General features: G+C 38.9%; 190 protein-coding genes, 2 tRNA genes and 2 pseudogenes (1 of these 194 cut by a window edge). 126 read left to right on the top strand and 68 right to left on the bottom strand.

Features of this window, described 5'->3' with window-relative positions:
- The 5 genes in view from QF042_RS00965 to QF042_RS00945 are tightly spaced (at most 19 nt apart) and all read left to right on the top strand, a layout consistent with a single transcriptional unit that may run on beyond the window.
- Positions 1–1,719 carry the final stretch of a response regulator gene (locus QF042_RS00965; protein ID WP_307524424.1) on the top strand. 1,866 nt of this gene lie to the left of the window's left edge, so 1,719 of the gene's 3,585 nt are visible here — the last part of the coding sequence; the start codon falls outside the window, past its left edge; the stop codon is at positions 1,717–1,719.
- 15 nt (positions 1,720–1,734) lie between these two features.
- Positions 1,735–2,106: a two-component system response regulator gene (locus QF042_RS00960; RefSeq protein WP_307524422.1), complete on the top strand. Its 372-nt coding sequence runs from the start codon at positions 1,735–1,737 to the stop codon at positions 2,104–2,106.
- Positions 2,107–2,109: 3 nt separating this feature from the next.
- Positions 2,110–2,928 carry a protein-glutamate O-methyltransferase CheR gene (locus QF042_RS00955; RefSeq protein WP_307524420.1) on the top strand — a complete coding sequence of 273 codons (819 nt, stop codon included), beginning with the start codon at positions 2,110–2,112 and terminating at the stop codon, positions 2,926–2,928.
- The gene (locus QF042_RS00950; protein WP_307524418.1) at positions 2,913–3,497 is read left to right on the top strand and encodes a chemotaxis protein CheB; all 585 of its coding nucleotides are present in this window, start codon (positions 2,913–2,915) and stop codon (positions 3,495–3,497) included. The genes QF042_RS00955 and QF042_RS00950 overlap by 16 nt, the downstream gene beginning before the upstream one ends.
- A gap of 19 nt (positions 3,498–3,516) precedes the next feature.
- Positions 3,517–3,882 (top strand): response regulator, encoded by a 366-nt coding sequence (locus tag QF042_RS00945; protein ID WP_029274261.1) that lies wholly within the window; start codon positions 3,517–3,519, stop codon positions 3,880–3,882.
- A 149-nt stretch (positions 3,883–4,031) separates the two neighbouring features.
- Here the strand turns inward: QF042_RS00945 and QF042_RS00940 are convergent, their stop codons facing one another.
- The 4 genes from QF042_RS00940 to QF042_RS00925 form a co-directional block, all read right to left on the bottom strand.
- Positions 4,032–4,988 (bottom strand): DUF3137 domain-containing protein, encoded by a 957-nt coding sequence (locus tag QF042_RS00940; RefSeq protein ID WP_307524415.1) that lies wholly within the window; start codon positions 4,986–4,988, stop codon positions 4,032–4,034.
- Complete coding sequence (locus tag QF042_RS00935; RefSeq protein WP_307524413.1) at positions 4,988–5,545, bottom strand: LemA family protein; 558 nt, start codon at positions 5,543–5,545, stop codon at positions 4,988–4,990. Before QF042_RS00935 ends, QF042_RS00940 begins: the two co-directional genes overlap by 1 nt.
- A gap of 50 nt (positions 5,546–5,595) precedes the next feature.
- Positions 5,596–7,410 (bottom strand): hypothetical protein, encoded by a 1,815-nt coding sequence (locus QF042_RS00930; protein WP_307524412.1) that lies wholly within the window; start codon positions 7,408–7,410, stop codon positions 5,596–5,598.
- A 67-nt stretch (positions 7,411–7,477) separates the two neighbouring features.
- The gene (locus tag QF042_RS00925) at positions 7,478–9,265 is read right to left on the bottom strand and encodes a hypothetical protein (protein ID WP_307524410.1); all 1,788 of its coding nucleotides are present in this window, start codon (positions 9,263–9,265) and stop codon (positions 7,478–7,480) included.
- A 790-nt stretch (positions 9,266–10,055) separates the two neighbouring features.
- Here QF042_RS00925 and miaB point away from each other — a divergent pair.
- The 8 genes from miaB to QF042_RS00885 all read left to right on the top strand — a co-directional run bounded on the left by miaB (position 10,056) and on the right by QF042_RS00885 (position 18,619).
- A complete protein-coding gene (miaB, locus tag QF042_RS00920) occupies positions 10,056–11,474 on the top strand; it encodes a tRNA (N6-isopentenyl adenosine(37)-C2)-methylthiotransferase MiaB (protein WP_307524408.1) in 1,419 nt (472 codons plus the stop codon).
- An 86-nt stretch (positions 11,475–11,560) separates the two neighbouring features.
- Positions 11,561–12,808 (top strand): sigma 54-interacting transcriptional regulator, encoded by a 1,248-nt coding sequence (locus tag QF042_RS00915; protein ID WP_307524406.1) that lies wholly within the window; start codon positions 11,561–11,563, stop codon positions 12,806–12,808.
- A gap of 134 nt (positions 12,809–12,942) precedes the next feature.
- Positions 12,943–13,455 carry an LptE family protein gene (locus tag QF042_RS00910; protein WP_307524404.1) on the top strand — a complete coding sequence of 171 codons (513 nt, stop codon included), beginning with the start codon at positions 12,943–12,945 and terminating at the stop codon, positions 13,453–13,455.
- A 74-nt stretch (positions 13,456–13,529) separates the two neighbouring features.
- A complete protein-coding gene (locus QF042_RS00905) occupies positions 13,530–14,588 on the top strand; it encodes a hypothetical protein (protein WP_307524403.1) in 1,059 nt (352 codons plus the stop codon).
- A 14-nt stretch (positions 14,589–14,602) separates the two neighbouring features.
- On the top strand, positions 14,603–14,965 hold the full coding sequence (secG, locus tag QF042_RS00900) for a preprotein translocase subunit SecG (protein ID WP_307524401.1): 363 nt from the start codon (positions 14,603–14,605) through the stop codon (positions 14,963–14,965).
- A gap of 577 nt (positions 14,966–15,542) precedes the next feature.
- Positions 15,543–16,568 (top strand): cell wall metabolism sensor histidine kinase WalK, encoded by a 1,026-nt coding sequence (locus tag QF042_RS00895; RefSeq protein ID WP_307524399.1) that lies wholly within the window; start codon positions 15,543–15,545, stop codon positions 16,566–16,568.
- Positions 16,569–16,954: 386 nt separating this feature from the next.
- On the top strand, positions 16,955–17,596 hold the full coding sequence (locus QF042_RS00890) for a DUF47 domain-containing protein (RefSeq protein ID WP_029274248.1): 642 nt from the start codon (positions 16,955–16,957) through the stop codon (positions 17,594–17,596).
- Between the two features lie 12 nt (positions 17,597–17,608).
- The gene (locus QF042_RS00885) at positions 17,609–18,619 is read left to right on the top strand and encodes an inorganic phosphate transporter (protein WP_116250479.1); all 1,011 of its coding nucleotides are present in this window, start codon (positions 17,609–17,611) and stop codon (positions 18,617–18,619) included.
- Between the two features lie 307 nt (positions 18,620–18,926).
- Here QF042_RS00885 and QF042_RS00880 read toward each other — a convergent pair whose 3' ends face one another.
- From QF042_RS00880 to QF042_RS00870, 3 genes are all read right to left on the bottom strand, one after another.
- A complete protein-coding gene (locus QF042_RS00880; RefSeq protein ID WP_307524395.1) occupies positions 18,927–19,541 on the bottom strand; it encodes an FMN-binding negative transcriptional regulator in 615 nt (204 codons plus the stop codon).
- 113 nt (positions 19,542–19,654) lie between these two features.
- Positions 19,655–20,962, bottom strand: a complete 1,308-nt coding sequence (locus QF042_RS00875) for a carboxypeptidase-like regulatory domain-containing protein (RefSeq protein WP_307524393.1) — start codon at positions 20,960–20,962, stop codon at positions 19,655–19,657.
- Positions 20,955–21,533, bottom strand: a complete 579-nt coding sequence (locus QF042_RS00870) for an RNA polymerase sigma factor (protein ID WP_307524391.1) — start codon at positions 21,531–21,533, stop codon at positions 20,955–20,957. Before QF042_RS00870 ends, QF042_RS00875 begins: the two co-directional genes overlap by 8 nt.
- Before the next feature lie 217 nt (positions 21,534–21,750).
- Between QF042_RS00870 and QF042_RS00865 the strand changes: the two genes are divergently transcribed.
- The 10 genes and pseudogenes from QF042_RS00865 to QF042_RS00820 all read left to right on the top strand — a co-directional run bounded on the left by QF042_RS00865 (position 21,751) and on the right by QF042_RS00820 (position 29,485).
- Entirely contained in the window at positions 21,751–22,512 is a 762-nt protein-coding gene (locus QF042_RS00865; RefSeq protein WP_307524389.1) for a DUF4197 domain-containing protein, read from the top strand.
- 242 nt (positions 22,513–22,754) lie between these two features.
- Complete coding sequence (locus QF042_RS00860; protein ID WP_307524387.1) at positions 22,755–23,690, top strand: hypothetical protein; 936 nt, start codon at positions 22,755–22,757, stop codon at positions 23,688–23,690.
- Between the two features lie 478 nt (positions 23,691–24,168).
- A complete protein-coding gene (locus tag QF042_RS00855) occupies positions 24,169–24,720 on the top strand; it encodes an RNA polymerase sigma factor (RefSeq protein ID WP_307524385.1) in 552 nt (183 codons plus the stop codon).
- 10 nt (positions 24,721–24,730) lie between these two features.
- Positions 24,731–25,084, top strand: a complete 354-nt coding sequence (locus QF042_RS00850) for a hypothetical protein (protein ID WP_307524382.1) — start codon at positions 24,731–24,733, stop codon at positions 25,082–25,084.
- Between the two features lie 611 nt (positions 25,085–25,695).
- A complete protein-coding gene (locus QF042_RS00845; RefSeq protein ID WP_307524380.1) occupies positions 25,696–25,962 on the top strand; it encodes a hypothetical protein in 267 nt (88 codons plus the stop codon).
- Positions 25,963–25,967: 5 nt separating this feature from the next.
- A complete protein-coding gene (locus QF042_RS00840) occupies positions 25,968–26,201 on the top strand; it encodes a hypothetical protein (protein WP_307524378.1) in 234 nt (77 codons plus the stop codon).
- Between the two features lie 4 nt (positions 26,202–26,205).
- Positions 26,206–26,592: a hypothetical protein gene (locus QF042_RS00835; protein WP_307524376.1), complete on the top strand. Its 387-nt coding sequence runs from the start codon at positions 26,206–26,208 to the stop codon at positions 26,590–26,592.
- 53 nt (positions 26,593–26,645) lie between these two features.
- Positions 26,646–27,098: an Hsp20/alpha crystallin family protein gene (locus tag QF042_RS00830; RefSeq protein WP_307524375.1), complete on the top strand. Its 453-nt coding sequence runs from the start codon at positions 26,646–26,648 to the stop codon at positions 27,096–27,098.
- Positions 27,099–27,282: 184 nt separating this feature from the next.
- Positions 27,283–28,504 (top strand): annotated as a pseudogene (locus QF042_RS00825) (DEAD/DEAH box helicase).
- Positions 28,505–28,573: 69 nt separating this feature from the next.
- Positions 28,574–29,485, top strand: coding sequence for an AEC family transporter (locus QF042_RS00820; RefSeq protein ID WP_307524373.1), 912 nt, complete (start codon positions 28,574–28,576; stop codon positions 29,483–29,485).
- Positions 29,486–29,947: 462 nt separating this feature from the next.
- On the opposite strand, the pseudogene QF042_RS00815 reads toward QF042_RS00820, so the two are convergent.
- Positions 29,948–31,376, bottom strand: a pseudogene (locus QF042_RS00815) (L-serine ammonia-lyase).
- 112 nt (positions 31,377–31,488) lie between these two features.
- Between QF042_RS00815 and QF042_RS00810 the strand changes: the two are divergent.
- A complete protein-coding gene (locus QF042_RS00810; RefSeq protein ID WP_307524371.1) occupies positions 31,489–31,980 on the top strand; it encodes an RDD family protein in 492 nt (163 codons plus the stop codon).
- Here the strand turns inward: QF042_RS00810 and QF042_RS00805 are convergent.
- The 12 genes from QF042_RS00805 to QF042_RS00750 form a co-directional block, all read right to left on the bottom strand.
- Positions 31,961–32,620: an MgtC/SapB family protein gene (locus QF042_RS00805; RefSeq protein ID WP_307524369.1), complete on the bottom strand. Its 660-nt coding sequence runs from the start codon at positions 32,618–32,620 to the stop codon at positions 31,961–31,963. The two genes, QF042_RS00810 and QF042_RS00805, sit on opposite strands and share 20 nt — an antisense overlap.
- 23 nt (positions 32,621–32,643) lie before the next feature.
- On the bottom strand, positions 32,644–33,666 hold the full coding sequence (locus QF042_RS00800; protein WP_307524367.1) for a PorP/SprF family type IX secretion system membrane protein: 1,023 nt from the start codon (positions 33,664–33,666) through the stop codon (positions 32,644–32,646).
- Positions 33,663–39,560, bottom strand: coding sequence for a PKD domain-containing protein (locus QF042_RS00795; RefSeq protein WP_307524365.1), 5,898 nt, complete (start codon positions 39,558–39,560; stop codon positions 33,663–33,665). Before QF042_RS00795 ends, QF042_RS00800 begins: the two co-directional genes overlap by 4 nt.
- A 353-nt stretch (positions 39,561–39,913) precedes the next feature.
- The gene (gene groL / locus QF042_RS00790; protein WP_307533233.1) at positions 39,914–41,551 is read right to left on the bottom strand and encodes a chaperonin GroEL; all 1,638 of its coding nucleotides are present in this window, start codon (positions 41,549–41,551) and stop codon (positions 39,914–39,916) included.
- Positions 41,552–41,664: 113 nt separating this feature from the next.
- The gene (gene groES / locus QF042_RS00785) at positions 41,665–41,955 is read right to left on the bottom strand and encodes a co-chaperone GroES (RefSeq protein WP_025141798.1); all 291 of its coding nucleotides are present in this window, start codon (positions 41,953–41,955) and stop codon (positions 41,665–41,667) included.
- A 217-nt stretch (positions 41,956–42,172) separates the two neighbouring features.
- Positions 42,173–42,937 (bottom strand): TIGR03915 family putative DNA repair protein, encoded by a 765-nt coding sequence (locus QF042_RS00780; RefSeq protein ID WP_307524360.1) that lies wholly within the window; start codon positions 42,935–42,937, stop codon positions 42,173–42,175.
- A gap of 133 nt (positions 42,938–43,070) precedes the next feature.
- On the bottom strand, positions 43,071–44,327 hold the full coding sequence (locus tag QF042_RS00775; protein ID WP_307524358.1) for a putative DNA modification/repair radical SAM protein: 1,257 nt from the start codon (positions 44,325–44,327) through the stop codon (positions 43,071–43,073).
- A gap of 70 nt (positions 44,328–44,397) precedes the next feature.
- Positions 44,398–44,946, bottom strand: coding sequence for a hypothetical protein (locus QF042_RS00770; RefSeq protein ID WP_307524356.1), 549 nt, complete (start codon positions 44,944–44,946; stop codon positions 44,398–44,400).
- 85 nt (positions 44,947–45,031) lie between these two features.
- Positions 45,032–45,679, bottom strand: coding sequence for an HD domain-containing protein (locus QF042_RS00765; RefSeq protein ID WP_307524354.1), 648 nt, complete (start codon positions 45,677–45,679; stop codon positions 45,032–45,034).
- 72 nt (positions 45,680–45,751) lie between these two features.
- Entirely contained in the window at positions 45,752–46,033 is a 282-nt protein-coding gene (locus QF042_RS00760) for a helix-turn-helix domain-containing protein (protein WP_307524352.1), read from the bottom strand.
- A gap of 306 nt (positions 46,034–46,339) precedes the next feature.
- On the bottom strand, positions 46,340–46,834 hold the full coding sequence (locus tag QF042_RS00755; protein WP_307524350.1) for a hypothetical protein: 495 nt from the start codon (positions 46,832–46,834) through the stop codon (positions 46,340–46,342).
- A 67-nt stretch (positions 46,835–46,901) separates the two neighbouring features.
- The gene (locus QF042_RS00750) at positions 46,902–48,080 is read right to left on the bottom strand and encodes a class I SAM-dependent RNA methyltransferase (protein ID WP_307533231.1); all 1,179 of its coding nucleotides are present in this window, start codon (positions 48,078–48,080) and stop codon (positions 46,902–46,904) included.
- 71 nt (positions 48,081–48,151) lie between these two features.
- Here QF042_RS00750 and QF042_RS00745 point away from each other — a divergent pair, with 71 nt between their 5' ends.
- From QF042_RS00745 to QF042_RS00735, 3 genes are all read left to right on the top strand, one after another.
- Positions 48,152–48,517 (top strand): DUF3127 domain-containing protein, encoded by a 366-nt coding sequence (locus QF042_RS00745; protein WP_131528728.1) that lies wholly within the window; start codon positions 48,152–48,154, stop codon positions 48,515–48,517.
- A gap of 256 nt (positions 48,518–48,773) precedes the next feature.
- The gene (locus QF042_RS00740) at positions 48,774–50,594 is read left to right on the top strand and encodes a sensor histidine kinase KdpD (protein ID WP_307524348.1); all 1,821 of its coding nucleotides are present in this window, start codon (positions 48,774–48,776) and stop codon (positions 50,592–50,594) included.
- A gap of 173 nt (positions 50,595–50,767) precedes the next feature.
- Positions 50,768–51,463 carry a response regulator transcription factor gene (locus QF042_RS00735; protein WP_029274212.1) on the top strand — a complete coding sequence of 232 codons (696 nt, stop codon included), beginning with the start codon at positions 50,768–50,770 and terminating at the stop codon, positions 51,461–51,463.
- 97 nt (positions 51,464–51,560) lie between these two features.
- Here the strand turns inward: QF042_RS00735 and QF042_RS00730 are convergent, their stop codons facing one another.
- Together QF042_RS00730 and mqnB are read right to left on the bottom strand one after the other, a co-directional pair.
- Positions 51,561–52,400 (bottom strand): menaquinone biosynthesis family protein, encoded by an 840-nt coding sequence (locus QF042_RS00730; RefSeq protein ID WP_307524345.1) that lies wholly within the window; start codon positions 52,398–52,400, stop codon positions 51,561–51,563.
- 118 nt (positions 52,401–52,518) lie between these two features.
- The gene (gene mqnB, locus QF042_RS00725) at positions 52,519–53,142 is read right to left on the bottom strand and encodes a futalosine hydrolase (protein WP_307524343.1); all 624 of its coding nucleotides are present in this window, start codon (positions 53,140–53,142) and stop codon (positions 52,519–52,521) included.
- Positions 53,143–53,254: 112 nt separating this feature from the next.
- Between mqnB and QF042_RS00720 the strand changes: the two genes are divergently transcribed.
- The 4 genes from QF042_RS00720 (at position 53,255) to QF042_RS00705 (ending at position 59,099) form a co-directional block, all read left to right on the top strand.
- Positions 53,255–53,665, top strand: coding sequence for a 6-carboxytetrahydropterin synthase (locus QF042_RS00720; RefSeq protein WP_307524341.1), 411 nt, complete (start codon positions 53,255–53,257; stop codon positions 53,663–53,665).
- Between the two features lie 12 nt (positions 53,666–53,677).
- On the top strand, positions 53,678–54,313 hold the full coding sequence (folE, locus tag QF042_RS00715; protein WP_307524339.1) for a GTP cyclohydrolase I FolE: 636 nt from the start codon (positions 53,678–53,680) through the stop codon (positions 54,311–54,313).
- Between the two features lie 81 nt (positions 54,314–54,394).
- Complete coding sequence (gene fabD, locus QF042_RS00710; protein ID WP_307524338.1) at positions 54,395–55,276, top strand: ACP S-malonyltransferase; 882 nt, start codon at positions 54,395–54,397, stop codon at positions 55,274–55,276.
- Between the two features lie 88 nt (positions 55,277–55,364).
- Positions 55,365–59,099 (top strand): HAMP domain-containing sensor histidine kinase, encoded by a 3,735-nt coding sequence (locus tag QF042_RS00705; RefSeq protein WP_307524336.1) that lies wholly within the window; start codon positions 55,365–55,367, stop codon positions 59,097–59,099.
- A gap of 33 nt (positions 59,100–59,132) precedes the next feature.
- Here QF042_RS00705 and QF042_RS00700 read toward each other — a convergent pair whose 3' ends face one another.
- Positions 59,133–60,035 (bottom strand): hypothetical protein, encoded by a 903-nt coding sequence (locus tag QF042_RS00700; RefSeq protein WP_307524334.1) that lies wholly within the window; start codon positions 60,033–60,035, stop codon positions 59,133–59,135.
- 206 nt (positions 60,036–60,241) lie between these two features.
- Here QF042_RS00700 and QF042_RS00695 point away from each other — a divergent pair, with 206 nt between their 5' ends.
- Positions 60,242–61,786, top strand: a complete 1,545-nt coding sequence (locus QF042_RS00695) for a glycoside hydrolase family 10 protein (protein ID WP_307524332.1) — start codon at positions 60,242–60,244, stop codon at positions 61,784–61,786.
- Between the two features lie 9 nt (positions 61,787–61,795).
- Here QF042_RS00695 and QF042_RS00690 read toward each other — a convergent pair whose 3' ends face one another.
- From QF042_RS00690 to nagB, 3 genes are all read right to left on the bottom strand, one after another.
- The gene (locus QF042_RS00690) at positions 61,796–62,815 is read right to left on the bottom strand and encodes a LacI family DNA-binding transcriptional regulator (RefSeq protein WP_307524330.1); all 1,020 of its coding nucleotides are present in this window, start codon (positions 62,813–62,815) and stop codon (positions 61,796–61,798) included.
- 35 nt (positions 62,816–62,850) lie between these two features.
- On the bottom strand, positions 62,851–64,011 hold the full coding sequence (locus QF042_RS00685) for an acyltransferase family protein (RefSeq protein ID WP_307524327.1): 1,161 nt from the start codon (positions 64,009–64,011) through the stop codon (positions 62,851–62,853).
- Positions 64,012–65,130: 1,119 nt separating this feature from the next.
- Positions 65,131–67,056, bottom strand: coding sequence for a glucosamine-6-phosphate deaminase (gene nagB, locus QF042_RS00680; RefSeq protein WP_307524325.1), 1,926 nt, complete (start codon positions 67,054–67,056; stop codon positions 65,131–65,133).
- A gap of 153 nt (positions 67,057–67,209) precedes the next feature.
- Between nagB and QF042_RS00675 the strand changes: the two genes are divergently transcribed.
- From QF042_RS00675 to QF042_RS00665, 3 genes are all read left to right on the top strand, one after another.
- Positions 67,210–68,406, top strand: a complete 1,197-nt coding sequence (locus QF042_RS00675) for an anhydro-N-acetylmuramic acid kinase (RefSeq protein WP_307524323.1) — start codon at positions 67,210–67,212, stop codon at positions 68,404–68,406.
- A gap of 114 nt (positions 68,407–68,520) precedes the next feature.
- Positions 68,521–71,622, top strand: coding sequence for a SusC/RagA family TonB-linked outer membrane protein (locus tag QF042_RS00670; protein WP_307524320.1), 3,102 nt, complete (start codon positions 68,521–68,523; stop codon positions 71,620–71,622).
- 28 nt (positions 71,623–71,650) lie between these two features.
- Positions 71,651–72,946 (top strand): RagB/SusD family nutrient uptake outer membrane protein, encoded by a 1,296-nt coding sequence (locus QF042_RS00665; RefSeq protein WP_307524318.1) that lies wholly within the window; start codon positions 71,651–71,653, stop codon positions 72,944–72,946.
- Between the two features lie 36 nt (positions 72,947–72,982).
- On the opposite strand, the gene QF042_RS00660 is transcribed toward QF042_RS00665, so the two are convergent.
- On the bottom strand, positions 72,983–73,729 hold the full coding sequence (locus QF042_RS00660) for a DeoR/GlpR family DNA-binding transcription regulator (protein ID WP_307524316.1): 747 nt from the start codon (positions 73,727–73,729) through the stop codon (positions 72,983–72,985).
- A 245-nt stretch (positions 73,730–73,974) separates the two neighbouring features.
- Here QF042_RS00660 and QF042_RS00655 point away from each other — a divergent pair, with 245 nt between their 5' ends.
- The 5 genes from QF042_RS00655 (at position 73,975) to QF042_RS00635 (ending at position 84,716) form a co-directional block, all read left to right on the top strand.
- Entirely contained in the window at positions 73,975–77,058 is a 3,084-nt protein-coding gene (locus QF042_RS00655) for a SusC/RagA family TonB-linked outer membrane protein (protein WP_307524315.1), read from the top strand.
- Between the two features lie 8 nt (positions 77,059–77,066).
- Positions 77,067–78,677, top strand: a complete 1,611-nt coding sequence (locus tag QF042_RS00650; RefSeq protein WP_307524314.1) for a SusD/RagB family nutrient-binding outer membrane lipoprotein — start codon at positions 77,067–77,069, stop codon at positions 78,675–78,677.
- A gap of 25 nt (positions 78,678–78,702) precedes the next feature.
- Positions 78,703–79,500, top strand: a complete 798-nt coding sequence (locus QF042_RS00645; protein WP_307524312.1) for a DUF4397 domain-containing protein — start codon at positions 78,703–78,705, stop codon at positions 79,498–79,500.
- 267 nt (positions 79,501–79,767) lie between these two features.
- Positions 79,768–83,001, top strand: a complete 3,234-nt coding sequence (locus QF042_RS00640) for a TonB-dependent receptor (RefSeq protein ID WP_307524310.1) — start codon at positions 79,768–79,770, stop codon at positions 82,999–83,001.
- An 11-nt stretch (positions 83,002–83,012) separates the two neighbouring features.
- Positions 83,013–84,716 (top strand): RagB/SusD family nutrient uptake outer membrane protein, encoded by a 1,704-nt coding sequence (locus QF042_RS00635; RefSeq protein ID WP_307524307.1) that lies wholly within the window; start codon positions 83,013–83,015, stop codon positions 84,714–84,716.
- A gap of 224 nt (positions 84,717–84,940) precedes the next feature.
- On the opposite strand, the gene QF042_RS00630 is transcribed toward QF042_RS00635, so the two are convergent.
- Both QF042_RS00630 and QF042_RS00625 read right to left on the bottom strand, forming a co-directional pair.
- The gene (locus tag QF042_RS00630) at positions 84,941–86,776 is read right to left on the bottom strand and encodes a PQQ-binding-like beta-propeller repeat protein (protein ID WP_307524305.1); all 1,836 of its coding nucleotides are present in this window, start codon (positions 86,774–86,776) and stop codon (positions 84,941–84,943) included.
- A 189-nt stretch (positions 86,777–86,965) separates the two neighbouring features.
- Complete coding sequence (locus QF042_RS00625) at positions 86,966–87,568, bottom strand: porin family protein (protein WP_307524303.1); 603 nt, start codon at positions 87,566–87,568, stop codon at positions 86,966–86,968.
- Positions 87,569–87,821: 253 nt separating this feature from the next.
- Between QF042_RS00625 and QF042_RS00620 the strand changes: the two genes are divergently transcribed.
- From QF042_RS00620 to QF042_RS00595, 6 genes are all read left to right on the top strand, one after another.
- Positions 87,822–88,037, top strand: coding sequence for a hypothetical protein (locus QF042_RS00620; protein WP_010599278.1), 216 nt, complete (start codon positions 87,822–87,824; stop codon positions 88,035–88,037).
- A 186-nt stretch (positions 88,038–88,223) separates the two neighbouring features.
- Positions 88,224–89,915 carry a S41 family peptidase gene (locus QF042_RS00615; RefSeq protein WP_307524301.1) on the top strand — a complete coding sequence of 564 codons (1,692 nt, stop codon included), beginning with the start codon at positions 88,224–88,226 and terminating at the stop codon, positions 89,913–89,915.
- Between the two features lie 29 nt (positions 89,916–89,944).
- Positions 89,945–91,270 carry an alpha-L-fucosidase gene (locus QF042_RS00610; protein ID WP_307524299.1) on the top strand — a complete coding sequence of 442 codons (1,326 nt, stop codon included), beginning with the start codon at positions 89,945–89,947 and terminating at the stop codon, positions 91,268–91,270.
- Between the two features lie 219 nt (positions 91,271–91,489).
- Positions 91,490–92,701, top strand: coding sequence for a GH92 family glycosyl hydrolase (locus QF042_RS00605; RefSeq protein WP_307524297.1), 1,212 nt, complete (start codon positions 91,490–91,492; stop codon positions 92,699–92,701).
- Positions 92,691–93,749, top strand: coding sequence for a glycoside hydrolase family 92 protein (locus tag QF042_RS00600; RefSeq protein ID WP_307524295.1), 1,059 nt, complete (start codon positions 92,691–92,693; stop codon positions 93,747–93,749). Before QF042_RS00605 ends, QF042_RS00600 begins: the two co-directional genes overlap by 11 nt.
- A gap of 141 nt (positions 93,750–93,890) precedes the next feature.
- Positions 93,891–96,497, top strand: a complete 2,607-nt coding sequence (locus QF042_RS00595; RefSeq protein WP_307524293.1) for a glycoside hydrolase family 2 TIM barrel-domain containing protein — start codon at positions 93,891–93,893, stop codon at positions 96,495–96,497.
- Positions 96,498–97,640: 1,143 nt separating this feature from the next.
- On the opposite strand, the gene QF042_RS00590 is transcribed toward QF042_RS00595, so the two are convergent.
- The 3 genes from QF042_RS00590 to QF042_RS00580 form a co-directional block, all read right to left on the bottom strand.
- A complete protein-coding gene (locus tag QF042_RS00590; RefSeq protein ID WP_025141835.1) occupies positions 97,641–97,967 on the bottom strand; it encodes a 2Fe-2S iron-sulfur cluster-binding protein in 327 nt (108 codons plus the stop codon).
- Positions 97,968–98,010: 43 nt separating this feature from the next.
- Positions 98,011–99,021, bottom strand: a complete 1,011-nt coding sequence (locus QF042_RS00585) for an NAD(P)/FAD-dependent oxidoreductase (RefSeq protein ID WP_307524288.1) — start codon at positions 99,019–99,021, stop codon at positions 98,011–98,013.
- A 356-nt stretch (positions 99,022–99,377) separates the two neighbouring features.
- Positions 99,378–101,504: a prolyl oligopeptidase family protein gene (locus QF042_RS00580; RefSeq protein ID WP_307524285.1), complete on the bottom strand. Its 2,127-nt coding sequence runs from the start codon at positions 101,502–101,504 to the stop codon at positions 99,378–99,380.
- 222 nt (positions 101,505–101,726) lie between these two features.
- On the opposite strand from QF042_RS00580, the gene QF042_RS00575 reads away from it, so the two are divergent.
- The 3 genes from QF042_RS00575 to QF042_RS00565 all read left to right on the top strand — a co-directional run bounded on the left by QF042_RS00575 (position 101,727) and on the right by QF042_RS00565 (position 104,531).
- Complete coding sequence (locus tag QF042_RS00575) at positions 101,727–102,476, top strand: UDP-2,3-diacylglucosamine diphosphatase (protein ID WP_307524283.1); 750 nt, start codon at positions 101,727–101,729, stop codon at positions 102,474–102,476.
- A gap of 804 nt (positions 102,477–103,280) precedes the next feature.
- Complete coding sequence (prfA, locus tag QF042_RS00570) at positions 103,281–104,354, top strand: peptide chain release factor 1 (RefSeq protein WP_307524281.1); 1,074 nt, start codon at positions 103,281–103,283, stop codon at positions 104,352–104,354.
- Between the two features lie 103 nt (positions 104,355–104,457).
- Positions 104,458–104,531 (top strand) — tRNA-Asp (locus tag QF042_RS00565).
- Between the two features lie 220 nt (positions 104,532–104,751).
- Here QF042_RS00565 and QF042_RS00560 read toward each other — a convergent pair.
- Entirely contained in the window at positions 104,752–106,203 is a 1,452-nt protein-coding gene (locus tag QF042_RS00560; RefSeq protein WP_307524279.1) for an IS1182 family transposase, read from the bottom strand.
- A 288-nt stretch (positions 106,204–106,491) separates the two neighbouring features.
- Here QF042_RS00560 and QF042_RS00555 point away from each other — a divergent pair.
- From QF042_RS00555 to QF042_RS00530, 6 genes are all read left to right on the top strand, one after another.
- Positions 106,492–106,565: transfer RNA gene (locus QF042_RS00555), tRNA-Asp, on the top strand.
- Positions 106,566–106,729: 164 nt separating this feature from the next.
- Positions 106,730–107,092 (top strand): transposase, encoded by a 363-nt coding sequence (locus QF042_RS00550; protein WP_307524277.1) that lies wholly within the window; start codon positions 106,730–106,732, stop codon positions 107,090–107,092.
- Between the two features lie 105 nt (positions 107,093–107,197).
- Positions 107,198–107,812 carry a transposase gene (locus QF042_RS00545; RefSeq protein ID WP_307533229.1) on the top strand — a complete coding sequence of 205 codons (615 nt, stop codon included), beginning with the start codon at positions 107,198–107,200 and terminating at the stop codon, positions 107,810–107,812.
- Between the two features lie 719 nt (positions 107,813–108,531).
- Positions 108,532–112,005 (top strand): hypothetical protein, encoded by a 3,474-nt coding sequence (locus tag QF042_RS00540; RefSeq protein ID WP_307524275.1) that lies wholly within the window; start codon positions 108,532–108,534, stop codon positions 112,003–112,005.
- A 6-nt stretch (positions 112,006–112,011) separates the two neighbouring features.
- Positions 112,012–116,478, top strand: coding sequence for a DUF6443 domain-containing protein (locus QF042_RS00535; protein WP_307524273.1), 4,467 nt, complete (start codon positions 112,012–112,014; stop codon positions 116,476–116,478).
- Positions 116,479–116,792: 314 nt separating this feature from the next.
- Positions 116,793–117,146 carry a hypothetical protein gene (locus QF042_RS00530; RefSeq protein ID WP_307524271.1) on the top strand — a complete coding sequence of 118 codons (354 nt, stop codon included), beginning with the start codon at positions 116,793–116,795 and terminating at the stop codon, positions 117,144–117,146.
- A 28-nt stretch (positions 117,147–117,174) separates the two neighbouring features.
- On the opposite strand, the gene QF042_RS00525 is transcribed toward QF042_RS00530, so the two are convergent.
- A complete protein-coding gene (locus QF042_RS00525) occupies positions 117,175–117,696 on the bottom strand; it encodes a hypothetical protein (RefSeq protein WP_307524269.1) in 522 nt (173 codons plus the stop codon).
- A 126-nt stretch (positions 117,697–117,822) separates the two neighbouring features.
- Complete coding sequence (locus tag QF042_RS00520) at positions 117,823–118,584, bottom strand: glycoside hydrolase family 11 protein (protein ID WP_307524267.1); 762 nt, start codon at positions 118,582–118,584, stop codon at positions 117,823–117,825.
- A gap of 504 nt (positions 118,585–119,088) precedes the next feature.
- On the opposite strand from QF042_RS00520, the gene QF042_RS00515 reads away from it, so the two are divergent.
- Together QF042_RS00515 and QF042_RS00510 are read left to right on the top strand one after the other, a co-directional pair.
- On the top strand, positions 119,089–119,505 hold the full coding sequence (locus tag QF042_RS00515) for a hypothetical protein (protein ID WP_307524265.1): 417 nt from the start codon (positions 119,089–119,091) through the stop codon (positions 119,503–119,505).
- Between the two features lie 296 nt (positions 119,506–119,801).
- Positions 119,802–121,193 (top strand): IS4 family transposase, encoded by a 1,392-nt coding sequence (locus tag QF042_RS00510; protein WP_307524263.1) that lies wholly within the window; start codon positions 119,802–119,804, stop codon positions 121,191–121,193.
- Between the two features lie 122 nt (positions 121,194–121,315).
- Here QF042_RS00510 and QF042_RS00505 read toward each other — a convergent pair whose 3' ends face one another.
- Positions 121,316–122,458 carry a hypothetical protein gene (locus QF042_RS00505; RefSeq protein ID WP_307524261.1) on the bottom strand — a complete coding sequence of 381 codons (1,143 nt, stop codon included), beginning with the start codon at positions 122,456–122,458 and terminating at the stop codon, positions 121,316–121,318.
- A gap of 20 nt (positions 122,459–122,478) precedes the next feature.
- A complete protein-coding gene (locus tag QF042_RS00500) occupies positions 122,479–123,372 on the bottom strand; it encodes a TssN family type VI secretion system protein (protein WP_307524259.1) in 894 nt (297 codons plus the stop codon).
- A gap of 117 nt (positions 123,373–123,489) precedes the next feature.
- Between QF042_RS00500 and QF042_RS00495 the strand changes: the two genes are divergently transcribed.
- Complete coding sequence (locus QF042_RS00495) at positions 123,490–124,428, top strand: type VI secretion system baseplate subunit TssG (protein WP_307524257.1); 939 nt, start codon at positions 123,490–123,492, stop codon at positions 124,426–124,428.
- A 446-nt stretch (positions 124,429–124,874) separates the two neighbouring features.
- Here the strand turns inward: QF042_RS00495 and QF042_RS00490 are convergent, their stop codons facing one another.
- Positions 124,875–126,740 carry a hypothetical protein gene (locus tag QF042_RS00490; protein ID WP_307524255.1) on the bottom strand — a complete coding sequence of 622 codons (1,866 nt, stop codon included), beginning with the start codon at positions 126,738–126,740 and terminating at the stop codon, positions 124,875–124,877.
- A gap of 26 nt (positions 126,741–126,766) precedes the next feature.
- Positions 126,767–127,201, bottom strand: coding sequence for a GPW/gp25 family protein (locus QF042_RS00485; RefSeq protein WP_307524253.1), 435 nt, complete (start codon positions 127,199–127,201; stop codon positions 126,767–126,769).
- Between the two features lie 178 nt (positions 127,202–127,379).
- On the opposite strand from QF042_RS00485, the gene tssO (QF042_RS00480) reads away from it, so the two are divergent.
- From tssO (QF042_RS00480) to QF042_RS00340, 29 genes are all read left to right on the top strand, one after another.
- A complete protein-coding gene (gene tssO / locus QF042_RS00480; protein ID WP_307524251.1) occupies positions 127,380–127,901 on the top strand; it encodes a type VI secretion system TssO in 522 nt (173 codons plus the stop codon).
- 9 nt (positions 127,902–127,910) lie between these two features.
- Complete coding sequence (gene tssO, locus QF042_RS00475) at positions 127,911–128,396, top strand: type VI secretion system TssO (RefSeq protein WP_086548625.1); 486 nt, start codon at positions 127,911–127,913, stop codon at positions 128,394–128,396.
- A 29-nt stretch (positions 128,397–128,425) separates the two neighbouring features.
- On the top strand, positions 128,426–129,406 hold the full coding sequence (locus QF042_RS00470) for a PKD domain-containing protein (protein WP_307524248.1): 981 nt from the start codon (positions 128,426–128,428) through the stop codon (positions 129,404–129,406).
- Positions 129,407–129,448: 42 nt separating this feature from the next.
- Complete coding sequence (gene tssR / locus QF042_RS00465) at positions 129,449–131,824, top strand: type VI secretion system protein TssR domain-containing protein (protein ID WP_307524246.1); 2,376 nt, start codon at positions 129,449–129,451, stop codon at positions 131,822–131,824.
- Between the two features lie 5 nt (positions 131,825–131,829).
- Entirely contained in the window at positions 131,830–134,346 is a 2,517-nt protein-coding gene (locus QF042_RS00460) for an ATP-dependent Clp protease ATP-binding subunit (RefSeq protein ID WP_307524244.1), read from the top strand.
- 56 nt (positions 134,347–134,402) lie between these two features.
- Positions 134,403–134,849: a hypothetical protein gene (locus QF042_RS00455; RefSeq protein ID WP_307524242.1), complete on the top strand. Its 447-nt coding sequence runs from the start codon at positions 134,403–134,405 to the stop codon at positions 134,847–134,849.
- 17 nt (positions 134,850–134,866) lie between these two features.
- A complete protein-coding gene (locus QF042_RS00450) occupies positions 134,867–136,255 on the top strand; it encodes a DUF5458 family protein (protein WP_307524240.1) in 1,389 nt (462 codons plus the stop codon).
- A 122-nt stretch (positions 136,256–136,377) separates the two neighbouring features.
- Positions 136,378–136,950, top strand: a complete 573-nt coding sequence (locus QF042_RS00445) for an NAD(P)H-dependent oxidoreductase (protein WP_307524238.1) — start codon at positions 136,378–136,380, stop codon at positions 136,948–136,950.
- A gap of 317 nt (positions 136,951–137,267) precedes the next feature.
- On the top strand, positions 137,268–137,663 hold the full coding sequence (tssD, locus tag QF042_RS00440) for a type VI secretion system tube protein TssD (RefSeq protein ID WP_131528876.1): 396 nt from the start codon (positions 137,268–137,270) through the stop codon (positions 137,661–137,663).
- A 128-nt stretch (positions 137,664–137,791) separates the two neighbouring features.
- Positions 137,792–138,187, top strand: a complete 396-nt coding sequence (tssD, locus tag QF042_RS00435) for a type VI secretion system tube protein TssD (RefSeq protein WP_025141860.1) — start codon at positions 137,792–137,794, stop codon at positions 138,185–138,187.
- Between the two features lie 344 nt (positions 138,188–138,531).
- A complete protein-coding gene (locus QF042_RS00430) occupies positions 138,532–140,397 on the top strand; it encodes a type VI secretion system Vgr family protein (protein WP_307524236.1) in 1,866 nt (621 codons plus the stop codon).
- A 1-nt stretch (position 140,398) separates the two neighbouring features.
- Complete coding sequence (locus QF042_RS00425; protein ID WP_307524234.1) at positions 140,399–140,563, top strand: hypothetical protein; 165 nt, start codon at positions 140,399–140,401, stop codon at positions 140,561–140,563.
- Between the two features lie 7 nt (positions 140,564–140,570).
- Entirely contained in the window at positions 140,571–142,211 is a 1,641-nt protein-coding gene (locus QF042_RS00420) for a hypothetical protein (protein ID WP_307524232.1), read from the top strand.
- 428 nt (positions 142,212–142,639) lie between these two features.
- Positions 142,640–143,596, top strand: a complete 957-nt coding sequence (locus QF042_RS00415; RefSeq protein WP_307524230.1) for a hypothetical protein — start codon at positions 142,640–142,642, stop codon at positions 143,594–143,596.
- Positions 143,597–143,599: 3 nt separating this feature from the next.
- Positions 143,600–144,079, top strand: coding sequence for a DUF4280 domain-containing protein (locus QF042_RS00410; protein WP_307524228.1), 480 nt, complete (start codon positions 143,600–143,602; stop codon positions 144,077–144,079).
- 3 nt (positions 144,080–144,082) lie between these two features.
- Entirely contained in the window at positions 144,083–146,683 is a 2,601-nt protein-coding gene (locus QF042_RS00405; protein WP_307524226.1) for an OmpA family protein, read from the top strand.
- A 12-nt stretch (positions 146,684–146,695) separates the two neighbouring features.
- Entirely contained in the window at positions 146,696–147,391 is a 696-nt protein-coding gene (locus QF042_RS00400; protein ID WP_307524224.1) for a hypothetical protein, read from the top strand.
- A gap of 5 nt (positions 147,392–147,396) precedes the next feature.
- The gene (locus QF042_RS00395; RefSeq protein ID WP_307524222.1) at positions 147,397–148,173 is read left to right on the top strand and encodes a hypothetical protein; all 777 of its coding nucleotides are present in this window, start codon (positions 147,397–147,399) and stop codon (positions 148,171–148,173) included.
- Between the two features lie 25 nt (positions 148,174–148,198).
- Positions 148,199–148,558, top strand: coding sequence for a hypothetical protein (locus tag QF042_RS00390; protein WP_307524220.1), 360 nt, complete (start codon positions 148,199–148,201; stop codon positions 148,556–148,558).
- A gap of 172 nt (positions 148,559–148,730) precedes the next feature.
- On the top strand, positions 148,731–149,276 hold the full coding sequence (locus tag QF042_RS00385; protein WP_307524218.1) for a hypothetical protein: 546 nt from the start codon (positions 148,731–148,733) through the stop codon (positions 149,274–149,276).
- Positions 149,277–149,611: 335 nt separating this feature from the next.
- Positions 149,612–150,007: a type VI secretion system tube protein TssD gene (gene tssD, locus QF042_RS00380; protein WP_131528876.1), complete on the top strand. Its 396-nt coding sequence runs from the start codon at positions 149,612–149,614 to the stop codon at positions 150,005–150,007.
- A 127-nt stretch (positions 150,008–150,134) separates the two neighbouring features.
- Positions 150,135–150,530, top strand: a complete 396-nt coding sequence (gene tssD, locus QF042_RS00375; protein WP_025141860.1) for a type VI secretion system tube protein TssD — start codon at positions 150,135–150,137, stop codon at positions 150,528–150,530.
- A 133-nt stretch (positions 150,531–150,663) separates the two neighbouring features.
- A complete protein-coding gene (locus QF042_RS00370; protein ID WP_307524210.1) occupies positions 150,664–151,461 on the top strand; it encodes a hypothetical protein in 798 nt (265 codons plus the stop codon).
- A 3-nt stretch (positions 151,462–151,464) separates the two neighbouring features.
- A complete protein-coding gene (locus QF042_RS00365; protein ID WP_307524208.1) occupies positions 151,465–152,058 on the top strand; it encodes a hypothetical protein in 594 nt (197 codons plus the stop codon).
- 7 nt (positions 152,059–152,065) lie between these two features.
- A complete protein-coding gene (locus tag QF042_RS00360; RefSeq protein WP_307524206.1) occupies positions 152,066–153,883 on the top strand; it encodes a type VI secretion system Vgr family protein in 1,818 nt (605 codons plus the stop codon).
- Positions 153,884–153,901: 18 nt separating this feature from the next.
- Entirely contained in the window at positions 153,902–155,185 is a 1,284-nt protein-coding gene (locus QF042_RS00355) for a hypothetical protein (protein WP_307524204.1), read from the top strand.
- Between the two features lie 11 nt (positions 155,186–155,196).
- Positions 155,197–159,825, top strand: a complete 4,629-nt coding sequence (locus QF042_RS00350) for an RHS repeat-associated core domain-containing protein (protein ID WP_307524202.1) — start codon at positions 155,197–155,199, stop codon at positions 159,823–159,825.
- 12 nt (positions 159,826–159,837) lie between these two features.
- Positions 159,838–160,731 (top strand): hypothetical protein, encoded by an 894-nt coding sequence (locus tag QF042_RS00345; protein ID WP_307524200.1) that lies wholly within the window; start codon positions 159,838–159,840, stop codon positions 160,729–160,731.
- Between the two features lie 5 nt (positions 160,732–160,736).
- Positions 160,737–161,663 (top strand): hypothetical protein, encoded by a 927-nt coding sequence (locus QF042_RS00340; protein WP_307524198.1) that lies wholly within the window; start codon positions 160,737–160,739, stop codon positions 161,661–161,663.
- A gap of 19 nt (positions 161,664–161,682) precedes the next feature.
- Here the strand turns inward: QF042_RS00340 and QF042_RS00335 are convergent, their stop codons facing one another.
- Positions 161,683–162,576, bottom strand: coding sequence for a LysR family transcriptional regulator (locus QF042_RS00335; protein ID WP_307524197.1), 894 nt, complete (start codon positions 162,574–162,576; stop codon positions 161,683–161,685).
- A gap of 75 nt (positions 162,577–162,651) precedes the next feature.
- Here QF042_RS00335 and hutH point away from each other — a divergent pair, with 75 nt between their 5' ends.
- Positions 162,652–164,187 carry a histidine ammonia-lyase gene (gene hutH, locus QF042_RS00330; protein ID WP_307524196.1) on the top strand — a complete coding sequence of 512 codons (1,536 nt, stop codon included), beginning with the start codon at positions 162,652–162,654 and terminating at the stop codon, positions 164,185–164,187.
- Between the two features lie 20 nt (positions 164,188–164,207).
- Positions 164,208–166,214 (top strand): urocanate hydratase, encoded by a 2,007-nt coding sequence (locus QF042_RS00325; RefSeq protein WP_307524194.1) that lies wholly within the window; start codon positions 164,208–164,210, stop codon positions 166,212–166,214.
- Between the two features lie 214 nt (positions 166,215–166,428).
- Here the strand turns inward: QF042_RS00325 and QF042_RS00320 are convergent, their stop codons facing one another.
- Positions 166,429–168,924 (bottom strand): PAS domain S-box protein, encoded by a 2,496-nt coding sequence (locus tag QF042_RS00320; RefSeq protein WP_307524192.1) that lies wholly within the window; start codon positions 168,922–168,924, stop codon positions 166,429–166,431.
- 89 nt (positions 168,925–169,013) lie between these two features.
- On the bottom strand, positions 169,014–169,916 hold the full coding sequence (locus QF042_RS00315; protein ID WP_307524190.1) for a LysR family transcriptional regulator: 903 nt from the start codon (positions 169,914–169,916) through the stop codon (positions 169,014–169,016).
- A gap of 98 nt (positions 169,917–170,014) precedes the next feature.
- On the opposite strand from QF042_RS00315, the gene QF042_RS00310 reads away from it, so the two are divergent.
- Both QF042_RS00310 and QF042_RS00305 read left to right on the top strand, forming a co-directional pair.
- Entirely contained in the window at positions 170,015–170,644 is a 630-nt protein-coding gene (locus QF042_RS00310) for an NAD(P)H-dependent oxidoreductase (RefSeq protein WP_307524188.1), read from the top strand.
- Positions 170,616–170,900 carry a putative quinol monooxygenase gene (locus QF042_RS00305; RefSeq protein ID WP_307524185.1) on the top strand — a complete coding sequence of 95 codons (285 nt, stop codon included), beginning with the start codon at positions 170,616–170,618 and terminating at the stop codon, positions 170,898–170,900. The genes QF042_RS00310 and QF042_RS00305 overlap by 29 nt, the downstream gene beginning before the upstream one ends.
- Here QF042_RS00305 and QF042_RS00300 read toward each other — a convergent pair whose 3' ends face one another.
- Together QF042_RS00300 and QF042_RS00295 are read right to left on the bottom strand one after the other, a co-directional pair.
- Positions 170,901–171,689: a DMT family transporter gene (locus QF042_RS00300; RefSeq protein ID WP_307524183.1), complete on the bottom strand. Its 789-nt coding sequence runs from the start codon at positions 171,687–171,689 to the stop codon at positions 170,901–170,903.
- Positions 171,690–171,867: 178 nt separating this feature from the next.
- The gene (locus QF042_RS00295) at positions 171,868–172,215 is read right to left on the bottom strand and encodes a hypothetical protein (protein ID WP_307524181.1); all 348 of its coding nucleotides are present in this window, start codon (positions 172,213–172,215) and stop codon (positions 171,868–171,870) included.
- 120 nt (positions 172,216–172,335) lie between these two features.
- On the opposite strand from QF042_RS00295, the gene QF042_RS00290 reads away from it, so the two are divergent.
- The 5 genes from QF042_RS00290 (at position 172,336) to QF042_RS00270 (ending at position 177,447) form a co-directional block, all read left to right on the top strand.
- Positions 172,336–172,866, top strand: coding sequence for a superoxide dismutase family protein (locus QF042_RS00290; RefSeq protein ID WP_307524179.1), 531 nt, complete (start codon positions 172,336–172,338; stop codon positions 172,864–172,866).
- A 196-nt stretch (positions 172,867–173,062) separates the two neighbouring features.
- Complete coding sequence (locus QF042_RS00285) at positions 173,063–173,596, top strand: biopolymer transporter ExbD (protein ID WP_307524177.1); 534 nt, start codon at positions 173,063–173,065, stop codon at positions 173,594–173,596.
- A gap of 305 nt (positions 173,597–173,901) precedes the next feature.
- Complete coding sequence (locus tag QF042_RS00280) at positions 173,902–174,108, top strand: bacteriocin (protein ID WP_307524175.1); 207 nt, start codon at positions 173,902–173,904, stop codon at positions 174,106–174,108.
- Between the two features lie 61 nt (positions 174,109–174,169).
- Positions 174,170–175,330 (top strand): HlyD family secretion protein, encoded by a 1,161-nt coding sequence (locus QF042_RS00275; protein WP_307524173.1) that lies wholly within the window; start codon positions 174,170–174,172, stop codon positions 175,328–175,330.
- Positions 175,331–175,335: 5 nt separating this feature from the next.
- Complete coding sequence (locus tag QF042_RS00270; protein ID WP_307524171.1) at positions 175,336–177,447, top strand: peptidase domain-containing ABC transporter; 2,112 nt, start codon at positions 175,336–175,338, stop codon at positions 177,445–177,447.
- A 929-nt stretch (positions 177,448–178,376) separates the two neighbouring features.
- Here QF042_RS00270 and metK read toward each other — a convergent pair.
- Positions 178,377–179,627 carry a methionine adenosyltransferase gene (metK, locus tag QF042_RS00265; RefSeq protein ID WP_307524169.1) on the bottom strand — a complete coding sequence of 417 codons (1,251 nt, stop codon included), beginning with the start codon at positions 179,625–179,627 and terminating at the stop codon, positions 178,377–178,379.
- 225 nt (positions 179,628–179,852) lie between these two features.
- Between metK and QF042_RS00260 the strand changes: the two genes are divergently transcribed.
- From QF042_RS00260 to hisS, 5 genes are all read left to right on the top strand, one after another.
- Complete coding sequence (locus QF042_RS00260) at positions 179,853–180,734, top strand: diacylglycerol kinase family protein (protein WP_307524166.1); 882 nt, start codon at positions 179,853–179,855, stop codon at positions 180,732–180,734.
- Positions 180,735–180,907: 173 nt separating this feature from the next.
- On the top strand, positions 180,908–181,258 hold the full coding sequence (locus QF042_RS00255) for a translation initiation factor (protein WP_090504011.1): 351 nt from the start codon (positions 180,908–180,910) through the stop codon (positions 181,256–181,258).
- Between the two features lie 224 nt (positions 181,259–181,482).
- On the top strand, positions 181,483–181,677 hold the full coding sequence (locus tag QF042_RS00250; protein WP_307524164.1) for a hypothetical protein: 195 nt from the start codon (positions 181,483–181,485) through the stop codon (positions 181,675–181,677).
- Positions 181,667–182,290, top strand: coding sequence for a LytTR family DNA-binding domain-containing protein (locus QF042_RS00245; RefSeq protein WP_307524162.1), 624 nt, complete (start codon positions 181,667–181,669; stop codon positions 182,288–182,290). The genes QF042_RS00250 and QF042_RS00245 overlap by 11 nt, the downstream gene beginning before the upstream one ends.
- A gap of 233 nt (positions 182,291–182,523) precedes the next feature.
- Positions 182,524–184,056 carry a histidine--tRNA ligase gene (gene hisS / locus QF042_RS00240; RefSeq protein WP_307524160.1) on the top strand — a complete coding sequence of 511 codons (1,533 nt, stop codon included), beginning with the start codon at positions 182,524–182,526 and terminating at the stop codon, positions 184,054–184,056.
- Positions 184,057–184,188: 132 nt separating this feature from the next.
- Here hisS and QF042_RS00235 read toward each other — a convergent pair whose 3' ends face one another.
- Entirely contained in the window at positions 184,189–184,920 is a 732-nt protein-coding gene (locus QF042_RS00235; protein WP_307524158.1) for a class I SAM-dependent methyltransferase, read from the bottom strand.
- A 157-nt stretch (positions 184,921–185,077) separates the two neighbouring features.
- Here QF042_RS00235 and QF042_RS00230 point away from each other — a divergent pair, with 157 nt between their 5' ends.
- Entirely contained in the window at positions 185,078–186,385 is a 1,308-nt protein-coding gene (locus QF042_RS00230; protein WP_307524156.1) for an MFS transporter, read from the top strand.
- 390 nt (positions 186,386–186,775) lie between these two features.
- On the opposite strand, the gene QF042_RS00225 is transcribed toward QF042_RS00230, so the two are convergent.
- Entirely contained in the window at positions 186,776–187,156 is a 381-nt protein-coding gene (locus QF042_RS00225; RefSeq protein ID WP_307524154.1) for a VOC family protein, read from the bottom strand.
- 121 nt (positions 187,157–187,277) lie between these two features.
- Here QF042_RS00225 and QF042_RS00220 point away from each other — a divergent pair, with 121 nt between their 5' ends.
- The 4 genes from QF042_RS00220 (at position 187,278) to QF042_RS00205 (ending at position 191,648) form a co-directional block, all read left to right on the top strand.
- Positions 187,278–188,558: a replication-associated recombination protein A gene (locus QF042_RS00220; protein WP_307524152.1), complete on the top strand. Its 1,281-nt coding sequence runs from the start codon at positions 187,278–187,280 to the stop codon at positions 188,556–188,558.
- A gap of 69 nt (positions 188,559–188,627) precedes the next feature.
- Positions 188,628–190,100: a DUF5687 family protein gene (locus QF042_RS00215; protein ID WP_307524150.1), complete on the top strand. Its 1,473-nt coding sequence runs from the start codon at positions 188,628–188,630 to the stop codon at positions 190,098–190,100.
- Positions 190,101–190,102: 2 nt separating this feature from the next.
- Positions 190,103–190,795 (top strand): ABC transporter ATP-binding protein, encoded by a 693-nt coding sequence (locus QF042_RS00210; protein ID WP_307524148.1) that lies wholly within the window; start codon positions 190,103–190,105, stop codon positions 190,793–190,795.
- Between the two features lie 175 nt (positions 190,796–190,970).
- The gene (locus QF042_RS00205; protein ID WP_307524146.1) at positions 190,971–191,648 is read left to right on the top strand and encodes an OmpA family protein; all 678 of its coding nucleotides are present in this window, start codon (positions 190,971–190,973) and stop codon (positions 191,646–191,648) included.
- 550 nt (positions 191,649–192,198) lie between these two features.
- Here the strand turns inward: QF042_RS00205 and QF042_RS00200 are convergent.
- On the bottom strand, positions 192,199–192,543 hold the full coding sequence (locus tag QF042_RS00200) for a hypothetical protein (RefSeq protein WP_307524144.1): 345 nt from the start codon (positions 192,541–192,543) through the stop codon (positions 192,199–192,201).
- 105 nt (positions 192,544–192,648) lie between these two features.
- Here QF042_RS00200 and QF042_RS00195 point away from each other — a divergent pair, with 105 nt between their 5' ends.
- The 3 genes from QF042_RS00195 (at position 192,649) to QF042_RS00185 (ending at position 195,432) form a co-directional block, all read left to right on the top strand.
- Positions 192,649–193,674 (top strand): Gfo/Idh/MocA family oxidoreductase, encoded by a 1,026-nt coding sequence (locus tag QF042_RS00195; RefSeq protein WP_307524142.1) that lies wholly within the window; start codon positions 192,649–192,651, stop codon positions 193,672–193,674.
- A gap of 78 nt (positions 193,675–193,752) precedes the next feature.
- Complete coding sequence (locus QF042_RS00190) at positions 193,753–194,526, top strand: zinc-dependent peptidase (protein ID WP_307524140.1); 774 nt, start codon at positions 193,753–193,755, stop codon at positions 194,524–194,526.
- Positions 194,527–194,541: 15 nt separating this feature from the next.
- Entirely contained in the window at positions 194,542–195,432 is an 891-nt protein-coding gene (locus QF042_RS00185; protein ID WP_307524138.1) for a DUF6263 family protein, read from the top strand.
- A 100-nt stretch (positions 195,433–195,532) separates the two neighbouring features.
- Here QF042_RS00185 and QF042_RS00180 read toward each other — a convergent pair whose 3' ends face one another.
- From QF042_RS00180 to QF042_RS00160, 5 genes are all read right to left on the bottom strand, one after another.
- A complete protein-coding gene (locus QF042_RS00180; protein WP_307524136.1) occupies positions 195,533–196,519 on the bottom strand; it encodes an alpha/beta fold hydrolase in 987 nt (328 codons plus the stop codon).
- A 262-nt stretch (positions 196,520–196,781) separates the two neighbouring features.
- Positions 196,782–197,627: a hypothetical protein gene (locus QF042_RS00175; RefSeq protein WP_307524134.1), complete on the bottom strand. Its 846-nt coding sequence runs from the start codon at positions 197,625–197,627 to the stop codon at positions 196,782–196,784.
- A gap of 4 nt (positions 197,628–197,631) precedes the next feature.
- A complete protein-coding gene (locus QF042_RS00170; protein WP_307524131.1) occupies positions 197,632–198,006 on the bottom strand; it encodes a GntR family transcriptional regulator in 375 nt (124 codons plus the stop codon).
- Positions 198,007–198,023: 17 nt separating this feature from the next.
- Entirely contained in the window at positions 198,024–198,842 is an 819-nt protein-coding gene (locus QF042_RS00165) for a hypothetical protein (RefSeq protein WP_307524129.1), read from the bottom strand.
- Positions 198,843–198,845: 3 nt separating this feature from the next.
- A complete protein-coding gene (locus tag QF042_RS00160) occupies positions 198,846–199,673 on the bottom strand; it encodes an ATP-binding cassette domain-containing protein (protein ID WP_307524127.1) in 828 nt (275 codons plus the stop codon).
- A 222-nt stretch (positions 199,674–199,895) separates the two neighbouring features.
- Between QF042_RS00160 and namA the strand changes: the two genes are divergently transcribed.
- Positions 199,896–200,975 (top strand): NADPH dehydrogenase NamA, encoded by a 1,080-nt coding sequence (gene namA, locus QF042_RS00155; RefSeq protein ID WP_307524125.1) that lies wholly within the window; start codon positions 199,896–199,898, stop codon positions 200,973–200,975.
- A gap of 270 nt (positions 200,976–201,245) precedes the next feature.
- Here namA and QF042_RS00150 read toward each other — a convergent pair whose 3' ends face one another.
- Both QF042_RS00150 and QF042_RS00145 read right to left on the bottom strand, forming a co-directional pair.
- Positions 201,246–203,558: a TonB-dependent receptor gene (locus QF042_RS00150; protein WP_307524122.1), complete on the bottom strand. Its 2,313-nt coding sequence runs from the start codon at positions 203,556–203,558 to the stop codon at positions 201,246–201,248.
- A 112-nt stretch (positions 203,559–203,670) separates the two neighbouring features.
- A complete protein-coding gene (locus QF042_RS00145; RefSeq protein WP_307524120.1) occupies positions 203,671–204,003 on the bottom strand; it encodes a hypothetical protein in 333 nt (110 codons plus the stop codon).
- Between the two features lie 185 nt (positions 204,004–204,188).
- Between QF042_RS00145 and QF042_RS00140 the strand changes: the two genes are divergently transcribed.
- From QF042_RS00140 to QF042_RS00120, 5 genes are all read left to right on the top strand, one after another.
- A complete protein-coding gene (locus tag QF042_RS00140; RefSeq protein ID WP_307524118.1) occupies positions 204,189–204,761 on the top strand; it encodes a TlpA disulfide reductase family protein in 573 nt (190 codons plus the stop codon).
- Positions 204,762–204,875: 114 nt separating this feature from the next.
- Positions 204,876–205,379, top strand: a complete 504-nt coding sequence (locus tag QF042_RS00135; protein ID WP_307524115.1) for a GNAT family N-acetyltransferase — start codon at positions 204,876–204,878, stop codon at positions 205,377–205,379.
- Positions 205,379–205,879: a MarR family winged helix-turn-helix transcriptional regulator gene (locus QF042_RS00130; RefSeq protein WP_307524113.1), complete on the top strand. Its 501-nt coding sequence runs from the start codon at positions 205,379–205,381 to the stop codon at positions 205,877–205,879. The genes QF042_RS00135 and QF042_RS00130 overlap by 1 nt, the downstream gene beginning before the upstream one ends.
- A gap of 79 nt (positions 205,880–205,958) precedes the next feature.
- Positions 205,959–207,017, top strand: a complete 1,059-nt coding sequence (locus QF042_RS00125; RefSeq protein WP_307524111.1) for a nucleoid-associated protein — start codon at positions 205,959–205,961, stop codon at positions 207,015–207,017.
- A 121-nt stretch (positions 207,018–207,138) separates the two neighbouring features.
- Entirely contained in the window at positions 207,139–207,699 is a 561-nt protein-coding gene (locus QF042_RS00120) for a transposase (RefSeq protein ID WP_307524109.1), read from the top strand.
- 86 nt (positions 207,700–207,785) lie between these two features.
- On the opposite strand, the gene QF042_RS00115 is transcribed toward QF042_RS00120, so the two are convergent.
- From QF042_RS00115 to QF042_RS00090, 6 genes are all read right to left on the bottom strand, one after another.
- Positions 207,786–209,132, bottom strand: a complete 1,347-nt coding sequence (locus QF042_RS00115; RefSeq protein WP_307524107.1) for a DUF58 domain-containing protein — start codon at positions 209,130–209,132, stop codon at positions 207,786–207,788.
- A gap of 100 nt (positions 209,133–209,232) precedes the next feature.
- On the bottom strand, positions 209,233–210,210 hold the full coding sequence (locus QF042_RS00110) for a MoxR family ATPase (RefSeq protein WP_307524105.1): 978 nt from the start codon (positions 210,208–210,210) through the stop codon (positions 209,233–209,235).
- Positions 210,191–211,381, bottom strand: a complete 1,191-nt coding sequence (locus QF042_RS00105; RefSeq protein ID WP_307524103.1) for a DUF4350 domain-containing protein — start codon at positions 211,379–211,381, stop codon at positions 210,191–210,193. The genes QF042_RS00110 and QF042_RS00105 overlap by 20 nt, the downstream gene beginning before the upstream one ends.
- Positions 211,378–212,106, bottom strand: coding sequence for a DUF4129 domain-containing protein (locus tag QF042_RS00100; RefSeq protein WP_307524101.1), 729 nt, complete (start codon positions 212,104–212,106; stop codon positions 211,378–211,380). The genes QF042_RS00105 and QF042_RS00100 overlap by 4 nt, the downstream gene beginning before the upstream one ends.
- A gap of 1 nt (position 212,107) precedes the next feature.
- Entirely contained in the window at positions 212,108–212,992 is an 885-nt protein-coding gene (locus QF042_RS00095) for a hypothetical protein (protein WP_307524099.1), read from the bottom strand.
- Between the two features lies 1 nt (position 212,993).
- Positions 212,994–213,947: a stage II sporulation protein M gene (locus QF042_RS00090; protein ID WP_307524097.1), complete on the bottom strand. Its 954-nt coding sequence runs from the start codon at positions 213,945–213,947 to the stop codon at positions 212,994–212,996.
- A 199-nt stretch (positions 213,948–214,146) separates the two neighbouring features.
- On the opposite strand from QF042_RS00090, the gene QF042_RS00085 reads away from it, so the two are divergent.
- The gene (locus tag QF042_RS00085; RefSeq protein ID WP_307524095.1) at positions 214,147–214,890 is read left to right on the top strand and encodes an RDD family protein; all 744 of its coding nucleotides are present in this window, start codon (positions 214,147–214,149) and stop codon (positions 214,888–214,890) included.
- Here QF042_RS00085 and QF042_RS26300 read toward each other — a convergent pair whose 3' ends face one another.
- From QF042_RS26300 to QF042_RS00065, 5 genes are all read right to left on the bottom strand, one after another.
- Positions 214,891–215,214: a DUF2752 domain-containing protein gene (locus QF042_RS26300; RefSeq protein WP_373459054.1), complete on the bottom strand. Its 324-nt coding sequence runs from the start codon at positions 215,212–215,214 to the stop codon at positions 214,891–214,893.
- Positions 215,215–215,220: 6 nt separating this feature from the next.
- Positions 215,221–215,730, bottom strand: coding sequence for a DUF5684 domain-containing protein (locus QF042_RS00080; RefSeq protein WP_307524092.1), 510 nt, complete (start codon positions 215,728–215,730; stop codon positions 215,221–215,223).
- Between the two features lie 88 nt (positions 215,731–215,818).
- Positions 215,819–216,544, bottom strand: a complete 726-nt coding sequence (locus QF042_RS00075; RefSeq protein ID WP_307524090.1) for an SGNH/GDSL hydrolase family protein — start codon at positions 216,542–216,544, stop codon at positions 215,819–215,821.
- 45 nt (positions 216,545–216,589) lie between these two features.
- A complete protein-coding gene (gene lipB, locus QF042_RS00070; protein WP_307524087.1) occupies positions 216,590–217,318 on the bottom strand; it encodes a lipoyl(octanoyl) transferase LipB in 729 nt (242 codons plus the stop codon).
- 10 nt (positions 217,319–217,328) lie between these two features.
- Entirely contained in the window at positions 217,329–217,976 is a 648-nt protein-coding gene (locus tag QF042_RS00065) for a 4'-phosphopantetheinyl transferase superfamily protein (RefSeq protein WP_307524085.1), read from the bottom strand.
- 71 nt (positions 217,977–218,047) lie between these two features.
- Here QF042_RS00065 and dcd point away from each other — a divergent pair, with 71 nt between their 5' ends.
- The 10 genes from dcd (at position 218,048) to QF042_RS00015 (ending at position 228,005) form a co-directional block, all read left to right on the top strand.
- Positions 218,048–218,584 (top strand): dCTP deaminase, encoded by a 537-nt coding sequence (dcd, locus tag QF042_RS00060; RefSeq protein WP_086548704.1) that lies wholly within the window; start codon positions 218,048–218,050, stop codon positions 218,582–218,584.
- Positions 218,585–219,267: 683 nt separating this feature from the next.
- Positions 219,268–221,958, top strand: coding sequence for a carboxypeptidase-like regulatory domain-containing protein (locus QF042_RS00055; protein ID WP_307524081.1), 2,691 nt, complete (start codon positions 219,268–219,270; stop codon positions 221,956–221,958).
- A gap of 96 nt (positions 221,959–222,054) precedes the next feature.
- Positions 222,055–222,816, top strand: a complete 762-nt coding sequence (locus tag QF042_RS00050; RefSeq protein WP_307524079.1) for an enoyl-CoA hydratase/isomerase family protein — start codon at positions 222,055–222,057, stop codon at positions 222,814–222,816.
- A gap of 138 nt (positions 222,817–222,954) precedes the next feature.
- Positions 222,955–223,830 carry an SDR family oxidoreductase gene (locus QF042_RS00045; protein WP_307524077.1) on the top strand — a complete coding sequence of 292 codons (876 nt, stop codon included), beginning with the start codon at positions 222,955–222,957 and terminating at the stop codon, positions 223,828–223,830.
- A 6-nt stretch (positions 223,831–223,836) separates the two neighbouring features.
- Positions 223,837–224,262, top strand: a complete 426-nt coding sequence (locus QF042_RS00040) for a DoxX-like family protein (protein WP_307524075.1) — start codon at positions 223,837–223,839, stop codon at positions 224,260–224,262.
- Positions 224,247–224,984, top strand: coding sequence for a DUF2071 domain-containing protein (locus QF042_RS00035; RefSeq protein WP_307524073.1), 738 nt, complete (start codon positions 224,247–224,249; stop codon positions 224,982–224,984). The genes QF042_RS00040 and QF042_RS00035 overlap by 16 nt, the downstream gene beginning before the upstream one ends.
- On the top strand, positions 224,975–225,727 hold the full coding sequence (locus QF042_RS00030) for a class I SAM-dependent methyltransferase (RefSeq protein ID WP_307524071.1): 753 nt from the start codon (positions 224,975–224,977) through the stop codon (positions 225,725–225,727). The genes QF042_RS00035 and QF042_RS00030 overlap by 10 nt, the downstream gene beginning before the upstream one ends.
- A 5-nt stretch (positions 225,728–225,732) precedes the next feature.
- The gene (locus QF042_RS00025; RefSeq protein WP_307524069.1) at positions 225,733–226,131 is read left to right on the top strand and encodes a hypothetical protein; all 399 of its coding nucleotides are present in this window, start codon (positions 225,733–225,735) and stop codon (positions 226,129–226,131) included.
- A gap of 84 nt (positions 226,132–226,215) precedes the next feature.
- Positions 226,216–227,487: a phosphoribosylamine--glycine ligase gene (purD, locus tag QF042_RS00020; protein ID WP_307524067.1), complete on the top strand. Its 1,272-nt coding sequence runs from the start codon at positions 226,216–226,218 to the stop codon at positions 227,485–227,487.
- A gap of 11 nt (positions 227,488–227,498) precedes the next feature.
- The gene (locus tag QF042_RS00015; protein ID WP_307524065.1) at positions 227,499–228,005 is read left to right on the top strand and encodes an SMI1/KNR4 family protein; all 507 of its coding nucleotides are present in this window, start codon (positions 227,499–227,501) and stop codon (positions 228,003–228,005) included.
- A 68-nt stretch (positions 228,006–228,073) separates the two neighbouring features.
- On the opposite strand, the gene QF042_RS00010 is transcribed toward QF042_RS00015, so the two are convergent.
- Both QF042_RS00010 and QF042_RS00005 read right to left on the bottom strand, forming a co-directional pair.
- Positions 228,074–229,219 carry a TlpA disulfide reductase family protein gene (locus tag QF042_RS00010; protein WP_307524063.1) on the bottom strand — a complete coding sequence of 382 codons (1,146 nt, stop codon included), beginning with the start codon at positions 229,217–229,219 and terminating at the stop codon, positions 228,074–228,076.
- Positions 229,220–229,490: 271 nt separating this feature from the next.
- Entirely contained in the window at positions 229,491–230,672 is a 1,182-nt protein-coding gene (locus tag QF042_RS00005; RefSeq protein WP_307533226.1) for a formimidoylglutamase, read from the bottom strand.
- Positions 230,673–230,686: the final 14 nt, after the last annotated feature.

Genomic DNA, 230,686 nt, shown 5'->3' with positions numbered 1-230,686 from the left:
AACCTAAACTTTATTATCGAAAAATCGGCAGAAGTTCCTGAGTTTTTTCATACCGATAAAATGCGCCTGGAGCAGATTATTAAAAACCTGCTATCAAACGCCATTAAATTTACTACCATAGGTACTGTAACCCTAAATATCAATAAAAACGAAAAGTTAGGGGCATTGGTATTTAAAGTTACCGATACGGGCGTAGGTATTGCACCCGAAAAGCAAGGCATGGTATTCGAGGCTTTTCAACAGGCAGATGGCTCTACACGCCGCAAATTTGGCGGCACCGGCCTGGGGCTTTCCATTAGTAGAGAATTGGCCAAACTATTGGGCGGGTATATTGATTTAAAAAGTACAGAGGGCGAAGGGAGTATTTTTACACTCACCTTACCTATTGATATAAATAAAGGCTTTGATGGTGTTGTGCCAAGTGTAGACAAACCGGTAATCGCCGCAGAGGCTCCATTTAAAAAAGTGAGCCATTTAACAGTCGAAAATATTCCGCAAGAGATTGAAGATGATCGCGATAATATTCAGCCTGATGATAAAGTGATTTTAATTGTTGAGGATGATACTCCTTTTGCTAAAACACTGTTAGATTTTACCCGGAAAAGAAATTATAAAGGTTTGGTTGCCGTTCGTGGTGATGCGGGTATTGAAATGGCGAAAACGTTTAAACCACTTGCCATTTTACTCGATATCCAATTGCCCGTTAAAGATGGCTGGCAGGTAATGGAAGAGCTGAAATCAGATCCTTCAACACGCCCAATTCCAGTGCACATCATGTCTTCTTTACAGGTTAAGAAAGAAAGTTTGTTAAAAGGTGCGGTAGATTTCATAAATAAGCCTTTTGCTTTTGAGCACATGCAAGAGATATTTTCAAAACTAGAACATGCCTTAAGCCGCCACCCTAAAAAGGTACTTATTGTAGAAGAAAATGAACAACATGCCAAGGCCTTAAGTTATTTTTTAAGCAATTTTAATATTCAGACAGAAATTGTTAACCAGGTAAACAAAAGTGTTTCTGCCCTGCACAAGCCGGAGGTTAATTGCGTGATTTTGGATATGGGTATTCCTGACAAGCATGCTTACGAAACGCTGGAGGTGGTAAAGAAAACGCCGGGTTTAGAGAATTTACCAATCATCATTTTCACAGGTAAAAACCTTTCAAAAGGAGAAGAAAACCGGATCAAACAATACGCTGATTCCATCGTTGTAAAAACGGCACATTCTTATCAACGTATTTTGGATGAAGCAGGCCTGTTTCTTCACCTGGTAGAAGAAAAAAGCAAGGAAAAAACTAAAACACCTAAAAAGTTTTCCGAATTGCAGGATGTACTGTTTGGTAAAACCGTGCTGATAGCAGATGATGATGTGCGTAACATCTTCTCCTTAACCAAAATGTTGGAACAGCACCAGATGAAAGTTGTAGCAGCCACCGATGGTAAAGAAGCCCTTAAACTATTAAATGAAAACCCTGGAATTGATGTCGTTTTAATGGATATGATGATGCCAGAATTAGACGGTTACGAAACTACAACAGCCATCAGGCAGGATATTAAATACCGGAATCTGCCCATTTTGGCTGTTACTGCAAAAGCAATGATGGGCGATCGCGAAAAGTGTATTGCTGCAGGTGCATCTGATTATATTAGCAAACCAGTAGATATGGATCAGCTGATATCGTTATTAAGGGTATGGTTGTACGAAAATCACCATAAATCATAAACCATTTTTTATTTTATGCCTCAAAAATTAATTCTCATCATTGATGATGATAACAGAAACATTTTTGCTTTAAAAGCTGTTTTAAAGGCCAAAGGTTTTGATTGTTTATCTGCTATAAGTGCCAAAGACGGTTTTTCTATTCTGGAAAAGCACGATAATGTTGCCATTGTTTTAATGGATATGATGATGCCAGACATGGACGGTTATCAAGCTATTGCAGTAATGAAGAAATCGGCTAAAATGCAGAATATACCTGTGTTAGCGGTAACCGCTCAGGCTATGGTTGGCGATAAGGAGCGTTGCTTAAGCGCAGGAGCATCAGGTTATATTTCAAAACCGATAAATGTAGATGAGTTATTAACGCAAATAGAAAACTTTACAGAATAGCAGGTGATAAGTGATGTGATAGATAATGAACAGGTAGAAATCCTGTTGAATGATGTTTTAGAAACTCACGGTTATGATTTTCTGGAATACTCTCATGCATCGATAAAAAGAAGAATTATACGCCTTTATGCATTGGATAATTTTGTGAGTTTTGCAGAATTTCGTTACACAGTTAAAACAGATAAGCAATATTTTAAGCGTTTTTTAGAGGAGATTACGGTTAATGTTACCGAAATGTTTCGTGATCCTTCCTTTTATAAATCTTTGCGAAATGATGTACTTCCCGTGCTGGGTACTTATCCGTTTATCCGCATTTGGGTGGCGGGCTGTTCTACCGGAGAAGAGGCTTATTCGCTTGCCATTGTTTTAAAAGAGCTTAATTTACTCAATAAATCGCTTATTTATGCTACAGATATTAATCCATCGGTTTTAGATAAAGCAAAAAAAGGCATGTTCCCTTTAAACTATTTAAAGCAGTATTCTGAAAATTATCTGCAGTCTGGTGGGTTAAAAGATTTCTCTACTTATTACACTGCGAACTACTCTTTGGCAAAATTTGATGAAAGCTTAAATAGTAAAATGATTTTTTCTACACATAACCTGGTTTCCGATCATTCTTTTAATGAATTTCAGTTGATTTTATGTAGAAATGTATTAATTTATTTCGATAAAGATTTGCAGCATAAAGTATTTAACCTATTTGATGGTAGCATCGAGAAATTGGGGTATCTTGCTTTGGGAAGTAAAGAAAGCCTGGAGTTCTGGCCAAAAGCCAAAGAATACAAAAGGGTTAAAATGGAGAAAATATGGCGGAAACTGTAGATTCTATATCTTGTGGTGCATTAATTATTGGCGGTTCGGCCGGTAGTTTAGATGTATTGCTCGAAATTTTTCCTGCCCTAAGAAACGATATCAGTTTCCCTATTGTATTAGTGGTTCACCGTAAGGCAAGTAACGAATCTCTTTTAACCGATTTATTAAAATCGCGGACGACATTGGCAGTTAGCGAAGCAGAAGAAAAGGAATTTTTAAACCCTGGCAAGGTTTTTATTGCACCTGCTGATTATCATATGCTGATAGAGGAGGACCAAAGTATATCTTTAGATTATTCTGAAAAAGTAAATTATTCCCGACCATCAATTGATGTTACCTTTCAATCAGCAGCTGAGGTTTTTAAAGAAAAATTAGTCTGTATTTTACTTTCAGGGTCTAATGCTGATGGCGTAGAAGGATTAAAAAGTGTAAACAATTTTGGAGGTAGGGTAGTTATACAGAATCCATCTACGGCAATAATGCCCTTTATGCCACAGCAGGCGGTTCTGAATGTTGAGCCGCATTTAATATTAGATAGCCACGATATGGCTGATTATATAAATAAGTTAAATGATTAATTGCTTTTCGGAGGTTAATATGATAGTTACAAAAAAAATATTTGTTTTTGATGATAATAGGGATATCCTTGATCTCTGTACATTTATTTTGGAAGATGCCGGGTATGAGATAAAAACATCTGAAAATGCCAATAACATAGAAGAACAGGTTGCAGCATATATGCCTGATTTAATATTTATGGATAATTGGTTACCCGATTTGGGAGGGATACAAGCTACTAAAGCTTTAAAAAACCATCCTGATTTAAAACATATTCCGGTAATTTATTTTTCGGCCAATAATGATATATCTTCATTAGCTGATGAAGCTGGTGCCGATAGTTACTTATCGAAACCATTTGATATCGCGGCACTCGAAGAGATTGTGAAAAAACATTTGAGTTAGCCATAGGCCTAGCTAAACTTTCGAAATAAAGCTCCACTCGAATTGTCGTCATTTCGAGCGGAGTGCAACGAAGTCGAGAAATCTATCGTGGCAGATCTCTCCATTTCGCTATGCTTCAGTCGAGATGACGAATTTCTATTTGAAATCTGTTATTCCTTTCCCCAAATCCTTGTGTTCAGATCCAGCTCCTTAACAATATCATACATAAACTTTATGGTGGAGATATCTTCATTTACTGTCTCAGGATTGAGCAATGACTTAAAAACAGGTGCCTCGAAATAATTGCGGTTCAAAGGGAAAGCGATATACATCCTCGATTCGATAAAGGATAAACTGATGTTATACTTTGTTTGGTGGTTCAGGTTTAGTATACGCTCCATCATGGCAGGTGTAAGGATGTATCTGGATTCGACCTGATCAGATCCATAAGTCACAAAAGTCTTATCAAAGTCTACATTCTCCAGTTGGATAAGATCGTTACTGCCAAAAGAAAATAGGTTTTTTGAAAACCATGCCCCAAAAGCAGCTCCGAAATCTTTTGGTTTAACAATGGTTACGCCATTAAATTTCTTGTTGAAATCAGCAGCAAAGATAATTCCTCTAAAAATGTCGTGCCACTCTGTTCGGGTTCCGTTTTTTGTTTGGATTACTGTTTTATATTCAGCATGTACCTCAGCAAAGTAAAACCGGGTTTTATCCGCACATCCGGTTACCAGATCCTCTGTTTTATAGCGGTCGGGCTCTGTGCTAAACAGCTGTGTGTACATAAACTCCGAAGCTTCAATTCCCTGGGAAGGGTTGATCGATAAACTTTCGTCTAAAAACTTAAGGGCAGCACCAATTACATTGGTTTTGTAGGCATTTTGGTAAGCTGTTAAAGCATCGTTGATCTTAAATAACAAAACACCACCGTAAACTAGGGGTATTAAACCACCAATTACGGCAGGAATAGGGAAGCCCAGGGAAAAGCCTAGAATACAGAGCAGAATACCCGCGGCAATAAAAATATATCCTTTGGTTTGGGCAGATGCAATTCTTTTCCGCTCTACTTCCATTGTAGCCAAAACTTGCTGTAAGGCTACATTATTTGCAATATCGAACGACATTAATTATTAAAAAGTTCTTTAGCGCTAATATTTTTGCGTTCCTCTGCAGCAGTTTCCAAAACGGCAATGGGTTGAAAATTTAACATTCCGGCAAATAAACTGCCCGGAAACATCATAATCGAATTGTTGTAATCTGTTACTGAAGCATTATAAGTTCGTCTGGCTGCGGCAATCTGTTCTTCGCTTTCAGTCCAGGTGGTTTGCAGGTTAATAAAATTGGTATTGGCCTTCAAATCAGGATAATTTTCGATATTAATCATCAAACCTTTCACACTGCTGCTCAATTGCGCATCTAAATCTGCTTTTTCTGCACTGCTAATGTTTGGCGAGCCTGCTTTAGATCTCAATTCGACTATTTTGGTTAAGGTTTCCTGCTCATAAGTAGTGTATTGTTTTACCACTTCAACAAGATTTGGAATAAGGTCGAACCGCTTTTTAAGCATTACATCAATGGCCGAGAAGGCATTGGTTACCTGGTTTTTCTTCCCGATGAGCGAGTTATAAAAGAAAATCCCAATAAGAAATATAAATCCGATAATAACGAGGGCAATAATCATAATTTTAGTTTAAGGTTTAGAGAATAAAGATAAGAAAAGGTTACAAAATGTTATCGCTTTTCATTTTGTTCCCGCGCTCTCTTTATCCGGCGCTCTAATCGTTTCTGTTTCCTTTGGATATGACTGGCTCGCATGGCCTTAAACTTTGCAATATGCTCACGTACTTCATTCTGTTTTTCTTCAGTAATACCGATGCTATATTTTATGCCGGTAAAAAGGCTCTTCCAGATCATGTTGAAGAAAGATGTATTTACCGGCCTGCTGTAATTTACGCTTACAGGTACCAGCTTTCCATCTGCACCCGGGTTTTCTGATTTGATGATTAAAGCATTCGCTAAGAAAGAAAGGAACCCGCGGGTAACCAGGTGATCTTTTTCAGGGTCGTTTTTCATCAGCGCTACAGAAAGGTCGTAGTAGGAGAAAGCCACCGTTCCTTTTGCACCCCGATCGTTCGCTTTAAAATTAAACTTCAATTTATCTACACTTCCTCGGTTAATGCGCACCAGACCAAGCGGTTTAGTAATCTGATTTAAAACCCGCGCATTAAAATTATGTAAAACTCCATTGTAAGAAAATGCACCATCTTTAGCGGTAAGATCAAATATAAAGTTCACATCAAGCTTTCCCTCACCAAATAGGTAAGTGTTTAGGTTAACCTCCATAATGGGGTTTATGGCTTTAATTTTTTCGAGGTTGGTGGCGTTTTTTATAATGCCCGAAGTATGCTCAAAAGTAATACGTCCTTTTTGGTTACTCTCACTGTTGTAAACCGCATAATTAACATTTATATCTTTCAGTTGGATTTTCTGAACCAGAATAGGGGCATGAACAAGCTGCAAAAGTTGATGGGGAAATTTTCCAATCTTGTTTTCCTGTGGTTTTTGGGGGAGCCCGTTATGGTTAAATACCGAAACGGAACCATTGGTAATGGCCATTTCCTTAGCCCAAAGTTCTTGTTTGCTGATGTACAGTGGCAAGTCAATCCCATTAAGCATAATATCGCTCATCTTAATATTGAAACGTTCCCTGGCATATCCGGCAACTTTGCCAAAGTTCATCTCATCATGTAATGGCACTAAAGCAAAACTGTTAATCCTTAACCTACCCGTTGTTGCCCTAAAATCCAGTTTGTCTAATTTGATATCATACATTTTGTCTGGGGTACGATATACATAGTTATTCAGGTTAATCACAATATCTTTAATCAGATAAAAACGTGAGGGATCTTCTGCAGAGATAGAATCCACTAGCAGGTCGGTTAAGGTAATATTGAGATCATCAATAGAGAAAGGTATTGAATTGGCTATATTTTTATTGATGTATTTAAAACTTACATCTTTAAACCGGATGCTTTTAATACTAAACTCTTTCAGGTTTTTGGAGATAATATCGTAAGGCGATTTAATTGGCCTGGGCGCACGTCCTTCATTAAAAGCAAACTGCTGATTAACCATCGTTACCTCTGGTTTATCAAATATGATTTCTTCCAGCTGAAGTTTTTTTTCGCGGTACAAGGTTAATGGGTGGAAGTGCTTAACCACCAGTTTTTTTAAAGAAACCGTATATAAATTATTTGGCGCTCTTTTTAAGGCTATAAGTTGCTTAAACCGATTGGTGTCTGGCGTTATTTTTACGTTCTGTAAAGTGGCATTTCCGGTAAAAACATTGGTAGAAACCTTGGTAAAACTAATGGTATATAAACTATCGGTTGATTTATAGAGCAGTGTTTTGATCCTGTCGGTTAAAATAGGGCGAGATTTTACATTTAATAACCAGGCTATACCTGCAAGTATGATAAAAATACTGAGCAGTGTACACGCAATCCATTTAAAAACTTTATAACGGTATCTGTTGGTATCAGGCATTAAAAAATGGGAGGCTGGTTTTTATTAGCAATATACGGTTATAAACATATATTTGAAAAATGTAAAATCAGTTTTTTTCTCTCCGGGCTTCCCTTGCGGCTTTCCTGTCTGCCCGTTTTTGTTCCCTTATTTTTTTGGCAATTACTTTTTGCTGTTTTACCGGATTCTTTTCGGGTACTATTCCAACGCCTACAATTTCCTTTATGCCCACAAAAACGGTTTTCCACATCAGGTTAAAAAAAGAGGCCGAATTAATCCTGGTGTTGGTCATGCTTGCTGTTCTTGGCGCTTCACCTTTTTGTGGATTTTCATTTTTAACTAAAATGGCATTGGCCAAAAAAGATAAAAATCCTTTTTCTTTAGTTCCTTTGCCATCAATATTATCCGATAGTAATTTCACCTTTAAATCGGTGTATAACATATTCATCGATCCTGTTGCAGACCTTAAATTTCCGTTCGCCTTAAAATCAACCTGTTGTATATTGCCGCTTTCAATTTCAACCAGGCCCAGCGATTTTGATAGTGGATTTAAATTTTTCATATCAAACCTGCCCAGGTTGCCGCTATACGTAAATGCGCCATTATTATCCGTAAGGTTGAAATCGATTTTAACATTCAGCTTTCCGGTACCCATTAAAAGCGCGTTTAAATCGGCCAGAGCATGGTTCTTTTTGCTTAATTGTAAGCTATCGTTGGTTACATTTAATATGTTTCCCGTTAACGCTTTAAAATCAACCGATCCGGTTTTTTTGCTTGCCGGGTTAAATTCAGCATATTTCACATTAACATTTCTCAGTTTTACTGTATCAATCAGGGTAGGCATGTTTAACCTTTTCAGTGCCATTTGCGGGTAGTTTCGGCCTTTATCAAAGCCCGGTGGGGGTGGCGATTCGCGGCTCATAAAAACTTCTACATTTGCCGGGCCAATCCTCAACGATTTTGCATGTAGTTTCTGGTCAGTATTTAAACTTATAAAATCAACCCCGTTAAATTCTATTTTATCAAAACTGAGGTTATACCGGTCTTTCTGGATCTTATATTTCCGGGCAAAAGTAAGCTCATTGTATAATGGGGTAAGTTTAAATCCCTTAACCATTATTTTTTTTGATGCGGTAGAACCTTTAATGGTATCGACTTTCATGGAGTACATTTTATCTTTCGTTACCGATTTATAACCGGCAATTTGAAAAGACGCATCTTTTGTATAGTAAAACCGGGTGGTGTCATTTCCCGAGAGCGAATCCAACAAGAAATCGTTCACCGTAATATCGAGATGTTTGATTGAGTTTTTGGTCTTTTTTGCAGCCGTTTTGTTAATATAATCGAAATCTGCATCTACAATTTTGATGCTTTTAACATGTACCGATTTAAAAGTTTTAGAAATCTGCTCGTAAAGCGATTTTTCATCTTTTATAGTATCGGGTTTTTTGACTACTTTATTAAAAATCATATTAATAGATGGTTTTTGTAAAAGGATTTCTTTTACATCTATTCGCTTTTTAAAGTAGGCCGTTAATATTCCTACACGGCTGATCTGTAGTTTCTTTAATTTAAGTTCGAAAGTATGTGCAGGAGCCAATTGTTTTTTCTTTAAGCTGTCGAAAACGGCTGTATCGGGCATTAAAGTAACGTCGCGTAAAGCTAAGCTGCCTGTAATTATGTTTAGGTTAATGCTCTTAAAATCTATCCGGTAAAGGTGATGAGAGCCATTATAAACACCTGCTTTAATTTTTTCAGTCAATATAGGTTTCCATCGGGCGCTTAAAAACATAGCACCAAATGCAACAATTAAAATCAATATGCCGAATATGCTTCCTATCCAGATCCAAACTTTATTTCTATGCTGAGCTGTCATTTATTATGGCTTATCGATATGTAACAGATGAAGGAGAGAAAGGTTTTCTCCGGTCATTGTCATTGCGAGGAGGACCGACGAAGCAATCTTAGTGCCGAGGATTCTGAGTAACGCAAGTTAACTTCTCGTTGCATAAGGTGGTTGTTGTGTTTTGGGTTTATTAAATAGAAAGATTTTTGGAGCACAAGTGCAGTACAAAAAACATCATTTGTTTCCCAAGGGCTAGATTGGTTAGGCTAGTGGCAAGGAAAACCCCTCATAGTAGCAAGAACAGATGTAACCTAAACCCGACCTTAGCGGGATGCCACAATTTTTTCAATTGGGGCAGAAGCGGGGGCGGGACTGCAGCCCACCATTGACACGTAGCCCTACATTTCCAAAAACTTTTGTCTAACTGTAAGAAGGGGCTAGTTCTAAGGCGCTAATCACATTGTCTTTTGTGAAAATAGTTTTTGGAGCGCAAGGGCAGTACAAGAAACATCGTTTGTTCCTTTGCTTCGCTTGTACGCTTCGGCCGTCGTGCCTCCGGGCCTGCAGGGTACCGCTTCGCCAAGGGCTAAATTGGCTATGCCTATGCAAGCAAAACCCCTCATAGTAGTAGGAACATCCCGCCACAGCCACCGAACCATACATTTCCCTTAAAAATTATTCAACTATCTAAAATATGGATTAATTGAGGCTGCTAACTGTTTTATCATAATCCCTCTGTAAACATTTAAACAAAATATGTCAATTTGTCACTTTTAATTTTATTTATGTATTTTTGCAATCCCCAAAATGTTTTTAAATAATGATTGATTTACAAGTACAGGATAAGACGCACGATGAAGCCAGGCAAGGTGAAGCTTTAATTTTAGAGACACCAATTAAAGCTGATGCCCGTAAATTATATATCGAAAGTTATGGTTGTGCAATGAATTTTGCTGATAGTGAAATTGTTGCCTCTATTTTATCGGAAACTGGATTTGAAACCACAGGGGATTATCACGAGGCTGATGTAATCTTCATTAATACCTGCTCGATCCGCGAAAACGCAGAAACCAGGGTTAGAAACCGCTTATCACAGTTCGGTGTCGAAAAACGCCGTAACCCGAAATTAATTGTTGGGGTTTTGGGCTGCATGGCAGAACGTTTAAAATCTAAATTTTTAGAAGAAGAACGTTTGGTTGATGTAGTAGTAGGTCCCGATGCTTATCGCGATCTGCCTAACTTAATTGAGCAGGTAGAAAGTGGGCATAAAGCGGTTAACGTACTTTTATCCCGCGAAGAAACTTATGCAGATATTAGCCCGGTTCGTTTAAACAGCAACGGAATCACTGCCTTTATTTCCATTACCCGTGGTTGTAATAACATGTGTTCTTTCTGCGTGGTTCCTTTTACCCGTGGCCGCGAACGAAGCCGCGATGCACATTCGATTGTAGAAGAAGCAAAAGGTTTATTTGAAGCCGGTTACCGTGAGGTTACACTTTTGGGCCAAAACGTAGATTCGTACACCTGGACATCGGAAGATGGAACAGAAACCGTAAACTTTGCCCAGCTTTTGGAGCAAACAGCATTGGTTAGTCCAGATTTAAGGGTACGTTTTTCTACTTCGCACCCAAAAGATATTACCGACGAAGTTTTACACACCATTGCTAAATACGATAACATCTGTAACTATATCCACTTGCCTGTTCAATCGGGGAATACCCGTATTTTGGAGCTAATGAACAGGACTTATACCCGCGAATGGTATATCAATCGTATTGATGCCATCCGCAACATTATCCCGGGTTGTGCAATTTCTACCGATATCATCGCTGGTTTCTGCACAGAAACAGAGGAAGAGCACGAAGAAACCCTGAGTATGATGGATTATGTGCAATATGATTTTGCTTATAACTTCACCTACTCTGAAAGGCCGGGGACTTTAGCCGCCCGTAAATTGGAAGATGATATTCCTGAAGAAGTGAAAAAACGCCGTTTGGCTGAGATTTTGGCCAAGCAACAGGCACATTCATTAATGCGTTTGCAGGAATGGGTGGGTAAAACCGTTCGGGTTTTGATTGAAGGCACTTCAAAAAAATCTGATCTCGATTATTGTGGAAGAGGAGACAGCGGAGCCATGGCCATTTTTCCAGCCATTGAAGGCGTTAAACCTGGCCAGTATGCAAATGTATATATCGAGAAATGCACATCCGCTACGCTAATTGGTAAAATAGTATCATAGAATCCCGTCATGCTGAACCTGTTTCAGCATCTTAACTAGAAAGACTCTGAAACAAGTTCAGAGTGACGTAACTTTAGAAAGAATAAATGGATACACAAAATATTAAACAACGCTTCGGTATTATTGGCAATTCGCCATTGCTTAACCGTGCTATCGATATTGCAAGCCAGGTAGCACCAACGGATATGTCGGTGTTAATAACGGGTGAAAGTGGTAGTGGTAAAGAGGTTTTCTCACAAATTATCCATCAAATGAGTGCCCGTAAACACGGTGCTTTTATTGCCGTAAACTGTGGTGCCATTCCCGAAGGAACCATTGATTCAGAATTGTTTGGTCATGAGAAAGGCTCTTTTACAGGCGCACATGAAGCACGTAAAGGTTACTTTGAAGTAGCAAACGGCGGAACCATTTTTTTAGACGAGGTTGCTGAGTTGCCTTTAGGTACACAGGCACGTTTACTGCGTATTTTAGAAAGTGGTGAATACTTACGCGTGGGTTCATCTAAAGTACAGAAAACAGATGTCCGCATTATTGCTGCAACCAATGTTGATGTATACAACCGCGTAAAAAACGGAAAATTTCGTGAAGATTTATACTATAGGTTAAATACCGTTCCATTGCGCATACCGGCTTTGCATGAGCGTAAAGAAGATATTTATTTATTATTCAGGAAATTCTCCGCCGATTTTAGCGATAAATACCGCAGTCCGGCATTACACCTGGAGCCAGATGCTATTCAGGTTTTAACCAATTACAGCTGGCCGGGTAATGTTCGTCAGTTAAAAAATATTGCCGAACAGATCTGTGTATTAGAGAAAGAGCGTAATGTAACCGGACAGGCCATTTTAAACTATATCCCTAATGAGGCTGGAAGTAACCTGCCCATGACGATTAATTCTCAGTCGAAAGAAGATTTTACAGAAAGAGATATTTTGTACAAGGTACTTTTCGATATGAAAAAGGATATGGTTGAGCTTAAAAAACTAGTTGCAGAAATTATTCAGCACGGTGGAAATACCGCTACCGTTTTGGCAGATAACCCACAGTATATCAATCAGCTGTATCGCGATGTAGAGTTGCCTGCAGGGCAAGAGCATGCCTTTACCATTCAGCAACCTTCACCAAACAATAATAATAACAACAACAATAATAATGCTGATTATTTTGCGCACGAGGCCGAAGAGGTAGAAGAATCTTTGTCGTTAGTGGATAAAGAATCTGACCTGATTAAAAAAGCATTAAAAAAACACAAGGGTAAGCGTAAGTTCGCTGCGCAAGAATTAGGGATCTCTGAACGTACCTTGTACAGAAAAATTAAAGAATTAAATTTATAGCTTCATCTCCTTTAAAAACAATGAGCAATAATTAATATGATAAACTGATGAAACCATCATGAGCATACCGCTCACAAACAGAGATGAATAGGCTCATGATCGCTTCATAACCATTGAAAAACAATTATACACTAATGAAAATAAAAATATTTGCTTTAATCCTTATTGCTTCAATATGGAGCGCATGCTCTTATAAATTCAGTGGAGCATCAACAACAGGATTAAAAACGGTGGTTGTTCGGGTATTTGAAAATAATGCACCATTAGTGGTACCAACATTAAGTAACCAGATTACTGAATCGTTAAAGAGCCGGATCCGTAATCAGACCAAATTGATTATTTCTCCCACGGGCGAAGGCGATGCATCATTTGAAGGCAGAATAACGGGCTATGATATTAAGCCGGTTGCGCTTCAAAATAGTGCTACACCTACTTCAGGTGCAAACAGATTAACCATAACCGTTTCTGTAAAGTATAAGAATAATATAAAAGAACACGAAAAAGAAAGTTTTGAAGAGAGCTTTACCCGATATTTTGATTTTCCAATCAATGGGGCACCAATTCAAACGTTATTGCCAGGAGCTATCGAAAATATTAACAAACAATTATCGGAAGATATTTTTAACCGTGCATTTGCGCAGTGGTAAATAAAGCACGATTCTAAAAGACAAAATTTTCAAAACCCGCCTACATTTTTTTAACTTAGCGGCAAACCTCGATAATGGATAACAAAAAGCTACTGGCAGATTTACTTGCACAACCCGGAAAGGTTGGACCAGAGCACGTATCCATGTTGCAGGAAATGGTGCAGCAATTTCCATATGCTCAGCCTATTCATTTACTGTTAGCTAAGGCTAATGCATCAGCAATACCTAAAGCAGCACTCTATAGCCAGGGACATGTATTGTTTCATATATTAAATATGGTTTCAGTTCGCGAGGAAAAGCAGGAAGAGGAAGCTGAAATTAATGTAGCCGTTACTGAACATACACAGAACGAAGCAGAGTTTTTTGAAGAAATAACTGAATTTACAGAAGATACCCCTTCATCTATAAGTCAAGCTGTAAACGTAGAAACACCAAATAACCTGCCAGGTATAGATAGTCATTTGATGGACTTACCTGCGGATGACGATTCTTTTATTGAAAGTGTAGTCGCTACAGATTTCTTTGCCTTTGAGCAGAAATTAAGCACAGATGTGGTTACAGCAGCGCCAGAAATCGAAACGGTTGTTCCTGATGAGCCTGAAAGGAATTTTGTCTCACAATATAACGATGATAAGCTTCCTTATACGTTTTTATGGTGGTTGGCTAAAACCCGTAAAGAGCACGAACAGATTTTTCAGCCTTATGCTCATCCTAATACCGTTAAGGTAAAACCACAGCCACAAAATAACCAACAGGAAGAAAGAGCTGAGTTTCAACAGCAATATGTTGAACATATCTTTCACATCCAAACCCCTTTCGAAGTAGCTGATCATTTAGCCGAATATCCGTCTGCCGAAATTAAAGATGCAAAGGGAGCCGAAATTATTGAGAGATTCTTAAAAGAAGATCCAACAATCAAGCCTCCGAAGCCAGAACAGATAGATAATGAAAATAAGGCAAAGAAAAGCGCTGAAGACAATTACGACCTTGTTTCGGAGACTTTAGCTAAAATATATATCGAGCAAATGCTTTATCACAAAGCCATAGATACTTATAAAAAATTAAGTTTGAAATATCCGGAAAAAAGCCGTTACTTTGCCGACCTTATCCAATCTATAGAAAAGAAATTATAAAATATAATATTACCATGGTAACCTTTTTAATCATTTTATTAATTATTGCGTGTGTAGCCTTAGGCTTGTTTGTTTTAATACAAAATCCTAAAGGCGGAGGTTTAGCTACAGGCGGTGGCACCAGTAACATGTTTGGTGTACAACGTACTGGCGATGTTTTAGAAAAAGGATCTTGGGTATTGTTAACCCTAATCGTAGTATTAACTCTTGCTGTTACTACAATTGCTAAAACTAGCGGTGGTACTGCTGCAGTTGGAAACTCTGCTATTCAGGAGCGTTTAGATAAAACGCCATCACCATCTCCACTTGGCGGAAGTTTAAATAGCACTAAACCTGCAGCTTCAACTCCAGCTAAAACAGATTCGACAAAGAAATAAGTAATACTTACCCGTATTTTATAAAAGCTTTCCTCAAAAGGGAAAGCTTTTTGTTTTAACGAGGCTGTATCATAAATATAGAATTGTCCTCCTGAGGGATAATTTATAAGAATCAATATTAGTGACGAATAATTGATTTCTTTTTGCCATACGCCATGGTCTTGCCTCAGCTCACCGCCGCCGAAGGGCTCTTTCTTTTTGGCATTAAAAAGAAACAAAAAATGCCGGCTGAAAATTTTTCTTTTGAAGCCAGTTGTACGGCCAGAACAGTGCAGCCCGAAAAATTTGTTAGGCCGGATTTAAGTAGAACGGGGATACCGTGCTATGGCCTAGCTGGATGGAAATGCGAAAGCAATTAAAATGCTGATTAATAGTAATTTGTAAAATAACGTCATTGGTAGCCTGTCGAAGGACCTGTTAGATGCCTTGCAAAGCGTTTCGACAAGCTCAACGTGACAAGTTCGAATGGAAATCACAAATATAATACAGCCTCTTTTGTTTTTAACATTCCGTAAAAAATGAATCAATCTCCATTATCTCTTAACACACAATTAACATAAAAACTTTAAATTGCAACATGAAATTAAGTGTGCTGGTCTTATTTACTGCTCTCGCCGTTGGTCTTTCCATCGGGATGGTTAATTTTTATTTTCAGCATAGTCTGTATTATATGGCTATTTCTTTTGGCGTATCGTTTTTGTGTAGTTTTTTGGTTTTTTATTATTTGCTGGAAAAGTACATTTATACCAAAATTAAACTCATCTACAAGCTTATTCATAACCTTAAATTAGGTAAAGATTTAAAAGATGCGCTTGGTGAGTATGTGAGTTCTGATCCGATTAATGATGTAGAGCAAGAAGTAAAGGAATGGGCAGGCGCCAAGAAAAAAGAAATAGATTTATTAAAAAAACAGGAACAGTTTAGAAGAGAATTCCTTTCGAATGTTTCGCATGAATTTAAAACCCCACTTTTTGCCATTCAAGGTTATATCGAAACTTTACAAGACTGTTTGGTTGACGATCCGGATCAGGCCGTTTTATTTCTAAAAAAAGCAGAAAATAATGTGGAGCGACTGAGTTATTTAATTAATGATTTAGACGTTATTTCAAAGTTAGAAACAGGCGAATCGCCAATTGACTACCAAAAATTCGATTTTGTACAATTGGCGAAAGAGGTTATGGAAAACCTCGAAGACCGGGCTAAGGCCAAAAACATTAAACTCTTTTTTAAAGATAAGTATACGGCCATTACAATGGTTTCAGCCGATCGCGAAAAGATTAGACAGGTGTTGATTAACTTAATGGTAAACAGCATCAAGTATGGCATTGATGGTGGGGAGACGGCCATTAAGATTTTTGAACTGCATGATCAGGTTTTGATAGAAGTTACCGATAATGGTATCGGAATTGAAGAAAAACACTTGTTACGCTTATTTGAACGCTTTTACCGCATTGATACCCACCGGGCCAGAGAAGTGGGCGGTACGGGTTTAGGCTTAGCCATTGTGAAACACATTTTGGAGGCGCACGAACAAACCATTTCGGTAAGGAGTACGCCAGGTATTGGTACTACCTTTGCTTTTACGCTCCAAAAGGGCGGGTAGCTTTAGTGACCTTGATATCATTCTTCAATTTTTGCCACGGAAACACGGAACGCACGGCATCTGATTTCGTGCCGAAAAGCAATTTACCACTGTTGATAAACCCGATATTAGCGAACATCCCGATTTAAGCAGTTATCTTAAACTATTTATGGTGGCATGCTATTTCGCATAGGTTTCATCGGGATAAAGCGTTTAGCGGGGCTATCGTAACCGAAGAACTTATTCGCACTGTTTTCCAAAAAACCTATTTCTTTCATTGTCAGGTACCTAAAACTATAGAAATAATCTAGGCCTGAGTAAATAAGCTTATAATTAGTTAATATAATTAACAAATTAACATTAACTTAACATTGGGCTTGTAGCTTTGCAACATATTAAAAATTAACATGAACAATATTTTTAAGTTCTTTACACCTCAAGACAAAAAGTTTCATCCGCTTTTCGAGCAAGCAGGTAGCAATGCATTAAAAATTGCTGAAACCCTTTTAGAAATGGTTAGCACGGGTGATGCTGAAAGCAGAAAAACAATTTTTAAAGAAATTGAGCGCCTGGAACATGTAGGTGATGATATTACCCATTCAATTTTTCTTGAACTGAGCAGGAACTTTATTACGCCATTTGATAGAGAAGACATCCATGCATTGGCTACTGCCGTTGATGATGTTGCCGATTATATTTATGGTACTGCAAACCGCATGCAGATGTATAACATGAATACCATTAACGAGCCGATTGTTAAAATTGCCGAGCTTTTGGTAGAAATGTGTACTGATATTGATAAAGCAATTAAAGAATTACGCAGTTTTAAAAACATTCGTGTAATTGCCGATGCTTGTATCCGGATTAACAGTGGCGAAAACCAGGCTGATTATGTATTTACATTAGCGGTAGCCCGTTTATTTGAATACGAAACCAATGCGATTGAATTAATTAAACAAAAAGAGGTTTTACAAACGATAGAAAAAGCAACAGATAAGTGTGAGGATGTGGCGAATGTGCTTGAAACTATCTTGGTTAAAAACGCTTAATAAAAAACAAACATGGTAACTACCTTATTGGTTGTTGTTGTAATTCTGGCTATTGCTTTCGATTACATTAACGGCTTTCACGATGCCGCTAACTCGATTGCAACAGTTGTTTCTACAAAAGTTCTTACGCCTTTTCAGGCGGTTTTATGGGCTGCGATTTTCAATTTCGCTGCCTACTTTTATTTTACCGATCATAAAGTGGCCAATACGGTTGCCAAAACCGTTATTGAACATTACATCACCTTAGAAGTAATCCTGGCAGGATTAATTGCTGCCATTATCTGGAACCTTTTAACCTGGTGGTACGGTATCCCTTCAAGTTCTTCTCACACCTTAATTGGCGGTTTCGCTGGCGCGGGTATGACTTATGCTTTGATTACAGGTGCCAGCCCGCTGGATGCTGTAAACATGGGTTATGTAATCAAGATCATTTCCTTCATTGTTTTGGCTCCGATAATCGGTTTGGTTATTTCTGTTGTTTTAACCCTGATCATCATTAATATTTGTCGAAATGCCAAGCCGGCAACGGCAGAAAAATGGTTTAAACGCCTTCAATTAATCTCATCAGCAGCATTGAGTTTCTTCCATGGAGGTAACGATGCCCAAAAAGTAATGGGGATCATCGCAACAGCGTTGATCGCGGCTAAGGTTATTCCAAATTTCGAGGCAATGCCTTGGTGGGTTCCTGTAGCTTGTTACTCTGCAATATCATTAGGTACGATGAGTGGCGGTTGGAAAATTGTTAAAACAATGGGATCTAAAATTACGAAGGTAACGGCACTGGAAGGTGTTGCTGCAGAAGGTGCAGGTGCAATAACTTTAGGTATTACAGAGCATTTCGGTATTCCGGTTTCTACAACGCATACCATTACGGGTTCGATAGTAGGGGTAGGTGTAGTAAAAAGTGTTTCAGCAGTACGTTGGGGTGTAACCATCAATTTAATCTGGGCCTGGATTTTAACCATTCCGGTATCGGCAACTTTGGCTGCCATAATTTATGCAGCCATTTATTACTTAAAGTAAAAACAAAATTCTTTAAATATACTCGAGAGACCAAGGCTTAATTGCTTTGGTCTTTTTTGTTTACTCGCATTTTTGTCATTGATTTATCAAACTATCTTTGTGATAAAAATGGCTAAATTCCCTTAAACCTATATTATATTAATATTTGGATCAAGCGGGATAGCTTCTTAACTTAAAGCGATCGTCATGCTGAATTTATTTCAGCATCTTTCTTGCAAGATAGACCCTGAAATAAATTCAGGGTGACTCCACGAATGATAAAAAGTATAATGATTTCACTAAAAGTGTATTATGAATCGAACTTAGGTTACAAATTCTTCTTCATCTCTTTAGCCACTTCATGATTCAATGTGTCATCACTTTTCTCCAGATTTGCCACAATACTTTCCTTGTTTTTGGCGGAGTGGTTCTGGCTCATTTTAAAAACGTGATCGATATGACTCACTGTAACTTCAAATCCGGTAATCGCTTTTAAATGTTTCTGAATGTACGCTTCATCCATTTTATTAAACGCCGCAGGGCTGGTTTCGGGATCTTCGTATTTGTCGGTTAGTTCTTTTATGACCTGATAGGTTTCTTCCGGAGTCATGAGCCTGATGATACCTTTGGCCTGAACTGTCTTGTAATTCCATGTAGATGCTGCTGCAGGACTTTCATATACTGAAGCACTGATATAAGCATGAGCACCCGTAAAAATGGCCATAACACGAGGATTTTGCTCAAAAGCTTTATAATGATCTGTTTTGGTCATGATGTGGCCAATCAGTTTTATCGATCCGTCTTCAACTAAGGTTTTAACGGGTACTTGTGTAGCTACAGGGAATTCGCCATCGAAACCAATTAGGGTTACAAAAGTATTTTGATGCATAAACTCAAGAACCTCATCTTGATTATTTGCAGTAAAGTGTGGTAATTTGTACATAGAAATTTGTTTTTTTTTACTACAGAGAAAAGGAGACTTCACCGTGCGCACAAAGCTGTATTATATTTTACGCTTTGTATACTTGGTGTTCTCTGTGGTTAATGCCTTGAAAATTAAAACTTAACGCTGATTTCGACTAAATCAGTTCCCTTTTTGGGTAATACCCAATCCGGACCTTCTTGAATAAGCCGTTTTGCTTCTGCATCAGCTTTTTTGTTAAGGGATTTTATAACGGCGATGTTGGTTGGCCGTCCGTTCTTTTTAACTTTAAAACTTAAAATAACAAATTGTTCCGGGCCTTTAGGGTTATAAAGCTTATTGTTATTCTCTAAGTATTGGCTATAGTTAATGGTAGAAACCGGAATAGGTTTCGTAATGCTATCAGCTGATTTTCCATCCAGGTTTTGTTCTGCATGCAACGTAATTTTTGGCGCAGCAATATTTTCTTTCTTATGCCCGTTTGAACCTGTGATTAAGGCAATTTCGTTTAGCGATTTATTTCCACTTAATGCACTTTTAATCGCGTTCGGGTCTTGTAAGCCAGCTACTGGCAATTCTTTAAAACCAATAGCATTAATCAATAAATCCTTATCTTTTGCATTACTGTCTGCAGGTAAATAGAAATAACCCTTAGCATCTGTTGCGGTTACATTTTTAGAGCCAGCTAACTTTACCACAGCACCCTGAACAGGCTGGCCATTGCTTTGGTCCACAACGTTGCCACTAAATGCAATTTTACTAGAGCCCAATGCAGGAGCTGGTGCTGCAGCCACCACAGATTCATTTCGTACACTTTGTTCTGCCTTTGCTTTATAAGCGTAAGTGCCAAAGGCTTCTGATTTTGCCGTTCTTGCCCTATTATAATCGGAAGCAGCTTTTGCCTCGGCAATTTGTGGTACTGCAGGTTCTACAACAGGTTTGGGTTTAGTGTTTTTTGCTAAATCACCTGTTTTTGCGGCTGTAATTGCTTTATCAATTAAAGCTGCCTTAGTCGAACTTTGAGTAACCGTATCTTCTTTATGTTGAACTGATGCAACACTCGTTGTGCTATCTAACTGAACCATTACGCCGCCCTGTTTATGTGCAGCAAGTTCTGCATTCCTGCGATTGGTTTCTCGCATAAAGAATAAAATGCTTACCGCAATAAAGGCCACCGTTGCTGTTGCCGCAATGCTTAACCTTTGCGTAGTAATGCCCCAAAGTTTGCGTTTTACAGGTTTCTCAGAAACGCGGTCGTACAGTTGTTTTTGTAAAATAGAAAGCGTTTGCTTGCGTTTTGGCGATTGTTTCAGTCCCTCTAATGCTTCGGCAACAAAAGGGTCTTCTAAAGCCTGTCGCTCTACAAAGTGCATAGCCTTAACATCAAGTTTACCATTTAGGTAATCTTCCAGAACATCAATATCTAACCAATCGTTATTCACTACTGTTTTTCTCTATACAAATCTTTAAATTCCGCTTACCATTTTGGATGTAACTCTTAACTTTAAGCATATCGTAGCCCGTAATATCGGCTACTTCTTTATAACATTTTTCTTGTAAATAAAATAAATCTACGCTTTTTCGCTGTTCTTCGGGCAAAGTTTCCATACACTTTTCCATAATGGTAAGCTGCGTTTCTTTTGTGTTGTCTATATCCAGATGCACAAACTCGCTATTTTCCACAAAAGTATCGTCTATCGAGACATTATTTTGCTTGGCCGATTTCCGTAGTGCCATTAAACAATGGTTCCGCGTTAAAACATGAAGCCAGCTTTTGAAATTCTGTACCTCATGTATTTTCAGCTTCGTTACCAGTTCTTCAAAAATCTGCATTACCGCATCCTTGCTTTGCTCTTCATCTTTAAAATAGTTTAAGCAAACCCCGAACACCAAATGCATATATTTATTGTAAAGTGTACCCAACGCGTCTAAATCGCCCGTATTTTTATACTCGGCAATCAGTTTGGCGTCGTCTTGCTGGGTGTTCCCAGCTGTGTTTTTTATAAACCTCAAAAAAATGGCAGCTATTTCGAATTATCTTTCAAGTATAAAAAATATTTCTCAGTGATGAGACATAAACTAATTTTTTAGGAAGATAAGGTCCTAAATATTTTACCTCGTTCACTATCTTTTTAAACGGTTTAACATTATTGCCATACGCAAAGGCTTATATTTGAGCGTAAATAAGGATTATGGCAGTTGTTTTGCTTAGTATGATTAAACACACAAAATGAAAAAAAATAATATTTTAACCGCATTACTGGTCATACTGGTATTTGCAAGCTTAAATGTTAGCGCACAGATTAAGCTGAGTGATATATTTAAAAAGATAACCGAAAAACAAGGCACTACAACAGCTGCTACCGGGACGCCATCTACTTTTGAAATAGGACAGGGGATTAAGGAAGCACTACAAATTGGTGTTTCTGCAGGCGCCGACAGGCTTTCGCTTAAAGATGGCTTTTTAGGCAATTTGGCTGTTAAAATTCTGATGCCTCCCGAAGCCCAGAAGGTTGAAAGAACATTACGTAGCATAGGATTGAACAAACTTTGCGATAATGTGATTGTAAGTTTAAACCGTGCCGCCGAAGATGCAGCTACCGAAGCAAAGCCTATTTTTATATCGGCTATTAAGCAGATGACTTTAACCGATGCGACTAATATCCTTTTGGGTAATAAAGACGCAGCCACCGAATATTTTAAAAGGGTGACGACTGCACAATTAATGCAAAAATTCAGCCCGATTGTAACCACCAGCTTAAATAAGGTAAATGCCACTAAGTATTATAGCGATTTGACTACGCAATACAACCGCTTGCCTTTGGTAAAACCCGTAAACACCAATTTAACTGAATATGTTACGCAAAAAGCGATAGATGGTTTATTTGTTGAAGTGGCGAAAGAAGAACTAAAAATCAGGGGCAATTTGAGCTCAAGAAGCACAACCTTGTTGCAAAAGGTATTTGGTTACGCGGATAAGAAAAAGATTTAATGTGTTTAGTTGTGGTTCGTGGAGACATGAACCACGGCGGAGAGAAATCGAGTGCCTCGGTCTGTGTCCCACAGACCGAAATTTAGATTCTTTGAGTATCATTGTTGATTTGTGGTTCGTGAGGACACGAACCACGGCGGAAATTAGACCGTTTATCGTTGACGCAAAGTTTGTATTAAGTAAAATATAGCTTCTCCATGGTTTCTGAATGAGAGAAACAAAAACTATTTGTAAAATTGCACATGATGAAGTTCAACAAACCATTTACCTTAGCATGCATTGCAATTTCGGTTGTATTAACAGCTTGCAATAGCAATAAATCAGAAGATAGTACAAACAAAGCCGTTTTAGATACCGTTTCTTTAAGCAGTAAAAATTTTGCTTTAGCCTATCAGGACGGAGATAAAATTGTAGCCACGAGTATCGATACCATGAAACAAATTTCATTCGGTGGTGCTACCGATCCGGCTATTTCTCCTGATGGAAATAAACTGGCATATACCTTGAGCGATTCTGCCGGGAACAGATCAATTTGGATTGCTGATATGGAAAACAAGAGCCAGGGTAAATTGCAGGTAAATAGCAATAATTATTATCAGGCGATGTGGTCGGCTGATGGAGGTGCAATCGCTTTCAATATTTTTAACAGCAAAAACCTATGGAAAATAGGCGTAATTAAAACCGATAATACAGGGTATGTGATGCTCGATAGTGCATCTAAAATAAATGTTTACGGCCCGACCTGGAAAAATGAAAAGGAAATCATCGGGCAGGACCTTACCAAGCTTTACACCTTTGATCGTACCGGTAAGTTAATTGATACCAAATTGATAACTGATTTGATCGGGAAAGAATTTTCCATTTCGAGTAGCAACCGTTTCTTTTATACAAAAGGCGGAGCGAAACTGGTTTTTAATGCAGGAAATACCGATATTTTAAATGGATTAACCGGGCCAAGTGAAGCGGTTTATGTTTTAGATCTGGCCAGTAAAAAAATAACCAGGATTTCCCCAAAAGGTATGAACGTTCCTTATGTTTTTCTGACTGCCGATGACCGGATTTTTTATAGCGGAGCTGAAAAACCATTTACGCAAAGCAAAATATATGTCGCTGATTTAAGTGGCAATATTAAAACGGTGGTTGATAAAGGGACCAATCCAACCGGGGCATTAAAGTAGTGGAGGACTTCGTAAGTCAGGTAAATTCCCTATTAATCCAATCTTTTCTGAAGCGCAATGCCTGTGCAAGAAAATAACCTGGTTCCCGTGTTACGCTTATACGCTTTTCCGAAGAATCAGGATTCCTCTGCCCTTCAGGGTATCGCTCCACCCGGGGCTAGCTGGCCAAAATAGCATTTCATTTGTAGGGTTGTAAGGTGCACACACCTTGTGCCTAAACCCGATTGCAATGAAAAGCCCGTAAACGAGGAACGAGTACGGACTTGTAATGGAAAGCGGGGCTGAAGTCTGCCATGAAAAGCTGCCCGTTCATTTTCAAAAAAGTATAAAGCTTCGTCTGTCTATAGAAGATAAGACTTACGAAATTTTTTGCTCCGCTCATCCCATTGCTAAACCTCGTATTTATTCCGAAAAAAATAAAGAAAATTTAAAGTAATATTGAGTTTCATCCGTTTACTGAATTATTAAACAAAATTTAGTGCCAACAAACGAACCTCAAAATATCATTTCAACGGTTGCCAACTATGGTAAACGCCTATTCAGTTTCATCCGCGGAAGGGTGAATACGGATGAGGATGCGGAAGATATTTTACAGGACGTTTGGTTTCAGCTCAGCAATCAGCCCGAGGCTGGCGCCATTGAGCAAATTAGTGGCTGGCTATATCGGGTGGCAAGAAATAAGATTACCGATAAATACCGTAAACAAAAGGAAGAATCGTTAGAAGATTTTACTTTCGAAGGTGAGGATGGGGAAATCAATTTTAAAGAAATTTTGCTTGCCGAATCTTTCTCGCCAGAAGAAGAAAGTTTAAAGAAACTATTCTGGGATCAGCTATTTTTAGCTTTGGAAGAGCTACCCGAAAATCAACGCTATGTATTTGTTCAAAATGAGTTGGAAGAACGCACTTTTCAGGAACTGGCAGATGAAAGCGGAGAGAATATCAAAACATTAATATCAAGAAAGGGTTATGCAGTAAAACACCTGCGTAACCGCTTACAAAATTTATATCAGGAATTTATTAACTATTAAATTTGCAGACATGATGAATAGAAATTTTAATCGGCGCAAGAAATTTATTTTCTTTTTACCTGTAGCGGTGCTTATTGCAGCGGTATTGGGTTATGTGGTTATGTTTTTATGGAACTGGATTTTACCTGAGGTGGCACATGCTGGCAAACTAAATTACTGGCAGGCAGTCGGTTTACTGGTGCTGTGCAGATTACTTTTTGGAAACTTTAATAAAGGTGGGCATGGCGGACATAATGGTTTTCGTGAGCGGGCAAGGAGCATGCGGGCAAAATGGGAGACCATGAACGAAGAAGAAAGAATTAAATTTAAAGAAGAATATAAACGGAGGTGTGGCGGATGGGGCCACCACCGCAATAAGGAATAATTTAGAGGCCTCGAAGAAATTCGGGGCTTTTTGTTTTTTACTGCCATTCTGAGGGTTAATTTATTGTATAAAATCAATATAAATGACGTTTTTAGCTTTTAGGTTTTGGAAACGAATGTCAGTATTCCATAGGGTTTAGCAGTCCCGCTATTCATTCCAGCCGATGCTGATTCAGTGCCGATTTTTCGGTAAAGAATCGGCATCCACTGCTATCGGGTTTATAATGAAAGGTTTGTGCAAGGAATATATTTCCCAAGCTATCGATAGTGTTAAATTTTTTGCGCGAAAAATTGATTCTTAGCTGTTTAAATGATACGTCAATGGTAATGAGGCATCATCATCTCGACCGGAGTGGGGAGATCTCTTTATAGATTTCTCGACTATGTTTTACTCCGCTCGAAATGACGGATCTTCAAAACTTTTTAAAGAGATCCTTCGACTGCGCTCAGGATGACATCACTAGGGGGAAATTCCTTAGTAAATAAAAAAATCAAAATAATTTAAAGTAAAAATAAAGTTGCTTCGTCTTCCTATATAAATAACAAAAAAACAGTGTTGGTAACTCAACTCATTTACTGTGAGTTGATTACAATTATTTAAAATTATAGGAGATGAAAAAAATATTAAAAACCATAGGATTCGGGATTGTACTCGGTGCAGTCGCTTTCTTCATACCATTTGTGTTCAAATTTATATTCGCCATCATGCTGATCGGTTTAATGTTCAGGATTTTTATTGGGAGGCGACACCATTATTTCCATAACCGCTTTAACGGTTTCGAAAATTATTACAACCCAATTGTACCGATCGATAACCAATGGTACAGGCCAACCGTACAAGGCAATGGAACAGTTAACAATATCAACGTAAATTATTAACCGCCATGAGAACATTTAGAATATTATTAGCATTGGCTGTTGCCGCAGGAACTTTTTACAGCTTAAATGTACTTGCCATTCAGAATGGATACCGTGATCGGTTAGATTTTAAAAACAGGCATTATCGTGATGATTGTCAGCAAGAACATCATAGAAACCATAGTTACAGTCACCACAACAGAAAAATGGATGATACCATGATTACAGCAGTTGACAGTATAAACAAAGTAAATAGATAGCGTTATGTCACAAGTACTTTTTTTAAGCGATCCATCTCAGGCCGATGTAAGGCCGATTTTAGGTATGGCAAACGAATTGATTACGCGGGGAGAGAAGGTAACTTTCTTTAGTTCAGATGAGTTTAAAGCTCCTATAGAACAAATCGGCGCTGACTTTAAAGCCTACACTCAGGAGTTAAATATTTTTCAAGGGAAAAACGTTATGAATGAAGAACCTAAATCGGGACTGATCAGCGCCCTGCTTGAGCCAATGAAATTTATCGACGATATTTTGGTTCAGATAAGGGGTTTAAAATTTGATTATGCCGTTTTCTCGCCATCCTATCCCTATGCAAATATCATTACACAGCTATTGGGCATCCCTAAAAAGGAGCAGACGGTTTACAATTAATCTTGGCTCAGCCAGTGAATTAACAGAATAAATAACAATTAAAATTAAATAAAATGTACAACGAACATAGATGCCATTCGGGCAAGATGCATAGTCGCTTCGGCGCAGGAGAGGGAAGATTTGGAAGGCACTTCGGTGGTCCTTTCGGTCACCACAAACACGGCATGTTTAACCAGGGCCTTAGAAAAGTACCTGTAAACATAGCAGAAACAGAAACCAGCTTTATTATTGAGCTTTTTGCACCAGCTTTGGTTAAAGAGAATTTGAAGGTGGTTACCAAAGATGATGTATTAACCATTTCTTACCACCCTAAAGAAGAAGCTGATTCAGCTAAAAAGTATAGCCGCAGAGAATATAGCAACGGCCCTTTCGAAAGGGCTTTTGGTTTAAACGGAAAGGTTTTAGTAGAAAATATTTCTGCCCACTATGGTGATGGAATTTTGAAGGTTACCCTACCTAAAAACCCTGAAACGAATACACCAGAGAAAGATATTCTGGTAGACTAAGTTTCGTCTATTATAATTTCCAAGCCCCGATTGTTTTAAGCAGTTGGGGCTATTTTGCTTTGTTGCAACAGGAAAGAATTCATTGATATTACTTTTCAAATTACGAAGCAAACAGATATTGAAATGGAGTTTGCTATTAGCGGTATTTTAAGGTACTTTTGCTAAAAGATATAAACACAATAGATTGAATTTTAACGACTTTAACTTTAACCCCGATTTATACGAAGGCTTAATGGCCATGGGGTATAAAAGCGCTACACCAATACAAGAACAAGCCATCCCGGTAATTTTAGATAATCATGATCTGATTGCCTGTGCGCAAACCGGTACAGGAAAAACAGCCAGCTATCTATTACCAGTAATGGATAAAATTAGCAAAGCTGCTGACAGACACAACAATACTTTGATCCTGGCGCCAACACGTGAGCTTGCGCAACAGATTGATTTACAGGTTGAAGCACTGGCTTATTTTACCAACATCAGTTCTTTAGCAGTTTACGGTGGAGGAGATGGTATTGCTTACGAACAGCAAAAACGTTCTATGCGCGATGGAGTAGATATTATTATTGCCACTCCGGGCAGGCTAATGGCACATTTATCTTCGGGTGTGTTAAAATTGGAACATTTGCAGCATTTGATTTTAGATGAAGCTGATAGGATGTTGGATATGGGCTTTTACGACGATATTATCCGCATTATTAGCTACCTGCCAAAGAAAAGGCAAACGCTTTTATTTTCAGCTACAATGGCGCCGAAAATAAGGACCATGGCAGGTAAGATTTTGCATGAACCGAAGCAGATTACGATTTCAATTGCTAAACCTGCTGAAGGGATCGATCAACGGGCCTATAACATTCACGACCAGCAGAAACAAGCCTTATTAACCGATATTTTTAAAAGCGGGCAATACAAGAGCAGTATTATTTTCGTTTCGACCAAGGAAAAAGTAAAAGCTTTATATAAAACTTTTAAAGGATTAGGCATTAAAGCCGAAGCTTTTCACTCCGATTTGGGGCAGAAGGAGCGTGAAGATATTTTACTGGCTTTCAAAAACAGGCGGTTGCCAATTTTGATTGGAACTGATGTGTTATCTCCGCGGAATCGATGTAGAGGGAATCGACTTGGTTATCAATTATGATGTTCCTGGCGATCCGGCCGATTATGTGCATAGGATTGGTCGTACGGCAAGAGCAGCAACCAAAGGAACAGCCATTACATTGATAAATGGAAGGGATAAACGTAAATTCGATAATATTGAAAAATTAATCGAAAAGGAGGTTCCCCGAATGCCACTGCCTGAAAGTATAGCTGCAATGGAAATTACGCATGTGGAGGAAAAGAGGCCACAGCATAAAGGCACGAAAAAGGTTTGGAACAAAAAGAAAAAACCAAAACCTTCTGTATAATTATTTAGAACGCCATAAATACATTCCTTATTGGCGTTTTTCTTTTATAAATTATCTTTGCGCTACACAATGGCAAACTTCATTCTTATAGGTTTATGTATTTTAGCCGGGATTCTTTTCAGAAAAAGTAAATCGCTGCCTAAAGATGCACACAAGGGCATTAACGCCTGGATTATCTATATTGCACTACCAGCAGTTTCGTTTAAATATTTGCCACATATTACCTGGACGAGAGATTTATTGTTTCCAGCACTGGCACCAATTTTTATCTGGCTATTTGGCTGGTTGTTTATTACCCTCTATAGCCGTATCCGGAATATGAGCAAAGCCACTTCAGGTGGATTAAAATTAACTAGTTCTTTAAGTAATACTTCATTTGTAGGTTTTCCATTAATTGTGGCTTATTTTAGTGAAAAAGAACTGGCAATAGCCATTATCTGCGATCAGGTAACCTTTACGCTTTTATCTACCATTGGCATTATTGTAGCCATCCGCTCTTCGCAGAACCAAAAGTTAAACCCAAAATTGGTGCTGAAAAAAGTATTGACCTTCCCTCCGTTTATTGGTTGCGTTTTAGCACTGATCCTCCCACATTTTATTGATCTTTCTTCACTAGATCCACTATTTGAGAAACTAGCTGGTACGGTTGGCCCACTGGCGTTGTTTTCAATAGGTTTACAATTAAAATTTGGCGGTTGGTTTAGCGAATTGAAGCACATCAGCTTTGCGCTATTGTATAAATTAATTTTGGCGCCTTTAGTGGTGTTACTTGTTGCACTTTTTTTGGGGATGAGTGGAACAATTACTAAAATAACCATTTTCGAAATGGCTATGCCAACGCTATTAACCGCTGGTGTGGTAGCCGACCAGTATAATCTTAATCCGAAGCTTTCTAACTTGGTGGTTGGGATCGGAATTTTATTGTCTTTTATCACCACGGGTTTATGGTGGTTGGTGTTAACCTATTCGCGCTTGGTTTAATTATCTCGTTTTTTAACCGCAAAGAGAAAGCGCAGAGCACACAGAGGAAGTCTTATGTGCTTAAGTTCAATTAATATTTATTCGTGTTGACCAATTTTAACACAATTTCTTGACACGATCGTCATGCTGAACTTGTTTTACAAGTAGAAGTAGTATTTTAATTGTCTTGTAGCTACTATGTGGTCAGCATCTTTCTTGCTAGGATAGACCCTGAAATAAATTCAGGGTGACGACTATTAGGTTTTGCGAAAACTTCGCGCCCTTTGCGGTTAAACCCCAACAAAAAGGCCGCAATCGTTGCTTGCTCCCGAGAGTGTTTAACGATATAATATTCTTTACCTGTCTGATCTTTAGCTAAACCCACAATGTGCATGTCAGCGAATTAAAAATACTTGTTGATTTAGGGCCAAAAAGTTTGTAATAAATCGATAACACCGGTCATTTTATTGCAACAATGTTGAATTAGCACTCTGGCAAGCTGATGGGAATATTGGTTGCCAATCCTCCATCTGATGTTTCTTTGTATTTGGCATTCATATCAAGGGCGGTTTCCCACATGGTATTTACCACGGCATCTAAACTTACTTTTGCCTTATCGGGATTGCTCTGTAAAGCTAACTGACTGGCTGTGATGGCTTTAATTGCGCCCATGGTATTTCTTTCGATACAAGGGATTTGTACCAAACCACCAATCGGATCGCAGGTTTAAACCCAGGTGATGTTCCATAGCAATTTCTGCTGCCATTAAAACCTGTCTTTGGGAGCCACCTAAACACTCCGTTAGCGCTGCAGCTGCCATGGCTGAGGAAACACCAATTTCGGCCTGACATCCGCCCATAGCGGCTGATATTGTTGCTCCTTTTTTGAAAATACTGCCTATTTCTGAGGCACAGGCGATGAACTGAATAATTTTTTCTTCAGAATAACCATCGCAAAAGGTAATGAAATATTGTAATACGGCTGGAATTACCCCTGCAGCACCATTAGTAGGGGCCGTTACTACACGGCCAAAAGATGCATTTTCTTCGTTAACGGCCAATGCGAAACAACTTACCCAATCTAAGGTGTAGTTGAAGCCATTGCCACCTTTTCTAATCGCTTCCACCCAGGTATCATAGTTTGAATATTCGCTTTTGCCCATTAATCGTTTATTTAGCGGAAATGCCCTTCGTGCCACATTTAAACCGCCAGGTAAAAAACCCGTGGTATGACATCCGCGATAAATACAATCGCGCATAACTGCAAAATGTTGTAGGATGCCTTTTTTTGTTTCTGCTTCTGTGCGCCAGGCCAATTCGTTTTCCATTACAATTTCGCTCACCTTTAAGCCGGTAGATAAGCACCAATGTAAAAGGTCTTTTGCTTTTTCTACAGGGAAGGGGAGGTCTACCTGGGCTTTTTTGCTATTGTCTTCACCTTCTTTTACCACAAAACCACCACCAATAGAGTAATAGGTTTCAGAAAATGCCTTTCCATCTTTTAAAAATGCCTGAAAAGTAACCGCATTTGGATGAAAGGGCAAACTTTCGGCAAAAAGAAAAAGCAGGTCGTTATCGTAATCAAAATCAAGGATTAAATGATTGGCAAGATTTAGTTTTTTATCTTTTTGGATGCTTAGGAAAGTAGGGGTAACCGCATCTACATCAAAAGTTACCGGATCTGCTCCCGTTAGGCCAAGCAGAATGGCTACATCAGTTCCGTGACCCTTGCCTGTTTTGGCAAGTGATCCATAAAGCAATATTTTTATACCCTCAATATCATCAATCAAGTTGTTTTGAGCAAGCGAAGCAGTAAACTGTTGTGCAGCCCGCCAAGGGCCTAAGGTATGTGAGCTGGATGGACCTATGCCTATTTTAAAAATATCGAAAACCGAAATTTGTTCCTTGATCATTTATGAATATAGTTATACAAAGCTATGATTGTTTTATGATTTTGGCTAAATTAATTTTGAATGAACATCAAAATATTTTACCTTAGAAAAATCTAATCCAAACGCTCCATCAATGGACTTTAACAACAACTATCAAGAAATTGATTTAAGCTACTGCCGTGCCAGCTCGGGCAAAAGACTTGCTAATTATATCATCGACTTAATTGTCTTTTACATCATTCTTTTTGGCATTTACATCTGTATAGGAATTTTATTTCCTGGAATTTTAGACGGAATCAATGGTCTTTTAGACCGATTGATCGCGATGGTTTGTTATGGCTTTATTATGTGTTTAATAGAAGCTGTTTCACATGGAAAATCAATTGGGAAACTCATTACAGGAACAAAAGCCGTAAACCTGGATGGTAGCGAGATCGATTTGGCAAAAGCATTTACGCGAAATATGATCCGTGTGATTCCTTTTAATGCAATTAGCGCGCTCAGTAATCCCTGTGATCCCTGGCACGATCGCTGGTCGGACACGATGGTGGTTGACGAAAAAAAACTGGCCTTACAGACTCAAAGAGTAGATCTGTTTGATTCGGTTAAAAATCAAACTCTATAATATCATCATCTTTAAGCATACGTTCTACAAATTTCCGATGGTTTTGCGGTGTACCGGTAGCAATCCAGTTTCCGGTGATAATATTGTCTACCAGTTGGTGTTTTCCGCGTTGTGGTTTGAGTTTGCTCTCACGGAAAACCTCTTCGTAGCTTTCTAAATTGGCATGTGTATGCTGTTTTTTAACAATACGGTAAATCCTTTTGGTAAAACGACGGTCTCCAATTTCTTCTAAAAAGGGGAAAATAATCAGCGCTAATAAAACCACAATGGTAACCCCTATAGCCTGTTCATAATAACCGGAGCCAACTGCCATCCCAATTGCGGCAACAATCCAGATAATGCAGGCGGTGGTGAGCCCTTTAACGCGGTTTTCTTCTTTAAAAATTACCCCGGCACCTAAAAAACCTATTCCGGTAACAATATTTGAGGCAATACGGTCTTGACTGGTTGGCCCGATTTTGATAGATAGAATGGTAAATAGGGTAGCACCTAAGCCGATCATCATCATGGTTTTGAGTCCGGCAGATTTACTTCTGTACTCGCGTTCGGCACCGATTATGCCACAAAGGAATGTTGCCAATAGAAATTTATTGATCTCGCTCTGTGTAATGAAATGGTTTTGGTCTATGATCTCGTTCATCGCCTTGAATTATAACAGGCAAATTAATAAAAATCATAACATCTTAGGCCATTTGCTCTGCCCCCATTTGAACTATTTGGAAAATATTTTTCGTAACCCACACCAATTTCTGATGTACCGCTGGTATTGGTATAATTGATTTTAGAAGTTGTAGCATCGTGGCTAATGCCCAACCTGAATTTTTCGCCGTTGGTTCTGCGGTTAAAAATATCGAAGATCACCGAAAAAACAATGGCATCACTTCCATTCGAATTGCCATCGTTGCGGTACCAGATACCTGCATTTATTCCGGCATATTTATATTGCATGCCTACACTGAAAGACTTCACATTACCCTGTTTGTAGGCTACAATTGAAGGAATCAGGTAGTTGCCGTCGCGATCGTACTCATCGGGCACGAGGGTGAGTTTGTAACTTAAATTCCCCGATATGCGCATGGGTAACTTTGCCTGAAAACCTGAAAGCGATTCGTCGGGGCGGTTAAGGTGATGGACAGCGAGCCCCATCATAAATTTTTTATAAACCAGATTGGCTCCTGTATTGGCGTCAAAATAAAAACGGCTATCAACGCTTGGTCGCTCGGCGCCAGAAACGCTACCCGGCATATAACCAGTGTTGATATCGATCTGATCGCCAAAAACAAGTTTATCCCAGTTTAATTTCTGATTAGTGATGCCACCCTGCAATCCAAATGAGAGCGCAAAGTCATCACCATCGATAATATAAGAATAGCTCAACGCTATATTATTCTTCACCAGGTAGGCTGTACCCTCGCTACTGCGGTTAAAAATTAAACCGATGCCACTGTTAAACTGGTGAAGGTTTAAATCGCCAGAAGCGCTCATGTAAGAAAAATCGCTAGCTAAACCCGTCCATTGGTTTCGATATAAGGCATTAAACCTGATGTCGCCTTCAAACTGACCTGTTAAAGCCGGATTTAGATAAACAGGGGCATTGTAAAACTGCGAATAAATGTGGTCCTGCGCCGAAATCATAAAGGGCAGCACTAACGCAAACAAAAATAATATTATCCTTCTCCTCATCATCTTATTAAATATATTACGCCCGTTTTTCTTGGTGGAGATGAATCGTAAGTCATCCCTTTCCAATCGCTGCCATTAATAAATTTTATATCTACTTTCCAATAGTAAACGCCTTGTGGTTGCTCTTGTCCTTTATAAGTTCCATCCCAGCCCTCCAAAGGCGCTCCATCATCAAGTTTGCTTGTTTCCCAAAGCACCTGTCCCCATTTGTTAAAGACAGACATTTGCCATTCTTTAATGCCGCGGCCTTTTGCCGTGAAAACTTTAATTTCATTCTTCGCACTTGCAGGCATAAATGAATTGGGAATGTTTAAGTAACCTGGTACACCAATAATCCTCACCGATTGAAAAGTACTGGAAGAACAACCTTCTTTGTTCAGCACTTTCAGGGTTACATTATAAGTGCCTTCGTTGGGGTAGGTATGGTTTGGGTTTTGTAGGGTCGATCCTGATCCATCACCAAAAGTCCATTCCCAGCTCACCGCATCGGTACTGATATCCTTAAAGGCAAATGAATAATTGGGAATGGATACTTCATTGCCTGGAATAACAGTAAAAGTTGCTACAGGTGGTGGAACAACATGGATAAAATCGGCTATGGTAGTGCTGTTTATACAGCCGAGTGCATTGGTGGTGGTTAGTGTAACTAAATAATTTATACCTGAACCAGTGTAAGTATGTTGTGGCTCAAATTCATTTGAAATTGGAGAACCATCGCCAAAGTCCCACCGATAGCCGATCGCACCTACACTTGTATTTTTAAATTGCACCGCAAGATTGGTACAGCCAGTTGTTTTATCGGCAGTGAAGCTCGCTGTTGGCTGAGCAATTATAGTTACGGTTTCTGTAGTGAAATTCTTCGAACAGTCGTTTTCAGCATCTAACCTGATCGTATATTTTCCGGCTTTGGTAAAAGTGTAAGGAAAAATACCCGTTGTATTGGAGGGAAGTTTGATTATTTCGCCACTATCTTCGTTGGTAAATGTATAAACGAAACGGCTTGCTCCACTGGTATTATTCACAAAATTTATGGTGAAAGGCGCGCAGCCTTTTTTCTCGGTTCCATTTACTACTAATTCTGGTATAATATTATTAGGTGAAACCACAATAGTGTTAGAAGAAGTGCTTGTTCCACAAGAATTTTTAGCAGTCATTGTTGCGATAAAATTCTTAACTAAAAGCGTACTAAAAGTATGGCTTACTGTTCTTCTATCAGGATAAGTTTCTGACGGGGCACCATCACCGAAATCGTAAGTATAGGTTGTTTCTGCACTTTCTGGAGAGGTATTGGTGAAATTTACCAGCAGATCAGAACAGCCTGTTGTTTTATCCGGAGAAAAGATAGCAACAGGTTTTGCATGTACGGTAACCGTTGCGCTTTTTACAATTGGCGGGCCACATGGTATAGTGGTTTCTAAAGTAATGGTATAGATAATATCTTTTCCTGTTGGATCTGCTAGAAAAGTTTGGGCTGCTGGTTGGGCTAAATTTGATGTTGTACCATTACCGAAGTTCCACTTGTATGTAGCCCCGGAAAGTGGAGTGGTTGTATTGGTAAAGGTAACATTAAGCGGGCCGCAACCCTCAATTGCGCTTGCAGTAAAAGATGGCGTGATCACTGGAAGTGTGCTAAACACCTCGCTTTTTTCATCGGTATTACAGCCCAAACTACTGGTAACTACGAGTTTTATCGTTACCGCTTCATTGCCATTTAATAAAGTATAACCAGGGAAGGTTGACCCTGTTCCAATTTGTATGTTGTTGGCAAACCAGGTATAAATACTGTTCCTGTCGGGATATAGTGTTGCGGCAATATTGCTTGCATTTAGAATAAAAGGTGCGCAGCCAACATTTTTATTATAAGTAATTTCTGCCTGAGCATGTGGATTAACTGTTATCTTAATCTGGTTGCTTAAGTTGTTGCTGCAGGCTCCGCTGGCTACCGACCGACGGTAATAAATGGTTACTGTTGGCGTTGGAGGCGTAAAACTTACACTGTTTGCGCCCAATACATCGCTCCAGGCTGTTCCGTTTAGGCTCGATTGCCATTGATACACGTATGTCCCGCTGCCTCCACTTGGTGTAGCTCCTGTTAAAGCCGCTGCCGCTGCGCCGATACAAATGTTTTGATCGGTAGAAATGGTATTGTTGGTTAAGCCCGGTAAAGCTGTAATTTGTAGCGAATTACTGATTGAAGTACAGATGGTACTGTTAACCAACCTTCTAAAATAGGTTGATGAAGAAACAATTAAAGTTAAGTCTTTATTGACGGCTGAAGGCACATTGCTCCAGTTATTCCCATCAGCACTGCTCTGCCACTGGTAAGCATATGTTCCTGTTCCGCCAGTTGGGGTATCTCCGGTAATGATGGTACTTTGTCCGGCACAAACCGGCGCTGATGATGCATTAATATTATTGGTAACAGGCGAGTAATAGGTAACCGTTACATCATCTACAGATGGAGGACAGCCATTGAAGCCAGAAATGGTCCACCTGAAGGTATAGGCTTGCCCGGGGATTAAACCCGTAACCGTAGTATTGTAAAGTGTGGGGTCGGTAATAGTAATACCTGTTTGTGTGGTTACAAGTGTCCAAATACCTGTGTTGGGTGAAGGATTATTCCCATTTAAGGTAATGCCGTTCCCGCTGCATAAATTTTGATCGGAACCTGCATTTGCGGCAACAGTTCCGGGGTTTACCGTGATGGTAGTTACGGTTGATAGTACCTCTGCACAACTACCACTTTGTACTACCGCCCGATATTGTGTAGTAATGGTGAGGTTAGAAAATACATATGGATTTGCAGTTGAGGTAACGGTAGACCAGGTTAGGCCATTATCGATAGATCTTTCCCAACGGGTAATGTCCCCAATCTGTCCGGTTAAATTAATGTTTCCGCTATTGGCACCTGCGCATACATTAACATCGCCTGTGCTTGTACCACCAACACTGAGTGGGTTGACGGTAATCTGAACATCATCACTGGATGTTGAGCAACTGGCATCGCCAATGGTCCATCTTAAGGTATAGGTATTTCCTGCCTGTAATCCCGAGATAGCAGTATTGCCCTGTGTATCATCTGCAAACGTTACACTTGTAGGTGCGGAAACGATAGTCCATTTACCCGTACCTACTATCGGATTGTTTCCTTTTAATGTATAAGATGTAGCATTACAGACCGCCTCATCCGGACCTGCGTTTGCCAATGTTGCATTAGGTAGAACTGTAATGGTAATATTAGCTGGTGTACCTGGACAACCGTTTGTAGATATTGGTGTAATGGTATAAGTTACTGTACCTGATGTAGTACCCGAATTGGTTAAAATATCGTTAATCTGGCTTACTGCTGATGCTACCACTCTATTGCTATTGCCTGTTATTGCGCCTGTTACTGCACTGGTATAGGTATAATTTATGCCGGCCAGATTTGCTGATAGGGTAATGGCTGTTGAAGTGGCATTACAAATTGTTAAATTAGGTGCCGCTGCTGTTGCAATGGGGTTTGGCTTAATTACGATAAATAATAAGAATGGTGTTCCATCGCAACCCTCTAAATGAGGTATAATGGTGTAGGTAACATTTGCATCAGCATTAAGGTCGGTATTGGTGAGTACATCGTTAATATCCCCGATTCCAGTTGTTGTGTAGCCAGTGGCAGATGCTGTTCCTGTAGCCGTCCAGGTATAAGTAACGCCTGTTACTGCAGAGGTTGGTGCATAGGCTATATTATTGCCCGTGCAAATGGTTTTAGTTGCTGCGCTTGTTACACTGATGTTGGGTTTTATTTTTAAAATAATATCATCATCTATCTGGTTGCAAGGTGGCGCCAGGGCTGTTGTTACTCTTAATTGTAACGTAACTGTGCCTGCTGTTTTTTCGGCTGCGGTTGGCGTGTACGTTGCATTTAAATCGTTTCTGCTCGGTGTAAACGTTCCTTGGCCACCAATCCATGTTTGAGATGAGGTGGCACCTGTTATGGTTCCGCTTAGGGTAAAGCTTGGATCATTAAAACAAATGCTTTGATCTAACCCTGCATTTACAACAGGAGCTGTGCTAAAGGTTATTTTTTGGGTACTGGTTACTGTTCCGCAGTTATTTTTATGGGTGACAGAAATCGTATAAGTATCATAACTATCAAACTTTATAGATGGATATTTGGTGTTGGCGGTGGTACCTCCCGTAAAGCTATAAGTGCCCGAACCCGATGGCGTAACCGTCCAGGTGTAAGTATCTGATAAATCCTGGGTGGTGCCCGTAATCAAGGTTTTGGTCGGCCCTGTTGTGGTATTGTTAAAATCGTAAGTAGCGAGGTTACAAAGTATGATATCAGGCGAAAGCGTAGCTGCCGGACTTTCATTTACCACAACAGTTTGCGGCAGACTGGTCATCACACCGCAAGATGGCGTAGTAATGTTTAAGGTGATGGTGTAAGTGCCCGCATTGGTAAAGTTGAATACTGGTTCTTTACTTGTTGCGCTTGTACCACCTGTAAAACCAACCGCTGGAGAAACCGACCAAAAGTAATTGTTGGCGGCTTCGCATATATTATCCAAAACTGAAAGATCAGAAGCTTTTAATGTTGTTCCTGCACAGATTGTATTTGATGGTAAATTAAAGGCAGGCTTGGGCGGATCCTGAATGCAGATTTTCATTTCTACAGGATCGGCATCACACTCGCCTGTAATATTTTTAGATTCTAATCTGATGATATGTTCTCCATGTGTTGGAAAACTGTAAACTAAATTAAATGATTTTGGTTTATTTGCCGCTTTAATCACACCATCAACATACCAGTTATAGGTTACATTATTTGGGGTACAGGCTGGTGTATTGGTATTCGGATTTTCGCCTAAAAGGGAGGTGTTAACAAATATGATATTGGCATTGGTACAGCCCGGTGTATTAAAGGTAAATGAGTTTATCGGTTTTACCACTACCTTGGCTGAAGAAGAAACAGGTGTTCCCATTGTAGAACAGAAAGCATTTGATACCCTGATGGATACATCAAAGGCATTGTAAATTGTGCCAGCACTCGATGTAGAAACACTTCCGCAAGATGATTTGGTGTAGGGGTGTGTAACCTTGCCACCATTGGCAATAATTTCGCAAAGGGTGTGGGTGGTTGTAGCCTGGTCACCCCATGTGATGGTATAAATATCTCCGGGGAAATTGTTTTGTATGCCCGAAGTTGAAGTAACATCAACATTAAAGGTAAAATCGGCAGACGGTAAACATAACACCGTATTTCCGGTATTGGCAAAAGCGGTTATTGCTTTGTTGTTGATCAGCAGATAGGCTTTTGTAGCCACAGTGCCATTTGGCATTACTGCTTTGGTATAAATGGTGTAATGTGCTTGTTGGGCAGTAAAAGTCTGTATTGCTGTAGGAAAAGGGATTGGCGGCAAGATTCCGCCGCTTACTTCATCGGTAATGGTTGCGGTAACGGTGCTGTTTGCTGTAGATTCGTTTGTGAGGGAGAAAGAATTATTGGCTCTACTGATACAGGTACCAAAGGTTTCATTGTTTGCTGCATTTAACAATGTTGAACTTAGCTTGGCTTCAACCGCTGCTCCTGCCTTTACTTCAAATGTCGGCGAGGCTGCACTTACTGATACGGGATTGGTTGATTTTACCCTCACCCTGTAGCCTGTGCCTGGAGTAAGGCCAACAGGAAGTATACCATTTACATAAGTGCTGTAAAAACCCATGTAAGTTCCGATAAGTGTTTCGGCACCAAAATTTCCATTTTGATCTGATAAGTACAGTTGAAATTGATTGCCCTGCAATACGCAGCTAGGAGGTACAGTAAAAGGAACAGCGATCGTACTGCCGGGCGTAAACGGTCCAGGATCTACTGTGCCTATATTAACCTGGGCAAAACTTGTTGACGTACACAAAAATGCCCCAAAAAACAGGACAAGAAAAAGCCATTTCCTTTTACAACGAATCTTCATAAATCTCTAACACTAGGGAATGATTTTATTGCGTTCTGGAAGCTTTGTTAGTGAACCTTGCTTTAATCCAACCTCAGAAATGAGTACTAGACCTTAGACGCGTCAATAAATATTCGTTGTAAAGAACGTAATTTTTGTACTACGCTTACAAAACTTTACACCAACGTCAACTAAATGAATGGGTTATAGAATTGATAAAGCTTCGTTTTTGATAGTAATAGCGCATAAAAAAACCCTCAAGGCTTATGCCTTGAGGGAATATTTTTTACACGAAATCGTTTCGCTATAGAATGGTATTACATCATACCACCCATACCGCCACCGCCCATTGGAGGCATTGGAGCACCACCTTCTTCAGGCTCGTCTGCTAAAACAACTTCTGTAGTTAATAACATCGCTGCAATAGAAGCTGCATTTTCTAATGCTACACGGCTTACTTTAGTTGGATCGATAACACCGGCACCAATTAAGTTTTCGTATACATCAGTACGTGCATTGTATCCGAAATCGGCTTTACCTTCTTTAACTTTTTGAACTACGATAGAACCTTCAATACCTGCGTTTTCGCAAATTTGACGTAATGGCTCTTCGATAGCACGACGGATGATCTGAATACCAGTGTTTTCATCTTCGTTAGCACCTTTTAGGTTAGCTAAAGCTTCAACCGCACGGATAAAAGCAACACCACCACCAGCAACAATACCTTCTTCTACAGCCGCACGGGTTGCATGTAAAGCATCATCAACACGGTCTTTTTTCTCTTTCATTTCAACCTCACTAGCTGCACCTACATAAAGAACGGCAACACCGCCTGCTAATTTAGCCAAACGCTCTTGTAATTTTTCTTTATCGTAATCAGATGTAGTCGTTTCGATTTGAGATTTAATTTGGCTAACACGTGATTTAATATCTTCAGGGTTACCAGCGCCGTTAATTACGGTCGTATTGTCTTTGTCAACAATAACTTTCTCAGCAGAACCTAAATAAGTTAAATCGGCATTTTCTAATTTATAACCTCTTTCTTCTGATACAACAACACCACCAGTTAAGATTGCGATGTCTTCTAACATTGCTTTTCTTCTATCACCAAAACCCGGAGCTTTAACAGCAACAACTTTTAATGAACCGCGGATTTTGTTAACCACTAAAGTAGCTAAAGCTTCGCCATCTAAATCTTCAGAAATGATCACCAATGGTTTACCAGTTTGAACAGTTTTTTCTAAAACCGGTAACAATTCTTTCATGTTACTGATTTTTTTGTCGTAGATTAAAATGTAAGGGTTTTCTAATTCAGCTTCCATTTTATCTGCATTGGTAACAAAATATGGAGATAAATAACCTCTGTCAAATTGCATACCTTCAACCGTTTTAACTTCAGTTTCGGTACCTTTTGCTTCTTCAACCGTAATTACACCATCTTTACCAACTTTGCTCATGGCCTCAGCAATTAACGAACCGATAACTTCGTCGTTGTTAGCCGAGATAGAGGCAACTTGTTTAATTTTATTGTTATCATCACCAACCGCTTGTGATTGAGATTTTAAGTTTTCTACAACAGCAGCAACCGCTTTATCAATACCACGTTTTAAGTCCATTGGATTTGCACCAGCAGCAACGTTTTTAATACCAGTAGTAATAATTGCCTGAGCCAATACAGTAGCAGTAGTCGTACCATCACCAGCAATATCAGCTGTTTTTGAAGCTACTTCTTTAACCATTTGAGCACCCATGTTCTCCACCGCATCTTTCAATTCGATTTCTTTTGCAACTGTAACACCATCTTTAGTGATTACTGGTGAACCGAATTTTTTATCGATAATTACGTTACGGCCTTTTGGACCTAAAGTTACTTTTACTGCATTTGCAAGAATATCAACACCTCTTTTCAGGGCGTCGCGTGCTTCTACGTTATATTTTACTTGTTTTGACATTATTTTTAAATTTTGAATGATTGTATGAGAGAATGGTTGAATATTCTCTCCTATTCTTTTATTTTTTGATTTATGCTGAATTCACTCATTGAAACACTGAGTCATTCAATCATTAATTACCCAACAACAGCGTAAATATCAGTTTCGCGCATAATTAAGTAATCTTTGCCTTCGTAAGGGAATTCGGTACCACCGTATTTACCATAAATTACAACATCGCCAACTTTTACGCTCGCTTTTTTACCTTCAGAATCTTCTTCAGAAACAGAAACTACAGTTCCTTTAGATGGTTTTTCTTTTGCAGTATCAGGGATATACAAACCTGATGCAGTTTTTTCTTCTGCCGCAGCCGGTTCAACTATTACTCTGTTCGAACTGCCAGCAATTGGTTTAAGGTTTAACGCCATAACTTTTATTATTTTTTTATTTTGATTTGAGTTTTTTAACTAAGCTTACAATTAACACTTTTTATGCCAAGAGGCTTTGAGGGACAAATTTTCACCAAACTGTCAAACTTTCTACGCTAATTGAGAATGTAGGTGTCAGCATGGCAGTAACTTTTAATTTTTTTAGCCAAATTTATTCATGTTTTTAACCAAGTATTCTCAGTTGACGACCTGTTATTTAAATCGGAGTTTTCTCTGTTAAATATTTCCAATACCTTTTGGGCACATGCTGCAAATGTAGTTTGGTGTTTTTACGTGCTACAATATTTGCACTTTTAAAATAATCTTTCCAAAGCGTTGCATATAAAGCTTCGCCATCGTCCATTAAAACTGGTGCCGGGTTTTGTTTATTTACACCGTTAGTAAAGCTAATTGTAATTTCTTCAACCGTGGTTAAATTATAGTGCAGGCCGTACTTACGTTTTAAATCATAAATCACCCATTGTTGATCGGCATATCGGTTTTTAAAATGGTTAGATATTAAGGGCAGCACATTAAAATCAGGGTCGATACTGGCATAAAATATCCCGTCGCCGGTTTTCTGAAAACGAATAAATGCTTCCATCCTGTGTTTTTCTCTCTCAACACTTTTGGCATACTTGGCCAGGGCAATTACATGCGCATTACCATAATTGCTTTCAGCACCTAACTGACTTTGAAAAATATATAGCGTAAATTGAAAGAGGTGATTGTAAGCTTCTGGAATTTCCGATAAATAGCTGCAATAAAATTTGCGCAGCCAGTCTTTTTTGAGTCTCTTTTGCAGTCCTGCCCAAACCCGATCGGCTTTCTCATCATTGGTGGTCACCGTAAAGCTTTCTACAAAAGCTTCCGGTTGAAAAATTGAAGAAGATTTTAGCATAACTTTTCCTGGTTTGCGTTCAAACCATTCAAAAACCGATGTTAAAAGGCCTTGCAGGGAGCCATCAAAAATGTAAGTCATTGGATGTTCGTTTGGTCGTCATCTCGACTGAAACGCAGTGAAATGGAGAGATCTATCAAGATAGATTTAGCTTCGCTGAGCCTTCGGGTTCTCGACTACGTTGCACTCCGTTCGAAATGACGATTCGGATATTTCAAAACAATATCATCTGGTTGCTATCTGTTTTTAAATATTTACTCTGGCTTTCGGCCAAAATAAAAGCTTTAATCTGTGTGCCCTGGTAATCTTTCAGCTGGTAAGGGCTGTCCAGGCAAACCATAAAGTGTTTGGCCCGGTTGTAGGCTACGCCGATTTTTTTTAACTGATCGATCCTGAGTTTTCCGAATTTTCGGGCCTGTACAATTTTTTTGGCTGACATTACACCAATGCCCGGTATGCGGAGGATCATCTGATAATCAGCTTTATTAATGTCAACCGGGAAATGCTGCATATTTCTAATCGCCCAACTTAATTTAGGATCTATATCTACATCAAGATTTGGATTAGCATCATTTAAAATCTCCTGCACTTTAAAGCCATAAAACCGCATTAACCAATCGGTTTGGTATAATCTGTTTTCTCTTAACAATGGCGGCTGTGTGCCCAGGATGGGCATTCGGGTATCATTACTAATAGGTACATAGCCCGAATAGTATACCCTTTTTAAAGAGAAATTTTTGTAAAACGCATTTGCGGTATACATAATATCCTTATCGCTCTCTGGTGTGGCGCCAATAACCATTTGGGTACTTTGCCCGGCAGGAACAAATTTAGGTACATGCTTGATTAACTTTTTATCTGCCGAAAACTGCGTAATCTGTTGTTGTACAAATGCTAAAGGTTTAATCACGTCCTCATGATTTTTTTCCGGAGCCAAAAGTTTTAAACCTGCTTCAGTTGGCATTTCTAAATTAATGCTCATACGGTCGGCATATAAACCGGCCTCTTTAATCAGTTCATCACTGGCGCCAGGAATGGTTTTTAGGTGGATATAGCCATTGTAGTTCTGCTCCAAACGGAGTTTTTTAACCACCAATAAGAGCCGTTCCATAGTAAAATCGGCATTTTTGAAAATCCCGGAGCTTAAAAACAATCCTTCAATATAGTTGCGGCGATAAAAATTCATGGTCAGTTCTACCACTTCATCTACTGTAAAAGCTGCACGTTTTACATCGTTGCTTTTACGCGAAACGCAAAACAAACAATCGTATATACAATGGTTGGTTAAGAGGATTTTTAAAAGCGAAACACATCGGCCATCTTCCGTGTAGGTATGGCAAATGCCTGATGTATGGCTATCGCCCAGGCCTTTATTGGTGTTTTTTCTCGTGCCGCCGCTTGATGAACAAGAAACATCGTATTTAGCGGCGTCAGCAAGAATATTTAATTTTTCACGAATGCGATCGAACATAGGGCTGTATTTACTAACAAAGATAGTTTAATAACTAAAAATATTAGCAATTAGATTTACTTAACCTATTCTATTTTGGAATAAAAGTATAACTAAAACTGCTCGATGGATTAAGCTTTCTGCTGATGGGTAGTTGATGTGCAATATTATAACTTTCCTGATAGTCTTGCAGTTCAGAAAAGAAACGGTCTGCTTCACTTTCGTGGTTTTTAAGCGGACTAAAATTAGCTAGAAAATCTGGGTTCTTAAATGTAATTTGATAAAAGTAGCCTCCATTGTGGTTATCGAACATTTCGGTTACGCTGGTTACGTTTTCCCACCCCGAAAAAAATTCGGTTCTCCGGTATAAAAAAGAAGTGCTTTTTAATTTAAAGCTGATGCCTTTTTCGCTAATTAAAATTTTACTATGTACAAAAATCTGGGTTTTGGTAATCCATAATAAAAGGAGTGCCATTAAAATAATCGATAGCGAAACAAATATCAAAGTGGATATTTCGGAAAGCGATGAGGGTAAACTAAAAAGAAAATACAACATTAAGGAAATGAAGAACACAGGGATGCCAACCATCGCGATTAACAAAACACTATTTTTATGGTATTTTAGTTTATAAGGATGCATGAGGATTAATTTTTACAAAGTTAAACCCAAATGTATTGTTCTGAAATACTTACTAATAGGTATTTTATAATAGTCTTTTTGCGGGTTATTTGCCCTCCCACTCTTTGTAAAAGTGCTCCAGGTACAAGAGCATAAAATTATGCCTTTCTGTAGCTATTGCTTTTCCTGCGTCAGTATTCATCATGTCTTTCAACAACAGCAGTTTTTCGTAAAAATGATTAATAGTAGGTGCGGTGGTATTTTTATAGCTTTCTTTGGTGAGGTGTTCTTCTGGTAAAATGGCCGGATCGTAAAGCACCCTGTTCTTGAATCCACCATAGGTAAATGCTCTTGCTATACCAATGGCCCCTATGGCATCTAAGCGATCTGCATCCTGTACAATCTGCATTTCTTTTGAGGTAAACCCTGCGCCATCAAAACTATTTTTGAACGACATGTGCTGGATAATGAGTTTAACATGTGCAATAACTTCAGCATCAACAGCAATCGATGCTAAAAAGGAAGCAGCCATGTTCGGCCCCAATTCTTCATCGCCATTATTAAATTTAGGATCAGCAATATCATGCAATAATGCAGCAAAGGCTACTACAAGTTCATCGCCATTTTCTTGTTGATTAATGGTTTGAGCGGTTTTAAAAACACGTTCAATATGGAACCAATCGTGCCCTGCTTCGGCATTGGCTAATGTTTTCTGAACAAAATCGATGGTTTTTTGAATGGTAGTAGCCTGCATAGTTCTAAATTTATTCCAAAGATATTGGAATTATTTGCAGGGTTAAAGAAATGATATCAACAGTGCCTGAGATTAACCCACCGCTGTCGCCCTTCTCTCATCATCAGCAATAATTTTAATTAAATCATTATGGTTAAGGGTTAATAAGTGAGATACTTCAACCTCTAAAATTGCGGCAATTTGAAATAAACGGTCGATCGTTAATTTACTATAACCGAGCTCAATTTTGCTGTATGCATTTTGAGATATTTTTAATTTCGCTGCCAGATAATCCTGAGTATAGTCTCTGTATTCTCTAATTTTTCTGATATTCCCGGCAACATTCTTTGTCTTTAAAGCCAATACATCTTCCATAAAAAGGGATAAATTTTTTTAGTGTTTTTTCATTATGTACGAAACTTCAAGCTCAACAGATTTTAAAGTGCAAATTTTAGCACTGTTGAGAATTAAGCGAAACCGATTAATGAACTAAATGTTACAACAAAAAAATAACCTAAATGTTTAAGTGTTCTGTTTTTGATTGATACCGTTATTGTTGTGGCATAGAAGAGGGGGGATGGGAGCGATAGTAGGATGATATGATGTGTTTAGAAATTCTTGCATATGCAGTTCAAATCTCACGAAGAAAAAGGAGAAGATGCAGGAAATAGCGATTAAGGATTAATATAGCCCCCAGTCATCTTCAAACTCGTCTTTTTCGAAATATTTAACCCATTCGATAAAGAGTAGACGAAATTTTTCAATTTCGTCTAAAACAATGTCTTTATATTCTGGGGTACAAATTTCGAACATATCTGCTGCCCTTACCTGGGTTTCTAATTCACGGCAATTGGTTCGGATAATTGAGGCGTTTTCCATTCTTAAAATATACATATCAGCGCCTTCTGCTCCCACAATTTTAGGGCATAACATTAAGGCATTCTGCATAATTAAGTTAGCGGTCATTTCGGCCATCTCTCCCTTCAATGTTTCGCAGAACAGGGCTGCATATTTGTATACGGCTCTGGCCTGGTTGTAAAGGCTTTTAGCCCGGGTTACTTTTAGCCTAACCTTTTCTGCATCAACACTCGATAGATTTTCTTCATCCTCATCATCCCGGCCAAATCGACTAAAATGCTCCCATTCGGGCATATGATCCATGTCATCAAATTCCATATTCTTCAAAATTTTTTACGTTATGGTACGTAAGAGAGCGTAAGATATTAATTTTCAATGAAAAAGACTAAGACTCAATTAATGGTGCCCGGCGAGAGCCATCATATAATTCATACTCTAGTAAACGACAGTCTAATTTACCATTATAAAATTCAACTTTTTTAGCAGCTTTTAATCCAATTTTCTTTGCAAGATCAGGATTTCCAGTGAAAATATATCCGGAATAGCCCTTGCATTTCGTTTTCATAAAATCGCCCATGCGTTTATAAGTCATTTCCAACTTGCTGTGCACACCTAAACGTTCGCCATACTCAGGGTTAAAAACAACAACACCTTTGTCATCTTCAGGAACCGGTGTCAATTCAAAATCACAAACTTCGAATTCGATTAAAGTATCAACACCTGCCGTTTTAGCATTTCTACGGGTTACTTCAACTGCATCTTCCGAAAGATCGGAGGCTACAATTTTAAGATCAACATTTTTAATTACCTGATCTTTTAAAATTCTGCGTTCAGCGAAAAAATGTTCTTCGTTATAACCTAAGATATGCATAAAGCCATAATTCATACGATATAACCCCGGGGCACGGTTGGTTGCAATCAGGGCTGCTTCGATAGCTAAAGTGCCTGAACCACACATGGGATTAATAAATGGCGATTTCTTATCCCAATTGGTTGCTAAAATAACGCCAGCAGCCAAAGCTTCTAACATAGGCGCCTTTCCAGGGATTTTACGGTAACCATGTTTGGCAAGGGTTTCGCCAGAAGTATCCATAAAAACATCTGCATCTGCATCTTTCCAGTATAAATGTACTACTGTTTTGTTTGCATCAGATCCAGAGTTAGGGCGGATACCTTTTTTCTCTTTCATGCGGTCTACAATGGCATCCTTTACTTTTAAGTTTGCAAAAAGCGGTGTAGTAATATTTGGGTTATCAACATTTGAGGTTACTGAGAAATAACCTGAAAAATCAATCAGTTCTTCCCATTCAATGGCTGCAATTTCATTGTATAAATCATCAGGCGTAATGGCCTTGAAACTTTTAATGGCATAGAGGATCTGACTGGCACAGCGCAAGTTCAAATTTAGCTTTATACACTCTGTAAGGGTGATATTGAGCTCAACACCCGTAGCGAAAGACCTTTCTATGGTATAACCTAAGGCCGTAACTTCATCTTGTAAATAGGGCGAAAGGCGCTTGTTGCAGGTAATGATTACCTTGCTTTTATTGTGGAAAACTTGCATCATAATATATGCGAAGTTATCAATAAAATTATAGAGATTTGATGTTTATAGTACATTAAGTAGTATTAGATATGGAAATTAAAGGAAAAGTACACGAAGTAGGTGCCACACAACAAGTAAGTGAAACGTTTAAAAAGCGTGATTTAATAATAGAATACGCAGAAAATCCAACATACCCAGAATATATCCGTTTTGAGGCTTTACAAGATAAAACTGCATTATTAGATACATTTAAAGCAGGCGATGAGGTTGAAGTTTTCTTTAATTTACGTGGTCGCCCCTGGACAGATAAAGCAGGTAAAACATCATATTTTAACAGTTTGGTGATTTGGCGTATAAATGCAGTTGCAGCAGGTGCTCCGGCAGCTACACCAGCTTATGCAGCTCCGGTTGATGTAAGCAATACACCAGGTGAAGATGATGATTTACCTTTCTAAATAAAGAATCTTTTTTAAGCAAACAATTTTGAACCATGCCGAGGCTTTAGTCTCGGCATTTTTTTTGCCTCTTCGCCAGACTCCAAAGTTTACCAGGCCCGAGCCCCAGCAAAACTTCGGAAGTCTTACTGGCGCTTCGCGCTGTTAAAATATGTTAAAAACAAACACTTAGCTTAGCTAATCAGTATTTTTGATATCTGTTTAGATTTAAGAAGATTATGCCCGGTTTTGTTTAATTTTAAAACCAATCTAGTTCATGAAGAAAAAGAGTTTTTGGTTAATTACTGTTTTAATGACGGTAGCTTTGCTTGGTGTTTTTGTAATGCAACTGTATTACATCAGGGAATCGTATAAACTAAAATCTCAGCTTTTTGACGAACAGGTAAACCAAACGCTAACGTCGGTAGTAAATAAAATACAACGTAGAAATGTTGCCGATCACTTAAACCGGAAAGATGCTGAAAATAAGTTAAAGCAGTTACAAGACTCCAGGCAACGGGCATTAGATATTAAGGATTTACGGCAACAATATGTACAAGAAGCAGAGCTGCGGCAAGCCGAGCGGGAAAATCAGATTGAAAGTTACCTAAACCAACAAGACAGTATTATCCGCGTATCTTATCGGGCGCCTAATGTGATTTCTGAAAGGGAATATAATTCATTGAGTTCGAAAAACGGCGACAAGCTGGATTTGCAGATGGATGCGATTATTGATATTAAGAGCCTTATTTTAAAAGGTTACAGCATGCGTACAAAGCCTTTTACCGCGCCACCAAAAGCATTCGAATTTAAAAGTCTGCAGAGTTTACCCGATACATTAAGGTATTTGGTTTTTGATCCCCGGGATGGTAGTCCTGGTTTTGCAAATGTTCCAAAGATCCCTAACGATTTACAGAAAAAATTTCAGCGTGAGGATGAGATTGAACGGAAAAAATTAGAACTTAAAATTGCCGCACTGGGTAAGGATACTTTTTCGTATACCCGATCGAGTGTGGTAGAGGATGTATCTAAAGAACTGCAGGAAACCAATGTGCCAATTTATAAGCGCATTAACTTTAGCTCTTTAGGTCGTTTATTAAAGCAAGAACTTCTTGCAAATAATATCTCATTAGAGCCTTCTTACCGGATTTCGTTAGCCCGAAAAGATTCGACCATTTTTATGATGGCTTCTAACGTCAAAGGAGAGTTTTTGCCTGAAAATACTTATAAAACCCCTTTGTTTGGAAACGATATCTTTCGCGATCCTGGAATGCTTTTCGTAAGTTTTCCGAATAAAAATTCGGCTATTATCTCTAATCTAAGTGCTACACTTGCCTCATCAATCGGTTTGTTACTGGTACTTGTTTTTATTTTCTCTTATACACTGTATGCTATTTTGAAGCAGAAAAAGCTGTCGGAAATGAAAACAGATTTCATTAATAACATGACGCACGAGTTTAAAACCCCTGTGGCCACCATTATGATTGCCAGTGAGGCTTTGAAAGATCCGGAGGTGACAGAGGATAAAGCCAGGTTAAAACGTTTGGCAGGAATTATTTATGACGAAAATGTTCGCCTGGGTAGTCATATCGAACGTGTTTTAAGTATTGCCCGCTTAGAAAAAGGCGAGCTTAAAATGGAGAATACCGAAGTAGATGTGAACGATTTGATTGTGATTGTGTTGGATAGCATGGAACTGCAGCTGCAGAAAAGGAATGCAATTATCAATGTACATACAGATGCAGAAAATGCGGTTGTGTATGGCGATGAATTGCATCTGTCTAATGTAATTTACAACCTTATTGATAATGCCAATAAATACAGTAGCGATACGCCGGAGATTACCATTACTACCCGCAATACCGGCAAGAATTTAATTATCGAAATAGCAGACAAAGGAATAGGCATGACCAAGGAGCAATCTAAACGGATTTTCGATCAGTTTTATAGGGTGCCAACAGGTAATTTACACGATGTTAAAGGCTTTGGCTTAGGTTTAAATTATGTTCAGGATATTATTAAAAAGATGAATGGAACGGTTAAGGTAAGTAGCGAAAAAGATAGAGGAACAACGTTCGAAATATCTTTACCTTTATAAATAGTTAAACATCGGTACAAAAGCTTGCTTTATCGATACATTAAAGTGGAACAGGTTTAATTTGGCTAGTATAGTGGAGTATTAATTAATCTATAGCAAATTAAACCCTTATGCATATTCAGAATCAAACTTTCAGTGTGGCTAATGCCACGTATGTGAATAAAAACAAGAAAATGAAAAAAATACTACTGGTAGAAGACGACCCAAATTTAGGTTTATTGTTACAAGACTATTTGCAGCTAAAAGGCAAGTTTGATGTAGTATTATGCACCGATGGTGAGGATGGATTGAGAACATTTAATAAGCAGAACTTTGATTTATGTATTTTGGACGTGATGATGCCTAAAAAGGATGGTTTTACCTTAGGTAAGGACATTAGGAAGGTAAATACACAAGTGCCCATTATTTTTGCAACGGCGAAAACCATGCTGGAAGATAAATCTGCTGCATATGATTTAGGTGGTGATGATTACATTACCAAACCTTTCCGTATAGAAGAGCTTTTGCTGCGTATTAATGCGATGTTTAAACGCGTAGCCAATAAAACAGATAACAACGATGAGGCTGCCGAAACACAGTTTTCTATTGGTCAATATCATTTCGATTATACTACCCAGATTATTACCGATAACGATCATCAGCAAAAACTTTCTACCAAAGAAGCCGAGCTGTTGCGTTTATTGTGTTTGAAAAAGAATACTGTGTTAACCCGTGAAGAAGCACTGTTAAGTATCTGGCATGATGATAATTACTTTAACGGACGGAGTATGGATGTGTTTTTGAGTAAGTTGCGCAAGTACCTTAGAGCCGACCCGACAGTAGAAATTATTAACGTACACGGAAAAGGTTATAAACTGTTGGTGAGTTAGATTAACTAAACCAATCGTCCTCCTGAACTTGTTTCAGGATCTAATTCAACGAATTATAAGAAAGATGCTGAAATAAATTCAGCATGACGAGACGGAATTAAATATATAGATCCTCCTGAATAGCGGGGATAATATTCCGCTCCTGGGCAAGTTTAAACAAGGTGTCAACCGCTTTACGACCTTCTTCGCCAAGGTTTATGCTGTATTTATTCACATATAATTCGATGTGTTTGTACATCACGCTTTCCTCCATGGCCTGGGCGTGCTGGCGGATAAAATCGATCCCCGATTTTGGATGTGCGAAGGCAAATTCTACCGACTGGCGGACTAAACGGTTCACTTTTAACTGTACGTCTCGGTCTAAATTACGGTTGATTACGATTCCGCCCAATGGGATGGCGCAACCCGTTAGTTTTTCCCAATAATCGCCTAAATCAACGATTTTAGTTAAACCTTTATCCTGATAGGTAAATCTGTTTTCGTGAATAATCAATCCCAAATCAACCTGCTCGTTAAGTAAAGCCGATTCAATTTCCGAAAAAACAAGTTCCTGCTTGTTTTGTAAGTGGGGGTAAGCAATTCCCAACAAGAAATTTGCAGTAGTATATTTTCCTGGGATCCCGATTTTTAGTTGGGAGTTGGGAGTCTGGAGTTGGGAGTCATTAAAATGGCTTTTGCTGATCAATAGCGGACCAACACCAAAACCCAGGGCACTCCCGGCATCTAGTAAGGCATACTGGTTGGCTACATAGGCAAAAGCATGAAAACTTAACTTGGTAATATCTAATTTGCCCCTAAGTGCCTTTTGGTTTAAAGTTTCTACATCATCGTACGAAACCTCAAATTCTAATCCTTCAGTATCAATTTTATGGTGAATCAGTGCGTCGAAAATAAATGTATCGTTAGGGCAGGGAGAAAATCCAAGTGTAAGTTTCATCTATTTATTTTTTTGTTTTCAGTTGTTAGATGGAGCCTTTGACAATTAAAATAATTATTTTAATTGTGTCGGGTTCATAAATCAAAATTAAGTAGTGTGGTAAACTAATCCGTCATAATCAGTTCATTTCTCCAATAAAAGCAATGGCCCAATCGTTTAAGTTTTTAATGGCCAAACCAATTTTCCAATTGTCTTTATTTCTTGGTTCTACATAATTAGATATGCTTCGAATTTGTAAGCAATCTATATTTAACTGTTTACTGGCATAAAAAACGGCAGCACCTTCCATACTTTCGGTAGTTGGATTTAACCTCCTGATTAAATTTTTGATACTTTTTTCGCTTCCCGTTACACAGTTCACGGTGATGCCTTTTGCTATGGGTAGGTTAACGCCTTTGTATGTTTTCGAGGTGTAATGGTTCTCCCCAAAACCTAAATCGCTTATGGTTAAAAATTCGTCTCCGTTTTCGGCGCCCAGTTCAGCAAAAGTATCTTCAGTAATATTTAATACCGTACCTAAGGCCATGTCCCGATCGAAACTTCCGGCGATACCGAAATTTACCACAAGGTCATATTTAGATGAAAGATGTCTGCCCAAGGCGAAGGCTGTGGCTACCATTCCAACTCCGGTAATCAGCAAATCGAAATTTTTACTTTCTACAAAATCTCCGTCTGGTAAATTAAAGTGCTGGTAAAAGAAGGTAAGTTCGGCTTTTGTAGCAGCAACAACTAAAGTTTTCATAAAGTAAAGTTAGCAGATTGTTTTCATTAAAATTTTAGGTTTGATGTAAGCTTTGGTCTTTAGTCTTTAAGCTTGAACCTTTATCTGTATATTTGCATTTTATTTTATAGTAATGATTTACATAACGAGAAAAGCATCATTTAATGCGGCGCACAAATTGGCCCGTATCGATTGGGATGATGATAAAAACAATGAAGTTTATGGCAAATGTGCCAACCCCAATTGGCATGGCCATAACTATTGGTTGTATGTTACAGTTAAAGGCGAAGTTAATCCGGAAACAGGTTTTCTGGTTGATTTGAAATGGCTGAAAGACGTAATGAATGACTATGTGGTAGATAAGGTTGATCATAAAAATTTAAATCTTGATGTAGATTTTATGAAAGGGAAATTGGCTTCAACTGAAAATCTGGCCATAGAAATCTGGAAACAATTATGGGCACCGATTGCAGAGAGCGGTGCAGTTTTACATTGCGTAAAAATATACGAAACCGAAAATAATTTTGTTGAATACTTTGGTTAAAAACCTGAATTAATGAGCAATAAAGACGTATTGAAAGGCGAATCGATAGATGGTTATGTAAAAATAGACCGTTACAACGAAGATAAAATTGAAGCTGTAGCTACACATTATAGAGATATTCTTGGCCAGTTGGGCGAAAATCCCGAACGCGAAGGTTTACTAAAAACACCTGAACGCGTGGCTAAAGCGCTGCAGTATTTAACACATGGTTACGATTTAAAACCTGATGAAATTCTGAAGAGTGCCATGTTTGAAGAGGATTATAGTCAAATGGTTGTGGTTAAGGATATTGAAGTGTATTCGATGTGCGAACACCATATGTTGCCATTTTTCGGTAAAGCACATATTGCTTATATTCCTAACGGGCACATTGTTGGTTTAAGTAAAATTCCACGTGTCGTTGATGCTTTTGCCCGCCGTTTACAGGTACAGGAACGTTTAACGAACGAAATTAGAGATTGTATTCAAAATACCCTTAGCCCAATGGGTGTTGCGGTGGTGATAGAATGCAGACACTTATGCATGTCTATGCGTGGCGTACAAAAGCAGAATTCGGTAACCACAACATCAGCCTTTACAGGAACTTTTTTAAGTAACGATAAAACAAGAGCCGAGTTTTTAAGGTTAATTACCGCAAGTTTAGATTAATAGTATTTAGTAGAAAGTAATAAGTATCAAGATAAGGCAATAGATAAAAAACGCCAAACGCGATACGCCAAACTAATTATAATGAAAGCATATATTTTTCCCGGACAGGGAGCACAGTTTGTAGGTATGGGTAAAGATCTTTATGAGCACCCAAAAGCTGCAGCATTATTTGAACAGGCTAACGAGATTATTGGTTTCCGCATTAGTGATATTATGTTCAGCGGAACAGATGAAGAGCTAAAACAAACCAATGTAACCCAACCAGCAATCTTTTTACATTCGGTTATTTTAGCGAAAGTGTTAGGCGATGATTTTAAGCCAGATATGGTTGCAGGCCATTCTTTAGGTGAATTTTCGGCTTTAGTTGCAGCAAATGCATTAAGCTTTGAAGATGGATTAAAACTGGTTATTGCCCGTGCAAATGCGATGCAAAAGGCTTGCGAGGCGCAACCATCAACAATGGCTGCTATTTTAGGTTTAGCTGATGATGTGGTTGAGGAAATATGCGCTGAAATTGATGCTGTGGTAGTTCCTGCAAATTATAATTGCCCTGGGCAATTGGTCATTTCGGGCAGCATAGAAGGGATTGACTTGGCTTGTGCTAAATTAACAGAAGCAGGAGCTAAAAGGGCTTTAAAATTAAATGTGGGCGGTGCATTCCACTCTCCTTTAATGGAACCTGCAAAAATTGAATTACAGGCCGCTATAGAGGCTACTTCTATCTCTGCACCAATTTGCCCCGTTTATCAAAATGTTGATGCTAAGCCGTATACAGACCCAACTGAAATTAAAGGCAATTTAATTAAACAATTAACGGGTGCTGTACGTTGGACACAAACAGTAGGTAACATGCTTGCCGACGGTGCAACTGAATTTGTAGAAGTTGGCCCAGGTAATGTGTTACAAGGATTGGTTAAAAAGGTAAACCGCGAAGTACAAACCAGTAGTGCTGCGATAGCTTAATTTATTCAAATAGAATATAAGTGCCAACGCCATAAACTCAAAGTTTATGGCGTTGTTTTTTATCAATATTTAATATCTTTATCCGTAGATGAAAATGAGCTTTGGTGTAAAAATAAGATTTCTATTGCTTGTTTTGGGCTGTTGTCTCATTGCAACTTCTATTTCGTTGAGTCGGTTTACAACCAAAAGCGAACTCCTGGAGCATGATGCCGAAGAAATTCAACAGAACCTTTTGATTAAAGAAAAAACGGTGAAAAGCTTTTTGGCTGATAAAAATCAGGTTGCCAGGGCAAAACAGTTCCACCTCAACCCACAAAATGCGATAGATTTTATCAATACCTTCCGCAAAAACAGTGGCATAAACCTGTTAACCTATCAAAATAACCACCTTAAGTTTTGGAGCACCTATAAAGTTGCCGAAATAGATCCAACTACAATAAAAGAGGGGAGTTCGGTTTTGTTTTTTTATAACGGCTGGTACGAGGTGATTAAAAGTACCCAGGGTAATTTCAGCTTTATTTTCTTAATCACCATTCAATCTCAATATCCTTTTAAAGAAACAAAGTATTTTAAAAATGATATTGATCCAATTTTATCAACTACCAAAATATTAACGTTTGCATCTTTTACCGATAAGGATGTGTATGTAATAAAAAGTTCAGATAATAAGTTTTTATTCGGGCTTAAAGTTAAACCAGGGTATGCAGAAACCCACTATTCAGGCACACAATTATGGTTGTTTGTTGCGGGCATGTTATGCATCTGCATGTTTTTTAACTCCTTAAGTTCGTTTATTGCCAGGCGTGGACATATTGCCTGGGGTACTTTTTTGCTATTGTTTTTTTTCTTAACCTTTCGGTTAACAGATTTATATTACGGTTGGTTTAACCACAGGTTTACCTTAGATCTCTTTGATCCGCGAATATATGCCGATAATTTCCTGATGCCTTCGTTAGGCGATTTTCTGTTAAATGTAATTGCATTAACCTGGTTACTCTTATTTATGTATAACCATAAGGAACAGTATAAGTTTCCGGGTTGGATTAAGCGGAGTAAAGTAATTGGAGTTGTTATTCAGGCAGGATTAATGGTGTTGATAGGTCGGATAGTCTGGGATACTGATGACATTTTCTTCGGATTGATTTTTAACTCAAAAATTAATTTCGATATCGTAAATATCCTTAAACTCAGCGGAACCAGCTGGGTGGGTATTGTGATTTTATGTTTGGCCTGGTTTCAGATTTACCTGATAACTGTTGTTTCGGCAACGGTAAGCAGCCAGTTAAATGTAAGCAATAAAGAGCGGGTGATTATTTTTTTAATTGGCTTTGCAGGTGTTTTTATCTATAAGCTAGTGGTAGATTTTAATGCCTTTTTTATCGTTTTTGCCCTTGTATTATTTATTGTGGCGCGGGCTGTTTATTTAAAAGAGAAGAACTTTTCAATCGGTATGTTTGCCATCGTATTTTTCTGCCTGGCTTTTAATACTTCTATTAAATACACCAAGTATAAAGATATTAAAGAAAGAAGTTTACGCGAGCCTTTGGCCAGAAAAGTGCAATCATCAGAAGATCCGAATGCAATTATTGCTTTAGGTACTTTGGGCAATGAAATTATTAAAGATAATTTTCTGACAAGCTATTTTAGTCAAAACCGAAAAGGCAGTTATGCTGTACTCAAAAATCATATTAAAGATTATTTAGATGGTTATTTAAACCGATATGATTATCAGATCTATCCATATGATAGATTGGGTGCTGCGATAGAAAATTCTGATACACCACCGATTGATAAATATAAAAACCTGGTTGAGGCCGGGTCTGTTAAAATTGACGGATCTAACTTTTTTTATCAGGTTAACAATACATTTGGTTATCAGGATTACTTTGGCATCATCTCCGTTGTAGATAATGGCAGTTTATTAGGAACACTTGTTATCGAACTCCGGTCGAAGCCATATAATTACAACAATCGGCTACCCGATCTTTTGGGAGATCAAAAATTGATCAAAGATGAAGATTTTAAAGGTTATTCTATTGCCTTGTACAGCAATAATAAATTGCTTAATCAATCTGGAAATTATACATATCCTTTAGATGGGAGTGTATTTAAGGGTAAAAAAGATGATTTTATAATCAGTAATGATGATAAACTTCATTACAGCCATTTAATTTATAAACCTACTGATAGCAAAATGGTTGTTATTAGCAAAGAGAAGGTAGATTATGTGGAACGTTTAGCAGCGCTATCGTTTTTCTTCCTGATATTTATCATCTTCTCCTTGTTGCTTTATGGTTTAATATGGTTAATCAAAAACCTTGACGATGATAAAGTAGGCTGGTTTAGTATCAACAGGTCTTTAATGATTAATGCCAATAAGATTTTGTACAAAACCAGGATCCAGGTTTCTATTGTATTAGCCGTTGTGGCCACGCTGGTTATAGTAGGTTGGGGAACTTACTATTACATGAACAATGAGTACCTGGGGCAGCAGGGTGCTATATTGAAAGATAAGATAAGGAAGGTTCAGCAGAATTTTGAAAAGCAGATTTTTAGTAATGGCATTATTGCAAACGACGAGAACACCGCAGCAGATTTTAACAATTTTGCCGATATCAATAATGCCGATTTAAATTTATATGACCTGAGTGGCAACCTGATCATGACGACCTATCCAAAACTCTATAATTATAAAATTATCGGTAAAAAGATGGGACCATCTGCCTTTGCTTCTTTAGGAGGTTTGCATCGATCAGAATTTATCAATCCAGAGGAGAAAATAGGCAGTTTAACTTATGCTGCTGCATATGCCCCTATCAGGAATGCACAAAATAAAACAATTGCCTATATCGGCTTGCCAAATTACTCTACCGAAGAAGAATATACCGATAAACTGGCGCTTTTTGTAAGTAACCTGATTAATCTTTATGCCCTGGTATTTGTGGCTATTGGGGTATTGGCTGTATTTTTGGCCAATCAGATTACCAGCCCTTTAACCTTTATTCAGGAAAGTATTAGTAAAACGAAAATCGGGCAAAAGAACGAGCCTATTGTATGGCGTAGGCATGATGAGATCGGCTCTTTAATTAAGGAGTATAATCATATGATTGCGGCCTTGGAAGATAGTGCAATTAAACTGGCCAGATCGGAACGGGAGAGTGCCTGGCGCGAAATGGCGAAACAGGTCGCTCACGAAATCAAGAATCCGCTAACGCCTTTAAAATTAGGTGTTCAGTTGTTAGAGAAATCGTGGAGGGAGAAGGATCCGAATTTCGAGCTGAAGTTTAATAAGTTTAGCAAATCGTTTATAGAGCAGATTGATAGTCTTTCAAAAATTGCATCTGAATTTTCAAATTTTGCCAAAATGCCTGATACGAATTTGGAGCGACTTTCCTTATTGCCAATTATTGAGCAGGCAAGAGAGGTATTTAAAAGCACCGAAAACGTTACCATAGATGTGCTAAACAAGAGTGGGAAGGACATTGAAATCATGGCCGATCATGATCAGCTGTTAAGAACATTCAATAACCTGCTTAAAAACGCGATAGAAGCTATAGATGAGGAAACTTTATGTTGTATAACCATTATTGTTTATGTTGATCCACAAAATGCTTATATCGAGATCAAAGATAATGGTAAGGGCATTCCCCCAACGCTGCATGATAAGATATTTGTACCGAATTTTACGACCAAAACATCAGGGACAGGACTTGGCCTTGCCTTTGTAAAACAAGCGGTAGAAAATGCAGGCGGATCAGTTAAATTCACTTCCATTACCGGCTTAGGGACTACTTTCTATTTGAATTTCCCTTTAGCTAAATAAAAAAATGTGGTTGGTTAATGAGTGGTGTTAATTTTATCTCAATTCTACTTGAGCCTTGCCCATGGTATTGCCATCAGCATATAAAATTACAGTGTAAATACCTTTTATGAAAGGTTTAGGATTAGTCCAATCGATAACATAGGTGCTGTCATCGTTATTGTAGTTGATAAAAATAGAATGGCTGAACTGCATGTCCTGCCCATCGGCTTCAAAATGGTTTCCCTCGTCTGCAAGTAGATTCCCTGCCGGATCGAATACCCGAAGATAAATGTTGTGATGGCCTTTTTCTGCTAATTGGTTAGGGATAATATTAAAGCGGACGCTTAGTTTTTCTGCCGTTGATGATCTGGTTACTTCAACTTTTTTACCACTGGATTTTGTTCTGAAAGCGATAATTTCGGCGGTTTGAAGTTTTAATGCTGCGGCTGTTTTAACTTTCGCATTTAAGCTAGAATTTTCATTCTCTAAATTCGATGCCTTATTACTGATGTTTCTTAGGGTATTCTGTAAGCTATCACGACTATTTTTTAGAAAAATATTGTCTTTCTGCAGCTGAATAATCTGATCATTGTAGTTTTTTACAAATGTTTTCAGTTCATTAATTTGTGCATTGGCTTTGTCGAGTTCGCCTTGAGTAATCTGGTTTTTTTCTAAAGCAGTTTTAAGTTCTTCAATTTTCACGCGGGCTTGTTTTTGCTCTTCAACAAGCTTGTCGTTTAAATCTAAGTTTAAAGCATTAACCTTATCCAGCTCAACCTCAATCTTTTCTACCTCGAGTCGTAGTTTATCCTTTTCTGTGCTAACGGTTACAAACCTTTCGCTCTGCTTTCGATCTTTAAAAAACAGGAAAGCATTTGTGCCGATTAAAGCTGCAATAACGATGACCAGGAAGTAAATTTTGTTTCTATCACCCTTATTAATCTTTTGTGGTTCCATTTTTTAATAACGCTGTATCTTCTGTAAATTAATATACTTTTGTTCTCCATAGGTAAATGGGTGTACACAATTAATTTTAGCAGGGCACAAATTAAAATTTTTAATAAACTATAAGAGTTTTTAAAAAAAATCGTTTAATTGCTGATGTTAATTTGTACTCAAATCAACACAAACACACAACCTGAATAAAAAATAAGACAGAAATAATGCTTAAAAACTTCCTATACGCACTTTTATCTTTAACTGTAGTACCTTATATATTAAATGCACAACCTTTATCAAAAATTGCACCAAAAAGGGAGTTTAGAGGTGTTTGGGTGGCAACCGTTACCAATATAGACTGGCCATCGCGGCCAGGCCTGAGCATTGATCAGCAAAAGCAGGAGCTAATTGGTATTTTAGAAAGACATAAAAACCAGGGGATGAATGCTATTATTTTGCAGGTTAGGCCCGCAGCCGATGCATTTTATGCAAAATCCAGAGAGCCCTGGAGCCAGTGGTTAATGGGTAAACAAGGTTTGGCACCAGCGCCTGGTTACGATCCTCTGGCCTTTGCCATTAAAGAAGCCCATTTCAGGGGAATGGAACTTCATGCCTGGTTTAACCCTTATCGAGCCAGTATGAGCAGTACGGCTGTTTTGAGTGAAAACCATGCTTATCGTAAACATCCTGATTGGTTTTTTACCTATGGCGGCAAAAAGCAGTTTGATCCTGGTATTCCAGATGTTAGGGAGTATATTGTTCAGGTAATTTTAGATGTAGTGAAGGGCTACGATGTAGACGGCATTCACTTCGACGATTATTTTTATCCTTATAAAGTAGAAGGGCAGACCATTAACGATGGCAATACTTTTTATAAATACCCAAATAATATCTCTGATATTAAAGATTGGAGGCGCAATAATGTTGATTTGCTGATTAAACAGTTAGATGATAGTATTCACCATTATAAGAAATGGGTTAAATTTGGCATCAGCCCATTTGGCATCTGGAAAAACAAGTATGAAGATCCTGAAGGTTCCGCTACAAGTGGTTTATCCAATTATGCAGAGCTTTTTGCCGATAGCCGGAAATGGGTAAGGGAAGGTTGGGTAGATTATATTAACCCGCAGATCTATTTTACGTTTACCAGAAGAGTTGCACCATATGGTATTTTGGTTGATTGGTGGAGCAATAATACCTTCGGCAGGCATGTTTATATCGGGCAGGGTGCCTACCTGGTAAATTCGAGGGCAGAAGCTGCATGGAAAAATCTAAGTGAAATTCCGAATCAGATTAGATATATCAGAAATAATAACCGAATTCAGGGAAGTGTGTTCTTTAGTTCTAAATCGTTGAGTACGGTTGCAAAAGCTGTTGGCGATTCGCTAAAGAATGATTTTTATAAGTATCCTGCATTGCCGCCGCAAATGCCATGGCTGGATGAGGTTCCGCCAAATGAGCCTCAGGCATTAACAGCTGATGCACTAAAAGATGGTGTACATTTAAAATGGCAACTTCCGTTAAAGGCAAAAGATGGAGAAACAGCTTCAGGATTTGTAATTTACCGATTTAATGAAGGCGAAAAAATTTCGGTGCTCGATCCTAAGAATATTGTTAAAATAAGCTTTGAAGATTATCTTTCATATATTGATACCAGCATAGAAAGCGGAAAGCGGTATAGCTATCTCGTAACTGCACTAGATCGATTAAAAAATGAAAGTGAACCTAGTGGCCCCGTTGGTATCGAAGTTCCTTTAGCAAAAGAGTAAGCGCCTGTATCAGTCCTTTTTATTGGTCGATTCTCTTTCTACAACAGCTGGGTCAAGAACAATATGTTCCATATTGGCGTATGGGCTTTCCTGGTTAATCATTTTTAGGAACATTTTAGCACATTCCTTGCCCATTTGTGATGCATGCTGATCGATAGTTGATAAGTTGGGTGTAATGTAGGCAGAGAATGCTTCATTCGCAAAGCCTATTACACCAACTTCAGGTGGCGTTTCATCAATCTCTTTGAGTTTTTTAATCACGCCTAAGGCGGTAAAATCATCACCAGCAATAATAGCATCGGGTTTGTTTTTGCTGCGCATTAATTTGCCTGCACCAAAGCGACCGTCTTTAATGGATAAACCTCCAAAAATAATATGCTCTTCTATAAGTGGGAGATGATGATCAGTAAGTGCTGCTTTATATCCTTCTAGGCGATCGTTAAATATTTTAATCTGATGAACAGTGGTTACAAAGGCAATTTTCTTATACCCTTTATCAATTAAATGTTTCGTAGCGATATAACCTGCCTTGAAATCATCAAGTGTAATGGTAGGCACTTTTAATTCTAAATCGACACGGTCGAATAATATAAGAGGTTTGTTTTGTTTGATAATTTCGGCAAAGTGCGAAACGTCTTCTGTTTCTAAAGACAGTGAAGCCATAATGCCATCTACCTGTGCTTCTAGTAAAGTTCTTACGCCATTTATTTCATTCTCCACAGATTCATTGGATTGGTAGATAATAACGCGGTAGCCGCTGTCCTTCAGGCCATCTTCTATACAATGAATGATAGAGGCAAAGAAATGCGCCTGTACACTTGGCACAATTACACCAATAATATGCGTTTTACCAGATTTTAATGCAGATGCGAGTTTATTCGGGCTATAGTTTAGTTTTTTAGCCATTTCCACAACAGCCTTTCTGGTGGTATCGCTTATTGCCGGGAAGCCACTAAGCGCCCTGGAAACAGTTGATACTGTAATGTTTAGCGCTTTCGCTATATCGTATATGGTGGTTTTCTTTTTCAATAGGGATGGAATCGGTCAATTATAGCATAAATTTACTAAACCTTAATAATAATGTTCTTTTTATACATAAAATATAATAATACATAAAAACCGAGTACATAGGTTACCGCCCAAACTAATGAGGCATTTATAGGGCTAAAAAAAGGGGTGTAGCAAGTTTCATAAAAGTGGACCAATAATCCTGTTTTGGTGCCATCGGGTTGAGTAATCTGGATTAGGTTTAATACACGGGGCATTAATCCTGCTAAGAAAAAGACGGTTATGGCATTTACGCCATAAACCACAAAAGGAGTGGTGAATTTTTTGTAACCCTGAACATCGATGATCCAGTAACAAAGTGCCAGGCCTATAGAGGCTAATCCACCTGCATAGAGCACATAAGAGCTTGTCCAGAGGGCCTTGTTAATCGGGAATTGTAAGTCCCAAAGTAAACCTAAAATAACCGAGGCAATACCAGTGGTAAATAACCAGGCAACCTTAGTTGGATTGTCTACATCTTTTCTCCGCATCCAAACACCAACCAGAATACCAAATAAGCAGGTTCCTACTGCTGGTAATGTACTCAAAATCCCCTCCGGGTCCCAGGTTTTTGATGAGGCCCAGGTGTGTGCTTCGGTTAAAATTCCACGGTCGATCCATGCGGCCAGATTAGTTTCTTTTTCGAGGTTTGGGTAGCCAACTCCTGGTACAGGAATAAAAGTCATTAATGCCCAATAAACGGCGAGTATTACAATTAATGTTTTGAATATCGTTTTGTTAGATACTTTGATGAAAATGATACTGCTGATGATAAAAACAATACCTATCCTTTGCAATACGCCTAACAATCTTACTGTTTGGAAGGCCTCCCAAATGGATCTGTCCTCCATTATGGCGCTGATTATTTTTCCGAAAATGGCCAGGAAGAAACCGAGTAAATAAAGTATAATGCCACGTTTAATGGCTTTTATAATTGTTTTTTGATGTGTAGCGGGATCTGCTTTGCTGCTACTCATGGCAAATGCAATGGATACACCAACAATCCACAGGAAGAATGGGAAAATTAAATCGGTGGGTGTACATCCATTCCATTCTGCATGCTCTAAAGGTGCGTAAATATGCCCCCAGCTACCCGGATTGTTCACTAAGATCATTGCGGCTACGGTTAATCCCCTGAAAAAATCAAGAGATAGTAAGCGTTGTTTAGGTTCGGTCATGGCTAGCTTGTTTGGTTCAGCAAACTAATTTAGAGTATTGTTTTTAGAATGAGAAATTACTTCCGAAGTTTAGGAAGATGATTTGTTATCCGGAACAACGTGAAGGATCTGTTGCGAAGTGTGATTTTGTAGAATCAGTGGCTCTTCGTTACAGGTGCTTTGCGGTGCTATTAATGACAGATACTAAAAATCGGCGTCATCTCGACCGGAGCAACGCGGAGTGGAGAGATCTTTTGACTATGTTTAAAGATCTCTCCCCTGCGGTCGAGATGACGATTTATCTTAACCTGTCATCCAACTCCTTTGTTTTTGGCTAAAAAACTAATCCCTACCATTAACAGATTCCAATAAAGCGGTCGTCTTTCTCGCGCATGTGGGAATCTTAAAGCGCTTGCATTACGATTATCTACGATGAGCACTTCGTGGTTCCCAATCGAGTTACCAATGACAGGCTGTAAAATCAGTCGTCATTTCGACTGGAGCGCAGCGAAATGGAGAAATCTTTGAACTATGTTTATTAGAAAGTTTAAAGATTTCTTACTTCGGTCGAAATGACAATTTATCTTAACCCGTCATCCCCACTCCATTGTTTTTTTTCTAAAACTGACCTCTGGGAATGACGATATCTCGAGAGTATCATTTACTTAAAATTTCCTTGTCATTCAGACTGATCTTTATATAATAAATTTAGCTCTTAGGATGATAAATTGGAGGGAATGTTGTTTTTTGCCCCGGAGAGGCTCGGAAAAACATTATAAAGCCTGATGATTTCTTTGAAGAAAATCTGGATCATAATGGCAAAGCCTTATGTTCAATAAACCTGGCCGACAGCGTTATCCCGATTTAAAGTTAATTGTTTTTATCGTTTTTTTATCGGGATTAAGCAAAGGACAGGACTATTGGGGCCGAAGTACCACAGACACTGCTTTCCAAAAAAGATTTGCTCTTTTCAGTATATAGATGTCTCCGTTTCGCTACTCTTCATAGAGAAGATAGAACTTTCTTAATGATGCTTCGCTAAGCTCAGCATGACAATTTGCAGAGGCTAAACTTCGGAAGGAGGCAAAAAAAATCCTGCTTCGAATGAACAAAGCAGGATTACGATTTATTTTCTTTTTATTAATCTTCAAATTTCCAGCGTACAAAGGCTTCCATTGCTTCGTATTCTGCCAGACCAAGTTCATCATAAGCTTTGGCCGTATCCCGGTTACGGTCTTCGGCACGTTGCCAGAACTCTCTTGAATCGTCGCCAGGGAAAACTGCCCTGTCTTTTTGGCTCTGGTGTTTGAAAATAGCATATTTTTTACGCTCAAGCTCTTGCGGTGAAATTGGAACCGCCATTTCGATCTCATATGTTTCAAATTCGTGCCAGGCACCACGGTACATCCACAGCCAGCAATCTTGTGCCCAGGCTTCAGTTTTACGTAAGCGCTTTAATGCTGCCAAAATAATATTGAAACAAACAATATGCGTTCCATGCGGGTCTTCAAAATCGCCTGCTGCATAAACCTGTTGAGGCTTAACTTTTTGCAATAGCGCTATTGTAAGTTCGATATCAGCATCAGTTACCGGGTTTTTTTGAACCTTACCGCTTTCATAGAAAGGAAGTGCCTGGAAATGGATGTGGTCATCTTCAAGGCCGCAATATCTTGCACCAGCAATCGCTTCGCCTTTTCTGATCAGTCCTTTAACCGTTTGGATCTCTGGCGTATCAATCTGGTTTGGTTGTTTCTGCTCAATAAAGGCTCGCATCTTATTATAAAGATCCTTTAAGTGCGTATTGTCCATGCCCATTTTCTCCGTGAAATCTACATTGAACTCAACAAAACGAAGTGCATCGTCATCCCAAACCGCGGTATTACCTGAGGTTTGGTAAGCTACGTGCACATCATGCCCTTGGTCAACCAGACGGAGAAAAGTACCGCCCATCGAGATCACATCATCGTCAGGGTGAGGAGAGAAAATAATGACTCTCTTTTTAGCTGGTTCAGCTCTTTCCGGGCGTTGAGAATCATCAGCGTTCGGTTTACCACCTGGCCAGCCAGTGATGGTGTGTTGTAATTTATTAAAGATATGGATGTTGATGTTGTAAACTGGTCCTTTTTCAGTAGCCAGTTGCGCCATGCCGTTATTGTTGTAATCGTCTTCCGTTAATTTTAAGATTGGTTTTTTTAAGGTATTGGCCAACCAGATCACCGCCTTGCGGATCAAGGCATCTGTCCAAATACAATCTTTAACCAACCATGGTGTATCAAAACGGGTAAGTTCTGAAGCTGCAGGTGCATCAAGGATAAACTCCACATGGTCAGAAAGCTGAAGATATGTTGCTGGAACATCGCCTGAAATTTCGCCTTCAACCGCTTTTTTGATAATCGAAGCTTTTTTACGGCTCCAGGCCATTAATATAATTTCCCTTGCCTTGAAAATGGTACCGATTCCCATGGTAATTGCCTTTGTTGGTACAAAGGTTTTTCCACCGAAATCGCGTGCAGCATCACGGCGTGTTAAATCATCTAAGGTAACTAAACGGGTGCCAGAATTTGGTGCGGAGCCCGGCTCGTTAAACCCGATGTGACCTGTACGACCGATACCTAAAATCTGGATATCAAGACCACCAAGATCACCGATTTTCTTTTCGTATTCCAGGCAGAAAGCAGGAATGTCTTCCAGTGCAAGCGTGCCATCAGGGATGTGAACGTTTCTTTTATCAATGTCGATATGATTGAAAAGGTTTTCGTTCATAAACGTAACATAACTCTGTGCCGCAGTTGGCGCCATTGGATAATATTCATCCAGATTAAAAGTAATTACGTTTTTAAAACTTAAGCCCTCTTCCTTGTGCAGTCTAACCAGTTCGGCATAAACTGCAATTGGAGTAACACCTGTTGCTAAGCCCAGTACTGCAGGTGTGTTGTTTGCTTGTTTTGATTTAATGAGCTCGGCAATGCGGTGTGCTACATTAATTGAAGCAATTTTTGGATTTTCGAACACGCTTACTGGTAATTTCTCGAAACGTGTCTCCTCCAGTAGATTTAATCTAGCCATTTTTTTTATATGGATTTTAATGTACGGAGCAGCAAATATAGAGAGTTATGCCCAATTTGTAACAAAGGTTATTTACTTTTATTGCAAGTATTTATATAAAATTCGATTAAAGTGTCAGACAAACGTTTGATCTTTTAAGATAAAAAAACCAATATGAACGCACAGATTGAAAAGTTGTATTCGAAAGCAGGGAAATCGGAACGTTTAATTATAGGATTGATGAGTGGCACATCAATGGATGGACTGGATATTGCACTTTGTCTGGTTAAAGGAAGCGGTGCTGAAACGGATATCCGGATTTTAAAATTTAAAACAGGTGATTATACTGATGATTTTAGGGCTAAAATAAAAGCCATATTTTCAAAAAAAGAAGTCGACTTACAGTTGGTGTGCCTGATGAACGAGCATATTGCAAATACCCATGCGCAGCTCATAAACGAAGCGCTGAAAGAATGGGGTTATCAAAATGAGGCTATCGATTTTATTGCCAGCCACGGCCAAACCATTTTTCATGCGCCAAAATCCCTGCATCAACTGGCCGATTACCCCAATGGTACATTACAAATTGGCGATGGTGATCATATTGCGCTAAGGACTGGTATTATCACACTTTCTGATTTTAGGCAAAAACATTTGGCTGCTGGGGGCGAAGGTGCGCCATTGGCTGTTTATGGCGATTATTTAATGTTTTCGAAGGCTGGCGAAGATCGGGTAATGTTAAATATAGGTGGCATAGCAAATTTTACGTACTTGCCAGGCAGTATCGATGCCAGTGAAATTTTTTCAACGGATGTTGGTCCCGGAAATACCTTGATGGATCAGTACATGCAAAAACATTTTAATCAATTTTACGATAAAAATGCTGCTGTTGCATTGGCAGGAGAATCTAATCCCCATCTATTATCTGCATTGTTAGATTGCAGTTTTTTTGATTTAGATTTCCCTAAAACCACAGGGCCAGAATTATTTAATCTGGAATATTTAACCAGCGCTCAAGAACAGTCTTTAACAACAGATTTAAGTAAAGAAGATGTAATGGCTACCTTGTGCCATTTTTCTGCAGAAACCATTGCTAATGCCATTAAACGCTGTTTTGGTAAAGATGCTAAAGCTCAGGTTTTTATGAGTGGAGGCGGAATGCATAACCCTTTATTGGTACAGCTTCTTCAAACCTGGCTGCCTTTTTGTAAATTCCTAACTACTGAAGATTTAAATATTAATCCAGATGCAAAAGAGGCTGTTTTGTTTGCTGTTTTGGCCAATGAAACCCTGTGCGGAAAACCGATTAATTTTGGCAACCGGCAAGGTGTACCTTCGGTTTGTATGGGTAAAATTAGTTTGCCAGCATAATAAAATGCGATAGTTTTACGGGATTGTAAACCAGTTTGTACCAGTTAAAGATTTGGTTTGTGCGGTATTTTGTTAAATTTGTTTTAACAAAATCTTCTAACAAAACCAAATTTTATGGAAAAAAGTTACCTAAAATGGTCACCAGGATTTTTCGCAATTTTGTTGATCCCATTTCTGCTGCTCTTATTTACAGAGATGGCGCAGGCACAAAACAAACGGTATACCATAAGTGGTAAGGTTACCGATGCCGCAAATAACAGCCCTGTTCCGGGCGCTGTTGTAAAAATTCTCAATACCAATCTCGTGACAAGCACAAGTTCGGGCGGAGCATATAACTTTTCGGTTGATTTAGCACCAGGTAAATACCAGATCCAGGTTTCCTTTATTGGTTTTAAATCAAATATCGAATCGGTAACACTGGGTGATAATACCACCGTTCAGGCAAATAGTGCTTTGAGCGGCGATGCAGTGGGGCTCGATGAAGTAATTGTCACCGGTACCTCTCAAGGAACTACCCGTAAACAGCTCGGTAGTTATGTGAGTACAGTAAAGGGTGATGATTTAAACAAAGCACCTAGTGGAAACGCACTAGCTTCATTACAGGGTAAAACACCCGGTGCACAGATCAGTCAAAATTCTGGAGACCCGGCAGGCGGAATTTCAGTTCGTTTAAGAGGGGTGAGCTCAGTTAACTCATCTTCGGAGCCACTATACATCATTGATGGAGTAATTGTAAATAATTCTACAACCAGAGTAACCAATACATCAGCCAATTATGATGGCGGGAACTTTGTTGGAAGTATCGGACAAAACCGGATGGTGGATATTAGTCCATCTGATATTGATCATATTGAGGTTTTAAATGGTGCGGCAGCTGCAGCAATTTATGGATCGAGGGCAAATGCAGGAGTAATCCAGATTTTTACCAAAAGAGGTAAAACTGGTGAGCCGCAAGTGAGTTTTAATACCAGTTTAACCATAAGTGAGCTGCGTAAGCAAATTGAAGTAAATCAGTCGCCATTTAGGTTTGGGGATAATGCGAACTCTGTAACGCAAGATGTCATTCAAACAGTTCCACCCACTCCTGGTGCCACTCCTGTTTTACAGACCGCAAAAACTCCAGTTACCAGATATAACTATCAGGATTATATTTTTCATACGGGTGTAGGTACAGATAACTCCGTTTCTGTTTCTGGTGGAAACGATAATACCAAGTTTTACACGTCGGCTGGTTATTTTTCTAATCAAGGGATTATAAAGAATACAGATTTCAAAAGAATGAACTTTAGGGCAAATCTGGATCAAAAGATTAATAACTGGGCTAAAATGACCGCTGGCTTTAACTATGTACACAGCGATGCCAATGAAAAACCAGATGGAAATTCATTCTTTTCGCCAATGAACTCAGTTACCATTATTGGTAATTTTCATGATATTTTTGCAAGAGATATACTCGGTAACTTACAGGCTGTTGGCGAACGCGGCCGTGTAAATCCGGTTTCTGTTATTGAAGACATCAAGCAGCGCCAGTTTACTAATCGTATAATTGCCAATTTAGGCTTAAAACTTAATCCCGTGAAAAATCTAACTATCGATTATACCATGGGGGTTGATAATTCAATTCAAAACGGAACAACATTTATTCCGCCCTTTACCTATAATGTAAGTACGGGCTTTTATGGTGGCGGAGCTAGTTTAGACCCGTCATTAAATGGTTATGCCAGTGCGGCAAATGCAACAACTACGCTGTTTAATAATGAATTAAATTTTACCTATGATGCAAAAATATCTGACTTATTAAGTTCGACAACGCAATTAGGTGGATCTTATCAGTATCAGAAAGATTTGTTTAGTTTGTTAAATGGTAGGGGGCTGGCACCACTTATTCAAACGGTTAATGGGGCGAGTACGATATTACCCAATAATGATAACCGCTCAGAATTCTCAATAAGCGGGGCCTATTTACAACAGAATTTTAAATATAAAGACCATCTTTTTGTTACGGGAGCAATCAGGGTCGATCAATCAACTGTTTTTGGTGAAGGCAACGGAACACAGTTTTATCCGAAAGCAAATGTAAGTTATGTGTTGTCATCTGCTAATTATTGGAAGGATCTTGGTGTATCTTCCTGGTGGAATGCATTTAAACTTCGGGCAGCGTATGGCGAATCGGGTAATTTAACCGGCATTGGTGCTTACGATCGTTTTAACGTGTATTTACCTAGCGCCTTAAATAGCAAAACATCACTGGCATCCAACAGCACGCTTGCTAATACTGATGTTAAACCAGAGCGTCAAAAAGAATTGGAATTAGGTACAGATATGTCGTTTTTTAGTAACCGTTTGGGCCTAACATTTAGCTGGTACAATAAAAGTGTTAAAGATTTATTATTGGGAGTGGTAATTGCTCCAACTACAGGGTATTCCAGCCTTTTGGATAATATTGGTGGATCGCTTAAAAACAAAGGGATAGAGCTCATGCTCACAGGTGTACCATTAAAAACCCAAGATTTTACCTGGACATCAACGCTAATCTACAACAGAAATAGAAATAAAATAGTGGGTTCAGGCGCACAGAGATTAATTTCAACCAATGCTGGCGCACCTGTTTCTATCACTGATGGTTATCCGGTAGGTGTTTTTTATGGAACATATTTTGAGCGGACACCAAATGGAGATATTGCAACAAACCCTGCCGGTATTCCTTTAACTGCAGGTCAAGCCGCAGGTAATGTTCTGCGTAAAGTAATCGGCGATCCGAACCCAGATTATACAGGGTCTTTTGTTAACGATTTTACTTACAAAAAATTGAGCTTACACATTCAATTGGATGCTGTTCAAGGTGGGGATGTATGGAATGCAGATTGGAGAACTCGTCAAGGCGTAGGTAATGGCAAGGTTGCCGAAGCAGAGCAGCTTGGCCAATTGCCTAGAGGCTATGTGGCTGGTGCGTACAATGTAGAAGAATGGCGTATTGATGATGGATCTTTTGTGAAATTGAGAGAGATTTCTTTGAGCTATAATATTGGTCAGGTTAAATTCATTAAAAATTTAACGGTTAATCTTAGTGGAAGGAATCTGATTTCGTGGGATAATTACAAAGGCTACGATCCTGAGCTGAACTCCGGTGGTCAATCGACAATTTTGAGAAATATCGATTTCGGCTCAGTGCCTATTCCACGTACTTTTTCTTTCGGTTTACAAGCTAAGTTTTAATTTATTGGAAAAAATAAATCATATTAAGATGAAAAATTCAAGATCAAAATATATTCGCTACACATTTTTCTTTGCAATGGCCCTTTCACTGGCTGCTTGTAAAAAGGAATATTTAAATCCTAACGGTGCTGTAGCTGATGATGTGCTCCTTTCTGCAAGAGGTTTGACCGGGATTACGGTTGGTCTTCAGAAAAATTTCTCCACAACAAGGGCAGGGCTCCTATATGCAGCAATTACTGTTAATGGCATTACGACTAATGAGTTAATTTCTGTTAATACAGGAAATACCAATGAAGACCGGCTGATGACGGGAGGAGTGCAGGTAGATGGTACAAATTCGGTGTTACTAAATGTTTGGACCAGTTCAAATAAGATCATTTTTGATGCAGATAATGTGATCAATAATGCTGCTAATCTCGCCGATAAAGGTTTGGCTTCAGGCTTAATTGCACATGCCAGTATTTTTAAAGCCTTGGCATTGGGTAATTTATCGGAATTTTGGGAAAAAGTTCCAGCAGGAACCGGGCAAAATGTAAGTTTTATTACAAGGACGGAAGGCTTTAACAAAGCTATTGCAACTATTGATAATGCTTTGGGCCTAATTGCAGCAAACCCAATCAGCACCTCGTTTTTGAGCAACATTCCTACGGGAGTAGATATCCCGAATACGCTCAATGCTTTAAAGGCTCGTTATGCGTTGTTTGTTGGCAATTATGCCCTTGCCTTAAGTAGTGCCAATGCTGTTGATTTAACTAAAAGGTCGGCGCTAACTTATGACGCGCAAAATCTTAATCCCATTTTTGAGATCGCTACCTCTACCAATAATGTAATTCAACCTAAGAATATAAATTTAGGACAGACTGGTGCTAATATTCCAGATGCAGGCGATGCCAGAATTCCATTTTATACTACAATTAATACAACTGTACGTATTAACGGTTTTGGTGCAGGTACTTTTACCCAATTTCCCATTTATCTGCCAGGCGAGATGACCTTGATTAAAGCAGAGGCTTATGCCCGTCAAGCTACACCGAACTTAACTTCGTCACTTACTGAGCTGAACAAGATCGTAACCAAAACTGCCGCAACTGATCCTTTTGGAGTTGGGGCGGCACTGCCAGCACTAACAGGTCCTTATACGCAACAACAGCTTTTAGATCTGATTTACAAGCACCGTTGTATTGAGCTTTTTATGTCGGGATTAAAACTCGAAGATATGAGAAGGTTTAACCAGCCTTTAGCCGATCGTAAACGGAACTTTTTCCCTTATCCTTTCGCAGAAAGAGATAATAACACTAATACCCCCCCAGATCCAGCGTTCTAGCAGATGAAAAAGTCCCGATTTTCGTCGGGACTTTTTTTATAAAATATTCAGCTCCTTTTCGCGGTAGCGCGAAAGCGATTCGTGATCTAAATCCAGCTCGGTTATCAAATAACTAATGCTTTCTATTGGGCAAACCCTTAATCTTAAAGCAATGTCTAATTTCTCAGAAATGCAGAGTACAGCTGTTTTTTTTGCACAGGCCAGCATGGCCTTTTTAAGTTGGTTAATTTCCCAGTAAGTATCGGTAAGGCCTTCGTCGGGGTGGATCGCGCTCGTTCCCATCAGGCATAAATCGGCCTTAATTTCTGATAATTGTGTAATTACCTGTCCGCCATAGGTAACCTGCGAATTTTTGGAAAACAACCCGCCAATCAAAATCACTTCGATATTATTGTATTTGGCCAGTTCTACTGCAACCAACGGACTAATAGTGAAAAAAGTAGCAGATAAGCCTTGTGGAAGCAGCTTTACAAACTCTAAAATTGTGGTTCCTCCACCCGTTAAAACCACCATGCCGTCCTTTATTAGCTGAACGGCTTTTTTGCCAATGGCAATTTTACTATCCCTTGCATAAACCGTACTATCATCGAAGGAGCTGTGGTACGATTTAGATAAAGCGCCTCCATGAACCTTGTAAAGTAGGTTTTCATCAACAAGTTCCTGTAGATCCCTTCTGATGGTATCTTCCGAAACATTGAGTAATTGTACCAGATCTGATGTGAGTACCCGGTTGTGCAGGTTAATCTGGCGCATAATGAAGTCGTGACGTTCTTTTTTCAGCATAAGTAGGTGTCTGGTTTTAAACGAATGTATAAAAGATTTTTAGATTTTTTAAATATTGCGTGTTTTTGCTTGTTTTTGCAATAATATATGGTTTGGTGGTAGCAAAAATCTTTGCTATTTGTTTTTTTTATCAAAAACATTCATCATATTTACTAAACTAACATCAAAACTGCGTGAATATGCGTGTTTGATAAACCGGAAAACAAATTTTATTCCTTTTTAACCAACTTTCTTACTAACTAATTATGAAGAAAAAACTAGTCTTTAGTTTTATCGGTATGATTATGCTGTGTGCACAGGTTTTTGCGCAACAGCTAACCATTACCGGTAAGGTCAGCTCTGTTGACGGCCCCATTCCCGGTGTTTCCATTCGGGTAAAAGGGAGTACCATCGTATCACAATCCAACAGTGATGGAAATTATGCTATTAAAGCATTAAAAACCGATGTACTCATATTTTCCTATGTTGGATATAAAAGCGCTGAAAGAACTGTGGGGACCAATACAATCATTAACGTTAATCTTTCTGCTGATGCCAGCAACCTTAACGAGGTTGTAGTTACTGCCTATGGGATTGACCGCGATGTTAAATCATTGGGTTATTCTACCCCGAAGGTTTCTGGTGCAGAAGTAGCCGAAACCCAGAGGAACGATTTTTTTGGAGGCTTACAGGGCCGTGTTCCTGGTTTATCCATTAATAGTACCAATGGAAACCCGGGAGCCTCTGCACAGATTGTTTTACGCGGATTTGTATCCATCAGTGGCGATAATAATGCCTTGATTGTTGTAGATGGTGTGCCAATTAACAACAGTACCTTAAATCAAACAAGAGAACTTGTTTCAGGTGCGGCGAACAGAGATCAGGATTATTCTAACCGGGGGATGGACATTAACCCAAACGATATTGAAAGTTATGTGATTATGAAAGGTCCTGAGGCTACAGCCTTGTATGGAAGTGCCGGAGCAAGTGGTGCGATCTTAATTACCACAAAAAAAGGAAAAGCCGGTCGTGGAAGCATTAACTATAACAACTCGTTTAGGGTAGAACAGTTAAATAAATTTCCAGAGATACAAACCAAGTATAATTCAGGGCTTTCTAACGGCGTTTACGATGGTGGCTCCTCTAATTTTTTTGGACCTGCATTTTTACCAAGTACACCACTTTACGATAACATCCATAATTTTTTTGAAACGGGTTTTACGCAAAAGCACAATTTATCTTTTGAGGGTGGAACTGAGCAGTTTTCTTATCGCTGGTCTAACGAATACACTGATACTAAAGGAACAATTCCTACAACAGGTTATACCAGGTTTTCATCGCGGGTTACCGCTGTCGGTACCATCTCTCCGGTATTAAAATTAACAACCACTTTCAATTACATTAATTCTAATAACGACAAGGCTAATAAAGGTGCTAATGGATCTTTGCTTCAGTTAATGCGGTTTAGCTCAGCATACGATGTTCAGAATTATCAGGATGTTAACGGAAACAGGATTTTGCACCTGGCAAGTATATATTCTGAATTTGATAACCCGCTTTGGGATGTTGTTAAAAATGTGAACAACGATAAAGTTAACAGGTTAATTGCCAATACAAATGTGGAGCTAAAACCAACCAAATGGTTAAGGATTAATGGAATTATCGGCGCTGATATCTCCAATACGAAAGGATTGTCGGTATACCACGCCCAGTCTTACCGTGGTTCTGGCTCTGCTGCGGCCCCAACAGGAGGAACGGTAATGACCTATGATCAACTAACCAAAGTATTTAATGGATCGTTAACCGCCAGTGCCAAACATAAAGTTGGCGATTTTAACAATACCTATGTTATTGGTGCCACCTTTAACAATTATAATTCTACCACCGATTCTCAGCGTGGCACAAACATGTACGATCCAAATTTTTACAGCATAAACAATACACTGCCCACAACGCAGCGTACCTTAACCTATGTAAACCGTTACCGTACGATTGGTGCTTTTGCGCAGGCTATTTTAGGTTATAAAACTTTATTGTATTTAACCTTATCTGGCAGGGTTGATGGTGCTTCACGTTTGATGCCCAATAATCCATATTTTGCCTATCCATCAGCAAGTTTGGCCTTTAACTTTACCGATCTGGCCTCAGTTAAAACTGCATTGCCTTGGTTGGATAATGGCAAGTTGAGAGCCTCCTATGCTTTAACGGGTAAAGAGCCGTGGAGAGAGTATTCTACAGGCACAAACTATGAGGCCAAAAGATTTACAGGCGGTGGTTATGCCTATTCGTACTATGGTGGTAATCCCGACTTAAAACCAGAGGTATCTGAGAACTTTGAAATCGGTACTGAAATGCAGTTTCTGAAAAACCGGATCGGACTGGATTTTAACTATTACAACCTGTTAAGTAAAGATCAGATCATTAACCCGCGTTTAAGCTATGGTACAGGTTTCGTATTGGAGATGATGAATGGCGGTACCGTACGTAACCGTGGTATTGAAGTACAATTAACAGGTAATCCGATAAAAGGCAAAGATTTTAACTGGAACACTACGCTTAATTTTACCCGCAACCGAGGTGTGGTACTATCGCTGGCAAATGAACTTCCAGAGCTTTACGAATCTGATACCTGGGTAGTTGGCGAAATCAGAAGTGCAGTTCATCCGGGTTACAGTACAGGCGCAATCAGCGGAACCAGGTTCGATCGAAATAATAGGGGCGATATCTTGATTAACACTTCATCTGGCTTGCCAACAAGCTCTGATACACAGTATTATCCTATTGGAGACAGAAATCCAAAATTTACATTGGGTTTTGTAAACAGATTTAGCTACAAAGGCTTCAACCTCTCTTTCTTATGGGATTTAAGATATGGTGGTGATGTGGTTAATGGTACTGAATACGATTCTTATAGAAAAGGAATTAGTTTGAAAACTTTAGACAGAGAAGTGCCTCGTGTAATTAAAGGAGTTTTGGCCGACGGATTGCAAAACACAGCCAACCCTACGGTTAATACGATTGCCGTAACGCCTTTTTATGCTTCTAATTACTACTCTTTAAACGTTTCGCCAGAAATGTTTGTAGAAAGGAATATCAAGACCCTCCGTTTGAGGGATGTTACGCTGGCCTACGATTTTCCGCCATCACTGGTTAAGCGAATAGGATTTATCCAGAGTTTTGGCGCATTTTTTACCTTAACCGACTCCATACTCATTACCAATTATTCAGGTGGCGATCCTGAAAGTAATGCAAATTCGCCAGGTGTTGGTGGAATTGGTGGTTATGGAATTGATTATGGTAATGTTGGTAAACCAATAGGTTTTAATGTTGGATTTAGGGTTAAATTATAGTGAATAACATGAAAAGATTATATAAACTATATATTGCTGCGGCAATATTATTAATGACCGGAGGATGTAAGAAATACCTCGATATCAATACAAATCCTGCAGTGCCTCAAACCAGTAAGGCAGAACTGCTGCTTCCTCCGATTTTATTTCAGATGACAAACGGAACCTCGCAGGATTACCGGTTTATTTGGAAAATTACACAAAATCTTATTGGAGCATCAACCGATGATGGATCTATTGCTTTCGAAAAGCACACTTTCGTGCGTTCGAGCGATAATGGGGGCGTAATATGGAGAATGACCTATGTTGATTTGGGCTTGAATCTGGAAAATTTAATTAATGATGCTGTTACCAATCAAAAATATGAGTATGCTGCAATTGGTTATGCCATTAAGGCCTGGGCCTACCAGCAAACAACAGATTTGTACGGGCCGATCATTTTGGATGAGGCGTTTACTCCAGGGATGTTAAAATTTCCTTATCATGATCAGCCAGAGGTTTATGCAAAAGTGCGCTACTACTGCGAACAGTCGCTTAAGTATTCTACGATGAAAAGTCCACTCAACTACACTACGCAACTGGCCAGTGTTACCGGCGATGGGATTTATAAAGGAGACATGGCTAAGTGGAGAAAATTTGTGTATGCCATTTATGCATTACAGTACAGTCATCTGGTAAATAAACCAGAGTTTAAAACTATGTATGCAGATAGTGTGGTTAAATACACCAATTTATCTTTTGCCAACGAAACAGAATCTGCTACAGTTTATTTCTCTGCAGCGAGTACTGATGATACCAATCCATTTGGCCCAACCTTAGGTTATATCAATCCATCTGGCGCTACATCTACTTATTATGGCCGCATTTCGACCACGATCTTAAACTATCTTGCAGGTGGAGTGAGGGGAGTGCCTACCACAAATCCAACAAGTTCACTCGATCCAAGATTGAGCAGGATGTTGCCGGCAAGTACGGCTACAGCTACTCTGGGCAGGTATATAGCCGGTGTTCCAACCCAGGGAAGCAGTACATCAGGCCTTCCTATTGTTTTTGGAGCCATTCCGGCAGGGTCTACTACTTACAATGGGAAATATATTTTTGCCGATGCAGCAAGATACCCAATCATGACCTATTCGCAATTACAGTTTACTAAAGCAGAAGCGTTGTTTTTACAAGGAAAAACTGCCGATGCTTTAGCTGCCTACAGGGCTGGCATATCGGGGCACATGGTTTTTTGCAATACCTATGGCAGGGCTTCTAAAACCCCCGACCCTTTAATCACTGATGCCGAAATTAACAGTTATTTAAGTTCAAAAGAAGTGGTGCAAAGCCCTGATTCATTATCGCTTGCCGACATTATGGGGCAGAAATATATCGCACAGTGGGGTTGGGCCGGTTTAGAACAATGGTCTGACATCAGGAAACACCACTACAGTGCAACAGTGTTCAAGCAGTTCTATCAAATTCCAGCGGCCGATCTTCTTTTGGGTGGTAAATATGCCTACCGTTTCAGGCCACGTTACAATTCTGAATATGTTTGGAATGCCGAGGAATTACGCAAATGGGGCGGGCTAGACATCGATTATATGACTAAGGAAACCTGGTTTAGCCAGCCATAATTTTATTAATTTAAAAAATATCAAGATGAAAATATTTTCTAACTTATTTGTAGGCCTGCTTATTGCAATGGCTTTAGCTGGCTGCACCAAAAATGTGCTCGATTATGGTGAAACCGAAAAATTAACCAGCGATCAGGCTTTATTAAAAGTGAACTATGCCTCCTATTATTACAACAACAGAGCAATAGCCATTAAAATTAACGATAAAAGAGTAAGCAGTGTTATTACGGCCCGGACACCTTTTCCGGGTGGTGGATACAATACGGGGGGGAGTTCTACAGCTGATTTTCTGGCCGTAAGCCCGGGAAATCTAAAGCTATCAATCATCCTTCCTAAAAAGAGAGACGACGGCACTGATTCACTTGTATTATACAGCACAACTTTTCAGATAGAAGCAGGTAAAAACTATGTGGCGCATATTACCGATACCGCTGCGAACACCAAAAATGTTTTAACCCAGGAAAGTTTTATCAGACCGGATACGGCCTACTGTAAATATCGATTCATTAACCTGATGCCAAATGTGCCATCAGTAGATTTGTATTATGGAACAAGTGCAACGGATAATACAAAAGACTCGCTTATTGCAGGTAATGTAAATTATTTAAACATTAGCAACGAGATTACGTTAAGGTCTGCACAATCTAAAACCTGGAAAATCAGACCGGCTGGATCGGCCATAACAAGCGCAACAGTTCTGGCCAATTATACCAGTGCAAGTACATTTTTAAACAAAAGGGTTTATACCATTTTTGCCAGTGGCTATAGTGGCCTTACAACTGCACCGCGCAGACCTTATGTATCATTCTTTTTGATCAGATAATTGAATTATATGATTATTAAAGCCAACCCTTAGCGGTTGGCTTTTTCATTTTCCGGAGTTTTTTTATTCGCAAGGAAATAAATACTTGTAATGTAATAACTGCTTCATAATCAGTTATTGCGCTTTTTTGCGTGTTTGTGCGGTAATATAGATGTTGCAAACCTAAATTTGTTTTTTTTAATCAAATAAATAATGATATTTACTTAAATATTGCTGTTTTATGCGGCATTAAAGACTAAACTACAAAACAATTCTAAACTTACGTTTATGAAAAAAAAACTACTATTAATTTTCATTGGTACGTTTTTGTTGCTGGCCCATGCCATAGCGCAACAAACAACCATTACAGGTAAGGTTACATCAGAAGATGGACCAATACCTGGTGTTTCCATTAGGGTTAAAGGAAGCACTACCGTTGCGCAATCAAATGCAGATGGAAGTTATTCCATAAATGCGGCCAATGGCAGCGTGCTGGTATTTTCGTACATTGGGTATGTAACCACAGAAAGAACCGTTGGCGCAACTAAAACAATCAACGTCAGTCTAAAAACAGACGCTCAGGGGCTAGATGATGTCGTTGTAGTGGGCTATGGTACACAAAAGAAAGCAAACCTAACAGGTGCAGTAAGTACTGTAGATACGAAGGTACTGCAGAGTCGACCAATTACTGATGTTGCCAGAGGCTTGCAGGGTGTTGTTCCTGGCCTTAGCATTACCACGCCTAGTGGTGAATTAGGAAAAAATCCTAAAATTACACTTCGAGGAGTAAGGGGATCTTTAAATGGAGGAGGATCACAACCACTTATTTTACTTGATAATGTAGAGATTGAAAGTTTGCAATTGGTTAATCCAGATGATATCGAGAGTATATCGGTTTTAAAAGATGCAGCATCCACATCAATTTATGGTACCAGGGCAGCGTGGGGAGTCGTTTTAATTACTTCAAAATCGGGAAAGAAAAACACGCCAAGTAAAATTTCATATACAAACAATTTCTCCTGGTCTACGCCAACAACCTTGCAGAAAATAGCTAATGCTGCCGATGGGGCAACCTTTGCATTATCTGCTTTACAGCGTACAAATCCTAATACTACCCAGCCAGGTGTTGTAGGAATGTACATTGATGAAATTGCTATTGGCAAAATGAAAGAATGGGACAGGTTATATGGAGGACAGGACTTAGGTGATGAAATGGTTAGAGGAAGAGATTTTGAACTTCGGGATGGTAAATTATTTTTTTATCGTTCATGGGATGCCGCGGATAAATACATGAAAAAATGGACCCCGCAACAAAATCATAATTTAAGTGTAAGTGGGGGAAGTGAGAAAACCAGTTATAATATTGGTTTGGGTTATTTAAACCAGAATGGTGTTTTAAAAGTTAATCCTGATGAATTTGATCGTTATAATATGTCTGTTAGTGTTAATACTGCAGTAAATAGCTATCTTGATATTAGAGGGAAAATATTCTATACAAATACATTAACTACAACCCCATTTATCTTTAGTACGGCTACAATTGGTCCCTGGTACTATCTTTATCGCTGGCCGAAATTTTATCCTTATGGTACATACGAGGGTGAACCTTTCAGAAGTGCAGTTACAGAAGTTCAACAGGCCAATATGAATAGCGAAAAAACCGGCCTGGCCAGAATTCAGGCAGGAGCGACTTTTAAACCTTTAAAAGGATTAACGATTGATGCAGACTATACCTATTCATCAACCAATACTCATTCGAAAATTATTGGAGGAGGAACCAGAGGCATTGATTTTTGGGCAGGTGGTGATTTACCGCCGGTAAATAAAAATTATCAGTCGGTTGCTTATGATTATGCAGCTTTTGGTTCAGCATGGACTGATGTAAATGCTGGTAAACTTTACGGTACGTACACGAAAGATATTAGTGACCATTCATTCAAGTTTATTTTAGGTGGAGATATAGATTATTATCAAAAAAACTATCAGTACTCTAAAAGAAATACCTTATTAGATCCTAGTGTAGGAGCAATTCCGGGAGCAATTGGTGATCAGTTTGTTGATGGATACAATAGGCATTATTCCTCAAAAGGATTATTTGGGCGGATCAATTATGCTTATAAAAACAAATACCTGCTTGAATTAAATGGTCGATATGACGGTTCATCACGTTTCCCTAAAAATGACTTATGGGGCTTCTTCCCATCAATGTCTGCCGGGTGGATTTTATCAGAAGAATCATTTTTAAAGCCAATAGAAAATGTACTGTCATTTTTAAAAATACGCGGATCTTATGGATCAGTGGGTAATCAGGATGTGGTAACTGGAAATAATTTTTATCCTTTTATCCCATTAATGGATACATCAAATTCTGGCTGGTGGATTGGCAGTTCAAATCAGGTGACTATAAGTACTCCACTTGCAGTATCCAGATCCCTTACTTGGGAAACGGTGACTACATTTGATTTAGGTTTGGATGCCCGTTTCTTTAAAAATGAATTAGGAGTAAGTTTTGATTGGTATAAAAGAAAAACTACCGATATGTTAAGTGCCGGAGTAACACTTCCTTCATCTTTTGGGGCAACATCTCCGCGAAGAAATTATGGAGAGATGACCACTAATGGATGGGAATTAGCAATTGATTATAATCATACTTTTGGAAATGGCTTGAAGATCAATTTAACGGGCACCTTATCTGATTTTCAGGATAAAATCACCAAATTTGCCAATACAACATTATCTGTAACGGGTAATTATGAAGGTAAAACCCTTGGAGAAATATGGGGATATGAAACCGACCGTTATTTTACTTCAGATGATTTTTCAGGAAAGGACGCAAATAATAAATGGATTTTGAAACCTGGCATTCCTTCGCAAAGCAGATATGAAACGGCCTCATTCTTTTATGGCCCAGGTGATGTTAAATATAAAGACCTTGATGGTAATGGCGTAATTAATAATGGCGCTAATACCGTTGATGATCACGGAGATTTAAAAGTAATTGGAAATTCTACGCCACGCTACCAATATGGATTCCGTTTAGGTACTTCCTGGAAAGGTGTTGATATTGATGCATTTTTTCAGGGGGTAGGAAAAAGAGACTTTTGGGCTTCAGGTCCGATCTTTGTTCCAGGGTGGAATCCTGCTGAGGCTTCTTTTGAGCATCAAATGGATTATTGGACACCTTCTAATCCCGATGCTTTCTATCCAAGACCAACAAATCAGGCCCAATCTAACAACTCATTAAATTTTTTAACTCAAACTAAATATTTATTAAATATGGCCTATTTGAGAGCTAAAAACATTACCGTTGGTTATACCTTGCCAAACCGTTTAACAAGTAAGGTAAAAATTGACAAAGTAAGGTTTTACTTAAGCGGAGAGAATTTATTCTCCATCTCTAATGTTGGTATTCCAATAGATCCTGAAGTTGATTATACCGCAGATCAAACTGATGCGGCATCATTTGGAAGAGTTTATCCTTATAGAAAGACATTATCATTTGGTATTCAAGTAACCTTATAACTATTAAAGCGATGAAAAAGATATATATTATAATAGCCTTCCTTATTTTGATATTAGGGAATGGTTGCAAAAAAGATTTTTTGGAAAGGGAACCACTAGATTCTTTTTCTGATGATACTTATTGGAGAACAGAGAAAGAGGTGAGTACTTTTGCTTGGGGATTTTACACAAGTTATTTTACCGGTTACGGATCTGGATTTACATTTGGGAAATATTTTTCCGGAGAAACATTAAATGATGATTTTGCACCAACAACTCCTACTGCATTTACCAAAAATGTTCCTACGTCTGGGGGAGGATGGAGTTTTACTTTTGTCAGAAAAGCCAATATATTTATAGATAGAGTAAGTAATTCAACTTACTTATCTGACGATGTTAAAAAGAACTGGGTTGGTGTAGGTCGTTTTTTCCGTGCTTTAGAATACAACGATCTGGTTAAAGCATTCGGCGATTTTCCTTACTATGATAAGCCATTGGAAGAAAGCTCTACGGACTTATACAAACCCAGAGATCCACAGATTGTTGTTTTAGATAATATGCTTGCAGATTTTAAATACGCTGCTGAAAACGTCAGGGCGACTGACGCTCTTGTTGGACCAAACGGACAGATTGTTAACAAATACGTCGTGTTGGCATTTATGTCCCGTGTATTTCTTTATCATGGTACCTTGCTAAAATATTCGAATATTAACCCTGCTAAAGCAGCCGAGTATTTAGAAGCAGCTAAATGGGCCGCTAACGAGGTGATGACGAAAGGAGGGTATTCATTAGGCGCTAAATATAGAACCTTATTTAGCTCTCTTGACCTTAAAGGAAATCCTGAGATTATTCTATACAGACAGTATGGTACTGCCCAAAGTACACATTCGTTAGTGAGTTATGTAAACAAGGAGCCTCAAACCGGCCCGTCTAAAAACGCTATTGATGCGTATTTGTGTACAGATGGCCTTCCAGCTTCAATCTCACCACTTTATCAGGGAGATAAGTCTATAGCTAATGTAATGGCAAACCGTGATCCTAGAATGAAAGAAACGTTTGTATCTGATCTGCGTTTACCAGGTATAGCTTCTAATTATTCCACAAGTGGTTATTCTGTCTTAAAATTCTTAATGGAGGATCAAACTTTATGGGGCACGGCTGAAGCACTATCCAGCACCAACACTACTGATGCACCTATTATTCGTTTAGGAGAAGTTATGATGAACTTTGCAGAAGCTTCTGCAGAACTGGGAACATTAACTCAAGCCGATTTGGATAACTCCATTAATAAATTAAGAAAAAGAGGTGGAATTTCAATGCCCAATCTTCAGATCATAGGTGGGCAGCCGGCCGTTAATGGTGTGGTTTACAGTGATCCACAGAGAGACCCTACAGTATCTTCATTAATTTGGGAAATTCGTAGGGAAAGAAGGATCGAGTTAATGATGGAAGGTTTTAGAAATGATGACTTGAAAAGATGGAGAAAATACGCTTACATTGATACTAAATTAAATACTAGTATTAACAGAGGAGCCTGGATTAAAAAAGCAGATTACCCCAAAGCAACTGTAACCATTGATGGAGCAACTGAAGGATATATAATACCGGCTCCTAAACCAGAAACTCAAAGGACATTTGATAATGACAAAGTATATTTAAGCCCACTGCCACTTGATCAGATTAAACTGTATAAAGATCAGGGAATAGACTTAAAACAAAATCCTGGTTGGCAATAACTAATAAACACGGCTTTAATTTCAATTAAAGCCGTGTTTTGTTAATAGCTATTTATATAAAGATGCCTGTATTTTTTTAGTTATGATTAATTTTCTAAGCTAAATAAATATTAAATGAAAGGTCTATATATCCAGTTGGTTAAGTCTATGTACGAAAGGTGTTATGAATTCTCAAAATACAAGGTTGTAATTTATTGAATGATTTTTATATGAATTGTTTATAGCTACTTATTAGCGTTTAACCAAACTACTTTTCCATCCATAGTGCTTACAACAAGATTTTTTCCATCAACCACATTCACCGTATTGATCATCGAATTATCTATTTTATGTGCCCAAACCGTGCTTTGCTGTTTGGGGTCGATGGCATAAATCACACCGTTTTTTGTTCCAAAAAACACCTTTCCATCTTTTTCAATCAACATGGATGGTACGTGCTCATATCCAAAGCCTACATTATATCGCCAAAGCACACCTGGATCTTGTGCCTGCGCTTTATAAGCTACAATTTCGTCTTGCATGGTTTTGCCATAAATGATGGTACTGTCAGCAGATTGGCCGATCGACTCGCGAACCGTAGCTTCTTTGTTCCGCCAAAGTGTGCTGCCATTGTTTGCATCAATAGCTGTTAAATAGCGATCAGGAGCTGCGATGTATACAATGCCGCTGTAGGCAACGGGCGTTACCATAGCTGGCGAAAACATTCGGTTGCCCTGGCCATTGTTCCATTTCCATAACAAGTTCCCGGTATTAATATCAAGTGCGTATAGATGTCTTCCCCAGGAACCAAATATAATTTTGCCCTTATAAATTAGCGGTTTGCCTACAATTGTGCCTTCTACTTCTTTAAATGCCCAGATTTCGTTTCCGGTTTTGACATCCAAGGCCCTGAAAGTATTGTCACTGCCACCAATGTATACCTGTTGTCCGTTAACTACTGGCGAGCCCAGCACCGAATTGGATGTTTCTTTATGCCACACTTCTTTTCCTGTTTTTGCATTTAGCGCATAAATGGTTCCATCGCCTGAACCTAAAATAACCATGTTATTCACCGCAACTGGTGATGAATAGATTGCGCCTTTGGTTTTAAATGTCCATACTTTCTTTCCGGTATTCTTGTTTAAGGCTTCGACCAAACCTAAGCTATTGCCAAAAATAACATTGTTCGAAGCGTAGGTTGGTGTATTCACTACGTTTGCGTTAGAATGATACGTCCAAACTTCTTTTGTGCCCGCATATTTATTGTTGATGGCAAAATCAGGGCGATCATATTTTTTTTTATCGGCCAGGAAAGTTTTTAGTGCAATTTTTCGCCATACCGGAAGAATATCCTGGGTTGGTTTTTTAACCTGAAAGTAGGCACTATCCCTGGTCATCGTTACAATGTTATACCCGCCAATACTATCCTTTGCCCTTAAATTAGAACGGCCCATTGTGGCTTCAATACCTTCAAAATTATAAGGATGGTTATTGTGCCCATGGCCGCAAATGGCATATTGAATATTATATTTCTTTAACTCATCTGTGGCTTCGTACCAATTATCCAAACTATTATCCAATGGGTAATGGTTGGCAAAAACTATGGGCATGTTTTTAGGTGTTGCTTTAAGCACACTGTCCAGCCATACGGTAGCATCTCTTGGAATATGCCCATCGCTCATCCGCACATAAGGGCCTGATGCACATGCAATAAAGCGGTAACCATTATGATCGAAAATAAATTTATCGCCGCCAAACTCTTTGATAAAATTTACACCACCTGATTCTGACCATCCGGTATCGTGGTTTCCAGGGATAATGTGGTAAGGCTTATTTAATTTCGATAGGATGTCTTTAGCCAGTTTAAGCTCATTATTAGTGCCCATTTCGGTTATATCCCCAGTAATGATTACAAAATCGATGTCTTTTAACCCGTTCAGATCAGCAACGGTCCTTGTCAGGTCTTCTTCGCCTGTTGATGAACCAACGTGGGTATCGGTTACAAAAGCATATTTAAAATTTTGGGCTTTTACCGCGAACGACAATAAAATAGCGAACAGTAAAAGTACGGGATGTTTCATAGTGTTTTTTGTTAAGTTGTTTTACTATAAAAATCGGCATTTTTTAGGGCTTAAAAGAGGCTGTAATGCCAATTTTACATATTAATAAATGTGTTGTAGAAGGTTAACAAATAGTTTTTGGTAAGGTCAAAACGGTACTAAAGCAAAAAAGGCGACCATTGGTCGCCTTCTCATTGTTTTGGTTAAAAATTATAAAATTTTAAAACCTAAACTCAATTGAAATAAGTTAGGTTTTTGCGTATACTTTTCGCTTTTACTGATGTTGGATAAACCAGCTTCGTAACGCAAATCAACAGAAATACTGCCTACATCTACACCCGCACCAAACTGTGCACCCAATGCCTGGTTTTTGTAGTTGCTAAAATCTGTTGCCTGTTGGTAAGCTGAGCTAAAAGTCGAATTTTCATCCAGGATAAATGAAATTACCGGGCCGGCCATTACACGGAAGTTTAAGTTTTTGGCACCGAATTTTGTTCCAAATAAAACAGGAACATCTAGAGTGGTAAATTTTACTTTTCCTTCAGCCTGAACCTCATTCCCATTATCCTGTGTAAAGCTGATAAACTTGTTGCCTTTACTTCCAATGTAGGCTTCAGGCTGTACATAAAAGCTAGCGCCGCCAATACGTGCCCAGGCACCAATCTGGTAGCCTAAACGGTTTTCTTCATTCGCGAAATCTGCATTCAACTTGGCTAAATTTACACCTGCTTTAACCCCGAGGTTAAATGTTTGTGCCTTTGATGTTGCCCAACCCAAGGTTAGGAAAACAATAGAGAAGATGATTTTTTTCATGTTGTTTAAAATTGTTTTTAGGGGTTATAAAACCATAAACAGGGCCTAGGCAAATTTCACTTGCATTATTGTGCTATGGTTTCTTTTAAAATTTGCATCAAGCCGTTGTTATACCGGGTTAGATTTTATAACGCGGTTTTAACACAATTATCGTGCAAAAATAATCCGCGAATGTCTACTTTTTTTGTCACATCACATAAAAAGTATTAACCTGAGCAAATATTTTTTACTTTTGCATCAAATAAAATATGCCATGGCTAACTTTCAACTTACTTCTGAAACTGCATTTAAAGTAAAAACTAAGTTTTTAAGGAAATACCGCGACCTAGCGAACGAGCCTTTAGAATTTACGCCAGGCAAAGAAGATCAACTGGTTGAAGATTTAATGCGTTTGGTAAAACGCGACCGTACCTATATCGAATTTACGATTCAAAAAGCACTTGCTGATACTAAAGGAAACAGACTTTAATTTATCTCTTTAAAAGGCCATTTCTGTTTCTTTTTAGCGTAACGCTTAATTTACGCATCGCCCAAATAAGCTGTTTTTAATATTTATCGCTTTTTGTACATTTACGTTTGTACACAATTACTAAATAATCTTTCAAACAGGGGGTAATCTATCTACTTGCACTATTTGGAATTAAAATAAAAGGGAATGAAAAAACTAAAGTATGGTCTTTTAGCAGCTGGTTTCGGGATAGCTGTTTTATCATTTTCATTTAAAGAAGATTTGTTTCTGGTTTCTAAAAACCTGGATATTTTTGCGTCGCTCTATAAAGAAATCAATATCAACTATGTAGATGATACCAATGCTCCTCAATTGATGAAAACTGGCATTGATGCCATGCTGGATAGTTTAGATCCTTATACGGAGTACGTTCCTGAATCTGAAATTGAAGATTACAAGTTGAAATATGTAAGCACGCAATACGGAGGTATTGGTGCCAGCACTGTTTTTATCGATGGCAAACTGTTTATTAATGATGTTAGTGAAGGTTATCCGGCAAATAAAAGTGAAGTTAAAGCCGGAGATCAGGTAGTGAGTATAAACGGAATTGCTGTAAAGGGTAAAGAACGCCAGGAAATTAGCCAGTTGTTGCGCGGCCCTAAAGGAACACCGGTTGATTTGTTGGTGATTAGAGATGGAAAGGAAATTACTAAAAAAATTGTCCGTGATGAAATAAAACAGCCTAACGTTTCTTACTCCGGAATGGTTGGTGATGGAATCGGTTATATTAAACTGGATAAGTTTTTAGAAAATTCAGGTCAGGAAGTTAAAGACGCCCTGTTGGCTATTCAAAAGGAAAATCCTAAAGGAGTGGTTCTGGATTTGAGAAATAATGGTGGTGGTATTTTACAGGAAGCGGTTAAAATTGTGAACCTCTTTGTAAATAAAGATCAGCTTGTTGTAACCCAAAAGGGCAAAAATGTAGAGAAAACCATTGCCTATAAAACACTTTTAACGCCTGTTTCTACTTCGGTTCCGCTGGTAGTGCTCGTAAACGGAAATTCGGCCTCAGCCTCAGAAATTGTGGCAGGTTCTTTACAGGATTTAGATCGTGCCATTGTCATCGGTCAACGTAGTTATGGTAAGGGCCTGGTTCAGCAAACCTTCAACCTGCCTTATAATAGCCTGGTAAAAGTAACTGTTGCTAAATATTATACCCCATCGGGCAGGTGTATCCAAAAATTAGATTATGCACATAAAAATGCTGATGGTGTTGCTGAGCGTTTTGCCGATTCTACAATGGTGATGTACCAAACTAAAGCAGGAAGAAACGTGTACAGTGGTAATGGTGTTTATCCCGATATTGTGGTTGATGCTAAAAAGCTCAGCCCGATTACGATTTCAATGCTCAATAAAAACCTCTTCTTCAATTACGCAAATCAATACAGGAAAGAAAAACCAAATCTGGCGTCTGCCAAAACTTTTCAGTTATCGGATGCAGATTATGCTGTGTTTTCTGGTAGTCTTGCCGATAAAGATTTAGCTTACCAAAGCCGTACTGAAAGATTGCTTTCTGATTTAAGGTTAGAGGCTGAAAAGGAAAATAAATCAGCTGAAGTAAAAACCGATCTGGAGAATCTTAAATATAAACTTACTTCTTCTAAAAAAACCGATCTGGTTAGTCATAAAGCAGAAATAAAAAGAGTTTTAGAAACGCAGATCGTAAGCCGTTATTTTTACGAAAAAGGAAGAATTGAGCAGAGCTTTCAATACGATAAAGAACTGGCTGCAGCGAAAAATATTTTTACCAACCAATCGCAAATGCTGGCCATTTTAAAAGGAGATGGAAATTATAAAGTAATTGGAAAACCAAGTAAAGCCACTGCATCAATAGACTAAAACCTAACCAAAATAGACTTCATTACCTCATGAAAAAATTAATGATAATAGGCTTAGTCCTATTGCTTGGCCTACAGCTAAAAGCACAGGACTATGTGCCTGCGGCATCAAATTTAAAGCAACGCGAATGGTTTAATGATGCCCGGTTTGGCTTATTTATCCATTGGGGACCTTTTAGCATACCGGGAAGTGGTGAGTGGGTAATGAACGAACGAAAGTTAAACGTTCACAATTACACCAACCTTAAGGATTTTTTTAACCCCGTTGAGTTTAATGCTGAACAATGGGTGAGTATGGCGAAGAATGCCGGAATGAAGTACATTACATTAATCACCCGGCACCATGATGGTTTTAGTATGTGGGATACGAAGTATTCTGATTTCAACATCATGAATACGCCCTATAAAAAAGATATTGTAAAAATGATGGCTGATGAGTGCCACAAGCAGGGTATAAAATTATACCTGTATTATTCGCTGTTAGATTGGCGCAGGGAAGATTATCCGCACGAAACTGGCCGTACCGGGCAGAACTCAGGCAGGACTGGTAAAGGTGATTATGCCAGTTATTTGCAGTTTATGAAAAACCAATTAACTGAGCTATTAACCAATTATGGCGAAATAGGTGGAATCTGGTTTGACGGGCATTGGGATCAAACTGAACCAGAAGGGTCAAAAGACAGAACCTCGCGCATTGACTGGAAATACAATGAAATTTATGGCTTAATCCACAAACTTCAACCGCAGTGCATGATCGGTAATAACCACCACCTTACCCCCTTTGCAGGAGAAGATTTTCAGATGTTCGAGCGCGATCTTCCTGGCGAGAATAAATCAGGTTTAAGCTTTCAAAAGGCATCAGATAAATTACCACTCGAAACCTGCGAAACCATTTCAAATTCGTGGGGATATAATTTGAGCGATACCTATTACAAGTCGAATAAAGAACTGGTTCATATGTTGGTTAAAGCGGCAAGTTTGGGCTCCAATCTTTTACTGAACATCGGGCCGATGCCCAGCGGTAAAATCCAGCCGGAGTTTCAAGACCGCTTAGCAGGCCTGGGTGATTGGCTTAAAATTTACGGTGAAAGTATTTATGGTACTAAAGCAGGATTTATAAAACCACAGGCCTGGGGAAGCATTACACAAAACGATAAGAAAATTTATATCCACATTTTAGATGGAAAAACAACATCCCTTGATTTGGAAAACGTTCCGTTTAAGAAAATTAAAAAGGCCTATTTACTGAAAGATAAAAGCCCGGTAAATTATACCTTTAAAAAAGCAAAATTAACCATTGCCACGACTTTAAATGCTGCAGAACCCGATCAGGTAATTGTTTTGGAAGTTGGGTAGAATACTTTCCTAATAGATCGTCATTTCGAGCGATTGCAACGCAGTCGAGAACCCGAAGGCTCAGCGAAGCTAAATCTATCGAAACAGATTTCTCCATTTTACTGCGTTTCAGTCGAAATGACGAGTCTTTGATGTAATTCTTTCTCCTTTTTGATGAGAAATAACGTAAAACGTTTTACTTTTAGATCTTTAAATCTATTGTAGGAAATTATAAGCAACATGCAGTTCAAGAAAATCTCTTCCATTCTATTTTTAACGGCCTCTCTTTTTACCAATAATACCTTTTCACAACAAAAAACAAATTTAACCCAATATATCGATCCATTAATCGGATCAGCAAAGCACGGACATGTTTTTGTAGGTGCCAATGTTCCGTTTGGGGCCGTACAGCTCGGGCCGAACAATATTTTCGAAGGATGGGACTGGTGCAGTGGTTACAATTACATAGGCAATACCATTACTGGTTTTGCACATACCCATTTAAGCGGTACAGGTATTGGCGATTTGGGCGATATTTCAATTATGCCTGCAACTGGTAAATTGCTTCTGGAAAAGGGTAAAACAGCTGATGATCAGGATGGTTATCTTTCTAAATTTTCTCATCAAAATGAAGTGGCGAAAGCTGGTTATTACCGAGTATGGCTTGATAGATACCAAATTAAAGCCGAATTAACTGCCACTGAAAGGGTAGGTTTTCATCAATATACTTTTAAAGGAGGTGCTGAAAATCCGCATATCATTATCGATTTAATTGAAGGCATAGGATGGGATGCGCCTGTATCTGCTTCATTTAAACAGCTCGATGCCACAACTATTGTGGGTCATCGTAATTCGAAAGGCTGGGCCAACGATCAACGTTTATATTTTGTAATTAAACTTTCCCAATCGATTAAGAGCCTTGCGCTCTACGACAGCACTGCAGTTAAAAGTGGTGTGGCATTATCTGGTAAAAAACTAAAAGCAGCGGTAAGTTTTAATGCCATTAACAATGATAAATTACAGATTAAAGTTGCTTTATCTCCGGTAAGCATCGAAAATGCCATTTTAAACCTAAAAACCGAATTACCAGGCTGGGACTTTGCCGCTACGGCTAAAAACAGCGATGCAAAGTGGGAAAAAGAACTGGCTAAGGTGAAAATTGAGGCTTCAAATACGACTAAAAAAGTGTTTTATACCGCTTTATATCATACCATGGTGGCCCCATCACTTTTTAACGACGTAAACAAAGATTACCTCGGTACAGATAAAAAGGTGTACAAAAAGGCCAGCTTTAATAATTTAACTACTTTCTCCCTTTGGGATACATACCGTGCAGCAAACCCACTTTTTACTATTCTACACCACGATAAGGTAAACGATGTGGTTAATACCATGCTGACTATTTACCGGCAACAGGGAAAACTACCCGTTTGGCATTTTAATGGGCAATGAAACCAATACCATGGTAGGTTACCACGCTGTGCCGGTTATTGTTGATGCTTATTTAAAAGGATACCGTGGCTTTGATGTAAATCTGGCATACGAAGCAATAAAACAATCGGCCATGCAGAAAACAGATGGCATCGAATATATTCAGGAGCTTAAATACATCCCGGCCGATAAAATAAACGAATCAGTGGGTAAGGCCTTAGAGTATGCTATTGACGATTATTGCATCGCACAAATGGCTAAAGCACTGAACAAAACAGCAGATTACACTTACTTTAGCAAAAGATCGAAACTGTATCGTTTATATTTCGATCCAAGTGTTCAGTTTATGCGGGGTAAACTTGCCAACGGAAATTGGAGAAGTCCTTTCGATCCTTTTTCATCCAAACACCGTGAAGATGACTACGTAGAAGGGAATGCCTGGCAATATACCTGGTTGGTGCCGCAAGATGTAGAAGGGCTGATTAATCTTTTTGGAGGGGATAAAGCTTTTATCAATAAACTCGATTCGCTATTTACCTTACCCTTAGATTTGGGAACCAACGGCTCACCGGATATTAGTGGATTGATCGGTAATTATGCACAGGGAAATGAACCCAACCACCACATTACCTATTTGTATACTTATGCAGGCAAGCCATGGAAAACTGCCGATCTGATCCGTAAAATCGACAAAGATTTTTATTCGTCTAAGCCAGATGGATTGTGTGGCAATGAAGATGTGGGGCAGATGAGTGCCTGGTATGTTTTTACGGCAATGGGTTTCTATCCCGTAAATCCTGCGAACGGTGCTTACGTTTTCGGAACACCCTTGATTAACGGTGCTACCATTTCGCTAGCTGGAAATAAAAAATTCAGCATTAAGGTTGTGGGTAATAGTGCAGAAAATAAATACATTCAGAAAATTATGCTGAATGGCAAGCCTTACACTAAATCATATATCTTGCACAAAGCGATAACAGCTGGAGGGAATATGCAAATTTACATGGGCAATAAACCATCAGCAAGCTGGGGCATAAAACCAGAAGACAGACCAGTTTCAACTAAGTAATGATTGAATTTAAAATGATTGAATGAGAGAATGGGTATTTGTTCGTTATTACAAAATCATCATTCAATCATGCTATCATTCATTCAATAAATCATTCTCTCATTCTATCACTCACTCACTCATTCAATCATTCCAAAAATAATGAAGAAAATATTCCTACTTTTTTTATGCTGTTCAGCTTTAATTGTAAATGCACAACAGCGTTACGAGTTAAATGCTGGCTGGGTATGTACCAATATCAAAGATACGCAGTCTAACGGTTCAGAAATTTCTAAACCGGCTTTTTCGCTTAACAATTGGATGCCTGCAACTGTGCCGGGAACGGTGTTAACTACATTGCTGAACAATAAAAAAGTTCCCGATCCATTTTATGGAATGAACAACGAAAAAATTCCTGATGTATATAAAACAGGTAACGACTATTATACCTATTGGTTTGTAAAAGATTTCGAAGAGCGTGCTGTAGGTAATGAAGAGGTTTGGCTGCAGTTTAGAGGGATAAATTATAAAGCCGAAATTTATTTAAACGGAAAGAAAGTCAATCCGAAAATCCAGGTAGGCATGCACCTTAGGGCGCAATATAACATTACCAAGCTGTTATCTTCAAACGGGAAAAACAGGCTGGCCGTAATTGTTTATCCGCCAGATTTTCCGGGCAATCCGAATGGCGGTCAGGGTGGTGATGGTACCATTGCCAAAGGTTTAACCACACAGTATACTGCCGGCTGGGACTGGATTCAGCCCACCCGCGACCGTAATACCGGGATTTGGGATAAAGTGACCATCGAGAAAACAAAAAGCATCAATATCTTAAACCCACAGGTAATTACCCTGGTTCCGGGCAAGCGTTTGCCCGAAGGGAAACAAAATCCGGCTACAGTTAAAGTTTCAGTTGAAGTAGAAAACCCTACCGGCCAGGCGGTTTCCGGTACTTTGCAATATCAGATTGCAGGGAAGCTGATTAAACAGCCTGCCACCATTAACGCTAATAAAACCACAACCGTTAAACTTCCTGATCTACAGCTCGAAAATCCTAAACTATGGTGGCCAAGCGGATATGGACCGCAAAACCTGTATGATATAAAAATCGAATTTATAGCAGCCAATCAAGTATTAGATCAGGAGCAACTTAAAGTAGGTGTTCGCCAGATTGATAATATATGGAATGAGCACACCAGGAGTATGGGCGCTTATGTAAACGGACAAAAGATTTTTATTAAAGGTGGTAACTGGATCATTTCTGACGCGATGCTCCGTTTTAGTGACGCCCGTTATGATGCAGAGATACGTTACCATAAAGACATGAACCTAAACTTAATCCGCATCTGGGGAGGGGCAATTTTAGAAAGGCCTGAATTTTACAACGCCTGCGATAAATATGGCCTGCTGGTATTCCAGGATTTCTGGTTCAGCGGCGATTGCAATGGCCGTTGGGTAGATCCAATGAAAAAGGAAGATCAATGGACACGCAGGAATTATCCTGATGATCATAATCTTACCTTAACTGCCATTGAAGATCAGATCAAAATGATCAGAAACCATGCTTCACTTGCTTTTTGGTGTGGAGGGAATGAGATTACCCCGCCTGAAGATATTTTGGAGCCCTTAAAAAATGAGATCCTGCCGCGCCTGGATGGTACAAGAAAACTTTTCGATTTTTCTAACAGCGATGAAATGTCTTTCAATTCCATTGGTGGAAACGGAGATGGTCCGTACGGCATCCAGGATATTAAAACTTTTTGGGGTACCAAAACCTTCCCTTATAATTCGGAAGTAGGATCAGTCGGCGTTGGCGATTATGCTTCTTTGCTCCGTTTTATCCCAAAAGAAAACCTGATTGCACCACAATACAAAGCTAAGCCCGATTCAGTATGGGATTACCATAAATATATCTCTTATGAACAATACCTTAATCCATATGGCAAGCCGAAAAGCGCAGAAGATTTTGCAATGAAAGCCCAGCTAGCCAATTACGACCAGTATAGAGCATTAATGGAAGGTTTTTCTAATAAAATGTGGGATTGGTATACCGGTTCTATCATCTGGAAAACCCAAAACCCCTGGACAGCTATGCGAGGCCAGATGTATGATTATTACCTCGATCCTAACGCTTGTTTATATGGCTTAAGGAAAGGGAGTGAGCCTTTGCATGTGATGATGAATCCTTTGGATAGTATGGTTACCATTGTAAACAATGGCTTCGCAACCAGAAATAACCTCATGGTACAAGCGAAAGCTTATGATATGGATGGGAAAGATTATTTCTACTCACAGGCCTTCAATTCGGCTGGCCCATCTTCGGTGAGAAGACTTTTTCCTATGAATGAGTTCTTAGCCAAGCTGGATAAAAAAGAAGGTGTATTTGTTTCTTTAAGGATTTTAGACCAGAAGCAAAATATACTGAGTGAGAATCTTTATTGGCTCCCTGGTAAAGATGGCGAATATTCTGGTTTAAAAAGCATCAAACAAGCGCCGTTAAAAGTTGCGGCAGTTGACCAGAAAAACGGTAAGGTGGCAGTTACTTTGAGCAATGCAAAGGGAAATTCGGTGGCATTTTTTAACCGTGTTGCTTTAGTAAATGGCAATACCGGCGAACGTGTACTCCCTGCTTTTTATGATGATAACTACGTAAGCATTTTACCTGGCGAAAGTAAAACGGTAACGGTAGAATATACCGGGAAACAAAGTAATCTGGCTGTAGAAGTATATGGCTGGAATGTAGAAAAGCAGAAAGTGAATATCCAATAAGTTAGTAAGGATTTGTAGTACCGTCTTTAGGACGAAGGATTTCTAATCCTCTGGTGAGAAGACATAAGAGGCTGGATCATAATATAGAATTGTCATCCTGAGCCTGTCGAAGGACCTGTTTAAATGCCAGTAAATCGTTTCGACAAGCTCAAGGTGACAAGTTCGAATGGAATCACAAATGTGATACAGGTTTAAGAGAAATTAATGCACTGGGTTGAAAACCTGGCTAAAGTTATTTTTTGGAAATGAAGGGTTCTGCTTCAATGGCAGATTGTAGTCCTGCTATCGCTACAAGTCCTCACTCATGCTTCGCTCCGGGCTTTTCGCTTTATCAGGTTTATAAACATAGGTCGCTGCTTCAATTTCTAAAATCGAGATGAAGCCGCGTTAGGGATTGTAAGGGTTTAGTGCCAATTAAGCATCTGTTTTTATTTAATCACGGTATGCTTGCTTGTTTCACAGGTCTTCATCGGTACCGGAGCGAAGCGTAGCCCTGAAAAGCCCGACCCCTTTCCCGTATTTCACCTATCGTGTGGACACATCTACATCAGCCTGTATTTGTTTTTAGCGCATTCCTAAGGCAATCGTCATGCTGAATTTATTTCAGCATCTTTCCTGCTAATAACAAGCTGATATCTTAAAAACTATTGTTTGGAGATAAATGTTGATTTTTTTTTCCGCTCTTTGCCGCGGGGCAAGTTACTTTGGAGCGCCAAAGTACCCAAAGCGCTTTGTCAATCCAGCAATGTGGCTTCTCACCGCCCACGCTCATCAAAAAAACAGTGGCACTTCGTTTTGTGTTCAATTTATATTAAACTTTAAATTCAGTGCTAATGAACACAAAACCACTGCGTTTCAGGTTTGGTAATGCTATTTGGGCCATTGTGCACCTATTTTTTTGATTCTCCCGCCACTTGGGATTGACGGCGTCCTTCGGTAAAGACAGTAGTTTATTGAAGCCAGCTAGTATGATGCCCAAACCATTCTTAAAAAAGATGTGTTCACATGATAGGTATTTCACGGGATTGGGTAACGCCCAAATCAGTTTTGCAGTTTTCGGTTGGCCGTTTGCAATTCAGGTCTATTAAAAACAAAAAAGGCGATACTTTTGATATCACCTTTTTTGTTTATGTTATTTACAACCTAGCTCACACCGTGTAATTTTACTTTTAATCCGTCCATATTATTATTTAACTGCAATTGGCAGGCTAAACGCGAGTTTGGTAACAGATCAGGCAAAGTATCTAACATGGCATACTCATCGTCTGTCATTTCGTTAAGTTTTTCTTCGCCTTCTAATACATCAACACAGCAGGTAGCACACAAGGCCATTCCGCCACAAGTAGCTAGAATATCGTACTCTGATGCTTTTAAAAACTCCATCAGGCTTAAGCCCATGTCTGTTGGTGCAACGTGTTCAGTAACTGAGCCATCCGGCTCTTGCATGTATATATTAATGTTGTTTTCCATTTTTTAGTTCTCTTATGTTGTAGCGACAAATATAGGAGAAAGCTTAAAATTCTGAAACTCCGTTTACAGTTGTATATTTCATCGTATATTTCACACCTGGGTTCATGTAAGAATAAGCGCTGTGGCTCATTAATGCAGCCTCGTGGAAACCACAAAGAATCAATTTTAGTTTATTCGTGTAAGTATTGATATCGCCAATAGCATAAATTCCAGGGATATTTGTCGAATAATCATCAACATTAACCTCGATTGCACTTTTGTGGATATTTAAGTTCCAATCTTCGATCGGACCTAGTTTAGGGCTCAAACCAAACAAAGGAATTAAGTGATCAGCCTCTACTACAGTTTTTTCCATAGTACGGTTCTGAATAATTTCAACTTGCTCCAGTTTATCAGTTCCTTGCACCGCCTGTAGATTGCTGTTTAAAATCAAATTGATTTTTCCGCTTTCAGCCAACGCCATTACTTTAGCAACCGAATCTGGAGCACCACGGAAACTCTCGCTTCTGTGCACCAAAGTTAATTCAGAACAAACTTCTGCTAAGTAAATGGTCCAGTCTAAAGCAGAGTCGCCACCACCGGCAATCACCATTTTCTGATCGCGGTACTTCTCCGGATCAAGGATCATATAGTTTACGCCTTTACCATTCTCAAAGTTTTCTAAGTTTTCTACAGCTGGTTTACGCGGCTCAAAACAACCTAAACCCCCGGCAATTACCACAACTTTAGCTTCGATAACGGTACCCATATTGGTCGTTAAAACGAAATCTGCCTCTCCGCGCTTCTCTAAACCTTCAATACGCTCGCCTAAAGTAAACGTTGGATGGAAAGGTTTTGCCTGCTCCATTAAGTTATCGATAAGTTCCTGAGCCAATACAGAAGGATAACCAGGGATATCGTATATCGGTTTTTTAGGGTAAATTTCAGACAGCTGACCACCAACCTGAGGCAGGTAGTCAATTAAATGGCAACGCATTTTTAATAAACCGGCTTCAAAAATGGCAAATAAGCCAACCGGACCAGCGCCTATTACGGCTATATCAGTAGTGATCATTAAAAAAAATTTGACGCAAAGTTACAAAATAAAGTATTATCAATCCTGCTATTTAGAAATATTCTAGATAATTTTGTAATCCTGTTGTATTCAATATTTTATATGCTTTGTGTTGCTTAAAAACAAAAGTTAAGGGTTTTTAGTGACTTAAAGCAAATTATAATTGGTCTATGGATTTAGTGGGAAATGGGCTGGTGTTATATTAGGAGCATAATTTTTCGTGATGATTACTACGAGATATCGTCATTTCGAGCGGAGTGCAACGTAGTCGAGAAATCTATTATAGATCTCTCCATTTCGCTACGCTCCAGTCGAGATGACGGCCTTCTATGGAGCTCAGAATGACAAAAAATGCGCTACCAGCTCATCCCTAAATTTTGAAACACAAAGCTCCATACATCGGCTGCTTCTTCAATCACTTTTGTGGTGGGTTTGCCTGCACCATGACCAGCTTTGGTTTCAATCCTGATTAAAACCGGGTTTTCGCCTTTGTATTTCTCCTGTAAGGTTGCTGCAAATTTAAATGAATGTGCAGGTACAACGCGGTCATCATGATCTGCTGTTGTTATTAATGTTGCCGGATAATTAACACCGCTTTTTAGGTTATGGAGCGGCGAATATTTAATCAGGTAATCGAAATCCTCTTTTTTATCGCTGCTTCCGTATTCCACTGCCCAGCCCCAGCCCACAGTAAATTTATGGTAACGAAGCATATCTAAAACACCAACGGCTGGTAAAGCTACTTTAAACAGATCGGGTCTTTGGGTCATACAAGCGCCTACCAGCAAACCACCGTTTGAACCGCCGGAAATGGCGATTTTAGATGGGTTAGTATATTTTTCTTTAACCAGGTACTCGGCTGCGGCAATAAAATCGTCGAAAACGTTCTGTTTTTTAGCTAACATACCGCCTTTGTGCCAGGCCTCCCCATATTCGCTTCCGCCACGTAAACTTGGTTGAACGTAAATGCCGCCACGTTCTAAAAATAGCATCCGCGAGAGGCTGAACCCTGGCGTTAAACTGATCTGGAAGCCGCCATACGCATAAAGATAAACCGGGTTGTTGCCCTCCAGTTTGATACCTTTTTTGTGTACGATAAACATAGGTACTTTTGTGCCATCTTTTGATGGATAAAACACTTGTTTGGTTTCGTAGTTATCGGTATTAAATTGGAGGTCTGATTTTTTGTACAATATCGATTCGCTTTTATTGATGTCGTAACGGTAAATAGTACCTGGAGTGGTGAAATTAGAAAAGGTGTAAAAAAATTCTTTATCTTCTTTGTAGCCACCAAAGCCTCCAACGGTTCCAATTGCCGGCAGTTTTACCTCGCCAATTTTCTTTCCGGTTAAATCAAATTGAATAATATTGGTGCTTGCATCTTTTAAGTAAGAAGCCCAAAGAAATCCTCCACCAGTTCCGATGCCTTCTAGCGCCAATTTCGATTCAGGGATAATCTTCTGCCAGTTTTTAGGATCGGCATTTTTTGGATCAACCAAAACCACCTGCTTGTTTTCGGCACCGAGGTCGGTGTTTAGCAATAGTTTATCGCCAACATTATCAATAACGCTGTGGTTGTGTTCAAAGCCTTTAACCAATAAGGCAATTTTGCTATCGGGCGCTTTTAAATCTTGATAATAAAGTGCGTTGCCAGAAGTACCGGCACTGGCGTAAACCACCAGGAAGCGTTCATCTTCGGTAACATTGGCACCGAAATATAAATTTGGATTCGTTTTGTCTTCAAAAATTAACCGATCATTTTGCTGCTGATCGCCCAATTTGTGGAAATACACCTTTTGATATTTATTGGCTGCAGAAAGATCGGTTCCTTTAGCAGGTTCGTCAAATTTACTGTAGTAAAAACCATCGCCTTTCCAGGCTGCGCCAGAGAATTTGGTCCATTTCAGTTCATCGGCTAATTTGGTTTTGCTGGCTATTTCCATTACATAAATATTGCTCCAGTCTGATCCTGCTTGCGCAACCGAATAGGCCAGGTATTTTTTGTCGTTCGAAAAACCAAGCAGCGAAACGGCCGCTGTTCCATCTTTTGTGAGTTTATTTGGATCTAGAAAAACCTCTTCCTTACCTGCTAGTCCTTTTTTAATAAACCAGATACTTTGGTTCTGAAGGCCATCGTTTTTAGTGAAGAAATAATATTCGCCAACCTTAAAAGGGGCACTTTCTTTAGGATAATTCCATAGTTCTGTTAAGCGCTTTTTAATATCAGCGCGGTAGGGAATTTGCCCGAGATAGTTTTGCGTGACCTTATTTTCGGCAATCACCCAGGCTTTTGTTTCTGCCGAGGTATCATTCTCTAACCATCTGTAAGGATCAGCAATAGTTGTTCCGAAATAATTATCTTTTGTGCTGTCTTTTTTCGTTTCAGGGTATTTCATCAATGTTATTTTTTCTGCAGGTTTTTTGCCCTGGTTACAGGCAAACAGACTTAATGCAAATAAGCTCAATAGAATTTGTTTTTTCATCTTTAATAAGATTTGTTTACTAATATATGTCTTTTTACCTTCGGGTTGATTACACAGATTTTAGGATTTCACAGATTAAGTGTTTTAGGCTTTGGTCTTTCTTCTTTAGTCTTTCAGCTTTTACCTTCGGGTTGATTATACAGATTTTAGGATTTCACAGATTAGGGCGCTTTGGTCTTTCTTCTTTAGTCTTTAAGCTTTTTGAGTTACCTTTGAAAATCCATGGCAAAAAATATTTACTTCGCTTCCGATTTTCATTTAGGCACACCCACTTATGCCGAAAGCCGTGCCCGTGAAGCGCGTATTGTAAACTGGTTGAATTTTATAGAACCAAATTGTAGCGAATTGTTTTTGATGGGCGATATTTTCGATTTCTGGTTCGAGTATGCTAAAGTGATTCCGAAGGGCTTTATACGTTTACAGGGTAAATTGGCTGCCATGGCCGATGCCGGGATAAAAATCTATTTTTTTAAAGGTAACCATGATATGTGGGTGCGCGATTATTTCACTCAGGAAATGGGCATGGAAATCATCAGCAATGAACTGATTATTGAAAGGGGCGGCAAGAAATTCTATCTGCACCACGGCGATGGATTAGGACCAGGCGACAATAAATATAAATTCTTAAGAAAGATTTTCAGAAGCAAGTTTTGCCAATGGTTATTTGCGCGCTTGCATCCAAACCTGGGCATTGGTATTGCAAATGGATGGAGCCAGGGTAGTAGGGCAGCACAAACCGAAAAAGAGGTGTTTTTAGGAGCGGATAAAGAATGGCTGGCCATTTATGCCAGGGAACAGCTGCAGAAAACACATTTCGATTATTTTATTTTCGGACATAGGCACTTACCGCTCGATATTGATTTGGGTAATGGAAGCCGATATGTTAATATTGGCGAATGGCTCAACTATAATTCTTATGGGGTTTTTGATGGGGTGGATTTGAAACTGGAATACTATAACCCAAAACCTTAATATTTTTGTTTTTTGGAAAGCAGCGCCTGTAACTTTTTTTAATGCTGGTCGGGCTTTTCGTTATAGTCCCGATGAAGAATCGGGAGCTGCCACTGCAATCCCGTTTAGGTACGCAGGTTTGTGCTGTTATTTGGGTTTGCATAGTGCCTAGGTGCACCGCCCTCAGTTTATAAACCAGATAGAACAGAAAGCCCGGAGCGAGGCACGAGTGAGGACTTGATTGATAGCGGGACTATCGGCTGCCATGTACACAGAACCGTTCATTTCCAAAACCCTTTTTAATAATGCGGTAAATTCCTTTCATACTTGCACGGTAGATGAAGAACTTTCTTATCCGGAAAGCAGTGTCCTTAGCTTTTTTTAATGTTCGTCGGGCTTTTCGTTATAGTCCCGATGAAGAATCGGGAGCTGCCACTACAATCCCGTTTAATAACCTGAGTTTCTGCTGCTATTTGGGGCTGCATGGTGCCAATGCACTGTCTTTGGTATATAAACCCGATAAAACGAAAAGCCCAGAGCGAAGAATGAGTGAGGACTTGAAGTGATAGCGGGGCTACCGGCTGCCACAGCCACAGAACTGTTCATTTTCAAAACCTTTAAATCAACTTTTTGCATTTCCGACTAACATACAACATGTTGGTTTTTTATTTTACTTAGGCATTATGTCCAAACGATTAACCAATTCAAGCAGTTAACCAATTAACCATTCTTCCTTTCCAAACAAATTCAGCTTTTTTCCTTATTTTTGCATTTCCTAATTTTTAGCCTGGTGCTACTGGTCAGGAAATTTCAACAAGAATAAATATGTTAGATAAATTAGAAGCTATAAAGCAGCGTTGGGAAGATGTAGAGGAATCGTTAAGCAATCCGGATGTAATTCAGGATATGAAACGTTTTGCGGCTTTAAATAAAGAATATAAAGACTTAGGCAAGATTGTAGATGAATATAAAATCTACAAAAATGTGATGAGTAATATTGATGCCAACAAAGAAATTTTAGCTACTGAGAAAGATGCTGAAATGCGTGAGATGGCAAAAGAAGAACTCGATCTTTTGTTAAAACAGCAGGATGAAATGGAAAGCAATATCCGTTTGATGTTAATTCCTAAAGATCCGGAAGATGCCAAGAATGCGGTTTTTGAGATCCGCGGTGGTACTGGTGGCGATGAGGCGGCCTTGTTTGCCGGCGATTTATACCGCATGTATACCCGTTATTTCGAAACCAAAGGCTGGAAAGTGGAAACTGTTGATGTAACCGAAGGTACTGCCGGCGGTTATAAAGAGGTAATTCTGAAAGTGAATGGAGATGATGTTTATGGTCAGCTGAAGTACGAAAGTGGCGTACATCGCGTACAGCGTGTGCCAGATACCGAAACCCAGGGCCGTGTGCATACTTCTGCTGCATCTGTAGCCGTTTTGCCGGAAGCTGAAGAAATTGATCTGTACATTAATCCAGCCGATATAGAGCTGCAAACTTCGCGCTCAGGTGGTGCCGGTGGACAGAACGTAAATAAGGTAGAAACCAAGGTGCAGTTAACGCACAAGCCATCAGGTATTGTAGTGGTTTGTCAGCAGGAACGTTCGCAGCTGGGTAACCGGGTTATTGCGATGGAGATGTTGCGTAGTAAGCTTTACGATATCGAATTGCAGAAAAAGAATGGTGATATTGCCGCTAAACGTAAAACAATGGTATCAACCGGCGATCGCTCGGCAAAAATCAGAACCTATAACTACCCTCAGGGGCGTGTTACCGAACACCGTATCGGATTAACGATGTATAACCTTCCAGCCATTATGGATGGCGATATTCAGGAGATTATTGATGCACTTCAGTTTGCTGAAAATGCAGAGAAGATGCAGGAAGGTGCTGTAGGTTAAGGAGTTAAATATTTTTGAAAAAAAAGTTTGCATATTAAGATATAGTCTCTATATTTGCAACCTCGAAAGAGACAAGAGGTTCGAACTTTAAAGAAGAACAAAAGGAGTGGTAGTTCAGCTGGTTAGAATGCCTGCCTGTCACGCAGGAGGTCGCGGGTTCGAGTCCCGTCCATTCCGCAATAAAAGCCTTAACTTGAAAAAGGAGGGCACTGAAAAAGTAGACATAAAATGGTCTGCAAACAGAAAAGCGGATGAATAGCTCTTAAGAGTTGTTCATCCGCTTTCTTTTTTGAGGCATTTCATTTTTTTATTTGATAACGAACTTTACGTTCGATATTTAGAACGGGAGCACATTGTTAGTTTTTACCAGAAGATTCTTTGGATTATTATCCTTTTTTTAGAATTTGAGGATTCTTTTAAGATTAACCACGAATATCGCAAGTGCACCTTGCATTTTCATGCTTTCCAGGCCATAGGAGTTCGCCCTGTCATATCCATGAACATTTTTCAATTCACTATTTTTCGCCTCAATTTTATATCTGTGTCGTGATTTTTCCCTGAAGTACTCGCTTTGTTGGAATATTTCCTGCTCTTTATGCTCATCTGGTTTTATTGCGACCGAGTATGTCCTGCTTTTGGCTTCTGGTTTGTAGCAGCCATCTCTTAGATGGCATACTTTGCATTTTTCTATATCGAAATAATAGGTCATTGACTGATTGCTCTTATCTACCTTTTTGCCCTGCACCCGTTTGTACATAGCCAGGTGCCCTGCAGGGCATACGAACATATCAGCGTCTTTATTATAATCGAACTTTTCTTCCTCTTTTCTGGTACCATGGGTAATAGCAGGGTTCATCTTGGCAACTATCCTTACCTTATTGCCGTTCACATCGCTGAGCTTGAGGTTATTCTTCCCGGAATAGGCTGCATCACCTATGATTGTATCTACCTCCATTCCATTGGCCTGGGTCTCACTCAACAGTTTTGGCAGTTCAGGACCATCTCCCTTTTCTGCTGAGGTAACAACAGCAGCTGTTATAATGCGCTCCTCTGTCATTGCCAAATGAGTTTTGTAACCAAAAAAACTGCTGTCCGCTGTTTTGTGGCCAATCCTGGCATCTATATCTTTGGATATTGCATAATTCTCCTGGGTATCTTCAACTGTTTCCTTCAATAGGTTCAGTTTCTCCTTTACTGCAGGGATTTCACTTAGTGCTTCATCAGACTCGATAAGTTTTTGTAGTTTACGGCAGTATTCTATTTCCTTTAGGATATCATTTGATTCATTTTTCTCGGGCATCCGGGTTTTGAAATCTTCATCCATTGAATACACTGCTCTTCGCAGCAACTTTGAACGTTGCCTGAGTACCTCAAGAGGTGAGTATGGGTTAGATCTTGAAAGTGAATGTGTAGCATCGACAATGATAGACTTGGATTTAATAATACCTTTTTCCAGGGCTAAAGAGACGGTTTTTCCAATCAGCAGGTTTAAAAGATCCATGTCCTTAAGACGAAGCTTTCGGAACTTGGTCAGAGAGCTTGGATTTATCACGTCCTCTTCAGGGGACATCTCCAGAAAATATTTAAAGGACATATCGTAGCGGGAACGCTCTACGACATCGACATCCGAAACGGTATAGATCGTCTTCAGCAACAAATATTTAAACATGCGTACCGGACTCTCAGCCTTACGCCCGTTGTCCGGGCAATACTTGCCCATTAGCTCATCATAGATAAAGCTAAAATCTATAAGCTCACTAATCTTGCGAAGTAAATTCTCCTTAGGAATAATCAGCTCATAAAGCTTGGAAAATTCACTAAACTGGATTTTTTGTTGTTGAAGAAGCATCTTAAAAGCAGTAATAAATATACCTTTAAAATACAAAAAAAAAGGAGTAGAAAAACTAGTTTTATACTCCTTTTATCCCTTTTCAAAAAGGGACTTTTTCAGTGCCCTCTGAAAAAGTTGAGGCTTTTTTGTGTAATAACTGTTTTGATTAAAATATTTAGAATGAGGGTCAGTGTGTTACGTATTTATTGATTAAAAAGTCGATTAATATGGTAATAAACTGAATATAGTGTCTATATTTGCAATCCCGAAAGGGGAAAAGAGGTTCGAACTTTAAAGCGAACAAAAGGAGTGGTAGTTCAGCTGGTTAGAATGCCTGCCTGTCACGCAGGAGGTCGCGGGTTCGAGTCCCGTCCATTCCGCGAAAATAGTTTTAAATTTAACTAAAAGCCTGTAAATAAAATGTTTACAGGCTTTTTCGTTTTCTGAAAACACCAAAATATTCATTTTTTCGCAGGAAAAAGGGGATCAAGCAAAAAAGTTGGGGAGTTGAAAAGTTTATTTAATTTTGTTCAACATTATTATTTTGGACAGCTCAATATTATCTTTTATACTGCCTGAAGGCTTAACCGAATACTTTGAACTTGATAAATTCGAACTTACTGAAGGCTCTTACTACATTTATCTTTTAGAAAAAAATATTCATCCTGAGGAGTATTCAGGTGAAAAGTTAATTTCTAAAGGTTTTTTCGATGAAATCACCGTTCGAGACTTTCCTTTACGTGGAAAGCCTTGTTTTTTGAAGGTAAAGCGACGCAAGTGGCAAAACCTCCATACCAAAAAGATTGTTTTCAGGGACTGGAATCTGGTTGCCGATGGTACGAAGATGACTACTGAGTTTGCATTTTTTTTTGAAAAACTATTTGGATTCAAGCCCAATAAGCTGTAAGACTTTAAGTCGTTTCTTTGAAGTTGATGGTAAACGTCTTGAGGAGCAGTATGCTAGCCATCTGAGTGGATTTACGGATTGGGATCAATTGGAACATGCTGAGGACTGGCTTCTTTTCCTGAGAATCTGGGTGAAAAGCTTTCCATAGATGAAACCAGCCTCTCTCAGGGAGAGTTATATACGGTTCTGACCAATAAGGCTGCGAAAGGTAAAAAAGGTGCCCTTGTCGCCATCGTTAAAGGAACCGAAAGCGAATCGGTTATCAAAATCCTCTCTCAGATTAGAATAGGCTTGCGCAGAAAAGTAAAAGAGGTTACCCTTGATCTTGCTCCAACAATGTCCCGGATAGTTAAACGGTGCTTCCCTAATGCCGAACTGGTTTCCGATCAGTTCCACGTACAACAACTGGCTAGCGAAGGCGTTCAGGAAATAAGGATAATGCATAGATGGGAGGCCATCGAGCAGGAAAACAAAGAAATGGAGCTGGCCAAGACTACGAAAAGACGCTGGATACCGGAATTGCTGGAAAATGGCGACACCGTAAAAGAACTGCTGGCAAGAAGCAGATATCTACTGTTTAAGCGGGAGGTGAACTGGACTCCTTCACAATCATACCGGGCTGAGTTATTATTTGGTCTGTACCCTGATCTAGTGGGCATTTCGGCAAAAATGGCCGTCCGTTCCGTATTTAAACTGTCACCCCATTTCGCTTTAAAGTGACCACCTGTTACGGGGCAAACTGGCCGATCTAATCTTTCGATCAGCTTTTTTAGCGACTGGCTTTCGGGAATAATTTTTCAATTTCTGCATAAAATAAAGGCTCCTGGGAGCATATTACAATTTGTGATGTACTATGGTCGATTCTCTATTTTGGAGGGATTATGGCGTTTTTTTAAGCCCACCAATGCCTGCGGATGAATTTTGATCTTTAGGAAGGTTTGAATTGAAGATAAATCTGGCAGTAGGATGGATTAAACCGAAAAGTGCGGCGGAAAATGGATTTGGATCCGAAGTGTATATTTGTTCAGAGGGAAAGGAACTTAGATGTGCATCATCCGGTAATCAAGTTGGTGGCCAGTTTGGCCCGAAACAGAGGGGGCACTTTCACCGAAATACACCTATAGAATACTTAACTCATCAAAATTAATTTTTTTGTTAAAAAATCTATTTAGTCTATAGATATTACAGTATTTTATTATATTTGCATTGCCATCCGTTATATCACTGATCATATTCGAATTTAGATCAATTGAAATCTATATCAAACCCATGAAGAAGAAAAGCTCTCTGCCAATTTTTAATTCGGCACAATCAACCCTATTGAACATTTCAATGCAAACTCCTATTTCTCTTACAGGGTAAATCGTATTAAGAGCAGTCTGACCCGTCTAATCAATCCGTGGATTTATTGTCCGCTTGTCCTCTAACGTCTCATTATTATGAAAAATTTTTTACTCTTATCGGTATTGGCAGTTTTTATAGCTGGTAAGGTCTCCGCGCAGGATGCCAATTCAATACTTAAAAAAATGACACCACCCTCGCCCGATGTTGCCTCGTTGGGGAAATTTCTGGAAACCCCTGTTTCTTTATATACTGGAGTGCCGAGTATTTCGATCCCGATAATTGAGTTAACAGCAGGAAAAGCTAGACTCCCTGTATCAATTGATTACCATGCCGGTGGCATAAGGGTCGACGAAATTGCAAGCAGTATAGGTTTAGGCTTTAGCCTTAATGCCGGAGGAATTATTTCAAAGAAAGTTAACGGTTTCCCTGATTTCTCGTACGACCAGTATCCTAATTTTACAGCCCTTAGTCCATCTTTTAATCCTTCACCCGGAAGCCCTGATTATGATTATGCAAAGCATATTGCAGCAGGTGAGGTAGATATAGAGCCGGATGATGTTTTTTATAACTTTGCAGGGCATTCGGGAAGTCTTATCTCTACGGGAGCAGGATTTGGACAAACCTTTACTGCGCCATTTGAGCTGCTTCGTGTTGAAACCGGCGGCTTCACGGATGAGTCGGGTGTAAAATATTATTTTGGGAGCTATGAGATTTCACACGTGGTCATACCACCGGATGTCTATAATCCCAACATGGATTTCAGTAATAATCAAACGAATAAATTAACGAGGATAACTTCTCCTGATGGAAAGTGGATCAATCTCGAATATTATAGTGCTGCATATTCATACAAACAGGCCCGAGTACAATCTGATTCTCACGTATTGAATAATCAATACGGTTGCCCACTACCAGGGGTCAATTATCTTCTCCCTATAGATAAGGAAAGTACTGTAGAGATCAGTGATGATGTGTATCTGAAGAAAATTTCCACGAGCGATGGTACAACTGTAGATTTTATCTATGACCAGTCCAGTATGAGGAAAGACCTTCCGGGTGCCTGGATCTTAACAGAAATAGATGTGTCGGCCAATGGAGTTTTGTTAAAGCGGATTTTGTTAAGTCACTCTTTTTTTGGTCCCAATGACCCATCGGGCACTTCTCCGGAAGCATACAGGCTAAAACTTGACGCAATAACAGAAGTAGGAAAGCCTGCTTACCAGTTTTATTATTTTGGTACTAGTGACACTTTTCTGCCGCCACGAAATTCCTTTGCACAGGATTATTGGGGATATTTTAACGGACGTACGGGTAACAATACTTTGCTGCCTAAAGTTATAGCTCCAGATCTACAAATAATAGATGGCGCAAATAGGGACGCTGACCCTAACTTTACGCAATACTGCAGTTTAGTGAAAGTGAAATACCCTACAGGGGGAACCTCCGAATTTGAATACGAACAGAATGAATACACCATACCACCAAATGTTCCGACCGGAAAAAAGATCATCGCACATGGAATTGGGGGCAATAATAGTGTGAACACGGATAGTCCACCTGTTTTTACTATACCGGAGCATGCAGTAAATCTGAAACTCACTCTTAATTCACAATGTCCACCTCAGGGTGGCGGAGGAGCTACCGTTTTTCTCACCAGAGCAGATAACCCTATAAAACGCGCTTCCTTTTTTATCAATGAAACGGGGCCGGTTGTCTACCCCTTCTACTATGCTGACTTAGGTGATATTGGAAAACTTGCCGGCAGTGATTATACGTTAAGTTTCCTTATCGAATGCCCGGAGTGTTGCGAGGGGAGCTATAGTGCTGTTCTTACATGGGATGTCATCACTGACGAGATATTTCCTTATGCTACAAGCGCATACACTGGTGGTGTAAGGATTAAAAAAATTAGAACATCTGCAAAGGGCGACAATAGCGATATAATGGTTAAAGCTTATGGTTATAAGGATCCTCAAACTGATTACTCCAGCGGGATTGTTTCAAAAGCGCCTCCGCAGGATTACTATATATATACTCCCAGTGTTGTGGTACAGTTGCAAAATCCAACAGTGTTCAACTGCAAATACGTAAATAGGGTAAATACGAGCGTTACCCCCACCAACTCATTTTCGGGATCATCGATCTGTTATGAGTATGTTACTGAGCTAAGCGGTGAAAACGGCGAGAATGGCAAAATTTTGAATAAATTTTCAGTCCTTCAGGATGTTGCCACCAATGCCTCAGTTCCTTATACACCCTATACAAGCTATGATTTTTTGCGGGGGCGGTTACTGGAAAAAACGGATTTTATCAAAAAACCTACCGGCTCATTTTCAAAGGTTCATAAGACAGTAAATCAATATCAGATTTACCATGACCCGTCAAGTTTTTGGGGATTCCGGTCCTCGACGCAACCGAATGAAACAAACCTTGTAGGTATGAAACTTGTTCTTGCTTCACCAGAAATAAATAGTACAACGCCTGTAGTAGGCTCTGGCGGTAGCATAGTAACTTTTGTGCCTGCCCAATTTGATTTTTCTTTATTTAAAAAAGTTTCAGCGTGGAGTTTTCTGAAACAGAGTGACGAGTTTGTTTATGACTCCGCAAATCAAGATAGTTATGTGCAGACTACAACAAATTATTTTTATGATAACCCTACCCATATTCAACTGACCAGGGTTGTTGAAACCCAAAGTAACGGTAAAGTTAAAACTTCATTCTCTTCTTATCCGCAGGATTTCACTCCAGGTACAGGCTTTATTGATAATATGGTAACTAGTAACGAACTTTCCTATCCAATCGAGCAGGTCAGCTATCAAAGCGATGAAAACGGAACAAGGATAACAGAAGGAAAGCTATTTGAATACAAAGCAGGAGGAAAGGCTCTGGTCGATAAAACGTCTTACCTTGAGAATAGCGGTCCAGTTGCCCTTTCCAATTTTAAATTCTCAAACCGTTCAATAGGACAAATTCCACACACGAGTGCTAGTTCCACATTCAATCCGGATTCACAATACAAGCTGCGACTGTCGTATGATACATATGACAATTTGGGCAATCTTACACAGGTTACTGTGCCAGGAGCTTCGCCCCAAGGATTTCACTGGGCCTACAATCAAAAGTATCTGATTGCAGAATGCAAGAATGCGGCTAGCGATGAGTTTTTCAGCGAAAATTTTGAGAACGTTTCGGGAGCGGCAAGCGGGGCACATACTGGACGCTACAGTTTCAGCGGAAGTTATACAACTTCAGATAAACTATCGCCAGGCTACCACGGACGCAATTATTCCATCAGCTGGTGGTATTTAAGCGGAAGTCAATGGGTTTATTCCGGGGAGCAGGCTTACACCGGACAAACATTGAACGGTGTAATAGATGATGTAAGAATCTTGCCTTCGGATGCCCAGATAACGACCTACACATATGATCCTATGGTGGGTATGACCAGTTCCATTGATACCAAGGGCATGACCAGCTATTACGAGTACGATTCCTCTCAGCGGCTGCAATATGTAAAAGACCAGAACGGGAATGTGATTAAGAACAATACTTATCACTATAAAAATTAACGCTCCGTGAAAAAAATATTATTATTGTTTGCATTTATGGCACATTTTTCAATTGTGCATGCCTCTTTACAGCCGGGGGACATTGTGATACTTGGGTTCAACAGTGCCGGGGACGACCAGATTACGGTCATGGCGACGCGTTCGTTCAGTAACGAATCGTTTGGGATTACCGATTCGGGAATGATGCCTGACGGAAGGTTCAGGGCAGGAGAAGGTTATCTGTCCACCCGTAGCCCGATGTCGATGACCGCCGGTCAGATCCTGACCATCAGTTTGAATGATGGCACGGCCGGCACTGCAGAATTCAGTATGATAGGGGTTTTTGATCTTGCTGCCAGCGGCGACCAGATTATTATCTTCACGGGTGCATACGCATCTGGGACCTGCATATATGCCCTAAACTATAACGCCAGAAATTGGATCTCAAGGGACGACAGCAGCAGCAGCGCACTGCCCCAGGGACTGACAAACGGACAGACTGCGGTATGCCTGGTCAACAGGGCCTGTTACCGCTACGCACAGTATATCGATGTTTCCCATGGTGATTTTCTTGATGACCTGGGGGATTTCAATAACTGGTACGGCAGTATATCACATGTGAACCTAAGCTTTATAAAGGGAAATGTTTCGCACCTTGGCCCGGGTGATTTTTCCGTTATTGCCTACAATGATAAAATAACCGAAGACATTGTTTTTTTGGCGCTCAGAAACATCAGTGCCGGTACAGCCATCAAAATTACAGATAAAGGCTGGAACGGTGGGAGCTTTTATCCATCTGAGGGAACCCTGACCTACATCGTTCCTACCGGAGGGGTCAGAGCGGGCCAGGCCATCAGGTACAGTCCATCAAATACCAGTTTTTATCAGACGGAAAAATTTGGCCTGTCCACAAATGGGGACCAGCTGATTATTTACCAGGGGCCAGAGTCCGGGCCAAGGTTTATCTCTGCGCTGAATACCCGGGGGGCCTGGGCAGGCAGTGCGAATACAGCACAGACTTCTGTTTCTCCTGCGGTCCCGGGTCCTGATGAAATACCCGTTGTCAGATCTTTCACCCAGGCGCAGGGCAACGGTTATTATAACGGCACACATACAGGTACACTTCAGGATATCCTGCGTGCAATAGCTGACCCGGTCAATTATGTGTTTGCTGGCGGATATAACCAGTCTGTGATCCCTGCGATTTCCGCTTTCGTTATATTGACCTCTGTCCCCGCTCAATCATTCAGACAATGTGTTCCCTTTTCGGCTACGGCCAGTACCGACCAGAACTATATTAGCACCAGAATATTTAAAACCGCGGGGATCAATCCGGATAATCTCACAGGCCTGACAACCTGTGAGGTGAACGAAACGATCCAATATTTTGACGGCCTTGGACGGCCTTTGCAAGCCGTACAGGTACAGGGAAGCCCGGGCTTTAAGGATATTGTAAAGCCGGTAGCCTATGATGCCTTTGGCCGCGAAAAATATAAATACCAGCCATACGCTTCGCAGACCGGCACCACAGGAAGTTTCCGTAACACGGCAACCGGCGACCAGGTGGCTTTTTATAATACCCCGACAGCTGGGATAAAAGCTACGGCGTACCCGTTTGCCGAAACAGTGTTCGAGTCATCCCCCCTGAACCGTTTACAACAGCAGGGTGCCCCGGGCGAAGCCTGGCAGATTGGCGGTGGACATACCGTAAAGGCAGAATATGGCACGAACCTTGAAAACGAGGTGAAGCTCTGGGCGGTCAATGATACCGATAATGGCGCAGGGGCGACGGTTTACGGACCGGGAAAACTGTACAAAACCGTTAGCAGGGACGAGAACTGGAAACTGACCGATTTAAAAGCAGGTACCACAGAGGAGTTCAAGGATTTTGAGGGACGCGTGGTGCTGAAACGGATCTGGGAGACTGCTGGTAAAAGCCTGTCCACCTACTATGTTTATGACGACCTGGGCAACCTGCGCTATGTGCTACCGCCGGCGGTTAATGAAAACGGGCAGAGTCCGATAAACAGTTTTGATGAAAGCCAACCAGTGTTCGATGAATTTATTTACGGCTACCATTATGATGGGCGTAAAAGAATGATTGAGAAAAAGATACCGGGCAAAGGCTGGGAGCTTATTGTTTATAATAAGCTGGATCAAATGGTTATGAGCCAGGATGCGAACCAGCGAAGTAAAAGTCCTCAGGAATGGAATTTTAGCAAATATGACTCTTTCGGCAGGATAGTGATAAGCGGTCGGTACATTGATAATGTTCATAACGGTGAGGCGAACACCAATTACCTGTCTTATTTCCAGGGGCTGGCAAACGGAACTGCTGCCTATGAAAGGCGTGATGCTTCAAATACCCAGACAGGTTATAGCAACGATGTCATACCGCAGGGTAGTATTGGAGATTACTATGTACTGAACTATTACGATGACTACGATTTTCCAGGGAACAGCTTTGGAGCACCAACAGGTAACCAGGCACCAAAAGAACGTACTAGAAGTTTGCTTACAGGCTCTAAAGTGAAAAACCTTGGTAACGGAACAATGTTGCTTACGGTAAACTATTACGATCTTGAAGGACGTGTGGTACAGAGTAAAAGTAGCCATCAAATGAACGGTGCCGATGTGGTAGATAATACCTACAGTTTTATTGGCGAACTTACCGCCAGTACACGTACCCATACTGCAAACGGAGTGGAAACAGCCATTGACAACCGTTACGAATACGACCACATGGGCCGTAAGATTGCTACTTTTGAGAATATCAACAGTCAAGGAGAGGTGGCACTGAGCCATCTGGAATACAACGAGATCGGGCAACTGGCCAAGAAGAACCTGCATAACGATGTCCAGGCTACCACCTTTGGCTATAATGAGCGTGGCTGGTTGAAAAACAGTACGTCCGATCAGTTCAGTATGAAGCTTGATTATGAAGATGGAGTTTCGCAGGGCTATAATGGCAACATCACCAGACAGTACTGGGACTGGAGCAATGCAGCAAATCCAACAGCAAATATATTTAACTATAGCTATGACAAACTGAACAGGCTGGGATCGGCTTCCACAGTCGCAGGTGTATCGATGAGCGAAGCGTTGACCTATGATGTGATGGGCAATATCGCGAGCCTTGACCGTGATGGTGCCGGGCCCAAAGCATATAACTATTACAGTTCAGGCAACAGCAACAGGTTGCAGAATGTAAGTGGCTTAACCACACAGGACTATGAGTACGATGCGAATGGCAATTCTACAAAGGACGGACTGAACGGTTTCAGGTTAACATATAATTACCTTAATCTCCCGGCAACGGCAATCCGTACCACAGGCACACCTGTCAACCTATCATATACTTATGACGCTTCGGGAAACAAGCTGGCCAAGACCAGCAACGGCTCGGTAAGGAACTATATTGGTGGTATAGAATATAAACCGGATGGATCAATAGATATTATCCATACCGAGGAAGGCGTGGCACAGAACAATGGTGGCACTTATACCTATCATTATAACCTAAGCGACCATTTGGGTAACGTACGCTATACCTTTGATGTGGTAAACGGGCTTATCTCGCCCTTACAGAAAGATGATTACTATGCGTTTGGGAAGAGGAACACTTCTATGCAGGGATCAGTGGATAATAAGTATCTTTATAACGGCAAGGAGATTCAGGAGGAGCTGGGGCAGTATGATTACGGTGCAAGGTTCTATGATCCTATTATTGGAAGGTGGAATGGAATTGATGCGAAAGCTGAAAAATTTCACCAATTTTCGCCATATAGTTATGCTATAAATAATCCTTTGAGCTATATTGACACTGATGGACGTGATATTATTATTGCATTTACGGGCGGACCTACGGGTGGCGGAAAAACAGTTGATGCCAAAACAGGTGATGCGGGAACAACAGGTAAAGTTATTAGAGATGCACAGAAATTTGCTGATGATCACCGCATAGAATTACAATCGAGGGTAATTACCCCGGGCTGGACATCTGGTAGCTCTGTTAAAAATGCATTAGGTTTTATAAAAGAGAATTACTCGAAAGGCGAAAAAGTAATTTTATATGGATATAGTTATGGTGGCGATTTTGCTGTTGAATTGTCTGAGGCATTAAAAGAGGAGGGGATCACCGTTGATTTACTTGTTACCGTTGATGCATCTGATGGACCACTTCAAAACTCATCAGTTAACACTATTATCCCGGACAATGTTAAAGAAAATCAGAATTTCTATCAATCGAATGACTCAGGCAGATCTAGTGCATCGCAAACATCGAGCGGTAGCAGCAAAAAGAATAAGAGTGCAGACAGTGGAACAACTAACTCACCTGGTTCTAATGGAGGACCGAATAAATCTTCTGATTCAAAAAAAACCAAAGTGCGAAACCATTACAAAAAAGGGTCAGATCTTGAGCATGGTAACATAGATGAAAAGGTGAATAAAGACGTTAAGAAATATATTGAAAAAGTATTAGGCGGAAGTTAATATGATAGTTAATTACATTTATAGAATTGTATTGCTTATTGCTTTGATAGTGATTTGGTCAGATCTTTATTATGCTCACATTAGTGGGTACGATGAAAACTACGGATACTTTATTAACGCGATTTTAATATCTTCAGTTTTAACAATAACGATGATTATAGCCTATTTTGTTAAGATTAAAAAAGAAAAAATAGATATCATTTCTTCGATAATATTTTTGGTGTTAGCATCGCCAGTTACTATCATAGCATTTATTTGGCTATATCAATCAGTAGTCGGGCAGTATTTTAAACTATAGATGTATTTTTACGGTGGTGAAGAGTTTCCTGATTAAAAAGGCAAAGGCTAATATTGATGAACAGCAACCAAAAGATAAAAAATTCTTCTTTGAAGGGGAGTTTGGGGTTGTAGGAGCCTTTAAAGTTGGTAAAAATATGACGGCTCAAATGCTTGGGAAAGCTCATGTTAGTTTTTATCCAGTTGGCGACCAGTTAATTTTCGTTGTAGTTGACAGTAAATCAAAAACGTCTTGGTCCTTAAACCCATTTTCAAAAGGAGAAAGTAATAATGTTCCTCGTGTAAATGGGAAAGGTGGTCCTGAAAGTACAACACACCAAATTTACATCTGGAACTTACCAATTAGAAAATCCGGCTATACCGCCGAATAGTAAATTATCCAAGACCGTTAAACATCTTTTACCTATTTACTGATTTTTTTAACAGTTCTTCGTATGCAGGTCCCTCACGTTTTTGCATACCATCAGAAAGCTTTATTCCGGCTTTCTCAAACTCGCTGATTAATCTTTTATCGAAATCTGCAATGTATGATGCAAATGATATAGAATCTTTTTGTTCAGGAATTGTTTCAAAAGGAACATTCGGTTCTTTAAACCTGTGCAAAATGGCTTGAGTATTATCATTGCCTTCCAAAAGAACTGAGTCGCCGGAGTATGTAATCTTAGCTACATAATCTTTGGTAAGGTATTTTAAGGAATCATTTTCTATTTTATAAGGAAGCCTGAAGCGGCCAACTTTCTGATTATAGAAAACTACATATTGAGAATCAATATCAAATTCACTATATCCATTTGCCTTAGAAAACCGATGCCATTTTCCGATCAGTGATTTTTTATTTCCATCTCTATTTTTAGGATGTGGCGAATCGCAGGCGGGAAGGATCAAAATGAAAAAAGCAAGGAAATAAAGTATAGATCTCATGATAACTGATTGTTAAATAATATTAAAAGCATTTTTAATCCAGGTATTGATCAGAAAGTACCTGCAGTACATACTGCCAGGCCTATTGCCAGGCAGTAATGTGGTTTTGACCAGTTTAACAAATGTTTATTGTGCCCAGATGGTACAGTTAATATTGCCATTCGTATTAGAGCCCCATGTTTCCGAAACCATAATTGCAGGAATATTTAGCTGACCAAGCGTATAGCCGTAACTTTGCCATTTGTTGTAGTGGTTGGCAAAAGTAATGACGTGATTTTGTCCGGTAGAAGTTTTTGTAACCCTGGAGCTATAAATCTGCCTGAAGCCATCACCACCGTCGATATTTTTACCTGTCATCCACCGGGTCCATACATTATAACCTGCTCCATCGGTTTCAAATGTCCCCAGGTAAGTGCCAGTATGAGGTGAAACCGCACCCCAGGTTTCATTCACGTAATATTCATAATAAGGGCTTCTGCTCCATCCGTACCAGCCAAAAGTACCACCTCCGGAGTTTGAATAAGTGCTCAGGTTATATCCTATTTTATAGGTTTTTGACCCTACTGAATAACCTTTACCGCAAGTAAAATTACCGTTAAACCCGTTCCAGTTAATGCTATAATTTCCGCCGGTACCATTGGCGTAATTAACTGTACCAGTTGCGCCGTCACTCTTCCATAGTGACCAAAAGAAGCCGTTATGTGTACCCGATTGGTAGGATTCTACTGTGGCTTTGGTAGAAGGGGGCAGAGCAGTAACTGTCTCGGGCGCCATTTTTTCGTTTTTTTTACAGCCTGTTAAACATGCAGCGCCTGCAAACACCAAGGTTGCAGCCAAAACAAAAGTAACCTTCCTGGTTACACTTGTTAGTGAGTTTTGTTTTTTCATATAATATATTGGGTTAGGGAAGCAAAATAAATGCATTTAGATCTGGGATGTGACTAATAATCAGCAAATTTGTTATACAAATGTTCATACGGTGTTGTCTATTTTGTTTTATAATGCTGTGGTTGTATCTCCTTGCCATCAATGTAAAGCAGATATCCTTAGGGGTGGTCAGCAATAAATTAATGGCTGTAAATTTTCTTATACCCGTGAAAAACTGGATTGTAGAATGGTAGTTCGTGACAGATGGGTTATAATAGCTTTGTAGCCTTTCGAAAAAGGCATACCAATGAACTATTATATGTCTGATATCGCAGTACCTTAGTTATGATAACCGCCTTTAATATATTGGTCTAATATGAAATCATTAAGCAGAGCCAATTTTATTGATTCTCAGCTTTATTGCGCACAGGCTTTGTTTCGACTTTTTGATCTCACAACCTACAAACTCAATGCTTTGTAGCGTTTTAGCAGGCTTTGTCGTTTTCTACTAAACACCGAAAAACGATGAAAAAAATAACACTGCTGGTACTGATGGGTATTACCCTGCTTTCGTGCGAAAAAAATAAAACCTCCGATTGTGGAGAGAAAATGTGTACCGAGCAATTTGTATCAGTAATGATAAGATTTGTGAACAATAAAGGGGAAGCTACCGAAGTAAAAGACTTTAAAGTAATAAACCAACGAACCGGAGAAAAACTACAGGCCAGTTCGAGTATTTCGATTAATACCATACAGGGGGCGTTCGTTGTAGTTGATGATGGCAATATTCAAAGTTTGTCAGAACAGGGCGATGATTTAAAAATTACCGGTACATCAGTAGAAACTGGCCAGACTAAATCTGCGGTGGTTAAAGTAAGTGGAGGCAAGTGTGCGTGTCACATCAATAAAATGTCAGGACCGGAGCAGATTGCTTTCGACTAAAATAAAGATTACTTATAGATTTTGCCGGACTTGGTTTATAGAAGCTGATGTCTTTTTTGTTTTGTGATCTCTGTACTGTGCTCCTTATTTGTATAGTATACCGCCATCAATATTAAATTTTAGGAATTGCTGCACCTGGCTATTATGATGGCAAGTTCTGTTAATTTTTAAATTTATAAGAGCTAAAAAAAGAGGTTGTATCATAAAGGCAATTTCAGTCCAGATGCTGTCATGTTGAGCCTCCCGAAGGATCCTATCGTGTGGACACATTTCTGAATAATTTGTTTCTTTGTTGGATGCAAACAAGAGGTTTTACGAGTTTATCTGATTCAAGGTTAGTTAGTAGGGGTAATAAGAATCTGGATATACTTTTCAGGAACAGTGTCCAGAGCATACGTCAGTTAAGCAAAGATGAGGCTGAGGCGAAGGGCTTCTATCGGTTTCTTGCCAATGATCGGGTAAGTGAGGGGGCTATTATCGCTAATTTATCGTCCAATTGCCGGGCGGCCAGCGATGGGAAGTATGTTGTCTGTATCCAGGATACTACCGAAATAAACCTTGGTAGCCATCGTAACAGGATAAAGAAGGATACTTTTATCGGTACTACAAATGCAAAGGGTGACCATGGACTTGGCTTTATGCTCCATCCAAGCCTTGTACTTGATGCCCATGACGGTACCCCATATGGCTATGCCGATATCAAGGTATGGAACAGGCCGCTGGAGTTCCGTTCAAAATTTGAGCGTGAATACAGCAAATTGCCCATTACTGAGAAAGAATCCTATAAATGGATTGAGGTATCCAATAACACCAAAAAAGTACTGTCTCCCACCGTTGAGGGGATGGTTATCATACAGGACCGTGAAGGGGATATATACGAGCAGTTTGCAGTTGTACCTGATGCAAAGACAGACCTTTTGATAAGGGCCAGGACCAATAGAACCCTAAAAGATAAGAGTAAACTGTTTAACTGCCTCTCAGATCAGCAGTCACAGGGTGATTATGAAATATTGGTGGATGCCAAAGGGAAAAGGCCAAAAAGAAAGGCGAAGATAGAGATCCGGTACAAGGAAGTAGAAATATGCAAAACTGATGCTACCAGCAAAGGAGTATATTCCAGTACCAAGCTTTATTTAATAGAAGCAAAAGAAGTAGGCTATAGCGGTACAGATAAGATATGTTGGAGACTCTTGACTACCATAGTAGTAACCGAGCCGTCCATTGCCAAAATGTGCATAGAGTGGTACAGCTGGAGGTGGACAGTAGAGGAAGTGTTCAAGATACTCAAAAAAGAAGGGTACAATATTGAGGCCAGTGAACTGGAATATGCCTCATCAGTTAGAAAACAAAGCCTTATGATCATGGAGGTAGTGATAAAGCTGTTTCTGATGCGTCTGGCATATGCCCAGCCAGAACTGGCAATTGGTGCTGACACCTGTTTTAACAGTGAGGAACAGGAATTCATGGAACAACAGATTGTCAGGCTTGAAGGTAAAACCGAAAAGCAGAAGAACCCATACAAGCCAAGAGATTTGAAAAGATACGTATGGGTACTGGCAAGATTGGGAGGCTGGAAAGGTTATGAAAGTAAGCGAACACCAGGAATAACAACACTGTGGATAGGACTAAGGTATTTTAGAGCAGCAAAAGAAGGATGGGACACATATAAAGATGTGTCCACACGATAGGAAGGATCGGGACAAGTAGTCAAAACACCTTAAAAAGTATTTAAATAGGCCCTTCGACAGGCTCAGGATGACAATCTATATTTATGATACAACCTCTTCATTAATTTATTCCGAGAATAATTTTAATCCAGCAATGTCCAGGTCTTTCTGGCCTGTACCTGCTGTACCACTTGCTGTTCGGCAACTACAATATTTTCTTTGCGTTGCCCAATATATTCTAATCCGCTCAATTTATTCCAAAGCGCTACCAATACGCTCATAAACTCGTTGGCCATTAGCATACTATTATTAATTTGTTTATGATCATAAACCAGTTCGATGGTTTTGGCTAAAAGTTCTTCAAAGTTTCCGGGGGTTACATCTTTCCACTCGTAAAAATACTTAAGCAGCTCTTCCCTTTCGCGGGGATCAATCAGCTTAATGGCCGTAAAAAAGATGTGCGCCAGACTGGAGAAATAACCAACTAAAACGGCTGGCGATTCGCGGTGTGCAATGTTTCTGTACTCGTAAAATAAACCTGCAATGTAATCTACAATTTTCTCCGAGATTAAACGGATGTTTTTACCTAATGGGGTGATATTATCGCGCCCTCCCGTTTTATCAATAATTTTAAAAGCCGCCAACTGTAAATCATTTAGTAAAACACTAAAAGATTCATAATATCTAATCAGTGCTGGATGACTGGTTATGGTTGCGCTTGGCGGTATATAATTGTTGTTGATCGTTAACCTGCCGTTTTCGTAATAAACCTGGCCAATGGTGAGGAAATAACTGTCGGCTGTTTGCGTGCTTACTTCGCTTTCGGGTAAAACGGCAATAGAATAGCTTTTTGCCAGCTCCGGATAACGGATAGGGCTTTCTTCAGGATTTGGTGTGCCTGTTGGAATGCGGTTAAATGGGCTCACCACCAATAAAATAACATAGTTTCGGGGTTCTGACTGGCCAAAATAATGGTTGTGAACCAGCGTATCCATCATTTGATCTGACTGTACAATATCAATGTGGCAGCCCTCTGGCGTTACGGCATTACAGTACCTTACCCTAACTTCGATGTGATTAGTGGCTTTTTCGATGATCTCAATATCATGCGAACTTTTATAACCTGTAAATGGCGGCAGGAATCCGTAATTACTATTGTTCAGTTGTAGCGATACCGCATCCCGTACAAAATCCTCTAAATAGAGGTCGCTTACTGTAAAATGATCACTAGAGAGCTTCATGCCATTAATCCAGTTAATGGATTTATATTTTAGCGGCTTTATCATGGTAAATGTTTTTATATAGGTTAGATAAAGATAGCACTTTCTCCAACTTCATTAGGCTTATTTACATTTTCTGAAACGCGTTTAGCATAAATCGTCATTTTCTCCGTAATGCCATTTTCTATAATATCCAGGTCTGGATCAATAAAAATATTGCGTTTAAAAAAGGAGGTTTTAATAAAGAAAATCCATTTGTAATTCTCCTGGTCGTCGCCTTTAAACTCCACCGGGCTTTTGGCAAACTTCAGGTTATAATCGTCAATAAACTTATGAAACCAAATGCCGAAATTCATGTTTTCTACTGCCTTTACTTTTACTTTAAGCGGCTCGGGATCGGTACTTTTTTTATACAGTTCTAGTTCCAGTACCAGTAGCCTGTTAAAATCGACATGGTCCATGTTGATGTCTAAAGGGGTATCGGGATATTTCCAGATTTTGTAGATTTCTGAAGGAATACCAAGCAGTGAAACATAAGCCCACCAAAAAATAAGCGGAACAAAAAAGCAAGTGATGCTGCCTGCACCAAACCAGCCGAAATTTACCGAGCTTAACCAGTTAAAGGCCAGTTGGAATAAATAAACCGCTAAAATAGCCGAAATTAAAGTGGCGAAAAAGATAAAAACCTTGCGCTCCAGCACATCTTTAGGGTAGTATTTCGTTAACAGATACACGAATATGGCACCCATTAAAAGGTAAAAAATGCAGCAAATAATATAACCCCAGGGCATAAAATTAAAGTTCAGAAAACCTAAGAAACCTGGAGCAGCTAAAATAATACCGATGAGCAGAACACTTACGATAAGTCTTTTGTTATTAAGAAACTGGTTCTTTTTATTGATGATGGAAAGTACTGCCGTTGAGACTACGAAGATCAACGGGAATAAGAGAAAGCGAATAAAAAATGATTGAACGTCCATTAATTTTTATAGATGTGATGTACTACAAATATAGTATCTTTAGTATTTGATTATAATCCTAATTTTTTTCGATAATATAAATTTAACCTATAACAAATAAGCAAGCTTAAAGTTTAAATGAAAAAAGGAACTTTGATTAATAACGAACTCTTTACAGATTATAAAGCGGTGGCTCATGCTGCTGACTTAATAGAGCGTAAGGTGATAGATGCCGATCGCATTGAGGTTATCCCTATTGGTCCGGATAAGCGTGCTTTTGCAAAGGATATTGAAAATACAACGATCTACTATACGGAAAAAAGAAGGCACGATCGTATCCGCATCAATACCAATAGAGAGAGTTTATACGATATGCTGCCCGAAGGGCTTTTTCACAGGCCACCAACAGGCAGTGCAGGGATGGATGAAGAATCTATGATTAAGGATATCAGAGATAGGAGAGAAGAAGAAAAGCAGGCCAGATTGTTTTTCACTCCCTTTGATGCCGAAATTAATCATGTAAGGATTATGACCGAGCTTTATGAAAACAGGCTCGATAAAAAAACTACTTATTCGGATTTAAGCCAGATCTTCGAATTCGGCTGGGATGAATTTAACTTATTGAATAAAGAACAGAGCATCATCTGGATGCATTTACTGCCCGAAATCCAACAAAAAAGAAATGATATCGCTTTTGTATCTAAAGTGCTTACCGCCTTGTTTAATTTACCGATAAACCTTATTGATACCACTGCTAACATTAGCCCGTTAAAAATTGCAGATGAACTGCAGATGCAACTTGGCGCCAGCGCCCTGGGGATTGATACCATTATTGGCGATAGTTTTATGCCGGAGCACGAGGCCTATAATGTTAATATTGGTCCCACTACACCTCAAGAATTGATTGGCTTTATTCCAGGCCAAAGGAACAGGGTCATTTTGGATATGGCGCTGAGTTACCTCATGCCGCTTGATGCGGAAATAAATGTTGATTTGCTTACCGCAACCGATTTTCAGGAAACCGTATTGAGTGCAGATGGAGAAAGCGCTTATTTAGGGTATACGGTATATATTTAATTGCGAGAAGGAACAATGAAGCAATCTCTTTCGGCTTACTTATAAATCATAAAAATAATTGCATCCGGGTTATTTGAAAACGAGCGGTTTGTGGTTCTTGGCATTTTCAGTCCCGCTTTTGGTTCGAGTTCCGATGAAGGATCGGAAGCTCTTCCCGACAATCGGGTTTATCTCACTTAGACTACTGCAGGAAACTCAAACCTTTCATTCATCAATAATGAAAACTGGCTATTGTAAACAAACCAATGTTAACTAAACCCGACAGTAGCGGGCATCCCGATTATTTTCAATCGGGATAAAGCGAATGGCGGGACTACAGCACCTATGAAATGCTACCCTTTCATTTCCTAACTTATAAATGACGATAATCTAAAGAGATTTATCTCCTAAAATTCTCTTGTCATTTTTACTAACTGCTTACAAAACAGCATATCCATCTTAGAACTTTAAACCATTTTGTACACCGTTGGCTTTAATAATAAGCGATAATGCACATTCATGGTGCTCCTTAAATTTAACTTAGCCAAAGTAAGGCCAAGCAGCTCTTCCCAGTCTTGCACGGTGAGTTTAAGGTTATCTGCCGGCTCAATTATAATATCGGTGGTTTTAATAAATCCGGCATTGGGCCTGTTATCCATCACAATGCCTTTGGCTAAAGTAATGCCTTTAAGCTTTTGTCCCAATTCGTAACGGCAAAAGTTAATCACATCTGCTTTGGTAATAATTCGATCTGCAGTAGTTAGCCCATACTTATAAGCCTGAACGCGGTTGGTCGCATTTAGTCTGGTGCGGCCACCTTTTGTTTGACTTAATAAAAAGATGCTTTCTGCATTAACTTTATTATTATCGTAAACCGCTAACCGGCTGCCCGCATTAATGTGGTTAGCCTCTTCAGCCTGTGTAACCCAAATATCTAAAAACAAAATATCGGCGTCATCAATCGGTTTTAATACAATATAGCTGGGTAATTCTTTGATGTCTTTTAATGCCGAACGGCTCTTTTGTTCAATAAGGGCAATGTTTTGCTCTAAATTTTTAAGCATAGTACTTAAAAAATCGGGACCATAGGCAGAAAAAGAAGCCTTTTCATCCCTCAGCAGTTCAAACAGATAATCGACCAGTTCTTTAGCATTTCTGGTGTCGAAACGCTCGGTGCCACCATATCTGATCGAGAATGAACCATCACCCTTATCGTTCTCATTGGTATATGGAATTTCGTTATAACTTTTGCCTTTATTGTCTTTCAGGTTTTCTACAGCCAGCATTTGGTCCATCGCTTCGGTTTTAATGGGGATGATATTATTCATCGTTTTAAGCCGGTGTTTGATCTGGCTTAACCTTTTATTCACCACCGGAAATGCATTGATGTAGATATGAAGCTCATTCAGCATTTCCTGATTGATGGCAGCAGGAAAAACCACTTTAAGCCATTTTACTTTTTCATCAATCTGGTTTAATCCCGCTGGCTGAAAAATATTTGCAAAAGCAGCTGGCAATTCTTTGCTTTCATCAATATTAAAATCGTTGAGATCGCCAAGGGTAATAAACCTGTTACTGTAAAACTGGAGCACATCAGCCTTAATCAGATGAAGCAATTGTTTATGCTGAAAGGGCGCTTCCTGTTTCCCTGTTAAAGGCTCGTCCATAAAACGTTCGGTATAAGCACTAAGCTCATTGTCTTTGTAGAACCATTTTCCTAAGGATAACAGATCGTAAGTGTTCTCAGGCACCGAATAGTTTTTCCAATCAAAAAATAAATTTAGTTTATTAAAATCCATCCAGTTTTTTATCCCGTTAAAACCAATGTAGATGGTGTTTTTTTCTATGGTTGATCCAGGCAATGTATTTAAAATAGGCTGCTTGCTCAATTGTTCTACATCAAAAAGGGTAGTTCCGGTAGCAATATATTTTATGGCAGCATTTTGAACTTTTATTTGGTGTAAGGGGCTGAAGAAAATATCAATTTTTTTTGCCTTATCATTTTCTTGCTGAATATTTTTCTTAAAAGCGAACTGCGTATATGGCGAAAGGTAATCTTCATCTTCGATTGGCCTGGCGTGGATAATGGCGTGTGCAGGCAACGATGAAGTTAAATGATCGGGCGCTAAAATGCGGCTTATCTTATCGAAAATTCTATTCTCAAGATTTTTAACATCGTTGGCTACATTGAAAAGTTCGTTACTTAAAGCCTCAATAATCAATTTTACAAGCGGATCAAAATCATTACTATCCTTAACGTTCCAAAAATCTTCGGCATTTTTTAAAATTCTGTTCCGGATCTCATCTTTTGATGAATAAAAAACTGGTTTCATGTGTAGAATATTTTGGGCGTTTTAGATTAAGTAGATAGTGGGCTAAGAAATAAAGCGGTGCTGAAAAAATATTTTTCTCCTGTGGTTTTTATTAGTGCTCTAACACTAATATCTACCTTTTTTTTGATCTCGGTTATCTTACGTAGTGGATATACATTTTCTACTTCAGTAATACGCACTTCTACCTCGGTATTATATATCCTAAATTCATAGTCAGTAATGGATTTTAGCAACGATTTGCGGAATTTTTCCTCCCAAATGCTCTCGCTCACGATTAACTCAAAATCAAGATCCCATATTTCACATCCAAAATCATGGTGGAATCTATGCTCCCCAAACCGGGTAAAAATAATCAGTTCTATGTGGTTGGAAATCGATTTTCCGAGGTCAGTTGCCTGTAGGCCAGCACCTGAAAAGATGGAGTTAAATCTGAAGGGTTTGTTGAAAAAATTTTCAGACATAGATGTTTGGCTTAAAGTTTGTTAAAAGTAAAAGAAATAAAATCGTTTTAATAACCAAACAACAAATATTAAAAATTGTTATAGTACAATGTTAATTTGAAAAGGTTTGTGTGATTTTTAGTGTGGTTGATTGTCGGATTAATTATATACTATTGCTATGTGAAACTATTAAATCTATATGAAACCCATTAACGCCGCCGAAATCAGGAATTCATATACCAAGTTTATCCTAAACTTTGTTTTCCTGACACTCTTTTCTATTCTTTGTATTTACCTCTTTTTCGCAGCTTCTGATTACGAGTACACTTTACTCGACAAAAAGGTAAAAGAAACTGAAAAGCTATCCTATTTACGAAAAGATATCAATACCAATTTCGACCTTATTTTAGTTCGCTTTAAAGAACTTGCCCAATACCGTGATTATAATGCAAATGAAATGAGCAAACAGAGCATTTTGCTTGGAGATATTCAAACGGCTAACAATAGGATAAAAGATTTAATTACGAGGAAGACCGAAGCCAGCCCAAGTTTCGATCTGTATGGAAAACTCAATAACAATGTTGGTGCAATGGCCGATTTACAAGATTCTCTGATCAAATCCAGAGGTGATATTCAAAGATATAAGGAACAAATAAACGACTGCCATCGTGCAAACCAATCTGCAGCTAATAAAATTAGAAATGGTAGGTACGGCCGATAATTAAAGATTATGATAAAACTAAGCATAAAAGAAAGACGGGAACAATTCTTGTTTTTTTTAGCCCTATTTGTTTTTACTGTCGGGCTTTTAAGTTTTGGCATTTTTTACAGCGGTACATCGCGCTACGAAATTTCTAAAGAAGAACTTGAAGTGAAGATTAGTGAAAACGAGGCCTTTGAAAATATGGTGAAAGAAACCATGCCCACTGTTGATACCACTTTTAAACAGATTACACGCTATAACCCAAATGTACAGGCGGTATTTTTAAAGAATGATATTCAGCTTTCATTAGGATCGATTAAAGCTGCATTTGATCGTAAAGCATCCGATTCAAGATACAAGATCTTCGTTCAAACCTCACAATTGTACGACAGATTATTTTATGATAGACAAGAACAAAATAGAAATATTACAGATATCGAACTGCACAAAAGACAATTAGACGACTGCATTACCAACAGACGTCAGCTGCAGCAAACCATATCTGCAAGATAAACATCTCACAACCTATAAAAACGCTACCTATGTCTGACACAAACACCAAGCAAGTTAACTCAAATTCGCAAGGCTATGTTATTCTTTACATTCTTTTGGCTGTACTGCTCTTAACAGGCCTGATTTTCTTATTTAAAAGCTCTTTGTTCGAAAAAAGGGCCATTGACGCCAGAATCCTTAAAGATGAAATTTATTTAAACGAGGATTTGGTTTTTACTGATAATACGCCAAAAGCCACTAAGTGGTTATGGGAATTCGGTAATGGCGAAAAAGCGACTACAAAAACCGGTTCCTATCATTACACCAAGCCCGATACTTATATTGTACGTTTAACGGTAGATGGCGAACTTCGTCAGGAATTTCCAATTACCGTGCGCGATACGGTGAAAGCAGCAGTTATCGATAGTGTACTCACCATAAGCGGACCAACTGCAGGTCTGGTTAACGAAGAAATCAGGCTGGAGGGTGATGGCGAAGGAAAAGATTTCGAATGGTCTTTCGGCGAAACCGGCCGTGTAGATGTTAAAGGAAAAACCGCCTTATACACTTACCGCGCACCAGGGAAATATGTGGTACGCCTTCGGTCGGATAAAGCACGTAAGCCTGCTTTTTTAACCATTCTAATTACCGATCCCAATGCCGAAATAGTGGAAGATCTGGTTGCGCCAGGCGATGGAGAACGTAAAACCATTGATGATATCAGAGCCCGCTTACAGGCCATAGCAAATGGTGCCGATTTTAACTCCAACTATTATTACCTCGTTAATAAATACATGTGCAACAACGAAAAAGTAACGGTAAATGTAGAGATGAACGGGAAGAAAAAGCAGACTGATATTTACTCTTATTGCATGGGCCTAACTTTTGGCGGCGAAATAGCAGTTGATGAAGCGCAGTTAACCATTAAGCCAAATTCTACCTGTGCCAGTTTGTTAAACATTAAGCAACACTCGGGAACAGCCCAGCCTGCAGCAACAGCAACTACTGATGCTCCGGCGAAAACGAAATAGATTAACCTCTGAACCTAATTTTAAAGCTCATCTACAAATATTATGAAAAAATATTATGCCTTAACCATCCTGTTTTTAGGAATATCGTTTGCGTATGCACAATCGCCCGCATCGTTTGGCAAAAAAGTAAAATACATGCCTAAATCGTATGAGCGGCCAGCCGAAACCATAAACGTTAACGATAATACGAGTAGCAGCAATTTGCCCTGGATTGTTTTTTCCGACCGCGAAGATAATTATACCACTACCGCTCCAGGCGGAAGCCTGATTATGAAAAAAATAAGTTTTATGGAGCCTTTTTATGTTTCTAAGGAAGAAAACGGTTACCTCAAACTGATTAAATACAAGGCGGGAATGATCAGGGGAAGAAAAATTAACGATAAAAAAAGTGCCATCAGTTACGGCTGGATTGCAAAATCTAAACTGCTTTTGTGGCAACGCGCCTTCTCTAACCAAAAAACAGGTTATGCCGAAAAAGCGATTGGCATTATCAATGGCAAAAATGCATTAACAGAGCCAAAATTTTATTTCGATACTACCGACTCCATTTTGGTTTACAACACCCCCGAACTTAAAGACAGGCGCACTAAAGTAAGGTTGCATGAAATTGCTTATATCTATAAAAAATCAGAAGATGGTAAAAAATACCTGATTGGTTCTGATGATCAGTTGGTTGCCGATACGGCCTTAAAAAGCATTTACGGATGGGTTTCTGCTGAAGCCGTACACAGTTGGGGAGATCGATTGTATATTACATCGGTTAAACCGGGTAATTATGATAACGATGATTCCACTTCAACAGCAATTAAAAATGGAATAAATAATGGAACAGCTTTCGTAGTAGATCCTTTATTGCCAAGAGAAAACCTGATTTTAAGAAGTGTCCCTGTCGTTTCTGATGATGCCGGTGCTTATGCTGTGGGTATAGCCGCCGATGTTTACAACAAAAAGGACAACAAAATATTAACCATTAATGGTTCTGCACTATCTTATCAGGATTATTTAAAACTCCGCAAAAATAAAAATAAGGTTAATGTTGTTTTTGTAGTTGATGGTGGAAGCCCGATGACGAAATATCTTTCGGGAATGACCAATACTATTGCTTCTTTCGAAAGCATAATGGGCGATTTTGGCAAAGGGACTAAAGTAAATTATGGCGGTGTGGTATATCGTGGCGAAAATGGATGCTCATTGCAAGGGATTTTTGTTAGTCCAATTCAGGATGACTACCGGCAGTTGATGACTTTCCTGTCAAACCAGGCAAAAAACACACTGAGGTGTAACGGCGAAATTGCCGAAGAACCTGTATTTGCAGGATTAAAGGCCGGATTAAATTTGTTTAAAACCAAAAAGAACGAAACCAATTTAATTGTTTTGGTTGGCAGTACAGGTAATGTTGGTGGTACTAATAATTACCTCATTAACGAACTGAGTGAACAGGTAGCCCTTGCCGATGCCCGGATTTTAGCACTGCAGGTTTATAGCGATTTTAACCAGTCGTTTAATGATTTTGTAATTCAATCGCGAAAATTGGTTTCAGAATCAGCTATTCGTGCTGCCGAATACAGAAAAAATACCATGGTTAAAGGCGAGGGTTTAAAAAGCTTCCAACCTTATAATACCAGCCTCCAGGACTCAATTTCTTATTATTTAGATTATCCTAAGAACAGTTTAATACAAGGTGGGGTAGTTTTTCCAACTAAAGGTTCGGTAAACTCGAACCAGAGCATGACCATCGCTTTGCGCCGTTTTGTAAAAGAAACCAATATGGATATCTACAATCAGATCAGTTCTTTGGATAGCGCATTCCGTTTAACCGGCATATCGCGTAAAAACCTATCTGCTGATGTAGAAGGTTTATTACCTGCTCCTGTTGGTATAGAAGTAGCTGACCGCATGCCGCATAATGCCTTTAAATATTACAGTACCGCCAACCTATCAGCCGATGTTGTAAAAAACAATCGTGCTACTTTGCAGTACGCCATTGTACTAAATAACATGGAATACAAGCAGATTGTAGATGTTTTTTCGATTATGCTAGGGCAAAACCTGCAGGCCGATCAGTCTTCTTTCAGAAGTAAACTGGTTAAAAACTACGTTAAAATGCCTAAACAATTGCTGGGGATGAAAGTATCATCAGGTGATATTAAAGCCATGACTTTGGCCAATTATATCAAATTGGTAACGGGTTTACCTTTAAATAACGAGTTCCTGTCAAAATACACCGTAAGCGATTTAAAGAGCACCTCCAGAATGCCCCTCGATCAGTTCGAGAGTTATATTAAGATGTTAAGCCAATCGGTACAACAGATTAAAAGGGCGACACAGATTGAGCAACAATTTGTATCAAACGGAAAAATATACTACTACATCACCGAAAATAATTTTAACCCGGCAGTTTTGCCTACAACCAACTAAGGGCTATGGCAATTACAAATTTAAGCGAATCGGTTAAAACAGCCTTGCACATTGCACAGTCGTTAGCAAAAGAATACAGAAACGAAACATTTTCTGCTGCGCATTTGCTCAAGGGCTTAATGCATAAAGATGTGGGTTTACGGTCGTTTATCACTTCCATAGGGAAGGATGAAGAATACATTAGTGAGTGGGCAGAAGTTCGGATTGATGAACAGACAAAATCTGCGGGTTTTAGTGATACCGTTAGTGGTGCACCAGAAATTGCCGTTATTTTTGAAGAGGCAGATAATGTACGCATTAAACTAGGGTTGGATTTAATTACACCGGTGTGTGTGTTAACCGCACTGGCTAAACCCGGAATCGGTTTTCAGCCCGATCAGTTAAAATCTTTCCCGATAAAGGAACGCGAAATTTTAGACCTCTATGTAAAGGATGAAGCAATCTCGAGAGCGGTTTCTCCAGGCCAGACCACTTCATCTGCAGAAAATAAAAGTACAGGCAATGCCCTGTATAAATATTGCATAGACCGGTTACAGCTAGTTCGCGATGGTAAAACCGATCCGATAATCGGCCGGGATAAAGAAACGAGAATGATGATGGAAATCCTTTGTCGCCGCACCAAGCCAAATGTAATTCTTACTGGCGATGCCGGTGTGGGTAAAACAGCGCTTGTTGATGGATTTGCCATTGATATTGTAAACCAGAATGTACCAGAAAGCCTTAAACCTGTCCAGCTTTTTGAGTTAGATCTGGGCTCATTAATTGCAGGTGCGTCTTATAAAGGAGAGATCGAAGACCGTTTAAAAAACATCATCAAAGAAATAAAACAGTTCGAAAAAGCGGTGCTCTTTATTGATGAAATTCATACGCTACTGGATAGCAAAGGCCCATTAGGTGCCGGAATTGGCAATTTATTAAAGCCTGAACTTGCCCGGGGCGAAATCACCGTAATAGGCGCAACCACTATTGACGAATACCGCAAGATTATTGAGCCAGAGCAGGCTTTCAGCAGGCGTTTTGAAGTGCTTCAGGTAAATGAACCGAATGAGGAAAGCACGATAAAAATGTTGCAGAAACTGGCGGTAAAATATGAAGAACACCATATTTTAGCTATCGAACCCGATGCGTTAGGCGAATGTGTCCGTTTAGCCAAGCGGTATATGAAAGACAGACGTCTCCCTGATTCTGCTTTCGATCTGCTGGATAGAACCATGGCGGCAATGAAAATGATGAACGATACTTCCGATCAGGTAATTGAAAGTTTGGAAGCTGATCTGGAAGCATTAAACGCCAATACAGAACAATCAGATGCAGATAAATTTGCTGACTACAAATGGCTTTTTTCTTTGCTTCAAAATAAATTAAGTCCTGTTTTATTAGGACGATTAACCGACGAAACGCAGACCGATGCCTTCGAAACGGCCGATGAATATCAGGGTTATATCACCAGTAGCCTGCAGGAATTAAAGAAATATGCTGCCGAAAAAAGCGACCGCATTACCAAACAGGATATTGCTTCCATTGTGGCCTACAAAACAGGCATCCCAATGGGAAAACTTCAGGCTGGAGAAAAAGAAAAATTGCTTAATATGGAGCAGTATCTGAAAAAACGCGTTGTAGGGCAAGATCAGGCCCTTAAAGCTGTTTCTGATGCGATATTGGAATCGCGCAGTGGATTGAACAAAAAGGGACAGCCCATTGGATCTTTCTTTTTGCTGGGTCCAACTGGAACGGGGAAAACTGAGCTGGCCAAATCAATAGCCGAATTTCTTTTTAACGATGAAAAGGCGATGATCAGGTTCGATATGTCTGAATTTAAAGAAGAACACAGTGCCGCATTGCTTTATGGAGCGCCTCCAGGTTATGTGGGTTATGAGGAAGGTGGTTTGCTGGTGAATAAAATCAGGCAACAGCCTTATTCGGTATTGCTGTTTGATGAAATTGAAAAAGCACACCCTTCTGTTTTCGATACCTTCCTACAGATCTTGGATGAAGGCCACATGCACGATCGTTTAGGAAAAGAGGGCGATTTTAGCAATTCGCTGATTCTTTTTACCTCCAATATCGGCAGCGAATGGATAGCAGAACAAATCAGTAAAAATATTATTCCGGCATCGAACCAATTGATGGAGGTAATGGCAGGGCATTTCCGCCCCGAGTTTTTAGCCCGGATTTCGGAAATTGTTCCATTTGCACCGATTAACGAAAGTAATGTGGTGCGCATCTTTGAAATTCAGCTGAGCAGTTTGGTGCAATCGCTAAATAAAATGGGGATCGAATTTGAAATAGCAGATGATGCCAAGAAAATGATCGCATTAGACGGCTTTACCCCAAAATATGGAGCAAGACAGCTATCGGCAGTGATCAGAAATCTTTTACGCAGGCCAATTTCGAAATACATCATTTCGGGCGAGCTCAAAAAAGGATCAAAGATCCAGGTGAGCAAACATCCCGAAGAAGATACATTGAAATGGAATATTATTCAGCCAGAAGTTGTTACATTGGAACAAAAATTGAGCTAAAACGTTAACTATTATATTATTAGGAAAAATTAATCGTAAATCTAAATCTACATACTATGTTTAATTATGAAATTGGTGGTAATGAGCGAAAAATCGATACCTCAGAAGCTTTCGCAGAAATTGCCCATAACAAAACGCTTTTTGTACAAAAACTTACCGATAACGATCCCATCAAACCCGAGAAGGTAGAAGGATTAAAAACGGTAAAAGAGGTATTTGAACATTATAAACCAAATGTTAAGGTAGCTTTCGAAAAGCAAGATGGATCTACCGTTGGCGAAACCATAAGCTTTAACGATCTGAGCGATTTCGGGGTGAAGAACATTATCAACCAAAGTAGCTACCTCACTAATGTTAACATTGAGAGAGAAATGTCTCTGAATGTAATTAAACAGTTAAAATCGAACAAAACCTTAAAAGCTACACTTGATGATGAAGAAACTAAAACGGCCTTCATAAGTGCTTTAAAGAACTTTGTTGATGAACTGGAGCAAAATAAATAATCTAAACGCTGAGAAATATGTCAAATCCTCAAGAATTAAAAACAGACCAAAATACTGCTCAGGCCGGGTTTAAGCCCGCTGAAGGCAAAACCATAGAAAAAACATCGCTTAAAGATAACTTAGAAAAACTGGCCAGAGTTGGTGGTTTCGATCTGTTAGAAGCAACTGTTGACGGACTTCAGAATTTAAACCCTGAAAGAAAAGCCAGAAAACAGATTTTTTTAACCGGCGATGAAAAGAAAAAAGAGCGCGAAGAGCTGAAAAAGAAAATCCAGCTTTGGATAGATGTGCTTGAGTCTTCCACCTCTGTAGCGGATATGGTTGAAAAAAGCACTGAAAAACTGAACAGTGCAGAAGAAAACTTAAATAAAAACATTGGTACAGCGCTGGAAAGTACAAGAGAACTGGAGCAGGCTTATAGATCAGTTCATTTGTTCTATAAAAATACCGAGTCTGATAAGCTGAAAAATGTAGTGCTGTTAAATGCATCAATGGATCAGATTAAAGATCTCGATAATCCTCGTTTTATCGAATATGTAGATGACGAATTAAAGCAAAATTACGATCGATTAGATCTTCGTAAAAATTATTCGTTAATGGTTGTTCCGGGCTATATGGGTTCTAATAAAGTGTTAGAAAGATGGGCCAAAATAGCACATAACAATAAAGCGATGCTGGTAACAGATTTTGCCGATTTAGATCAACCTGATGATGTACTCGATTTATTTACCGCAGCTAATTTTACTGGTGCTGACGCATTTAGATCAAACGTAATCATGACCTGTAACTGGCTGGTTGGCCGTGGTAAAGTAGCAGAAGTGGGCGAGGAAGATGATCTTACCGTTCCGGGATCGGCCGCCCTTGCAGGTAAAATGTATTACACGTTAATGTCGCAGGTTACCGCAGGTAAAAAGCATGGAGCCATAAATGAAGTAGATGGTGTAAAATTCGATTTAAAGAAAAGTGAAATCTCTCATTTAGAGCGCGTAGGTTTAGTGCCAATGGTTAATGAATATGGTAAAGTAATGGCTTTTTCGGCTAAAACCTTGTTCAATGGCGACAATATCGGCTTACAGACTTATTCAGTTGTTCGTGTATTCGATTATATCACCAAAGTTTTGTTCGATTTCTTGAATAGAAGAGCTTTCGAAAACTGGACTTCAAAAACAGAACAGGATTTGCGCAGCCAGATTGTTAAATTTTTAGATGGTATCCAGGGTGCAGATCGTTTAATCGAAAGATTTAAGATTATGCGTTTTGAGAGAGATGAACTTCAAAAAGACAGAATCCACCTGGATATCCACATTACACCATATTTTCCGGCTAAAAGCTTTGTGGTAAAACTAGACGGGCATAAAGGAGAAGATGAGAATACCACCTGGAATACAGAGTATAATCAGCAATAGTTTTTGATCGCTGAAATAAAAACCCAACCCTAGCGTTGGGTTTTTTTATGGGTTATGCATCACACTTAACAAATTCTTTATAATTTTGTAACGCATCGGCCCAATCAGATTAATCAAAAAAAATGAAGCAAGTACTTATCCTGAATGGGGATATCGAAAAAAACGCATCTACAAATTTCCTGATTAACGCCTATAAGCAAGGTGCAGAAAGTGCTGGCGCAACCGTGAGAGAGTTGGCCATTATCGATCTGATATTCAACTCGAACAAACTATTTAACAATAGACAGATTGCCGAGTTAGAGCCTGATTTGCAGAAAGCCCTAACAGCGATTAGACAAAGCAACCATGTAGTGCTTTTTTGCCCGGTGTACGTAGACCATATTCCTGCAAAGGTTAAAGGTTTTTTTGATCGTTTGTTTATGCCCGACCAGATTTTTACTACCCAGCAGCAAAACGTAAACAACAATTTTAGTGGGCGTTCAGCACGGATTGTGTCTATTTTAGATGAGGCTACTTTTAAAGAATGGAAAGCAAATAAGAAAACAACTTATCTATCCATCAAAAAAGTGGTTTTCGAGAAATGCAGAATGAGCCCTGTGCTCACCAATACCATTGGTGAATTACATTCTCTTGAAAACCATTATAGCCAAAAATGGGTAGCTAAAATGGAAAAATTTGGTGCTCAGTTAATTTAATAACTCAAGTTAACGAGAATCTTTTGTCCAAAAACACTACATCCTGGGTAAAAACACTACAGTTATGTAAGTTATTCTTTGGGATGCTGTATGTGTAACACTAAAAATATCTTAAAACTTTTCCACACCTTTTCCACAATAATAATTCGTTTAACTAATCGTTTAGTGCGTTTCTGGATTTTGCGTTGATTTTAAAAATAAGATTATTCGCTACAGGTGAGCGATATAGGGTTTTATTGGCCTGATCTTTGGTTAATGCTGATACTGTAGCGGAGGCTACAATAATCAAATTTTTTTAACCTTTAAATTTTAAAACTATGGCTTTCAAAGCTAGATTAAATTTTTCGGGCAAGGAGTACGATGTGCTTCATTGCGCCTATGCGTTAAACCGCGATGTAGATGCTAAAGGAAGACCTTCTTCCGGAGTTTACGGCGGTACCATCGACATTGAGATCGAATCAACTGAGGACACCTCAATCATCGAGGCGATGGTAAACAACCAGTACAAACCCATTACAGGAAGCCTTCTGATTAAGAAAACAGAGGAAGATGCCAAAATGAAAGAAGTTAACTTCGAAGATGGCTACATTGTTAAGTATTCCGAAGGGATCAACATTGTGGGCGATCACCCGATGACGCTTAAGTTCCAGATTTCAGCGCGTAAGCTTAAATTAGGAAATGCCGAGCACCTTAACGACTGGCCAAAAGCTTAGTTAGGTTGAGGGCAGAAAGGTAGAGGGTGTAAGGTTTAGGGTATAAGGCAAGTAAACGCCAACCGCCATGCGCCAAGCTCCATGCTCGCAAGAATTCATTCATTTTAAAAACATTAAAACTTACTACAATGGCATTCAAAACCCGTTTAAACTTAGGATCAAAAGAATTTGATGTACTACAGTGCAGCTTTTCATTAAATAGAGATGTTGACGCAAAAGGCCGTCCATCATCAGGTGTTTATGGTGGTACCATCCACATCGAAATCGAATCAACGGAAGATACTTCTGTGATCGAATCGATGGTTAACAACCAGTACAAGCCACTTTCAGGAACATTGGTTTTCAAGAAAGGCGAAGAAGATGCAAAAATGAAAGAGCTGTCTTTCGAAGATGGCTACATCATTCAGTATAACGAGGGTATTGCGGTAAACGACAATACACCGATGACATTAAGTTTCGTAGTATCGGCCCGTAAACTAAAACTGGGCAACGCAGAACACGAAAACGATTGGCCAAAAGCTTAATCATCAAACGTAATTAAACTGAAGCGATCGGTTTATATCGGTCGCTTTTAGTTCACTTATATTTTTTATCTACCTAAAACATTTAAAATTAATACTTTCAGTCCTGGGACAATCTCCACATGGCAATCTCATCTATTAAAGCTCGCTTATGTCTAACCAATGCAAATATATTGTAGTAAAAAACGATTACCATCCTGGTAAAATGTTTGGTTCGGCACCCACACACAAAATTCATCTGAACATGCCATATATAAAAATGCATTCGTTTTTATTGGAAAGGGCGTGCATTAAAAACTCGGCAACCGGGTTTAGCTTAGGGTAATTTGTGATCAAGATTAATCAATATGGAAAAGAAACTCATTGCAGAAATCAATATAGAGGATAAGGAGATTACCCATTTTGCTTCCTTCAGCCTACAACAGGCTTTTAACGAACACCATTATTTCGAACTGCGTTTTAACCATGATCAAATGGGTGCCCCGGGGCTGATCAGTTTAGATGATAGCCGCGATTTTGTGGGTAAAACCTTAACTGCGTCTTTTGGCCATTCACCAGAGGCGATGCAGAATTTTGTAGGCCTGGTTTCGAAGGTAGAGTTGTCTCAAAGTCATGGTTATCATGGTGTTTTGATCGTGAGTGGTTATAGCCCAACTATTCTGATCGATCGCGGACCGGACCTTGGTTCTTATTTGGATAAAGATTTAAATGAGATTGTAAAATTAGCAACAAAAGATACACCAGCCAATGACTTAAAAGTTGTTGCAAATGCTTCCAGAACATCATCAATCGATTATATCATTCAATATAAAGAAAGTGATTTTGCATTTCTAAACCGGCTTTCGGCAGAGTACCATGAGTGGTTTTTCTACGATGGTAAGCAGCTTAATTTTGGCAAGCCCAACACGCAAAAAGAAATAGCCTTATTCTACGGCAGAGATGTACAGGAAATGCAATATGCCATGGAAATAGCGCCGATCAAGAATAAGCGCTTCTCTTACAATCCTAAACAGGACGAAATGCTGCAGAGCGAGAGCACAGGTAAGGTAGATGGTATTCCTGATTTATCACATGCAGTTAAAGCTTCTAATTTAACCTTTAGTAAAACTTTTAACCAACCGTCACTTATCCGGGTTGATAATAGTAGTGATATCTCCAGTCATGTTGAAAATGAGGAAAAAGCCAACGTGAGCGAGTTGCTAAAAGTAACGGCTAAAGGAGATAATGCAGGCTTAAGTATTGGTGGCATCGCCGAAATTACCATGAGCATTCGTAAAGAATTGGCTTTTACCTCAGAGAGTTTAGGCAAATTCCTCATCACCAGCATTAAACATTATATAGATGAAAATGGCAAATATCACAACACTTTTGAAGGAAAAATAGCCACAACCGAGCGTTTGTTGGTGAAAAAATTTGAAAAACCACAGCCCGATATGCAATTGGCCGATGTGATTGATAACAACGATCCTCAGGGCCAGGGCCGCATTAAAGTGAAATTTAAATGGGAATGTTTAACCAACGATGTTACGGAGTGGTTGCGTGTGGTTACCCCAAGTGCTGGTATAGGCGATAGAGGCAACAATCGTGGATATTTCGCTATACCAGAGATAGACGATCAGGTAATGATTGCTTTTGAGGAAGGGAACATTGCCCGTCCGGTGGTTATGGGTAGTGTTTACCACAGCTCTAGTGTAGATAGTAGCCCTTTAATTAAAAATCATCTAAAAAGTATCATTACGAGAAGTGGGCACTTGGTAGAGTTTGATGATGATGCAAACAGCCAGGGCATAAAAATTACGGATATCCACAATAACATCATCCATATTGATACCAAAGGCAATAATATTACCATTACAGCTTTGGAGAACATGACCCTAAACTGCAAGAACATGCAGATTAATGTAGGGGAGAATATGGATGTTAGTGTAGGTAAAAATATTTCAGAAAGTGCAGGTGAGAACATTACATCAAGCGCCAATCAGGATATTATACAAACTGCAGGCAAAGATATCAACATCAGCGCTACTGGTGATATGCGAGAAACGGCCAATAATAAAACTGAGCTGGTAGAAAAGGCTTATACAAGAAGCGCTCAGGACTCAACACAATACGCAGAAAAGGTAACCATCTTTAGTACCAAGGAAAATATGCTACTGGAGAGTTCTGAAAAAACAGTAGAAATTAACAGTGCCGAAAAATCAAATCTGTTTTAATATGGCCATCAAAAAAACTGCTCGAAATTTATTGATTACCATCTCGGATAAATATGTTTCAACATCGCAAACACATATAGAAAGTGCCGAAAAGGTGGAAATTGTTGCTGTAGGGGAAAATTTGATTTTAGCATCCAACAAAAAAATTAATATCACCGGTAAATAAACAGGCTATGACGAATGTAATGTTTAAGAAGCCGAGGTTTGTAATTCCTGAGGCTACAAAAAATAAACCTATTGCTGATATTGTAATGTTTGTTGCCGGTACTACAGATCCTGTAAATACGGCAGGCTTAAAACACCAGGCAAATACCGAGTACTGGAGGGGTATTGATGCGAAAACACATAAAGCAACAGCAGAAAGTGTAAATAATTTTTGGAATAAAATAAAAGAAATAAAATTTCAATATCTGAATTTACATATTGAGGGCGATTTTTTTAGTTGGTCTGGAGACAATGATACTAAAGAAAGAAATATTGCAGCAGAGCGTTTAATGGATGTAATGTTACGAACATACAGAAATTGGAGACATCAAGAAGTTCATTTGCATTTAATCGGACATTCGCATGGGGGTAATGTAATAAACCAATTTACAGAGCTTATTACGAGTAAAGAAATGATAGCGAAGTCTGAAGTTTTAAAAAAAAATAAATTCACTGAATTTCCTAAATTATGGAAGATTAAAAGTATTACTTATTTATCAACGCCATTTTTTCAAAAGAAGCACCAGTTAAATCATACCAAATTACATAGCGCTTGTAAAATAATTAATGTACATAATGAATACGATTTAACGCAGCAACTCGTAGCAGATTTTAGTTTGGTCAATATGGAAGGGTTATTAAAATCTTTCCAGATGGATAAGTTTGAGCGGGGTATAAAAATTGTTAAAAGTGTAAAACACGAAGTTATTACAGATTATCTTAAGGGCTTGCGTTCTGAAAAAAAAGCAATTGCTGCATGGAAAGAAATGGCAACAGCTTTTTTAGGAATCAATATGATCATATCAGAATTTATCAAGTACATTAATTCACTGAAAATTGAAAATTCCAGCTTACAAAAAGAAAAGGATTCATTCGTAAGTATATTAAATAAATTTCTTTTATGGAGTTACGATGTAAATAAGAATTATAACGGGGGGAAAAAAGGGTACGATAAAGTTACCTGGGCAACAAATCTGAATTTGAGCCAGGGTTTAACAGTTTTAAATGCACTATTTCATATTAAAAGCGGCCCAAAGGACAGCTATTTATTAAGTTTATTAGCAAATATTTTTGGAGAAAAAAGAGGGATAACTGACAGCATTGACGAAACATCCTGGACTCCAAAAAAACAGACCAAAGGATTGTCGATTCTAGATGTTCCCATTTTTGATGAAGATCCTTATCACTCCAGAAACAAAAGAGCTCAATTCGGTACTTTCTTAAAAGGGGCACAAAGCGCAGTGCATTCCAATAATCTGGAAGATATGTTAATGCGTTTATTTAGTCAGTTTATTAAACCTGTTCAACTAGCCAATATTTACAATTATATCAATTATGCTGAATATGTCGTAACGGGAAATTTGGATGCACAGCTTAAGGTTTTAAGGGGAAACCTGAAAAAATATACGGAATTCGTTACGAAATACAATGCAGATCTGGTGGCACAAAGAGATGAAAACATTACAGAATTAGATAAAAAACCTGGGTCAATACCATATTTGGCAATGGCGTCGCATAGTTTAAGCCATACCCGGTTTTGGCCAAAAATTGAAGAAGGATTACGGGGAGCCTTTAGTTCAGGAATAAATACAGGATATAAAAAGAAATAATAATGAAAAATTCCCAAAAAATAATCATCATTAGTCTGATAATGTTTATAGTTACCGCTATTGGTATAAGCCTTTGGTATATAAACGACCATATTTTATTAAAATTTGATGCCAAATCGATTCTAATGGTATTGCCCCGTGTAGGGCTGCCGGCTGGAATAATTAGTACAACCATATTTCTACTGGTTGTTTTTTGTTTAAACAAAATAAAGAACCCATTTATAATAACACTCGTAATGAGTTTAATATTTATTGCATTTGTAGTGATATCCTACTGGTTTATCCTGCACATGGTGTTTTATAATATTGAAGATAAGAAATCATTTATAAGTCAGTTACTAGATTTTTAAAATTCATGTACCCTAAATCATTCCAATTTTGGAACTGTTTAGATATCCTTTTATAAAATAGATTACAAATGGAATAAAATGGATATTTCAAATAAAACAATATATTATTCAGGTATAAATGCCCTTCGTTTAGAATGGCCAGCAGAACTGTCTGTAAAATATGGTGTTTTAATCACTTTTAACGAGGGCGAAGAAGATAGCAACGAAGTAAAGTACGAGGTATTGGTAACCCGTTTAAAACCTGGGCCAGAGGGGCAGCCTTTATTTCAGATCGAACGCATAGGAGATGTTTTCATTAACGAAATCCTTCCTGATCTGGTAGCCGATCGCCTGGCTTACGCTGCTGGGAAAGTATTTTATCCACTTGTAATTACTGTTGATCAGAACGGAGGTTTCCAAACTGTTTACAACCATGCGGAAATATTAAAAAGATGGCAATCAGTGAAAAATAAAATCCTTAGCGATTTTGAAGGCAGTTTGGTTGAAAATTATATCGAACAGATGGAAAAGCTGCTCGGCAATCCGGATAGCATACAGATCGCATTATTAAACGATTGGTTTATCCAGACTTTTTTTAAACCGCTTTATAAAGAATATGGACAGCACCGTAGTTCCGGATCGATATATAAATTTCCGATAGCAAAGGGTTTTAATGTTGAAGGCTATATAACAGAAGAAAAACTAAGCGGACAAACTAACAGTTTTGGTGCTATAGAATTATTGCATAATGGCATCATTAAGCCTTTAGAAGATGATTTGTATATCGCAAATAGAGCTACAGGCGATTATGAAGGGAATTACCTTTTACATCCTAAATACAAAAGGATCATCTCGGTGGTTTCTGATTTTAGTTATGGTGCACCGATTATATCAAAAGTGAAGGTAAAAATTACGGTGATCCCAAAAAGTGGAGAAGAATTTGATCGAGATTTCCAGCTAGACACCAATGTTACGGGTGTGCCGGTAACAGAAATGGTGGTGATTGATGGACAAACATCGAGAAAAGGATTTTGGGACCGCTTACTAAATAAGTAACACATGGCAGAGAAACATATTGTAGTTCAGGGGGCACAGTGCATGTGCAAATTTGGATCGGCACCAGATAAATTAAAAGTGCTTACACATACCAAAGAATATGCGAATGATAAAGATGGAAGCCAGAAATCGATTGCGACTACCAAAGATATTGGTGCAACTTTCGAGAAAAATATGTTTGGCTCCTGCTCAAAAATGTACAATAAACCCTGTAATGCAGTGGTAACAAAATGGTCGGGCTTTTATGAAAATACCATACTTACCAATGGTGGGAAAATTTTGCTTGAAGATAGTAAAGCTACCTGCCCTATAGGAGGCACCGATTGCATTGAGATCATTCAACATGGTCAAAAAGCAGAGGCCTCAAAACAAAACTTTGATAACGCAAATAAGGACGTACAATCACAGCTCAACCCTATGTCAGAATCGTTAGATGAATCTGCAAATAATTTTAACGGTGTAGAAGCGAGTGTTAAAGCATAACGTATGGCAAAGGGAATAAAGAAAATTATTTGGACCGGCGAAGGTAAAGTATATAATGCCAATAAAGGATCTATACCTGGTCAGTTAGTGGTAGTAGCTCCCGATCAATATGTTTGGTTTAAAATAGGTGAATGGCAGCCTGGTACTACCGAACAGGATAAAAAGAAAGACGTAAAATGGGCCGTTTTTAACGAAAGAAGCATTATAGATCTTCAGAAAACAATACCCAGCAGTTTTAGTTATGGTTACCGGATACCAAAAAAATTATGTGGACCATATTTGTGGTATATTGAAGCAACATGGAGTGGAAATTTTGATAGTAAATCAGGCTTAAAGATCAGAGGAGAATCGCCTGCGAAAATAGTAGACAGCAGGTGGACTCAAAATGAAGGAGGAGCAGATGTGCGCAAAACTTACCAGTTTTCGTACGGAGAACTCATCTGGCTCAGGCTCTTTACCGAAGGCTTAAATGGCTACGATAACGTAGAAGTAAGGGTGTTTAGAAAACTGAGATCCGCTATGGGTTTATGGCCAAAAGATGATGAGGTAACCCGTAAAATTTATAGGGTAAGTGTAATAGACGGTGAAATTAACCTGAAAATCCCGAATACTTATGCATGGTATCATTCTATGAATGATAGAGCGGATGTTGAGGAGTTTTATGTACGTGTGGTACATCCGGTAACTGGTAAATATATTGAGGATACAGGTGGTAAGGGTGATACGGCCCATGCCCGTTTTTTAAGGATAAAGGATAAACTTAAATCGCAGGTAGTAGAAATACCCGAAAACAGAACACCGGTTACCATTTACCAGCCTGATAAAAACGAGGCAAGGTTTGAGTTATGCAAGTTTGAACAAATTAATGTAACAGAAGAAGGCGGTAAACCCGAACTTGTTTTCGATAATGGAAGTGGAGTTAAAAATGTTATCGATAAACGGGAAAAAACGTTAGAGTCTATTATTTTTAAATTTGATAGCACGGAACTTTTACCCGAAAGTCTTAAGCAGCTTAATAATATATTGCGGTTCTTGCTCGAACATCGATACAGTACTATTCGACTTGATGGTTTTGCTTGTGTAATCGGTAAACAGAACCATAACAATGTATTATCAGAAAACAGGGCAAAAACAGTAAAAGAGTTTTTTATCAAAGGAAAGTTAGATCCTAATCTGATCAAAACGGCAGGACATGGAGAGGTAAACCCCACAGACGATAATAAAGGGCGCGATAATATTAAATATAGAAATGAGGCAGACTATCAGAATAACCGGAGGGTAGATATTGCTTTTGAATATTACGGGCATAATGCACAAACTATTATTTATGAAACTATTGTTGGCAATAAACCAAAAGATATTACCGTAGAACCTGTAAAATTCGATACCAAAGCTTGTTTTGACCGAAAAAAGCATAATAAAACCATCAAATTAATCAACATTGATGTAAAAGCTGAGAATGAGGGCAAAATTACAGTTCCGGCAGTATCAACAATGAGTAAGTTCAATGTTATTCCATTAAATTACATTTGGCCTAAACGAGATGGTTTAATGAATAATTACATAGTTCATATCCATTCTTGCAGGTATTATTCTGTTCAGAACAATCCTACATTTGCTATACATGTATACTCTGATATTAAATGGACCATAGAATTTAAATGGTCGCATACCCAACCCTTTGCCTACACCTACGGTAATAAGTTATATGGTTACGAATTAGATGAAGCAAAAAAGAAAGCAATAGGCGCTGCAGTAGATGCCGGCTGGTCTGAAAACTTTGGTGAGATGGCTCAAAAGTTTGAGCTATCATTTGTAGGAGAATGGACTACTTCAGCAGGTAAAAAGCAAAAGGTTGAATTTAGTAAAGAGTGGTCAGAACGTATTGCTAAAACCCTGAGGGTTATAAATCAGGTTAAGCAAATGGCAGATCGGGTATCTAATTCCTGTTTGGCCAAAGGTAGGTTCATGTTCGAAGTGAAGGCACCTGTTTTAGCGGTATCTGCTCAATGGTATTTAAAAAAAACAAACAAAGTTGTTGGAGAGATTGTCGAAATCGGCGCAGAAACAAAACCGCTTATAGAAGCCACTCTCAGTATAGATCTAATCGATATTGTTCTAAAATATGGTGGAAATGCTATATGTCCGGGGGCTGGTGAAGTACTCACCTGGATTAAGGATAAAATGAACAAATATGTTAAGATAACTTTTTTGATTACCGTAGGCGGAGCGCTTAATATTGCAGGGAAATCCATCATCAATGTTAAATTCCCTAAAGAAACAACTGGTGAAGTCAAAATTACCGGTGAGCTCAAGGTCAATATCGAATTTAAAGCTACAGCCAAAGCCGAAACGGGTAGTATGGGGGTTTCGGGGATTGTAAAAGCAGATGCTAAAACAAGCGTTACCGGAGGCGTAAAATTAGGTGCCGATAAAGAAGGAGTATTCGTCGCTCCAATAGCAGAATTCGGAGGCATAAAAGCCACCTTTGTTGCAGCTACAACAATTAAGTTTGGTTTTATTAAGAGAACTTTTAGCTTTGATGGAGACGCTGTTCTTGTTGAAAAAGACGATGTTAAATTTAAGAAACATTATTTGGTTTAATTTTATATACTCATGAAAAAAAATATAGCTTTTTTAGTTTGTTTAATCTTTTTAGGCTGCAGTCCAAAAAAAATTGACCTAAAAGATTTGGTCCTTGCCGAAAAGCCCAATGTAGATTTGTCTGAATTTACCAAAAATATAACGGAACAAAAGGGACGCTTTGAACTACCAACAAAAGATGGTGTTCAGTTGGTTGATAAGGGAGAAAAGATAGTTTATTATTTTTTTGCAGGGAACGATAATGTAACTTTCGACAAAGCTAAAATAGCCGAAGTTTTAGAAACGAAAGTAGTAACCTACAATGGCGTTGTGAGTTTTATCAGTGTACATCCGGATAATAAAGATGCTGCGAACTTACTTAAGGATATGCTAAAAAGCTATTCGACACCCGATTCCATTATTTATAATCAAAGAAAATTTGATGACAACGAAAAGGAAACACCTGCATTATTAAAAAGCCTTATGCCACATCTTGTTAAAGAAGTTGCTGATGAATTTGATAATAAGGCTACGCAATATCCCCAACAATTGTTTTGGAGCAAAAATGATATATTAACCCAACTGATTATAGATCCTACTAATGCTAACCTAAATATGTCAATTAAGATCATAACTAAAAAGGCATATATGGATCACATTGTTGAGGAATATGCTAAGCCGCTATTAAAAGAATATGATAGTCCGTATGTACATCTTTTTAAAAAATAACCATTATGAGTGAACCATATTATTTACTGGAATACAATATTTCACTGGCAAATTTTGATCTCATTGTAAACGATGTAGTTGTTCATACCCATACCGAAGGAGGTAGCATCCATTCTCAATATCCGATTAACCACTTTATTTTATCAAGCGGCAATCAAAGTTTTAGTGTTGTTTTAAAGCCTGTTGAAGGTGAACTGATTAACCCTAACGCCGAAGCTCAGATAAAAATAAACGTTTTGGATTCGGCAAATGGTAATTTTGATAATCAACAGACAATAACAAAACTAGATGCTCCGGCTTTAAATGAAAAAAAGCTGCCGGAATTAAAAATAGGAGGTGTTTTTAAAGCTGAAGTACCTTATCAAACATTAGGTTGGGTAGCATCCCAGATGATTGATATTAAAAATGAAAATAGCTTAAAACTTGTTAATGATTTTTATCGCAGCATATACCTTCTTTTCAGGGATAAGAAAATCGATGAATTATCCGCTCTGTTAAAAAAGAGATATCAGGAAACGGATACTTCCATGTATTTAGAAGAAGATAATTTGAGCGCGTTAAAAAATATGTTCGCTATGTTGGCAGAGGAAGATTATGTTTTACAAGAATTTCCTAATCAAACCAAATTAGAATTTTATGCGCAGAATAAATTGTTAAACCTAAAAAGAAAGAATCATAGCCCTATTATTTCTTACCTCAAAAAGGGAGCAAATGAAGAGTTTGGTTTCCCTTTTTACATACACCTGCCAAAAGGTAATAATGGGTTCGAAATTATCCGCTAGATGCACATTGCCAGGAATAAAAATTATGAAAGGAACATTATTAATATTATTCTTATTTGCCTTTTTAAGCTGTAATGCTCAGACTAAGGATCTAGAAAACAAAGTTATAGGCAATTGGTCAAGTGATATGAAAGATCGTAGTACAGGTAAATCCATAGGAAATATGTATATAGAATTCACCAAAAACGGTGAATTTATCCAAAAAACAGGAGAAGGGAAAGAGCAAGTTGCTTCAAAAATGACCTACAGACTTACTAAAGATAAAATTTATTATAAAGGAAAAGCAACATCGAACAAGGAATTTAATTCTAATTATTCTTTTAAAGGGGACATATTAGTTATTGAAACTGGTGGAGACAAATCTGAATATATAAGAGTTAAATAATTGAAAATAATAATTATCTGCTTGGAGTGTTTAAGGTGAAAATAAAATTATTGTTATCCGCTTTGCTACTCGTGATGTTAACAACTGCATGTAAAAAAGAAGTTATAGATATTGCGCAGTTACCTTTTTCAATAAACCACTGGATATTGATTTAAACGGTTATGCTTCACGGGTGGAAAACCAGAATGGACATATCGAAGTTTCAGATGGCGGTCTTAAAACAGTTGATAAGGGCGAAAAAGTTGTTAAATATTCTTTCGACGGAAAGGAAAGCGCCAATCTTAAATTCGCGGGTGCAGCGATTAGCCCTTCATTTGGGGCAGTTATTGCCACTTATAACAACCTGCTGTCGTTTGCTACGTTTACTGTTAATGCAGAGCATACTGCCGGCAGCGTACAGTATCTCAAAAAAACATTCGGGAAACCAGATAGTGCCACAGTAAACAACATTATAGCCGAGGCGTTGAGTGCCAAAACCAAGGCAATGCTTAAAGAAAGCTTTCCCGAATATTATAAAGAGTATAAAAATGATTTCAACAGTGTGGTTGTTGATTACCCACAGGTAACTACATGGGTAAAAAATGATGTCCTATATCGGTTAACACTCGATCCTGCAAACAATAGTTTAAACTTTAAACTCGATATCATTACCAAAAAAGCTTTTGAAGATAGCGTAATTATGGGTTATCATAAAAATATCGACCATCCTTTTAAATAACCGAGTCATTAATTATATTTTAAATGGATTTGTTTTTAATATATGTTAATGAATTTTTGTCGCAAGAAGTTACACCTTGTCCAAAAATACTACAATATTTTGAGCTATTGCATGTAGTAGGAATAAGACGGAAATTAATTTCAAAAAAAATACACCTTTTTTCTTTGCAATAATCTGCGTTTTCTATAACGTGAGCCAAGATTTTTAAATTTTACCGACTATGTTACTCGTTATATATGAGTAACATACACAATAATTGGCTTAATATTTGGTCTATATTTAACGTAGCGGAGGCTACAATAATTAAATTTTTTTAACCTTTAAATTTTAAAACTATGGCTTTCAAAGCTAGATTAAATTTTTCGGGCAAGGAGTACGATGTGCTTCATTGCGCCTATGCGTTAAACCGCGATGTAGATGCTAAAGGAAGACCTTCTTCCGGAGTTTACGGCGGTACCATTGACATTGAGATCGAATCAACCGAAGACACCTCAATTATCGAGGCGATGGTAAACAACCAGTACAAACCCATTACAGGAAGCCTTCTGATTAAGAAAACAGAGGAAGATGCCAAAATGAAAGAAGTTAACTTCGAAGATGGCTACATTGTTAAGTATTCCGAAGGGATCAACATTGTGGGCGATCACCCGATGACGCTTAAGTTCCAGATTTCAGCTCGTAAGCTTAAATTAGGAAATGCCGAGCACCTTAACGACTGGCCAAAAGCTTAGTAGGCTGAGGGCAGAAAGGTAGAGGGTGTAAGGTTGAGGGTATAAGGCAAGTAAACGCCAACCGCCATGCGCCAAGCTCCATGCTCGCAAGAATTCATTCATTTTAAAAACATTAAAACTTACTACAATGGCATTCAAAACCCGTTTAAACTTAGGATCAAAAGAATTTGATGTACTACAGTGCAGTTTTTCATTAAATAGAGATGTTGACGCAAAAGGCCGTCCATCGTCAGGTGTTTATGGTGGTACCATCCACATCGAAATCGAATCAACGGAAGATACTTCTGTGATCGAATCGATGGTTAACAACCAGTACAAACCACTTTCAGGAACATTGGTTTTCAAAAAAGGCGAAGAAGATGCAAAAATGAAGGAGCTGTCTTTCGAAGATGGCTACATTATTCAGTATAATGAGGGCATTGCGGTAAACGACAATACACCGATGACATTAAGTTTTGTGGTATCGGCCCGTAAGCTAAAGTTGGGCAATGCCGAACACGAAAACGATTGGCCTAAAGCTTAATCATGATATGTAACACCAACCCACTATTTGAGGTTTGTGCTATACTTAAATATTTACAAAGAAATTAAGGCTCATTATTATAATGAGCCTTAATTTTCATTGCGGTACCGAAGTTTACTCGTCTTCATTATTTATGAAAAAGAAGAAAACGCTTAAAATTGTAAAGCCATCACAGCCAACAGATCTTGAATACATTAAAATGTTCGATGACTGTGTTATAGATGCAACTAAAATTGGCACACTAGATAAAACCATTGATGATCATGTTAATGCCAACAAAACAAGGTACGTAGATATTTCTAATCAGGTAGCAGGAAATTCATTATCGAAACCATATACCTCCTTTTTTGGGTTTAACAGTATAGTTCCAGCAACGGATCCTTTTGACTTTAAACAGCCAAAAGATTCTTTTTTAAACACAATTAAGAAGAATCCATTTCAAATTAAAAATCCTTTTGATACGTTATTTACGAATTTTCAGACGGGTTCTTCTCAAATACCGTGGTATTTCATCGCTTGTGCCCATTATTTAGAATGTAGTTTTGACTTTAAGAAACACCTTCATAATGGAGATCCACTTACAGGTTATACTGTTCGTGTTCCGGCAAATCGTCCAAAAGTTGGGCACCCACCACCCTTTACATTCGAAGAAAGTGCTATTGATGCATTAAAGTTGATGAAGTTTGATCAGATTAACAATTGGAATCTGCCAACGGTATTACGAAAGCTAGAGGCTTACAACGGTTTTGGCTATTACAAATATCATAGTATCAATTCTCCCTATTTATGGAGTTTTTCTAACCAGTATACAAAAGGAAAATATGTGTCGGACGGAAAATTCGATGCCGAAGCCGTATCAAAACAAATGGGCGCTGCAGTTATTTTAAAGCGAATGGAAGAAAGAACATTAATTTATATTCCAAGACATTAAGTCATGAAAAGAGCAAATATTTCGGTCATTGTATTGGTTTTATCTCTTTTTATCTGCTGTACACCCGAATCAGGTAACGGACAAAAAGTTAGTGCAATAAATACTACTGAAGTAAAAAAAACAACCGTTGAATCAAAGGTTATTCCTGATCGTTTGGATGATGAGAAAGAGTTCAGGAAGCTTTTTAAAACCTTAAATGAGAATTTAAAGAAAAAGAATATTAATGGCCTTGCTGCATTAATGAATTTTCCTTTTTACACCAGCCATGCAGAATTGGACAACGGTATGGGTGCAGCCAGTGATCCTATTAGTAAAACGGAGTTTAAAAATTATAAAAATTTGATCTTTAACCATGACGTTTTGCGGTTGCTACCACATTGTAGAGAAGATAATCTTTCAGAAATAGACGAAAAAACAACAGAAATTTATTATAAAACGCTCAAAAAACTAACAGATCCGGGAAGTAAAATGTATGAAGTCTATATGCAATATCCCGAAAGCAATACCCAGGCAGAAAGCTTTTTTGGATTTGTTTTTGGCAGGGTAAATAGCCAATTTAAAACCATTGCTACCTATGCCAAATGGCCAGTTAAATAATACAATTATGGAAAAAAAGCTCATTAGCGAAATTAACATAGAAAATAAGGCAATTACCCATTTTGCCTCATTTAGCTTGCAACAACAGTTTAATGATCATCATTATTTCGAGTTGCGGTTTAACCACGATCAGATGGGTTCACCAGGGATGATCAGTTTAAATGACAGTCGCGATTTTGTAGGTAAAACTTTAACAGCATCTTTTGGCTATGATTCGGGTAGTTTACAAGAGTTTGCTGGTTTGGTAACTAAAGTAGAGCTGGCGCAAAGCCATGGCTACCACGGTGTGTTGATTGTGAGTGGTTACAGCCCAACCATTCTGATCGATCGCGGCCCCGATCTGGGTTCTTATCTCGATAAAGATTTAAATACGATTGTAAATCTTGCTACCTCGGATGTGCCTTCAAACGATATTAAAATTGTAGCCAATGCGGCCAGAAAAGATCCCATTGATTATTTGATTCAATATAGAGAAAGTGATTTTGATTTTCTGAACAGGCTTTCGGGCGAATACCATGAATGGTTTTATTATGATGGCAAACAACTGAATTTTGGTAAACCCGACGACCAGAAAGAAATTGCACTGATTTACGGACGCGATGTGCAAAACCTGCAGTACGCCATGGAAATTGCACCGATCAAAAATAAACGTTTTGCCTATAACCCGAAACAGGATGAGATGCTCCATAGTGAAAGTAGCGGACAGAGCGATGGATCACCTGATCTGGCACACGCCATACAAGTGTCTAACGCGATGTACAGCAAAACCTTTAATCAACCATCACTTATCCGCGTAGATAATAGCAACGACATTAAAAACCATGTGCAGAACGAAGAAAAGGCACACATCAGTAATTTATTGAAGGTAAATGCAAGTGGAGACAATGCTGCTTTGGGCATTGGCAGTATTGCCGAAATTACAATGAGTGTGAGAAAAGAACTATCCTTCTCTATAGAAAGCCTGGGTAAATTTCTGATTACCAGTATCAACCATGAAATTGATGGTACAGGTAAATATTATAACACTTTCGAAGGTGTGGTAGCTACAACAGAGCGCCTGTTGGTAAAAAACTATAGTAAGCCAAGCCCGGATATGCAACTGGCAGATGTAATAGACAATGCCGATCCGCAAGGGCAGGGCCGTATTAAGGTGAAATTTAAATGGGAGTGTAAAACAAATGATGTAACGGAGTGGCTGCGGGTAATTACACCAGATGCCGGAAGCAGTGATAAAGTAAGCAAAAATAGGGGTTTTGTATTTATCCCCGAAATTGGCGATCAGGTAGCTTTAACCTTCGAGGAAGGCAATATTGCCAGGCCAATTGTATTGGGTTCGGTATTTCATGGCAAAAGTGGTAGCGGTGGCAGTGCCAGCAATAACAGCAAAAGTTTGACTTCTAAAAGTGGTCATACTTTAACCATGGATGACGGTGCGGGTATGATTATGCGCGATAAGGATAGCAATTTTATCGAGCTCGATGGAGCTGGTAAAGCCGTTTTCGAAACCAAAGAATCGATTCTGATTAAATGCGGGGAGAGCAGCATTTTTATGGATAAAACTGGAAAGATCATCATTAAAGGAAAGGATATTTTAACACTTGGAGAAAACATCGGAAATTCTGCAACGACCAGTATCGGCATAGGTGTAGGGCCAGAAGATGGAACACCAACCTCTGGTATTGGGATAGAATCACAAACCTTAGATATTGGTACAAAAACGCTTTCAATGAGTGGCGAAACAGAGGCCAATCTGGCTTCAAAAAAGATTAATGTGGGTGGCGAAAGCGAGACAAATATTAGTAGTGGCAAGATTAATCTAAACTAATTTCGACCTTAAAGCTAAATGAATCCGATACAGCTGGAACTGTTTAAAATAGATAAACAATGGCAACAAGTAGTAAGGCAACATCCATCAGAAACTCTGTTTTTATGCCTTGGAGAGCGGCATGAGGTAAATTTATTCGAATCATATTTTAAATACCAGTTAACGGAAGAAAGCAGGACCAACGATATGTTCCTGCTCCATTATCAGGAATTTCAGAACAAAAATGATTACGGTAAAAGTTTAGTTAAAGAATGGAAAGAAATTTTTGACTTATGGCAGAAAGATACAAAGGCGGGTGTTGTTTGGGATGTTGAAACAGGTGAAGGTGCTCAAAATTATAAAACCGATGCTTATTTCCCCGTTAGGGCTTTGGTACGGTTGTGCAATCTTTACCCCGATTTAAAATTAAAGAAGATATATGTTCAGCTGGCACCAACTACCATCCATGATGTAACTGGGCTATCTGAATGGATTAACGAATGGTGCAGTTGTGTTAAAGCATTCGATAACCACAATATAAAACTGGTTTATACCGAGCATCATATACACCGTACTTTAAAAAAATTAAAACAGGGAACAGAATTTAAACTCCACATCGATGTTAGCCAGTTGATGCAAAATGCTGCGGCGCATACCAATCGTGAGAAGAACGATCCCGAAGCCGATTACCAGCAACAGATATTGATTGCCAGTAATTATTTAAGCAAGGGCAAGCACGAGCAGGCCAATGCGGTTCTGGAACGGGCAATTGTGATCGCCCAAAAACAAGGACTGCAGGAGGCGGTAGTGGCCGCAAGGATTATGCTGGCACAGAGTTTAGCCGTGAAAAACAAAAAAAACGAAGCACGCCAGCAATACGAACTAGCTTTGGCACGTGCCGGAGAAAACACACTATTGAGTGCACATATCCACATGAGCTATGGCAGTTTCTTACTGGCACATTCAGGTAAAGATGAAGCTAAAAAGTACTTCGAAAAGGCAATTAAAATCGCAGAAATTATAGAGAACGATTTTATAGCAATGGAATGCACGCGCTTGCTGGGGCAGCTTTCTGAAAGCAAAATAACAGGTTCGGCAAAAGCAATGGCTTATTATTTGAAGTGTTTAGAAATTGCCCGAAAAATGCCGATTGAAAAACGGCGACAAAGTTCGATGGCTTATACCGCATCGATCATGTTAAAAAAATATGGAGAAGAAAGTCCAGAAGGTAAAAAATTAGATATGGATATGCAGCAGGACTACGGAGAAGACTGGAAATCGATGGCCGAAGTTCCAAAAAATCACGCTAATCCATTATCATAAAAAATATACGGATGAAAAAAGTAAAAGCAAGTAAACCGAATATGTCGACCGATAGGTCGATCCGCCTATCTGCAAGCTTAACCAAAGCCGAGCCAAAGGCAGTTGGCGGAGGCGGAGGTGTTGCTGTTGGAAGTAATCCCCCTGCAGCAAAAAGTACCTTAAAGCTTGTAAAAGCTAAAAAGCCTGCAATGGCCAATACCGCGGTACAGCATGTTAGCAAGCATTTTGATGTGGTACTGGCTATTGATTTTCACTGGACAACCATTCCCCTCCCGCCATCTTTTGGCTTTATTCCATTGCCTTTGCCACATCCTTTTATTGGCATGGTGTTCGATCCGATGGATTACCTGCATTTTAGTATCCCTATTCCAAAATTTGCGCAAGGTTTAATTGGTACGGCCAGTATCCCAATGGGAGGCTCCATTTATGTTCATGGCAGGCATAAAGCCACCACTACCACTACGGTGATGGGCGTCTTGCTTCCATTTAGGCATATCAGCTCTCTCCCGGTATATTTTATCGTAAACATACCTGGCTCACCACATGAAGGGGAAGTATATTGGGGTTCTACTACAGTAAAAGGGCAGGGTTCGGAAATGAGTGGTTCTAATCCTGGGCAAGTGCTTACCTGCTGGTGCCCGCCAATGGGTTTAAAACCACTGCCAACTGTGCCAGGGAAATTAAAGAAAAATCCGTTGGCTTATTTCGCTTTTTACAGCGATTTATTAAGCATGTATGTGCAGATTAATACTGGTAAACCGGTGTTGGTTGGTGGTACCTTTGCACCCCATAATTATACCCTGAAAGAATATTTAATGCGTTTTGCAGCCATTGGCATTATGAGGGGGCTGACTAAATTAGGAGGAGCTTTAGCAAAAGGAGCCTTAAAAGGCGTGAATAAACTTCTCCAGCGGATGTTGGGTAAAACAAACCCGCTATCAAAAAAACTTTGCCATTGGGGTTTAGAGCCTGTAAATTTTGTTACCGGGGCTATGTTTTTCGAATGGACTGATTTCGAATTGCCAGCGGGCCAGGCACTGACCTGGAATAATGTATGGCGCAGCGATAAACCCTACGCAGGTATGTTGGGTAATCAGGTTTACAATAATTATGATTTATATATTTATCCCGATCCGGAAGCTGGAATTGTAGGTTTTAGTCACCCCACCGAAAATATGGTAATGCCTTTGCCTTATATTGAGCCGTATTCAGGCAAACAGTACGACCGTGCACAAAAGGTCTGGATGGAAAGGCCAGACGAGAATACCTGGCTCCTTACCATCGATCAGGATATTTATACTTATACACTTTTTAGCGGCGGGCCAGATGGCGATATCTACCGTATAAATCATATCGAATATACCAATGGCAGTCAGCTTACATTTTATTATCAAAAACAGCTTTTAACCCGGATTGTAGAAAATTCTGGTCGAGTGCTCGAAATGCAGCATAACGAAGCAGGTACGGCGATTAAAGCAGTTTATTATCACTATAAAAATACCAGCGATCTGTTGGTAAGTTATGAGTACGACCAGCGTGGCAACATGATTAAAGTATACGATCAGGCAGGTAAGGCTATTATATTTGAGTACGATGAGTTTAACCGCGTAGTGAAAAGAACCAATCGAAACAGTATGGCTTATTTCTGGCGATATGATACGGAAGGCCGCGTAATCCACACGGAAGGTAGAGACGGTTTTATGAGTGGATCGATAAGCTACTTCCCGCAGGAAGGGTATAACGAAGTACATTACCGTGATGGCAAAATAGAGCGCTATTACTATGATGAAAACGACCTGGTTTACAAGAAAGTAGATGCCATGGGTGGTGAAACCTGGTATGAGCACGATCGCTACAACGAAGAAAAAATGGTTTCCAGTCCTGAGGGTAGGGTAATCGGCTATGAATACGACGATCGGGGCAATATCACCACTTACCATACCGCAGATGGCGAGCAATATCAGTATGCGTATGATGAAAACAATAACCTGATTCTGCGCAGTGATCCGGCCGGTTCAAATGAAACCTGGTTATATAATGAGCAGAACCAATTGCTTAAACATGTGCAAAAAGATAATCGGGTAGTTGATTTCTATTATGCAGCTGGACAAAAGTTACCTGTGTTTTGTCGTGATAATGATGGCTATGAAGTTCATTGGACATATAACAGTTTAAATCAACTGATCGAATCGGTTTCGAGCGAAGGCAATAGCCGTCGTTGGACTTACGATGATTACGGGCGGTTGATTCGTTTTAGTCCTGATAGTGATCAAACTACGATCTGGGAACGTGATGAAATGGGGCGTGTAGTCTTGGTGAAAGATTTTGGAGAAGAAGCCCTGCGTTTCGAATACGATGCTTATGATCTTCCGGTTTACGCTACCGATGGCCGTGAAGAATGGCATATGACCTATACCCCAATGGGTAGCTTAAAAACACAAAAAAGAAACACTCAATTATCCAGTCAAAATGCCCAAACCCTTCATTTTACCTATGATAAATGGGAAAATTTAAAAGCCATTACCAACGAAAAAGGTGAAAAATATCTCTTTTTAAGGGATGGGAATGATGATGTGGTGAAAGAAATTGGCTTTGATGGACAAGAGCAACAATATATCCGCAACCAGGACGGACAGATCATTAAAACGATACAGGCTGATGGTAAGGCCGTTTACCACAATTACGATCTAGGTGGCCGTTTGGTATACAGTAGGTATGAAGATGGTACTTACGAAGCCTTTCAATACAATAAACTCGGTTTGCTCATTGCCGCAGAGAACGAACTTTCTTCAGTTAATTTTAAGCGGAATCCATTGGGTATGATCACCCAGGAAATACAGGATGGCTACCAGGTTAATTATCAATACGATGTTTTTGGCAATCTGAAAAGTTTAAAAAGCTCATTAGGGGCTGATATTAAATACGATTACGATGAAATTGGTTATCTGAATGGTATCGCTGCAAAAAGTGGTGGTTCAGCAGAGTGGACTGCAGCCATTGGTCGTAATAAAAACGGGCAGGAAACCAGCCGCAGTTTAAGCGGTGGGGTTAGGGCAACGTTCGATTACGATCACGAAGGTCACCCGATTAGCCAAAAAGTCGAAGCCAGCCGTTCCATCACAGCATTTAAACAATATGCCTGGGGACCAAACGATAAACTGAATAGCTGCTTAAACAGCATCACTGGTGGCAGCATCAATTACCGGTACGATACTTTTGGTAGTTTGGCTTCGGCAAGTTATAGCGATGGTAAAGTGATCTATAAAAATCCTGATGAAACAGGGAACTTATATAAAACAACCGACCGAAGCGATAGACGTTACGATAAAGGCGGTAAACTGCTTAAAGATGACCAATGGTATTACCGTTACGATGCCAAAGGCAACCTCGTACAAAAAAGTAAACGCAATATTATAGGCCTGGCAAAAGAGGAAGTTGCCGAACCGGAAGAAAATGGCTTATTTGGAAAAAAATTAAACTGGGGCATGGCTGATCCTGATATTCCCAAAGCGGAAACCCTTGATGTCTTAGCCGATGCCGAGCCCGATTTGCCCGAGTGGAAAGAAGGCGATTGGGCTTACGCCTGGGCCGCCAATGGCATGATGAAAGCGGTTAAAAATCCACATGGCGAGATCATCAGTTTCGAATACGATGCCTTAGGCAGGAGGAAAGCCAAAATTGTTAAAAATACGGTGTATCGTTATGTGTGGGATGGTAATTTACTGCTCCATGAATGGAATTACCCTTTAAACGAACGGCCTAATTTGGTGGTTAATGAAGACGGTCTTCTCAGTTATGATAAAACAGAACCACTGGGCAGTGATTTAATTACCTGGGTTTACGATCAGCATAAATTTACACCAAGCGCCAAAATTATTAATGGCGAATATTATTCTATTATTAGCGATTATTTAGGCACTCCTGTACAAGCTTTCGATAATACAGGAAAAAAAGTGTGGGATTGCGAACTTGATATTTATGGAAAAATACGTAAACTTAGCGGCGATCGGGAATTTGTGCCATTTAGGTACCAAGGACAATATGAAGATGTAGAAACCGGGCTTTATTATAATCGGTTTAGGTATTATGATCCGGAGCAAGGCAATTATATTTCTCAAGATCCAATTGGTTTATGGGGCGGTAATCCTTCAATTTACGGCTATGTATTTGATAGTAATTATGAATTGGATGTATTTGGCTTAAAAACCTTTCAGCAGGCCTTGGGTGATTACGGTGAAAAATGGACGAAAGAGGCGCTACAGAATTCTAATAAATATTCTCGGGTATTTCAAGTTCAAAATGCTTCTGGCCATGGTATTGATGTAGTGGGTATGCGCCATGATGGAAAATTTGATATTTTTGAAGTAAAAACTAATATTTCAGGAAATGTGGGCAATTTGTCAAGCAGGCAGTTAGATTCTGACTACTTTATCAAAGATATACTTCTGAAAGATAATATTGTCGATTTTGGATTGTCTCGCCAACAGGCTAACGGAATAATGAACAATATTGGTGATAAAAGAGTTGTCGATGTATTTGTAGGCCGCGGAGCGAAAGGAAGATTCAAAGTGAAAAGTGCGTTGGTATCAGATTGGGATGAAGTTTCGCGCACTCAAAAAGCTCGTGGCACTTGCCATTAATAAAAAAAGTTTATGCATAACACAAAAGGGTTTAAAAAATTTTTTCAAAAAGTACTCCAATCATCTCAGGATGAAGAGCCGTTCATCGTAGAGTTTATCGAAGACTTCATCCATAAAAACACCAGAACTTTTCAAAAGAAAATGGTTGTTTGGGATGCAGAAGAGACGGTAGATTATAATTTAGTATATGTACTCTCTTCTTATTCATATCGATTTAAAATTCCAGAGGCGGTTATAGATTTTATCGAAAGAAATAATGAAGATGCATTTGTAAAAGTGCTAAAATCGTATTTTACTGATCTATTGCTTCAAACCTATGCCCACAAAACAAATCAATTTGTTGATGGTGTTTTGCATACTGATTTGGCGTTAAGTACTCTACTGTCAATAAGTTATTTCCCTGACAAAACGGAGCTTTTAGCTGAGCATTTATTAAATTTTATTGAAGCTAATAAGACTAAATTGGATATTTATCCTGAAAGTTTAGATTTTGGCTTTAAAAGCACTTTGTATTTAGTTTCTGCTTTACTTAATAAGGCAGGTCATTTGACTAGTTCTGAAAAGATCAGCCATTATCTAAAACCAACTAATGAAGTATATGTATTTGCAGACAAAAATCTTTATTCAACAGATTCGCAAGTAGTGAACAAATGGGTTGATGGATTAGCTGACTTTCATATAGTGAACAGTAAAGATGATTTAACTCTGCCTTTCAATCGCGAGCGCTGGCAATACTTCCCTATAGAAATTATAGCACTACTACAATTGCGTTCACAAAAAGGCCTGTCTATTGATTTTATTACACATCCCTTATTAAAAGATTTTCTTCCTTTTATAGCCCAAAAACTCCCCATTCCATTGGATGAAGTAACCCAACAATTGGAAAAACGCATTTTAGAAAAATAGAAACGATGGCAAACTGGAGCAACGTTTTAATAAACAAAGCAATAAAACGTTATAATTACAGTGAAAGGATTGAAATCGATAGAGATAAGGATGGCTTTCTAAGAAGTTATAGAAATTTTACGGATAAAGATACCTTAAAAAAACATACACATATTATTTATGGTGTTTTAGAGGGAATGCCATATTCAACCCACATAATCGCTAAAAACTTATTATTTCAGGAAGATAAAAGCTGTTGGAAATATTTTGAAAGAACGGCGCTCTTTTGGACAATGTCGCACATTAACGATCCTTTTATCGATCATATTAAATCGGCCCTCGAATATAGCTTATATGTGGAGCGGGAAGATCTGATTGAAATTTTATTGCAAAAGGCGGAGGAATATTTAAACCGTGATGAATACAAAACGAATAAAGATTATAAAAACCAAAAAGTATATCCAAGTACCCAGCTAATCCATTTCTTAATTGAAAAATGGCTGGGAAAGAACCCGATAAAGGATCGGGTTTTGCAATATGGTTTAGGTTATGGAATATATCAACAGTTGATTGACAACTGGGATGATTTATCGAAAATCGAATCCACTTATTGGGATGAACTGTGTGAATATCATTTAAAAGGCCTGAGTTTAGGAAAAGAAGACGTTTATAAAACTGAGGAGTTTTTAGCCAGTGGACTGGTTCCGATGGAATTGATAAACATTATAAAAGTGAGAAAAAAGTTAGGTCTTGATTTCCCTGTTATTACGCACGAATTATTTCAAACCACAATGGCAAAGGAACCTCAAATTCCAACGGGCTATAAAGATAACTTAGACGTAAAATACCAATTGGTTAAAAGGACTGTAGAAACAAAAAAGAAATGGACAATCGACGAAGTTGTTTCTGAACTTAAAATCCAGTTTGGAGAGGATGTTGATCTGTTTTTATAGGATCAATAAGTAATGCAACCTAAACCTTATCCTGCAACAATAACTTGATCACATTTTTTAAGGCAGGGTTCCGGTTAGATTCTTTCCAGATCATATAAAGCTCCGTTCTTTGTGGAATATGGGTAAGCTCTACAAACTTTACGTTTTCCTGATAGCCATATTGCAGGGCGGTTGGTACAATGGCAATGCCCAAACCTTCTTCTACTAATTTGTAAATGGTGAGCGCATTGACTGATTTGTGATAGGTTTTGGGTTTAAAGCCATGATCCTCGCAAATGCTCATCATCAGGTCGTAATAGAAAGGGCTGTCATCACTCGAGAAAAAAATGAATGGCTCATCACCCAGCTTTTTTACCGCTTCAAAACTTGCCTTTTTCATGGGATGACTTTTAGGCAATACCAGTGAAAAAGTATCCTGATGGATCATGTGTTTAGAAATACCCGGTTTAAACTGCTGCATCCTCACAAAACCCATATCGAGCATATCTTTTTCCAATAATTCGATCTGAAGTTTATTGGGCATTTCATCCAGGTTGGTTCTGATTTCTGGAAAATCTTTGTTCAGTTTAAAGATAACTTCGGGTACGATTTTTTGTGCAGCCGAGCCTAAAAACCCAATGCGGAGCTCGCCCTGTTTGCCATCATTAATATTGCTGATCTGTTTTTTAATGTTTTCGATATGGCTGAACAGAAAATCTACCTCATCTTTAAGGTATAGGCCTGCTTCGGTAAGTTCTACCTTTTTCTTGTTACGATCGAACAAGGGGGCATTAAAAATTTCCTCCATCTGTTTAATCTGCCTGCTTAGGCCGGGTTGCGAAATAAAAAGGCGGTCTGCGGCCTTTCTAAACTTCAGCTCCTCGGCCAAAACCTGAAAATATTTTAAATGCCTAAGTTCTATCTGATAACCCATGGTTATTACATGATGATGTAATTGGTATTTATAGGTATCAAATATAGGGCTTATTTTTGTTTAAAACCTTCTAACATGAGCGAGCAACAGATTTTTAATTATGGAACAGATCATTTAACCGCTAAGTTGGCTTTAGCCATCAGTAATGGCGAGATAAAAGGTATATTGAGTCAGAGCACCCGCGATAAAGTGGTGAAAAGCAGCAAGGTGGTTGAACGGATAGCGGTTTCAGGTAAAGCGGTTTACGGCATCAATACCGGTTTCGGACCACTGTGTACCTCCATGATTTCGGCGGTTGATACCCGTAAATTACAAGAGAATATTTTAAAAAGTCACGCCGTTGGTGTAGGCGAACCGATAGATAGTGAAATATCAAAACTGATGCTGGTGTTGAAACTACAGGCTTTAGCTCAGGGATATTCAGGTATTAAAATCGAAACACTCGATCGAATGATCTGGTTTTTAGAAATTGGTGCTACACCATTGGTGCCCAAACAAGGCTCTGTTGGTGCCTCTGGCGATCTAGCCCCTTTATCTCATCTCTTTTTGCCTTTAATTGGCTTGGGTAAGGTTCATTACAAAGGTGAAATTATTGCGACAGCTCAGCTTTTACAGGAATATCAGATGAGTCCGCTACAATTGGGTCCTAAAGAAGGCTTGGCCCTGATTAACGGTACCCAGTTTATTGCTGCACATGCCGTTAAAGTGGTACAGCGATTAGAAAATGTGCTGGCTTCGGCTGATATTATTTCGGCAATGATGATTGAAGGACTACAAGGCTCTGAAAAACCTTTTCATGCACAGCTTCACCAGCTTAGGCCTTATCCGGCAAATATTGCGGTGGCCGGGCAAATACGTAAACTGTTGCAGGGTTCTGAAATTATGAAATCGCATGCCGATTGCGCCAAAGTACAGGATCCATATTCATTAAGGTGCATTCCACAAGTACATGGCGCTTCCAGAACAGCATGGTTGCACTTAAAAGAGGCTTTAGAAATCGAACTCAATTCGGTAACCGATAACCCTGTTATATTTAATGACGATTTAACGATCAGTGGGGGTAATTTTCACGGTCAGCCATTGGCTTTGCCGCTCGATTATGCCTGTTTAGCTGCTTCAGAAATTGGAAACATTAGTGACCGACGGATTTACCTTTCGTTAGAAGGAAATACACCTGGCGTACCTAAACTCCTGATGAAGGAAACGGGATTAAACTCCGGTTTTATGATTGTTCAATATACCTCGGCAGCTTTGGCCAGCGAAAATAAAGGACTTTGTTTCCCGGCAAGTGCCGATAGTATTCCGACTTCCTTAGGTCAGGAAGATCATGTAAGTATGGGCTCAATAAGTGGTCGTAAAGCCTTGCAGGTGATCGAAAACGTAGAGAAAATCCTGGGGATTGAATTGTTCTGTGCTGCACAAGCCATTGATTATCATCATCCATTAAAACCTGGCAAAATACTGGCTGCGGTACACGATTTTGTGCGTACTGAAATTGATCATTTCGAAGAAGATCAGATTATGTACGATAGGATGGAAAATGCCATTCAAATGGTACAGCAAGGTAAAATTGTAGCAGTTGCAAGTGAGGCTGAATCAACATTGACTTAAAGAGTTTAAAATTGCAAAACATGGATTTTAAAGCACAGCTATTGGCAGGTATTCCTTCAACATTACCTGCAAAAAAAAATAGGAATACGGCATTAAGTCACGCACCGGTAAGGAAGGATATTTTAACCGCAGATGAAAAAAAACTGAGCATTAAAAATGCTTTGCGTTATTTTCCAAAAGCATGGCACCAGGAGCTTGCACAAGAATTTTTAGCTGAACTGAAAAACTTCGGGCACATTTATATGTACCGTTTTATGCCCGATTATGCCATTTATGCGAGAGATATAACTGCATATCCGAGTCGTACTGTTCATGCTGCGGCAATTATGCTCATGATTCAGAATAATTTGGATCCGGCAATCGCACAGCACCCTGAAGAGCTGATTACCTACGGTGGAAACGGAAGCGTATTCCAAAATTGGGCGCAGTACCTTTTAACAATGCAATACCTCGCCACAATGACCGATCAGCAAACGCTGAATATTTATAGCGGGCATCCACAAGGCCTATTTCCATCAAGTGCCGCCGCGCCTCGGGTAGTGGTAACCAATGGGATGATGGTGCCGAATTATTCTTCACCAGAAGATCTTGAAAAATTTAACGCTTTAGGAGTAACTCAATACGGGCAGATGACGGCAGGTTCGTATATGTATATTGGGCCTCAGGGCATTGTTCATGGCACAGCTATTACCTTAATGAATGCTTTCCGCAAAAAGGGTTTTTACGGGCAATATACCGAAGGGAAAATATTCCTTACCGCAGGATTAGGCGGGATGAGCGGAGCGCAAACCAAGGCCGGTAATATTGTGGGTTGTATTACGGTTTGTGCAGAGGTAAATCCCACGGCTGCAACTAAAAGGCATGAACAAGGTTGGGTAGATGAGCTGATTGATAATTTAGATGAACTGGTTAACCGCGTAATACTTGCCCAAAAAAGAAAAGAAACGGTATCTCTGGCGTACATTGGCAATATTGTTGATGTTTGGGAGCGATTTGATCAGGAAAATATTAAAGTTACCATTGGTTCTGATCAAACTTCATTACATAATCCATATTCAGGCGGTTATTATCCTGTTGGTTTAAGTTTTGTTGCAGCAAATGAAATGATGGCCAATGCGCCTGGCCAGTTTAAAGTTTATGTTCAGGATTCGTTAAAACGGCAAGCTACAAGCATTAACAAACATACTCGCAAGGGAACTTACTTTTTCGATTATGGAAATGCTTTTTTATTGGAGTGCAGTAGGGCAGGTGCCGATGTAATGTCGCCAAATGGGATAGATTTTAAATACCCATCCTACGTAGAGGATATTTTAGGGCCATTGTGTTTCGATTATGGTTTTGGCCCATTCAGGTGGGTTTGTGCCTCGGGTAACGAAAACGATCTTGATTTAACCGATCAAATGGCTAAAGAGGTGATGGAGGAGATTAAACTTAGTGCACCGGCAGAAATACAACAACAATTGCAGGATAATATCAATTGGATCAGCGCAGCAAAAGAGAATAAACTTGTTGTAGGCTCAAAAGCCCGGATTTTGTATGCCGATGCTGAAGGCCGTGCAAAAATTGCTTTGCGCTTTAACGAGGCTATTAAAACCGGCGAATTATCAGCTCCTGTGATTTTAGGTAGGGATCATCACGATGTAAGCGGAACGGATTCTCCATTTAGAGAAACGAGCAATATTTATGATGGAAGCAGATTTACTGCCGATATGGCTATCCATAATGTAATTGGTGATAGTTTTAGAGGTGCAACTTGGGTTTCGATCCATAATGGTGGTGGAGTTGGCTGGGGAGAAGTAATAAACGGCGGCTTCGGAATGGTGTTGGATGGAAGCGAACAAGCTGCCGAAAAACTGCAGAGTATGCTTTTTTATGATGTAAACAATGGAATTGCCAGAAGAAGCTGGGCACGTAATAAAGAAGCCCGCTTTGCAATCGAACGCGAAATGGAACGGACAGGTACTTTAAAAATTACGCTACCAAATTTGGTTGATGATGAGGTGTTGGATGGATTGGAGATAAATTAGATATAGTTGGCGAGAATACATCATTCTCATTCTGAACGCAGTGAAGAATCTTTTTGAACTTAAGTTTATACCTAAGGGAGAAAGATTCTTCGTTTCACTCAGAATGACAAAACTTAATGGATCGTACAAATTCTGTAACGACAATTTTTCCAGGAAAAAAACGCTGCGTTCTCTGCGGAAACCTTTGCGTACTTTGCGGTTAAAATGCAAACGATTAATCCAATGGCAAAGTAAAATGAAAAACGGAACCTATTCCTTCTTCGCTCTCCACCCATATTCTGCCATTATGCCTTTCAATAATTTCGGCACTTAAGTAAAGCCCAATTCCAAAGCCAGAAATGGTGTGGTTGCCCTGCACGCGGTAATAACGTTCGAAAAGTTTATCAATATCGCCAGGTTTTATGCCTATTCCTTCATCTTTAATCTGGACTTCAACTTCAGTATTGTGCAATTTGCAGGTGATTTCGATCCGTGTACCATTATCTGAATATTTTAAACCATTGCTGATCAGGTTAGATATTACATTACCGATTTTATTTCGGTCGGCATTAATGTTAACCTCGCATGTTGGGTTTAATATAATTTGATGCGACGATTGCGAAACATAAGTTTCTTCGATGGTTTCTTTCAGCAGCTCATCTAAGTTAAAGTTTGTTTTTTCGATTAGCAGCTTGCCCGATTCCAGACGGGATACATTTAAGAAACCATTAATCATATTGGTCATTTTTCTGATCTGGCTATGCGCTTTATCTAAAGCGATAATCGCATAATTGTCTTCATCTTTTTTCGCCTTACGTTGCAAAACCTGCACAAAACCATTAATAGCCGTTAGTGGCGTTTTTAATTCGTGGCTTACCATTCCGATGAAATCGTTTTTTCGAAGCTCATCCAGTTTTTGTTCAGTAATATCGATAAAAAGGCCAGAATATTCAGTTGCATTTCCATGGTGATCTAAAAATACACGTCCGGTTGCTCTGACCCATTTTTCCTGACCGTTGATTAAATTCTTAATTGGATATTCCGTATCGCTGGGTAAATGGTTTTTCATGGCATTTTCGAGCGTCGAAAAAAGCATATTGTGGTAATCCGGATTTACCGCTTTCATCATCATATCCATTTCTACAGGTCCATCCAAAGGTAAGCCCAGCAGCTCTTTAACAAAGCCAGACATGGTAACCTCAAGCGTTTTCGGATTAATGCTCCATGTGCCCATTCTACCAGTTTCTATCGCTTGTCTGAGCTTTTCTTCACTGTCTGACAGTTTATTGGTGTATTGGATAAGATCATCATGTGTTTTGGCAAGCTCTTCATTTATAGTAGCCAACTCTTCGTTTGCTGCTGCCATTTCCATATTTATACCTTGTAGTTCTTCCTGATAAAGTTTTCGCTCAGTTATATCAGGGCTTACCGTAGCAATGGCAATTGTTTTATTGGTTTCTTCATTTCGAATAGCAAAGCCATTCCATTCAATCCAAAAGGGAATTCCTGTTTTTTCATTCCAGAATCGAATCTCCTGTCTGAAAGTATTATTGTTTAAAATATCCGGTAGAATTTTCTCAGCCATTAACCGGTCTTCCGGGAAAACACAATCTAAGATTGTTCTGTTCGAAATGCTAAGCCAGCCTAGTTTTTTTAATGCTGCAGGATTTAGGTATTGGATTGACATATCCAATTCGGCAATGCCGATAAATTCTGAACTGGCCTCTATAAGTTTATTTTGGTTCTGGCGCTCTATTTCAATTAATTTCCGCTCTGTAATATCAATGCAAGAGCTAATATAACCGGCAAATGAGCCATCGGCATGAAAACGTGGAGGGCCACTTGCAAGCAGCCACCTGTAGTCGCCTTTTTGGGTGAGTATTCTAAATTCGCCCGTAAAAGGTTTTTTTTCGGCAAGGGCCGAAAGGTAAATATTTACATACCTATCCCGGTCTTCAGGATGAATTAAATCTGCCCAGCCAAAGTCGAGCAGGTCTTTCATCGATCGGCCTGTTAATTCCGTCCAAGGTTTATTGAAATAAATAGCATTTCCACTCTCATTACCAACAGCAATAAATATATCGGTTCCCTCGGCCATGGTTCTAAAGCGCTTTTCGCTTTCTGAAAGCTGGTTAAAACGCTCAACAACCCTTAGTTCCAGTTCGTTATTTAAAGTGTGCAGGGTTTCCTGGGTTTCCTGAAGTTCTTCATTTGTGGCAACAAGCTCTTCATTTGTAGTGGCCAATTCTTCAATGGTTGCCGCTAGTTCTTCGTTCAAAGTCTGCTCACGTTGTAATGCTTCTTCCTTTTCGCGTTCCCGCTCCAAAGCTTTATGTCTCAATACCCGCTCGCTTACATCAATCGCTGTATGTAAGATGCAGATTGTTTTTCCTTGATCATCTTTTATGGCCCTGTACTCAAAATCAAAATAGAAAGTTTGTAATTCGCCATCGATTTTTATATCGGCAGCAGTATCCTTGCCCGAAATCACTAGCCCTTCTAACCAAACTTTCCTGAACATATCAATAAAAGGTTGCCCTTTAAGTTCAGGTAGAGCCTCTTCCAGCGATTTTCCAATCACACTCCTGTCTTTTCCCCAAATTCTGAGCATCGCATCGTTTGCCGTCTGAATTATAGCTGTTTCACCAACATGTACGGCGGTTGCGGTATGCGTTAAATTAAAAACTTCCAATAATTGCTCGTGACTTAAAAAAGGGCTTGATTGACTCATATGGAGGTTTAAAGAATAATTTTAAAATAAATATTAAGTTTCAAGGTAAATTAAATCAGGGATCTAACCATGATCACTTTTGATATAAACTATATACTAACCATGACTTCCTTAAAAAGTTTTTTAATGATGTGAATTTCTGATGCATATTGTGTGTTTTTCCTACAACCAAAATATAAAGTGTTGGTCAGTTTTGAAGTACCTTCCCAAATTACCTTTACTTTTTCTTCTTCAACTTCTTTTTTACAAAGAAAATCGGGGATAATAGCCAGGCCTTTTCCACCAGATAAGCAGCGTACAATCGAATTGAGGTTAGGTACAATGTAGTTTGGGCGGAAATCGGCATGTTTGCCAAAATTAAGTTGCCAGAAACGTAAAAGATGTTCCATATCCCCAGCTGTTCCATACCACTTTTGCTGTTTTAACCAGGCTTCCATTCCGGCTAAATCTTTCTTTTTAACCAACGAATTAAAAGTTTGTCCATCAGTTTCTATTCCGCCTACTAAAACGATGGTTTCTGAAGAAAAAGCCTCGTGCTCTACATTAGGTGAATTGCCTTTTTGTGGGGTAATAATCAGGTCTAAAATACCCTTATCCAATTGATCTAACATTTCCGGATATTCGCCAAAACGGATAATGACATTAAAAGGAAGTGTAGAAATATATTGTTCGAGCGTAATCTGAAAAGTCTCAAAACACATGCCTACGCTAATGGTTGGCGTATGTTTCTCCGTACTTTTTTGAAAATGTTTTTCGGCATCTTCAAGTTTGGTAAGCGGCTCCACAATAAAATTATATAATACTTTCCCTTTTTCGGTAGGGATCATCTTTCTGCCTGTACGTTCAAACAGTTTGTAGCCAACGTAACTTTCTAAGGAGCTTAAATGTAAACTTACCCCAGGCTGCGAAATAAACAGATTTTCTGCCGCACCAGTTAGGGTTCCTGTTTTATAAATTGCCTTAAAACTTCTATACCATTCTAAATTAACCATAAACTAAGTATTATAATTCTGATACAAAGCTATGAATTAACTTGTTTTAATAATAGATATAAGCGCTGTAATTTTGTGTTATCAAAATAGAAAACGAAATGACAAAAATATTCATTATTAACGGCGGACAAAAATTTGGTCATTCTGGTGGCAGGTTTAACGAGACAATAGCTAATGCTACAGCGGATTTTTTTTCATCGCTGGAAGGGTTTGAAGTAAAAACAACAAACATTAATCACCATTACGATCCGAAAGAGGAAGTAGAAAAATATGTTTGGGCAGATGTTGTAATTTACCATACCCCAATCTGGTGGTTCCAATTGCCCCATAGATTTAAAGAATATATCGATGTGGTATTTACCGAAGGTCACAAAAGTGGAATTTATAGCAGTGATGGCCGTAAAGCCAATAATCCGACAAGGAACTACGGTACTGGCGGGATGTTACATGGCCGTAAATACATGGTAACCTCATCGTGGAATGCACCAAAGGAAGCTTTTACTTTGCCTGAAGAATTTTTTATGGAAACCAGTGTAGATGATGGTGTATTGTTCGGTTTTCATAGAATGAATGCTTTTACCGGGATGGAACGGATAGATGGCATCCATTTTCATGATGTAGAAAAGAATGCCGATATTATCGGTGCGCTTAAATTACATCAAGACCATTTAACCCAAAATTTTTTAAATACAGCCGTATATGAGCATTTATCTAACAGCAATAGTTAAGAGTAAAAAAGAAACCAAAACAGCATTAAGAGTTGTGCTATTAGATATGGTTGTAAATTCGCGTAAGGAAGAAGCCTGCATTCAGTACGATTTACATGAGTCTACAGGTGAGGATACTTTTGTTTTTTGGGAGGAGTGGAAAGACCAGGCAAGTTTGGATCTGCACAATAAGCAGCCTTATATTTTAGCCTTTGTGGCACAGGTTGATAAGTTGACGGATGATATTGTAATGTATAAAACAGAAAAACTGGCCTAACTACAGTTTGGTACGCCTGGCTGTTAACGACGAACCGGCGGAAGCAATTACAACAAAAGCCACAGCAAAACACTCTTTTAAAGTGAGGTATTCTTGTAAAAATACGAGTGCGGCTAATGAGGCCATTGCAGGTTCGAGACTCATTAAAATACTGAAAGTCCTGGCAGGAAGCTGCTTAAGGGCTCTCATTTCGAGGGTAAATGGGATGGCGCTTGAGAGTAGAGCAAGCGCTGCTCCTAAACCCAATAATTTAGGACTCAAGCCGCTTAAACCACCACCAAAAATACCAAATGGCAAGATAACCAGGGTAGCGAATAACATTCCAATGGCAACTGCATCACCGCCTTTCATTATTTTTGAAATCCTGCCACCCAATATAATATAGGCTGCCCAAAAAATGCCAGCTAAAAGTGCCAGTAACACACCCGCAACATTTAACCCCGTACTGGTCCATGGGGCAATGAGTGCGATGCCTGTTGCGGCCAGTATTACCCAAAGAAAATCTACCGGTTTTTTAGAACCAAAAATGGCGAGACCCAAAGGCCCAACAAATTCTAAAGTTACCCCTAAACCGATCGGGATTCTTGCTATAGCCATATAGAATACCATATTCATTACCCCTAAACAAACACCATATAGGATAACATATTTCCATTGTTTGGCGTTTAACTTAAACAGGTTTGGCCTAAAGGCAATTAATAAAATCACCGCTGATAAACCGATCCTTAAGGACGCGGTAGCGGCAGCGCCAATTTGTGGAAAAAGCCCTTTTGCAATTGCAGCCCCCACACTGTACACTGATAATAGACAGTAAAACAGCTGGTATGGGTGGGATATTGATTTTGCTTTTCATCTGGGGCTCGTAAATGAGGCGCAAAATTACGGAATTATAGCCTGTTCATCTTTTAAAATAAAAAAAGGGAGAATCAGATTACGCTAATTCTCCCTTTTCAATCAAGTTAGGTTATTAAGAAAACAGTTCCTGTTCGTCTCTATTTTCGGTAGGAATCTTCTTTAAGAAGTCATCAAATGCCGGCCCTTCATTATCAGAATATATGCCGTAAGCGTCTAATATGTAACCAATGTTTTTATCCTGATCTTCGATTAGATAGAGTACTGAGTTGTCTGCCGGATCCGAATCTCCTTCAAAACGATAGGTTTTGACGATAGTTAAATCTTCAGGTTTATAAATTTTGCCCAGCGTTTTGCTCTGCATCTTACCATGATCGGATATTTTTAATTCATTATCTTTTCCTTTAAGCCTCAATTTCTCTAAAATTTGACTCAAAGTGTTCATTGCAATTGGCCGTTCCATAATTATACGATTTTATAATACTTAAACAAGTAGCATAGGAAATGGTTTTACTCCTACTTGTTTTAAGTCAAACCAAATGATTATCAGTGTGTTTGTTGTATGGAATTAAACCCTAAAGCAATGAGAAAATATCTTTTAAAACTAGCCATCGTAGGCGTAGCACTGGTAAGTGCTTGTACAAAAACCGACAAAGAAATTGCCCAGGCAACATTGACAGAAACAGCTGATCATACTAAAACCATAGGAACAGCGAAGTTTTATGAATTGAGTGATGGAAAAATTAAGATGGATATCGAGATGAATTTTGCGGCACGTGCCGACAGCAATGTTGCCGTCCACTTTCACGAACATGGCGATTGCGGCAATATGGGCGAAAACACCCATGGACATTGGAACCCCACAAAAGAAGCGCACGGAAAATGGGGGTCTGCCGCTTATCATAGCGGAGATATTGGCAATATTATGCTAGACAGTAAAGGCCACGCAACCCTTTCGGTTACCACCGATAGATGGAGCATTAAAGATGGCGATATCAAAAATATTATCGGCCGTGGAATTATTGTACATGGCGGTACCGACGATTATACTACACAACCAACCGGTAACTCAGGACCACGGGTGGGTTGCGGTGTAATTGAAGCGGTGAAGTAAGATTTGTATATTAGTTTGATCGTCATTTCGAGCGGAGTGCAACGCAGTCGAGAAATCTATTAAAGATCTTTCCATTCCACTGCGTTTCAGTCGAGATGACGATTTTCTGTTGGAGTCTTTAAGCGGTTAATTTTTTAACTGCTTTTTTTATGCAATTTGATCGGGCTTGTCATCATCATTAAAAACCTAAATTATTATGGCAACACTAAACGAATCTCAAAGCGGCAAGGCTGTAAAGGGAAGAACCAAAAAAACTGCACCAAGGGTAGACCTTACCGCAATGGTCGACCTGATGTTTTTATTAACGACTTTTTTTATGCTCACCACTTCTTTAGGTACTTTAAATGCGGCAGATATCGCCAAACCTGATAAAACGGATGTTAATGTCGTGGAAAATTATCCTGAATCTCGTACCATGACCATCCTGCTCGGCAAAAACAATAAGGCTGTTTGCTACATGGGAACCATAGAAAAAGCAAATATGAAGGTTATCCCGGTAGCAAATATTCAGAAAGAGATTATGGCAAACGAGAAACTGGTTGCTGAAACCCATCAACATAATCCAACTAAATACATGATTGTCATTATCAAGCCAGCTAAAACCGCTAAGTTCCAGGATCTTATAGATGTAATTGATGAAATGAGAATTGCCAATATTAAATCGTATGCCATTGACGATGATCATATTACAGAAAAAGAGGTCGCATTTATGAAAATGAACGGCATATAGGTCATTGATTTTTTAAAATCCAAGCCATGAATACAACGAATAAAAAGAATATAAAAGCGTATAAGACTAATGAATAAATTGAATATGAAAACTAATACCCTAGTTTTTTAATAGAGATTGCGTTTTGGTGTTCTAGAGGGTGTTTATTCGGATTATTAACGAATCGTTAGGTTTGTGTTAGATGTTTAATACTACGTCATTATAGCGAATATGGTTACATTCGTTGAAGTGTTTGGCCAAGCATCAGGCGCATCCCGAAAAGCCTTCAAAAGAGTAGGGATCTCAAAACTCAAAAAAAATCTAGTATGAAAAGTTTAGAATTAAAAAATCTTAGTGTTAAAGAAATGAACACAACTGAAATGTCACAAGTTGAAGGTGGTGGTATTGTTAACAATACATTAAGCGAACTTTTAGCTTCTCTTTCAGGAACTTTAAATGCAGTTGGCGCAGACACTTCAGCATTTTTAAGCAAAACAGTAACCAATGTTTTGAAACTTGTTTGGAGTCTATAAGCAATTTATTGTATCCGCTGTTCTGTTTTCAGAATAGCGGATGCTTTATGATTTCGACACTATGGCGCTAACCAGCTACTCTACAGAAAGAATTTCAAATACCGCTCTCGTTTACCGTTCCCAAATTAGTAAATCAAGCCAGTTAATTTATATCGTTGCCGTGGCAGCCATTTTAATTGTTTTGATTGCCCTTCCCTTTATTAAAATACCCATTAGTATAAAAGGTACAGGTATTTTACAATCTACCATCGAAAAAACAGAACTTATTGTACCGGTTAATGGCCGCTTAATAGCGTACAGACTTTCGGATAATAAAAGACTTAAACAAGGTGATACGTTACTGGCCATTGATGCAGGTTTACCTAAACAGCAAGATGCTTTGGTAGAAACGCGTAAAAATCAAATCACCCAATTCCTGGAGGATATCCGCACGCTACTCTCGTTTAATGGCGGTTCATCAAGTCTGCAAACCGGGCAATATGTAGCATCCTGGCAACAATATATACAAGAATTAAAAAATGCTGGTATTGCAAAAAGACAGGCCACCAGTACCTTTGCGCGCTACAGTAAACTTTATCAAAACAAAGTACTTACGCAATCAGAATACGAAAAATATAAATACGAACTCGAGCAGGCCGAATCGGTTTACTTAATGGTGCGTACCAAATATAAAACCCAATGGCAAACCGAAGCCAATGGTTACCGCAACGAACTGCGCCAGCTTTCCGGGCAGCAGGCAGAACTTAACGAACAGAAAAAACAATATGTATTGCGCGCGCCGATTGATGGTTCCGTACAAAATTTAGTCGGCTTACAACAAGGTGCTTACGTATTTGCCAATCAAAAAGTTGGGGAAGTTTCGCCCGATGCCGGTTTGGCCGCTTATTGTTACATCAACCCTTCAGATATTGGCCTGATTAGAAAAGGACAGGAAGTGCATTTTCAGATCAATGCTTATAATTATAATCAGTGGGGTTTGGCAATAGGTAAAGTGATCGATATTTCGGATGATATTGTGATTTTAAATGGTAATCAACCTGCTTTTAAAGTAAAGTGTTTGATGGATAAAAATTTTCTGATGCTGAAGAATGGTTACAAAGGATACCTCAAAAAAGGAATGAATTTTACCGCCCGCTTTAAAGTAACAGATCGTAGTTTATATCAATTACTTTACGACAAGGTAGATGATTGGGTTAATCCAAACTTAATCCAGAAAACATAAAGGCAATGGGTACAAAGGTTAAGCAACGAGATATAACAGATTGTGGTGCGGCTTGTCTCGCTTCAATTGCTGCTCATTATAAATTGGATTTGGCCGTTGCCCGCATCAGGCAGCTTGCCGGAACCGATAAAAAAGGTACAACCGTTTTAGGACTTGTAGAAGCTGCCCAAAAACTAGGATTTGAGGCGAAAGGCGTAAAAGCACCTTTTGATAGTTTATTTAAAATACCTACGCCCGCTATAGCGCATATCATTGTGAATGATATCCTTCAGCATTATGTAGTGATTTATAAAGTAAATAGTAAGTTTATAGAGGTGATGGACCCTATAGATGGGAAAGTGCACCGTAAAACGCATGATGAATTCAAAAAGGAGTGGACTGGTGCGTTAGTCTTATTGTTGCCATCAGAAGATTTTCAGATCGGCAATGAAAAAAAATCAATCCAGGGTAGATTTTGGAGTTTGATTAAACCGCACAAAGGCATTCTGACGCAGGTTTTATTTGGTGCTATTGTTTATACTGTACTGGGTTTATCCACCTCTATTTTTGTTCAGAAATTAGTCGATTTTGTACTGGTAGATGGTAACCATAATTTGCTAAACCTTATGAGTATAGCCATGATGGTTATTCTTATGGTGCAGCTGTTTATTGGCTCGGCGAAAACAATTTTTACCTTAAAAACGGGCCAGTTAATCGATTCGCAACTTATTTTAGGTTATTACAAACACTTGCTCCGTTTGCCACAGCAGTTTTTTGATACCATGCGGGTGGGCGAAATTATTTCGAGGATTAACGATGCCGTAAAAATCAGAACTTTTTTAAATGATGTATGCGTAAATTTTGTAGTGAACATTTTTATTGTTTTCTTCTCATTCATCATGATGTTTACCTACTACTGGAAACTCGCACTCATTACACTTACCGTTATTCCATTGTATTTTGTAATTTATGTGATTACCGATCGGTTTAACAAACGTACCCAGCGTAGGTTGATGGAAGATGCTGCCGAGCTCGAATCGCAATTGGTAGAAAGCTTAAATGCAGTAGGTACGATTAAACGTTTTGGCCTGGAAGATCATGCTAACGACAAAACCGAAACCCGTTTTATCAAGTTGCTCCAGGCAGGCTTTAAATCGAATATTAATGCTGTTGTATCGGGTACTTCTACCGAATTTATTTCACGCATGATTACCATTGTATTGCTTTGGGTGGGCGCAGGTTACGTGTTAAGCAATTCGATTACACCTGGAGAATTACTGTCGTTTTATACCTTGATCGGTTATTTTACAGGACCAGTTTCCTCTTTAATCGGAATGAATAAAACTGTACAGGATGCTGTTATTGCAGCCGATAGGTTGTTCGAAATTATGGATCTGGAGCGCGAAAGTGATGAGAACCAGATTGAACTGAGTACCGATAAAATTGGCGATATCCACTTCGAAAATGTTTCCTTTCGCTATGGGGCAAGGTTGCCTGTTTTCGAAAACCTGAATTTAACCATTCCACAAGGGAAATTTACGGCCATTGTGGGCGAGAGTGGCTCGGGAAAATCTACTTTAATGTCTATCCTGCAGAATATTTATCCTATACAGGCGGGCAATGTGCGCATTGGCAAATATGATCTGAAATACATAACCAATTCTTCGCTTCGCAGAATGATATCAGTAGTGCCCCAGCAGATCGATTTATTTGCTGGTAACGTAATCGATAATATTGCCATTGGCGAAGAAGAACCCGACATGCAAAAAATTATTGATATTGCCACTAAATTGGGTTTAATTGGTTTTATAGAGGCTTTACCCAAAGGCTTTCAAACTTATTTGGGTGAAAACGGAACAGCTTTATCAGGCGGGCAAAGGCAGCGGATTGCCATTGCAAGGGCTTTATATCGCGATCCTGAAATTCTAATTTTAGATGAGGCCACCTCATCGCTCGATTCGGTTTCTGAGCAACATGTACAACGAATGATCGAACTTTTAAAAGCTGAACAGAAAACTGTAATTGTAATTACGCACCGATCGAGCACATTGAATAATGCCGATAAAATTATTGTATTGGATAAGGGTGTAGTGGTTGAGCAGGGCAGCCATCAGGAACTGAAATACCACTTGGCCTAGCTTACGAAGTTTAGGCGGGTACGGGTGTAGGGAAAATTTCGTAAGTCTAGGGAGGGGAAAAGCATGTTTTATATTATTTTTTGTAAAGCAGTTGTTGTAGCTTTTTTTAATGTTCGTCCTGCTTTTTATTACAAGTCCGCTCCCGATGAAGATCGGGATTACGGGCTTTCCATTTCAATCAGGTTTGGGTGGGTTAGGCTTTTGCTACTATTACCGGAAAATAGCACAGTTCCAGAATATTTCTTTGTGAGGGATTAATCTTCCTAAGACCACCAGCCTAAGTTAAATAAACCTGAAAGGAGCGAGCATCCCGATGTAAAATCGGGATAAAGCGGATGGCGGGACTTTCGGTACCGATGTACACAGAACCTTGCTTTTCAAAAAACACAAGCTCATTATTTCATATCCGACATTTCCTGCTGTTTGGTGAGCCACCAAACATGGAATTGATGTTACCATCCGACACAAATATCCAGTCAGATGGTAACATCTGACTGCAGGACAACAAATTCTGATTTTAGACAAGGGAGAATCCGCTTCCTCCATTAACTGAAGATAGCACAGTTCCAAGTATTTATTTTTGAGTGGGGATTCTTTGCCAAGAACCACCGGCTCAAGTTCAATAAACCTGACAAAAGCGAGCATCCCGATGTAAAATCGGGATAAAGCGGATGGCAGGGCTTTCGAAACCGATGCACACAGGAACCTGCTTTTCAAAAAAGTTATCAATGATTTTTCTGCTGTTTGCTGAGCCACCCAATATGGAATCTGGTGGTGTTGAATGTTACCATCCGACTACACGAGGCCAACTTACGAAGCTTGGGCAGGCCACATGCACCGGCAAACTTCGTAAGTTACGCGCAGGCCACAACAAAAAAGGCGTTCTGCAATGATGCAAAACGCCTTTTCTATAAAATTTATTAGAAGAATTAAATGCCGAAAGCAGCTTTAACCTGATCTACGTAATCTAATTTCTCCCAGGTAAACAAATCAACAGTAACTGTTTTTTCTTCACCATTTGGTGTTCTGAAAGTTTTGGTAACCGTTTCTGGCTTACGGCCCATGTGTCCGTAGGCAGCCGTTTCGCTATAAATTGGGTTTCTTAATTTCAAGCGTTGCTCAATAAAATAAGGGCGCATATCGAAAATCGATTCTACAATTTTAGCAATCTCGCCATCTGTTTTACCCACTTTACCAGTGCCGTAAGTATTGATGTAAATACCCATTGGTTTTGCAACCCCGATAGCATATGATACCTGAACTAAAATTTCGTCGGCCACACCAGCAGCCACTAAGTTTTTAGCAATATGGCGTGTAGCATAAGCGGCACTTCTATCCACCTTACTTGGATCTTTACCAGAGAAAGCACCACCACCGTGAGCACCTTTACCACCGTAAGTATCAACAATAATTTTTCTTCCGGTTAAACCGGTATCGCCATGAGGACCACCAATTACAAATTTACCGGTTGGGTTAATGTGGTATTCAATTTTATCGTTAAATAAATGTGCGTAAGCCGGATTGGCTTTGATAATTCTTGGAATCAGGATATTCACTAAATCAGTTTTGATTTTAGCCAACATGGTTGCCTCTTCATCAAAATCATCGTGCTGCGTTGAAATTACAATCGCATCAATACGCACTGGTTTGTTATTATCGTCGTACTCTAACGTAACCTGGCTTTTTGCATCAGGGCGTAAATAAGTAATTTCGTTATTTTCGCGGCGCAAAACAGCCAATTCCTGTAATAATTTATGAGAAAGATTTAATGCCAATGGCATATAGTCTTCCGTTTCGTTGGTAGCATAACCAAACATCATACCCTGATCGCCAGCACCTTGTTCTTCTTTGTTGCTTCTATCTACACCCTGGTTAATATCTTGAGATTGCTCGTGTATTGCTGATAAAATTCCGCAAGAGTTGGCCTCAAACATGTACTCGCTTTTGGTGTACCCTATTTTCTTAATTACATCACGGGCAATTTGTTGTACATCTAAATATGTTTTAGATTTTACCTCACCAGCCAAAATAACCTGACCAGTAGTTACCAAAGTTTCGCAAGCAACCTTTGATTCTGGATCGAAAGCTAAAAAGTTATCAATTAATGCATCCGAAATTTGATCGGCGATTTTATCTGGGTGGCCTTCAGAAACAGATTCTGATGTAAATAAATATGACATTTATTAAATAAATTAATGGTAAATAAACAAATTAAGAATTGCCAAACCCCTTGGAAACAGGTGTTTAAATGATTGAAAGAAGGCATTAGCAATTTTTTTAAGTGGTTGCAATCCGGTCCCGAGGTATCGGGATAGCAAATCAATCCACTTTTTTACTGGTGCAAAATTAGCATATTTTCTTTATTTCAAAAATTATAGATTATTTTGTGCACTCATTCTTACACTTTGCACACAAAGATCAATATCCTCTTTATTATAAACCCTATCTCTGGTGGGAGAGGGAAGTTACGCATCCCCGATTTTATTGATCAATATCTGGATAAAGAAAAGTTTAGCCCAAACTTTGTTTTTAGCGAATATGTTGGCCATGCCGCGGAATTGGCAGATGAGGCAGCAACTAAAAACTTCGATGTAATTGTGGCTGCGGGTGGCGATGGAACCATTAACGAGGTAGCAAGCAAAGTGCTAAAACACGATAAGGTTTTAGGGATTTTGCCCCTTGGATCTGGGAATGGTCTGGCCAGGTTTTTAAATATTTCCAAAAACTTAAGGTATGCACTTTCCCTGATCAATAATTTTAAAGTCGATCGGATTGATAGTGCCGAGTTTAACCAAAAATGTTTTTTCAACCTGGCTGGAATGGGTTTCGATGCCCATTTGAGTTCTGTTTTCTCGAAAGATAAAAAACGCGGACTATCAGGTTATATAAAGCTGGGTTTTAAGGAGGTTTTTAACTATAAAGCACAAACTTACCTGATCAATATTGATGGTATTGAATATACCCGGAAAGCTTTTGCCATCAGCATTGCCAATTCTTCTCAGTATGGAAACGACGTTTATATTGCACCTAACGCCTCTATAAAAGATGGTTTGCTGGATGTTTGTATTATTAAACCTTTTCCGACAATAAAACTGCCATTATTAGGTTATGTAATGTTAAGGGGGAAGGCGGAAACATCAGATATGATTGAAATTATTAAAGGCAAAAACATTAAAATAACCAGAGAAAAAGCTGGCGCAGTGCATGTGGATGGAGAGCCATTACAAATGGGGACAGAGATACACGCGGTAGTAAACCCGCTCTCGCTCAAAGTGATTGTACCCTAATTGAGTTTGGAGTTGAGCGTTTGGAGTTTGGCGGCGATTAATCGGTTAAACCAGTTAAATAGATAGCTTCGGCTCGCTCATATCTAGCCTACCAATGACAATATAACATAGAGTAGGCTATTAACTATCAACCATGGACTAATAAACCAATGGCCAATGAACCTTTTTAAAACATGAAACCAAAGAAAAACAGTTTAAGCGATCTTGGTGGAATTATGTATTCTACCAATCCAGAGTTCGAATATGAAGAAGAAGTTGATGATACCGTTACTTCACCAAATAACCAACAGGATTTAAGGGTAATGCTCGATAAAAAGAACCGTGGCGGTAAAGCGGTAACCTTAATTACAGGTTTCAGGGGCCGCTCAGAAGATTTAGAGGTTCTGGGCAAAATGCTGAAAACCAAATGTGGTGTGGGTGGCTCGGTTAAAGACGGTGAAATCATGATCCAGGGCGATGTGCGTGATAAAGTGATGGGCATTCTCCAAAAGGATGGATACAAAGTGAAAAAAGCTGGAGGGTAGTATTCACTATGATTAAATTTATAGCTGAATCAAAAGAGGTGTCATCCTGAGCGTAGTCGAAGGGCCTTATTGATTGTCTGGAAATAATGGTCTTTGACTACGACGACCTCTAAAATACTAAAAGATTACCTGCCAATCCTCATCATAAGCCAGCCAATCCTCAGTGTCGATTTTTAAATGTATGTCGTGGAAGTACTTTCGCTAAACCATTTAAATCAATCAACATGAAACAGTTGTTATTTTTATTCCTCTTTATCCTTTCTTTTAGCCTACAGGTGGCGCATGCTGCAACTATTGGTGGACCAGAAATAATTCTCCTCATTATGGTAGGCTTTGTCTCAATAGCTGTAATAGTCGGTTTTGTTTTCTTATGTCTATATTTATTCAAAAGATCTAAGCAGGTAGAAAATGAAAAATAAGATAATTTTCGGGTTAATTTTTATACTGGCCTATGGCATTCAGATTGCACATGCAGCTATGTTGGGCACGGCCGAACTGATCATTATTTTGATCGTTGGATTGCTGTTTTTGGCTTTCGTTTTTGGTATTTGTATGTTCATCTACTTTTTAATTAAAAAGAACCGGAATACGCCATCAAACCTGGCTCCGAATACGGTGGCCATAAACTTTGCATCTCCGCTTGCTTATCAAAACCCTACAATTGAGGAAAAAACCAATTTAAAAGAAACGGTAAAAGTAAATACCAGAATTGCTTTGCCTCAACAGAATGAAATCAGATATGTTAATACCGAAGAAATAATAAGATGTGAGGCAGATAACAACTATACTAATTTCTTCTTTAGTGATGGCGGACAATTGTTAATTTCAAAATCGTTAAAGGAATATTCCGATCTACTAAAACCACATGGTTTTGTGCGGGCACACCAAAGTCATCTGGTCAACCCAAAATTTGTGAAGAGTTGGCTGAAAGAAGATGGTGGAACATTGTTAATGGATAGTGGCGATAAAATTCCTGTGAGTAAACCAAATCGGGAATTGGTGAAAGAAATTTTGGGAAGTAATCGCTCATGAGTAAAGTTCGCGTTAGGGATTGTAAGGGTTCAGTGCCGATCCTTCATCGGTACCGGAGCGCAGCGTAGCCCTGAAAAGCCCGACCCTTGCGTAGCTTGGGGAACGCCCAAATCAGTTGACAGTTAATAGTTGGAAGTTTGCAATTAAACCCTGAGGATTTAATAACTTAACGATTTTATACGATCATAAAAACCTGCGAGGTTTAAACATTACATTTTTGTACTTTTGCGGCTATGTCAGTTATTAAACCCTCATTAGCAAAAGGTACCCGCGATTTTTCTCCTGTTGAAATGGTAAAACGCAACTTTATTTACGATACCATTAAAACGGTTTTTAGAAAATATGGTTATGCCGAAATTCAGACCCCAAGTTTTGAAAACCTATCTACTTTAACTGGAAAGTATGGCGATGAAGGCGATAAACTGATTTTTAAAATTTTAAATAGTGGGGAATATTTGAGCCAAAAAGTTTTAGATAAAGTCAGTCATCTCAAAAAAGAATTTGAAGATGCACAAGGTTACCTTGCTGAAAATGATGATTCTAATCCTGACAAAATAGTAATAGGTGGAAATGCCTCTGTAGTATTTGGAAATAATGACGAGTTTACTAAACTACAACAAGCAATATCCCTTTATAAAAATGTAAGTAAAACTGTTCTTACAGATATTTCAGAAAAAGCCCTTCGTTATGATTTAACTGTTCCCTTCGCCCGTTACGTGGTGATGCACCAGCATGAAATTACTTTACCTTTTAAACGTTTTCAGGTTCAACCCGTTTGGCGTGCAGACCGACCACAAAAAGGCAGATACCGTGAGTTTTACCAATGCGATGTGGATGTAGTAGGTTCGGGAAGTTTATTGAATGAAGCCGAATTTATTTTAATCTACAATGAAGCTTTAAGCAAACTGGGTCTGAAAGATTTCAGCATAAAAATTAATAACAGAAAAATTCTATCAGGCATTGCCGAGATCATTGGTAAGCCTGATTTAATTATCGATATGACAGTAGCTATCGATAAATTAGATAAAATCGGATTAGATGGTGTAAGCAAAGAATTGTTAGAACGAGGCTTTACAGAAGCTGATTTAGAAAAACTTCGCCCGGTAATTTTGTTGGAAGGTACCAACGAGGAAAAACTGGCGAGCTTGAAAGAAGTTTTAGCGCAGTCGGAAACAGGCCTAAAAGGCATTGCCGAAATAGAACAGGTTTTTGAGTATGTAGAGAGCCTGATTGCTTACGCTTTGCCATTAACGGCCAAATTAGAGTTAGATATTACTTTAGCCCGCGGATTAAATTATTATACCGGCTGCATTTTCGAAGTGAAAACCAACGAAGTGGCCATGGGTAGTATCGGCGGCGGTGGTCGTTACGATGATTTGACAGGTATGTTTGGCTTGAAAGATTTAACTGGTGTTGGCGTTTCTTTTGGTGCTGATCGTATTTACGATGTATTGGAAGAGCTTAATCTTTTTCCTGCCTCGGCAGAAGTAGGAACAAAAGTGTTAATCAGCAATTTCGATGCAGAAGCTGAAAAATATGCGTTACCGATTGTTCAGCAGTTTAGAAATGCAGGTATTTCAGCCGAACTGTACCCAAGTTCAGCCAAGCTGAAGAAACAAATGGCCTATGCTGATGCCAAGAAAATCCCTTATGTAATTTTAATTGGTGGTGATGAAATTGCAAGTGGCGAACTTACCCTAAAAGATATGGAAAGCGGTGAGCAGAAAAAGTTGACTGTTTTAGGTATTCTGGAGTTGTTGAAATAACATCTGTTTTTCACCGCAAAGAAAATCCGTCATTGCGAGAAGGCTTTTTCAGCCGACGAAGCAATCTTTATAGTAGGATCATTAATATGAAAGATTGCTTCGTCGTTCCTCCTCGCAATGACGAGCACTGAATTATTGCCCAATTCGCAATAAAATCGGGAAATGAACATTTTTCTCTGCATCATCGCCCCAGGCTTCTTTTAGTTCGGTAAACATATACTCCAGCGGATTGCGCTCATTGGCTTTTTTGTAATGCTGCAAAGAAGACCAGGTATTTAAATAGCCTATCATTTGGTTAAAATTCCAGGTGGTTTTAATCTGAAAATGAGGTGCCGTAATTTCCTCAAAAGGGAAGGGGATGGTTTTATAACCTTCTTCAATGTAACGTCGCTCACTATCCCAATATTTGCCCAGAATATCTTCGTAAAGTTTATGTACAGCCTTATCCACCTTTTTATCGATAAACATTAAGCCATAACCAATCACCGCGAAAAGTCCGTCAGGTTTTAGTGTTCTTTTTACTTCAGCATAAAAGGCTTCGAAGTTAAACCAATGAATGGCCTGTGCTACGGTAATTAAATCGAAACTATCATTACCAACCGAGCTCTGTTCTGCAGGTTCAACTTTGTAGGTAATGTTCGGCAATTGCAAGGCATTCTTTAATTGATTCTCGCTGATATCGGTGGCATAAACCGCATCGAAATGCTGCGCCAATACCCGCGCAACCTGTCCATTCCCAGTGGCACAATCCCAGGCAGTTTCTTTGTTTTTTACCAGGCTAAACAGATAATCGTACAGCTCTTGCGGATAGGTTGGACGGTATATGGCGTAATCTGCTGATTGGGTAGAAAAGTTATCTTTCATTTTATTAATGATTGAATGTTGAATGAAGGAAGGAGTGGATTGGAATAAGTGAAAATAACTCCGCTCTTTCTTTATAAAATTATTATATTTTTGATTAACAACGGGTGTTAGGATTAAGTTTCATTTAATAATTCATTCAAATCAATAATTTAGCAACATGGATAAAAGCGTTGATACTTTACGTCAGAAAGAAATTAAGGATGTAGAATATAGGCTGAAATCTATATTCGGCGGTTCAGTTGGTAATCTTGTGGAGTGGTACGATTGGTACACCTACTCTGCTTTTGCACTTTATTTTTCTCCTGCTTTTTTTCCGAACGGTAATCCCACTGCACAGTTATTAGATACCGCAGGTATTTTTGCTGTAGGGTTTTTAATGCGGCCTATTGGTGGTTGGCTATTTGGTAGCATTGCCGATAAACTAGGGCGAAAACGTTCGATGACACTTTCTGTGCTCATCATGGCTATAGGGTCATTAATTATTGGTTTAACCCCAGGTTATAAACACATTGGAATTGCAGCTCCTTTATTGCTCATTTTTGCAAGATTGATTCAAGGCTTGAGTACCGGCGGCGAATATGGCACTTCTGCTACTTATCTCAGCGAAATGGCTACCAAAAAACATAGGGGATTTTATTCAAGTTTTCAATATGTAACCTTAATCGGCGGACAGTTGCTAGCTTTGGGCATTCAATTAATCTTACAGAACTGGTTGCTTACACCTGCCGAACTGCATGAATGGGGCTGGCGGATTCCATTTTTTATCGGCGCCATACTTTCTTTCATCGCTTTGTATCTACGCAGGCATATCGATGAAACCAATGCTTTTAAAAGCAAAAACTCGGCAGAGAAAAAAGGAGGTATTTCGGTATTATTAAAATATCCAAAAGAAGTTTTTACTGTTGTTGGATTAACATTGGGTGGAACAATTGCCTTTTATACGTTTAGCACTTATATGCAGAAATTTCTGGTGAATACAGTACACCTCAGTAAAGAAACCTCTACAACATTATCATTCGTTTCGCTGTTGGTTTTTGCCATAATGCAGCCGCTGTTTGGTTTGTTATCTGATAAAATTGGTCGTAAACCTTTATTAATCGGTTTTGGTGTGCTGGGCACTTTATGTACCTATCCAATTTTAACCGGCCTGGCTGGCGAAACCAATACCACGATCATATTCTTGCTCATGATCGGTGCCTTGATCATTGTGAGCGGATATACGAGCATTAATGCGGTAGTTAAGGCAGAGCTATTCCCCGCCGAAATCAGGGCTTTGGGCGTAGGTTTACCTTATGCTTTAACTGTTGCCATTTTTGGTGGAACCGCAGAATATTTTGCGCTATGGTTTAAAAATATCGGGCACGAAAATTATTTCTATTGGTATGTAACCGGATGTATTTTAATCTCTTTGATTTTATATACCACCATGAAAGATACGAAACACCACTCGAAGATTGAGGATTGATTTCATGAAGCTTGAAACTATACGAGCGTCATTCCCAACTTGATTGGGAATCTTAATGCAATCAAAGATCTCTTTTTTGTAAGTTGATTATGAGGTGTCAGTCTGAGCCTGTCGAAGACCTTTCTTTAAACAACTTAAGTAGTCCTCGTTTTTGTAACGAGGATTATCGAGATCTGCATTTGCTTCGGTCGAGTGACGCCAATTTTAGAATCTGTCATTGGTAACTCGATTGGGGATTTTAATGCAGGTAAAGAATGACGATTATAAAATTTGACATTAAATTACTCAGTGCCATATTGCAATGCGCATTAAGATTCCCACCTGCGTGGGAATGACGCTGAAAAATCTCCGTGTTAATCAGTGCCTCTGTGGCAAAACCTTGCTAGGTGTTTACAAATAATTACTCACTTCAATTAAATTCATATCCGGATCGCGGAGATAGATCGAAATAATCTTACCATTGGCGCCTGTCCGTTCCACAGGCCCTTCCTCGATTTCGATGCATTTTTCTTTTAGTTCTTCCATCACCTCACGAAGTGGAAAATCGGTGATAAAACATAGGTCAGCCGTTCCGGGCAGGGGTTTAAATGCTTTTGGTTCAAACTCACATCCATATTGGTGCAGGTTAATTTTCTGATTTCCAAATTTCAAAGCCTTTCTGTTTTCGCCAAATTCAATTACTTCCATTCCCAGGGCAAGACTGTAAAACCTGCAGGTGCTTTCTAAATTGGCAACTGTTAATACGAGATGATCTAAGCTTTTAATGTCCATAATAATAAAATAGAACTAAAGCATTCGTCCTTTTGTTTTAACAACCTGGAATTTATGCTTTCGATATTTGGTTAGTAAATTATCGACAAACAAAATACTCAATTTTTATATATTTACCATTATGCAAAACCTGCCTCCTTTAGCCGAACGTATGCGCCCTCAAAATCTCGATGAATATGTTGGTCAACAGCATTTAGTTGGAGAAGGTGCAGTGTTGCGCAAGGCGATCGAGAGCAGCCAGCTTCCCTCCATGATTTTTTGGGGACCTCCAGGGGTTGGTAAAACAACGTTGGCTTATATTATTTCGCAGGCACTAGATCGTCCTTTTTTTAATCTGAGCGCCATTAATAGCGGAGTGAAAGATATTCGGGATGTGATCGATCGGGCAGCCCAGTTAAAAGATAGTTTTTTGGGGCTTCCTATTTTATTTATTGATGAGATTCACCGTTTTAGCAAATCGCAGCAGGATAGTTTATTAGGAGCTGTTGAGCGGGGTCTGGTTACCTTAATTGGTGCAACCACCGAAAATCCATCTTTCGAGGTGATTTCCGCTTTACTTTCCCGCTGTCAGGTTTACATTTTAAAATCTTTAACCGAAACGGAACTGGCTGGCTTACTCCAAACGGCCATAAAAAAGGATACAATTCTTTCAAAAAAGAACATTTCTATAAAAGAGCATGAAGCACTGATCCGTTTATCTGGTGGCGATGCAAGGAAATTGTTAAACGTGCTCGAAATTGCCATTAATGGTATCGGCGGGAATAAAATCGTACTCACTAATGAAAATGTATTGGCGCATGCACAGCAAAACCTTGCCCTTTATGATAAAGCAGGAGAACAACATTACGACATCATTTCGGCCTTTATTAAGTCAATCCGTGGCAGCGACCCTAATGCAGCCGTGTATTGGCTGGCGCGGATGATAGAGGGGGGCGAAGATCCATTGTTCATTGCCCGTAGGTTACTGATTTTGTCTTCAGAAGATATAGGTAATGCCAATCCAAATGCCCTGCTTTTGGCCAATAACTGTTTCACTGCTGTAAATGTAATCGGTTATCCGGAAGCGAGGATTATTTTGTCGCAATGTGTAACTTATCTGGCCAGCTCGCCTAAAAGTAATGCCTCTTACGAAGCCATTAACAAGGCACAGGCTTTGGTTAAACAAACAGGTAACTTGCCTGTACCGCTGCACATTCGCAATGCACCTACCAAACTGATGAAAAATATCGGTTATGGAAAAGATTACCAATACTCGCACGGATATGAAGGCAATTTTTCGCCGCAGGAATATTTTCCGGAAGAATTAAGCGGCACTAAACTTTACGACCCAGGTAAAAACCCTGCCGAAGAGAAATTGCGCGAAAAGCTTAGGCAGAACTGGAAAGACAAATACAAATATTAGTGTAACATTTTCTCTTAAATGCATACTAATAGATAAACCATTAATGATTAACTAATACCTAAACTATATATGCTGAGTACTTTTTTAAGTCATCAAAGAAAATCTTTTTGGCGTTCGCGTAACCGTGGCAGCAGTATCGCTGGCCAGATTGTTTTGGGCTTTTTTATGCTATATTTTTTCACATTGGCACTTGGGGCTGGCTTAGGTATGTCGCATTTATTGACCTACTTTTTCCCAAATCAAGATGTAATTAAAAGTTTCAACGGTATCATCCTCTATTATTTCGCATTCGATTTTATCATGCGCCTGCAGTTTCAGGAGCTACCAACCTTAAGTATTATTCCCTACCTGCATTTAAGGATTTCGAGAAGCAAAATCATCAGGTTTTTAAATGTTAAAGCGCTTTTTTCGGCATTTAACCTTTGGCCGTTTTTTATTTTTCTGCCTTTCTGCTTTATTAAAATTGCGCCTGCGCTAGGTGCTGTTACTACCATCATGTATATCGTTTCGATATTTTCAATTATGGTTTTTAACAACTATCTCGTGCTGTACATCAAGCGGAAATCAATTACGAATACGCTATATACCTTTTTCGGACTAGTTATAATTGCAGCATTTGCCGCATTAGAATATTATAAGGTAATTTCAATTATGGCCGGTTCCGATTTTGTGTTCCGTGCCATTGCTGCGCACCCTTATTATGCCTTTGTATTTACCCTGGCTGCGATAGCTATATTTTATTTCAACTCCACTTTCCTGCGTAAAAACCTTTACGTGGAAGAGTTAAGTAGTAAGCAAGAGAAAAAGGGCAGTACCGATTATGCTTTCCTTAACCGCTTTGGCAAGGTTGGCGAGCTGGCCGCTTTAGAGTTAAAATTAATTCTCCGTCACAAGCGTCCCCGCTCCGCGGTTATTATGGGGTTCTTTTTTCTGTTTTATGGATTTCTTTTTTACAAACAAGAAGCCATCAATAAAGATGCATTTGGCCAGATGATGTTTGGTGCCATTTTTATGACGGGTATTTCCATCATTATTTACGGTCAGTTCATGTTTGCCTGGCAAAGTGCCCATTTCGATGGCATATTGGCTAATAAAATCAACTTTAAAGATTACATCAAGGCTAAGTTTTTACTTTTTACCATTGGCTGTACCATTATTACCGTTTTGGCCAGTTTTTATGGGTTTAAGAGCCCAAAATTGTTGCTCCTCCACTTGGCAGCTTATTTTTATAACATTGGTTTTGGAACAGTGGTAGTACTTTACCTTGCCACTTTAAACTATAAACGCCTGGATATTACCAAAGCTGCAAGCTTTAACTATCAGGGAACCGGGGCTACCCAATGGCTTTTAATGTTCCCTTACGCGCTTACACCCATTTTAATGTATGTGCCGTTTGGCATATTAAATAAACCTTTTTGGGGCCTGGCCGTAGTTGGGATATTCGGTTTGGCTATGCTATTACTGCGGGGCTTTTGGGTAAACTACATTGCAAAACGACTTGAAAAACAACGATATAAAATAGCCGAAGGCTTTAGAGAATAATTATGATTTTAGAAGTTAAGAATTTACAAAAAAATTATGGCGATAAAACCGTTGTAAACATCGAAGATTTGCAGATTGCCGCTGGTGAAACCGTTGGGTTGGTAGGAAATAACGGCGCTGGTAAAACCACTTTCTTCCGAATGCTGTTAGATTTAATCCGTCCGACCAATGGTGAGGTTTTATCGAAGGGCGAAAACGTAATGCATAACGATAACTGGAAAAACTATACCGCATCGTTTTTGGATGAAGGTTTTCTGATCGATTACCTAACTCCTGAGGAGTATTTTATTTTTATTGGCAGTTTACACAATTTAAGTGTGGCCGATGTTTCGGCTTACCTGAACCAATACGGTGAGTTTTTTAATGGCGAAATTTTAAACAGTGGAAAATACATTCGCGATTTTAGTAAAGGAAACCAGAATAAAGTTGGTATTGCGGCTGCCCTGATGCAGAAGCCAGAAATTTTAATTTTAGATGAGCCTTTTGCCAACCTTGATCCAACTACACAGATCCGGTTAAAGAAACTGCTGAAAGAGCAAACAGGCAACATGACTACCTTTATCTCCAGCCACGATTTAAATCATGTTACCGACGTTTGTAACCGGATTATTTTGGTTGAAAAAGGTAGGGTAATTAAAGATTTTAAAACAGACGAAAATACATTGAAGGAATTAGAAAGTTATTTCTCTGCCTAGTTTTTGTACTAAGAATGATACATTATAGAGGAGTCTCCATTTATCGGGACTCTTTTTTTATGTGTATCATTCGCGTTTGTGGTAAAATTCGGGCAAAATAGACAGAAAATACAATCCGGTTACTTTTTGGCATTGTGTTTGAATGTTACGTGTAGAATTATAAATCTAGATTATTATGAGTATTTCAAAAGTAAGAATAGCGACATTAAGTATAGGGTTAGCGGTAGGTTCGATGGCATTCCAAAGTTGTGATAGTTTAACTAAAACACAAAAAGGAGCGGGTATTGGTGCTGCAGCTGGTGGTGTTATTGGTGCATTGATCGGTAAAAAAGCCGGTAATACAGCAGTAGGTGCTTTAATTGGGGGTGCTATTGGCGGTACAGCGGGAGCTTTTATCGGCCGTAGAATGGACAGACAGGCAGCTGAAATTCAGAAAGCTATTCCTAACGCAGAAGTTATTCGTGAAGGTGAAGGGATTATTGTAAAGTTCGACAGTGGTATTTTATTCGATTTCGATAAAACGGCTTTGAAAGAAGCGGCTAAAACAAATATCCAGAGTTTAGCTTCTTCGTTAAATCAATATCCTGATACTGACATCAAAATTATCGGCCATACCGATAGTCGCGGTACCGAACAATATAACATGGGCCTTTCAGAAAGAAGAGCAGCAGCCGTTAAAGCTTATGCCGTTTCTCAAGGTGTTCCATCATCAAGGTTAGTTACTATTGGTAAAGGTTTTGCTGAACCAATTGCAGATAACGAAACTGATGCCGGCCGTGCAGCTAACCGTCGCGTAGAGATTGTAATCGTTGCAAACGATGCATTAAAAGCGACTGCACAGAAACAAGGATAATATCGCAAATCCCCTCTACCTATGAGGTCATTATAAACGCAGCCCCGGTGTACAACCCCGGGGTTTTTTTGTGCTGTCTGATGTTGCCATCTAACGGAGGATAGTTGTGGTGTCGGATGTTACCATCTGACACTATATGAGTTTTTATGCATTCCATGTTTAGTGGCTCACCAAACAGTAAAAAAGATTAGTCAAGAATAATAAAATTATTTTGTTGTTTTTGAAAAGCAGGTTCCTGTGGATATCGGTTAAGATAGTCCTGCTATCCACTTCAAGCCTTCACTGCGTTACGGGCTTTCCGTTTCTATCAGGTTTAATTAACTTGGGTTTGGTGCTGTAGTACCCTGCAACTCCAAATAGCTGCACCGGCAGAATTACCTAAACGGGATTGAAGCGGCATCCTTCCAATCCCGGTTCTTCATCGGATTGGAAGATATAGCGAAAAGCCCGACTAACTTAAATAGATGTAAATGGCCTTGCTTTCCAAAAAGAAAGAATCTTACATGTTATGAAATCTGTCAGATGGTAACATCTGACAGCACGATAGAATTTACGAATAAATATCTTCAAAATAGCTCACCACAAGCGATCTCATCAGCATTTCCTGCTCAAGCATGGTATAAGGTGGAATGGCTTTGATTAATTTCCAGTGCGGCCAGCCATCCTGATCTAAGCCCTCTAACTCATAGAATCCCATTTCGCTTAATAAACGACAGGTAGCAATGTGCATCAACTCTTCTTTTTGACGTTTGCTGTATTTCTTTGGCCCTTTACCCAGCTCCTGAACACCGATTAAAAAAAGCATTACTTTTAAATCAGGGAAATCTGAATCAAATTCCTTTGAAATCTTTTCCTGTAAAACTTTCCACTTGGCATTAATCTCCGACGGCTTCATATCTTGCAAAGATAAGGTAAAAAGGTGTAAGGCCTAAGTAAAAGCTTTGCGGTTTTAACATTAAAGCTTGAATCGTAATTGTATTTTTAGCTACATTTATAACCTATGGATACGAATATCAATAAAACAATTAATGCGGGTTTATTAGCTTATGGCATGTCGGGGAAGGTTTTTCACGCTCCTTTTTTACAGGCACATAGTGGATTCAATTTAAAGGCTATAGTAGAACGCAGCCATAAAAACGCAGTGAATGATTACCCAAATATTACAAGTTACAATAGTGTTGATGAACTCCTGAATGATGAGGAAATAGAATTGGTGGTCATAAATACCCCCAACAACCTGCATTACGAACATTCGAAAGCAGCATTAACCAGGTATAAACATATTCTGGTTGAAAAACCATTTACGGCAACAGTTGCACAGGCAAAAGAACTTTTTGAACTTGCCGATAGTGTAGGGAAGCAAATCTTTTTCTACCAGAACCGCCGTTGGGACAGTGATTTTACCTCAGTCAAAAAGGTGATTGAAAGCGGTAAATTGGGTAAGCTTGTTGAAGTTCATTTGCGTTATGATCGCTACCGCAACGTAATTGGGCCGAAGGCATTTAAAGAAAACCCGGTTGAGGCCAGCGGACTTTTATACGATTTAGGCCCACACCTGTTAGACCAGGTAATCTGTTTATTTGGCAAACCATTAAGTTTCCATAAAATTTTAGGTAAAAATAGGGTAGGTACTTTGGTCGACGATTATTTCTCGATCCAATTGAGCTATCCCGATAGCGTAAATATTTTTGTAACCTCAAGCATGTTGGTGGTAAATCCACAGCCAGGGTTTGTTTTACATGGTGTAAATGGCAGCTTTATTAAACAAAGAACCGATATCCAGGAAGAACAATTACTGGCCGGTATGAAATTAACCGATCCGGCTTACGGCATTGAATCGGAAAGTAAAGATGGTTTATTAACCACCATTGATGCTGAAGGCAATAAGACCGAGGAGAAAATCCCATCAGAAGTAGGAAGTTATTTACCGCTTTTCGAAGCCATTTATCAGGCGATAGCCAACAACAAACCTTATCCGGTTACACGCGAGCATGTATTAACTCAATTAGAAATTATCGAAAGCTAGCCGTCATCTTTTAAACCGGTGTAATCATCCCAAATCCCTTTAATCTGTGTAATCCTTTAAATCTGTGTAATCTTTTCTATGAACTCGCTGCCATTTGTTTACCTAATTCCTATTTTTTTAATTGCCCTTTATCTCATCCTTAAAAAAAAGAAGGTTGCTATTGATCCTTTAACGGATATGGACAAAAAGATACTGGATGATTATGTAGGGTATTACCATAATCTCGATTCGACTGATAAACTTAAGTTTGAGCAAAAAGTGGCTGCATTTTTCAGTACGGTTAAAATTGAAGCGGTAGGTTTGGAGATGACCACTTTAGATGAATTGCTGATTGCTTCGAGCGCTGTGATTCCGATTTTTGGTTTCGACGATTGGCAATACAAAAACTTAACCAGCGTTTTATTGTATCCTGATACTTTCAACAAAGATTTTCAGTTTGAAGGTGGCGAAAGAAATATTATGGGCATGGTGGGTACAGGTTATATGAACGGACAGATGATTTTATCGCGTTCGGCACTGCGTCATGGTTTCTCTAAAAGTGCAGGCAAAGAAAATACAGCTATACACGAATTTGTACACCTTTTGGATAAATCTGATGGGGCAACAGATGGTGTACCGGAGAATTTAATTGCTCATGAATATACTTTGCCCTGGATTAAGATGATGCATGAAGAAATGGAAAAAATTGAAGACAATAAATCAGATATTAATCCTTATGCCATCACCAATCAGGCCGAATTTTTTGCCGTGGTTTCTGAATATTTCTTTGAAAAACCTGAACAGTTAAGGGATAAACATCCGGAATTATATTTTCAGCTAAGTCGCATTTTTGCGCAACACCCTGCGGGTTAAATAATAAATTATCAAATGAAAATACTTGCAACAATCATCTGTAGTTTGATAGTCATCAATGCCTTTGCGCAGAAAACCTATGTGCTAAGACAAAATTATCCAACGGGCTATAAGTACGACTTCTCGCTCACTTCCGAACAGATTATTAACCAGAAAATTGCTGGTCGCGATGTACATTTAACGCAAAGCATTGGAACAGATTATACTTTTGATATTACAGAAGGTCATAGCGGCGAAAAGGATGTGAAAGTGACTTACAACAGAATTTTTATGAAATCGGTTGCGATGGGGAACACTATGACGCTTAATTCAGACGATCAGGATAGCACCAAAAAGAATCCCTTTAGTGGTTTAAAGGGTGCTTCTTTTTATATGACTGTAACCCCAAACGGAGGGATTAAAACAGTGGCAGGTATAGATAAAATGCTCGATAATATGGCGGCAAGGATGACTAAGGATATCAGTGAGGTTAAACAGATTAAAAATGCTTTAAGTAAACAATTTAGCAACGAGGTGGTGAAACAGACCATGGAATCGTCATTTAAAATTTACCCTGATAAAGCCGTTAAAATAGGCGACAGCTGGACGGTTGATACCAAAATGCAGATGAGTATGCCCATTGAAACGATTACACAATACACATTGAAAGAAGTGAAAGATGGCATTGCCATATTGGGCGTAAAGGGTACCCTCGTATCGAAAGGGAATTTTGAAGTGATGGGCAACAAAATGGAAACTGATCTACAAGGGACCAACTCCGGAGAGACTTCAGTTGATATGAAAACCGGAATTGTATTAAATAGCCACCTCCGCATAGAACTTTATGGTAAAATGAAATCAATGGGACAGAACATTGATTTCGAAATGCAGGGCATTAATAAAGTTATAGGGAAAGAGGTTAATTAGATTTAGTGTTGTCGTCATTCTCGCGTATGCGGGAATCTTAAAGCTTATTGCATTACGATTCCCAATCAAGTTGGGAATGACGTCACTCAAAATATTTATATCACAAACTACCAGTTAATGCCACCAAAAACTCCGTCGGAATTTCAATATGCGGAATATGCCCACAGGCATCAAATTCGATAATTTTAGCGCCAATAATTTTGGCTGCGGTCTGTTTCCCTAAAAGTTTATATTGCCCGTGTAAAGCCTGCTGATCGGGCGTAAGCAATCCTTTGCCAACAATAGTTTTATCTTCTTTACCGATAAATAAAACAGTGGGTACCTTTAAATTCTGAAATTCGTATACCACAGGTTGTTCATAGATCATGGTATAAGTTAGTGCGGCTACTTTAGCCCATCGCGGGTAATCAGAACTATTAGTTACCCCTCCTGCAATACTCACCAGGTATTCGTATTCGGGTTTCCAATAAGTAAAGTAAGAGCCCTGGTAATACTTTCGTACACTTTCTGCTGTGGTTTTAAGTTCGGTCTGGTACTGTTGCGCCGTGGTGATATAAGGAATGAAAGTTTTATAATCTTCCAGTCCGATTGGATTTTCGAGCAAGAGTTTTTCGGTTTTTTCCGGGTACATCAATGCAAAACGTGTAGCCAGCATACCGCCCATACTATGGCCTAAAACTACGGTTTTTTGAACGCCTAGTGTATCTAAAAGTCTTTTATTCCAGGTAGCCATTTGATGGAAGCTATAGTGGATAAATGCTTTAGATGATTTACCAAAACCAATCTGATCGGGTACAATAACCCGATAGCCAATATTGGTTAAGGCTTTAATTACGTTGCCCCAGTAATAACCTCCAAAATTTTTTCCATGGAAAAGAATTGCTGTTTTTCCATTGGCAGCTGCGGTTGGCGCAACATCCATATAAGCCATTTTAAGATCTTGCCCTTCGGTATTGATAGGGAAATATTTAACCGGATATGGGTATTTAACGTTATCAAGCGTGATGGATAAGGTGTCTGTTTTTTGTGCTTGTACATGATTAAAAACGCACAGGCTGAGGGCAAATAAAAGAAAAAATCTCTTCATAATGGGGTAATGATGTAAAACTAAAAAGCTAATTGGCCCAAGTTAAACTTTTGCCAATTAGTTAGCTTAAAAATCATGCCCTTTTTGCAAAGCCTGATAAAAGGGGGATGTAAATAGCTCAAAGCATAAAAATTGGCTGTATCATAAATACAGAGTTGTCATCCTGAGCTTGCCGAAGGACCTGTTTATTGCTTGTGATAAAGCGTTTCGACAGGCTCAACGTGACAGATCTGAATTAACATTATGATACAGCCTTCATAAATTATTTCTTAAAGAGCTGCTTAAGCAGTGGTGTTGGAATCTGCAGGGTCGTGGCATCAGAAAAATCGCCTGTGAAGGTTTTCACTTTAACGTTTTGTAATTTTACACTCGATGTATCTGTTGTTTTGATATTCAGATTATCGAAGGGGAATTCTTTGTTATCATCTTCATTTCCAATTTCGATCGCTGATTTATTTGCTGTAACGTACAAGTCCTTAAATGCATTTGTATAACCATTAAACGTTGTGCTGTTTAGGTTTAGGTAAAGTTTCCCGATTTTGGTTGGGTTGATTACGTTTATAACTTTTCCTCTGGAATCGTTGTAGGTAATGTTACCTGATAAAAATAAACTTTCACTATGATCAACATCAAGTGTTAAAGAATCAGCATAGGCACTAAATTCAAAAATACCTGATTTTGCAACCGAAACCTTATTGATCTTAGGGCAATAGATCACAAGCACAACTTTTTCAATTCCGTTATCATCATTAAAATTCTTAATTGTAACTTGAAGTACTCCATTGGCGTCTACTTCAAATTTTAAATCGTTTTTAAACTTTTCGGGAACCTTAAGTCCATATCTATTGTCTTCTTTTATAAAAAGTTGAACATTAAAACCTTTTGCGTCTTTAAACTGAATAGCCTTAAAAGGTGTTTGTACAGGAATAGTTACCCTGCCTTTCGATTTTTGATCAAACGTTTCGTTATTGATTTCTTGAGTCCCCAAATATGAGTCTTCAATTCCTCTTTCTTTGTAATTCAGCTTTACATTTATGGCAACAACTATAATCGGTATGATGAGTAGGAGTGCCGCGAGGCTGATTAATAATTTATTACTTGTTTTCATATCCTTAAGCGTTAAAATTTTCTTTTACAAATGTTTCATATTTGCTCTTTAATTCATCAAAGCCAATATTTAATAAATAAATATTCCTAAATACTACCGGAAGCTCATCATCCATAAATAAAACTTTTCTATAGCTTTTTACATGGCCGATGGCATCATCACTGACAAAAAATCCGATACCTCTTTTATTGTTGATGATATTTTTGTTCTGTAACAGTTCGTATGTTCGCATTACCGTGTTTGGATTCACCTCCAGTTCAACGGCCAATTCCCGCACGGAGGGAACTTTTTCTTCGGCTTTCCATTTCCCTAACAAAATGTGTTCGCAAACATATTCTGCAATTTGAAGGTATATCGCCTTATTGTCTCTAAATTCCATATCTATACCTTTTAAAATTAAACTTCTTTTTCTTTAAGTCGAACGTAGGTAATTGTCCAAATAATCAAAGTAAGGATACTTGTGATCAACAGAATTGAGAGCAGTACCCAGTCTTTATCGTCTTTTCTGAAATTATGGTGGATTGCAACTTTGTTTTCCATTAACCACACCGAAATCTTAACAATCAGATATGATATTAAGCTTGCGAAGACCATTACAGAAAGTGCGGTTTTGATGTAGTGGAAGCGGTTAAAGTAAACAGATCCTAAAAGGAACACGCTGGTAATAAGGAAGGGAAAAGCGAAGAAGTAACCGCAATATTCTCTATATCCCTCATCATTAAATACCTGATAAGTAATGGTTTCAACTTCCCTAACAGCTCCATTTTTTGGCAAGAGGCCTTTAAAGGCGTCAAGGTGACTGTTCAAGTATTTTACAAAGGCCAAATCTGTTAAATAAAAGATCAACAGATAGCTAAACAAACTTATTATTGCGGTGTAAACTACACCTGCCAGAAATTTTTCGAATACTGAAGCGGGAGTCATCAACTCTAAAATCGCCCTCGATTTTTGTCCGAGGATATTAAAATAACTACTCGCTACAATGCTGATGAAAATGAATCCTAAAATGAGGAATAGAGGGTAGCGAAACCGCATATCGAGATTGCCATCGTAATCAAAATTGTTGTCTTTTAGTGGCGATGGAATATTATAACTATAAAAACCTAGCACTATTCCCAACAGCACAACAAGGCTGATCAGGTAAATTTTTCCAAAGTCAAGCCATTGTCTTTTAAGCAATAAGCCAAATCTGTTAATGTTAAATGTGTTGTTCATCGCTTAACTGAATAAAGGTTTAAATTTGATTTTTTCGGCGAGTATAGCATTGAAAAGAAGTTCCATATCTAATTTGCTTTCTTCCTGGTGGTAGTTGGGCATTACCACATTATAGCCCGAAAGTGAAGGCTCGGCATAGATAATGCTATCATCGATTTCCTTTACTTTTTTGAAAGTTAATTTTGCAGTAATTTCTTCTACCGAAGCCTTAAGTGCAACATCATTTTCATCAAGCATAATTACGGTGTCTATCAGGTTGTCTAAATCCCTAACCTGGTGGGTAGAAATGATGATGCAACGTTCATCTGTCATCGCAGAAGCCATAATTTTTCTAAACTGCGCTTTTGATGGAATATCTAAACCGTTTGTAGGCTCATCCATAATGACCAGTTTAGCCTGTGTAGCCAATCCAAAGGCGATAATCACTTTTTTCTTCTGCCCATAACTCATATTGATGAGTTTCTGTTCAACCGGAATATCAAATTCTTTAATCAGATCATTGAAATAGTTGTAGTCGAAGTTTTTATAGAAAGGGGCATTCGCTTTTATATAGGTATTAATTTTTACCGATGGTAAATAAAATTCTTCTGGAATAAAACAGATCTGCTCTAAAAGTGCAGGCTGTCTTTTCGCAGGATCATAACCCATTACCTCCAAGGTGCCACTTTGCGCATACACCAAACCAGCCAGGTTTTTTAATAAGCTCGATTTACCAGCTCCGTTTTTTCCAAGCAAACCATAAATATGGCCGTTGCTTAAGCGCATGCTCATATTTTTAAATAATGGCTTATGCTTGCTGTAGCCAAAATTAAGATTGTTAATATTGATCATATCTACTGTATTAGTTAAATAATACACTAATGTATGATGTTGTTTGATGATCTCCAAATTATTTTGAAAAAAGTTTAACGGTAAGCGAATAGCGGTTGGCGTTTTCAGGCCCATAGTTCCGCGCACTCCGCCACGGGAAGGTAAAATATCAGTCTAATAATTGTTGCATTAAAACATCCTTAGCTGGAGATTGTATGTTTGTGGAAAAGCAAATCACACGATATGTCTAAATTATTTTCTCCTTTTACCATAAAGGATGTAACCTTAAAAAATAGAATTGTTATTTCGCCAATGTGCCAATATTCTGCCATTGATGGCTTTGCCAACGATTGGCATTTGGTGCACTTAGGTAGTCGTGCAGTCGGTGGAGCAGGATTGATTATCCAGGAAGCTTCTGCGGTAACTGCTGACGGGAGAATTACCTATGCCGATTTGGGCATCTGGAAAGATGAACATATTGATAAACTGAAACAGATTGTTTCTTTTATTCATAATAATGGTGCTATTGCGGGCATCCAATTGGCGCATGCCGGTAGAAAAGCCAGCTGCGAGGTGCCCTGGAAAGGTGGTGAACAAATTGCCGCTGGCGAAAATAGCTGGAAACCTGTTGGTCCATCGGCCATTCCTTTTAAACCAGGGCAGGTGGAGCCGCATGAATTAACGATTTCAGAAATTCAGGATATTGTTTTTGCCTTCCGGGCAGCAGCTAAACGTGCCATAGCTGTGGGTTATAAAGTGGTAGAAATACATGCTGCGCATGGTTATTTATTGCACGAGTTTTTGAGTCCGCTGAGTAATAAACGGACTGATGTTTATGGCGGAAGTTTCGAAAACCGGATTCGTTTGGTGATTGATGTGGTTGAAGCGGTGCAATCGGTATGGCCAGAAAATTTACCCTTATTTGTGCGTATTTCAGCTACTGATTGGACTGAAGGCGGTTGGAATGAAAATGATTCGCTACAGTTAGCAGCGGTGCTAAAAGATCGCGGTGTGGATTTAATAGATACCTCATCTGGAGGGAATGTACCTGATGCGTTTATTCCAGCAGGTCCCAATTATCAAGTGCCTTTTGCTGATAAAATTAGAAATGAAATTGGTATTTACACGGGAGCGGTAGGCGTGATTGTGGAGGCAAAGCAAGCAGAAGAAATTTTAGAACAAGGCAAAGCAGATTTGATTTTTATTGCCCGCGAATCGCTACGTGATGCTTATTTCCCTACGCATGCGGCGCAGGTACTGGGCGATGATACGGAATGGCCAAATCAATATGTTCGGGCTAAAAGGACAGTGGTTAAGAAGTGATTTGGGGTAACAACCTCAAATAAATAGGACGTCATCTCGACTGAAGCGTAGTCCCGAACGTTCGGGAGAGAGATCTATTTAGGCAGATTTCTCGGCTGCGTTTACACTTCGCTCGAAATGACGACCTCTTGAGGTTTATCATCGCCAATCATTGTATCTAGTGCACAGGTTTCATCACGAGGATTTATAGAACCAAGGTGTACTTAAACAAAAAGCGGAGTGATCTTATTGATCAACCCCGCTTTCTGTCTGTAAATGGTATTTGTGGGTTTATTTTACGAGCGTAAAAGGAACATACAATCCGAAAGTGATGTTTCTGCCTGTATTGTAAACGCCCAAATTAGGATTTTCCTGATCAAAACGGCCTGGTTTAAATCTACTCAACGCATCATAATATTTCTGATCTAACAGGTTGTTAGCCGAAACAGATAGTTTGACCGGCTGTTTGCCTAAATTAAATGTAGCACCGATTCCTGCATTTAACAAGGTATAACCACTGGTTGGTGTTTCAAAAACATCATCTACGCGGGTTTGTTTAAAAGCCGAGTTAATACCAACAGATAGATAAGCATCGTTTGTTCCTTTAAGTTTCGGCTCAAAACGTAACTCATTTCTTAACGTACCGGCAGGAATAAATGAAAGCGGCCTGTTTAATGTATTGTTCTGTGCATGAACGTATCCAAAGGTATTTTCGAAGTGGATAAATGGAACCGGATGGATCGTTAAGCTTGCTTCTGCACCATAAAGATTCGCATTCACTTGTCCGTAACGGTAAACGTCGAAAAGCGTACCATCAGCCTCTCTTTGTTCGCCATTGTTTGATGCATAAATATAATTATGGATGTAGTTGTTGTAAATGCTGGCACTTGCACTCACAATTTTTCCTTCATATTCTAAGGCTGCATCTACCTGGTAACTGCGCTCAGGACTCAAACCAGAATTACCGATTTCATATCTAAATGTACCTTCGTGTACGCCATTTGAGCCTAGCTCTGCTGGATTTGGTGCACGGAAAGCTGAACCTGCGTTGGCTTTAAAGTTCCACTCTTCGTTAAATTGGTGCGTAAAACCCAGTGCACCACTTACATTTGAAAATTTATTTTTGAAAGGTGCAAAAAGCTCTTCGCCATCATCAAACAATTGTTTTCCGTTGTTTTTTCTAAAATCGTAACGTGCGCCGATGCTAAAGGTACTGTTCTCCCAGTTTTTCTTCGCAAAGGCAAAAACGCCTAATCCAAAGGTATCATAGGCTGGAATTAAAAATTCTGTTCCTTTGTTTTGACTGTGTGCATCATCTACACTTACACCTAAAACGGGTTGCCATCCATTTGTTTCGTGGATATAGTATTTCAGGTCTGCATTGTAGGTTTTAAGATCGAAGAATAAGGCAGGATCTGGTCCGTCTAACTCCCTGCGCTGGTTTTGTTGGTAACCAAAATCAGCCTTCAAATTGCCGTTACCAATAATGAAATTGTTGTTTAATGCAATTTTGAAATGTCTGATATCCTGACGAGGATATGCTAAAGTACGGTTTTTATAATCGTCGTTGGTAAAAGCGCTACCGTCTTCTTTTACAAAATTTCCATTGTCATCTAAAGTTGGCTCGTAAAAACCAATGTTATTATGAAAATTTGAAACGTTTAAATGTGTGTAACCCCAGCTTTTGTTTAGACCCACCATACCGCTTAAATCGGTTTCGTTAAAGCCCGAATTAGGAAAATAACCGGTTGGTGTTTTAAAGGAGTAAGCATTTTTATAGGTTCCACGGGCTCTCCAAACAAATCCGTTTTCGTTTCCATTTAACATTAACGAATTAGCAGTAAGGCCATTATTTGTAGAATAGTTGGTGATAAATTCACCTTTAATTTGTCCTTCCGGAGCAGTACTTGGCTCTAATAAGTTAATTACACCACCAAGCGCATCAGAACCATACATTAACGATGCTGCGCCACGTAATATTTCTACACGATCTGATTTAAACTGATCGATTTCAATACCGTGTTCATCGCCCCATTGCTGGCCTTGTTGTTTTATCCCATCATCTAAAGTTACAATTCTGTTGTAACCCAAGCCTCTGATTACAGGTTTGGAAATAGAAGGACCGGTGGTGATTTGAGATACCCCTGGTATTTTAGTCAACGCATCGATTAAATTGGTAGAGGGCTGTAAAAGCTGATCTTTGCCGATAACTGCGGATGAAGCACTATTTCTTTTGCTTGTGCTGCTGATCAAACTTCCGGTGATTACAATTTCTTTGGTCTCTATTGCTGTAGGTTGCAGAGAAAATTCTAATCCGGTTGCACTGGCAAAGTTTACCACCTGCGTAGCTGTTTTATAGCCAACGTAATGTACCTCAACGAGGTAACTTCCTTTTGATGGAAGGTTGTTAATCGTAAATTCTCCATCATTATTGGTTACTGCTGTAACTTTTAAATCAGGAATGAAAATGGTTGCGCCTGGCAACGTTTGTTTAGTACTGGCATCAATAACCTTACCTTTTATATCTTTTAGTACGGAGGCAAAGGCAGTACTGCTTAATAGACTATATAGAATGACTAGACCAATTAGCTGTAATTTTTTCATGTGTTGTTGTAAATAAAAATGGTAGAAAACCCAAAACAATAGCTTGTTTGAAGCCAGTTTTAGTTTCTGATGTAAAAATTTGATTAACGCAAATGCGCTTGAAAAGAAAAAATTAGGCTAAAGGGGGACCACGCAGGCAAGCGCGCTTTATTTCGGTAAAGGCATTCTTTAATGTAGGGTCTGTACGGCTGAAAATTTTGGCTGATAAGAAGATCCTGTAAATGTGGTGTGTTTGTACATAGTTTTTTTCAAAACTCGCATTACAGATCAAACAGGTATCGCCATGGGCCTGCACATGACTAACATGCTTGCAGTTGATCTCTTTCTGTACAACAGGAAGAGGGTTGTGGTGGTGAAGGACACTCCATGGAGTTAAAGCAATAGCAAACACGACCAGCATAAATGCCGATAAATATTTCTTAATGTTTTGTCTATGCTTTTTCAACAGGCCAAAAGTAGTAATTCCTAAGCAATTATATATATTTACAAAGTAACATTGTATTTATGGTGTTATGACTCTCGATCTAATCAATGGTTTAACTAAAAGGAGCGTATGGTTAATCATAAATTTGACCATACCACATGTACACCGATTTCGTTGTTATTTGCAATAAGGGGTGTCAGCAAATTATGAAGTTTATCAAGAGAAATATATTCAATGCATTATTTATCATTATCCTTTTGGTAATCGTTTTTGTGCCCGATGCGAAAGCATTTTTAATTAAAGGCTTAATGGAAATCGGTTTTTATAGTCCAAAAGTTGAGACACCAAAAGAAACTGCGACGAGCCTTAACGGAATCCAGTTTAAGGACATAAATGGGAACTTGATTGATCTTGGTGATTTAAAAGGCAAAATTATTTTTCTTAATTTCTGGGCAACCTGGTGTCCGCCATGTAGAGCTGAAATGCCATCGATCAGCAAATTGTATGCTCAGTTTAAAGATGATAAAAATATAGTTTTCATCTTTGCCGATGCGGATGGAATGTTGCCGAAGTCGACCCGGTTTATGAAAGATCGTAAATACGACATGCCTGTTTACAAAGTAGAAAGTAATATTCCTGAGCAAATATTTGCGGGCGCTTTACCAACAACCGTTATTTTTGATAAACAGGGTCGATTGTCTTTCAAGCATGAAGGCGTAGCTAACTATGCAGATAAGAAGATTGTCGGCTTTCTCAATAAATTAAAGAACACAAAATAACTTTCTCCAATAACTAAAACATTCCTAACCCTTCCTGAAATTTGAGGTTAAAATGATATTTTTATTTGCAATATACGTAGTTAACTACATATATTTGTTGAATAAGATTTAGCGATGCAAAACGACTTTAAAATTGAACGGTTAGATAATCAATTCTGCGAAGCGATTATCGGATTAATCCTACCCATCCAACAGATAGAATTTAATGTGGATATCGATTTGGCTGCACAGCCAGATTTATTGGATATCGAGAAAAATTACGATGGCTCTGGAGGAGCCTTTTGGGGTGCCAAACTGAACGGCGAACTCATTGGGACTATTGCCTTAATTGCTGTTCCCGAATATCATTCTGGTGCAATTAGAAAAATGTTTGTTAAAAAAGAATTCCGCGGAAAAGAATTGGGAGTAGCGCAGGCTTTATTGAAAACGCTTTTAGCCTACTGCGCGGATAACAACCTGAATGAGGTATATTTGGGTACTAAAGACATATTGCAGGCCGCCTGTCGCTTTTATGAACGTAATGGATTTAAGCAAGTTGAAATGAAAGATTTGCCGGTTTACTTCCCTCGGATGGCTGTTGATAATGTTTTTTATGGCTTGGATTTAAAATCTGTTTAATGGAACAAAATGTAATTGATGCGTCTGGTTTACTGGCCATTTCTACGCGTTTGCAAAGGCTCAGCGATCAGATCCGTAAAGATGGCCTGTTGATTTATAAAGCTTTCGGAATCGATTTTCAACCCAAATGGTTTCCTGTGCTCTATACCTTGTATAAAAAATCGACCATGAGTGTGGTTTCCCTTTCGGATGAAATTGGTTATGCACATCCATCGACCATTAGTTTATTGAAAGAGCTGGAGAAAGAGAAACTGATCCGTTCTAAAAAGGATAAGGTAGATACCCGTAAACGTTTGGTTGAGCTTACAGAAAAGGGTACAGCACTTCTTGCTACCATGGAACCCGTATGGGAAGTAATTATTAAAGCCACAGCCGATATTACAAATACCCAGAATAACTTAATGAAAGCCATAAACGAGGTTGAAGCAGCATTAAAAGAAAAAAGCTTTCTGCAAAGGGCCGAGGTTTACATTAAAATGATTGAAGGAGAGAAGGATTGAGTGATGGAATGGGAAAATGATTGAATTAGAGAATGAATGACAGAGAAGGTTAACCAATGATTTTGTTATTTTTGCGCCTATGATTTCATTTTTCGAGGCTTCGCTTAAGCAACTTTCTATCCACCATACAGGCAATAAATTGCTTGAAGAGTACTACAAATTATCTGATGCGCCTTTAAAAATTGATGATGAAGTGTTGGGAAACCTGCTGATGCAGTATTTCTTAAAGCCTTTCGAAAAGGTAAATGAAGTCTACCGTTTTTATCACCCCAATGATAATCTGGAGTTGAACGAAGTATTCCATTTCGTTCACGAAATTTTCGAAAACAACGAACTCTTTCACGAAGATTCGCAGCAACTAGCCAAACATTTATACGATGTAGCTAACCACCCAAAAATTAAATCTGGCGAGCTGTATGTTGCCTATTTCGAAAAGGTGCAGATAGAAGGCGAGCAGTTGGATGTAATTGGAATTTTTAAATCTGAAACAAAAGATACTTATCTAAAAGTTTATCCTGAACAGGATGGCTTTAATGTAAGTTACGAACAAGAAGCCATTAGCATTAATAAATTGGATAAAGGCTGCCTGATTTTTAATGTAGACAGAGAAGAAGGCTACAAAGTTGTGGTATTGGATCAATCGAAAAGCAGCAACGATTCTGCCGTTTATTGGAAAGATGAATTCTTGAAGCTGAAAATCAGGAACGATAGTTATAACCAGACTAATAATGTGCTGGGCGTTTATAAAAATTTCGTCACACAGAAGCTGGATGATGACTACGAAATCAGTAAAGCGGATAAAATTGATTTGTTAAACCGTTCAATGAAGTATTTCAAAGAGAAAGAAACCTTTGATATTGAAGAATTTGGTAATGAGGTGATTGGCAACGCTGAAGGGATAGAATCGTTCAAAAACTTTAAGAAGAATTACGAGCAGGAGTACGAAAGTCCGATTGCCGATAATTTTGAAATTGCCGAATCTGCTGTTAAAAAACAGGCTCGTGCCTACAAAAGCGTATTAAAGCTGGATAAGAACTTCCACATTTATATCCATGGCAATAAAGATATGATCGAAAAAGGTTACGACGATGATAAATCGATGAACTTTTATAAAGTGTATTTTAGGGAAGAGGAATAGAGGGGTTCTGAGTTGGGCATTTGGGGTTTGGAGTCGGTTCAAGGTGACTCCAAACCCACCACTGATCCCTCGGTCTGTGTCCCCACAGACCGAAACTGAATATTATTTTCTATTTTTAATAATGGAAAACTACATTTTCAGACAAGATCGTAATTCAAAGATGCTTTTGGATGAAGTTTATTTTTGGACGGATACGATTAAAGATTGGAAAAAGATATTTTCCATCGATAAGTATAAAATAATAGTAACTGATACTTTAAGGGAGTTAGTTAATAGAAAAAAGATTATTGTTTATGCTTTTGTAATTATGCCAAATCACTTGCACTTAGTTTGGCAGATGGTTGAGGCGAATGGAAAAGAGATGCCTCATGCAAGCTTTAATAAATTTACTTCTCATCAGATTTTTCAGGATTTGAAGGATCATCATCCAAATATATTATCGTATTTTGAAGTATCAGATGCAGAAAGAAACTTTCGTCTGTGGCGAAGAGATCCATTAGCTATTCTTATGGATACGCAGGATAAACTTGAACAGAAAATAGATTATATCCATCTCAATCCATTACAGGAAAGATGGCAGTTATGCGAAAAACCTGAAGATTACGAATGGTCATCTGCCAGATTTTATGAAACGGGTATAGACAATTTCGGATTTTTAACTGATTATAGAAATCTCTTGTAAGGTTTCGGTCTGTGGGGACACAGACCGAGGATTAGCGTAAGATTAATCATCGGTACTGAATTCGCCTTTGGACTACAGACTCATGACTAAATCCGCTGTTGTGCTTTTAACGCCAAATACTGATTAATTACATTAACTGTAAGCTTTTGCGGTGGAGTCAGGATGGCTAAAATACCATGTTTGTTGAGTTCTTTAACCATTTGTTTTTTCTCGTAGATAAATTTCTCCGCAATGGTTTTATGATAAATTCCTTCTACATCTTTAGCAGGTTCTGTGCTTAATGCTTTCAGTTCTGTATTTTCGAAAAATACCACAACCAATAAGTGGTATTTAGCAATTCTTTTTAAATAAGGTAATTGCCTTTGCAGGGCAGATAAACTTTCGAAATTGGTAAAGAAAACCAAAAGCCCCCTTTGTTTCACTACAGATCGTACCGCGGAATATAGTGCCTCGAGATTACTCTCCAGGTATCTTGTTTTTTCTTTGTAAAGCACATTCATGATACTGCCGAGCTGCGAAGCTTTACGATCTGCCGGCACAATGGATCCTATATTTTCAGATATCGTAATTAAACCTGCTTTATCTTCCTTCAGCATGGCCACTTTCGAAAGCGCAACAGTAGCATTTATGGCATAATCGAGCAGACTCAATCCTTCAAAAGGCATGCGCATTACACGTGATTTATCGATCACGCAATAAATATTCTGCGATTTCTCGTCTGTATAGGTATTTACCATTAAACTGCCTTTTCTGGCAGTAGCTTTCCAGTTAATGGTACGGATATCGTCGCCACCAACATAATTTTTAATCTGGTCAAATTCACTGCTTTGTCCAACTTTCCTGATCTTTTTAATCCCAAATTCTGTTAAATAGCGTGAAGCGGCCATCAATTCGTATTGACCTAGATTAATAAAAGAAGGAAAAACCGGCAGGATCTTAGCGCCATCAAAATTATAACGGCGGCTAATTAAACCCAGTGGCGAGCTAATGTATGCCCTAATGAATCCAAAATCGTACTCGCCACGTTTTGTTGGGCGCAGGTTATAGTGGATGGATTTTATTTCAGCAGATTTTAGGTGAAGTTTAAAATTTTTATCCCGGAGTTGGAACTGAAAAGGTACCTCATCAATCACCCTGGCATTTATCCCAAAACCATAACTGTTCCTGATTTCGATTTGTATCGGATTTTCGTCGCCATTGCTCAAACGTTTCGCGGTAATTCTTTTGGCATCAATCCCTTGAGTATTTCGGTATAGAATAAAAACATCAATAAAAGATAGAGAGAAAACGGCTCCAGTGGCAATTTCAGGGATATCGCCCAGCCAGGCAAAAAAGAATTTCAACAAGAAAAGTACAATGCAACAGCCTAAAGCCGCAAATAAACGGTCGGTTAGGAATAGATTGTTATAATATTGCTGAAAGAATTTTTTCACTATGGGGTTAATTGTAAAAGTTGGTTAATCGGTTAATTGTTTAAACTGGTTAACTGTTAGTGGCCAACTGTAAACTGAAAATTGGCAACTGATAACTGAACTACCTTGGTACTTCAATTTTTTTAATGATCTGATTTACGATATCGCTTGTGGTTAATCCTTCCATTTCTTTTTCAGGAGATAACAATATCCTGTGCGCCAGAACAGGGCCTGCAACGGCAATAATATCTTCAGGCGTAACAAAATCGCGGTTTTGAATAGCAGCGAAGGCCTTTGCACTATGTACAATTGCCAGCGAGGCCCTTGGCGAAGCACCCAGATAAAGTGATGAATTGTTACGGGTTTCGTTTACGATTTTAGCGATAAACTCCAATAATTTTGGTTCTACAAATAAATTGCGGATGATGGCTCTTGCTTCCTGTATCTGTTGAACAGACAATACTGGTTTTACTTCGTTTAATAATGTTTTATTAACGATGGTATGCTGAGCCATTAAAATAGCGGTTTCCTCTTCTAGCGAAGGGTATTTAACTTCTATTTTGAATAAGAATCTATCCAGTTGTGCTTCAGGCAGGCGATAGGTTCCTTCCTGCTCAATCGGGTTCTGTGTGGCCAATACCATAAAAGGCTCATCCATCATATAAGTATGGCCGTCAATGGTTACCTGGCGCTCTTCCATCACCTCGAACAAAGCCGATTGGGTTTTTGCAGGTGCACGGTTAATCTCATCAACTAGAATAATATTGCCAAAAATAGGACCTTTCCTAAACTCGAAATCTCCTGTTTTGGTATTAAATATTGGAGTTCCTAAAACATCAGATGGCATTAAATCGGGGGTAAACTGCACCCTCGAAAATTGCGCATCTATTGATTTTGCAAGGAGTTTTGCACTAAGCGTTTTGGCTACTCCCGGTACGCCCTCAATTAAGATGTGTCCATCGGCAAGCAAACCAACAATTAAGAAATCAATAACCTGTTTTTGGCCGATAATGATATTTCCAAGTACATTTCTGATCTGATTTACCGCTTCATTTAAGGCGCTTAAATCGGTACGTGGGTTAAACTGTTCTTGTTCCATTGCTTTGCGTATTTTTATAAAACTGTTCTATACTTTCGTTTAAATTAATCAATTGGGTATCGCTTAAATCGCCCATGGTTGGCGTTTGGATAAAATATTTGGTTAGGGTTTTGGCCAGCGCTTCGTTAATGCCCGTTTTCTCCATAAGGACCTGAGCAAATTTGCTATCGATATCGTTGGTTTTTATGTAATATCTGGCCCTCAGGTATTCCATAAAATAGTTGATCTTTTTAAGGGCTATATCGAGGTTGTTGCGTTCGTGATAATAAACGCTGCCCACTACATTAACAAAAGCCAATGAGGAATTGATAAGCGGATCGGCGATTGGGATAATTCTTTGTCTACGTTTAATGTCGTACAACACAAAAATTATCAAGCTAAATATTGCCAGATAATAGGCGAACTTCAGTTCAGGATGTTTAAAGAATACCCTGAGCATATCGGTAGTGCTGTTCTTTTGTGCAGAAAAATATTCATCAAAAATGAGCTGCTTATTTCCGTGCAGATAACTCAGCGTTTTAGCGGCATATTCTGCACCATATTTGTCCAACAGATTAAAATTAGTGTAAAAACCTGGCTCGGCAATCAGGTAAAGATTACCCTTACCGTAGTTATAGCGGATAAAATTAGGCCTGTTATTGGCATTTACCCCAAGTATGGTGGTTTTACTGGTGTCAACCTGACTAAAATACTGACTGCCGATGCCTCTTTCAAAACCATAGTTTGCCTCCGTTTTTAGTTCCGGATTGGTGAAATTTAAGGTGCTTCCCTCAAGAGACATTGCGGTAGAAGTTTGCACCTTAAGTTCCTTCTTTATTTTTCCTAAATCATAAGTGGCTATAAATACATCATTACCGGCTTGCATATATTTGATGAGCTGTTCAAGATCAGTTTTACTAATGTCTGTGTTTTGCGCAACGATTATGTAAGCGGTTTTATTGAATTTTTTAGATTTTAGCGTAGTGTAAACGGCAGTTTTTGACTGTTGAATACTCACCAATGGTAAAATATCTTTGATTCTATTGTATAGGATATAGGTGCCGTAAGGGATTTTATCTTTAATGGCATATGTTGGTGCCCAGTTTGTTGGCGTAGGCTTGTTATACTGCGCAATTAAATAGCCCAGGATGAGAATGGAACCAATAATGAGATATAATTTGTAACCTTTCATTTAATCTGCTTGTTAAACTGGTTAAACGATTGGTTAATAGGATCGAATTTCACCTCATCGATAGGGAAATCGCCATACCAGATATAATCGAACTGTAGGGTAAGCCGGCTAAAATCGTTTCGCAGCTCTGGCTTACTGATTTCCATTAAATAATTATAATTCGTTTTATCGGGCTGCCATTGGATAATTTCAGCATCGCTCAATTTTTTTAGTGCCCTCAAATACAAAAGCCTAACTGCCAAGCGAAATTTTCTTTCGGCAACTAATCTTTGTAATTCCTGTTCATAATCTATTTCGTGGATGTTTTCGGTAATCACATCATAAGGAAGGATGGTTTCTTTTGATTTTTTAGTGAAGATGTTTTCAGCACCGATAACTTTGATTACAATGAATAAAATCAGCGCAACACCAAGTCCGATAAAAATATACCTGGAAAAAATGTTAGATGCTGCTCCCTGAAACAGCTCGCCAATTAGATCCCAAAACCATAGCCAAAATTTATCCCATAGTGATAACTGTTGTTGACCTATTTCGTCGTATTGAAACTCTTTTTGCGCTTTATAATCGCTTATGGCATCTTTATCAAATTTTGATACCACAACCTTACTACTATCTGTTTTAATTATGGCAGTTACAGGCTTAGGTTTAACAGTTTGTGCTTTGTTGATTACCGGAATAAAAAACAAAAGACAAATAAGAAGATATCGGAATAGAGCACGCTGCATTTTAATATTCTTCAGGTCTGGTATCTATAGGTTTTTCGGTATTGCCAAAATTAGAAATCCGTTCCATTAGGCCAGTGCTTTCTTTTTGTTCAACCAAACTAAAATAAGCCAATGAAATGGTAATGATGGGGATGATGGTAAACACCTGGCATAAAGACTGTAAAACAGTTGTAATCATGGTAAGTGTTAGCGACATGTGTGGGGTTTTATGTGTAAACATACCAATCATATTAAATAAAGTTGTAGGTAAAACGATCATGCTCATACAAGCATAAACAATAATCCATACCACGATCAGGGTACCAAAAGTAATCCAGAAATTATCTTTAATAATTTTGAAGCTTCTGCTAAAGGAATAACCTAAAGAACCATTTTCGATTACCATTATCGGGAACATCATGGCCACATAGGGGAAGAGCCAGAATCCAGGTACAAGGCAAAACATAAAGGCAATACATAACATGATAATTAATAGGATAGAACTGCCAAAAATCCTGAAGAAGTAATATTTAAAGTATCCCCATACCTCATCGGTGGTTGGTGTCTGATTACCCTTCTGTACGTAAATAGCGATATAAGAAAGTATGGCAACACTCATACTGGCATAGGTGGCCAAAGAGAATAAAATAGATAGGAAATACTCTAATCCATATAAAGCCGAAAAGCCCAGGCCTTTGGTATTTCTTCCATTACCGATGGTATTGATAATGTTAACCATTTTGTATTGTTGCAATAACATGGTTAACATGCTGGCCACTACAAACAAGCCGCAAAATGTAAAATATACTTTGATGAGTGGCTTAAAATTTTGACGCATGAAGGTAAAGGTATCGTTGATCACCTGTCCGAAATCCCTTCTTTTCTTAAATTCAATTTTCCCTAACATGTTAATTTAGTGTTGCTTGTTTATTGTAAATTTTTATAGGGTAAATAAATACATACCAAATAATAAAAGCGGCAGAAGATAACAAAATAAACATACTTAGCCATAAAGGCATTTCAGTATGTCGGGTAACAAAACTTTCAAAGAATGCTGCAACTATAAAAATTGGTATCAGGCCAATTACAATTTTCAACCCATCTTTGGCCCCTTTTAAAACTGAAGCCATACGGGTATAGGTTTTAGGAAATAAAAGGCTATTGCCCAAAATTAAACCAGCCGCGCCAGCCAAAACAATTGCTGATATTTCTAATGTTCCATGAATCCAGATAACCAGAACCGATTGAAAGCCCAGGCCCTTACTAAAAAAGAAATATTGGAACGAGCCGAGCATTACTCCATTTCTAAATAGCGAAACAATAGACCCAAATGAAAAAATAATGCCCAAAACAAAGGTGTATAGCGCAACATAAATATTATTAACCCCAATTTGCATAAACATCATCAACTCATTACTTTGTTTATAAACCCCGAACGGATCACCTTTGGCAATGTTTTCGTTTGTCATGTTTACATAACCATCGCCCATAATCAATCGTACAAAAGTGTCGTCGTATTTGGCCGATAAAGCGCCAATAGCACAAGAAACAAAGAAAAATGCCAATGCATAAAATACCTGTTTTCTGTGTTCCAGGAATATTAAGGGGAGTTCTGTTTTCCAGAAATGGATAAACCGGTTCGACTTTTCCTTTTTGTTTTTGTAAACGGATTGATGTAATTTAGAAGCTAAGCCATTGAGATAGGCTGTTGTTTTCGAATTTGGATAAAACGTTTTGGAGTAAGCCAGATCGTTAGTGATTTCGATAAACTGATTGGCCACTTCATCAGGATTTGCGGGTTGCATGGAATCATAATGTTGCCACTTCTTCGAATTCTGTTTAACAAATAATGCTTCTCTCATTTAAAGGCGTTACCAAATCTTGGGTTAAAATAGCTAATTTTTTATGGAAATGAAACCAACATTATTTTCAGATCGCTTAACCTGTCTGAACAAATATACATAGATGAACAATCTAAAGATGAAAATATAAGAAAACTTTAGTTTAAAAAATAAAGGATCGATCTGCAGCTATTATCTTTAAAAAAAATTATGTTTGAATATGGATAGCATCAGAATTAGCACTGCTCAAAATATTGATATTGATTACGAAATTGCTGGCCTTGGAGAGCGTATAGCTGCAAGGTGCATCGATTTGGCTGGATTTATAGTTCTCGCTGTAATTACCTTAGTTGTAATGGGAGCAGCACAAATGGCGATGTCGGGAAATGCAGCCATGGTTATTTTTTTTATTTTCCTGGCAATTTTTGCTTTCTATGATCTGGTTTGCGAAATCACTATGGATGGCCAGACTTTAGGAAAGAAGGTATTAAAGATAAAGGTAATTAGCATCGATGGTACACAGCCAACCCTTGGGCAGTATATTTTTAGGTGGTTATTTCGGATAATTGATTTCGGTTTCATTTTTGGCTGGGGGGTTGTTGCACTGGTTTCGGTAGCGGTAACAAAAAATCATCAACGGTTGGGTGATATACTGGCTAAAACAACGCTGATTAAAACAAAACCAAGAACCGAATTTTCTAATGTGGCCTTCAGTTTTAATTTACCTGAAGAATACGAACCACAGTTTAAGGAAGTGCTGCACTTAAATGACAGGGATATTGAACTTATTCATGAAGTGTTAACGGGTTACTACCAAACCGGGAATGCCGACTTGATTTATGCCATGGCAACCAAAACCAAAGCACATATTTTTGTAACGATCCCGGGTGGAATGAATGAGTTACAGTTTTTAGAGACAGTATTAAAGGATTATAATCACCTTACAGCCAATATGAGTGTCTAGCTAAAAAAACATTTTGTGTAAATAGCTGATTATTACAAAATTACCAATTACGATAACCAATATTCTAAAGATTAAAGAACGTTGTTTGATTTGAAGCTTATACAATAAACCGGCTGAGATAAATAAAAACAACAGTGGAATGGTAGGTGGATAAAGCGACCAGCTTTTTGATAAATCGCCTTGAATAAGGGCGATGAAAGATCTTTGAAAACCACAACCCGGACAATCGATCCCTGTTAAGGCTTTAAATGGGCAGGTGATTAAATGATTTTGCAGCCAATCAACCAGGTTGATTAAGCTGCAAAATATAAATATGATAAACATCCTGAATTAAACTACCGGTGGAGGAGTATCGTTTGGAGTGTCTTGATTGCCGGATGGTTTGTTAAAAGGATTGTTTGGGCTGTTAAATGGGTTATTTGGATTGTTGAAAGGATTGTTTCCAAAACCGCCATTTTGTGCTTCTGCAGCCGATGGGCCTAAATATTTAGCATCGCCAAAACCTAAAATTGGCCAAAAAATAAATGGAAGTATAATTAAACCAACAGTAAAGCCTTCTGATTTACCAAAGCTTTTACTTACTAAATTGTAAAGCCAAATGGCAAATACAATGTTTACACAAGGGATAATTAGCCATAGAATCCAGATCATTGGTTTGCCAACAATTTCTAGTAAAATGATCAAATTATAGATCGGAATAATTGCGGCCCAACCTGGTTTACCAGCCTTTTCGAAGGCTTTCCACATCCCAACAATCGCAATAACAATTACTGCCAGGTAAATAATTCCGCCTACCAGACCAATACCTGCGGCTATTCCGCTTGATTCATACTCATTCATAATTTTTACTGTTTTTAAAGGTGATTAATTTAAATAGTTAAACTAAAATAAATTTTTTAATTTAAAAACAGCATAAACAAGCGGTTAATTATTTCAACACCGTGCCCACCTTTGTTAATAAAGCACTTGCCCATTCAGCATACATTTTAGCACTTGGATGCAATCCATCGCTCGCTACTAACGATAGATCGGTTGCTGCGTTTCGCGATGCTGGTGTAATGTTGGTATAATTCACGCCAGCTGAAAGCGTGATTTCTTGGTTTGCAGCGTTAAAGCTGTCAATTTCATTAGCAATCGTTTGCGGGTTTCGTCCGGAGTTTTTGCCAAAAGATGTCGCGCCCCAATCTGGAATCGACACGACAAAAACCTTATTCTTGTTCCCTCCGGCAAAAGTGATTGCCGTTTGTAACAATTCTGTGAACTCCTTTTTATAGGTGCTGATCGGATAACCCCGATATTGATTGTTTACACCAATTAACAGCGTTACAAAACTATACGTGCCTGTTAAATTCTCTTTTTTTATAGCGGCCTGAAGTTCGTCAGTAGTCCAACCGGTAACCGCAATAATTTTTGGATTTGCGATGCTGATGCCCTGAGTTTTTAATAAACTTTGAAGCTGATAAGGAAAAGATTCTGCCTGTTTAACCGATTCGCCAATTGTATAAGAATCGCCAAGCGCCAGGTAAGTAAAATTACCTTCGCCATTTGGTGAAACTGTTGTTCGGTCGATAATTGGTTCAATAGGCATAGGCTGTTGTTTTGTACAGCCCGAAGTTAAGAAAGAAAATAAAATGGCGCTTAATAAAATCTTCATAGCCTAATTTACGAATTAGCGGCAGGCTTAGTTTTGTCCGGCCAATTAAACGAGTTGCATTTTAAAGAGTTCGGCAATGTGATTCTTTAATTTTCCTTTTACTTCTTCCATATCAAGATGATAACCCAGCTCCTTTGCTAAAGAAGTTACAGCTTTGTCATCAATACCGCAGGGCACAATATTTTTAAAGTAATCTAAATCTACATTTACATTAAAGGCAAAACCATGCATGGTAACCCAACGGCTGCAACGAACGCCCATAGCACATATTTTGCGTGCCTTCTCATTATCAGCATCTAACCAAACTCCGGTAAAACCAGGATAACGGCCTGCTTCTATCCCATAATCCTTTAAGGTAAGGATAACGGCTTCCTCCAGGGTACGTAAATATAAATGGATATCAGTAAAGAAATTATCAAGATCAAGAATCGGGTAGCCCACTAGCTGCCCAGGACCATGATAGGTAATATCACCGCCCCTGTTTATTTTATAGTAGGTTGCCTGTTTATCCTTTAATCCCTGCTCATCTAATAATAAATTTTCAGGATGCCCGCTTTTGCCTAAAGTGTACACGTGTGGATGCTCGCAAAATACCAGATGGTTTGGAGTAGGCTTATGGGTATTGTTTACACGGTTTTCTGTTTTAATGGCCACCGTTTTATTTAGTAGATCTTCCTGTTTATCCCAGGCTTCCTGGTAATCTGTTAAGCCCCAGTCTGTAAAAGTAGTTGGCACTAAACCCATTGCAATTGCTTTTTCCGCTGTCTCGTTCATCTCCGTTATTTTAAGAATTGCTGGCAACATAGCCTAACATGTAACTATCTTTTGTTTTAAAGTAATTAATGGTCAGCTCTCGCGTACCCGTTGGCAGCTCTACCAATGCATTTAATGAGCCTTCGTTTTTTAGCTTAAAAGGTTTAATATGGATATGCTGTTTAAATTCCAAACCTTTTTTGCCATGCCACTTATAAATGGCTTCTTTAGCACACCAGGCCACGTATAAGCCATCAGTATTATCTCCAATCTGTTTTTGGGCAAGTTCTACATCGCTTAAAAATTTGTGTTTAATGCTTTTTATCTTGTGCTTAATCAGTTCGATATCGACACCTACCGCATGATCTTTGCTAATCATTACCGCAGCATAATCATAAGAATGGCTTAACGAAATATGATAGTCGAAATTAACCAGATAGGGCTTGCCATGTTCATCAAACTGACAATCGATATACTCGGTTGTATTCAGCATTGTTCTCAAGAGCATTCTTGTGCTTAGCCAATGCAGTAATCGCTTGCCACTGTTTAACGACGAAATAATATCATGTTCATGCTGCTTAAGCTGCAGTCCGGCCAACAACTCTTCCTCCGTTTCCTCAATTTTCCAAATTGCTAAAACAGAATGCTGATCAATATTTTTATTGTAAATTATTGGCATTGACTAAATTGGAGATTACATGCAAAATTATCTTAAATAAATGATAATTTAGGCCAAAAATACGTATAAAAATGATATTATCTGATAGCAGGATATTAGAAGAAATTGAGAAGGGAACAATCATTATTGAGCCTTTTAAACGCGAATGTTTAGGAACCAACTCGTATGATGTTCATTTAGGCAAATACCTGGCTACATATAAAAGCCGTGTGCTTGATGCGAAAGCGCACAACGAAATCGAACATTTCGAAATTCCTAAAGATGGATATATTCTACATCCTGGCACCTTATATCTTGGCGTTACCGTAGAATATACCGAAACACACGGACATGTGCCTTTTTTAGAAGGCAAAAGCAGTACCGGCCGTTTAGGTATCGATATCCATGCCACAGCAGGTAAAGGTGATGTTGGTTTTTGTAATACCTGGACATTGGAAATATCGGTAGCGCAACCTGTAAAAATTTATGCCGGAATGCCTATTGGCCAATTGATTTATTTTGTTGTTGAAGGTAAGATTGAAACGATGTACAATTCGAAAGGTAATGCGAAGTACAATAATAAAACCACCAGGCCGGTAGAAAGCATGATGTGGAAGAATAAGTTTTAACATTTTGCTTAATGTTAGTGGCCGACCGCCAATTAAACCGACATCTTTTTTTTTGGAAATGAAAGCCAGTATGTAGTGGGCTAGTGTAGTCCCGCCATTCGCTATGGTCCCGATAGAAAGAATCGGGAGCCGCCGCTGCTGTCGGGTTTATAATTGGCGGTTTCGTTCTCTTGGCACTACACATTGTTTCTAAACCCGATTAAAGCGAACATCCCGATTTTTCATCGGGATAAAGCGGAAAGCGGGATTCTGGTTGCCAAACGCTCCGAACCCCTCATTTCCAAATCAATAGCCTAAAGCATTTTTTTTGTTTTTGAAAATGAAAGCCTTGTGCTTTTGGCTGCTGTCGGGTTTATGATTGGCGGTTTTGTTCTCTTGGCACTGCACATTGTTCCTAAACCCGATTAAAGCGAACATCCCGATTTTTTCATCGGGATAAAGCGTAAAGCGGGACTGACGTCGCCAAATGTTGTGGACTGCTCATTTCCAAATCACTTAGCAAGTTTATTTTTCATGAAAATGAAGTGCCGCTTATATTGACCTTCGTAGCTGTCATTTAATAAATAAAGCGTTTTGTAGCGGTTAACTAAAAACTTAGAAGTCAAACTAAATTTCATGCTAACTTCATAAAAGTATGCCTTAGGTTTTGTACCTTGACACGTATTTATTTGTTACCTAACCACATGAAACTCAAAATTACTCTCGCAATCAGTTTTCTATCTCTACTTATTGTTTTTGCCGCATTTAAAATGGATGATGATCCGTTTAGTCAGCTCTTGCAAAAACTCGAAGATTACACCAGTAAGTATCCACAAGAAAAAGTTCACCTTCACTTAGATAAGCCTTATTATGCCATTGGCGATGATATTTGGTTCAAAGCTTATGTTGTGAATACCAAGACTTCGGCTCCTTCGGGCATCAGTAAGATCTTGTATGTAGAGCTGATTAATGAAAAAGATTCGCTAAAAAAACTGGTTAAATTACCCATTATGGGGGGGATTACCTGGGGCGATTTTAAGCTGACAGACTCGCTCGGCGAGGGCAATTATAGAATTAGGGCCTATACCAATTACATGAGGAATTTTGGCACTGAATTCTTTTACGATAAGACAATTAAGATCGGAAATAGCTGGGCTAACAAAGTTTTTACAAAAACTTCTTACAGTTTTACCAAGGAGAACAATGCAGATAAAGTAACGGCAACAGTTCATTTTGAAGATAAAAATGGTGTCGCCTACAGTGAAAATGAAGTGAGTTATGAAGTTCAGTTAGATTATCGTACCGTTACGAAGGGTAAAGTTAAAACCAGTTTAACAGGTGATGCGGTAGTTAGCTTCACAAACAACCAGTCTTTCCAAAATAAATCAGGGAAGATTATTGCTACCATCACACTAGATAACAAACAAAAAGTAATCAAATCTATCCCGATTACATCAACATCTAACAATGTTGATGTACAGTTTATGCCAGAGGGCGGAACGCTTGTTGAAGAATTACCACAAAAAGTTGCCATTAAAGCGGTTAATGCCGATGGCCGCGGTGAAGATGTAGACGGAACTGTAATAGATGACGGAGGTAATGAAGTAACCAGCTTTGCCACCAATTATTTAGGTATGGGTAACTTTGTATTTAACAACCAGGCCGGGAAATCATATTCTGCAAAAGTTAAATTCAGGGACGGATCAGAAAAAACCATAAAATTACCTGTAGCCGTTAAAAGCGGTTATGCACTTTCTGTAAATGCTTTAGATACAGGTAAGGTGGTGGTTAAAATTATGGCCAGTGCCGATCTTGTGAATGGTGATGAACTAAAAGTTGTTGCGCAGCATGGAGGCAATGTATACTATGGCTCTAAAGCTAAAATGGATAAACAGGTACTGGTGGCCAATATTCCAAAAAAGAACCTGCCAGCCGGTATTGTTCAGTTTACTTTGTTTTCGAGCAACAATCAACCTTTAGCAGAACGTTTGGTTTTTATAAATAGCAAGGCCGAATTAATTGACGTATCACTTAATACCTCCGAAGTTTCTACCTCAAAAAGAGGAAAAGCAGCTTTTGCTTTCAATGCAACTAATGATCATAAACCTGTTTTAGGAAGTTTTTCAGTTGCGGTTACCAATGCCGCAAAAGTTACGCCTGATGAAAATAATGAGTCGAATATTCTCACCTCGCTGTTACTTACCTCTGATTTGACGGGATACGTAGAGAAACCCAATCATTATTTTTTAAAGGATGACCTGCAAACACAAAAGGAACTTGATAACCTAATGCTTACTCAGGGCTGGAGAAGATTCCTGTGGAAAAACATTATCAATAATGTTGGCCCGAATATTACTTATAAGCCCGAGCAGTCTATTACCATTAGCGGAACGGTAACAAAAGGTAATAAACCTGTAGCTGGTGGTAAAGTAATGCTAATGGCCACGAAAGGAACCGTATACATTTTGGATACCGTAACCAATGCCGAAGGAAAATTTGTATTCGATAATTTAAGTTTTGGCGACAGTACAAAATTTGTTGTTCAGGCAAGAACCAAAACAGAACGAAAGTTTGTAGATATTAATCTTGATATCGTTCCCGGGCAGATTGTAACCAAGAATAAAAATGGAGCTGATATCGATATCAATGTGAATAATACTTTGATGAAGTATATAAAAGAAAGTGATACCTATTTTAATGAGATGACCCGTTTAGGCTTGCTGGAGCGGACCATTAAACTCGAAGAAGTAACCATTACCGAAAAGAAAAATCCGGCTAAAAATTCGTCTAACCTAAACGGTGCAGGCCGTGCTGATTTTGTATTAACTGCCGATCAGCTATCCACCTGTGTTACCCTTTCGCAATGTTTGCAAGGGCGGTTGCCAGGAGTGATATTTAGGGGTAATATACCTTACCTTATGCGTAGCCAGGATACGCCTGTACAGATTATTGTTGATGGGATGCAAATGGAGGCCGATTTTCTGGATAATGTTGTTCCGAGCGATGTAGAATCTATCGAACTTTTAAAAAGTATCGGCAATACGGCAATTTATGGTTCGCGAGGTGGAGGAGGTGTAATTATCATCACCACTAAACGTGGTGATGGAGGTAGAAGCACTGCTCGTTATGCACCGGGTATTGTAACCTTTAATCCAAAAGGATTTACGATTTCACGAGAGTTTTACTCGCCAAAGTATGATGCGGCAAGTTCAAGTAGCCGAACTGATTTTAGAACAACTATTTATTGGAACCCACAGGTTGTTGCAGATAAAGATGGAAAAGCACAATTCGAATTTTATAATGCAGACGAGCCCGGAACCTATCGCGTAGTAATAGAAGGAATAGACGCAGCAGGGCATTTGGCAAGAAAAGTTTACACTTATGATGTTAAATAGAGAAAAATAGATAAATTTGAATTAGTATGCATGCATAGCTTATACTTCGTATATTTTATCTTGATACTCAATACTTATAATCTTGATACTATTAATATGAATACAATAAAAGTAAGTGTTAAAGATCGCCTGGCAACCATCACATTAGATAGAGGGAAATCGAATGCCTTAAACCGCGAGTTGATTACCGAGCTTGACGATATGCTTAAAAATATTACCGCCGATGATAACATTGGCGGTGTAATTTTAACCGGAACAGCACCTTTCTTTTCTGCAGGACTAGATTTGATAGAACTATACAACTATAATGAAGAAGAAGCTAAATCTTTCTGGCAGTTGTTTTTGGGTTTCACTGCCAATATGGTTTCGTTTAAAAAACCAATCATAGCCGCAATTAGTGGTCATAGTCCCGCCGGTGGATGCGTAATGGCATTGGCATGCGATTACCGTGTTATGGCAGAAGGACAATACATTATTGGGCTCAATGAAGTTCCGGTAGGTATTATAGTGCCACATAGTATTTTTCAATTGTATGCGTTTTGGTTAGGGAAGGCCGAAGCCAGTCGTAGTTTGCTTTCAGGTAAACTTTATAGCCCGGAAGAAGCTTTGAAGGTTGGTTTAGTTGATGAACTGGTAAAAAATGAAAGTTTGTTAACTGCAGCCGAGCGTAAGATTAAGAAATACATGGAGCTCGAAAGCAATACCTGGTCGCAAAGCAAATTAAATATCCGCGAGCAATTAATTGCTGCTGTAACTGCAGATCAATCTGCTACTTTAGAAAAAATGTTAGCACAATGGTGGTCGCCTGCAACACGCCATATTTTAAAAACAATTTTAGCTAATCTGCAGAGAAAGTAGTTAACAGTTTTCAATTGGCAGTTAACAATTGGCAATTCGCTATGAATAGTTAACCAGTTTCAACAGTTGACCCCTTAACCATTCCCAGCAATTTAGCAATAAAACAATCTCAACAATTAACCAGTTAACCAATATACTATGTTCAGTTATAACTCACCAATGCTCAGAGAAGATGCTTTAAAAGGAAAAACCATTGTAATTACAGGCGGTGGAACAGGGTTGGGGAAAGCGATGGGCGTATATTTTTTGAAATTAGGTGCTAACCTCGTCATTACAAGTAGAAAGGAGGAAGTGTTGCAAAAGACTGCCGATGAAATGGAAGAAAAAACTGGTGGCAAAGTATTGGCCGTTGCTTGTGATGTTAGAGAAGTAGCGCAGGTAGAAAACGTACTGGCCAAAACGTTAGAAAGGTTTGGTTCGGTTGATGTATTATTGAACAATGCTGCGGGTAATTTTATCTCGCCAACCGAGCGGTTATCAGCCAATGCATTTTCATCAATTATTGATATTGTTTTAAAAGGAACGGTTAACTGTACCCTTACCTTTGGTAAACATTGGATTAAGGAAAAACAAGCTGCAACAGTTTTAAATATAATTACCACTTACGCTTTTACAGGCTCAGCTTATGTTGTGCCCTCAGCTTGTGCAAAAGGCGGTGTTTTAGCCCTTACAAGATCTTTGGCTGTAGAGTGGGGTAAATATGGCATCCGTACTAATGCTATCGCTCCGGGTCCGTTTCCAACTAAAGGCGCATGGGAGCGTTTATTGCCCGGCGATTTAGCCAAAAAATTCGATTTTAAAAATCGTGTGCCTTTAAAAAGAGTTGGCGATCATCAGGAACTCGCTAATTTAGCTGCATTTCTGGTGAGCGATTTCTCAGGTTATATTAATGGCGAAGTAATTACCATTGATGGTGGCGAATGGTTGCAGGGTGCGGGACAGATGAATGGTTTAGAGGCAATCCCGAACGAAATGTGGGATATGCTCGAACAAATGACAAGAAGCGCTAAATAAAGCGAAATGGTAAATGTGATCAATCGCAATAATCAAATAATACTACAAAGAATACTTACCTGGTTTATTGCATTGGTTTGGCTGGCAAACGGATTGTTTTGCAAAGTTTTGGGGCTTGTACCTCGCCATGAACAGATCGTTGCCAGGATTTTAACGCCCGCTTATGGTCATAGCTTTACAGTTCTTATCGGTATATCAGAGATTTTAATGGCAATCTGGATTTTGAGCAGTTTTAAAACCAAGCTAAATGCTATTGTTCAGATTGTAATAGTGGCGACAATGAACACCATCGAATTTATTCTTGCGCCAGATTTGTTGCTTTGGGGTAAATTCAATTCATTCTTTGCATTTATATTTATTCTGGTTGTGTTTATCAATGGGTTTTATCTTAATAAAAAAATAACACAGCAAGCGCCATGCTCTCATTTCTAAAAAACCACCCATTTGCAGTCGACGCATTTTTTGAAAATTCTCTTGTATTAACGTTTGCTGTCCCAAAAGCAGAGTTAGAACCTCTCATTCCTGAATGCTTAACATTGGATACCTTTAAAGATAAATGGGCTTTCATTGCCATTGCAATGGTTCAGACCAAAAATTTGCGGCCCAAAGGCTTTCCCGAATTTATGGGTAACGATTTTTTCCTTATTGGATACCGCGTATTTGTGCGTTATACGAACAAAGCGGGAAAAAATCTTCGTGGTCTGTATATTTTAAAATCAGAAACGAATAAAAAGAAAATGGAGTTTATGGGTAATATTTTCACCCATTACAATTATACCACAACAGATATATCGCTAATTGACAGAGAAAATACTAAAGAAATTACTTCAATCAATTCCAATTTTGAAATCGTAATCGATAAAACAGAGCATGAGGTTCCCTTGCCTGAAAATTCGCCGTTTGCCGATTGGAAAGAAGCCAGAAAATTTGCAGGACCTTTACCCTTTACATTTACTTACAATAAAAAGAATAAGGAAGTTTTAATTATAGAGGGTGTTAGGCAAAACTGGCAACCAGCCTCCATAAAAATTGTTAAATACAATTTTGGGTTTTTAAATTCCTTGAATCTAGAAGACTCAATTTTAGCAAATGCCTTTGACATTCAGAACATCCCTTATTATTGGAAAAGAGGAAAAATTGAAAAATGGAAGTAAAAAGAAGAAAATTTCAGGGCGTGTTAAACATTTTAAGTTTTAACAGACATTTTTACCTATTTGGTCTTATCGCTTTATTGTTGTTGGTAATTAGTCAAATATTGATGCCATGGTCTGCTACCTTATTTTGGATAATCATTTTGGCATTCCTTTATGGGCTTTTAATGCCGTTAATAGTATCCGCGTATGTTTACGATTTTTCTGGATATTATAATTTTGATTGGTTAAAAGAAATCGGTATTTCCAATTCCCATCCAGCTTTAATTTTAAATATTAATGCAGGTTTTGATGAAACGAGCTTCATTCTTAAAGACCATTTTCCGCAGGCAGTTTTAAAAGTTTTCGATTTTTACAATCCTGAACAACATACAGAACAAGCAATAATCAGGGCAAGGAAAGTAAGTTTGATGTTTCCTGATACAGCACAGATAACCACAGATTTTATTCCTTTGGCCGATAAATCCGTCGATATCATATTTCTCTTGTCGGCTGCACATGAAATAAGATCACAACAAGAGAAGATTGTTTTTTTAAAAGAATGTTATAGGTTATGCAAACCAACGGGTCAGATAATTATGGTAGAACATTTACGTGATTTGCCCAATTTCATGGCCTTCTCTATTGGTTTTACTCACTTTTTCTCACGGCGAGTTTGGCAACAAGCTTTTAAAGCGGCAGGTTTTTCTTCTTTTTCTGAAACGAAATTCACACCATTCATGTCTGTTTTTAACTGTTTCCCTTAATTTAAATGCAGATACACTTATTAATAGTTGGCGCTCTTCTGGTTGCATTGGCACTTATTCACATTATTTTTCCAAGATATTTTAATTGGGAAAGTGAACTTAAATTACTGAACTTAATCAACAGACAAATGATGCTGGTACATACCTTTTTTATTGCGCTTACCGTATTTCTAATGGGGCTACTCTGTTTAACATCATCAAACGAATTAATACAAACCGCTCTTGGAAGAAAAATATCACTCGGTTTGGGCTTATTTTGGATTACGAGATTCTTTATTCAGTTTTTTGTTTACTCCAAGGATTTATGGAAAGGTAAGTTATTCGAAACCACCGTCCATGCCATGTTTTCTCTTCTTTGGGCATATTTTAGCCTCGTATTTCTCTTTATTTTTTTTAAATACTAAACAGTCTAAAGCAAAAGTGCTTTATCGTAAAGTCTTACCACTTCATACTGGGCTACTTGATGGTAAAATATTATCTTTGCCGATATGAATATCTTACTTTTAGGTTCAGGCGGCAGAGAAAGCGCATTCGCTTGGAAAATGAGCCAGTCTTCGCACTGCGATAAACTAATTATTGCTCCAGGTAACGGTGGTACGGGAGCTTATGGTACAAACATCAACATCAATGTAAACGATTTTGATGCCATTAAAAAAGTAGTGCTTACCGAAAACATTGAACTCGTTGTTGTAGGCCCTGAAGAACCTTTAGTAAACGGTATTCATGATTTTTTCCTTGCCGACGAAGCCATTGCGCACATTCCGGTTATCGGACCTAAAAAAGAAGGAGCTATTTTAGAAGGAAGTAAAGATTTCTCTAAGCAGTTTATGGAGCGTCATGGTATTCCTACCGCAGCTTCAAAATCTTTCACACCCGAAACTTTAGAAGATGGCCTGGCTTATCTGCAAAACCATGCATTGCCCGTTGTTTTAAAGGCCGATGGTTTGGCCGCAGGTAAAGGTGTGTTAATCTGCACCGAAACCATCGAAGCTCAGGAAGAATTAAAACTGATGCTTGGCGGTAAATTTGGTGCAGCCGGGGCAACGGTCGTAGTCGAAGAATTTTTAAGCGGGATAGAACTTTCCGTATTTATTTTAACTGATGGTGAAAATTATATCACGCTGCCTTCAGCTAAAGATTATAAAAGGATCGGTCAGGGCGATACAGGTTTAAATACTGGTGGTATGGGCTCGGTTTCTCCGGTTCCTTTTGCCACACCGGAATTTTTGGCTAAAGTAGAAGAACGCATTATTAAACCAACGGTTGATGGTTTAAAGAAAGATAATATCGATTATACAGGTTTCATCTTTTTCGGACTGATTAAAGTAGGAGAAGAACCATTTGTAATCGAATACAACGCACGTATGGGCGATCCTGAAACAGAGAGTGTGATCCCTAGAGTTGAAAACGACCTGGTAGAGCTATTTTTAGCGACGGCTAATAAACAATTAAACCAGGTTAATCTGGTTATTTCTGAGCAAACAGCAGCTACTGTAATGATTGTGGCAGGAGGCTATCCGGGAGATTACCTGAAAGGTAAAGCGATTACCGGAATTGAAAACCTACGTCATTCTAATGCATTCCATGCCGGAACATTGTTGGAAAATGATGTCGTGAAAACAAACGGAGGACGGGTAATTGCGATTACCAGTTTACAAAAAGATTTGTTTACTGCTTTACAATCGGCAACTGCTGATGCTGGCAGAATTTATTTCGACGGGAAATATTTCAGAGAAGATATTGGTTTTGACTTAATTTAAAAGAATATAAGTTGAAAAAAGTACTGAAGAAGATTTCCGAAACGGCAATTAAACAAGGGGAGTTTAGTTTTACAACTGAGCAGACCGAAGCCAAATGGCTGGGTAACCGACCTGCTACTTCAGCCGAAATACAAGAAGCTGAAACAAGATTGGGGGTAACGCTACCAACTGATTATAAAGAATTTCTGTTAATTACCAATGGGTTTACCACGCCAAATGAAAACGTTGATCCATCGTTTTCCAAAATAAGCGATGTAGCATTTCTAAAAGATATTGATCCACAGCTGATCGAAGTCTGGACTGAAAACATCGAATTGCTTGAGGTAGCCATTAAACTGGCCAGAAGCATTATTGTTGGTGGTTTAGGGGAAGAGCAGTATTTTCTTTTAATCCCGCCTGTAATTGAAAATGCTGATTGGGAATACTGGAAATTTGCATCATGGATTCCAGGAGAAGATCCTTACGAAGGACTTGAAAATTATTTCATTAACGTATTGGATTTTTTAAAATCTGCATAATACGTTTTCTTATAAAACAAAGAAAGTCCCGATTTTTGATTGGGACTTTCTCTTTTAATACGTATTTCTTATTTCGATTTACTTCCTAATAATTCTTGAAGTTTATCTTGTAAAGCTTGTTCTCTTAAACCCTTAGCAATAATTTTACCTGTTGGATCAATTAAGAAATTGGCTGGGATTGAGCGGATGCCATACATTTGAGCTACCTCGTTATCCCAAAATTTTAAATCAGAAACATGTGTCCATGTTAATTTATCATCAGCAATTGCTTTTAACCAGGCATCTTTTTTACCCGGACGGTCTAAAGAGACACCTAAAACAGTAAAGCCTTTATCTTTAAATTTGTTGTAAGCTGCTACTACATTTGGGTTTTCCTGACGGCATGGTCCACACCATGAAGCCCAGAAATCTACCAATACGTATTTGCCCTTAAAATCAGATAACTTTACAGGTTTTCCAGCAGTATCTAGTTGTGTAAAATCCATTGCCATTACACCTACGGCTGTTTTTCTTCCAGCTTCGAATATCTGGGCAATTTTTTTACCATTCGAACTTGCCTTCAATTCCGATGACAACCCATTAAAAGCCTTTTCTGCAGCCACAGCCTGATCAGGATCAGAGGCCAATTGGCTAACTGAGGTTAAGCTAATAAAAGATTTTGGATTGCCGTTTACAAACTGTAATAACAATGGGGTCATTCCCGCCGCCTCTTTTTCATAACGGGCACCTAAAGCAGCCATAACAGCTTTATCTTGTTTTTGTTCAGGTGTGTAAGCAGCATATTCTGCATTAATTGCCGCAAGTTTATCTGTTACTGGTTTAGTTAATGCTTTTAATTTTGCTGCATCATCATTAACTGGAGACCCAGTAATTGTTGCTTTCTTTAAAGAATCTGCTGCGGCCAGTTTAATATTTCCAGGCTCCAAATATAGCGATAAAGCATCTAATTTCTCACCCTGGGCCGGGCGGTTAACGTAAGGATTTTTGTTTAAAAAAAGACTTCCTTGTGCGGGGCTAGCTAATGTTCCTTTAAATGCAAAAGTGCCATTTGTTACGGTTACCGAATCGGTAATGTTTTTACCATCTCCCTGATAGATCAAATAAACCTTATCTCCGGTTTTTAATCCTTTTATGTCGCCATTAACTGTAAATGGCTTCTGCGCCAATGCTGCAAGTGGCAATAACGCCATTGCTGCTAATAATATTTTTTTCATCTGTATAAAATTATTTTCATAGGTGATGAAGCGATCATGATTTGTTAATTTTACTTTGTGATTTTGAAAATCATGATGGTTTCATGAGGTTAATTTAATTCTCTCCAAATATAGAAATCTGTAGCACTAAAACGTAAATAGCTGTGTAAAATTATGATAGATTTTGCGGTTTAATGATTTAGCACTCAATAACATTCCCTTTCAATATGAATGATTTTCCCACGCCGACTTTGAAATTACATAGCTTCTACTTTGAAATTACATAGATTTTTTAGTTCAATTTCTGATAAGTCCGCCACCACAAATCCGGCATTTCACCATTAACGGCGGTTTGGTAATCGTCATACCTGCAAGGTACAAGATGGTAGCGCTCATTTTTAGATTGGCCTGATGGGTATGGAACCTGCATCCACCAACGGTCTGATTTTTTGCTTTTCACAAACATCATTTCTCCCGAACCATCTTTTAAACTGGTTCGATAGATCATAAACTGCGATTTAGGTGTAAGCGGGAAATCCTTTTTACGGGCATAGTATCCATCCACAAAATACCATACCATTTGAGCAAGTAAGAAGGCTGTTTGTCCGTTGTTGTCGTAAGCAGGATTAAACTCGTAAAACCCGATTGAGGTCAGTTTATCATTCATGCCTGCATAGCGGGCAATGCGACAGGCTTCTTCGCCATCAAAACCGTTTGGCGTGGAATTGGCATTTGCAGCAGCATCGGCAGAGCGGATAGCACCTATATCAAAGCTAATCATGTTTGCATTGCGGATGATAGGCTCTGTTAAGGTAATATCCTGAGCAAACTCACCCAAACGGTGTACATCAAAATATAATTTGTCCATTACGCTCAAACTTTCTTGATTTACAAAATAAGTTTGATAACCAACATTGCTAAAATTGAAAAGGTAATTGGGTTGATGTAAGAAAATCTTATTCAGGTAACAATCCGATCGGGTAGCAATTCCCTCATGGTCATCATCGCCAATATCAAATTGGTTATCAATAATTACCAGATCTACTTTTTGTTCTAAATCTTCATAACCAAGATATTGGCCATAGGTTAGGTCTTGTCCGCCGCCAATAATGATCGGAATAATGTCTTTTTTGATTAGCTCAGAAACCACCATCTTGATGGCGATGTAAGTATCTGCAATGGTTGCACCGTGTTTAATATTGCCTAAATCGACAATCCGGCTGCTAAAAGCGCCTTCGTTAAGTTTGTAAAATTTCTCTCTAAAATAATCGGGCGCCAGGGCAGAACCTTCATTATTAACGGCACCTCTTCCATCAAGTACTCCAAAAATGGCCAAATCGTAGGTGTGTTCCTCAAAATCGGGAAATGATTCGGTGTAAATTTGCGCTTTTAACCCCAGCTGACTTGTAAAAAATCCTTGCCTGGGTGTAAAACTATCGGGGTTTATTGGGGAAAAGAAATCCGTTAATGACATATATTTAAAACTCT

The sequence above is a fragment of the Pedobacter sp. W3I1 genome (genome assembly GCF_030816015.1).
GTDB lineage: Bacteria > Bacteroidota > Bacteroidia > Sphingobacteriales > Sphingobacteriaceae > Pedobacter.
The sequence above is the reverse complement of the archived record's forward strand: the minus strand, read 5'-3'. Positions and strand labels throughout refer to the sequence as shown.

What these genes read in the sequence shown, in the direction of transcription:
- QF042_RS00960 (WP_307524422.1), top strand. Translation starts at nt 1,735, where the DNA reads ATGCCTCAAAAATTAATTCTCATCATTGATGATGATAACAGAAACATT.
- QF042_RS00950 (WP_307524418.1), top strand. Translation starts at nt 2,913, where the DNA reads ATGGCGGAAACTGTAGATTCTATATCTTGTGGTGCATTAATTATTGGC.
- QF042_RS00945 (WP_029274261.1), top strand. Translation starts at nt 3,517, where the DNA reads ATGATAGTTACAAAAAAAATATTTGTTTTTGATGATAATAGGGATATC.
- QF042_RS00940 (WP_307524415.1), bottom strand. Translation starts at nt 4,988, where the DNA reads ATGTCGTTCGATATTGCAAATAATGTAGCCTTACAGCAAGTTTTGGCT.
- QF042_RS00935 (WP_307524413.1), bottom strand. Translation starts at nt 5,545, where the DNA reads ATGATTATTGCCCTCGTTATTATCGGATTTATATTTCTTATTGGGATT.
- QF042_RS00930 (WP_307524412.1), bottom strand. Translation starts at nt 7,410, where the DNA reads ATGCCTGATACCAACAGATACCGTTATAAAGTTTTTAAATGGATTGCG.
- QF042_RS00925 (WP_307524410.1), bottom strand. Translation starts at nt 9,265, where the DNA reads ATGACAGCTCAGCATAGAAATAAAGTTTGGATCTGGATAGGAAGCATA.
- miaB (WP_307524408.1), top strand. Translation starts at nt 10,056, where the DNA reads ATGATTGATTTACAAGTACAGGATAAGACGCACGATGAAGCCAGGCAA.
- QF042_RS00915 (WP_307524406.1), top strand. Translation starts at nt 11,561, where the DNA reads ATGGATACACAAAATATTAAACAACGCTTCGGTATTATTGGCAATTCG.
- QF042_RS00910 (WP_307524404.1), top strand. Translation starts at nt 12,943, where the DNA reads ATGAAAATAAAAATATTTGCTTTAATCCTTATTGCTTCAATATGGAGC.
- QF042_RS00905 (WP_307524403.1), top strand. Translation starts at nt 13,530, where the DNA reads ATGGATAACAAAAAGCTACTGGCAGATTTACTTGCACAACCCGGAAAG.
- secG (WP_307524401.1), top strand. Translation starts at nt 14,603, where the DNA reads ATGGTAACCTTTTTAATCATTTTATTAATTATTGCGTGTGTAGCCTTA.
- QF042_RS00895 (WP_307524399.1), top strand. Translation starts at nt 15,543, where the DNA reads ATGAAATTAAGTGTGCTGGTCTTATTTACTGCTCTCGCCGTTGGTCTT.
- QF042_RS00890 (WP_029274248.1), top strand. Translation starts at nt 16,955, where the DNA reads ATGAACAATATTTTTAAGTTCTTTACACCTCAAGACAAAAAGTTTCAT.
- QF042_RS00885 (WP_116250479.1), top strand. Translation starts at nt 17,609, where the DNA reads ATGGTAACTACCTTATTGGTTGTTGTTGTAATTCTGGCTATTGCTTTC.
- QF042_RS00880 (WP_307524395.1), bottom strand. Translation starts at nt 19,541, where the DNA reads ATGTACAAATTACCACACTTTACTGCAAATAATCAAGATGAGGTTCTT.
- QF042_RS00865 (WP_307524389.1), top strand. Translation starts at nt 21,751, where the DNA reads ATGAAAAAAAATAATATTTTAACCGCATTACTGGTCATACTGGTATTT.
- QF042_RS00860 (WP_307524387.1), top strand. Translation starts at nt 22,755, where the DNA reads ATGATGAAGTTCAACAAACCATTTACCTTAGCATGCATTGCAATTTCG.
- QF042_RS00850 (WP_307524382.1), top strand. Translation starts at nt 24,731, where the DNA reads ATGATGAATAGAAATTTTAATCGGCGCAAGAAATTTATTTTCTTTTTA.
- QF042_RS00845 (WP_307524380.1), top strand. Translation starts at nt 25,696, where the DNA reads ATGAAAAAAATATTAAAAACCATAGGATTCGGGATTGTACTCGGTGCA.
- QF042_RS00840 (WP_307524378.1), top strand. Translation starts at nt 25,968, where the DNA reads ATGAGAACATTTAGAATATTATTAGCATTGGCTGTTGCCGCAGGAACT.
- QF042_RS00835 (WP_307524376.1), top strand. Translation starts at nt 26,206, where the DNA reads ATGTCACAAGTACTTTTTTTAAGCGATCCATCTCAGGCCGATGTAAGG.
- QF042_RS00830 (WP_307524375.1), top strand. Translation starts at nt 26,646, where the DNA reads ATGTACAACGAACATAGATGCCATTCGGGCAAGATGCATAGTCGCTTC.
- QF042_RS00820 (WP_307524373.1), top strand. Translation starts at nt 28,574, where the DNA reads ATGGCAAACTTCATTCTTATAGGTTTATGTATTTTAGCCGGGATTCTT.
- QF042_RS00810 (WP_307524371.1), top strand. Translation starts at nt 31,489, where the DNA reads ATGGACTTTAACAACAACTATCAAGAAATTGATTTAAGCTACTGCCGT.
- QF042_RS00805 (WP_307524369.1), bottom strand. Translation starts at nt 32,620, where the DNA reads ATGAACGAGATCATAGACCAAAACCATTTCATTACACAGAGCGAGATC.
- QF042_RS00800 (WP_307524367.1), bottom strand. Translation starts at nt 33,666, where the DNA reads ATGATGAGGAGAAGGATAATATTATTTTTGTTTGCGTTAGTGCTGCCC.
- groES (WP_025141798.1), bottom strand. Translation starts at nt 41,955, where the DNA reads ATGGCGTTAAACCTTAAACCAATTGCTGGCAGTTCGAACAGAGTAATA.
- QF042_RS00780 (WP_307524360.1), bottom strand. Translation starts at nt 42,937, where the DNA reads ATGACTTACATTTTTGATGGCTCCCTGCAAGGCCTTTTAACATCGGTT.
- QF042_RS00775 (WP_307524358.1), bottom strand. Translation starts at nt 44,327, where the DNA reads ATGTTCGATCGCATTCGTGAAAAATTAAATATTCTTGCTGACGCCGCT.
- QF042_RS00770 (WP_307524356.1), bottom strand. Translation starts at nt 44,946, where the DNA reads ATGCATCCTTATAAACTAAAATACCATAAAAATAGTGTTTTGTTAATC.
- QF042_RS00765 (WP_307524354.1), bottom strand. Translation starts at nt 45,679, where the DNA reads ATGCAGGCTACTACCATTCAAAAAACCATCGATTTTGTTCAGAAAACA.
- QF042_RS00760 (WP_307524352.1), bottom strand. Translation starts at nt 46,033, where the DNA reads ATGGAAGATGTATTGGCTTTAAAGACAAAGAATGTTGCCGGGAATATC.
- QF042_RS00755 (WP_307524350.1), bottom strand. Translation starts at nt 46,834, where the DNA reads ATGGAATTTGATGACATGGATCATATGCCCGAATGGGAGCATTTTAGT.
- QF042_RS00750 (WP_307533231.1), bottom strand. Translation starts at nt 48,080, where the DNA reads ATGCAAGTTTTCCACAATAAAAGCAAGGTAATCATTACCTGCAACAAG.
- QF042_RS00745 (WP_131528728.1), top strand. Translation starts at nt 48,152, where the DNA reads ATGGAAATTAAAGGAAAAGTACACGAAGTAGGTGCCACACAACAAGTA.
- QF042_RS00740 (WP_307524348.1), top strand. Translation starts at nt 48,774, where the DNA reads ATGAAGAAAAAGAGTTTTTGGTTAATTACTGTTTTAATGACGGTAGCT.
- QF042_RS00735 (WP_029274212.1), top strand. Translation starts at nt 50,768, where the DNA reads ATGAAAAAAATACTACTGGTAGAAGACGACCCAAATTTAGGTTTATTG.
- QF042_RS00730 (WP_307524345.1), bottom strand. Translation starts at nt 52,400, where the DNA reads ATGAAACTTACACTTGGATTTTCTCCCTGCCCTAACGATACATTTATT.
- mqnB (WP_307524343.1), bottom strand. Translation starts at nt 53,142, where the DNA reads ATGAAAACTTTAGTTGTTGCTGCTACAAAAGCCGAACTTACCTTCTTT.
- QF042_RS00720 (WP_307524341.1), top strand. Translation starts at nt 53,255, where the DNA reads ATGATTTACATAACGAGAAAAGCATCATTTAATGCGGCGCACAAATTG.
- folE (WP_307524339.1), top strand. Translation starts at nt 53,678, where the DNA reads ATGAGCAATAAAGACGTATTGAAAGGCGAATCGATAGATGGTTATGTA.
- fabD (WP_307524338.1), top strand. Translation starts at nt 54,395, where the DNA reads ATGAAAGCATATATTTTTCCCGGACAGGGAGCACAGTTTGTAGGTATG.
- QF042_RS00705 (WP_307524336.1), top strand. Translation starts at nt 55,365, where the DNA reads ATGAAAATGAGCTTTGGTGTAAAAATAAGATTTCTATTGCTTGTTTTG.
- QF042_RS00700 (WP_307524334.1), bottom strand. Translation starts at nt 60,035, where the DNA reads ATGGAACCACAAAAGATTAATAAGGGTGATAGAAACAAAATTTACTTC.
- QF042_RS00695 (WP_307524332.1), top strand. Translation starts at nt 60,242, where the DNA reads ATGCTTAAAAACTTCCTATACGCACTTTTATCTTTAACTGTAGTACCT.
- QF042_RS00685 (WP_307524327.1), bottom strand. Translation starts at nt 64,011, where the DNA reads ATGACCGAACCTAAACAACGCTTACTATCTCTTGATTTTTTCAGGGGA.
- nagB (WP_307524325.1), bottom strand. Translation starts at nt 67,056, where the DNA reads ATGGCTAGATTAAATCTACTGGAGGAGACACGTTTCGAGAAATTACCA.
- QF042_RS00675 (WP_307524323.1), top strand. Translation starts at nt 67,210, where the DNA reads ATGAACGCACAGATTGAAAAGTTGTATTCGAAAGCAGGGAAATCGGAA.
- QF042_RS00670 (WP_307524320.1), top strand. Translation starts at nt 68,521, where the DNA reads ATGGAAAAAAGTTACCTAAAATGGTCACCAGGATTTTTCGCAATTTTG.
- QF042_RS00665 (WP_307524318.1), top strand. Translation starts at nt 71,651, where the DNA reads ATGAAAAATTCAAGATCAAAATATATTCGCTACACATTTTTCTTTGCA.
- QF042_RS00660 (WP_307524316.1), bottom strand. Translation starts at nt 73,729, where the DNA reads ATGCTGAAAAAAGAACGTCACGACTTCATTATGCGCCAGATTAACCTG.
- QF042_RS00655 (WP_307524315.1), top strand. Translation starts at nt 73,975, where the DNA reads ATGAAGAAAAAACTAGTCTTTAGTTTTATCGGTATGATTATGCTGTGT.
- QF042_RS00650 (WP_307524314.1), top strand. Translation starts at nt 77,067, where the DNA reads ATGAAAAGATTATATAAACTATATATTGCTGCGGCAATATTATTAATG.
- QF042_RS00645 (WP_307524312.1), top strand. Translation starts at nt 78,703, where the DNA reads ATGAAAATATTTTCTAACTTATTTGTAGGCCTGCTTATTGCAATGGCT.
- QF042_RS00640 (WP_307524310.1), top strand. Translation starts at nt 79,768, where the DNA reads ATGAAAAAAAAACTACTATTAATTTTCATTGGTACGTTTTTGTTGCTG.
- QF042_RS00635 (WP_307524307.1), top strand. Translation starts at nt 83,013, where the DNA reads ATGAAAAAGATATATATTATAATAGCCTTCCTTATTTTGATATTAGGG.
- QF042_RS00630 (WP_307524305.1), bottom strand. Translation starts at nt 86,776, where the DNA reads ATGAAACATCCCGTACTTTTACTGTTCGCTATTTTATTGTCGTTCGCG.
- QF042_RS00625 (WP_307524303.1), bottom strand. Translation starts at nt 87,568, where the DNA reads ATGAAAAAAATCATCTTCTCTATTGTTTTCCTAACCTTGGGTTGGGCA.
- QF042_RS00620 (WP_010599278.1), top strand. Translation starts at nt 87,822, where the DNA reads ATGGCTAACTTTCAACTTACTTCTGAAACTGCATTTAAAGTAAAAACT.
- QF042_RS00615 (WP_307524301.1), top strand. Translation starts at nt 88,224, where the DNA reads ATGAAAAAACTAAAGTATGGTCTTTTAGCAGCTGGTTTCGGGATAGCT.
- QF042_RS00610 (WP_307524299.1), top strand. Translation starts at nt 89,945, where the DNA reads ATGAAAAAATTAATGATAATAGGCTTAGTCCTATTGCTTGGCCTACAG.
- QF042_RS00605 (WP_307524297.1), top strand. Translation starts at nt 91,490, where the DNA reads ATGCAGTTCAAGAAAATCTCTTCCATTCTATTTTTAACGGCCTCTCTT.
- QF042_RS00600 (WP_307524295.1), top strand. Translation starts at nt 92,691, where the DNA reads ATGGGCAATGAAACCAATACCATGGTAGGTTACCACGCTGTGCCGGTT.
- QF042_RS00595 (WP_307524293.1), top strand. Translation starts at nt 93,891, where the DNA reads ATGAAGAAAATATTCCTACTTTTTTTATGCTGTTCAGCTTTAATTGTA.
- QF042_RS00590 (WP_025141835.1), bottom strand. Translation starts at nt 97,967, where the DNA reads ATGGAAAACAACATTAATATATACATGCAAGAGCCGGATGGCTCAGTT.
- QF042_RS00585 (WP_307524288.1), bottom strand. Translation starts at nt 99,021, where the DNA reads ATGATCACTACTGATATAGCCGTAATAGGCGCTGGTCCGGTTGGCTTA.
- QF042_RS00580 (WP_307524285.1), bottom strand. Translation starts at nt 101,504, where the DNA reads ATGAAAAAACAAATTCTATTGAGCTTATTTGCATTAAGTCTGTTTGCC.
- QF042_RS00575 (WP_307524283.1), top strand. Translation starts at nt 101,727, where the DNA reads ATGGCAAAAAATATTTACTTCGCTTCCGATTTTCATTTAGGCACACCC.
- prfA (WP_307524281.1), top strand. Translation starts at nt 103,281, where the DNA reads ATGTTAGATAAATTAGAAGCTATAAAGCAGCGTTGGGAAGATGTAGAG.
- QF042_RS00560 (WP_307524279.1), bottom strand. Translation starts at nt 106,203, where the DNA reads ATGCTTCTTCAACAACAAAAAATCCAGTTTAGTGAATTTTCCAAGCTT.
- QF042_RS00540 (WP_307524275.1), top strand. Translation starts at nt 108,532, where the DNA reads ATGAAAAATTTTTTACTCTTATCGGTATTGGCAGTTTTTATAGCTGGT.
- QF042_RS00525 (WP_307524269.1), bottom strand. Translation starts at nt 117,696, where the DNA reads ATGAGATCTATACTTTATTTCCTTGCTTTTTTCATTTTGATCCTTCCC.
- QF042_RS00520 (WP_307524267.1), bottom strand. Translation starts at nt 118,584, where the DNA reads ATGAAAAAACAAAACTCACTAACAAGTGTAACCAGGAAGGTTACTTTT.
- QF042_RS00515 (WP_307524265.1), top strand. Translation starts at nt 119,089, where the DNA reads ATGAAAAAAATAACACTGCTGGTACTGATGGGTATTACCCTGCTTTCG.
- QF042_RS00510 (WP_307524263.1), top strand. Translation starts at nt 119,802, where the DNA reads ATGCAAACAAGAGGTTTTACGAGTTTATCTGATTCAAGGTTAGTTAGT.
- QF042_RS00505 (WP_307524261.1), bottom strand. Translation starts at nt 122,458, where the DNA reads ATGATAAAGCCGCTAAAATATAAATCCATTAACTGGATTAATGGCATG.
- QF042_RS00500 (WP_307524259.1), bottom strand. Translation starts at nt 123,372, where the DNA reads ATGGACGTTCAATCATTTTTTATTCGCTTTCTCTTATTCCCGTTGATC.
- QF042_RS00495 (WP_307524257.1), top strand. Translation starts at nt 123,490, where the DNA reads ATGAAAAAAGGAACTTTGATTAATAACGAACTCTTTACAGATTATAAA.
- QF042_RS00490 (WP_307524255.1), bottom strand. Translation starts at nt 126,740, where the DNA reads ATGAAACCAGTTTTTTATTCATCAAAAGATGAGATCCGGAACAGAATT.
- QF042_RS00485 (WP_307524253.1), bottom strand. Translation starts at nt 127,201, where the DNA reads ATGTCTGAAAATTTTTTCAACAAACCCTTCAGATTTAACTCCATCTTT.
- tssO (WP_307524251.1), top strand. Translation starts at nt 127,380, where the DNA reads ATGAAACCCATTAACGCCGCCGAAATCAGGAATTCATATACCAAGTTT.
- tssO (WP_086548625.1), top strand. Translation starts at nt 127,911, where the DNA reads ATGATAAAACTAAGCATAAAAGAAAGACGGGAACAATTCTTGTTTTTT.
- QF042_RS00470 (WP_307524248.1), top strand. Translation starts at nt 128,426, where the DNA reads ATGTCTGACACAAACACCAAGCAAGTTAACTCAAATTCGCAAGGCTAT.
- tssR (WP_307524246.1), top strand. Translation starts at nt 129,449, where the DNA reads ATGAAAAAATATTATGCCTTAACCATCCTGTTTTTAGGAATATCGTTT.
- QF042_RS00460 (WP_307524244.1), top strand. Translation starts at nt 131,830, where the DNA reads ATGGCAATTACAAATTTAAGCGAATCGGTTAAAACAGCCTTGCACATT.
- QF042_RS00455 (WP_307524242.1), top strand. Translation starts at nt 134,403, where the DNA reads ATGTTTAATTATGAAATTGGTGGTAATGAGCGAAAAATCGATACCTCA.
- QF042_RS00450 (WP_307524240.1), top strand. Translation starts at nt 134,867, where the DNA reads ATGTCAAATCCTCAAGAATTAAAAACAGACCAAAATACTGCTCAGGCC.
- QF042_RS00445 (WP_307524238.1), top strand. Translation starts at nt 136,378, where the DNA reads ATGAAGCAAGTACTTATCCTGAATGGGGATATCGAAAAAAACGCATCT.
- tssD (WP_131528876.1), top strand. Translation starts at nt 137,268, where the DNA reads ATGGCTTTCAAAGCTAGATTAAATTTTTCGGGCAAGGAGTACGATGTG.
- tssD (WP_025141860.1), top strand. Translation starts at nt 137,792, where the DNA reads ATGGCATTCAAAACCCGTTTAAACTTAGGATCAAAAGAATTTGATGTA.
- QF042_RS00430 (WP_307524236.1), top strand. Translation starts at nt 138,532, where the DNA reads ATGGAAAAGAAACTCATTGCAGAAATCAATATAGAGGATAAGGAGATT.
- QF042_RS00425 (WP_307524234.1), top strand. Translation starts at nt 140,399, where the DNA reads ATGGCCATCAAAAAAACTGCTCGAAATTTATTGATTACCATCTCGGAT.
- QF042_RS00420 (WP_307524232.1), top strand. Translation starts at nt 140,571, where the DNA reads ATGACGAATGTAATGTTTAAGAAGCCGAGGTTTGTAATTCCTGAGGCT.
- QF042_RS00415 (WP_307524230.1), top strand. Translation starts at nt 142,640, where the DNA reads ATGGATATTTCAAATAAAACAATATATTATTCAGGTATAAATGCCCTT.
- QF042_RS00410 (WP_307524228.1), top strand. Translation starts at nt 143,600, where the DNA reads ATGGCAGAGAAACATATTGTAGTTCAGGGGGCACAGTGCATGTGCAAA.
- QF042_RS00405 (WP_307524226.1), top strand. Translation starts at nt 144,083, where the DNA reads ATGGCAAAGGGAATAAAGAAAATTATTTGGACCGGCGAAGGTAAAGTA.
- QF042_RS00400 (WP_307524224.1), top strand. Translation starts at nt 146,696, where the DNA reads ATGAAAAAAAATATAGCTTTTTTAGTTTGTTTAATCTTTTTAGGCTGC.
- QF042_RS00395 (WP_307524222.1), top strand. Translation starts at nt 147,397, where the DNA reads ATGAGTGAACCATATTATTTACTGGAATACAATATTTCACTGGCAAAT.
- QF042_RS00390 (WP_307524220.1), top strand. Translation starts at nt 148,199, where the DNA reads ATGAAAGGAACATTATTAATATTATTCTTATTTGCCTTTTTAAGCTGT.
- tssD (WP_131528876.1), top strand. Translation starts at nt 149,612, where the DNA reads ATGGCTTTCAAAGCTAGATTAAATTTTTCGGGCAAGGAGTACGATGTG.
- tssD (WP_025141860.1), top strand. Translation starts at nt 150,135, where the DNA reads ATGGCATTCAAAACCCGTTTAAACTTAGGATCAAAAGAATTTGATGTA.
- QF042_RS00370 (WP_307524210.1), top strand. Translation starts at nt 150,664, where the DNA reads ATGAAAAAGAAGAAAACGCTTAAAATTGTAAAGCCATCACAGCCAACA.
- QF042_RS00365 (WP_307524208.1), top strand. Translation starts at nt 151,465, where the DNA reads ATGAAAAGAGCAAATATTTCGGTCATTGTATTGGTTTTATCTCTTTTT.
- QF042_RS00360 (WP_307524206.1), top strand. Translation starts at nt 152,066, where the DNA reads ATGGAAAAAAAGCTCATTAGCGAAATTAACATAGAAAATAAGGCAATT.
- QF042_RS00355 (WP_307524204.1), top strand. Translation starts at nt 153,902, where the DNA reads ATGAATCCGATACAGCTGGAACTGTTTAAAATAGATAAACAATGGCAA.
- QF042_RS00350 (WP_307524202.1), top strand. Translation starts at nt 155,197, where the DNA reads ATGAAAAAAGTAAAAGCAAGTAAACCGAATATGTCGACCGATAGGTCG.
- QF042_RS00345 (WP_307524200.1), top strand. Translation starts at nt 159,838, where the DNA reads ATGCATAACACAAAAGGGTTTAAAAAATTTTTTCAAAAAGTACTCCAA.
- QF042_RS00340 (WP_307524198.1), top strand. Translation starts at nt 160,737, where the DNA reads ATGGCAAACTGGAGCAACGTTTTAATAAACAAAGCAATAAAACGTTAT.
- QF042_RS00335 (WP_307524197.1), bottom strand. Translation starts at nt 162,576, where the DNA reads ATGGGTTATCAGATAGAACTTAGGCATTTAAAATATTTTCAGGTTTTG.
- hutH (WP_307524196.1), top strand. Translation starts at nt 162,652, where the DNA reads ATGAGCGAGCAACAGATTTTTAATTATGGAACAGATCATTTAACCGCT.
- QF042_RS00325 (WP_307524194.1), top strand. Translation starts at nt 164,208, where the DNA reads ATGGATTTTAAAGCACAGCTATTGGCAGGTATTCCTTCAACATTACCT.
- QF042_RS00320 (WP_307524192.1), bottom strand. Translation starts at nt 168,924, where the DNA reads ATGAGTCAATCAAGCCCTTTTTTAAGTCACGAGCAATTATTGGAAGTT.
- QF042_RS00315 (WP_307524190.1), bottom strand. Translation starts at nt 169,916, where the DNA reads ATGGTTAATTTAGAATGGTATAGAAGTTTTAAGGCAATTTATAAAACA.
- QF042_RS00310 (WP_307524188.1), top strand. Translation starts at nt 170,015, where the DNA reads ATGACAAAAATATTCATTATTAACGGCGGACAAAAATTTGGTCATTCT.
- QF042_RS00305 (WP_307524185.1), top strand. Translation starts at nt 170,616, where the DNA reads ATGAGCATTTATCTAACAGCAATAGTTAAGAGTAAAAAAGAAACCAAA.
- QF042_RS00295 (WP_307524181.1), bottom strand. Translation starts at nt 172,215, where the DNA reads ATGGAACGGCCAATTGCAATGAACACTTTGAGTCAAATTTTAGAGAAA.
- QF042_RS00290 (WP_307524179.1), top strand. Translation starts at nt 172,336, where the DNA reads ATGAGAAAATATCTTTTAAAACTAGCCATCGTAGGCGTAGCACTGGTA.
- QF042_RS00285 (WP_307524177.1), top strand. Translation starts at nt 173,063, where the DNA reads ATGGCAACACTAAACGAATCTCAAAGCGGCAAGGCTGTAAAGGGAAGA.
- QF042_RS00280 (WP_307524175.1), top strand. Translation starts at nt 173,902, where the DNA reads ATGAAAAGTTTAGAATTAAAAAATCTTAGTGTTAAAGAAATGAACACA.
- QF042_RS00275 (WP_307524173.1), top strand. Translation starts at nt 174,170, where the DNA reads ATGGCGCTAACCAGCTACTCTACAGAAAGAATTTCAAATACCGCTCTC.
- QF042_RS00270 (WP_307524171.1), top strand. Translation starts at nt 175,336, where the DNA reads ATGGGTACAAAGGTTAAGCAACGAGATATAACAGATTGTGGTGCGGCT.
- metK (WP_307524169.1), bottom strand. Translation starts at nt 179,627, where the DNA reads ATGTCATATTTATTTACATCAGAATCTGTTTCTGAAGGCCACCCAGAT.
- QF042_RS00255 (WP_090504011.1), top strand. Translation starts at nt 180,908, where the DNA reads ATGAAACCAAAGAAAAACAGTTTAAGCGATCTTGGTGGAATTATGTAT.
- QF042_RS00250 (WP_307524164.1), top strand. Translation starts at nt 181,483, where the DNA reads ATGAAACAGTTGTTATTTTTATTCCTCTTTATCCTTTCTTTTAGCCTA.
- QF042_RS00245 (WP_307524162.1), top strand. Translation starts at nt 181,667, where the DNA reads ATGAAAAATAAGATAATTTTCGGGTTAATTTTTATACTGGCCTATGGC.
- hisS (WP_307524160.1), top strand. Translation starts at nt 182,524, where the DNA reads ATGTCAGTTATTAAACCCTCATTAGCAAAAGGTACCCGCGATTTTTCT.
- QF042_RS00235 (WP_307524158.1), bottom strand. Translation starts at nt 184,920, where the DNA reads ATGAAAGATAACTTTTCTACCCAATCAGCAGATTACGCCATATACCGT.
- QF042_RS00230 (WP_307524156.1), top strand. Translation starts at nt 185,078, where the DNA reads ATGGATAAAAGCGTTGATACTTTACGTCAGAAAGAAATTAAGGATGTA.
- QF042_RS00225 (WP_307524154.1), bottom strand. Translation starts at nt 187,156, where the DNA reads ATGGACATTAAAAGCTTAGATCATCTCGTATTAACAGTTGCCAATTTA.
- QF042_RS00220 (WP_307524152.1), top strand. Translation starts at nt 187,278, where the DNA reads ATGCAAAACCTGCCTCCTTTAGCCGAACGTATGCGCCCTCAAAATCTC.
- QF042_RS00215 (WP_307524150.1), top strand. Translation starts at nt 188,628, where the DNA reads ATGCTGAGTACTTTTTTAAGTCATCAAAGAAAATCTTTTTGGCGTTCG.
- QF042_RS00210 (WP_307524148.1), top strand. Translation starts at nt 190,103, where the DNA reads ATGATTTTAGAAGTTAAGAATTTACAAAAAAATTATGGCGATAAAACC.
- QF042_RS00205 (WP_307524146.1), top strand. Translation starts at nt 190,971, where the DNA reads ATGAGTATTTCAAAAGTAAGAATAGCGACATTAAGTATAGGGTTAGCG.
- QF042_RS00200 (WP_307524144.1), bottom strand. Translation starts at nt 192,543, where the DNA reads ATGAAGCCGTCGGAGATTAATGCCAAGTGGAAAGTTTTACAGGAAAAG.
- QF042_RS00195 (WP_307524142.1), top strand. Translation starts at nt 192,649, where the DNA reads ATGGATACGAATATCAATAAAACAATTAATGCGGGTTTATTAGCTTAT.
- QF042_RS00190 (WP_307524140.1), top strand. Translation starts at nt 193,753, where the DNA reads ATGAACTCGCTGCCATTTGTTTACCTAATTCCTATTTTTTTAATTGCC.
- QF042_RS00185 (WP_307524138.1), top strand. Translation starts at nt 194,542, where the DNA reads ATGAAAATACTTGCAACAATCATCTGTAGTTTGATAGTCATCAATGCC.
- QF042_RS00180 (WP_307524136.1), bottom strand. Translation starts at nt 196,519, where the DNA reads ATGAAGAGATTTTTTCTTTTATTTGCCCTCAGCCTGTGCGTTTTTAAT.
- QF042_RS00175 (WP_307524134.1), bottom strand. Translation starts at nt 197,627, where the DNA reads ATGAAAACAAGTAATAAATTATTAATCAGCCTCGCGGCACTCCTACTC.
- QF042_RS00170 (WP_307524131.1), bottom strand. Translation starts at nt 198,006, where the DNA reads ATGGAATTTAGAGACAATAAGGCGATATACCTTCAAATTGCAGAATAT.
- QF042_RS00165 (WP_307524129.1), bottom strand. Translation starts at nt 198,842, where the DNA reads ATGAACAACACATTTAACATTAACAGATTTGGCTTATTGCTTAAAAGA.
- QF042_RS00160 (WP_307524127.1), bottom strand. Translation starts at nt 199,673, where the DNA reads ATGATCAATATTAACAATCTTAATTTTGGCTACAGCAAGCATAAGCCA.
- namA (WP_307524125.1), top strand. Translation starts at nt 199,896, where the DNA reads ATGTCTAAATTATTTTCTCCTTTTACCATAAAGGATGTAACCTTAAAA.
- QF042_RS00150 (WP_307524122.1), bottom strand. Translation starts at nt 203,558, where the DNA reads ATGAAAAAATTACAGCTAATTGGTCTAGTCATTCTATATAGTCTATTA.
- QF042_RS00140 (WP_307524118.1), top strand. Translation starts at nt 204,189, where the DNA reads ATGAAGTTTATCAAGAGAAATATATTCAATGCATTATTTATCATTATC.
- QF042_RS00135 (WP_307524115.1), top strand. Translation starts at nt 204,876, where the DNA reads ATGCAAAACGACTTTAAAATTGAACGGTTAGATAATCAATTCTGCGAA.
- QF042_RS00130 (WP_307524113.1), top strand. Translation starts at nt 205,379, where the DNA reads ATGGAACAAAATGTAATTGATGCGTCTGGTTTACTGGCCATTTCTACG.
- QF042_RS00125 (WP_307524111.1), top strand. Translation starts at nt 205,959, where the DNA reads ATGATTTCATTTTTCGAGGCTTCGCTTAAGCAACTTTCTATCCACCAT.
- QF042_RS00120 (WP_307524109.1), top strand. Translation starts at nt 207,139, where the DNA reads ATGGAAAACTACATTTTCAGACAAGATCGTAATTCAAAGATGCTTTTG.
- QF042_RS00110 (WP_307524105.1), bottom strand. Translation starts at nt 210,210, where the DNA reads ATGGAACAAGAACAGTTTAACCCACGTACCGATTTAAGCGCCTTAAAT.
- QF042_RS00105 (WP_307524103.1), bottom strand. Translation starts at nt 211,381, where the DNA reads ATGAAAGGTTACAAATTATATCTCATTATTGGTTCCATTCTCATCCTG.
- QF042_RS00100 (WP_307524101.1), bottom strand. Translation starts at nt 212,106, where the DNA reads ATGCAGCGTGCTCTATTCCGATATCTTCTTATTTGTCTTTTGTTTTTT.
- QF042_RS00095 (WP_307524099.1), bottom strand. Translation starts at nt 212,992, where the DNA reads ATGTTAGGGAAAATTGAATTTAAGAAAAGAAGGGATTTCGGACAGGTG.
- QF042_RS00090 (WP_307524097.1), bottom strand. Translation starts at nt 213,947, where the DNA reads ATGAGAGAAGCATTATTTGTTAAACAGAATTCGAAGAAGTGGCAACAT.
- QF042_RS00085 (WP_307524095.1), top strand. Translation starts at nt 214,147, where the DNA reads ATGGATAGCATCAGAATTAGCACTGCTCAAAATATTGATATTGATTAC.
- QF042_RS26300 (WP_373459054.1), bottom strand. Translation starts at nt 215,214, where the DNA reads ATGTTTATCATATTTATATTTTGCAGCTTAATCAACCTGGTTGATTGG.
- QF042_RS00080 (WP_307524092.1), bottom strand. Translation starts at nt 215,730, where the DNA reads ATGAATGAGTATGAATCAAGCGGAATAGCCGCAGGTATTGGTCTGGTA.
- QF042_RS00075 (WP_307524090.1), bottom strand. Translation starts at nt 216,544, where the DNA reads ATGAAGATTTTATTAAGCGCCATTTTATTTTCTTTCTTAACTTCGGGC.
- lipB (WP_307524087.1), bottom strand. Translation starts at nt 217,318, where the DNA reads ATGAACGAGACAGCGGAAAAAGCAATTGCAATGGGTTTAGTGCCAACT.
- QF042_RS00065 (WP_307524085.1), bottom strand. Translation starts at nt 217,976, where the DNA reads ATGCCAATAATTTACAATAAAAATATTGATCAGCATTCTGTTTTAGCA.
- dcd (WP_086548704.1), top strand. Translation starts at nt 218,048, where the DNA reads ATGATATTATCTGATAGCAGGATATTAGAAGAAATTGAGAAGGGAACA.
- QF042_RS00055 (WP_307524081.1), top strand. Translation starts at nt 219,268, where the DNA reads ATGAAACTCAAAATTACTCTCGCAATCAGTTTTCTATCTCTACTTATT.
- QF042_RS00050 (WP_307524079.1), top strand. Translation starts at nt 222,055, where the DNA reads ATGAATACAATAAAAGTAAGTGTTAAAGATCGCCTGGCAACCATCACA.
- QF042_RS00045 (WP_307524077.1), top strand. Translation starts at nt 222,955, where the DNA reads ATGTTCAGTTATAACTCACCAATGCTCAGAGAAGATGCTTTAAAAGGA.
- QF042_RS00040 (WP_307524075.1), top strand. Translation starts at nt 223,837, where the DNA reads ATGGTAAATGTGATCAATCGCAATAATCAAATAATACTACAAAGAATA.
- QF042_RS00035 (WP_307524073.1), top strand. Translation starts at nt 224,247, where the DNA reads ATGCTCTCATTTCTAAAAAACCACCCATTTGCAGTCGACGCATTTTTT.
- QF042_RS00030 (WP_307524071.1), top strand. Translation starts at nt 224,975, where the DNA reads ATGGAAGTAAAAAGAAGAAAATTTCAGGGCGTGTTAAACATTTTAAGT.
- QF042_RS00025 (WP_307524069.1), top strand. Translation starts at nt 225,733, where the DNA reads ATGCAGATACACTTATTAATAGTTGGCGCTCTTCTGGTTGCATTGGCA.
- purD (WP_307524067.1), top strand. Translation starts at nt 226,216, where the DNA reads ATGAATATCTTACTTTTAGGTTCAGGCGGCAGAGAAAGCGCATTCGCT.
- QF042_RS00010 (WP_307524063.1), bottom strand. Translation starts at nt 229,219, where the DNA reads ATGAAAAAAATATTATTAGCAGCAATGGCGTTATTGCCACTTGCAGCA.
- QF042_RS00005 (WP_307533226.1), bottom strand. Translation starts at nt 230,672, where the DNA reads ATGTCATTAACGGATTTCTTTTCCCCAATAAACCCCGATAGTTTTACA.